Genomic DNA, 227,472 nt, shown 5'->3' on the forward strand with positions numbered 1-227,472 from the left:
CGCCGCACCCTCGTCCCAGCGCACGTGCATGCGCCCGCCCAGCGTGTCCACCACCTGCGGCGCGCCGGCCGCCACTTCGGCCGCCAGGGCCACCTCGCGCATGCGTTGTTTGCTCTCACCCATCGGGTGAGTGTGCCAAGACCCGTCAAAGCCGCGCCAGTGCTCGCTTAGCGCGCGATGACGGACGGTGAACTGCTGGATTCAGGCTGACAGCATCCGCGAGAAGCCGCCGACCGTCACCAAAGCAAAGGCCGCGATGGGCTGACACGTTTCCTCGATCCAACCCGGCACATCGCTCCAGCTTCACGCCGGCCGCCCGTGGCGCCCGGCCCCGCCGGCGAAGCGCGCCGCCCCCTCGCGGCTCTCGCCCGACGCGAGCGTCGCCATCCCGAGCGCGAACTCGTGCGCGAGCGCGTCGCGCAGCGGCAGGCCGGCCTGCGCCTTGACGCTCGCGAGATCCGAGCGCAGGCAGGTCTGCGGCAGGGCGGCGAGTTCGCGCGCGAGCGCGAGCGCGGCGTCGAGCGCCGTCTGGCCCGGCGCGGCGCGGCGCGTGGCCAGCCCGATCGCCATCGCCTCGTCGGCGTCGACGGCGCGGCCGGTGAGGATCAGGTCGAGCGCCCGGCTCTCGCCGATCAGCCGCGGCAGGCGCACCGTGCCGCCGTCGATCAGCGGCACGCCCCAGCGGCGGCAGAACACACCGAACACGGCGCTGTCGTCGACGACGCGCAGGTCGCACCACAGCGCGAGCTCGAAGCCCCCGGCCACCGCGTGGCCGCTGACGGCGGCGATCACGGGTTTGGTCAGCACGAGCCGCGTCGGCCCCATCGGGCCGTCGGCGTCGAGGTCGTCCTCCAGCGGGTTCATGCGCTCGCCGCCTTCGGCGACCGCCTTCAGGTCGGCCCCGGCGCAGAAGTGCCCGCCGGCGCCGGCGAGCACCGCGACGCGCGCGTCGGCGTCGGCGTCGAACGCGCGCAACGCCGCCGCGAGCGCGCGCGCCGTCGGGCCATCGACGGCATTGCGCGCCGCGGGCCGCTGCAGCGTGACGGTCCACACGGGGCCGTCGCGGGTGATGCCCACTGTCTCCATCGTGACACCTCCTCGGGCGTTCTTGCGGGTTTCCTCGCGCACGACAGGCGCGGGGCTTTCGCTACAAATGCGCGGTCTCGTTCAGGTCATTGTCGATCGGTCTCCCGGGGTTCGTCTTGCAGGTCCTGCAGGTTCTGGTCAGCGGCATCGCGCAAGGCTGCATCTACGGTCTGATCGCGCTGGGCTTCGTGCTCATCTACAAGGCCACCGAAGCGGTGAGCTTCGCGCAGGGCGACCTGATGATGCTCGGTGCCTTCGTCGGGCTGGCGGCGCTGACGGTGCTGGGCTTCCCGTTCTGGATCACGGTGCCGGCCGTGATCGCTGCGATGGGGCTGTTCGGCCTCGCGATCGAGCGCGTCGTGATCCGGCCCATCCTCGGCCAGCCGACGTTCTCGATCGTGATGCTGACGATCGGCGTGGGCTACGTCGCGCGTGGCGCGATCACGATGATCCCGGGCATCGGCACCGACACGCACACGCTGCCGGTGCCGTACAAGGACGCCGTCGTGCCGGTCGGCGGCGTCGTGCTGGCGGTCGAGCAACTCGTCGTGATCGCCGTCACCGCGGTGCTGTGCCTCGTGCTGTACCTGATGTTCAGCCGCAGCAAGGTCGGCATCGCGATGCAGGCCGCGTCGCAGAACCAGCTCGCCGCCTACTACATGGGCATCCCGGTCAAGAAGCTCAACGGCGTCGTCTGGGCGCTGGCGGCGATGGTCGCGGCGGTGGCCGGGCTGCTGCTGGCGCCGATCACGTTCGTGCACGCCAACATGGGTTTCATCGGCCTGAAGGCGTTCCCGGCGGCGGTCGTCGGTGGCTTCGGCAGCCTGCCCGGTGCGATCGTCGGCGGGCTGATCATCGGCGTCGTCGAGTCGCTGGCCGGCTTCTACCTGCCCGAGGGCTTCAAGGACGTCGCGGCCTATGCCGTCGTGCTCTTGATGCTGATGATCAAGCCCAACGGCCTGTTCGGCGAGAACCTCAGAAAGAAGGTGTAGCGGGCGATGCGCTTCATCTTCAAGACCAGTTACGACCAGGACATCCGCCTGGCCAAGCACGGCGGGCACCGGTTCTGGTACGGCCTGCTGCTCGCCGCGCTGGTGACTGCGCCGTGGTGGCTCGAGTCGTACGGCCTCGCGCAGCTGACCTTCATCCTGATCTACGGCATCGTCGGCCTCGGGCTGATGCTGCTCGCCGGCTTCACCGGGCTGTTCTCGATCGGGCACGCGGCGTTCCTCGGCGTCGGCGCGTACACGCAGGCGGTGCTCGCCGCGCAGGGCTGGCCGTTCCCGCTGTCGCTCGCGGCCGCCGCCGGCCTGTCGGCCGCGGTCGGTGCCGTCGTCGGGCTGCCGGCGCTGCGCGTCAAAGGGATCTACCTCGGCATCGCGACGCTGGCCTTCGGTTTCATCGTCGAGGAGGTGCTCGCGCGCTGGGAGAGCGTCACCGGCGGCAACGCCGGGCTGATGGTCGGCCAGCCGCAGATGTTCGGCTGGGTCGCCGACAGCGGCGAGACGTTCTATTTCCTCTGCCTCGTGATCACGGTGGCCTGCACGCTGGCGGTGCTCAACCTGCTGCGCAGCCCCACCGGCCGCGCGTTCGTCGCGATCCGCGACAGCGAGATCTCGGCGCAGAGCATGGGCATCCACCTCGCGTACTACAAGACGCTGAGCTTCGCGATCAGCGCCGCGCTGGCCGGCATCGGCGGCGCGCTGTACGCGCACGCGATCCGCTTCCTGAGCCCGGACCAGTTCAACATCATCGCGTCGATCGACCTGCTGCTGATGGTCGTCATCGGCGGGCTCGGCAGCGTGCACGGTGCCTTCCTCGGCGCGATCTTCCTGATCGGCATGCCGCAGGCGATCAGCGCGCTGAAGGACGTGCTGCCCGACACGATCGCGCAGGCACCGGGCCTCAAGGCCGTGATCTACGGTGCCGTGCTGATCGCGTTCGTGCTGTTCGAACCGATGGGTCTTTACGGCCGCTGGCTGAAGATCCGCACGTGGTTCCAGCTCTTCCCCTTCTACCGCAAGGGCCTGTTCAAGCGGCAGAAGGCGTTCCAGAAGTCCGACCGGCTGCGCTAGCGATGCAGGACGTGCTGCTCTCGGCGAAGAACCTGCAAGTGCGCTTCGGCGGCGTGCTGGCGGTCAACGACGTCAGCTTCGACGTGCGCCGCGGCGAGGTGTTCACGCTGATCGGCCCCAACGGCGCCGGCAAGACGACGGTGTTCAACCTGATCAGCCGCATCTACACGCCCACCGCCGGCTCGATCACGTTCGAGGGGCAGGACCTGCTCGCGGTGCCGCCGCACAAGATCGCGCCGCTGGGCATCGCGCGCACGTTCCAGAACATCGAGCTGTTCGAGCACGCCACCGTGCTGCAGAACTTGCTGATCGGCCGCCACGTGCACCGCACGAGCGGGCTGTGGAGCGAGATGCTGTTCCTGCCGAAGGTGCGTGCCGCCGAGCGCGCAACGCGCGAGAAGGTCGAGGAGGTGATCGACTTCCTCGACCTGCAGCACTACCGCGACACGATGGTCGCCGGGCTGCCCTACGGTGTGCGCAAGGTCGTCGAGCTCGCGCGCGCACTGGCCACCGGGCCAAAGCTGCTGCTGCTCGACGAGCCGTCGTCGGGGCTGAACGTCGAGGAAACCGGCGACATGGCGTTCTGGATTCAGGACATCGTCGACGACCTCGGCATCACGGTGCTGATGGTCGAACACGACATGGGGCTGGTCTCGCGCGTGTCGGACCGCGTGCTCGCGATGAACCAGGGCGAGGTGCTCGCGCTCGGCACGCCGGCCGAGGTGCAATCGCACCCGGGCGTCGTCGAGGCCTATCTCGGCACCGCCGACGACGCGTCGTCGCTGCGCAGGGGACCCTGATGGCCGAGGTCATCCTCAAGCTCAGCAACGTCGAGAGCGCCTACGGCCCGATCAAGGCGATCCGCGGCGTGAGCCTGCAGGTCGAGCGCGGCCAGATCGCGACCGTGCTCGGCAGCAACGGCGCGGGCAAGACGACGATCCTGAAGACGATCAGCGGCATCATCGACCCGCGCAAGGGCACGGTCGAGTTCAAGGGCATGAACATCACCGCGCAGGACCCCGCATTCATCGTCCAGCAGGGCCTCGTGCACGTGCCCGAGGGGCGCGAGGTGTTTCCGCTGCTGTCGGTGCACGACAACCTGCTGATGGGCGCCTACACGCGCACCGACCGCGACGCGGTCGCGCGCGACATGGAGGCGGTGTACCGCTACTTCCCGATCCTCAAGGAGCGCGAGAAGCAAGACGCGGGGCTGCTGTCGGGCGGGCAGCAGCAGATGCTCGCGATCAGCCGCGCGCTGATGGCCGCGCCCGAGCTGATGCTGCTCGACGAGCCGAGCCTGGGGCTGAGTCCGAAGCTGACGAAGGAGATCTTCGAGATCATCGTGCGCATCAACCGCGAGCGCGGCACGACGATGCTGCTCGTCGAGCAGAACGCGAACATGGCGCTCAACGCCGCCGACTACGGCTACGTGCTCGAGAACGGCCGTATCGTGATGGAAGACACCTGCGAGCGCCTGCGCGAGAAGGAGGACATCAAGGAGTTCTACCTGGGCATGAAGGAGGCCGGCGCGCGCGGCGAGCGGCGCTGGAAGAAGAAGAAGACGTGGCGGTGAGCGCATGAGCAACCTGTGGGACCTGAGCCACATCCAGCCGCGCACCGACATCGTCGTGCCCGGCGAGACGATCCCCGAGGTGTTCTGGAACGCCGTGCGGATGCGCGGCGACGCGGTGTGGCTGCGCGAGAAGCACCTCGGGTTGTGGCGTGCGTGGACGTGGAACGACACCGGCCGCGCGGTGCGCGAGGTCGCGATGGGGCTGGCCGCGCTCGGCTTCGAGCCCGGCGACACGGCGTCGATCCTGTCGAACACCCTCGTCGAGTGGGTGCTGGCCGACCTCGGCATCCTCAGCGCCGGCGGCGTCTCGAACGGCATCTACCCGACCGACTCGCCGAGCCAGGTGCAGTACCTGTGCGAGGACTCGGCGACGTCGATCCTCTTCGTCGAAGACGAGGAGCAGCTCGACAAGGCGCTCGAGGTGCGCGAGCGGCTGCCGCGGCTGAAGAAGATCGTCGTCTTCGACATGGAGGGGCTGCACCGCTTCGAGGATCCGATGGTCGTCAGCTTCGACGTGCTGCGCAGCATGGGCCGCGAGCACGACCGCGCGCACCCGGGGCTGTTCGACGCGCGCGTCAGCAGCCGCCGTCCCGAGGACCTCGCGATCCTGATCTACACCTCGGGCACCACCGGCAAGCCCAAGGGCGCGATGCATGCGCACAGGAGCCTGGTCTACACGATGCGCGGCTACAACACGCTGATCGCGCAGGACGAGCGCGACGAGCGCATGTGCTTCCTGCCGCTGTGCCACGTCGCCGAGCGTCTGGGCGGCGAGTACTTCTCGATGTACACCGGCTCGAAACTGAACTTCGTCGAGAACCCCGACACGGTGCCCGAGAACGTGCGCGAGATCGCGCCCACCGTGTTCGTCGCCGTGCCGCGCGTGTGGGAGAAGTTCTACTCGGCGGTGACGATCGCGCTGTCGGAGTCGACGAAGCTGCAGCAGGCCGCCTACGCCTGGGCCATCGGCGTCGGGCGGCGCATCGCCGACCTCGTGCTCGCCGGCCGGCCGGTGCCGGCGACGCTGAAGCTGCAGTTCCGGCTCGCGCGGCTGCTCGTGCTCGACAACGTGCGCAAGCTGATCGGCATCCACCGCTCGCGCTTCCTCGTCACCGGCGCGGCGCCGATCTCGCCCGAGCTGGTGCGCTGGTACCTCTCGCTCGGCGTGCCGATGCTCGAAGTGTGGGGACAGACCGAGTCGGGCGGCGCCTCGACCGGGATGCCCGCGTGGAAGATCAAGCCCGGCTCGATCGGGCCGGCGTGCAGCTACAACGAGGTGCGGATCGACCCGACCACCGGCGAGCTGCTGATCCGCGGCCCCAACGTCTTCATGGGCTACCTGAACCAGCCCGAGAAGACGGCCGAGACGATCGACGCCGACGGCTGGCTGCACACCGGTGACGTCGGCACCGTCGACGACGAAGGGTTCTTCCGCATCACGGACCGGATGAAGGACATCATCATCACGGCCGGGGGCAAGAACATCACGCCCAGCGAGATCGAGAACGAGCTGAAGTTCTCGCCGTACATCACCGACGCGGTGGTGATCGGCGACCGGCGCCCGTACTTGACGGTGCTGATCATGATCGACCAGGAGAACGTCGAGAAGTACGCGCAGGACCACGACGTGCCGTTCTCGAACTACGCGAGCCTGACGCGCGCGCGCGAGGTGCAGGAGCTGATCCAGCGCGAGATCGACAAGGTCAACGCCAAGTTCGCGCGTGTCGAGCAGATCAAGGCGTTCCGCCTGATCGAGACGCAACTCACCGCCGAGGACGAGGAACTGACCCCGACGATGAAGCTCAAACGGCGGTTCGTGCAGCAGAAGTACGCCCCGCTGATCGAGTCGATGTACGGCAACGGCCGCAGCTAGCGGCACTCAAGGAGACGACGCATGAAACACACCCTCACCGCCTTGGCGCTGGCCGTTGCGGCGCCGCTGGCTATGGCGCAGGCGACGCAGGGCGTCAGCAAGAACGAGATCGTGATCGGCTCGATCCAGGACCTGTCGGGGCCGATCGCCGGCTTCGGCAAGCAGGTGCGCCTGGGCATGATGCTGCGCGTCGACGAGGCCAACGAGCAAGGCGGCGTCAACGGCCGCAAGCTGCGCCTGGTCGTCGAGGACTCGGCCTACGACCCGCGCAAGGCCGTGCTCGCGGCGCAGAAGCTCGTCAACCAGGACAAGGTGTTCGCCGTCGTCGGCCACATCGGCACGGCGCAGAACATGGCGGCGATGCCGGTGCAGTTCGAGAAGAACGTCCTCAACTTCTTCCCCGTGACCGCGGCGCGGCAGATGTACGAGCCGTTTCACCGGCTGAAGTATTCGTTCGCGGCGCCGTACTACGACCAGATGCTGATCGCCGCGCCGATGCTGTACAAGCAGAAGAACGCGACCAAGGCCTGCACGATGTACCAGGACGACGAGTTCGGCCTGGAAGTGATGCGCGGTGCCGAGGACGGCCTGAAGACGATCGGCGTCACGCTCGCCGAGAAGACGACCTACAAGCGCGGCGCGACCGACTTCTCGAGCCAGGTCGCGCGCATGAAGGCCGCCGGCTGCGACTTCGTCGTGCTCGGCACCATCATCCGCGAGACGATCGGCGCGATCGCCGAGGCGCGCAAGACCGGCTTCAGCCCGACCTTCCTCGGCTCGAGCGCCGCCTACACCGACCTGATCCACAAGCTCGGCGGCAAGGCGATGGACGGGCTGTACGCGACGATGACGGTGCAGCACCCGTACCTCGACGACACCTCGCGCGAGATCAGCTTCTGGGCCAACAAGTACAAGACCAAGTTCAACGAGGACCCAACGGTGTTCTCGGTGTACGGCTACAACGCGGTCGACGCCTTCATCCGCGCCGCGACCAAGGCCGGCCCGAACCTGACGACCGACAGCTTCATCAAGGCGATGGATTCGATGACGATCCCGCCCGACATCTTCGGCAGTGCCGAGATGACGTTCAGCCCGACGAAGCGCCTGGGCAGCAACGCGACGCGGCTGTCGCAGCTGCAGGACGCGCGCTGGAAGGTCGTCAGCGACTACATGACGCCGAAGAAGTGACGCCGTGACGCGCGCGGGCGCCGCGCTGCGTCGACGTTCTCAAGCCGCCTGCGGGCGGCTTTTTCGTGCCCGCGCCCCGCCGCGGTGGCTCGACGGTGGATCGGCATCCGCAGGATCGAGTATGTATACTGAATACATACTTCGCCGCACATGCCGTCATGGAAGCCACCGTCGCCGAACGCGGCCAGATCACGCTGCCCAAGGCCGTGCGCGACGCGCTCGGCCTGACCAAGGGCACCAAGCTCAAGGTCGAGCTCGACGGCAGCCGCATCATCCTGCGCAAGGAGGTCGATGACGCGCTGTCGCGCCTGCGCGGACGCTTCCGGCTGCCACCAGGCGTGACCACCGACGACGTGATGCGCGAGCTGCGCGGCCGCGCCCCCGGCGACCCGGCCGACACCTGATGATCGCCGTCGACTCCCCGGTGCTGATCGACCTGCTCGGCGGCGACGCACGCGCCGAAGCGGCCGAGGAGAGCCTGCGCGACGCGCTCGCGCGCGGCCCCGTCGTCGTGTGCGACGTCGTCGTCAGCGAGGTCGTCAGCGGCCTCGGTTACGGCGCCGAGCTGCTCGACACGCTCGAGCAGGCCGGCATCACGTTCTCGCCGATCGAGGCACGTGCGGCCGTGCGCGCCGGCGAGATGCAGCGCCGCTACAAGGAGCGCCGTAAGGCCGCCGGACTGCCTGCCGCCGGCCCGCGCACCGTGCCCGATTTCCTGATCGGCGCGCACGCGCTGCTGCAGTGCAACGGCCTGATCACGCGCGACGCCAGTTTCTTCCGCGACTACTTCAAGGGCCTCAAAGTCATCGTGCCGCAAGGCGCATGACCGACGATGCCGCCGCCCCATCCCTTTCCCGCACCGCAACCCCTCCGACGCCAACAGGACCGCCCCATGCTCGCCCCTGCCCACGCCTTCTCCAAGACCCTGAAGTCCTTCAAGACCGCCTCCGGCAAGGAGGGGCTGCTGTACTCGCTGCCCGCGCTCGCGAAGATCTACCCGAACGTCAACCGGCTGCCGGTGTCGATCCGCATCGTGCTCGAGAGCGTGCTGCGCAACTGCGACGGCAAGAAGGTCACGAAGGAACACGTCGAGCAGCTCGCCAACTGGCAGCCCAACGCGCCGCGCACCGACGAGATCCCGTTCGTCGTCTCGCGCGTCGTGCTGCAGGACTTCACCGGCGTGCCGCTGCTGGCTGACCTGGCCGCGATGCGCAACGTCGCCGACCGCATGGGCAAGAACCCGAAGACGATCGAGCCGCTGGTGCCGGTCGACCTCGTCGTCGACCACTCGGTGATGATCGACCACTACGGCAACAAGAAGGCGCTGGACCTCAACATGAAGCTCGAGTTCGAGCGCAACCGCGAGCGCTACGAGTTCATGAAGTGGGGCATGCAGGCGTTCGACACCTTCGGCGTCGTGCCGCCGGGCTTCGGCATCGTGCACCAGGTCAACCTCGAGTACCTCGCGCGCGGCGTGCACAAGCGCAAGGACAAGGTGTATTACCCCGACACGCTGGTCGGCACCGACAGCCACACGACGATGATCAACGGCATCGGGGTGGTCGGCTGGGGTGTCGGCGGCATCGAGGCCGAGGCCGGGATGCTCGGCCAGCCGGTGTACTTCCTGACGCCCGACGTCGTCGGCTTCGAGCTCACCGGCCAGCTGCGCGAAGGCGTCACCGCCACCGACCTCGTGCTCACCGTCACCGAGATCCTGCGCAAGCACAAGGTGGTCGGCAAGTTCGTCGAGTTCTTCGGCCCCGGCACCGAGAGCCTGTCGGTGCCCGACCGCGCGACGATCGCCAACATGGCGCCCGAGTACGGCGCGACGATGGGCTTCTTCCCGGTCGACGGCAAGACGATCGAATACTTCAAGGGCACCGGCCGCACGAAGGCCGAGATCGAAGCCTTCGAAGGCTACTTCAAGGCGCAGAAGCTGTTCGGTATCCCGAAGGCCGGCGAGATCGACTACACGAGCGTCGTCACGCTCGACCTGTCCACCGTCGCGCCGAGCCTCGCGGGCCCGAAGCGCCCGCAGGACCGCATCGAGATCACGCACCTCGCGTCGAAGTTCACCGAGCTGTTCAGCAAGCCCGTGGCCGAGAACGGCTTCAACCAGCCAGCCGACAAGCTCGGCCAGGTGTTCAAGACCGCCGACGGCATCGACATCCGCAACGGCGACGTGCTGATCGCCGCGATCACGAGCTGCACCAACACGAGCAACCCCGGCGTGCTGCTCGCGGCCGGCCTGCTCGCGAAGAAGGCCGTCGAGGCGGGGCTGAAGGTCCAGCCGCACATCAAGACCTCGCTCGCCCCGGGTTCGCGCATCGTCACCGAGTACCTCACGCGGGCGGGCCTGCTGCCCTACCTCGAGAAGCTCGGCTTCGCGGTGGCGGCCTATGGCTGCACGACCTGCATCGGCAACGCCGGCGACCTGACGCCCGAGATCAACGACGTCATCACGAAGAACGACCTCGTCTGCGCCGCGGTGCTGTCGGGCAACCGCAACTTCGAGGCGCGCATCCACCCGAACCTGAAAGCCAACTTCCTCGCCAGCCCGCCGCTGGTGGTCGCCTACGCGATCGCCGGCAACGTCACAAAGGACCTGATGACCGAGCCGGTGGGCTTCGGCAAGAAGGGCAAGCCGGTGTACCTCGGCGACATCTGGCCCAGCAGCGACGAGGTCTACAAGCTGATGAAGTACGCGATGGACGCGAAGGCGTTCAAGGAGAACTACGGCAAGGTGCACGCCAAGCCCGGCAAGCTGTGGGAGCAGATCAAGGGCGTCAAGGGCCAGGTTTACACGTGGCCGAAGAGCACCTACATCGCGCAGCCGCCGTTCTTCGAGGGCTTCGAGATGACGCCGAAGGCGCTCGAGTCGGGCGTCCAGGGCGCGCGCATCATGGCGCTGTTCGGCGACTCGATCACGACCGACCACATCTCGCCCGCGGGCTCGATCAAGGAGAACTCGCCGGCCGGCCAGTACCTGATCGCCAACGGCGTCGCCAAGGCCGACTTCAACAGCTACGGCTCGCGCCGCGGCAACCACGAGGTGATGATGCGCGGCACCTTCGCCAACGTGCGCATCAAGAACCTGATGATCCCGCCGCGCGAGGACGGCTCGCGCGAGGAAGGCGGCGTGACGCTCTATCAGCCCTCCGCGGCCGAACGGGCCGCGGGCCAGGGCCCCGAGAAGATGTTCATCTACGACGCCGCGATGAAGTACATGGCCGCGGGCGTGCCCACCGTGATCTTCGCCGGCGAGGAATACGGCACCGGCTCGAGCCGCGACTGGGCGGCCAAGGGCACGCAGCTGCTGGGCATCAAGGCGGTCATCGCGAAGAGCTTCGAGCGCATCCACCGCAGCAACCTGATCGGCATGGGCGTGCTGCCGCTACAGTTCAAGCCCGGCGACTCGTGGGAGAGCCTGGGCATCCACGGCGACGAAGTCGTCGACGTCGTGCTCGGCGACGAGATCAAGCCGCAGAGCGACGCCAAGCTCGTCATCACGAAGCCCGACGGCTCGGTGCGCGAGGTCACGGTGACGCTGCGCATCGACACCGCGATCGAAGTGGACTACTACAAGCACGGCGGCATCCTGCCGTTCGTGCTGCGGCAACTCCTCGCGGCATGAAATGAACCACCCCCGAAGCGCCTTCGGCGCTCCCCCTCGAGGGGGCGCCGCCAGCGGACCGGCAAAGCCGGATCCGCGGCGGCCGCTTGAAACCTCGACGTTCATCGGTCGTGGGGGCTGTCGGCGCGGAAGGGGCAACTGACTGGAACCCGCGCCTCGGGGGCGTGGTGCGCGAGCGCCACGCCCCTCTTCGCTGGTCGCGCGGCCGCCCGGGCAAGCCCGCTGGCGAATCCAGCCTCGGCGGCCGACACTGCCGTGATGGATCCCGATACCGCCCGCACGCTGGCCACGCGCTTCACGCTGACGGACCCACCGCCCGGCTTCGCCGACGACCCCTACCCCGTCTACGCCGCGCTGCGCGCGCACGACCCGGTGCACGAGCTGGCGCCGGGCTCGTTCCTGCTGACGCGCTACGACGACGTCGCCGCCGTCTACCGCCATCCGGCGGCGAGCTCCGACAAACGGCGCGAGTTCGCGCCGAAGTTCGGCGCCGGCACGCCGCTGTTCGAGCACCACACGACGAGCCTCGTCTTCAACGACCCGCCGCTGCACACGCGCGTGCGCCGGCCGATCGTCACCGCGCTGAACCCGCGCGCGCTCGCGCGCATGGAGCCCGGCCTCGTCGCGCTCGTCGACACCCTCCTCGACCGCCTGGACGACGCGCCAGCGCCCGACCTGATCGACGACTTCGCCGCGCGCATCCCGGTCGACGTGATCGGCAACCTGCTCGACGTGCCGGCCGACGAGCGCGGCCCGCTGCGCGACTGGTCGCTCGCGATCCTCTCGGCACTCGAGCCGGCGCCGTCGGCCGAGGTGCTCGCGCGCGGGAACGCGGCGGTCGAGGCATTCAAGGATTACCTGCGCACGCTGGTGGCCGAACGGCGCCGCCGCCCGGGCGACCCCGACGTCGACGTGCTGACGCGGCTGATCGTCGGCGACGGCGAGCCCCTCAGCGACACCGAGCTGCTGCACCAGTGCATCTTCCTGCTCAACGCCGGCCACGAGACGACGACGAACCTGATCGGCAACGGCGTGCACGCACTGCTCGCGCACCGCGGCGAATGGGAGCGGCTCGTCGCCGACCCGGCGCTCATCGGCACCGCGGTCGAGGAGCTGCTGCGTTACGAGAGCCCGCTGCAGCTCAACAACCGGCTCGCGACCGCGCCGATCGAACTCACCGGCCGCACCGTGCCCGCGGGCTCGTTCCTGACGCTGGCGATCGGCGCGGCCAACCGCGACCCGGCCGTGTTCGCCGACCCGGACCGCCTCGACGTCGCGCGCAAGCCGAACCCGCACCTCGCGTTCGGCCACGGCGCGCACGCGTGCGCCGGGATGAACGTCGCGCGGCTCGAAGCGCGGATCGCGATCGGGCGCCTGGTGGCGCGCTTCCCGCGCCTCGATCTGGCGGCCGCCCCCGAGCGCGACGCGCGCGTGCGCTTCCGCGGTTTCAGGCGGCTGCCGGTGCGGCTTCGCTGAGCGGCGCGGCTACAGGCGGCGCAACCAGTCGTCGGCGTCGAAGCCGACCGTCAGCGATCCATCGCGCCAGCGCACCACGGGCCGGCGGATCACGCTCGGCTGCGCGAGCATCAGCGCGCGGGCCGACGCGGCATCGGTCACCGCGGCCTTCGCCGCGTCGTCGAGCTTGCGCCACGTCGTGCCCTGGCGGTTGAGCAGCCGCTCCCAGCCGAGCGTCGCGATCCAGGCATCCAGGGCCTCGGCGGGCACGCCGGACTTCTTGAAGTCGTGGAACGTCGCCTCGACGCCGTGCTCGGCGAGCCACGCGCGCGCTCGCTTGACGGTGTCGCAGTGGGCAATGCCGTAGATGGTCAGGGTCATCGTGAAGGTCGGTCAGAACGGCTCGAACGGTGGCTCGCACAGCGGGTCGGGCAGATAGCCTCCACCGCCGATCGTGCGGCCGTCGGGGCCGAACGTGACGCGAAACCACAGACACAGGTTGTTTTCGTAGCGCCACGACCAGACGACGCGCCCGACGAAGCCCACCGGCTGACGCTCGGCCGGACGTCCGATGCGGCGCAGCACCTGCGCCTCGGTCATGCCGTCGACGATTTCGGCGAAGTGCCGCTCGTCGAGCACCTGCTCGCCGCGCAGCACGCGCCCGGCGGCATCGACGTCGATCATGTAGGTCTGGCGTCCGAGAGGGCCGCGCGCGATCTCGACGCGCGTCGTGCCGTCGGGCATCGCGTAGCGGGCCGTCACCGGCCCCAGCGCGCGCACGACGTCGGCCTCGGCCTGGCCCGGCACGATCGTCACCGGCGCGAAGGCCGCACAGGCCGCCAGGCACAGCGACGCCAGTGCGCCGGCGACGACGCCGCGTCCCGGCGCTCGAGCCACCCTGTGCGGCGAATCCGACGACGTGCTCACGCCACGAAGCATCGCGTGAATACGGCGTGCGGGCAAGCGCCGGAGGCGATCGGCCATCGGGGCGGCGGAAACGGAAACGGCCCACGCATCGCTGCGTGAGCCGTGGGGTGTGCTGGTGGGCCCTGTAGGATTCGAACCTACGACCAACGGATTAAGAGTCCGCTGCTCTACCAGCTGAGCTAAGAGCCCGTGTTCTTGCCGGACCTTTGATCCGGTGGTGGGTCGTGCAGGATTCGAACCTGCGACCAACGGATTAAAAGTCCGCTGCTCTACCGGCTGAGCTAACGACCCTCGACGGCAGAGCCGCATATTATAGCCATCTTTGGCGAAGCGCCGGCACCGCGGCGAGCAGCTGGCGCATCGCCTCGCCGGCGGCGACGAAACCGAACGTCGCCGTGACCGTCACCGTCGAGCCGTAGCCGGCGCAGTTGAGGCTGCCGTCGACGTCGCACGCGCCTTCAGGGCGGTGCACCGTCTCCTTCGAATACACGCAGCGCACGCCGAGCGGCACGCCACCGCGCGGCGCGCCGGCACGCCGCAGCTTCTGGCGCAGCGATGCGAGCAGCGGGTCGTGCGTCGCATGCGCGAGGTCGTCGACCGCAACGGCCTGCCCCAGCGTCTTGCCGCCAGCCGCACCGACGGTGACGAAGGGCACGCCGCTGTGCCGCGCCCACGTCGCGAGCGCGAGCTTGGCCCCGATCTGATCGCACGCATCGACGACGGCGTCGACGGGCCGCGGCAGCAACTGCGGCCAGTTCGTCGCGTCGATGAACTCCTCGACGGCGTGGACCGCGCAGCCGGGATGGACGTCGGCCAGCCGGGCCTGCAACGCGAGCACCTTGGCCTGCCCGACGGTGGCACCGACGGCCTGGACCTGGCGGTGGATGTTGGACTCCGAGACGTGGTCGAGGTCGATCAGCGTCAGCTCGGCGACGCCGCTGCGCGCCAGTGCCTCCGCGGCCCACGAGCCGACGCCGCCGACACCGACCACCGCCACACGCGCCGCACGCAGCACGCGGTAACCCTCGTCGCCGTACAGGCGCCGCAGGCCGCCGAAGCGGCGCTCGAGGTCGGCCTCGTCGGCAGCGGCATCGCCGACGGCGGTGGTGGGCAGCGGGCGCGCCGTCACACCCGCCGCTCGAGGCGCCACGCCTGGTAGCGCAGCCCCAGCACGGCGCCGGCGAGGATGCCGCCCAGCGCGAGGAAGCTGCCCACCGCCAGCGTCGACACACCGGTCAGGCCCTGCCCGACGGTGCAGCCGAAGGCCGTCACGCCGCCGACCCCCATCAGCGCCGCGCCGACGAGGTGGTTGGCGAGGTCCTCGACGTCGCCGAAGCCCTCCCAGCGGAAGTTGCCGCTGGCCAGCGCCCACGCGGCCGAGCCCGCGATGACGCCGAACACCGAGACGATGCCCAGCGTCAGACGCTTGTTCGCGTCGCTGTAGAGGATCAGCCAGTCGAGCGCGTAGCCCACCGGAGCGACGAAGGTCAGCGACTCCATGCTGCGCGTGTTCGTCGCCAGGTACGTCGGCTCGAGCGTATCGGGGTGCTCGGGGACGAAGCCCAGCCGCCCCGACACCCACCACACCGCGACGATCACGGCGCCGATGCCCACGCCGCCGAGCAGCGTCTCGGTCGAGCGCCCCTCGACGCGCGACAGCGCCCACGCGATGAGCGCGCCGCCGATCAGCAGCCCCAGCACACCGGCCAGCAGCGGCACCGGCGCGCCGCTCGCGTACGCCACGAGCGACGGCAGATCCTGCCCCACCGGCAACGTCACCGCGACGCGGTCGACGGTCTCGACGCGCCACACCGCCGTGACGCCGCGCAGCGTCATGTACGACGTCACCGCGAGCACGAGCAGCACGACGAGCGCCTTCAGGTTGCCGCCGCCCACGCGCACCAGCGTCTTGCTGCCGCAGCCCGACGCCAGCACCATGCCGACGCCGAACACGACGCCGCCGCCCAGGTTCGACAGCCAGATCAGGCGTTCGCTGGCGTACACGCTGCGACCCGCCTCGACCCAGCCGAGCGCGACCATCGCGTTGAAGCCGATCATCGCCGTGCCGATGGCCAGCGCCCACATGCGCATGCGCGACCAGTCGCCCATGTGAACGATGTCGGCCACGGCACCCATCGTGCAGAAGTGGGTGCGCTGCGCGATGGCGCCAAACGCCGCCGACAGCGCGAACGTGGCCCACAGCACGTACTGCGTCAGCGCGCCGATGTCCGCGGTTGCCATGGCGGCGGATTCTAGGTTCGCACCGTCGCGCGAACCGGCCTCGGGGCCGGCGGTGAAGCCCGCCGGCGCCGCACCGAGCGGCGCGCGGTCGACCGTGTCGGGCGCGCACTCCGCCGGGCGTCAGCGCAGCGCGGCCAGGCGGTCCTTCGCGGCAGCCGCCGCCTCCGACTTCGGATACGCCTTCTGCAGGTCGGTCAGCGTCGTGCGCGCCGCGCGCGTGTCCTTGGTCTCGATCTGCGCATTGGCGATCGCGAGCATCGCCTCGGGTGCACGCGGGTGGTCGGGCGCCTTCGTGACGAACTCGCGCAGCACGGCGATCGCGCCGGCGTGGTCGCGCTTGCCGTACAGCGCGTTGCCGAGCCAGAAGCGCGCGCTGTCGGCATAGCCGCTGGACGGATGGCGCTGCAGGAAGCCGCCGAACGCCGCCGCCGCCGCGGCGAAGTCGCCGCCGCGCAGCGTGGCCATCGCCTGCTCGTACTCGCGCTGTTCGGCTGGCGCGGCGAGGAACTCGCGGCCGTCGAGCGAGACCTTCTGCGGCTCGAAGCGGCGCAGCCGCTCGTCGGTGGCCTGCACGAGGTCCTGCTGGCGGCGCTGCAGCTCGGCGACTTCCCGCGCCAGCTGCTCGTCCTGGCCGCGCAGCCGGGCCATCTCGCTGCGCATCTGCTCGATCTGCGCGTTCAGATCGACGAGCCCCAGGCGCAGCTGCCGCAACTGCTCGAGCAATTCGGCGTTGGCCTTGCTCAGCTGCGTCACCTGCGCCTGCAGGCGCTCGTGGTCCTCGCTGACCTTGGTGCGCAGATCGAGGATGGCCTTGCGGGCCTCGTTGTCCGGGAACAGCTGGGCCTGCGCGGGCAGCGCCAGGCCCAGCGCGACGAGGGCGGCGGCCGCCGCCCCCGCCACGCGACGCAGCGTCGTGCGCACGTCAGCGGTCCTTCAGCTCGGCGCGCCGGTTCTTGGCCCAAGCCTCTTCGTTGCTGCCCGTCACCGCCGGGCGTTCCTCGCCGAAGCTGACGGCCTCGAGCTGGCCCTCGTTGACGCCGAGCAGCGTCAGCGACCGCACCACCGCCTCGGCACGACGCTGGCCGAGCGCGAGGTTGTACTCGCGCCCACCGCGCTCGTCGGTGTGGCCCTCGACGACGACGCGCAGGTTGCGGTTGGCCACCAAGCGCTTCGCGTGCGCCTCGATCAGCGGACGGAACTCGGGCTTGACGATGTAGCTGTCGAAGTCGAAGTAGACGATGCGGTCGATCGCCGTGGCGGCTGCGTCGTTCTTGCCCAGGTCGACACTGGCCACCTGCGACTGGCCGGCCGCAGCGGTACCGGCACCGCCCGCGCCCGCGCCCGCACCGGCAGCACCGACCGGCTGCGGGGTGCGGGACTCGACCGGGGCACCCGCACTGTCGTCGAGCTTGACCGGCGACGAGCAGCCCGCCAACACGAGCGCCGCGAGCGACAACGCCAGGACACCATGCACACGCTTCATCGATTGTTCTCCCGAACGAGTTGAGACCATGCAGTGATCGTTGATGCGGCCCGGTGGTTCAACGCCCGTACGGGCCCCACACCGGTTCGCGCACGTCGAGCCCCGACGACAGCAGCCGCGTCTTGATACGACCGTCGAGCGTGGTCGTCATCAGCACGTCGCGCCCGCCAGCGCGCGTGGCGTAGATGATCAGACGGCTGTTGGGCGCGAAGCTCGGACTCTCGTCGTCGCTGGTGTCGGTCAGCGCCTGCACGCGGCGGCTGGCCAGGTCCATCAGCATCAGCTTGAACGCACCGCCGTTGCGCGTGATGTAGGCCAGCGAGCGCCCGTCGGGACTGACCGCCGGGCTGATGTTGTAGCTGCCATCGAAGGTCACACGCTCGACGCTGCCGCCGGCCACCGGCATGCGGTAGATCTGTGGGCCGCCGCCACGGTCGCTGACGAAGTACAGCGTGCGCCCGTCGGCGGTGAACGCCGGCTCGGTGTCGATCGCGCCGCCGCTGCCGGTGGCCAGCCGCCGCGGCTCACCACCGGCCACCGGCTGCAGGTACAGCTGCGAGCCGCCATCGCGCGACAGCGTCAGCGCGAGCTGGCTGCCGTCGGGCGACCACGCCGGGGCACTGTTGCTGCCACGGAAGTTCGCAAGGACGCGCCGGCGGCCGCTGGCCACCTCCTGCACCCACACGACGGCTTTCTGCGTCTCGAACGACACGTAGGCCAGCTGCTTGCCGTCGGGCGACCACGCCGGCGAGATGATCGGCTCGGGGCTGGCCAGCGCGGTCTGCGCAGCCTCGCCGTCGGCATCGGCAACGTTCAGCGTGAAACGCCCGTTGCCTTTGGTCACGTAGGCGATGCGCGTGGCGAACACGCCGGGCTCGCCGGTGAGCTGGCGATAGACCGCGTCGGAGATGCGGTGCGCCGCCAGCCGCAAGTCGCCGGCGACGACGGCCTGGCTCTGGCCGCCGAGGTCCTCGCCCTTGACGACGTCCCACAGCTTGTAGCGCACGTCGAAGCGTCCGTCGGCCAGCCGCGTGACGGAGCCGAGCACCAGCGCGTCGACGGCACGGCCGCGCCATTCGGCCATCACCGGACGCGAGGTCTCGTCGAGCACGCCCGGCGCGTCGACGCCACGGAACAGGCCGCTGCGCTCGAGGTTCGCGCGCACGATCGCGGCGATCGGCTGGCCACCTGCGGCCTCGTCGCGGAAGCGCGCAACCGCGATCGGGATCTGCGTCGCACCGACACCACTGATCTCGACGCGGAACTGCGCCAGCGCCGGCATCGCCGCACTGGCTCCCAAGGCTCCCAGCAGTCGTCGTCTCTGCCACATGGTGTTCACTGATCCGCCCGCAGGTTACAGGTTCACTCGATCGCCCGCGCTGCCGGATTCGAAACGCAATGCAAGCCGCACCCGGCATCGCGTGCCGTCGCCGGGCCTTGGCGAAGCAACGCATTGTAGGAAGGCGCCGTCGCGATAATCTCGGGCCACGCAGGCACTGCCCCGAGGAGACCCGCATGACGCCACCGATCAGCCGCTACCCGGTCCCCGAGCTCAAGGACCTGCCCGAGGATATCCGCGCGCGCATCCTCGAGGTGCAGGACAAGGCCGGCTTCGTGCCCAACGTGTTCCTCGCGCTCGCGCATCGCCCGGCCGAGTGGCGCGCGTTCTTCGCCTACCACGACGCGCTGATGCTCAAGGACAGCGGCTCGCTGACCAAGGGTGACCGCGAGATGATCGTCACCGCCACCAGCGCGGCCAACCACTGCCTGTACTGCGTCGTCGCACACGGCGCGATCCTGCGCATCTACGAGAAGAAGCCGCTGGTGGCCGACCAGGTCGCGGTCAACCACCGCAAGGCCGACATCACGCCGCGCCAGCGCGCGATGCTCGACTTCGCGCTGAAGGTGTGCCTGCGCTCGCACGAGGTCGACGACGCCGACTTCGCCGCGCTGCACGCGCACGGCTTCAGCGACGAGGACATCTGGGACATCGCTGCGATCACGGCCTTCTTCGGCCTGTCGAACCGGATGGCCAACGTCACCGGGATGCGGCCGAACGACGAGTTCTACCTGATGGGGCGCGTGCCCAAGCCGCCAAAGGACGCGCCCGCGCGGCAGGCGTGACGGCCCCGCGCCGATGACGTGCGGCCGCTGAGGGCCTCCGCGCCGCTTCGAGCGGCGCGACGCCCGAACAAAAAGCCCGGAGCCTTTCGACTCCGGGCTTCGGTTGTCGATGGTCGGGGTGGCGGGATTCGAACTCGCGACCCCTTGCACCCCATCATTTTCGGGGCCCATATTTGGTGCGACTCTCAGCGACCCCCGCCTAATGCAATCAATGGGTTACGTTACACTAGGGACCGGAAGAAATCGGCAAGATGCAGTAGCACCGGCCGGTTTTTCCGAACGTGTTTCCGAACGTGAAACGGCTCAAAGGTCGATTGCAAGGGGTCGCGCATGGCTGAGAATCTGCTCACTGACGCGCGGGTGCGCACGGCGACTCGTGAGAAGGACGGCGCCTATCTGAGCGACGGCGGCGGTCTTCGAATCCGGCTGCTCGCGCCGAGTACGCGCAACCCGAAAGGCGCTCGGCTCGCCGAGTACCACTTCAAGGTCAAGGCCGCCGGCAAGTGGATCCATGGCGCGATCCACGTCGGCACGATCGGCGACCCGTTCACCGACGCCGCCGGGAAGACCCGGCCCTTCACGCTGAGGGACGCGCGCGAGGCTCGCGACGCCGCCCGCGAGCTCGTCAGCAAGGGGATCGACCCTCGCGAGGCTCGTCGGCTCGCTGAGGCCGAAGCGGCCGAAGAGCAGCGTCGCCGGCTGCTCGCGCTCGAAGGCCGGCGCACGGTCCGGCAAGCGTTCGAGAAGTGGAAAGAGCTCTACCTCGCCGGCAACCGCAAGGACAAAGGCGAGTTCGTGGAATCGCTCTTCGAGCGGCACGTCTTGCCGCGGCTCGGCGACACGCCGCTCGAAGAGCTCACGCGGCAAGCCGTCACCGACACGCTCGACAAGATCACCGCGCAAGGTCTGGCGAGAACGGCGAACATGACGCTCTCGCTGCTGAGGCAGTTCGTTCGCTGGTGCGTGGCGCGCGACTGGCTTGACCGTGACCCGACGATGACGCTGTCGAAGCGGCTCGTCGGCGGCAAGGAAGCGCCGCGGCAACGCGTGCTGTCGGCGGTCGAAATCGTCAAGCTGCGCGACATGCTGCCGGCGTCGGGTCTGACGAAGCGGCTACAGCACGCGGTGTGGTTGCTGCTGGCGAGCGGGGTTCGCGTCGGCGAGCTCTCTCGCGCGAAGGCGAGCGACTTCTCGCTCAAGGCGAAGACGTGGCACATACCCGCCGAGACGACGAAGACCGGCAGGCCGCACAGCGTGTTCCTGAGCGACTTCGCTTTGAAGCACGTCGAGGCTCTTCTTGCGCTGCGCGGCACCTCGGCGTATCTGCTGCCGGGACGCAGCGACGACCCGAAGGACGATCGCCACGTAGACGAGAAGTTCATCTCGAAGTCGATCCACGACCGGCAGCGCGACAAGCCGCTCAAGGGTCGAGCGAAGGCGTCGAGCGCGCTCGTGCTGCCTCGCGGCCGGTGGACCCCGCACGACCTGCGCCGGACCATGGCAACGCGCATGCGCGAACTCGACGTGCCGAGCGACGTTGTAGAGCTTTGCCTCAACCACGTTCGACAAGGGATCGAAGGCGTCTACCAGACAAGCAAGCTCGTCGCGATGCAGCGCGACGCGTGGCAGCGTTGGGGCGCCGAGCTCGAACGGCTGATGACGCTCGACGCGACGAACGTCGTGGAACTGCACGCCGCCGAACGGGTGGCGGCATGAGCGAGCTCACGTTCGAGCAGCTGCACGAGCGCATGGTCGCCGAGTGTGAGCGCCTCCGCGACGCGCAGGCGCAGCAAGCGCGGCACCATCGCGCTTTGCAGGCCAAGGCGAAAGCGCACGGCGAGCACGACATAGCGCTTAAGCTCGGCATGCTGGCGGCGAACCTTGAGCAGAGTGCAGCGCTGGCCGAGGCCGAGCGCCGCGACCGTATAGCTAGCTTCGAGCGCTGGCAGCGCGCCGAGAAGAACCGCGAGCGCGCCCGCAAGCCGCGGCCGGGACGGCGCACGCTGGCCGACAAGATCAGGACGATGTTCGCGCCGCTCAAGCGTGAAGGCGAGGCGTTCAAGCTCGTCTTGCGCGCGTGGGAGAGTGACCGCATAGGCTCGCTGCGGCTGAGCAAGCTCGACGGCGGCCGCTACCTCGTCACCGACGAAGACGGCGACGACGGCGACCGCGGCGAGTACAAGCTCGGCACGCTTGAGAAGCTCTACAGCAAGGCTCGCTAAGAGTTTTTTACCGCTAGCGGTGGCTAGCGGTAACCGTGCTTCGACAGTGCTTCCCGTGCCGACGACACGCGTCGGCATGCTTAGCGGGACGCGGCGAGGCGTCCCACTTGCGAAGGGACGCAGCAATGCCGAAACGCACCGCACCGACGCCGCTGCCGGCGCCGGAACTCTTGACCGATCCCGAAGGCGCCGCACTTATCAACGTCGGCACGACTCGGTTTCAGCAGCTTCAGAAAGAAGACCCGACGTTTCCCAAGCCGATCTGGCTCGGGCCGCGTGGGAAGCGGCACGTCAAGAGCGAGCTCGTCGCGTGGGCGCTCTCGAAAAGGAGGGCGCAATGAAGCACGACGACGACCTCGTGAGGCGCCGCGAGGAGGCGCAGCGCAAGCGCGGCCGGATCGAGCCGCGCCAGGCTCGTCAGCTCGTCGTCTCGGAGGCCTGCGAGGCACAAGCGCGTCGCGTGGCTAGTGCACCTACCCTTTACAGGAAGATGCTCGAAAAGTCCTTCACCGGAGGACTTTCGCCGCGCCAGACGATCAAGGCGAAGTGCCTCGATTGCTCCAACTTTCAGCGCGACGAGGTCGCCAGCTGCCGCGCCGTCGCATGTCCGCTGTGGGCGCTTCGGCCTTACCAGGCGCAGACGGGAGGCCGGAAATGACACGCAAGGACTGCGCTGCCCTACACCGGAAAAAACGAACCCCAACCGTGGCGGCGGTCGGGGTCAGGAGCGAAGGGCAAAGTGGATTTTGGGGCGATTGTACAGCGGGCGAACTTGCGCTGCGCCTGCGCGCGCTGCTCGACGCCGCGAGGAGCGCGCGATGAACGCCGCGGCAACGCTGCCCAGCACGGAGGTCGACCTGGCCTCGGCGCGGCGCTTCCTCGACCTTCTTGCCGGGAGTGAGGCCGTCACGTTCCAGTGCTTTGACGACCGCGGCGAGGACCGCACGCTGGCGCGCATCCTCCACGGCCACATCGAGGAGCACGCCGCCGCGCTGCGGCGCCTCAACGAGGCCGGCGCCGGCATTTTTTGGGTGCCGAACAGACTCGATGGCAGGGGGCGCAGGGCGCAAAACGTCGTCGGCATTCGCGCGGTGTTCTTGGACCTTGACGGCGCGCCGCTCGCGCCGGTCGCCGAGGCCCCTGCCCCGCCGCACGCGATCATCGAGTCGAGCCCCGGCCGATACCATGCCTATTGGCTCGTGGCCGACTGCAAACTGGAGCAGTTCGCCGGGTTGCAGAAGGCGCTGGCGATGAAGTTCGGGGGCGACCCCAGCGTGCACGACCTGCCGCGCTGCATGCGCTTGCCCGGGTTCGTGCATCGCAAAGCCGCGCCGTTTGTTTCGCGACTGCTGCAAGCAAACCCCGCCCCACCTTTTGCGGCTGTCGATTTGGTGCGGCGCCTGGGCCTGCCGGAGTGTCGCGCCGAGCCGCAGGGGGCGCGCGCAGCAAGCGCCGGCGGGCTCGTGCCTGCCGGGGGGCGCAATCGCGCGCTGGCAAGTCTCGGCGGCGGGCTGCGGCGGCTGGGGCTGTCGGCGCACGCCATCGACGCCGCTCTGCAACGAGTCAACAACGAATGCTGCACGCCGCCGCTCGCGCCCGAAGAGGTTTCGCGCGTGGCCTGCAGCGTCGCCAGGTATCCGGCGGGCGAGCCCCCGGCCGCGCCGGCGGACGAGGCGCAGCCGGTCGATATTTTCCGCACGGTCACTGCGCCAGCCCTCGACCCCGGCGACTTCCCGGCGCTGCTGCAAGACCTGGCGGTTCCGCTCGCGAAGGCCGCGGGTCACGACGTTGGCGCGTATCTCATGGCATCGCTCGTCGCCGGCGCTGCGGCGACGAGCGACGCGCTGCGGCTGATGATCGACCCGGACACGTCGTGGTTCGAGTCGGCGCGCTTGTGGGTGCTGCTGCTCGGCGCACCCGGCACCGCGAAGACGCCGGCTATCCGCGCCGGCATGGCGCCGCTGTTCGAGCTGCACCGCCAGCTAGTCGAGCGTCACGAGGCCACGCTCGCTGCGCTGGGCGAAGACGAGCCGAAGCCGCCGCGACCGGCAATCTTCACGACCGACCCGACCGTCGAAGCGCTGAGCGACGTTCTCGTCGCGAACCCGCGCGGCGTCATTGCGGTCTTCGAAGAGCTCGACTCGTGGCTCGGCTCGCACGATGCGTATCGCAACGGCGGCGGCTCGAAGGACCGCGGGGAGTGGCTGAGGCTCTTCGACGGCGGTCCTCACCAAGTGGACCGTGTGAAGCGTGGCAGCGTCTTCGTTCAAAACTGGGGCGTTTCGATCGTCGGGGCGACGACGCCGGCGGGGCTGAAGCGGCACGCGAAAGCTCTACCCCCGGACGGTCTGATTCAGCGCTTCCTGCCGGTGCTGGTGCGTCCCATGGGCACGCCTACAGCGACCCCCGGCGAGCGCGAGTGCATCGAGCCGTGCCGGCGCCGGCTCGCCGAGCGCATGGTCGAGCTCTTTCACGCGCCGACCGGCGTCGTCCGGCTCGCACCCGACGCGGCACGCATGTTCGCCGAGCGCCGGAATCAGCTGCGCGCCGAGGTCGAGGCGGCCGCAGCGTTCTCGGAACCCTTCGCCGGTCACGTCGCGAAGCACGCCGGTCTGATCGCGCGCGTCGCGCTCACCATGCACGCGATCACGCACGGCGCCGCGGCGCACGAGACGTTGCTCGACGCCGAGACCATGCGCGGCGCGATAGCTCTCGTGCGCAAGCTGACGCGGCACGCGCTCGCGATGTTCGACTTGCTCGGCGGCGGCGACGACGGCGCTCTCGCCGTGGCTCGTGCCGCGGCACGGTCGATCGTCGCCGGTGCGTTGACCGAGATCAAGAGGAGCGACCTGATCCGCACGTGCAGCCAGTTCCGCGGCGCGCCCGACGCGGTGAAGGAAGCGGCGTTGCGCTTCCTCGTTGACGCCGCATGGCTCACGCCGCTCGACGGCTCGCGCCAGTACGCCGGCCGCGCGACCGGCTACGTCGTGCATCCGGCCGTCCACGTCAAGTTCGCAGCCGAAGGCGAGGAGCTCAAGGCTAGGCGCGCGGTAGTTCGCGAACTGCTCGCCGGGTGATTGGTGCAAATTGTTACCTTGCGCGCGCGTACATAGAGGGGCATCTGACCCTTTTCTTTCTCATGACATGTTCTCTACCCGCCTTGATCTACGCACGCGCAAGGTACCGATTTGCACCAATTCGCCGTCAGCGCGTCGTGCTCGCCTCCGAGCCCGTCGAGTCGGCGGGGAGGGGTCGTGATAGCCGGAGTGACGGGCGGCGGGATAGCCGGCGCGATGGCCGGCGTGATGGGCGGTGTGGAATGGAGGAATCGATGAAGTACAGCGGTCTGTGGTCCGAAGCCGAGCTTGCGTGTTTGAGCTACCTGGGCTGGCTCGGCGCGTTGGACGCGAGGGCGCTTGCGTTGGCGGCCAAGATGCCGCTCGGCGAGACGCTGGCCGCGCTGCGCAGGCTGCAGGTGGGCGGGTTCGTTTCCAGCCTCGGCGGTGCTTGGTGCGTCACCGGCCGTGCGCTTCGTGCCGTCGAGGATGCCGCTGCAAGCCCTCAAAACGGGCTCACAGGCGACGATCACGAAGTGGTGGCTACCAGCGTAGCTACCTGCCCTCAAAGCGCGCCTGAGGGCGGTCTTGGTGGTCTGCGAGTTGCGGGTCCTTCTGCGCCTTTGGAAATGCGGGTAGTTGCGGCCCCCGACCCTCGCTAGTGGGTCACCGTACCGCAACGGATACCCGCCACCGTACCGGCAAAGGAAAGCAAAGATGACGCAGCAAGAGCTGGCCAAGGCCCTGGGGATTTCGCAGTCGTCGGTCGCGCGGCTGGTGGCGGCGGGCATGCCGGCCGACGACGTTTTTGCTGCTGCCGCGTGGCGCGCGGCGCACACGCAACGTCTGCGCCCGATCACCGTTGCTGCTGCGCCCGCGCCCGCTGCGCCCGCGGCAGCGCAAGGGGAGACCGCGTCGGACCTGACGCGCGCCCTGCTCGAGGCGCGGCTGCAGCGCGAACGCGCCGAGGCGGCGAAGGCCGAGTTGGCGGCCTCGAGGCTCTCGGGCGAGTTGGTGCGCGTCGAAGACATGCGCCGCGCGATCGGCCGCAGGCTGGTGGCCGCGCGCGAGGTGCTGCGCAGCGTCGGATCGCGCGTCGGCCCGCTGCTGGCGGGACTCGACCCGGCCAGCGCCGCCGCCGCGCTCGACGCCGAGATGGCCCGCGTCGAGGGCGAGCTGCGCGCCCTCGCGGACGACCTCCAGCACCACGACCACCACCACGAAGGGGTGCGATGAGCACCGACGCCCCCGACGCCCCCGACGCCGCCGCCATCGTCGCCGCAGCGTGGTGGTCTGAGCTGCACCCCGACGAGTGCGTGCGCGACGCCCGTCGGGCCGTGCTCGACGCGCGCGAGGCACACCGCCGCGCGCAGGCCGCGCTCGCGGTGGCAGAGGCGGCGCTGCGCGCTGCCGAGGCCGCCTTCAAAGCCCAACAGCGCCTCGAGGCCGCGCGGGCGCAGAGCAACCGGCAGGACCGCTGATGTACAGCCTCGCCGAACTCGAGCCGCTGCTGCGACGCGTCGTGCGCGAAGAACTGCAACGCGCGATGTGCCGCGGCTCGCTTACGCCTGCGCAGCGCATGGTGTTCGACGCCGTGGCGCAGATGTTCGCCCCCGGCGAGACCTTCACCGCTGGCGACGCAATAAGCGCGGCCCGCTTCGACCCCGATGCGCGCCAGAGCCTCCAGCAGGCCGTCGACTGCGACGCTCAGCGGCTGGGCATCGTACTCGGCCAACTTGCCGATGCGGGCGCGCAGATCTCGGACATGCGCCTGGTGCGCTTGCCGAAGGAAGCCGGCGCGCGCCGGTGGATGTTCGAGGCGCTCGAGGGGGCTGAGTCCCTTTGAGTGCCGTGCGCGCCTACGCCACCATGCAGGGCATGAACACCACTGCACATGTCGGCCTCACGGCCCGCCAACTCGACAGATATTCGCTCGCCGAACTCATCGCCGCTACGGCGCGCGACGACGCAAAGGCGCTTGGCTTTTACCGAGAAGTAAGTGACGCCGTTGCGGCTCGCACAGGGCAGCAGCCCAGCGCGTTTCACAGCTTTTTCCTGCCGGCCGAGTACACGGAGCGGTACACGCGCGACATGACCGCTGCCGGCGTCAGCGGGTCCAACTTCCTCGTCGGCCAGGCGACCGGCTTTGCCGGCGCGCTGCGCGCCGCGAGCATCACCGCACGCTTGCCGCTGCGCCGCGCAACGCTTGCCGCCAATGCTTCGGTGGTGGTCGCCGCTACGCAGCCGACATCGACGTGGCTTAGCGAAGAGACCGCGAGCATCGGCGACGCCGCGATGGCGTTCAGCAGCCGCGCTGCCACGCCCAAGGTCGTTGCAACGACGGCGTTTCTCTCGAAGCAGCTCGACCTGCAGGCACCGGGCGCGGCCGCGTTCATCGAGGCGCAGGCTGCTGCCGCGCTGGCGCAGGCTATTGACAAGGCGTTCGTAAGCGGCACCGGGTCCAACGGCGAGCCTACGGGCCTGTTGGCCTTGAGCGGCACGACGTCGCAGTCGGGCGCGAGCATCGACTACAGCGGCGTGGCAACCCTGATCGGGGCCGCAGAAGGCTATGCAGGCACGCCGCATGTGCTCCTGGGCAAAGACACCGCAAAGCTGCTGCGCCAGCGGCCCAAGACCACCGGCGGCACGCCCATCTTCGACGGCGGCACGGTGGACGGCTTGCCGACGATCGTCAGCCGCGCTGTGCCCGACAACGCGATGGTCGTCCTCGACCCGACGCTGGTCACCGAAGTGCAGTTCGGCGCGCTCGAGGTCGTCGTCGCGCCGCTTGCATCGCCGTCCGCGTTTCGCACGGGCGCTATCGGCATCAGGCTGATCGCGATGGTTGACTTCCTCGTCGATCACGCGGCGGCAGTGGCGGTGGCGGCGAATATCACTTAAAGCACAACATGGTCGACCACAACACCGTCCTGCTGCGCGTCACCCGGCCGACGGTTGTCGGCGGCGCCCGCCTCGAGGTGGGCGCGCAAGTCACGCTGTCCCTGCATGCAGCGCTCGATGCCGTCGAAACCCAGCGCCTGGCCTTCGTCGACCCGGCCGACCGCGAGCGCTGTATGCAGGCGCGGCGGCAACAGATCGCGCGGCAACTGCGCAGCTCGGTGTCGGACTTGCCGCCCGGGCCGTGGCTGCGGGTCGCATGAGAGGTCAATCGCTGATCAACGACGGTTACGCCGTCGTGCGGCTGCGCGAGAGCGTCAAGACGCGACGCCGGTTTATGAGCACACACGGCCAGTTCGGCGCGCTCGTCGTGCTGCCGATCGCGTTCGCGCTCGAGCTGGTCGAGGGCGGCCGAGCAAAGATGCCGGGGGCGACGAGCCGCGGCACACTGCGCGCGGCGGCATGCGCGCTCGCCGAGGCCGCACGACGCACCGACTGACGACGACGCGCACCCTGCGCGTCGAGACCGAGCTCGGTCCGGTCGGGTTACCCGAAGGCGCGAAGCTCTCAGCGACGACGAGGGTCGCCGACGAGCTCGTGCTCGCCGATCTGGCTCGGCCGCTCGACGCCGACGAAACCGACCGGCTCTGTCGCGCAATCGACGCGCTCGACCGCGCGAACGTCTAGGCGCCGCTCGGCGCCGTTTCCGAACACGTCGCCGGCACCCTGCCGGTTTTCCGAACGTGTTTCCGAACGTGGCGGCTCTAGAAAGGAAAACGGGCTAGCGCCTGTGACGCTAACCCGTTGATTTTATTGGTCGGGGTGGCGGGATTCGAACTCGCGACCCCTTGCACCCCATGCAAGTGCGCTACCAGGCTGCGCTACACCCCGACGAAGATTTAAAGTATACTTGTCTCTGCGATCTCAGACGGTCAGCAGCTCGCGGATCGACAGCAGCTCGGCGCGCAGCTGGGCCGGCGTCAGCGACGCCGCCGCGGCGTCGCCGGCCCCGGCCACCGGCACGGAATCGACGTCGGGCGGCGCCGCGTCGAACGCACCGGCAGGCACGGTGCCCGCGTGGCGCGGTGCGGCCCGCCCGGCGCTCTCGGCGAGCCGGTTGCGCGCGCCGCTGATCGTGAAGCCCTGCTCGTAGAGCAGCTCGCGAATGCGGCGCACGAGCAGCACCTCGTGGTGCTGGTAGTAGCGGCGGTTGCCGCGACGCTTCATCGGCCGCAGCTGCGTGAACTCCTGCTCCCAGTAGCGCAGCACGTACGGCTTGACGCCGCACAAATCGCTGACTTCACCGATCGTGAAGTAGCGCTTGGCGGGAATCGGCGGCAGCCCGGAGTCCATGCGTGGCAACACGGCAGATGGGGGTCAGCACTCTACTCGAACTCCCCCGCCGTCGGGATCTCGCCTTGCACGATGCCCTTGAGCTTGTGGCTGGCGTGGAACGTGACGACGTGGCGCGCCTTGATCGGGATCGACTCGCCGGTGCGCGGGTTGCGCCCCGGGCGCGGCGCCTTGCGGCGGATGTTGAAGTTGCCGAACCCCGACAGCTTGACGTCCTTGCCGCTGACCAGCGCCTCGTGCAGGATGTCGAAGAAGGCCTCGACCATGTCCTTGGCCTCGCGCTTGTTGAGCCCCAGGCGCTCGAACAGCAGCTCGGCCAGCTCGGCCTTGGTCAGCGTCGGCGTCTCCAGCGACGGCAGGATCACGCTCTCGTGCGCGGCGTCGGGTCGCTCCTCGGTCATCGGTCGTTCTCCCTCGTCGTGCGTTCACGCGCGCAGCCGCGCGCCGACCCGCTGGGCGAGGCGCTGCAGCACGCGCGCGAGCTCGGCGTCGATGCGCTCGTCGGTCAGCGTGGCGGCCTCGTCGAGCAGCTCCAGCCGCACCGCGAGGCTGCGCTCGTGCGCGCCGATGCCCGCCACCGGCTGCGCCGGCTTGTAGATGTCGAACAGGCGCGCCGAGCGCACCAGGCCCTCGCCCGGGCCGATCGCGTCGATCAGCGCCTCGTGGCTGACGCCGTCGGCCACCACCAGCGCGAGGTCGCGCGTCACCGGCTGCTGGCGCGGCAGCGGCTGGAACTGCGGCACGTCGCGCACCAGCAGCGCCTCGAGCTCGAGCTCGAACAGCACCGGCGCGTGCGGCAGCTCGTAGGCCTGGCGCCACTTCGGGTGCAACTCGCCGATCCAGCCCACCGCGACGCCGTCGACCTCGATGCGCGCGCAGCGCCCGGGGTGCAGCGCGGGGTGCGTGCCGGCGACGAAGCGCGGTCGGCGCGGCGCGAACAGCGCCTCGACGTCGCCCTTGACGTCGAAGAAGTCGACGCCGCGCTCCTTCGTGCCCCACTGCAGCTCGTCAGCGGCGCCGTAGGCCAGTGCTGCGATGCGCATCGGCTGGTGCACGCCGGCCACCGTCGTGTCGCTGTCGCGCACCGACGCGTCCTTCATGAACACGCGGCCGATCTCGAAGACGCGCACGCGCGGCTGCTTGCGCGCGAGGTTGTGGCGCAGCACCTGCACGAGCGAGCCCAGCAGGCTCGAGCGCATCACCGCGAGCGGCGCGGCGATCGGGTTCAGCAGCCGGATCGGGTCGGCATTGCCGGCGAGCTCGCGCTCCCAGCGCTCCTCGACGAACGAGAAACCGATCGTCTCCTGATAGTCCAACGCGGCCAGCAGGTGGCGCACGCGGTGCGCGCTGCGGTGGTGCTCGGGCTTGACGTGCGCCGTCACCGGCGCGACCGGCGGCGTCGTCGGCAGGCGGTCGTAACCGATGACGCGGATCACTTCCTCGATCAGGTCTTCCTCGATCGCGAGGTCGAAGCGCCAGCTCGGCGGCGTCACGGTCAGCGTGCCTTCGCTCTCGGTGAACGGCAGCGCGAGCCGCCGGAACACGTCGGCACACTGCGCCTGCGTCACCGGCATGCCGATCACCTTCGCCGCGCGCGCGACGCGCAGCGTGACGGGCTTGGGCGCCGGCAGGTTCACGACCTGGTCGTCGATCGGCCCGGGCTCGCCGCCGCAGATCTCGACGATCAGCTGCGTGATCCGCTCGATGTGCTGCACGGTCAGCGCCGGGTCGACGCCGCGCTCGAATCGGTGGCCGGCGTCGGTGGCGAAGTTGAAGCGCCGCGAGCGCCCGGCGACCGCCTTCGGCCACCAGAACGCGGCCTCGACGTAGACGTTCTTCGTCGCATCGCTGACCGCGGTCGCGTCGCCGCCCATGATGCCGGCCAGCGACTCGGGACCCGTCGCGTCGGCGATCACGCCGACCTGCGCGTCGAGCTCGACCGTCTGGCCGTTGAGCAGCTTCAGCGTCTCGCCGGGCCGCGCCCAGCGAACGACGAGCCCCTCGTGGATCTTGTCGAGGTCGAAGATGTGCGACGGCCGGCCGTATTCGAACATCACGTAGTTCGAGATGTCGACCAGCGCCGTGACGCTGCGCTGCCCGCAGCGCGCAAGGCGCTCGACCATCCACGCCGGCGTCTTCGCCGTCGTGTCGACGTGGCGCACGATGCGCCCCGAGAAGCGCCCGCACAGGTCCGGCGCCTCGATGCGCACCGGCAGCTTGGCGTCGTGCACCGGTGCAACCGGGGGAATCGCCGGCGTCTTCAGCGGCGCGCCGGTCAGCGCCGAAACCTCGCGCGCGATGCCGTGGACGCTCAGGCAGTGCGCGAGGTTGGGCGTCAGCTTGAGCGTGAACAGCGTGTCGTCGAGGTTCAGCGCCGCGCGCAGGTCGGCGCCGACCGGTGCATCGGGCGCGAGCTCGAGCAGGCCGCCGTGGTCGTCGCTGAGCTTGAGCTCGCGCGCCGAGCACAGCATGCCGAGGCTCTCGACGCCGCGCAGCTTGCCGACCCTGATCTCGAACGGCGCACCGCCCTCCTCGGCCGGCGGCAGCTGCGCGCCGACGAGCGCGAGCGGCGCCTTGAGGCCCGCGCGCGCGTTCGGTGCGCCGCAGACAACCTGCAGCAGGCCGTCTTTCGTGTGCTCGCCGGCAGCGACCTTGCACACGCGCAGGCGGTCGGCATTGGGGTGCGGCACCGCCTCGACGATCTCGCCGACGACGACGCGCGTGAACGGCGGCGCCACCGGGCGCAGCTCCTCGACCTCGAGGCCGGCCATCGTCAGCAGGTCGGCCAGTTGCTGCGTCGACAGCGGCGGGTTGCAGAACTCGCGCAGCCAGGATTCCGGAAATTGCATGACTCGTCTCGCGCCTTACTGGAACTGGCTCAGGAAGCGCAGGTCGTTGTCGAAGAACAGGCGCAGGTCGCCGACGCCGTAGCGCAGCATCGTCAGGCGGTCGGGGCCCATGCCGAACGCGAAGCCGATGTGGCGCTCGGGGTCGAGGCCGAAGTTGCGCACGACGTTCGGGTGCACCTGGCCGGAGCCGGCCACCTCGAGCCAGCGGCCCTTCAGCGGCCCCAACGTGAACGCGATGTCGACCTCGGCCGACGGCTCGGTGAACGGGAAGAAGCTCGGCCGGAAGCGCAGCGCGAGCGCGTCGGTCTCGAAGAAGCGGCGGAAGAAGTCGGCGAACACCGCCTTCAGGTCCTTGAAGCTGATGTTCTCGCCGATCCACAGCCCCTCGCACTGGTGGAACATCGGCGAGTGGGTCGCGTCGCTGTCGACGCGGTACGTGCGCCCCGGCGCGATGACGCGGATCTCGGGCATCGGGTCGGTGCCGGCGTGGCGCTTGACGTGCTGCACCGCGTGGCGCACCTGCATCGGGCTGGTGTGCGTGCGCAGCAGGTAGCCGCCCTCGACGTAGAACGTGTCGTGCATCGAACGCGCCGGGTGGTCCTCGGGCGTGTTCAGCGCGGTGAAGTTGAACCAGTCGTTCTCGATCTCGGGGCCGTCGGCGACGTCGAAGCCCATCGAGCCGAAGATGGCCTCGATGCGCTCCATCGTGCGGCTCACGGGGTGCAGCCCGCCGCTGCCGCGACGGCGTCCGGGCAGCGTCACGTCGAGCGCCTCGGCGCGCAGCTGGGCCTCGAGCTCGGCGTCGGCCAGCGCCTGGCGGCGCGCCTGCAGCGCGGCCTCGATGCGCTGCTTGGCGGCGTTGATCTCGGCGCCGCGCGTGCGCTTGTCGTCGGCCGGCAGCGCGGCGAGCGACTTCAGCAGCTCGGTGATGCGGCCGGTCTTGCCGAGGAAGCGGGCCTTGGCGTTCTCGAGCTCGGCCGGCGTCGCGGCGGCGGCGAACTCGGACTGCGCCGCCGCCACGAGGGAATCGAGGTCGTTCATGGATGCGTGGAGAACGAAAAAAGGCCGCCACCGAAGGTGACGGCCTCGAGGCTTGCAGCGCCCCGGCCGCACGGCGGCCGGGCGGGCGACATCAAGCGAGCTGGGCCTTCACCTTCTCGACGATGCTGCCGAACGCCGCCGGGTCGTTGACGGCCAGATCGGCGAGCACCTTGCGGTCGATGTCGATCTGCGCCTTCTTCAGGCCGGCCATGAACTTGCTGTACGTCACGCCGAGCTCGCGGCTGGCCGCATTGATGCGGGCGATCCACAGCTGGCGGAACACGCGCTTGCGCGCGCGGCGGTCGCGGTAGGCGTACTGGCCCGCCTTCATCACCGCCTGCTTGGCGATGCGGAAGACGTTCTTGCGGCGGCCGCGGAAGCCCTTGGCCAGCGCGAGCACCTTCTTGTGACGCGCGCGGGCGGTGACACCACGTTTGACGCGAGGCATGGTTCAGCTCCTTTCGTCCGAGGCGGTCACAGACCGGCGAACGGCATCATCGCCGCGATGTGGCCGACGTCGCGCTCGTGCACGTTGGCACTGCCGCGCAGCTGGCGCTTGCGCGTCGTGCTCTTCTTCGTGAGGATGTGGCGCTTGAACGCCTGACCGCGCTTGACGGTGCCGCCGGGACGCACGCGGAACCGCTTGGCCGCGCTCTTCTTGGTCTTCATCTTGGGCATGACTGCTCCTTTTCAGTGACCCCTGCAGGCGGCACCGGCCGGTGCGCTTGACGGCCTGCAGCGGCTTCTTCGTCGCGACCCGCGGCGACCGACCGCGGACGCGAACCCTTCACGGTGCCGGCTACTTGCGCTTGGGCGCCAGCACCATCACCATCTGTCGCCCCTCGAGCTTGGGCATGTGCTCGACCACCGCCACGTCGGCCAGGTCGTCGCGGATGCGCTCGAGCAGCCGCATGCCGATCTCCTGGTGCGTGATCTCGCGACCGCGGAAGCGCAGCGTAACCTTGCCCTTGTCGCCGTCCTCGGCGATGAAGCGGCGCAGGTTGCGCATCTTCACCGCGTAGTCGGCCTCGTCGGTGCCGGGGCGGAACTTGACTTCCTTGACCTCGATGACCTTCTGCTTCGCCTTCGCTTCGGCCGCTTTCTTCTGCTCCTGGTACTTGAACTTGCCGTAGTCCATCAGCCGGCACACCGGCGGATCGGCCTGCGGGGCGATCTCGACCAGATCGACGTCGTATTCACCAGCCAGCCGCAAGGCTTCCTGGATCGGCACGATGCCCAGCGGTTCGTTGTTCGGCCCGTTGAGCCGCACCTGCGGCGCCGTGATCTCCCGGTTCAACCGGTGCTTGCGGATGTCGTTCGGAATACGACGGTCGAAGAAAGTAGCGATGGTTCCAGCCTCGTCAGGGCCACCGGCAAGTTGTGGCCCGCAGTGAAAAACGAAAGGCGCGCCGTGCCGTCAGGCCTTGGCGGCGATGTCGCCGGCGAGCTTCGCGATGAAGTCGTCCAGCGGCATCACGCCGAGATCCCGATTGCCCCGGGCGCGCACCGCGACGGCGCCGCTTGCCTTCTCCTTGTCGCCCACGACGAGGATGTACGGCACCTTCTGCAACGAATGCGCGCGGATTTTATACGTGATCTTGTCGGCACGCAAATCCGCCTCGACTCTAACTCCTTGTTTTTGCAGTGTTTTCGCCACTTCAGCGGCGTAGTCGGCCTGGCCTTCCGAAATCGAGCACACCACGACCTGCACCGGCGCGAGCCAGGCGGGCAGCGCGCCGGCGTGCTGCTCGATCAGGATGCCGATGAAGCGCTCGAGGCTGCCGACGATCGCGCGGTGCAGCATCACCGGGTGCTTGCGGCTGCCGTCCTCGGCGACGTACTCGGCGTCGAGCCGCTGCGCCATCGAGAAGTCGACCTGCATCGTGCCGCACTGCCACTCGCGGCCGAGCGCGTCCTTCAGCGTGTACTCGATCTTCGGGCCGTAGAACGCGCCGTCGCCCGGCGCGACGACGAACTCGCAGCCCGACGCGCGCAGGCTCTCCATCAGCGCGTGCTCGGCCTTGTCCCAGATCTCGTCGCTGCCGATGCGCTGCTCGGGGCGCGTCGCGACCTTGTAGAGGATCTCGGTGAAGCCGAAGTCGGCGTAGACCTTCTGCAGCAGCGCGGTGTAGGCCACGCACTCGGGCAGGATGTGGTCCTCGGTGCAGAAGATGTGGCCGTCGTCCTGCGTGAAGCCGCGCACGCGCATGATGCCGTGCAGGCCGCCGCTGGGCTCGTTGCGGTGGCAGGCGCCGAACTCGCCGTAGCGCAGCGGCAGGTCGCGGTAGCTCTTGACGCCCTGCTTGAAGATCAGGATGTGGCCGGGGCAGTTCATCGGTTTCAGCGCGTAGTCGCGCTTCTCCGATTCCGTCGTGAACATGTTCTCGCGGTACTTGTCCCAGTGCCCCGTCTTCTCCCACAGCGTCCTGTCGAGGATCTGCGGGCCCTTGACCTCGAGGTAGCCGTTGTCGCGGTAGACGCCGCGCATGTACTGCTCGACCTGCTGCCACAGCGCCCAGCCCTTCGGGTGCCAGAACACGAGCCCCGGCGCGTGCTCGTCGAGGTGGAACAGGTCGAGTTCACGGCCGAGCCTGCGGTGGTCGCGCTTCTCGGCCTCCTCGAGCATCGTGAGGTACTTCTGCAGGTCGTCCTTCGTCGCCCACGCGGTGCCGTAGATGCGCTGCAGCATCTCGTTGCGGTGGTCGCCGCGCCAGTAGGCGCCGGCAACCTTCATCAGCTTGAAGTGCTTGAGCTTGCCGGTGCTCGGCACGTGCGGGCCGCGGCACAGGTCCTCGAAGCCGCCTTCGCGGTACAGGCTGACCTCCTCGCCGGGCGGGATGCTCGAGATGATCTCGGCCTTGTAGTGCTCGCCCAGGCTCTTGAAGTACGCCACCGCCTCGTCGCGCGGCAGCACGCGGCGCACGACGGGCTCGTCCTTCGCGGCGAGCTCGCGCATGCGCTGCTCGATCGCCTCGAGGTCCTCGGGCGTGAACGGGCGCTTGTACGAGAAGTCGTAATAGAAGCCGTTGTCGATCACCGGACCGATCGTGACCTGCGCGTCGGGGAACAGCTCCTTGACGGCGTAGGCCAGCAGGTGCGCCGTCGAGTGGCGGATCAGCTCGAGGCCCTCGGGGTCCTTGTCGGTGACGATGGCCAGCTCGGTGTCGGACTCCAGCCGGTAACTCGTGTCGACCAGCTTCGCGTCGGCGCCCCGCCCGACACGGCCGGCCAGGGCCGCCTTGGCCAGCCCCGGGCCGATGGCCGCAGCGACCTCGGCCACCGTCACCGGCGCGGGGAACTGCCGGCTCGAACCATCGGGCAAACGCACGGAAATCATCTGCGGACTCCAGAAACGAAAAAGCGCGGACGGGGCCGCGCTCGATCAGACGACGACAGGACGCGATCGACCGCGGCGGCTCAGCCTCCGGACAGCGGGGTCGACGTTCGCGGTGTCATCACCCGTCGTGCCTTTCTCGCTCTTGCTGAGTGGGTAAATCGAGGCTGCAATTCTACGCGCCGCGTTCACACGAGCGGCTCGGCGTCGATCGTCGACCGCGCGACGAGCGCGGCGAACTCGTCGGCCAGCCGTCGGCTCTCGGCGAGCGCGCGGCGCCACGCCGTCATGCGGCCGGCGAGGTCGTCGCCGTAGGCCTTGAAGTCGCTGCGGTCGGGCAGCTTGCCGCGCGGCAGCGTCGCGACCCACTCGGCGCTGGGCGCGAGCACGACGACGTTGGCCAGCCGCGCCGTCGCGCGGTGGCGATGGCGCAGCGCCTTGTCGAGCCAGCCGGGCACGATCTGGCGCTGGAAGTGCGGGTACAGCACGAGGCCGTCGCGCATCGACGCGTAGTCCAGGTGCAGGTGGTAGTCCGTGAGGCCGCCGTCCCAGTAGGCCCCTTTCGGTGCCCCGGGAATGTCGCGCACTGCCTCGAGCCAGAACGGAATCGAGCAGCTGGCCAGGATGCTCGGCTGCAGGTTGGCCGCCGTCAGCGGCACCACCGTCGTGCGGTAGTCGCGCAGGGGCAGCGGCAGCGCGTCGCGCGGGTCCGAGAACACGACGCGCTCGAGCCAGCCGCCCATCGCGCGGCGGCTCACGGCATTGGCCGCGAACGCGCCGAGGTAGCCGAGCGGCGTCGTCACCTTCGAGCCGAGCCGGCCCTCGCGGCCGAGCAGCGCGCGCCCGCGGCTCGTGAACACGTGCAGCCGCCAGCGCGGGTGGCCGAGCACTTCGGCCTCGCGGCCGCCGAAGCGTTCGGCGAGCTTGGCGGCGAACACCTCGCTGACGTGACGCGGCGCGGGCGGCTTGCCGGGCGCGTGCTCGTAGCGCTGGCCGATGTAGTCGTCGGCCAGCTGCGCCAGCGCCGCGTCGGCGTCGGGCAGGCAGGCGCAGGCCATGCGCCACGCGCCGATCGACGCCCCGGCCAGGTGCACGACCTGCGCACCGCCCTTCAGCCAGTGGCCGAAGACGAAGCGGTCGAGCGGATTCAGCACCAGCCCTTTCGGCCCGCCGGCGGCCGCGGGCACGACGCGCACATCGTCCGGCCGCAGGCCGCGCTCGCGCAGCCGCGCGCGGGCGCGCTCGCCGGCGAAGACCTGCAGCGCGCGCATCGCGACAGGCTCAGCCGCCGCGCAGCTTCGCGAACGCCGCGGCCATCGCGCCCTGCGGGGCGGGTGCCGCCGCGTGGCGCGTGCGCTCGCCGCCGCGCGGGGCGCGGTCGTCGCGCGCACCGCTGCGCGGCGCGGGCGCGGCGTCGAGGCGCATCGTCAGCGAGATGCGCGCACGCGCGAGGTCGACCTCGAGCACCTTGACCTTGACGACGTCGCCAGCCTTGACGACTTCGCGCGCGTCGCGCACGAAGGTGTTGGCGAGCTGGCTGACGTGCACGAGCCCGTCCTGGTGCACGCCGAGGTCGACGAAGGCGCCGAACTGCGCCACGTTGCTGACCGTGCCTTCGAGCACCATGCCGGGCTTGAGGTCCTTGATGTCCTCGACGCCCTCGCTGTAGCGCGCGACCTGGAAGTGCGGCCGCGGGTCGCGCCCCGGCTTCTCGAGTTCGGCGAGGATGTCGCGCACCGTGATCGCACCGAAACGCTCGTCGGCGAAGGCCTCGGGCTTGAGCGTCTTGAGCACGTCGGCGCGGCCCATCAGCTCGCCGATCGGCCGTCCGGTGGCCGCGAGCAGCCGGTCGACGACCGGGTAGCTCTCGGGGTGCACGCCGGTCATGTCGAGCGGGTTGTCGCCGCCGCAGATGCGCAGGAAGCCGGCCGCCTGCTCGAACGTCTTCGGCCCGAGGCCGGTCACCTCGAGCAGCTGCTGGCGGCTGCGGAAGGCGCCGCGCGCGTCGCGCCAGCGCACGATCGCCGCCGCGACCGACGGGCTCAGCCCCGACACGCGCGCGAGCAGCGGGACGGACGCCGTGTTCAGGTCGACGCCGACCTTGTTGACGCAGTCCTCGACGACCGCGTCGAGCGTGCGCGCGAGCTCGCTCTGGTTGACGTCGTGCTGGTACTGGCCGACGCCGATGCTCTTCGGGTCGATCTTGACCAGCTCGGCCAGCGGGTCCTGCACGCGCCGCGCGATGCTGACGGCACCGCGCAGGCTGACGTCGAGGTCGGGCAGCTCGCGGCTGGCGACCTCGCTGGCCGAGTAGACCGAGGCGCCGGCCTCGCTGACGACGACCTTGTCGAGCACGGCCTGCGGCGCGAGCTGGCGCACGCGCTTGACGAGCTCGGCGGCCAGGCGGTCGGTCTCGCGGCTCGCGGTGCCGTTGCCGATCGCGATTAGGCTCACGCCGTGCGCGGCCACGAGCCGCCCGAGCGTGGCCAACGCGCCGTCCCAGTCACGACGCGGCTCGTGCGGGTAGACGGTGGCGGTGTCGAGCACCTTGCCGGTTTCCGAGACGACGGCCACCTTGACGCCGGTGCGGATGCCGGGGTCGAGCCCCATCACGACGCGCAAGCCCGCCGGCGCGGCGAGCAGCAGGTCACGCACGTTCTCGGCGAAGACCTTGATCGCGACCGCTTCGGCGGCCTCGCGCAGCCGCGCGAACAGGTCGCGCTCGAGACTCAGGCTGAGCTTGACCTTCCACGTCCACGCGACCGTCTTGCGCAGCAGCTCGTCGGCCGGCCGGCCGCCGTGGCGCCAGCCGAGGTGGTGCGCGATGCGCCCCTCGGCCAGCGACGGCTGGCCGGGTGCGGGCTCCTCGTCGAGCACTAGCCGCGCGTCGAGGATCTCGAGCGCGCGGCCGCGGAACACGGCCAGCGCGCGGTGCGACGGCACCTTCGCGATCGGCTCGCGGTAGTCGAAATAGTCGCGGAACTTCGCGACCTCGGGGTTCGCCTCGTCCTTGCCGGCGGCCAGCGTCGAGCGCAGGAACCCCTCGGCCCACAGCCACTCGCGCAGTCGGCCGACGAGCGCCGCGTCCTCGGCCCAGCGCTCGGCGAGCAGGTCGCGCACGCCGTCGAGCACGGCGTGAACGTCGCCGAAGCCGGCCTCGGGGTTCAGGAACGCCGCCGCTTCGGCCAGCGGGTCGAGCGTCGGGTCGGCGAAGAGGCGGTCGGCCAGCGGCTCGAGCCCGGCCTCGCGCGCGATCATCCCCTTCGTGCGGCGCCTGGGCTTGTACGGCAGGTACAGGTCCTCGAGGTCCTGCTTCGTCGCGGCGGCCTCGATCGCGGCGCGCAGCTCGGGCGTGAGCTTGCCCTGCTCGTCGATGCTCCTGAGCACCGCGGCGCGGCGGTCCTCGAGCTCGCGCAGGTACGCCAGGCGCGCCTCGAGCTCGCGCAGGTGGGTGTCGTCGAGGCCGCCGGTGGCCTCCTTGCGGTAGCGGGCGATGAACGGCACGGTGGCGCCGCCGTCGAGCAGGTCGACCGCGGCGGCGACCTGCGCCGGGCGCACCTTCAGCTCGGCGGCGAGCTGCAGCAGGATCTTGTCCAAGGCAGGGAACGGGATACGCGAAAGGCGCGCAGTGTGCCATCGCCGCGCGGCGGCGCGGCACGCCGCGTCTCAGCCGGCGGCGCGCTCGGCGTGGCTTGCGATCGCGTCGGCCAGCCGCGGCATCAGCGCCGGCGGCAGGTCGTGGCCCCAGCCGGGAACGACCTCGATCCCGGCGTTCGGGATCTTGCTCACCAGGTCGTGCGCTGCGGCCACGCGCACCAGCGGGTCGTCGCGACCGTGCAGCACCAGCGTCGGCGCCGCGATGCGCCGAAGCAGCGGCGAACGGTCGCCGTCGGCGATCACGGCCAGCAGCTGGCGCGTCGCGCCGGCCGGGTGGTACGCGCGCTCGATCGACGCCGCGATGCGCTGGCGCAGTGCCTGCGGGTCCGGCGGGTACGCCGGGCTCGCGATGAGCGTCAGCAAATGCTGCATCAGCGCGAGCGCGCCGGCCGGGTCGCCGGCGCGCGGGCGCTGCAGCAGCGCGCGGCGCACCGCCGGCGCCGGCGGCGGCAGCGCGCGCGCGCCCGAGGTCGTCATCATCAGCGTCAGGCTCTTGACGCGCCCGGGGTGCGCGGCAGCGACGTGCTGCGCGATCATGCCGCCCATCGATGCGCCGCACAGGTGCACGCGCGTCAGCCCCAGCGCGTCGAGCACGCCGACCGTGTCGGCGGCCATGTCGGCCAGCGAGTACGGCGCGCGCACCGGCAGCCGCAGTCCGTAGCGCAGCCCGGCCCACGCGAGGCTGGGCACGCCGAGCGCGTCGAACCACTGGCTCAGTCCGATGTCGCGGTTGTCGAAGCGGATCGGGCGAAAGCCCCGGCGGCGCAGCGCGTCGAGCAGCTCGTCGGGCCACGCGACGAGCTGCATCGCCAGGCCCATCACGAGCAGCAGCGGCTCGCCGTCGGCCGGGCCCGCGTCGTCGACCTCGATGCCGATGCCGTTGGCGACGACGCGCACGGCTCAGCCCTTGCCCGCCGCGGCGAGCGGCCCCTCGTGCGCGGTGCGGAAGAACCAGCGCCGCGCGCCCTGCGCGTCGAAGCGCCGCCACTGCGCGGGATCCTGCGCCAGCCGGTCGGCGATCGCGTACAGCGCCAGCGGGTTCATGCCCATGCCGATGTGGCTCGCGTGCACCTCGATGTTCTCGGCCAGCGGGTGCTGCGGGTCGTTGAGGCTGCACTGCCACGCGACGACGCCGTCGGTCTTGCTGTAGATCGACGTCGTCGGCACCGGCGGCGGCTGGCGGATCAGCGCGAGCAGTTCGTCGTCGTCGGTGTGCTGGCCGCTGACGAGCTCGTAGAAGCGCCAGGCGTTCGTCGCACGCGGGTGGCCCGAGAACGGCGTGCCCAGCGTGATCACGCAGCGCACCTGCGCGCTCGCCTCCTTGGCGATCTCGCGCGCGTAGATGCCGCCCAGGCTCCAGCCGATCAGGCTGACCTTCTCGCGGTGCCGGTCGGCCAGCTGCGCGACCATCGCGCGCGTGGCCGCGAGCAGGCCTTGGCGCGGGCCGAAGTTGAACCCCTGCCGCCACGGGTACGGCGTGTGGCCGCTGGCGCGCAGGACGTTGCGCAGCGGCAGCGTGCTCGCGTCGGACGCGCCGAGCCCGGGGAACACGAGCACCGGGTGGCCATCGCCCGGCGGCAGCCGGCGCAGCCACGGCATCGCCGCCAGCAGCGCGGCGAGTTCCCACGGCGCGCGACTTTCGAGCAGCATCAGCCACGGACCGGGGGGCTGCAGCGCGACGCGGGCGTCGTCGAGCGGCGGCGGCGGCGCGGGGCGCGCGGGGGACGGGCGGCGGTAGACCGGCATCGGGGCAGGCGGTGCGGGCCTGCGGTGGGGCAGGTGGCGCGATGCTAGCGGCGCCGCCGCGCCTTGGCTGGAGGGCTGGCCCTAGGCGCCTTTGTCGCCTTCGAGACAGAGTCGCGCACCGTGCCGACGACGCGGCCCACCGTCTCGACGGCCATGCCGGGCACGATGCGCCCGAGCAGCCGCATCGCGTCGGTGTTGCCCAGCGTCTTGCCCACCGCGCTGCCGACCGCGACGCCGAACGCGGTGGCGCCGCGCGCGGCATCGACGACCGGCCGCGGCACGGTGCGGTCGACGACGGCGCCGATCTCCCGTCCGGCGCGGCGCGCGACGCCGCGCGCGATCTCGCCGGCCGTCGGCTCGTCGTCGGGCACGGCGATCGCGCGCAGGTCGTCGAACGCGACGCGCAGGTCGTCGGCCAGCGCCGCGACATCGGGCAGGGCCTTCGCGTCGGCGACGAGCCCGAAGTCGAGCGAGCGGTCGTAGCTCTGCACGGTGACGTTCAGCGCCAGGCCGTGGACGACGATCGATGCCGGGTAGCTGGTCAGCATGCGCGCGCCGGCCAGGTACAGCGGCATCGTCGGGCCGGGCACGTTCGAGATCACGAGGTTGGCCACGCCCGGGATGCGGTCGGCGAGCCGGGCCTTGCCGTACAGCGACGCGGCCGCCTCGAGCAGCCACGGCACGCCGATCGACGGGTAGTCGGTGGGCAGCACGCCACGCAGCGCGCCCATCGTGCCCTTCATCGCCGCGCTGGCGGCCTTGACGTGCTCGAGCCGGTTGAGCGGGTCGGCGAGGTGCGTGCCCAGGCTGACGAGACTCATCGAGGCCTGGTTGTCGCTCGAGGCGTCGCCGGCCGCGCGCAGCGACACCGGCACCGCGGCCACCAGCGACTTGCGCGGCAGCGCGCGCCGGCGTGCGAGGTAGCGCCGCAGCGCCGAACTGCACAGCATCAGCACGACGTCGTTGACGCTGGCGCCGTGCAGGCGGCCGAGTGCGCGCACCTCGTCGAGCGGCAGCGTCAGCGTCGCGAACGCGCGCTGCTCGCCGACCGACACGTTCAGCGGCGTGCGCGGCGCCAGCGTCACGTTGCTGAAGCCCTTGACGCGGCCGGCCAGCGCGCGCGCCGCGGCGCTGCGCAGGCTGTCGACGGTGGCCGGCAGCTCGCGCACGAGGCGCGCGACCTGCTGCACCTCCTGCCCGATGGCCTGGCGCAGCATCTCGAGCGGGCCGGGCGCCAGCGCCGCGTCGCCGCCGGCAGGCACGCGACGGCGCGCCTTGACGGTGGCCAGCGCACGTGGCACCGGCGTCGGGTCGAGCAGCGCGTTGGCCAGCGCGACCGCGGCCTGGCCGTCGACGGCCGCGTGGTGCAGCTGCGTGTACAGGCCCACGCGCCGGCAGCCGTCGGCGCCGGGGGCCAGCCCCTCGAGCACGTGCATGCGCCACAGCGGCCGCGAGCGGTCGAGTGGCACGGCGTGCAGCCGCGCGACCTCGGCTTCGAGCTCGCGCAGGCCGCTGCCGTGGCGCGCGCTGGCCGGCAGGCGCACCTCGACGACGTGGTGGCGCAGGTCGGGCTCGGCGTCGATCCACGCCGGATTGGCGAGGTTCAGCGGCATCCACCACAGCCGCCGGCGCAGCACCGGCGCGACCGCCAGGCGCGACTGCAGGTGACGGCGCAAGTCGTTGACGAAGCGGCCGCGGTGCCCGCGCGGCAGCTCGAGCACATGCAGCGCGCCGACGTGCATCGGCATCTGCGGTGTCTCGAGGTGCAGGAACAGCGCGTCGAGCCCCGACAGCGGCTGCAGCGTGCTCACGCCGCGCTCCCGGCCGCCGATGCGGGGTTGCCGATGCGCTCGAGCGTGGCCATCAGTTCGGACATCTCCACCGGCTTGGTCAGGTACTGCCGCAGGCCGCGGGCCAGCCCGCGCTCGACTTCGGCGGGCATCGCGTCGGCCGACAGCGCGATGACCGGAATATCGCACGTCGCCGGGTCGGCCTTCAGCGCGTCGAGCACGGCGTAGCCGTCCATGCCGGGCAGCTGGATGTCGAGCAGGATCAGCTGCGGGCGCTCGGCGCGCGCGCGCTCGAGGCCGCTCGGCCCGTCGGGCGCCGCATCGACGCGCTGCACGCCCAGGTGCGCGAGCATCGCCTCGAGAACCTGCACGTTGACCGGGTTGTCCTCGATGTACAGCACGTGCTGCGGCACCGCTGCAGCGCGCGCGGCGGCACGATCGGCCGGCGCCTGCAACGGCGCGGGTGCCGCCGGCAGGTCGACCCAGAACGTCGAGCCCTCGCCGGGGCGCGACTGCACGCCCAGCCGCCCGCCCATCAGCTCGACGAGCCGGCGCGACAGCGCCAGCCCGACGCCGGTGCCCTCGACGCTGCCGGCCTCGGCGCCGAGGCGCTCGAACGGCGTGAACAGGCGCTCGAGCTTGTCGGCAGCGATGCCGACACCGCTGTCGCTGACGCTCAGCCGCCGCCGACCGTCGTCGAGCGCGACGCTGTCGACGCGCACCCAGCCGCCGGCGCGGTTGTACTTGACGGCGTTGCTCAGCAGGTTGACCAGCACCTGGCGCAGCCGCGTCGGGTCGGCCTGCACCGCAGCGCACGACGCGGCGCCGGCCGTGACCTGCACCGCGTGGGCGTCGGCCAGCGGCTGCACGAGCCGCATCGCCTGCGCGACGGTGGCGTCGACGTCGACCGGGCCGATCGACACCGCGAGGCGGCCCGACTCGATGCGCGACAGGTCGAGCAAGTCGGTGATCAGCGCGAGCAGGTGGTCGCCGGCGCGGCGGATCTCGTCGACGTAGCGCCGCGTCGCGGGCGGCAGCGGCTCGACTTCGAGCAGCTGCGCGAAGCCGAGGATCGCGTTGAGCGGCGTGCGCAGCTCGTGGCTCATGTGCGACAGGAACTCGCTCTTGCCGGCGCTGGCGCGCTGCGCCTCGTCGCGCGCCTGCACGAGCTCGGCGGTGCGCTCGGCGACGCGGCGCTCGAGCTCGACGTTGAGGTCGCGCAGCGCGCGCTCGGCGCGCTTGCGCTCGGTGACGTCGACGGCCACGCCGAGGAAGCCGGCCGGCTCGCCGCGCTCGTCGAGCATGCGCGTGATGGCCAGGCTCACCGTCAGGCGGGTGCCGTCCTTGCGCACGTAGGTCCACTCGCGCGGGCGGAAGTCGCCGCGCAGCGCCGGCGCGCGCATGGCCTGCATCGCGTCGACCGGTTCGCCGTACTCGACGCTGAGCTCGCGCGCGCGCGCCTCGAGTTCCTCGGGCACGTGGAACTCGCGCACCGTCATGCGGCCGACGACCTCGTCGGCGCGCCAGCCGAGCATGCGCTCGGCGCCGGTGTTGAACAGCACGACGCGGCCACTCTCGTCGCCGGCCGTGATCGCGACTTCGGTCGCGGCGTCGATCACGCGCTGCAGCTGCTGGCGCGCGGCCTGCGTGGCCTGCTGCTCGAGCTGCGCGCGCGTGACGTCCTGCAGCGTGCCGCTCGTGCGCAGCGGTTCGCCGAGCGCGTTGTACACCGTCTCGCCGCGGTGTTCGACCCACTTGACGCGCCCGTCGGCCATGCGCAGCCGGTGACGCAGCGACCACGGCTGGCGCGTGCGCAATGCCGCCGCCTGCACGTCGACCAGGCGCTGGCGGTCGTCGGGGTGCACCGCGGCCAGCAGCGCCTGCGACGACGGCTCGACCTGCGTCGCGTCGAGTTCGAGGATGCGGCCGAGCTCGGCCGACCACTGCATCCGCGCCAGCAGGTGGTCGAGTTCCCAGCTGCCGACCTGCGCGAGCGCCTGCGCCTGCGCGAGCTGCGCGTCGCGCTGGCGCAGCGCATCGATGTAGCGGATGCGGTCGATCGCCACCGCGGCGTGGCGCGCGAGGTCGACCAGGTGCGCGAGCTGCTCGGGCGTCGGCACGCGCACGCCTTCGTCGCCGAAGGTGCCGGTGGCCAGCAGGCCGGCGCGCCGGCCGGCGACGAACAGCGGCACGTGCACCAGCGTGCGCGGCACCAGCGGCGCGAGCGTCGTGCGCGCGGTGCGGCGGTCGAGCTGCGCGTCGGGCCACACGATCGGCGCGTCGCCTTGCAGCAGGTCGCGCAGCAGCGACGACGCCGCCGGGTTGAGCTGCTGCGACCACGACGGCGCCGCCAGCTGCGAGATCGGCTCGCCGGCGGTGCCCTCGAGGCGGTAGCGCGTGCCCAGCTCGTCGGCGAGCAGGAGCCAGACGTTGCGGTGACCGATGCGCGCTTCGATCTCGTCTTTCAGCGCCGCGGCCACGGCATGCGCATCGCGCGCGAGTTCGAGCCGCTGCGCGAGCTGCAGCAGCGCGTCGCGGCGCTGCGCGTCGTCGCGGCGGCGCTGCTCGGCCGCCAGCCGCTCGGTGACGTCGGTGCCGATCGCCAGCACGGCGTCGACGCCGCCGGCCGCGTCGAACAGGGCCTGGCTGGACCACTCGACCGCGCGCACCGTGCCGTCGCCGAGCTGCATCGCCGCGACGTGCTGGCGCACCACCTCGCCGCGGCACACGGCGTCGAACATCGCGCGCAGGCCCGCCCGGTCGGCCGGCGGAATGAAGATGTCGAACCAGTCGCGGCGGTGCAGGTGGGCCAGCTGCCAGCCGGTGAGCTGCTCGAAGTGCCGGTTGACCAGGCGCACGCCGCCGCGCGCGTCGAGCACCAGCACGAGCACCGGCGCGACGTCGATCAGCCGGCGCGCGAATTCGCGTTCGCGCTGCAGCGCCTCCTGCGCGGTGCGCAGCGCCGTTTCGTCGGCGAACGAGGCCATCATCGCCAGCGGCCGGCCGTCGTCGGCGCGCACCAGGTGCGCCGACGTGCGCATCGGCATCGTGCCGCCGTCGCGGCGCTGCGCGAGCAGCGTGCCCTCCCAGCGGCCGTGCGCCTGCAACGCGTCGACGACGCTGGCGGCCCCCGCCGGGTCCTGCCAGAACGACGTCACGCACCGCCCGACGACGCCGTCGCGCGCGTCGTACCCCCAGGCGCGCACGAACGCATCGTTGACGTAGGTCAAGCGGCCGGCGAGGTCGCTGATCGCCACCGGCATCTGTGCCGCATCGAGCGCGTGGCGCAGCGCCTGCCGCTCGAGGCGATCGTCGTCGGGTGGCACCGCGGCCGACGCGCCGCCGCGACGGCGGTGCAGCCACCAGGACAGCGCCGCGCCCACACCGGCGGCCGCCGTCAGCCACAGCCAATGCGACGGGGACAGCGGCGGCAACTGCATCGGGGCCGGGGTGTCTACGGCACCGAGTCTGCGCCGCGTGCGGCGTCCTCGCCTCGGGGGAAGCCCGTGCGCGCCGCTGCACTGTCGCGCGCCGGCGACGCCGGCCGGCGCAGCGCGAGCAGCTCGTGCACGACCAGCGCCCCCAGCACGAGCGCGCCGCCGGCGAGCACGGTCGACGACGGCGCCTCGCCGGCCCCGAGCCAGGCCCACGCGACGCCGAACACGACTTCGAGCAGCGCGAGCAGCGACACCTCGGGCGCGCTGAGCACGCGCGCGGCCGCCACTGCGAGCAGGCAGGGCACCGCGAGCTGCACGACGCCGAGCAGCGCGAGCCAGCCGACGTCGTGCGCCGTCGCCGCGAATGGCAGCGACAGCGGCAGCGTGGCCGCGGCCGACAGCACCGCACCGACGAGCACGGCCGGCAGCATGTCGGGCGGCGGCGCAGCGTCGCCTTGCGCACGCTGGCGCAAACCCTGCAGCAAGGTCCAGTTGACCGCTGCCGCGACCGGCACCGCCAGCGCGACGACGACGCCGAGCGCGTGCGTGCCGCCGGCGGCGCTGACGTCGCGGCCGTACATCCACGCGATGCCAGCGCCGGCCACCGCGATCGCCGCCCACGTGCGCGCGGCGAGCCGGTGGCCGAGCGCGACGCGTGCCGCCAGCGCCGTGAACAGCGGCGCCACCGCCATCGTCACCAGCACGTTGGCCACCGTCGTCAGCGTCAGCGCGACCATGAAGGCGGTGAACATCACGCTCCAGCACAGTCCCGACAGCCACAGCGCCGGCCCGCCGGTGCGCAGCGTGTGCAGCAGCGCCCGCGGGCCGCGCAGCCACGACAGCAGCACTGCGAGCGCCAGCGCGTTGAACGCGCTGCGCCAGAACGTGACCTCGAACGCGGCGGCCGCGTCGAGCAGGCGCGTGACGACGCCGGCGATGCTCCACAGCAGCGTCACCAGCACCATCAGTGCCACGGCCCGTCGATGTGTCATACGTTCAGCGGGCCGGCTGCGCCTGCCCTCGTTCCTCATGCTGGCGCCCCCGCCTGGCGGGGGGCGGGGGGTGCCCCATGGCGGCGCGCCGCGCGCGGCGCGAAGCCGCTCAAGCGGCTTCGCGCTGCGCGCGCTTGCGCTCGTGCTCCTTCAGGAAGCGCTTGCGCAGCCGGATCGACTTCGGTGTGATCTCGACGAGCTCGTCGTCCTCGATGAACTCGACGGCGTACTCGAGCGTCAGCTCGATCGGCGGCGTCAGGCGGATCGCGTCTTCCTTGCCGCTGACGCGGAAGTTCGTCAGCTGCTTGGTGCGCACCGCATTGACGACGAGGTCGTTGTCGCGGTTGTGCACGCCGACGATCATCCCCTCGTAGACCGGGTCGCCGGGCTTGACGAACATGCGGCCGCGGTCGTCGAGCTTGCCCAGCGCGTAGGTGACGATCTCGCCGTCTTCCTGGCTCACGAGCACGCCGTTCTTGCGACCGGCGATCTCGCCCTTGTACGGCTCCCAGCCGTCGAAGATGTTGCTGATCAGCCCGGTGCCGCGCGTGAGGTTGAGGAACTCGGTCGAGAAGCCGATCAGCCCGCGCGCCGGGATGCGGTACTCGAGCCGCACGCGCCCGGCGCCGTCGGTCTCCATGTTGACGAGCTCGCCGCGGCGCTCGCCGAGCGCCTGCATCACGGCGCCCTGGTGCTGGTCCTCGACGTCGCAGGTCACGAGCTCGATCGGCTCCATGCGCACGCCGTTCTCCTCGTGGAACACGACGCGCGGCTTGCTCACCGCGAGCTCGTAGCCCTCGCGGCGCATGTTCTCGAGCAGGATCGTCAGGTGCAGCTCGCCGCGGCCCGAGACCTCGTAGACGCCGTCCTCCGCGGTGTCCCTGACACGCAGCGCGACGTTGCTCTGCAGCTCGCGCTCGAGGCGGTCGCGGATCTGGCGGCTGGTGACAAACTTGCCCTCGCGGCCCGCGAGCGGGCTCGTGTTGACGCAGAAATTCATCGTCAGCGTCGGCTCGTCGACCTGCAGCATCGGCAGCGGCCGCGGGTCGTCGGGGCTGGTCAGCGTGACGCCGAGGCCGATGTCGTCGATGCCGTTGACGAGCACGATGTCGCCGGGGCCGGCACGGTCGGTCACGCGCCGCTCGAGGCCCTCGAACGTGAGCACCTGGTTGACGCGCCCTTTCCTCGACGGCCCGTCGGTGCCCTCGCAGACGAGCACGTCCATGCCCGGGCGGATCGTGCCGGCGTTGACGCGGCCGATGCCGATGCGCCCGACGTAGCTCGAGTAGTCGAGCGAGCAGATCTGCAGCTGCAGCGGCGCGTCGGGGTCGCCCTCGTGCGGCGGCACGTGCTTGACGATGGCCTCGAACAGCGGCGCGAGGTCGGTGCCGACCGTGCCCGGCTCGAGCGTCGCCCAGCCGTTGAGGCCCGACGCGTAGACGACCGGGAAGTCGAGCTGCTCCTCGGTCGCGCCGAGCTTGTCGAACAGGTCGAAGGTGGCGTTGATCACGTAGTCGATGCGCGAGCCCGGGCGGTCGACCTTGTTGACGACGACGATGGGCTTCAGGCCCAGCGCCAGCGCCTTCTTGGTCACGAAGCGCGTCTGCGGCATCGGGCCCTCGACGGCGTCGACGAGCAGCAGCACGCCGTCGACCATCGACAGCACGCGCTCGACCTCGCCGCCGAAGTCGGCGTGGCCGGGGGTGTCGACGATGTTGATGTGCGTGTCCTTCCAGCGCACCGCGCAGTTCTTGGCCAGGATCGTGATGCCGCGCTCGCGCTCGAGGTCGTTGCTGTCCATCACGCGCTCGGCGACCTGCTGGTTGTCGCGGAAGGTGCCGCTCTGGCGCAGCAGCTGGTCGACGAGCGTCGTCTTGCCGTGGTCGACGTGGGCGATGATCGCGATGTTGCGGATCGGTCGGGTCATGCGGGTTCTCGCGGGTTCAGCAGCCCGGCCACCTCGGCCGGGCTGAGCAGTCGGTCGGCGATCAGCTCGCCGGCGGTGATGTGCGCGCTGCCGAGGAACGCGCGCGGCTGCGGCCCGTAGACGCGCACCGCGGGCGCGTCGGGCAGCCGCACGCGCCGGCGCAGCCCGGTCAGGAAGCGCCCGGCCTCGTCGTCGGGCAGCGCCACGCGCGGCCAGTGCCCGACGAGCACGTCGGGCGGCAGCAGCAGCGCGTCGCGCTGCGCCTCGTCCATCGCCTGCAGCGCGTCGAGCGTGACGGCGCCATCCAGCGTCAGCGTGCCGCTGGCAGTGCGGCGCAGCGCCGCGAGGTGCGCGCCGCAGCCCAGCGCCGCGCCGAGGTCCTCGGCGAGCGTGCGCACGTAGGTGCCCTTGCTGCAGGCGACGTCGAGCACGAGCCGCTCGCCGTCCCACTCGACGACGTCGAGGCGGTGGATCGTCACCTGCCGCGGCGCGCGCTCGATGGTGACGCCGGCGCGCGCGTAGTCGTACAGCGCCCGCCCCTGGTGCTTGAGCGCCGAGTGCATCGGCGGCACCTGCTCGATCGTGCCGGCGAAGCGCGCGCAGGCGGCGTCGATCGCCGTACGGTCGATGGACACGGTGCGGCGCTCGACGACGTCGCCCTCGGCGTCGCCGGTCGTCGTCGTGACGCCGAGCGCGAGTGTGGCGCGATAGGCCTTGTCGGCGTCGAGGCTCGCCTGCGCGAACTTGGTCGCGGCGCCGAAGCACACCGGCAGCAGGCCGCTGGCCAGCGGGTCGAGCGTGCCGGTGTGGCCGGCCTTCTCGGCGCGGTACAGGCGCTTGGCGCGCTGCAACGTGTCGTTGCTCGACAGGCCCGCGGGCTTGTCGAGCAGCAGCACGCCGTGCACGGCACGGCGCGGCAGGCGCGCGCGCGGCTCGCTCACGTCAGTCGTCCTTCGCGCGGGTCTCGTTGGCGCGGCGGATCAGCTCGTTGAGCTCGGCGGCGCGCTCGGTCGTGCGGTCGAAGTGGAAGTGCAGCGTCGGCACCGTGTGGATCTGCAGCCGCTTGAACAGCCCGTTGCGCAGGAAGCCCGCCGCCTCGTTGAGCGCGGTCTCGCACTCGACGGGGTCGCCGACGAGCAGCGAGAAGTAGACCTTGGCGTGCGCGTAGTCGGGCGAGACCTCGACGGCGTTGATCGTCAGCAGGCCCACGCGCGGGTCCTTCAGTTCGCGGATCAGCTCGGCGAGGTCACGCTGGATCTGGTCGGCCACGCGGTAGCTGCGGTTGGGAATGCTCTTCCTGTGACGCATCGGGACTCCTTTCGAAGCGCAAACCCCGCCTTCCTTGCGGTCGGCGGGGTGTGCAGTCGGGGACGACTCCGCCTTACAAGGTGCGGGCGACTTCCTTGATCTCGAAGAACTCGAGCTGGTCGCCTTCCTTGATGTCGTTGTAGTTCTTCAGCTTGATGCCGCACTCGAAGCCTTCCTTGACTTCGCGCACGTCCTCCTTGATGCGGCGCACCGACTCGACCTCGCCGGTGTAGACGACGACGTTGTCGCGCAGCAGGCGGAAGCGTGCACCGCGGCGCACGACGCCCGAGGTGACCATGCAGCCGGCCACCGTGCCGATCTTCGAGGCGACGAAGACCTGGCGGATCTCGGCGCTGCCGATGATCTCCTCGCGCTGTTCGGGCGCGAGCAGCCCGCTCATCGCCGCCTTCACGTCGTCGACCGCGTCGTAGATGATGTTGTAGTAGCGGATGTCGACACCGCTGCTCTCGGCGAGCTTGCGTGCGCCGGCGTCGGCGCGCACGTTGAAGGCGATGATGACGGCCTTCGACGCGAGCGCGAGGTTGACGTCGCTCTCGCTGACCGCACCGACCGCCGCGTGCACGATCTGCACCTTGACCTCGTCGGTCGAGAGCTTGAGCAGCGACGCCGACAGCGCTTCCTGCGAGCCCTGCACGTCGGCCTTGATGATCAGCGGCAGCGTGAGCACCTTGCCCTCGCCCATCTGCTCGAACATGCTCTCGAGCTTGGCGGCCTGGCGCTTGTTGAGCGCGACCTCGCGGTACTTGCCCTGGCGGAAGGTCGCGATCTCGCGCGCGCGGCGCTCGTCGGCGAGCACCATGAACTCGTCGCCGGCGGCCGGCACTTCGGTCAGGCCCTGGATCTCGACCGGGATCGACGGGCCCGCCTCGGTGGTGGGCTTGCCGTCTTCGTCGAGCATCGCACGCACGCGGCCGTACGAGCTGCCCGCGAGCACGACGTCGCCGCGCTTGAGCGTGCCCGACTGCACCAGCACGGTGGCCACCGGGCCCTTGCCCTTGTCGAGCCGCGCCTCGATCACGAGGCCCTTGGCCGGCGCGTCGACCGGCGCCTTCAGCTCGAGCACCTCGGCCTGCAGCAGCACCTGCTCGAGCAGGTTGTCGATGCCCTGCCCGGTCTTGGCCGACACCGGGCAGAACGGCGAGTCGCCGCCGAATTCCTCCGGCACGACCTGCTCGGCGATCAGTTCGCTCCTCACGCGCTCGAGGTTGGCCTCGGGCTTGTCGATCTTGTTGATCGCCACGACGATCGGCACGCCGGCCGCCTTCGCGTGGTGGATCGCCTCCTTGGTCTGCGGCATCACGCCGTCGTCGGCGGCGACGACGAGGATCACGATGTCGGTGGCCTTGGCGCCGCGTGCACGCATCGCGGTGAACGCCTCGTGGCCCGGCGTGTCGAGGAAGGTGATCATCCCGCGCGGCGTCTGCACGTGGTAGGCGCCGATGTGCTGCGTGATGCCGCCGGCCTCGCCCGCGGCCACGCGCGTCGAGCGGATGTAGTCGAGCAGCGAGGTCTTGCCGTGGTCGACGTGGCCCATCACGGTGACGACCGGCGCGCGCGGCTTGGCCTCGGCCTGCGACGCGGCCGCACCCTCCTCGGCGAGGAAGGCCTCGGGGTCGTCGAGCTTGGCCGCGACCGCCTTGTGGCCCATCTCCTCGACGACGATCATCGCCGTCTCCTGGTCGAGCTGCTGGTTGATCGTGACCATCTGCCCGAGCTTCATCAGCTGCTTGATGACCTCGCTGGCCTTGACGCTCATCTTGTGCGCGAGGTCGGCCACCGAGATCGTCTCGGGCACGTGCACCTCGTAGACCTGCGCCTCGACGGGCGGCACGAAGCTCGACTCGCCTTCGCCGCGTTCGCCGCGGCGCGCGCCGCCGCGCGGCGCCTTCCAGCCGCCGCGCGCAGCGCCGGCACCGACGTCGGTGCGGCCCTTGGCCAGCCCCGGGCGCTTGGCGCCGTCGGCCCACGCCGACGACATCTTGTCGGCCTTGACCGACTTCTTGTCGCCGGGCTTGGCCGGCGCCGGCGCGGGCGCGCCGGCACCCGGCTTCGGCCGGTGGATCGTGCCGGCGATGCCCGCCTTGGCCGCCTCGGCCGGCTTGGCCTCCTCGGGCTTCTTGGCCGTGAGCACCTTGCGCGGCTGCGCCATCATCGCGCGGATCGCGGCGGCCTCGGCCTCGGCCGCCTTGCGGCGCTTCTCGAGGTCGGCCAGACGCTGCTTCTCGGCGGCATCGGCGTCGACGGCCTTGACCACGCGCAGCGCCGGCTTCGGCGCCTCGGCCGGCGCCGCCGGCGGCGCCGCTTCGGGAGCCGGCGCCGGGGCCGGCGCGGCCTTCGCCTTGGCGCCCGCCTGCTTCGCGGCGGCTGCAGCCTGCTCGGCCGCGGCGAGCTCGGCGGCCGCCTTTTCGGCGGCCTCGCGCGCACGGGCCTCGGCGGCCTCGCGCTCGCGCCTTTCCTGTTCCTCGCGCTGCCGGCGGCGCTCGGCCAGCTCCTCTTCCTGGCGCTTGAGCAGCTCGGCCTGGCGCTGCGCCTCTTCCTCGCGGCGCTGCAGCTCGGCCTCGTCGATCACCGGCGCGGCCGGGGCGGCTTCCTCGGCGGGCGCGGCCTCCTCGCGCTTGACGAACACGCGCTTCTTGCGCACCTCGACCTGGATCGTGCGCGCCTTGCCGCTGGCGTCGGCCTGCTTGATCTCGCTCGTGCTCTTCTTGACGAGCGTGATCTTCTTGCGCTCGCCGCCGGCGGTGCCGTGCACGCTGCGCAGGTACTCGAGCAGGCGCTCTTTGTCGTGCTCGGTCAGCGTGTCTTCGATCGAGCCCTTGCGCACGCCCGCCGACTGCAGCTGCTCGAGCAGCGTCGCCGCCGGGCGGTTCAGCTCGGCGGCCAACTGGGCGACGGTAGTGACTGCCATGGGGTGATTTTCCTTGCTGGGTGGGGCCGGGCCGGGTGTCGTGTCGCGCTCAGGCGGTGAACCAGTGTTCGCGCGCCTTCATGATCAGCGCCTTGGCCGCGTCGTCGTCGAGGCCGGTGATCTCGGTCAGCTCGTCGACGGCGAGGTCGGCCAGGTCGTCGCGCGTGTGGATGCCGGCGTCGGCGAGCTTGGCGATCAGGTCCGGCGTCAGGCCCTCGAGGTCGCGCAGGTCCTGAGACACCTCCTCGACCTTCTCCTCGCGCGCGATCTCCATCGTCAGCAGCGCGTCCTTCGCGCGGGTGCGCAGCTCGTTGACGGTGTCCTCGTCGAAGGCCTCGATCTCGAGCATCTCGGAGATCGGCACGTAGGCCACCTCCTCGAGGCTCGTGAAGCCCTCGGCGATCAGGATGTCGGCGACCTCCTCGTCGACATCGAGCTTGTCGACGAACAGGCGCCGGATCGCCTCGGTCTCCTGCGCCTGCTTGGCGGCCGACTCCTCGGCCGTCATGATGTTGATGCGCCAGCCGGTGAGCTCGCTGGCCAGGCGCACGTTCTGTCCGCCGCGGCCGATCGCGATCGCGAGGTTCTCCTCGTCGACGACGACGTCCATCGCATGGCGCTCCTCGTCGACGACGATCGACTGCACGTTGGCCGGCGCGAGCGCCCCGATGACGAACTGCGCCGGATCCTCGGACCACAGCACGATGTCGACGCGCTCGCCGGCGAGCTCGTTGGTCACCGCGTTGACGCGCGAGCCGCGCACGCCGACGCAGGTGCCGATCGGGTCGACGCGGCGGTCGTGGCTGACGACGGCGATCTTCGCGCGGCTGCCCGGGTCGCGCGCGCAGCTCTTGATCTCGAGCAGGCCCTGCTCGATCTCGGGCACCTCCTGGCGGAACAGCTCGATCATGAAGCCCGGCGCCGCGCGCGACAGCATGATCTGCGGCCCGCGCACCGTCGGGTCGACGCCGAGGATGAACGCGCGCACGCGGTCGCCGCTGCGCAGGTTCTCCTTCGGGATCATCTCGCTGCGCTTGAGGCGCCCCTCGACGCGGCCGCTCTCGATGATCAGGTCGCCCTTGTCGAGCCGCTTGACGGTGCCGACGAAAATCTTCTCGCCGCGCGCGAGGAAATCGTTGAGCAGCTGCTCGCGCTCGGCGTCGCGGATCTTCTGCAGGATGACCTGCTTGGCCGCCATCGCGCCGATGCGCCCGATCGGCACCGACTCGATCGGCTCCTCGATGTAATCGTCGACCTCGATGTCGGGGATCTGCTCCTGCGCCTCGAACAGCAGCACCTCGGCATCGGGGTTCTGCAGACCGGCCTCGTTGGGCACGACGTGCCAGCGGCGGAAGGTCTCGTACTCGCCGGTCTCGCGGTCGATCGCCACGCGGATGTCGACGTCGCCGCCCTGCAGCTTCTTCGTCGCCTGCGCGAGCGCCGACTCGACGGCGCCGAACACGACGTCGCGATCGACGTTCTTCTCGCGCGAGATGGCGTCGACCAGCATCAGCATTTCGCGGTTCATTCCCTTCGACCTCCGTCAACCTCGTCGCCGCCCGGCGCCGTCGCCTGCGCGCCCCCGCCCTTGCGACCCTTGAAATCCACCACCGGCACCAGCCGCGCCTCGCGCACTTCGTCGAGCGCGAAATCGAGCGCCTGCTCGCCGCCGGCCAGCACCAGCCGCCAGTGGCCGCCGTCGCCCGCGAGCAGCGTGCCGCGGTACTTGCGCCGGCCCTCGAGGGGCTCGCGCAGCGTCACGTCGACCTCGGCGCCGGCAAAACGTTCGTAGTCGGCGGCCCGCTTCAGCGGCCGGTCGAGCCCCGGCGACGACACCTCGAGGCGCGCGTAGTCGCAGCCTTCGACCTCGAGCACGTACTGCAGCTGCCGCGTGACCGCCTCGCAGTCGTCGACCGTCACGAACTCGCCGCCGGCGGGATAGACGCGCCCCGGCACGCGGTCGATCGTCACGCGCAGCAGCCCGCGGCCCTCGCGCTCGATGTCGACGAGGTCGTAGCCGAGCCCCTCGACGGTGCGCGCGACCGCCCCCATCCAGGCCCCTGCGGACGGCCCCCAGACCACCTCGGCGCCGCGCGCGCCGCCCCGCTCACGCGGGCCGGCAGACCCGCCGCGCCCGCCCGGCGCGGCACGCGCGGGCGCGCCCCCGCGCGTCCGCGGCCCGCCGACGGGGCGGGGCGGCGTCTTCGAAGCGGGGCGCGTAACGCGGGAAGCCAAGGCAGTGCGGGTCGTGGCGTGATTCGCGATCAAGCAAAAAAAATGGGCCGGATGACACCGCCCATTTGCAATCAGGAATTCAGTGAAGCGCGCATTATAAGGTCGCGCGAAAAGCCGTTCAAGGCGCGCTGCCGGCCGTGCCAGAATCCGGCGCTGCTCGAAGACGCCCACGGAGACACAATGGCCTTTCTCGCCGGCAAGCGCCTGCTGATCACCGGTCTGCTGTCCAACCGCTCGATCGCCTACGGCATCGCGCGCGCCTGCCGGCGCGAGGGCGCCGAGCTGGCGTTCAGCTACGTCGGCGAGCGCTTCAGGGACCGCATCACCGAATTCGCCGCCGAGTTCGGCTCGACGCTGGTGTTCGAATGCGACGTCGCCGACGACGCGCAGATCGAGCGCCTGTTCGCCCAGCTCGGCGAGTCCTGGCCGACTTTCGACGGCTTCGTCCACTCGATCGGCTTCGCGCCGCGCGAGGCGATCGCCGGCGACTTCCTCGACGGGCTGAGCCGCGAGGCGTTTCGTATCGCGCACGACATCTCGGCCTACAGCTTCCCGGCGATGGCCAAGGCCGCCGCCTCGCGCCTGAACCCGGGCGCTGCGCTGCTGACGCTGACCTACCTCGGCGCCGACCGTGTCGTGCCGAACTACAACACGATGGGGCTGGCCAAGGCCTCGCTCGAGGCCAGCGTGCGCTACCTCGCGGCCAGCCTCGGGCCGCGCGGCGTGCGCGTCAACGGCATCTCGGCCGGCCCGATCAAGACGCTCGCGGCCAGCGGCATCAAGGGCTTCGGCAAGATCCTCGATCTGGTCGAGCGCAACGCGCCGCTGCGGCGCAACGTGACGATCGACGACGTCGGCAACGTCGCCGCGTTCCTGCTGTCGGATCTGGCCGCCGGCGTCACCGCCGAGATCACTTACGTCGACGCGGGCTTCAGCCAGGTGATGGGCGGCATCGCCGACGCCAGCGAGTCCTGAGCGTCACCGGCGCTTCAGGGCCGGTGCCCCTGCGCCGGGTGCTCCGGCAGCGCCAGGTGCACCAGCGGCGCGCGCCCGCTGGCGGCGGTGATCGCACCGAGCTGCCGCCCCGGTTCGGGGCCGACCATCGCCCAGTCGAAGCGCCAGCGCCAGTTGCCCTCGACGGTGCCCGGCAGGTTCATCCGGTGGCGCCCGTCGAGGCCGAGCACGTCCTGCAGCGGGAACACGACCCAGTTCGCGACCGACGTGCTCGCGGCGCGGATCATCGCCCAGTGCACGTCGGCACCGTCGCCGCAGCCGAGGTAGGCGGCGGCGAACGCGCGCTCGCGCGGCGAGCAGCGCTGCCACCAGCCGACGGCGGTGTCGTTGTCGTGCGTGCCGGTGTAGACGAAGGTGGACGGCTCGTAGTGGTGCGGCAGGAAGCGGTTGCCGGCGTCGTCGCTGAACGCGAACTGCAGGACGCGCATGCCCGGCAGGCCGAAGCGCTCGCGCAGCGCCACGACGTCGGGGGTGATGACGCCGAGGTCCTCGGCGACGATCGGCAGCCGCCCGAGCGCGGCTTCGATCGCCTCGAACAGCGCCGCGCCGGGGCCGGGCACCCAGCGGCCGTCGACCGCGGTCGGGCAGCCGGCCGGGATCTCCCAGTAGCCGGCGAAGCCGCGGAAGTGGTCGATGCGGAACACGTCGGCCAGCGCCAGCGCGCGGCGCACGCGCGCCGTCCACCACGCGAAGCCGTCGGCGGCCATGCGCTCCCAGCGGTACAGCGGGTTGCCCCAGCGCTGGCCGGTGGCGCTGAAGTAGTCGGGCGGCACGCCGGCGACGACGGTGGGCTGGTGATGCTCGTCGAGAAAGTACAGGTCGGGCTGCGCCCAGCAGTCGGCACTGTGGTGCGCGACGAAGATCGGCAGGTCACCCATCACGGCGACGCCGCGCTCGCGCGCGTAGGCGTGCAACGCGGCCCACTGCGTGTCGAAGCACCACTGCGCGAAGCGCCAGAACGCGGCCTCGTCGGCGAGCTCGCGCGCCACGGCGGCCAGCGCCGCCGGCTCGCGCGCGGCCAGCGGCGCGTCCCAGGCCCACCAGCCCCCCTTGCCGCCGCGCGCGCGGTGCGCGCGGTCGATCGCCATGAACAGCGCGTAGTCGTCGAGCCAGCCGGCCTCGCGGGCGCACCACGCGTCGAACGCGTCGCGCTCGCCCGGCGTCGCGCGCGCGAAGAAGCCCGCGGCGGCCTCGCGCAGACGCTGCATGCGCCATGGCACGACCTGCGGCCAGTCGGCCTCGTGCGCCGGGAATGCCGGCGCGGCGGCCGGCGGCAGCCAGCCGCGCTCGACGAGCGGCTCGAGCGCCACCATCAGCTCGCTGCCGGCGAATGCCGACACGCTCTGGTACGGCGAGTTCCCGGGACCGACCGGGTTCGTCGGCAGCAGCTGCCATAGCCGCTGGCCGGCGCCGGCCAGCCAGTCGACGAAGTGGTACGCCGCCGGCCCGAGGTCGCCGCAGCCGTGCGGGCCGGGCAGCGAGGTCGGGTGCAGCAGCACGCCGCTGGCGCGTTGGTTCAGGTCCATCGGGTCAGGCGGGCGGCGCCGCGTCGGGGGTCTCGTGGGCGAAAACGAGCAGCGCCGACGCCGGCGCCGCGAGCCGCGCGTGGCGGCCGAGCCCCACCCCGGGCGCGAGCTCGCCGCTGGTGTCCAGCCGCAGACGCCAGGGGCCGTCGGGCAGCACGAACGGCACCGCCACCGGCTCGGGGTTGAACAGCACGGCCAGCGGCACCGAGCGTTCGGCCTCCACCTGGCCCTCGGGCGTCGGGTCGCCGCGCAGGTTGATCACGCACGCGAACGCGTGCTGACCGCCGTCGTGCCAGTCGTCGACCTGCATCTCGCGCCCGTCGGGGCGGTACCACACGACGCCGCGCTCGCCGTTGCGCGCCGCGTCGGCGCGGAACCACACGTCGTGGTGCAGCGCCGGCTCGCTGCGGCGCAGCGCGAGCACCGTGGCGGTGAAGTCGACGAGCGCCGCGTCGGCGCGGCCCCAGTCGAGCCAGCCGATCGCGTTGTCCTGACAGTAGGCGTTGTTGTTGCCGTGCTGCGTGTGGCCGAGCTCGTCGCCGCCGTGCAGCATCGGCGTGCCCTGCGCGAGCAGCGTCGTGGCCAGCAGCGCGCGCTGCACGCGCGCGCGCCGCTGCCGTATCACCGGGTCGTCGCTCGGTCCTTCGTGGCCGAAGTTGCACGCCGGCTCACCGTCGCGGCCGTCGCGATTGCCCTCGCCGTTGGCCTCGTTGTGCTTGTGCGCGTAGCTGACGACGTCGGCGAGCGTGAAGCCGTCGTGCGAGGTGACGTAGTTGACCGACGCGCTCGGCCGCCGGTGGCCGTGCTGGAACAGGTCGCTGCTGGCCGTGAAGCGCCGCGCGAGCTCGCCGCGGCCCACGCCGCGGTGCAGCCAGAAGCGGCGCACGCTGTCGCGGAACTTGTCGTTCCACTCGAGGAAGCGGCCCGGGAAGCGCCCGAGCTGGTAGCCGTCGTAGCCCAGGTCCCACGGCTCGGCGATCAGGTGCGCGCGCGCCAGCGTCGGGTCTTGCCGCAGCGCGACGAAGAAGGCGCTGTCGGGGTCGAAGCCGTGGTGACGCGTGCGCCCGAGCACCGGCGCGAGGTCGAAGCGGAAGCCGTCGACACCCATCTCGTGCACCCAGTAGCGCAGCACGTCGAGGACGAACTGCGTCACGCGCGGGTGCGCGACATTGACGGTGTTGCCGCAGCCGCTGAGGTTCTCGATGCGGCTCGGGTCGTCGGCGCGCGCGCGGTACCAGCTCGCGTTGTCGAGCCCGCGCCACGACAGCGTCGGGCCGTTCTCGTCGCCCTCGGGCGTGTGGTTGAAGACGACATCGATCACGACTTCGAGGCCGGCGTCGTGCAGCGCGGCGACCATCGTGCGGAACTCGGCGGCCACCGCGTGCGGGTCGCCGCGCACGGCCGCGGTCGCGAAGCGCGGGTCGGGACAGAAGAAGCCCAGCGTGTTGTAGCCCCAGTGGTTGACGGCGCCGCGCTCGACGAGGCCCATCTCGTCGAGGTGCCACTGCACCGGCAGCAGCGACAGCGTCGTCACGCCGAGCCGCCGCAGATGCGCCACCGCGGCCGGATGCGCCAGCGCGGCGTAGGTGCCGCGCAGCTCGGGCGGCACCGCGTCGAGGCGCTGCGTGAAATTCTTGACGTGCGTCTCGTACAGCACGAGGTCGGCGGTGCGGTGGCGCGGCGCGTTGGCGACGCCGGGCGCGACCGCCGGCGGCGGCGCGACGCGCGCCTTGAGCGCGTGCACCGCGTTGTCGCGCCGGTCGGGGGCGCGGTTGCCGTCGGGGTGGCCGACCTCGTAGCCGAAGTGCTCGGGCCGCCAGCGAAAGTGGCCGACGATCTCGCGCGCCCACGGGTCGAGCAGCAGCTTGTGCGGGTTGAAGCGGTGCCCGCGCTCGGGCTGCCACGGCCCGTGCGCGCGCAGCCCGTAGACCAGCCCCGGCCCGGCGCCGTCGAGGAAGCCGTGGAACACGCCGTCGCGCGGGCCGTACATCTCGTAGCGGCGCACCTCGCGTGCGCCGGTGGTGTCGAAGACGCACAGCTCGATGCGCTGCGCGTGGTCGGACCACACGGCGACGTTGACGCCGCCGTCACGCGCGAGCGTGCCCAGCGGCTCGGTGCGGCCGGGCTGCAGGCGCGCGGGCAGGCGGAATCCGGGCATCGCGTCAGGCCGGGCCGAGGAACAGCGTGGCCAGCGGCGGCAGGTCGAGCACGATCGAGCGCGCGCGGCCGTGCGCCGGCACCTCGTGCACCGCGAGCTCGCGCCCGCCGTTGCCCAAGTTCGAGCCGCCGTAGTAGGCCGAATCGGTGTTGAGCCACTCGCGCCACGCGACGGGCCCGTCGGGCACGCCGAGCCGGTAGCCGTGGCGCGGCACCGGCGTGAAGTTGCACACCACGACGACGGCGCCGCCGGCGTCGTCGCGCCGCACCCACGCGTACACCGAGTCGGCCGCCTCGTGCACCGCGATCCACTCGAAGCCGGCCGCCTCACTGTCGAGGCGGTGCAGCGCGCCCTCGCGCCGGTACAGCGCGTTGAGGTCGCGCACGAGCCGCTGCACGCCGGCGTGACGCTCGTGCTGCAGCAGGTGCCACGGCAGCTCGACGTCGTGGTTCCACTCGCCGGGCTGTGCGAACTCCTGCCCCATGAACAGCAGCTTCTTGCCCGGGTGGCCCCACATGAAGCCGTAGTACGCGCGCAGGCTCGCGAAACGCTGCCAGTCGTCGCCGGGCATGCGCCCGAGGATCGAGCCCTTGCCGTGCACGACCTCGTCGTGCGACAGCGGCAGCACGAAGTTCTCGCTGAACGCGTAGATCAGCCCGAACGTCATCTTGTCGTGGTGCCAGCGGCGGTGCACCGGATCCTCGCGCATGTAGGCCAGCGTGTCGTGCATCCAGCCCATGTTCCACTTGTAGTGGAAGCCCAGACCGCCGGCGTAGGTCGGTGCCGTGACGCCGGCAAACGCGGTCGACTCCTCGGCCACCGTGATCGCGCCGGGGCACTGCGTGCCGATCACCTCGTTGACGCGCTTGAGGAACGCGATCGCCTCGAGGTTTTCGCGCCCGCCGTGCACGTTGGGCACCCACTGCCCTTCCTCGCGCGAATAGTCGCGGTACAGCATCGACGCCACCGCGTCGACGCGCAGCCCGTCGACGCCCAGGCGCTCGATCCAGTACAGCGCGCTGCCGACGAGGAAGTTGCGCACCTCGTGGCGGCCGAAGTTGTAGATCAGCGTGTTCCAGTCACGGTGGAAGCCTTCGCGCGGGTCGGCGTGCTCGAACAGCGCGGTGCCGTCGAACCGTGCCAGCCCCCACGCGTCGGTCGGGAAGTGCGCCGGCACCCAGTCGACGAGCACGCCGAGCCCGTGCGCGCGGCACGCCTGCACGAAGCGCACGAAGCCGGCCGGGTCGCCGACGCGCGGGCGGCCTTCGACGGGCGCCGAGAAGCGCGCAGTCGGTGCGTACAGCGCCAGCGTCTGGTAGCCCCACGAGCCGTCGAACGGGTGCTCGCTGACCGGCAGCAGCTCGACGTGCGTGAAGCCGAGGTCCGCGGCGTAGGCCGGCAGGTGCGCGGCGAGCAGGTCCCAGTCGTGGAAGCCGCCGTCGGGGTGGCGGCGCCACGAGCCGAGGTGCACCTCGTAGATCGACACCGGCGCGTGGCGCGCGTTGGCCTCGGCGCGGGCCGGCGGCAGCGGCTGCGCGGGCGGCAGCGGCGCGACGACGCTCGCGGTGGCCGGGCGCAGTTCGCACGCGCGTGCGTAGGGGTCGGCCTTCAGCGGCAGCACGGTGCCGTCGCGCGTGCGCAGCTCGTACTTGTAGCGGTCGCCGATGGCGACGTGCGGCACGAAGATCTCCCACAGGCCCGCGCCGTGGTGCAGCCGCATGGGGTGGCGCCGCCCGTCCCAACCGTTGAAGTCGCCGACGACGCTCACGCGCTGCGCGTTCGGCGCCCACAGCGCGAAGCGCACGCCGCCCACGCCGTCGACCTCCATCGCGTGCGCGCCGAGCACCGTGTACGGGCGCAGGTGGCTGCCTTCGCCGAGGTAGTAGATCTCGGTCGGGTCGATCAGCGAGCCGTAGGCGTAGGCGTCGGCGAGCTGCTGCTCGCGCCCGTCGGCCCAGGTCACGAGCAGGCGGTATGCGAAGCGCTCGGCGCGGTCGGGCACCACGCCCTCGAACAGCCCGTCGCCGTGACGCAGCGTCAGGTTGGCGACGCGGCGGCCGCCGTCGCGCTCGAGCACCGCGACCGCGTGCGCGCCGGGCAGCAGCGCGCGCACCCACAGCACGCCGCGCGCGTCGGCGTGCAGTCCGAGCACGGCGAACGGGTCGGGGTGGCGCGCCTCGACGAGCGCCGCGACGTCGGCTTCGCCCAGCATGCCCTCGCTCCCGCCTGTCCCGTGCGGCCTCACGGCACGTGCGACCAGATGCGCTCGACGTAGTCGCGGACCGTGCGGTCGCTCGAGAAGTGGCCCATGCCGGCAATGTTGCGCAGCGCCTTCTCGGCCCAGCGTGCGGGCGCGCGGTACAGCGCGTCGACCTCGCGCTGCGCACGCAGGTAGTCGTCGAAGTCGGCCATCAGCATGTAGCGGTCGTGGTCGAGCAGCGGCTCGACGAGGCTGCGGTAGCGCCCGGGGTCGCCGGCGCTGAAGTCGCCGCGCAGCAGCGCGTCGATCACGCCGCGCAGCCGCGCATCGTGCTCGTAGTGCGCACGCGGCTGGTAGCCCTCGACGCGGCGCTGTGCGATCTGCTCGGCGCGCAGCCCGAACACGAACAGGTGCTCCTCGCCGATGGCCTGCGCCATCTCGATGTTGGCGCCGTCCCAGGTGCCGATCGTCAGCGCGCCGTTGAGCGCGAACTTCATGTTGCCGGTGCCCGACGCCTCGAGCCCGGCGGTCGAGATCTGCTGCGACAGGTCGGCCGCCGGCATGATCACCTCGGCCAGCGAGACGCTGTAGTTCGGCAGGAACACGACCTTGAGCCGGTCGCGCAACCGCGCGTCGGCGTTGACGACCGCGGCGACGTCGTGCGCCAGGCGCACGATGGCCTTCGCGGCGCGGTACGCCGACGCCGCCTTTCCCGCCAGGATCACGGTGCGCGGCACCCAGTCGGCGTCGGGGTCGGCGAGCATCGCGTGGTAGCGCGCGATCACGTGCATCAGGTTCAGCAGCTGGCGCTTGTACTCGTGCACGCGCTTGACCTGCACGTCGAACAGGCTGTCGGGATCGACGCGCACGCCGACCTCGCGCTCGATCAGCGCGGCCAGCCGCAGCTTGTTGGCGCGCTTGACCTTCATCACCGCACGGCCGAGCCGGCGGTCGGTGGCGTGCGCGGCGAGCTTGTGCAGGCGGTCGAGGTCGCGGCGCCAGGTCGCGCCGAGCTGCTCGTCGATCAGCGCGGCCAGCCCCGGGTTGGCCTGCATCAGCCAGCGCCTGGGCGTGACGCCGTTGGTGACGTTGGTGAAACGGTCGGGAAACAGGTGCGCGAAGTCGGCGAAGATCGACTGCACCATCAGCTGCGAGTGCAGCTGCGAGACGCCGTTGACGCGGTGCGCCGCGACGATCGACAGCGCAGCCATGCGCACGCGCCGCTCGCCCGACTCGTCGATCAGCGACACGCGGCGCAGCAGGTCGTGGTCGTGCGGGTGGCGCCGGCGCACGTCGTCGAGGAACAGGTGGTTGATCTCGTAGACGATCTCGAGGTGCCGCGGCAGCAGCGACTCGAACATCCACACCGGCCAGGTCTCGAGCGCCTCGGGCAGCAGCGTGTGGTTGGTGTAGCTGATCGCCTTGTGCGTCTGTGCCCACGCCCTGTCCCAGTCGAGCCCGTGCACGTCGATCAGCAGCCGCATCAGCTCGACGGGCGCCAGCGCCGGGTGCGTGTCGTTGAGGTGGATGACGTTCTTGTCGCCGAAGTTGTCGATGCGGCCCTGCTCGCGCAGGTGCCGCTGCACGATGTCCTGCAGCGACGCGCTGACGAGGAAGTGCTCCTGCTTCAGCCGCAGCTCGCGCCCGGCCGGCGTGCTGTCGTCGGGGTACAGCACCCAGTTGAGGATGTCGGCCTCGATGCGCTCGCGCCCGGCCTCGACGTGCTCGCCGCGGCAGAACAGCTCGAAGTCGATGCTGCCGGTGGCGCGCGCGCGCCACTGGCGCAGCGTCGAGACGCGCTCGCTGCCCGGTGCCGGCACGATGAAGTCGTAGACGTTGGCCAGCACCGTCTTGGCCGGCACCCAGCGGCGCCGTCCGTGGTCGGACTCGACGCGGCCGCCGAAGCCGACCTCGTACTGCAGCTCGGGACGGCGTACCTCCCACGGGCTGCCACCGCCGCGCAGCCAGTCGTCGGGCTCCTCGACCTGGCAGCCGTCGACGATCTTCTGCGCGAACATGCCGTACTCGTAGCGCGGGCCGTAGCCGAACGACGGCAGCCCGAGCATCGCGAACGAGTCGAGGAAGCACGCCGCCAGCCGCCCGAGGCCGCCGTTGCCGAGCGCGGCATCGCGCTCGCGTTCGAGCACGTCGGCCGGCGCGAGCTTGGACGCCGCGAGGTGGCGGCGGAATTCGTCGTCGAGGCCGAGCGCGGCCAGCGCGTTGCCGAGCGCGCGGCCCATCAGGAACTCCATCGACAGGTAGTGCACCCGCCGCGGTGGCGCCTCGCCGCGGGCCGGGGCGCGCTTGCGCGTCAGCAGCGCGAGGTCCTCGGCCTGCGTCGCCGCCCAGCGGCGCTCGAGTTCGCCCATGCACACGGCGGCGGCCGCGCGCAGCCACACGTCGGGCGGCGAGCGGCGCGCATCGGCGATGCCGTCGGCGCGGCGCAGCAGCTGCTGGTCGAGCGCGTCGTGGAACACGCTGCGCACCGACGGCAGCGCCCGCCGGCGCGCCGACGGCGCCGGGCGCGTGGGGACGGAACGGGTCGTCACGGCCTCTCCCTGCGATTTCTTGTGGTTTGGGTCAAGCAAAGTATGCGCCACGCGGTGCGTGCCGACGCCTGACCGTGCGGCCCGAAGTCAGGCGTCGGGCGCCGCGCCGAGCGCCGCCGCGGCGCCGGCCAGCGTCGCGTGCGGGTCGACGATCAGCGGCGTCGGGATCGCGGCCAGGTACGGCGCGAAGCGGCCCTTGGCCTCGAAGCGCGCGCGAAAGCGCGACGCTGCGAAGCGCTCGGCGAAGCGCGGCACGATCCCGCCGCCGACGTACAGCCCGCCGCGCGCACCGAACGTGAGCGCGACGTTGCCGGCGAAGCTGCCGAGCAGCGCGCAGAACGTATCGAGCGTGCGCGCGGCCAGCGCGTCGCCGCCGTCGAGCGCGGCCTGCACGATCGCCGGCGCATCGAGCGCCGGCGCCGCGATACCTTCGACCGCGGCCACGGCGCGGTGCAGCACCGGCAGCCCGATGCCCGACAGCAGCCGCTCGGCCGAGACGTGCTCGAACTCGCGCCGCGCGTGCGCGACGACGGCCTGCTCGTAGTCGTCGCCGGCGGCCAGCGTCGCATGCCCGCCCTCGCCCGCCACGGCGTGCCAGCCGCACGGCGTGCGCACCAGGCCGGCAACGCCGAGCCCGGTGCCCGGACCGACGACGGCGCGCGTGCCGTCCGGCGGCGGCCACGGCCCGAGCACGCGCAGGTGCTCGGGCGGCAGCGCCGGCAGCGACAGCGCGAGCGCCTCGAAGTCGTTGAGCACGCGCAGCCGCTCGACGCCGAGCGCCGCGCGCAGCTGCGCGCGGGTGAACGACCAGCGCGCGTTGGTCAGCGCGATCGGCTCGCGCCCGATGGGCGTCGCGACGGCGAACGCCGCCGCCCGGGGTGCGTGCGCGAGCGCGCCGTCGGCGCGGCGCGCGTCGAGGTAGGCGCGCGCCGCCTCGGCCGGGCCGTCGAAGTCGGCGGTGCGCAGCGCCTGAACGTGGCGCACGCCGCCGCCGGACGCCTCGACGAGGCCGAAGCGCGCGTGCGTGCCGCCGACGTCGGCCACGAGCCACGGCAGCGGCGCCGCCACGCCGGGTTCAGGCATCGCGCACGCAGTCGACGGCGTAGGTCTTGCGGCCGTCGGCGTCGACGTCCTCGATCAGCCCGTGCACGTCGGTCGCGAAGCCGGGGAACGCGGCGTTGAACGAACGCGCGAAGCGCAGGAAGTCGACGATCTTCTTGTTGAAGCGCTCGCCGGGGATCAGCAGCGGGATGCCCGGCGGGTACGGCGTCAGCAGCGAGGTCGTGATGCGCCCCTCGAGGCGGTCGATCGGCACGCGCTCGGTGCGGCGCTTGGCGATGCAGGCGTAGGCGTCGGTGGGCGTCATCGCCGGCTGCAGGTCCGACAGGTACATCTCGGTCGTCAGCCGTGCGACGTCGCCCTCGGCGTAGGCCTCGTGGATCGCCTGGCACAGGTCGCGCAGCCCCATGCGCTCGTAGCGCGGGTGCTTGGCGACGAACTCGGGCAGGATGCGCCACAGCGGCGCGTTCTTGTCGTAGTCGTCCTTGAACTGCTGCAGCGCCGTCAGCAGCGTGTTCCAGCGGCCCTTCGTGATGCCGATCGTGAACATGATGAAGAACGAGTACAGCCCCGTCTTCTCGACGACCACGCCGTGCTCGGCGAGGAACTTGGTGACGATGCCGGCCGGGATGCCGGTCTGGTCGAACTTGCCGTTGACGTCGAGCCCGGGGGTGATGATCGTGCTCTTGATCGGGTCGAGCATGTTGAAGCCCGCCGACACCTCGCCGAAGCCGTGCCACGCATCGCCGGCGGCGAGCACCCAGTCGGCGGCGCGGCCGATGCCCTCGTCGGCAAGCCGGTCGGGGCCCCAGACGGTGAACCACCAGTCGTGGCCGAACTCGCGCTCGACCTTGCGCATCGCGCGGCGGAAGTCGAGCGCCTCCTTGATGCTCTCCTCGACGAGCGCGGTGCCGCCGGGCGGCTCCATCATCGCGGCGGCGACGTCGCAGCTGGCGATGATCGCGTACTGCGGACTCGTGCTGGTGTGCATCAGGTACGCCTCGTTGAACAGGTGGTGGTCGAGGCCGACCTGCTGCGAGTCCTGCACCAGCACCTGCGACGCCTGCGAGAGCCCCGCGAGCAGCTTGTGCGTCGACTGCGTCGAATAGACCACCGTCGACTGCGGGCGCGCGCGCTTCTTGCCCATCGCGTGGTAGCTGCCGTAGAACGGGTGGAACGCGGCGTGCGGCAGCCACGCCTCGTCGAAGTGCAGGTTCTCGACCCAGCCGTCGACCATGCCCTTGATCGTCTCGGTGTTGTAGAGCACGCCGTCGTAGGTGCTCTGCGTGAGCGTCATGATGCGCGGGCGCACCGTCTTCGCGTCGACGCCCTGCAGCAGCGGGTGCGCGGCGATCTTCTTCTCGATCGCCTCGCGCGAGAACTCGTGCTGCGGGATCGGGCCGATGATGCCGTAGTGGTTGCGCGTGGGCGTCATGAACACGGGGATCGCCCCGGTCATGATGATCGAGTGCAGGATGCTCTTGTGGCAGTTGCGGTCGACGACGACGACGTCGCCAGGCGCCACCGTGTGGTGCCAGACGATCTTGTTGCTCGTGCTCGTGCCGTTGGTGACGAAGAAGCAGTGGTCGGCGTTGAAGATGCGCGCCGCGTTCTTCTCGCTGGCCGCCACCGGGCCGGTGTGGTCGAGCAGCTGGCCGAGCTCCTCGACGGCATTGCACACGTCGGCGCGCAGCATGTTCTCGCCGAAGAACTGGTGGAACATCTGCCCCACCGGGCTCTTCAGGAACGCGACACCGCCCGAGTGCCCCGGGCAGTGCCACGAGTACGAGCCGTCCTGCGCGTAGTCCATCAGCGCCTTGAAGAACGGCGGCGCGAGGCCGTCGAGGTAGGCCTTGGCCTCGCGGATGATGTGCCGCGCGACGAAGTCCGGCGTGTCCTCGAACATGTGGATGAAGCCGTGCAGCTCGCGCAGGATGTCGTTCGGGATGTGCTGGCTCGTGCGCGTCTCGCCGGCGAGGTAGATCGGGATGTCGGCGTTGCGGAAGCGGATCTCGCGGATGAACTTGCGCAGCGCCTCGACGGCCGGCCCCTCCTCGCCCCCTTCGGCGGCGATCTCCTCGTCGTCGATCGACAGGATGAACGCGCTGGCGCGGCTTTGCTGCTGCGCGAACTGGCTGAGGTCGCCGTAGCTCGTCGTGCCGAGCACCTCGAAGCCTTCCTTCTCGATCGCCTGCGCGAGCGCGCGGATGCTCAGCCCCGAGGCGTTCTCGGAGCGGAAGTCCTCGTCGATGATGACGATCGGGAAGTGGAAGCGCAGCATGGCGGCGGTCCTCGCAGGCGACGGAAAGCGGCAAAAACGGCGCAGTGTAGGCCCGTTCCCACGACGCGCTCGTGGCATGGCGCACTGGCTAGACTGTCCGCGTTCGCTGCCACGCCTGCCGCCGATGACCCCGAAGCCCGCGAAGAACGTGCTCGGCACCGACCTCGTGCCGTGCTCCTACGATCCCTTGACCGGCTGGTACCGCGACGGCTGCTGCCACACCGACGAGAACGACCATGGCAGCCACGTGATCTGCGCGCGCGTCACGGTCGAGTTCCTGAACTTCCAGTTCGAGCGCGGCAACGACCTGATCACGCCGCGGCCCGAGATGCGCTTCCGCGGCCTGAAGCCGGGCGACCGCTGGTGCGTGTGCGCGCTGCGCTGGGCCGAGGCGCTGCGCGCCGGCTGCGCACCGCCGGTGGTGCTCGAAGCGACGCACGAGCGCGCGCTGCACCACGTGACGCTCGAGCAGCTGCAGCAGCACGCCTGGAGCGCGGTGGGATAATCCGCGCCTCGTCGATCGGCGTGCCGCACGCCGGCCGTCCCTGCGGAGGGATGGATGAGTGGTTTAAGTCGCACGCCTGGAAAGCGTGTGTGGGTCAACAGCCCACCGCGGGTTCGAATCCCGCTCCCTCCGCCATCGCGGCCTCAGCGTGCGCCGGGCTTGCGCGGCGTCTCGCGCCGAGCGCGCAGCGCCTCCTCATACAGCGCCAGGTACTGACGCGCCGCGGCATCCCAGGTGAACTGCTGCGCCATCGCGCGGCGCATGACGCGCTGCCACTGCGCCGGCTCGCGGTACAGCGCGATCGCGCGCGCCAGCGCCGCCTCGAGCGCGCTCGGGTGCGCGGCGTCGAACACGAAGCCGGTGGCGCGGTCCTCGGCCAGCGCGACCGGGTCGGCATCGACGACGGTGTCGGCCAGCCCGCCGACGCGGCGCACGAGCGGCAGCGTGCCGTAGCGCAGGCCGTACATCTGCGTCAGCCCGCAGGGCTCGAAGCGCGACGGCACGACGATCACGTCGGCGCCGGCCACCAGCCGGTGCGCGCGCGGCTCGTCGTAGCCGATGTGCAGCGCGACCTGCCGCGGATGCTGCTCGGCCGCGCGGCGGAAGGCCTGCTCGAGCGCGTCGTCACCGGTGCCCTGCACCGCGAGCTGGCCGCCACGCGCCAGCAGCGCGGGCAGCGCGCCGAGCAGCAGGTCGAGGCCCTTCTGCGACGTCAGCCGGCTGACGACGCCCAGCAGCGGCGCGTCGGCGCGTGCCTCCAGACCGAACTCGCGCTGCAGCGCGGCCTTGCAGTACGCCTTGCCGCCGAGCGACGTCGCGTCGTAGCGCGCCGCGATCCACGGGTCGGTGGCGGGGTTCCAGACCTCACGGTCGACGCCGTTGAGGATGCCGCGCACGTCGTGGCCGCGGTCGCGCAGCACGCCGTCGAGGCCGCAGCCGAACTCGGGGGTGGCGATCTCGCGCGCGTAGGTCGGGCTGACGGTGGTGATGCGGTCGGCGTACAGCAGCCCGGCTTTCATGAACGAGACCTGGCGGTGGAACTCGATGCCGTGCGGCCACAGCAGCCGGTGCGACAGCCCGAGCAGCGCGAAGTCGCCGAGCGGAAACAGCCCCTGGTATGCAAGGTTGTGCACCGTGAACACGCTGCCGGCGGGTGTCGTCGGGTGCATCGCGAGGTAGGCGCAGGCCAGCGCGGCGTGCCAGTCGTGCGCGTGGACGATGTCCGGATGCCAGTCGGGGTCGAGCTCGCCGGCGGCCAGGTGCGCCGCAGCCCAGCCCAGCAAGGCGAAGCGCTGCAGGTTGTCGGGCCAGTCGTGGCCGTCGGGGCCGAGGTAGGGGTTGCCGTCGCGGCGGTACAGGTAAGGCGCATCGATCACGTAGGCCGGCGTGTCCAGGCCCTGCAGGCGGCCGTGCAGCAGGTCGACCCGCGCCGCGCCGAACAGCGGGCCCAGCCGCGCGACGGTGCGTGCGCCGCCGAGCGCGTCGCCGATGGCAGGAAACCCCGGCAGCAGCAGCTGCACGTCGGCGCCGCAGGTGGCGAGTGCCTGCGGCAGCGCGCCGAGCACGTCGGCCAGACCGCCGGTCTTGACCAGCGGAAACACCTCGGCCGCGACCTGCAGGACCCTCATGCCGACGCGAGGCGCGCGAGCATCTCGCGCGTGACGAGCGTGATGCCGTTGTCGGTGCGCAGGAAGCGGCGCGCGTCGTCGGCCGGATCTTCGCCGATGACCATGCCTTCCGGGATCACGCAGCCGCGGTCGACGACGACGCGCGACAGCCGCGCGTGGCGGCCGACCTCGACGTCGGGCAGCAGCACGGACCAGTCGACCTGCGCGTACGAGTGCACGCGCACGTTTGAGAACAGCAGCGTGCGCCACGTGCGCCCGGAGACGATGCAGCCGCCCGAGACCATCGACTCGATCGCCATGCCGCGACGGTGGGCGAGGTTGTGGACGAACTTGGCCGGTGGCAGCTGCGGCTGGTAGGTCCAGATCGGCCAGCGTGTGTCGTACAGGTTGAGCAGCGGGTCGGTGGCCGTGAGGTCGATGTTGGCATCCCAGTACGCGTCGATCGTACCGACGTCGCGCCAGTACGGCTGCTGGCCGGGCCGCGTGCCGACGCAGCTCAGCCCGAACGGGTGCGCCACCGCATTGCGCTGCGCGACGGCACGCGGAACGATGTCCTTGCCGAAGTCGTGGCTCGACGCCGGGTCGGCCATGTCGTGGCGCAGCGCCTCGAACAGGTACTTTGCGTCGAAGATGTAGATGCCCATGCTGGCCAGCGACGTGTCGGGCCGCCCGGGGATCGTCGGCGGGTCGGCCGGCTTCTCGACGAAGTCGGTGATCAGCCGCGAGTCGTCGGTGGCCATCACGCCGAACGCGGTGGCCTCGGCCTTGGGCACCTCGATGCAGCCGACCGTGCACGGCCGCCCGTGCGCGACGTGGTCGGCCAGCATCAGCGCGTAGTTCATCTTGTAGATGTGGTCACCGGCGAGCACGACGACGAAGTCGGCGTCGTAGCCGTCGATGATGTCCAGGTTCTGGAACACGGCGTCGGCGGTGCCGCGGTACCAGCTCTCCTCGTCGACGCGCTGCTGCGCCGGCAGCAGGTCGACGAACTCGTTCATTTCCGACTTCAGGAACGCCCAGCCGCGCTGCAGGTGGCGCAGCAGGCTGTGGCTCTTGTACTGCGTGATGACGCCGATGCGGCGAATGCCGGAGTTCAGGCAGTTCGACAGCGCGAAGTCGATGATGCGGAACTTGCCGCCGAAGTACACCGCCGGCTTCGCGCGCCGGTCCGTGAGGTTCTTCAGCCGGCTGCCGCGCCCCCCGGCCAGCACCAGCGCGACGGCGCGCTTGGGCAGGTCGAAACTCGATGCCAGATCCACCGGGGTCATGCAGGTCTCCTCGCTGCGCGACGACGCCTCAACGGCGCCGGCCTCGGATGATGCAACGAAAAAGGCGCCGGCCTCGCGGCCGGCGCCTTACGCTCGCGTCGATCGGGCGACTCAGCGCACGACGGCGATTTGCTCGCGCTGACCGCCCTTGTAGGTGAACAGCGTCAGCGCACCGTTCTTCAGGTCACCCTTCTCGTCGAAGGCGATCGTGCCGGTCACACCCTTGTAGCCGCTGGTCTTGGCCAGTTCAGGCAGGTACTTCGCCGGGTCGGCGCTGCCGGCCTTGACCATCGCCGCGACCATCACGTTGACGGCGTCGTAGACGTACGGCGCATACAGCTGCACGTCGATGCCGAAGCGCTTCTTGTATTCGGCCTTGAATTTGTCCATGCTGGCCTTGAACTCGCCTTCGACACCGCCGGCCTCGGCGCAGATGACCTGCCCGTCGGCCATCGTGCCGGCGGCGAGCTTCGGCAGCTCGCCCGAGCAGATGCCGTCGCCGCCCATGAACTTGGCGTTGATGCCGAGCTGCTTCATCTGGCGCAGCATCGGGCCGGCGACGGCGTCCATGCCGCCGAAGAAGACGACGTCGGGGTTCTTGCCCTTGATGCTGGTCAGGATCGCGGTGAAGTCGGTCGCCTTGTCGTTCGTGAACTCGCGCGCGACGACGCTGCCGCCCTTGCTCTTGACGCCCTTCTCGAACTCGTCGGCAACGCCCTGGCCGTACGCGGTGCGGTCGTCGATGACGGCGATGCGCTGGCCCTTGAGCGTCTCGACCGCATAGCGGCCCAGCGTGCCACCGAGGTGCACGTCGTCAGCGACGAGCCGGAACGCCGTCTTGTAGCCCTGGCGCGTGTAGCGCGGGTTGGTCGCCGACGGGCTGATCTGCGGGATGCCGGCGTCGAAGTACAGCTTCGACGCGGGAATCGTCGTGCCCGAGTTCAGGTGCCCGACGACGCCGTTGACCTTGCTGTCGATGAGCTTCTGCGCCGCCGCGGTGCCCTGCTTCGGGTCGGCCGCGTCGTCCTCGGCGAGCAGTTCGAACTTGGCCTTGCGCCCGCCGATCGTCACGCCCTTGGCGTTGAGCTCTTCGATCGCCATGCGCGCGCCGTTCTCATTGTCCTTGCCCAGGTGCGCGATCGCGCCGCTGGTCGGGCCGACGTGGCCGATGCGCACGACGAGATCCTGCGCCGAGACGCCGCCGGCCAGGATCAGCGCCGCAGACGCGCCGATCAGTTTCGCTTTCAGTTGCATTTAGTACCTCCGTGGGGATGCGTTGAGCGATGGGAATGTTTCTCAACGCCGACAACGATACTCGAAATCGTCATCGATCTCGTCCGGGGAGCCCGCAACCCCGCCGTGCGACGGGCCAAGCCGCCTCCCCGCTACCCGCCCGCGCGCGGATCGTCGGCCGGCGCCGCGGGGCGGGCCAACGCGTCGCGCACCGCTGCGGCGACGCACGCATGCACGTCGTTGGCGAGCGTGCGTCGCGCGTGCGCGAGCAGCGCTTGCGCGACGGCTGCCGACGCCGCGCGCAGGCGCGCGTCGACGAGCGCCTCGAGCTGCGGTGCGAGCCGGCGCGCCAGCTCGTCGGCGACGGCCTGCGGATCGGCCGCGAGCGCGGGCGCCGCTTGCTGAGCGGCAAACGAAAGCGGCGCCACGGCGGGGCCGTCGCCGGGCGTCTCGACGGGCTCGACGAGCACCGGCAGCGGCTCGGCCGGTGTCGGCGGCGCCAACGGCGTGGCGGCATCCAGCACTTCGGTCAGCGTCGGCACGCGGGCCGGCTGCACGCGCGGATCGAAGGGGCGCAGGTTCATCGCAAGGCACCCTCAGCCGTCGCCATCGCGGGCGTGGTGGGTGACGTTCCAGCCCGCGCTCTTGTACGCCTGCCAGCGCTGGCGGCCGGCCTGCCGGTCGGCGTCGCTGGCGCCGACGAGTTCGATCACGCGCGCGTAGCGGCCGGCGTCGGCGGCCTGCGCGGGCCCCAGATTGACCAGCACGTCGCACTGCGGCGCACGCGCCCCGTCGTCGACGAGCCAGATCGGCGTGCGCGCGAGCCGCGGTGCCGGCGACGCGCCGGCGGCCAGGCGCACGTGCGGCACGAAGCCCTGCGGCTCGAAGGTCCACAGCGCGGCGTCGAGCCGGCCGAGCGTCGCCGCGTCGGCGGTGACGGCCACGCGCTGGCGCTGCCGCCACGCCTTGCGCAGCAGACGGCACGCGTACTCGACCTTGTCGGGCAGTCCGGTGTGGAACGCGACTTCGGGCACCCTGCCGCTCCGCGTCAGGCGGCGCGCGCGAGCACGAAGTGCGTCAGCAGCCCCACGGGCCGGCCGGTCGCTCCCTTGTGCGCGCCGCTCTTCCACGCCGTGCCGGCGATGTCGAGGTGCGCCCACGGCAAGTCTTTCGCGAAGCGCTGCAGGAACTTCGCCGCCGTGATCGCGCCACCGGCACGCGGGCCGACGTTGGCCATGTCGGCGAAGTTGCTCTTCAGCGCCTCGTCGTACTCGGCGTCGAGAGGCATGCGCCACGCCGTGTCGAGCGCCGCGGCACCGGCGGCGAGGAGGTCGGTGGCGAGTGCATCGTCGGCGCTGAACAGGCCGCTGTGCTGGTGGCCGAGCCCGATCACGCAGGCGCCGGTCAGCGTCGCGACGTCGACCACCGCCTGCGGCTTGAAGCGCGCCGCGTAGGTCAGCGCGTCGCACAGGATCAGCCGGCCCTCGGCGTCGGTGTTGAGGATCTCGATCGTCTGCCCCGACATCGAGGTCACGACGTCGCCCGGCTTGACGGCGCGCCCGCCGGGCATGTTCTCGCACGCCGGGATCAGGCCGACGACGTTGACGCGGGGCTTGAGCTCGGCGAGCGCACGCAGCGTGCCGAGCACGCTGGCCGCGCCGCTCATGTCGAACTTCATCTCGTCCATCTCGGCGGCCGGCTTGATCGAGATCCCGCCGGTGTCGAACGTGATGCCCTTGCCGACCAGCACGATGGGCGCGTCGGATTTACCCGCACCCTGGTAGCGCAGCACGATGAAGCGCAGCGGCTCGTGCGAGCCGCGCGCGACGGCGAGGAACGCGCCCATGCCGAGCTTCTCGACGTCCTTGCGGTCGAGCATCTCGGCCTTCAGACCGTGCGACTTCGCCAGCGCCCGCGCCTGCTCGGCGAGGAAGGTCGGCGTGCAGTGGTTGCCCGGCCGGTTGGCGCATTCGCGCGCCAGCGTCACGCCGGCAGCGATCGCCTGTCCACGCACGAGGCCGCGCTGCAGCAGCGCCGCGCGCGGCTTCGCGCACAGCAGCGTCACCGCGGCCAGCGCCGGCGCCGCGGGCGCGCTCGGCTTGGTGTGCCGGTAGACGTAGACCGCCTCGGCCACCGCGACCGCGAGCGCCTCGGCGTGGCGGTCGTCGATCGCGTCGGTGTCGTCGCCGGCCACCGCCACGGCCAGGCGCTTGATGCCCGGCGCCTTCAGCGCGGCGAGCCCCGCCGCGACCGCGGCCTTGAACGCCTTCGGCGTCGGCTCGGTGGCCGCCGCCAGCGCAACCCGCGCCGCCTTGAACCCCGCCGGGCGGTGCAGGTACAGCACGCGCGCGGGCTTGAACTCGAAGTCGCCGTGCTCGAGCGCGTCGGCCAGCAGCGGCGCCAGCGCCGCGTCGAGGCCGCGCGGCGCCGCCGTGCCGACGACGACGACCAGCAGCGCGTCGGCCGTGACGCCGGCCAGGCCGCCGGCCGGAAGGGTCTGGGTGCGCAAGTCCATAATGAAGCGAAGTTCTCAGATCGACTGATGTTATTCGATACCTCGGTGCGCCGAGAGCTCGCGCGCACCTTCGGCGCGACGATGGTCGTCATCGTGACCATCGTGATGACGATGTTCCTCGTGCGCATGCTCGGCCAGGCGGCACGCGGGCAGGTCGCGCCACAGGACGTGATGCTGCTGATGGGCTATGTCGCGCTGGCCGAACTGCCGACGGTGCTCGCGCTGTCGCTGTTCGCCGCCGTCGTCGTGACGATCGGGCGCATGTACCGCGACAGCGAGATGGCGATCTGGTTCGCCGCCGGCATCGGGCTGTCACGCTTCGTGCGCCCGGTGCTGCGCACCGCGTGGCCGGTGCTGGTCGTCATCGCGCTGCTGGTGGTCTTCGCGCGTCCGTGGAGCCAGCGCGCGAGCGCCGACCTGCGCGAGCAGTTCGAACAGCGCAGCGACCTGTCGCGCGTCGCGCCCGGCGTGTTCCAGTCGTCGCGCGACGGCAGCCGCGTGTTCTTCATCGAGAGTCACTCCGAGCGCGACGCCGACGCACGCAACGTGTTCGTGCTCAATTCGCGCGGAGACCGCGAATCGGTGACGACGGCGCTGTCCGGGCGGCTCGAGTCCGACGGCGAGCGCCGCTACCTCGTGCTCGACCACGGCCAGCAGAACGACACGCGGCTCGACTCGGGCGTGATGACGATGGCCAGCTTCGAGCGCTACCGCATGCTCGTCAGCGAGCGCGCGGTACAGCGCGCGCAGGAGCGCCCGCCGCGTGAGCAGTGGACGCACGAGCTGCTGCGTGACCCGCAGCCGCGCCAGCAGGGCGAGCTGGCGTGGCGTCTCGGCCTGCTGTTCGGCGCTGGCAACCTGCTGCTGCTGGCCGTCGGGCTGTCGGCCAGCGACCCGCGGCGCCCGGGCAACTGGAACCTCGTGTTCGCGCTGCTGGGTTTCGTCGTCTACTACAACCTGATCTCGCTGATGCAGGCCTGGGTCGCGGGCGGCCGCCTCGGGCTCGGCGTCGCGGTGTTCGCGCTGCACGGCACCGTGTTCGCGCTCGCGCTGGGGCTGATCTGGTGGCGCGAGAACGCCGCCGTCGCGACGCTGCGGCTGTGGCGCCGGGGAGGTTGAGCGCGTGCGCACCGTACGTCGACTGCTGTACCGTGACATCGTCGGCGCGGTCGTCTTCGTCGCGCTGGCGTTCCTCGCGCTGTTCTTCTTCGTCGACTTCGTCGACCAGCTCGGCACCGCGATGCGGCGCGGCTACCCGACGTGGACCGCCGTGGCCGTCAGCCTGCTCGAGGCACCCGGCAACCTGTACGAACTGCTGCCGATCGCGGTGCTGATCGGCACCATCTTCTCGCTCGCGCGTCTGGCGCAGTCGACGCAGTTCACGATCCTGCGCACCAGCGGACTCGGCCCCGGGCGCGCGCTGGCCCTGCTGGCCACGCTCGGCGCGGTCTTCGCGGTGGCGACGCTGCTCGTCGGCGACTACGTGGCGCCGTGGGCCGACCAGCGGGCCCAGCGCCTGCTGCTCGACACCGGCGGCGCGCGCGCCGGCACGCGCGGCGGTGCCTGGCTGAAGGACCGGTACATCCAGGACGGGCAGCCGCGCTCGGTGTCGGTGCACGTGCAGCGCCTGCGTGCCGACGGCGAGCTGCGCGGCGTGCGCCTGTTCGTGTTCGACGACCGCCAGCGGCTCGTCGAGCAGATCGTGGCCGAGTCGGCGCGCATCGACGACGACGCCGTGTGGCACCTGAAGGACGTCGAGCTGCGGCAGTGGCCCGTGGGCAGCGACGGCGCGACGCCGGCGGTGACGACGCGCAGGCTCGACGCGTGGCAGTGGCCGGGCACGCTGCGCGCCGACGTCGTCAAGGCCGCCGTGCTGCCGCCGAACACGATGTCGACCGTCGAGCTGTGGGCCTACGTGCGGCATCTGCGTGCGCAGGCGCAGGACGTGCAGCGCTACGAGATCCAGTTCTGGAAGAAGGCGCTGTACCCGCTGGCGTGCCTCGTGATGGTCGCGCTCGCGCTGCCGTTCGCGTACCTGCACGCGCGCAGCGGCGGCATCAGTGTCAAGGTCTTCGGCGGCGTGATGCTGGGCACCAGCTTCATGCTGCTCAACAGCCTGGCGGGCCACCTCGGCACGCTGCGCGACTGGACTCCGTGGCTGGCCGCGGGCCTGCCTGGCATCGTCTACCTCAGCCTGTCGCTGGCCGCGTTCGCGTGGCTGGTGCGCTACCGATGAACGCGACGACGAAGACCGGCTATCTGCTGTTCGCCCACGGCGCGCGCGACCCGAACTGGGCGCTGCCGTTCGAGGCCGTCGCTGCCCGGCTGCGCGCGCAGCGCCCGGGCGCCGGCGTGCGCGTGGCCTTCCTCGAATTCATGGCGCCCGACCTCGGCAGCGCCGCCGACGCGCTGGTCGCCGAGGGCTGCACGCACCTCGAGGTCGTGCCGCTGTTCCTCGGCGCCGGCGGCCACGTGCGCAAGGACGTGCCGCCACTGCTCGACGCGGTGCGCGCACGCCACCCGGGCGTCACGGTGCGGCTGCACCGCGCGGTGGGCGAGCGCGACGAACTCGTCGCCGCGATGGCGCAGGCCGCCATCGCGCTGGCCGAGGCACCATGAACCTGCACCAGTTCCGCTTCGTGCAGGAGGCCGTGCGCCGCGGCCTGAACCTGACCGAGACCGCCAAGGCGCTGCACACGTCGCAGCCGGGCATCAGCAAGGCGATCCTCGAGCTCGAGGAGGAGCTCGGCGTCGAGATCTTCGCGCGCCACGGCAAGCGCCTGCGCCGCGTGACCGAGCCGGGCCAGCAGGTGCTGCGCTCGATCGAGATCATCATGCGCGAGATCGCCAACCTCAGGCGCATCGGCGAGGAGTACAGCCTGCAGGACGCCGGCACGCTGTCGATCGCGACGACGCACACGCAGGCGCGCTACGTGCTGCCCGAGCCGGTGGCGCAGCTGCGGCGGCGCTACCCGAAGGTGCACGTGACGCTGCACCAGGGCGCGCCCGAGCAGGTCGCGCGCATGCTGCTCGACGACGCCGCCGACATCGGGCTGGCCACCGAGTCGCTGGCCGAAGTCGACGGGCTCGTCTCGCTGCCGTGCTACGAGTGGCAGCACGTGCTCGTCGTGCCGGCGTCGCACCCGCTGGCCGCCGTCGAGCGGCCGACGCTCGAGCAGATCGCCGCCGAGCCGCTGGTCAGCTACCAGAGCGCCTTCGCCGGGCGCCGGCGCATCGACGCCGCGTTCGCGCAGCGCGGCCTCGCGCCGCGCGTCGTGCTCGAAGCGATCGACTCCGACGTCATCAAGACCTACGTGCGGCTGGGCCTGGGCGTCGGTCTCGTCGCCGAGATGGCGATGGCCGGCGAGACGGCCGGCGACCTCGTCGCGCACCCGGTGGGCCACCTGTTCGGCAGCAACGTCGCGCGGGTGGCGTTCAAGCGCGGCGCCTACCTGCGCCACTTCGTCTACGCCTTCGCCGAGCTGCTGTCCGAGCGGCTGCCGCGCGCGCTGATCGAGCGCGCGCTGGCCGGCGGCGGCGAACACTTCGACCTGTGACCCCCTACCGAAGCGCACTGCACGCTCGCCGGCCGGCGGGACGCCGCCCGCGAGCCGCTCAAGCCGGCTGGGCCGCGGGCGCTCGGCACCGCCTCTGACCCGACACCATGGCCATTCCCCGCACCCCCCCGCTGCCCAGCCGCCTGCCGCACGTCGGCACGACGATCTTCACCGTGATGTCGGCGCTCGCGCAGGAGCACGGCGCCGTCAACCTCGGACAGGGCTTCCCCGACTTCGACTGCGATCCGCGCCTCATCGACGCCGTCGCCGACGCGATGCGCGCGGGGCTCAACCAATACCCGCCGATGGCCGGCGTGCCGGCGCTGCGCGAGGCGGTGGCGGCCAAGATCGAGGCGCTGTACGGCCACCGCTACGACCCCGGGCGCGAGATCACGATCACCGCCGGCGCGACGCAGGCGATCCTGACCGCGATCCTCGCCTGCGTGCACCCGGGCGATGAAGTGATCGTGCTCGAGCCGTGCTACGACAGCTACGGCCCGAACATCGAGCTGGCCGGCGGCACCATCGTGCGCGTGCCGCTGACACCGGGCACGTTCCGCCCGGACTTCGAGCGCATCGCGGCGGCGATCGGGCCGCGCACGCGCGCGATCATCGTCAACTCGCCGCACAACCCGAGCGCGACGACCTGGAGCCGCGACGACCTCGAGCGGCTGGCGTCGATCCTGCGCCCGACCGACGTGCTGCTGATCAGCGACGAGGTCTACGAGCACATGGTCTACGACGGCCGCGCGCATGCCAGCGCCGCGTCGCACCCCGAGCTCGCCGCGCGCGCCTTCGTCGTCTCGAGCTTCGGCAAGACGTACCACGTGACCGGCTGGAAGGTCGGCTACGTCGCCGCGCCGGGGCCGCTGGCCGACGAGTTCCGCAAGGTGCACCAGTTCAACGTGTTCACCGTCAACACGCCGGTGCAGCACGGGCTCGCGCGCTTCATGGCCGACCCGGCGCCGTACCTGGAGCTCAGTGCGTTCTACCAGCGCAAGCGCGACCTGTTCCGCGCCGGGCTGGCCGCGACGCGCTTCCGGCTGCTGCCCAGCGAGGGCAGCTACTTCCAGTGCGTCGACTACTCGGCGATCAGCGACCTCACCGAAGCCGCGTTCTGCCGCTGGCTGACGACCGAGGTCGGCGTCGCGGCGATCCCGCTGTCGGCGTTCTATGCCGGCGGCTTCGAGCAGCGCATCGTGCGCTTCTGCTTCGCGAAGAAGGACGCGACGCTGGGCCTCGCGCTCGAGCGCCTGGCGCGGCTGTAGCGCGCAGGCGGCGGGGCTCAGTCGCTCGCCGCCGTCGCGACGTCGCTGAAGTCGGGCGCGACGTCGCGGTCGCGTCGCGGCTCGCGGCCCCCGGCGTCGGCAGTGGCCTTGCGGCGCGGGCGCCGCACTTTCGGCGCCGGCCGCGCGGCGGGCGGCGCATCGTCGTCGACGAGCGACAGCTCGAGCGGCGCCGAGATCGCGACGTCGGCGGCTCCCGTGTCGAGCGCGCGCTCGCGCGCGACCTGGTACAGCAGCAGCAGGTCGTCGAACGCCGGCAGGTCGAACGGCGGCGCGTCGCTCGCGCCCGGCAGCAGCAGCGACTCGATCGTGCGCTGCACCGCCACCGCATCGGGCCACTGCGCCTCGATCGTCGCCAGGCACGCGCAGGCGTCGAGACTGCGCTGCGTCGCCACGGCGTCTTCCCACGCCGGCGCGCGGGCGTTGAAGCGCTCGGCGAAACGTGCCGCCAGCCGCTCGTACGACTCGCGCTCGCCCAGGCGCCGGTACAGGTCGAACAGGCGCAGATACGGCATCGGGGCGCGGCCGGCCGAGCGGCGCAGGCGGTCGCGCAGCAGCTCGACCGCGGCCTCGTCCTGGCCGAGCACGGCGAGGAATTCGACCTGCTGGTCGAGGTCGATCTGCTCGTCGACGCTCATGCCCAGCACGTCGAGCCCGCGCAGGGCCATCGGCTGCAGCGTGTTGGCATCGGCATGCGCCGCGACAGGCGCCGCGGGCGCGACGTCGGCGCCGGTCGGCCGGGCCGCCGCCACGGGCGCAGCCAGCCATGCGCGCGCGCCTTCGGCCGAGGCAGCCGCGTGCGGCGCGGGCTCGACGCCCAGCGTTTGCGTCGCCACCGTCGGCACCGGTACAGACGACGCGGTCTTCGTCGTGGCCTCGTCCCCGCCGGCCTCACCGTACCACCACGCGCGCTGCGCCTGCCGCCGCGTGCGCCATGCGAGCCCGGCCGACAGCAGCGTCGACGCGGCGAGGACGCCTGCGACCAGCGGCCACCACGCCGCCTGCGAGCGCACCTCGGCGAGGTCGCGCTGCAGCGCCTGGATCGCTGCACGGTCGGCCTTCGCGTCGGCCTCGCGGCGCGCGAGCGCGGCTTCGAGCTCGGCGACGCGCTGCTGCGCCTGCGCCGCGGCGGCCTGCGCGGCGTGCAGGGCCTGCTCGGCCGCTTCGGCACGTGCCTGCGCGGCCTGGAGGTCGGCCGCCGGCTCGAGCAGCTCGAGCTGCAGCCGCGGCTGCACGGGCCGCGCCGCCCTGCGGGTGGCGGGGGTCCGCGGCTGCGCCTTCGCGCCGGCGCGCGGGCGCTCGGCGCGCTTCGAGTGGCGCTCGGCGCGTGCCGCCGTGGCGGCCGCGGTGCGCGCCTCGCGCACGGCGGGCGACCGGTGCGCAGCGGCCGGCTCGGCGGCCACCGACGCGGCGGCCTGGGCCGGTGCGGACGGTGACGTGACGGCCGGCGGGACGGGCACCGGCGCTTCGGCGGCCGCCGGCACCGCCGCCTCGCTGGCCGCCGCCACCGCCGGCAACTCGGGAAACAGCACGAAGCTGCGCACCAGCCGCGCCGGGCAGCCGGCCGCGACGGTCAGCGAAACGATCGGTTCCTCGACGGCGACGCCGCTGCGCACGCGCAGCATCACCCGCGCGGGATCGGCCGCCGGCTCGAGACCCACGGCCAGCAGCTCGCGGGCGAGCCGCGATTCGCCGAGCATGACGTCGACCTTCACGCAGTCGCGCTCGAGCACCTCGCCGGCGGCCAGCTGGATCGGCAGCGCGAGGTTCAGCGGCTGCCCGATCACGATCGGCGTGCGCGCGCTGCCGATCGACAGCGCCGCCGCCGGCACGCAGGCCAGCGCCGCGGCGAGCGCGAGGGCGCTGGGCGCCAGGGCGCTCGGCGCGACGGCGTGCAGCAGGCGGGGCAGGACGGGCGACACGATCGGTTGCAGTTGGTTGGGTGACTCTATCGGCGCGGCCGCCGCGCAATTGAGTGAACAGGCCGGTGCCTGCGTGCCAGAATCGCGCGCCGCCGCCGATCCGTTTCCCGCCCGACGCCGCGATGCCGTCCGAACTGCTGACCGCCCGCCACGGCACGACGCTCGTGCTCACGCTCAGCGACCCGGCCACGCGCAACACGCTGTCGCCGCAGGCCTACGCGGCCGGCATCGAGGCGCTGCAGACGGCCGAGTCGAGCGACGACATTCGCTGCGTCGTGCTGCGCGGCGACGGCGCGCACTTCTGCGCCGGCGGCGACATCCAGCGCCTGCGCGCGACGCGGCTGCGCGACGACGGCGGCGGCCCCGCCGCGCAGCGCGCCTCGATCGACCAGTTCCACGGCCTCGTCGAAGCGCTGCGCGCGTGCCCGAAGCCGGTGATCGCCGCCGTCGAGGGTTGGGCCGCCGGCGGCGGCTTCTCGCTCGCGCTGGCGTGCGACCTGATCGTCGCCGCCGACGACGCGCGCTTCGTGATGAGCTACGGCCGCATCGGCCTGTCGCCCGACGGCGGCGGCAGCTGGCACCTCGCGCAGCGGCTGCCGCGCGCGCTCGCGCTGCAGCTGCTGTGGCTGGCCGAGCCGGTCGACGCGGCGCAGATGCAGCGCTGGGGCCTGGTCAATCAGGTCGTGCCGGCCGGCGAGGCGCTGCCCGAGGCGCTGCGGCTGGCCGAGCGGCTCGCGGCGATGGCGCCGAACGCGCTGGCCAGCGCGAAGGAACTCGTCGACGCCGCGCCGGCACGGCCGCTGCGCGCCCAGCTCGACGCCGAGCGCGAGCACTTCGTCGCCAACCTGTTCTCGCCCAACGGGCTCGAGGGCCTGCAGGCCTTTCTCGACAAGCGCGCCGCGCGCTTTCGCTGACGCCGCGCAAAGGGTGCCCGCGCCGGCCCGGCGCGACTCAATCGCCCCACAAGTGTTGCGAGAAAACAACATTTTGTCGCGGCGACGTGCCTCGATCGCGCGACGCGCAGCCCCAGCGCCGTTGCGCGTCAACCGGAACCGGGGGCGCCGCGTTGGACGTGCCACGGGCGCCGAAGGCACCCGTCAGTCCAATCACGAGAGGGGCGCATGGAGGAAAGCAAGAAGATCGTCGTCACCGGCGGCGCCGGGTTCATCGGTTCGCACCTTTGCGAGCGGCTGCTCGCCGCCGGTCACGAAGTGATCTGCGTCGACAACTTCTACACCGGGCGCAAGGCCAACATCGCGCACCTGCTCGACCACCCGCGCTTCGACGTCGTGCGGCACGACATCACCGAGCCGCTCGTGCTGCAGGCCGACGAGGTCTACAACCTCGCCTGCCCCGCCTCGCCCGGCCACTACCAGGCCGACCCGATCCACACGATGAAGACGAGCGTGCTCGGGTCGATCAACCTGCTCGGCCTGGCGCGCCGCACCGGCGCCAAGAGCCTGCTCGCCTCGACCAGCGAGGTCTACGGCGACCCGCTCGTGCACCCGCAGCCCGAGAGCTACTGGGGCCACGTGAACCCGTGCGGCGTGCGCTCGTGCTACGACGAGGGCAAGCGCAGCGCCGAGGCGCTGTACTTCGACTACCACCGCCAGCACGGCATCCCCATCAAGGTGGTGCGCATCTTCAACACCTACGGCCCGCGCATGCGCCCCGACGACGGGCGCGTCGTCTCCAACTTCATCGTGCAGGCGCTGATGGACGAACCGCTGACGATCTACGGCGACGGCCAGCAGACGCGCTCGTTCTGCTACGTCGACGACCTCGTCGACGGCCTGATGAAGATGATGGCCTCGCCCGACGAGGTGCTCGGCCCGATCAACCTCGGCAACCCCGGCGAGTTCACGATGCTCGAACTCGCCGAGGCCGTCAAGCGCCTGACCAACAGCCGCTCGAGCATCGTGCACGAGCCACTGCCGCAGGACGACCCGAAGCGCCGCCAGCCCGACATCACGCGCGCACGCGCCGTGCTCGGCTGGCAGCCGGTCGTGCAGCTCGAGCAGGGGCTGCTGCGCACGATCGCCTACTTCGAGGCGCAGCTGTCGCGCGGCGCGGTGCAGCTCGTCGCCGCCTGATTCCGGAGTCTCCATGACGCAACGCCGCGTCCTTGTGACCGGTGGGGCGGGCTACATCGGCAGCCACACCTGCAAGGCGCTGGCGGCCGCTGGCCACGTCCCGGTCACGTTCGACAACCTGAGCACCGGCCACCGCGACGCGGTGCGCTGGGGCCCCTTCGTCGAGGGCGAACTCGCCGACCGCGCGCTCGTCGAGCGCACGCTGGGCGAGCAGCGCATCGACGCCGTGATCCACTTCGCCGCCAGCGCCTACGTCGGCGAGTCGATGAGCGACCCGGCGAAGTACTTCCGCAACAACGTCGTGCACACGCTGGTGCTGCTCGAAGCGATGCACGCTGCCGGCGTCGCGCACATCGTGTTCTCGTCGACCTGCGCGACCTACGGCGTGCCGCGCGTCGTGCCGATCCCCGAGGACCATCCGCAGCAGCCGGTCAACCCGTACGGCGAGAGCAAGCTGTTCATCGAGCGCGCGCTGCACTGGCACGGCGTCGCGCACGGGCTGCACTGGCTCGCGCTGCGCTACTTCAACGCCGCCGGCGCCGACCCCGACGGCGAGATCGGCGAGGTGCACGACCCCGAGACGCACCTGATCCCGCTGGCGATCCAGGCCGCGCTCGGCCAGCGCGGGCCGCTGCAGGTGATGGGCACCGACTACGACACGCCCGACGGCACCGCGGTGCGCGACTACATCCACGTGACCGACCTCGCCGACGCGCACGTGCGCGCGCTGTCCTACCTGCTCGGCGGCGGCACCAGCGGCGCGCTGAACCTCGGCACCGGCCGCGGCCATTCGGTGCGCGACGTCATCGCGGCCGTCGCGCGCGAGGCCGGCCGGCCGGTGCCGGCACACGACGCGCCGCGCCGCGCCGGCGACCCGCCGGCGCTCGTGGCCGCCCCCGGCCGCGCCGCCGAGGTGCTGGGCTGGCGCCCGGAGTACTCCTCGCTCGACACGATCGTGCGCACGGCGCTGCGCTGGCACGCCGCGCATCCGCCCCAGGCATGAACGCGCTGCATCCCGACCTGACGCCGGCGGCGGCGTCGACGCTGCTGCGCGCCGACGTCGAGCCCGGCTTCGACGCGCGGCCGCGCGTCAACGGCAAGTTCCTCGCCGTCGGCCCCGCCAAGCTGTGGGTGCGCGGCGTGACCTACGGCACCTTCGGTCCGCAGCCCGACGGCACCGACTGCCCGCCCGACGCCGTGCTCGAGCGCGACTTCGCCGCGATGCGCGCCGCCGGCGTCAACGCCGTGCGCGTCTACACGGTGCCGCCTCGGCGGCTGCTCGACGCCGCGCAGCGCCACGGCCTGCGCGTGATGGCGGGGCTGCCGTGGGAGCAGCACGTCGCGTTCCTCGACGAGCGCGGCCGCGCCGACGACATCGTGCGGCGCGTGTGTGAGGGCGCGCGCGGCATCGCCGGCCACCCGGCGCTGCTCGCGTTCGCGATCGGCAACGAGATCCCGGCGTCCATCGTGCGCTGGCACGGCGCCCGGCGCGTCGAGCGCTTCCTCGAGCGGCTGTACGACGCCGTCAAGGCCGAGGATCCGGACGCGCTCGTCACCTACGTCAACTTCCCGACCACCGAGTACCTGCGGCTGCCGTTCGTCGACTTTCACTGCTTCAACGTCTACCTCGAGCAGCCCGAGCGCTTCGACGCCTACCTCGCACGGCTGCAGAACCTCGCCGGCGAGAAGCCGCTCGTGATGGCCGAAATCGGGCTCGACAGCCGCCGCAACGGCCCCGACAAGCAGGCCGAGAGCCTCGCGTGGCAGGTGCGCGGCGCGTTCGCCGCCGGCTGTGCCGGCGCCTTCGTGTTCGCGTGGACCGATGAGTGGCACCGCGGCGGGCACGAGATCCTCGACTGGGACTTCGGCCTGGTCACGCGCGCGCGCGAGCCCAAGCCGGCACTCGCCGCGGTCAGCGCGGCGTTCGCGGAAGTGCCGTTCCCGGCCGAGCTGCGCGTGCCCGGCCAGGCGCCGCGGCCGTGGCCCAAGGTCAGCATCGTGTGCTGCAGCTACAACGGCAGCCGCACGATCCGCGACACGCTCGAGGGCTGCCGCACGCTCGCCTACCCCGACTACGAAGTCATCGTCGTCAACGACGGCTCGACCGACGCGACGCCGGCCATCGCCGCCGAGTACCCCGAGGTGCGGCTGATCAGCACCGAGAACCGCGGCCTGTCGGCCGCGCGCAACACCGGCTGGCAGCAGGCGCGCGGCGAGATCGTCGCCTACATCGACGACGACGCGTACCCCGACCCACACTGGCTGCACTACCTCGTCTGGCGCTTCGCGACCGGCGACTGGGTCGGCGTCGGCGGCCCCAACATCGCGCCGCCGCACGACGGGCCGATCGCCGACGGTGTGGCCAACGCGCCCGGCGGCCCGGTGCAGGTGCTCGTGACCGACGTCGAGGCCGAGCACGTGCCCGGCTGCAACATGGCGTTCCGGCGCGACGCGCTGGCGGCGATCGACGGCTTCGACGTGCGCTACCGCGCCGCCGGCGACGACGTCGACCTGTGCTGGCGGCTGCAGCAGCGCGGCGGCCGGATCGGCTTCCACGCCGGCGCGATGGACTGGCACCACCGCCGCAACAGCCTCACGATGTACTGGCGCCAGCAGAAGGGCTACGGCAAGGCCGAGGCGCTGCTCGAAGAGAAGTGGCCCGAGCGCTACAACGCGCTGGGGCACCTGTCGTGGGGCGGCCAGCTGTACGGACGCGGCTTCACGCTGCCGATCCCGTCCAGGCGCTCGCGCATCTACGGCGGCGTGTGGGGCTCGGCGGCGTACCAGTCGCTGTACGCGCCGGGGCCGACGACGCTGCTCGCGCTGCCGCTGATGCCCGAGTGGTGGTACCTCGTCGCGGCGCTGACGGTGGCGGTGCTGCTCGGCTTCTCGTGGCCGCCGCTGTTCGCGCTGCTGCCGCTGTGGGCGCTGGCGCTGGCCGCGCCGCTCGTGCAGGCCGCGATGGCGGCCGCCCGCGCGACGTTCCCGCGCCCGGCCGCGAGCGCCGCCGAGGCCTGGCAGCGCCGCGCGCTGGTGTTCTTCATGCACCTGCAGCAGCCGATCGCGCGGCTGATCGGGCGGCGCCAGCACGGGCTGACGCCGTGGCGCCGGCGCGGCCGCGTCAGCGGCGGCGGCACGGCACCGGCGCAGATCTGGAGCGAGACCTGGCGCGCGCCCGAGGCCTGGATCGAGACGTTCGAGTCGGCGCTGCGCACCGCCGGGCTCGTCGTGCGCCGCGGCGGCGCGACCGACTCGTGGGACCTCGAGATCCGCGGCGGCCTGCAAGGCGCGCTGCGTGCGCGCTTCGCCGTCGAGGAGCACGGTGCCGGCCGGCAGCTCGTGCGGCTGCGCGCCGACGCGCACGCGCCGTGGGTGGTGCGCGCCACCACCTGGGGTTGCGCAGGCCTCGCACTGGCCGCGGCGCTGACCGGCGGCCCGGTGGCCGCCGCCGTGCTCGCCGCCGCCGCCGCGGCGCTGGCCTGGCGCACGCAGCGCGACCAGGCGCACGCGCGCGACGCGTGGACCGTCGCCTGCCACGACGTCGCCGCGCAGGCCGGCCCGCAGGGCGCGCCGACGCGGCTCGCCGGGGCCTCGGTGCAGGAGCGCGGCGCGTGAGCGACAAACCCGCCGACGCGCGCGGCATGGTGCGGCGCCTGGCGCGCCACCTGCGCCCGTACTGGGGGCTGCTCGCGCTGATCATCGCCGTCGACCTCGTCGCGGTGCCGCTGGCGCTGCTGACGCCGCTGCCGCTGAAGGTCGCCGTCGACAACGCGATCGGCGGCCAGCCCCTGCCGGCGTGGGCGGCGGCCTGGCTGCCCGAGGGCGGTGCCGGCGTCGCGCTCGCGCTGGCCGTCGTGCTCGTCGTCGCGCTGGCGCTGCTGACGCAGCTCCAGCGCAACGGCTCGTGGCTGCTGCAGGCGTGGACCGGCGAGCGCATCGTGCTCGCGTTCCGCGCCGACCTGTTCCGCCAGGTGCAGCGCCTGTCGATGACGTACCACGACCAGCGCGGCACCGCCGACTCGCTGTACCGCATCCAGTACGACGCTGCGTCGGTGCAGTGGTTCGCGATCCACGGCCTGACGCCGCTGCTGACCGCGGCCGGCACGCTGGCGGGCATCACTGCGGTGATGTGGGCGATGGATGCCGAGCTCGCGCTGGTCGCGCTCGCGGTGATGCCGGCCCTGGTCGCGCTGACGCACGTCTTCGGCCGCGCGGTGCGCGCGCGCTGGCACCGCCAGAAGGAGCTCGAGAGCTCGGTGCAGTCGGTGCTGATGGAGTCGCTGGGCGCCCTGCGTGTCGTCAAGGCCTTCGGGCAGGAGCAGCGCGAGGAGACGCGCTTCGTCGAGCGCTCGACCCGCGAGGTGCGCGCGAACCTGGCGGTCGTGCGCGCGCAGATCGTGTTCTACACGCTGACCGCGCTCGTGCTGGCCACCGGCACCGCGGCGGCGCTGTGGATCGGCGTGCGCAGCGTGCAGGCCGGCACGCTGACGCTGGGCCAGCTGACGATGGTGATGGCCTACCTCGCGCAGCTGTACGCGCCGCTGGAGATGCTGACCTCGAAGGTCTCCGAGATGCAGAGCGCACTGGCGAGCTGCGAGCGCGCGTTCGCACTGCTCGACGAGCAGGTCGACGTGGCCGACCGTCCCGACGCGAAGCCGCTCGCGCGCGCGCGCGGCGAGATCGAGCTGCGTGACGTGCACTTCGCCTACCCGGGCGGTGCCGAAGTGATCAAGGGCGCGTCGGTGCACGTGCCGGCGGGCGCGCGCGTGGGCATCGTCGGGCGCACCGGTGCCGGCAAGACGACGCTGATGAACCTGCTCACGCGCTTCCAGGACCCGACGGCCGGCTCGGTGCGCCTCGACGGCGTCGACCTGCGCGACTGGCGGCTCGCCGACCTGCGGCGCCAGTTCGCGATCGTGCTGCAGGAGCCGGTACTGTTCTCGACGACGATCGCCGAGAACATCGCCTACGGCCGCCCCGACGCGACGCCCGCCGAGATCGAGGCCGCCGCGCGCGCGGCCAACGCGCACGACTTCATCGCCGCGCTGCCCGACGGCTACGCGACGCAGGTCGGCGAACGCGGGATGATGCTCTCGGGCGGGCAGCGCCAGCGCATCGCGCTCGCGCGCGCGTTCCTGAAGGACGCGCCGATCCTGATCCTCGACGAGCCGACGAGCTCGGTCGACGTGCACACCGAGGCGGCGATCATCGACGCGATGGAGCGCCTGATGGCCGGGCGCACGACCTTCATCGTCGCGCACCGGCTCGCGACGCTGGCGCACTGCGACGCCGTCTACGCCGTCGAGGACGGGCGGCTGGTGCCGGCCAGCGTCGAGGCGTCGCAGCCGCTGCTGGCCAACCGCGGCCTCGCGCACGAGATGCCCGCGGTGCACACCGCGCGCGACGCCCAGCCCGCGGAGGCGGCATGACGCGGACCTCGTCGCTGCGCATCGCCGTGCTCGGCACGATGGGCGCCGACCCGTTCGCCGGCATGGCGTGGATGCACCTGCAGATCGCTGCCGGCCTGCTGCGCCTGGGACACGACGTGCGCTACGTCGAGACGACGTCGGCGTGGCCGTACGACGTCGAGCGCGGCGCGCGCGTCGACGACGCGTCGTACACGCTGGCGTACCTGGCGCGCGTGATGCCGCGCTTCGGCATGGGCGAGCGCTGGGCGTACCGCCGCAGCTGGGGCGACGGCGCGTGGCTGGGCCCCGCGGCGGCCGACGCCGACGCGTGGCTCGCCGGCACCGACTTCGTGTTCAACGTCGCCGGCGCGACGCAGGTGACCAAGGACGGCTTCGCGTGCGGGCGCCTCGTGCACTTCGGCACCGACCCGGTCGCCGAGGAACTGAAGTACGCGGCCGGCGACGCGCGCACCGTCGCGCACATCGACGCGCACGACGACACCGTGACCTACGGCGAGAACATCGGCACGCCGCGCTCCCCGCTGCCGCCGCTGCCGAAGCTGCGCGCGCGGCTGCGCCAGCCGGTGCTGATGGACCTGTGGGACGCCGGACCGCCGACGCGCGACGTGTTCACGACGGTGGGCAACTGGCGCCAGGACGGCAAGGACGTCGTGTTCCAGGGCCGTCCGCTGCGCTGGAGCAAGCACCACGAGTTCCTCAAGTTCATCGACGTGCCGCGGCTCGCGGGTCAGACCGTCGAGCTCGCGACCAACCTCGACGACCCCGACCGCAAGGCCGGCGCCGAGGTCTCGGACGCGATCGACCCGCACCAGATCCGCGGCGCCGCGAGCCTCGACCGCGAGCACTGGCAGCGGCTGCAGCAAGGCGGCTGGCGCGTCGCCGACGGCCCGGCGCTGTCGGTCGACCCGTTCACGTACCGCGACTACGTCGTCGCGTCGCGCGCCGAGTTCACCGTCGCGCGCGAGTTCAACGTGCTGCCTCGCAGCGCGTGGTTCAGCGAGCGCAGCGCGTGCTACCTCGCCGCCGGGCGGCCCGTCGTGACGCAGGACACCGGCTTTTCCGACGTGCTGCCCACCGGCGAGGGGCTGTTCGGCTTCACGACGGTCGACGAGGCCGTCGAGGCGATCCGCGCGATCAATGCCGACTACGAGCGCCACGCGAAAGCCGCGAAGGCCATCGCGCACGACTGGTTCCGCGCCGAGGTCGTGCTGCCGAAGCTGCTCGCCGACCTGGGAGCCTGAGGTCGTGGTCGCGCGCTGGCTCATCGTCAACGCCGACGACTTCGGGCTCACGCCGGGCATCAACGCCGGCATCGTCGAGGCGTTCGAGCGCGGTGTCGTCACCAGCGCGAGCCTGATGGTGCGCCAGCCGGCCGCCGAAGCCGCCGCGGCGTACGCGCGTGCACACCCGGCGCTCGGCCTCGGGCTGCACATCGACCTGTGGGAGTCGATCCCGAAGGACGGCGACTGGGTGCGGCTGTACCAGCACGTGCCGGATGACGCCGCGTCGGTGGCCGCCGAGATCGTGGCGCAGATCGAGCGCTTCCGCGCCCTCGTCGGCCGCGACCCCGACCACCTCGACACGCACCAGCACGTGCACCGGCTCGAGCCGGTCGGCAGCGCCGTGCGCGCCGCCGCACGTGCGCTCGGTGTGCCGGTGCGCGGCGAGCCGCCGCTGCGCTACCTCGGCGGCTTCTACGGCCAGACCGGCGTCGGCGCGCCGTACCCCGAGGGCATCACGCCCGAGCGCCTGCTCGAGCTGATCGACGCGCTCGAGCCCGGCGTCACCGAGTTCGGCTGCCACCCCGGCTTCGTCGACGCCGACGACCCGCTCGGCGGCACGATGTACCGCGTCGAGCGCAACGTCGAGGTGCGCACGCTGTGCGACGCGCGCGTGCGTGCGCGGCTGGCGCGCGGCGACGTCGTGCCCTGCACCTACGCCGACGCGGCACGCGCCGGCCTCACCGCGTGATGGACGCGAACTCGCGCCTGCGCATCGTCGTGCTCGGCTATGTCGTGCGCGGGCCGCTGGCCGGCCCGACGTGGCACCACCTGCAGCACGTGCTCGGGCTGAAGGATCTCGGCCACGACGTGTGGTACCTCGAGGATAGCACCGACGAGCCGTTCTGCTACGACCCGCAGCGCCAGGTCGTCGACACCGACGCGAGCTACGGGCTGGCCTACACGCAGCGCGTGTTCGGGCGCGCCGGCGTCGGCGATCGCTGGGCCTACCACGACGCGCACACCGGCACCTGGCACGGCGCGGCGGCGCAGCGGATGCCCGAGGTGTGCCGCACCGCCGACGTGATGATCAACGTCTCGGGCATCAACCCGCTGCGCCCGTGGCTCGAGGGCATCCCGTGCCGCGTGCTCGTCGACACCGACCCGGTGTTCACGCAGGTCGACCACCTGCAGGACCCCGAGCGCATGCGCTTCGCGCGCGCGCACACCGCGTTCTTCAGCTTCGGCGAGTCGATCGGCCACAGCGGCTGCACGGTCCCCGACGACGGGCTGCCGTGGCAGCCGACGCGCCAGCCGCTGGTGCTGCGCTGCTGGCAGCCCGCGCCGCCGCGGCCCGACGGGGCCTTCAGCACCGTGATGCTGTGGGACAGCTACGACCGTCGCCATTGGGGCGGGCGCACCTTCGGCATGAAGGCCGAGGAGATGGAGCACGTGCTGGCGATGCCGCAGCGCTGCGCCGGCGCGCGCTTCGAGGTCGCGCTGGGCAGCCCGACCGCGCCGCACGACCGCCTGCGCGCGCTCGGCTGGCGCGTGCTCGACCCGATCGCGCTGACCAGCGACCCCTGGGTCTACCAGGACTACCTGCGCGCGTCGAAGGCCGAGTTCAGCGTCGCCAAGCACGGCTACGTCAGCACCGCCAGCGGCTGGTTCAGCGAGCGCAGCGTCAGCTACATGGCGTGCGGGCGGCCCGTCGTCGTGCAGGACACCGGCTTCTCGCGCCACCTGCCGGTCGGCGACGGGCTTCTCGCGTTCCGCGACCTCGACGAGGCGGTCGCGGCGTTGGCCGAGGTCGATGCGCGCTACGCGCACCACTGCGACGCCGCGCGCGCGCTCGTCGAGACACACTTCGACGCGCGCCGCGTGCTCGCGCGGCTGCTCGAGCGCGCGCTGGACGCACAGCCGCCTGCCGAATCCCCGGGAGCCGAGCCATGACCGACCGCCAGACGACCGACGCGCAGGCGCGCACGTACTTCGAGCAGCTGTGGCGCGACGGCGACCACTGGGACCTCGACGCCGATCCGTACGAGCACGCCAAGTACGACGCGCAGCTCGCGCTGCTCGACGCCGACCGCGGTCCGGGGCGGCGCTACGGCCGCGCGCTCGAGATCGGCTGCGCGGCCGGCGCGTTCACGCGGCGCCTGGCGCCGCGCTGCGAGCGCGTCGTCGGCGTCGACATCGCGCAGCCGGCGATCGCGCGGGCGCGCGAGCGCACGACGGCCGCCAACGTCGAGTACGAGGTCGCCAACGTGATGAACTGGCAGCAGGGGCTGGCCGGCGGCTGGGACCTCGTCGTCTTCGCCGAGACGATCTGCTACCTCGGCTGGCTGTACCCGTTCTTCGACGTCGCGTGGCTCGCGCACTGCATCTACGAGGGCACGCGACCGGGCGGGCGACTGCTGCTGGCCAACACTTGCGGCGGCACCGACGACTACCTGCTCAAGCCGTGGGTCATCCGCACCTACCACGACCTGTTCCGCAACACCGGTTTCGTGACGCTGCACGAGACGATGTTCCGCGGCGTCAAGAACGGCGTCGAGATCGAGGCGCTGCTGACGCTGGCCGAGCGCCCCGCCTGATGCCGCCCTGACCGCCCCGGCGGCGCCATGCCGCCACGGCGCGGCGTCGCACAATGTCGCTTCAGGGACAAGCCATGAACGACACGGTGCTTACACTCGCCGAACGCCAGAACATCGAATCGGGGCCGTGGTTTTCCAAGCTCTCGCCGGCACTGCAGCAGGCCATCTTCGCGCGTGCGGTCGTGCGCCGGCTGCGCGACGGCGTGCAGCTCGGCTCGCGCGGCCAGCCGGCCGAGATGTGGTGCGGCGTGGCCAGCGGCGCGGTGCGCATCAGCTCGGTGTCGCTGTCGGGCAAGCAGATCACGATGTCATACATGGAGCCGGGCACCTGGTTCGGCGACATCTCGCTGTTCGACGGGCTGCCGCACACGCACGACGCCAATGCGCACGGCGACACGACGCTGCTGTGCGTGCGCAAGCCCGACTTCAAGGAGCTGCTCGACCAGTTCCCCGAGCTGCCGCTCGCGCTGCTGCGCCTGAACTGTCGGCGGCTGCGGCTGATGTTCGACCTCATCGAGGACCTGAACACCAAGCCGCTGGCCGCGCGGCTGGCCAAGCAGGTGCTGCTGCTGGCCAAGAGCTACGGCATCGCGCAGGGCGAGGAGATCCGCATCGGCCTGCAGCTCGCGCAGGAGGACCTCGCGCAGCTGCTCGGCGCGTCACGCCAGCGTGTGAACCAGGAGCTCAAGGGCTTCGAGCGCGAGGGCGCGGTGCGCATCGAGCCGACGCGGCTGGTCGTGCTGTCACGCGAGAAGCTGATGGCCATCGCCGAGCGCTGAAATGAACCACCCCCGAAGCGCCTTCGGCGCACCCCCTCAAGGGGGCGCCACCAGCGCAGCGGCGAAGCCGGATCCGCGGCGGCCGCTCGAAGCCTTGCGGTTCGTTGGTCGCGTGCGCGTCAGGCAGGGTCATGACCGCTGAAACGGGTTCCCCCGCCGACGCGTACACCGGCACGCGCCCGGTGGCCGAGCAGCACCGCATCGACGTCGCGGCGCTCGAAGCCTACCTCGCGGCGCACCTCGACGGCTTCGCCGGCCCGCTGTCGGTCGAGCAGTTCAAGGGCGGGCAGTCGAACCCGACGTACAAGCTGACGACGCCGCGCGCGGCCTACGTGATGCGCGCCAAGCCGGGGCCGGCCGCCAAGCTGCTGCCGTCGGCGCACGCGATCGAGCGCGAGTTCCGCGTGATGCGCGCGCTGGCCGCCACCGACGTGCCGGTCGCGCGCATGCACCTGCTGTGCGAGGACGAGTCGGTCATCGGCCGCGCGTTCTACGTGATGGAGTTCGTCGACGGGCGCGTGCTGTGGGACCCGCTGCTGCCGGGCATGACGCCGGCCGAGCGCGGCGCCATCTACGCCGAGATGAACCGTGTCATCGCGGCGCTGCACGGCGTCGACCCGGCCGCCGTCGGGCTGGCCGACTACGGCAAGCCGGGCAACTACTTCGAGCGCCAGATCGGCCGCTGGAGCAGGCAGTACCAGGCCTCGGTCACCGAGCCGATCGCCGCGATGGACCGGCTGATCGAATGGCTGCCGGCGCACATCCCCGCGGGGGCACGCGACGAGACGCAGGTCGCGATCGTGCACGGCGACTACCGGCTCGACAACCTGATCTTCCATCCGCGCGAGCCGCGCGTCGTCGCGGTGCTCGACTGGGAACTGTCGACGCTGGGCCACCCGCTGGCGGACTTCAGCTACCACTGCATGGCGTGGCACATCGCGCCGGGCGTGTTCCGCGGCATCGGCGGCCACGACCTCGCGGCGCTGGGCATCCCCGACGAGGACGCGTACCTCGCGCGCTACTGCGAGCGCACCGGCCGCGGCGACCCGCGCGCGCTGAAGGCCGACTGGGACTTCTACCTCGCGTACAACCTGTTCCGCATCGCGGCGATCCTGCAGGGCATCGCCAAGCGCGTCGTCGACGGCACCGCGTCGAGCACGCAGGCGAGGCAGGCCGCGGCCGGCGCACGGCCGCTGGCCGAACTGGGCTGGGCCTTCGCGCAGCGCGCGGCCTGACGACGACGACACCGGAGACGACGATGGACTTCGACTATTCCCCGCGCACGAAGCAGCTGCAGGCCCAGGTGCGCGAGTTCATGGACGCCTACGTCTACCCGGCCGAGCAGCGCTACTGGGACGAGATCGACGCGAACACCCGCGCCGGGCGACGCTGGACGCCGGTGCCGGTGATCGAGGAGCTCAAGCCGAAGGCGCGCGCGGCCGGGCTGTGGAACCTCTTCCTGCCCGACAGCGAATACGGCGCGGGCCTGATGAACCAGGAGTACGCGCCGCTCGCGGAGATCATGGGCCGCGTGCCGTGGGCCAGCGAGGTGTTCAACTGCTCGGCACCCGACACCGGCAACATGGAAGTGCTGGTGCGCTATGGCACGCCCGAGCAGAAGAAGCGCTGGCTCGAGCCGCTGCTGGCCGGCGAGATCCGCAGCGCCTTCGCGATGACCGAGCCCGCAGTGGCGTCGTCGGACGCGACCAACATCGAGGCGCGCATCGAGCGCGACGGCGACGACTACGTGATCAACGGCCGCAAGTGGTGGACCAGCGGCGCCGGCGACCCGCGCTGCAAGATCTACATCTTCATGGGCAAGACGGACCCGGCCGCACCGCGCCACAGCCAGCAGTCGATGGTCCTGGTGCCCGCCGACACGCCGGGGGTCAGGGTGTTGCGGCCGCTGTCGGTGTTCGGCTACGACGACGCGCCGCACGGGCACATGGAGGTCGACTTCACGAACGTGCGCGTGCCGGCATCGAACATCCTGCTCGGCGAGGGACGCGGCTTCGAGATCGCGCAGGGGCGGCTCGGCCCGGGGCGCATCCACCACTGCATGCGCACGATCGGGCTGGCGGAACGCGCGCTCGAGATGATGTGCCAGCGCGCGTCGCGCCGCGTCGCGTTCGGCAAGCCGATCGCGCAGCAGACGGTGACGCAGGAGCGCATCGCCGAGGCGCGCTGCATGATCGAGCAGGCGCGGCTGCTGACGCTCAAAGCCGCGTGGATGATGGACACCGCCGGCAACAAGGCGGCCAAGGGCGAGATCGCGATGATCAAGGTCGTCGCGCCGACGATGGCGTGCCAGGTGCTCGACTGGGCGATCCAGGTGCACGGCGGCGGCGGGCTGAGTCAGGACTTCCCGCTCGCGCAGTACTACGCGCACGTGCGCACGCTGCGCTTCGCCGACGGCCCCGACGAGGTGCACCGCAACGCGATCGCGAAGATGGAACTCGGCCGCCACGTGGCCTGACGCCGCGAACGATCGCCGTGCCTCCCCGGCACGGCACACCTACGCGCCGCTCGCGTTGGACGAACCCGTCGCGGCCCAGCGGGCATGGACGGCGCGGGCCTCGCGCAGCGCGACGCGAAACAGCGCGAGCGCGTCGTCGCAGGCCGCGGCCTGCGGCTGCGGCATCGGCGTGCGCAGCGTCAGCCGCCCGCGCTGCACGACGAGCACCAGCGGCGTGTCGGCGCGCAGCCAGCCGGTGGCGGCCATCGCCAGGGCGTCGCTCAGCTCGCCGGCGAGCCAGTCCATCAGCGCCGCTTTCGGGTGCCCGGCGGCGCCGAAATGGTCCCGCAGCACGCCGAGCTCCGTCGACGTCAACTTCGGGTACAGCACCAGCCAGCGCATCTCGTCGGGCGTGGCGGTGTCGGCGCGGGTGCGCAGGTCCTCGGTGTACTGCTCGAAGATCTCGGTCTCGAGCGCCTGCATCAGCGGCCGCGTCAGGACGACGAACTGCAGCGTCTCGTCGGCGCCGAGCGCCGCGCGCAGCCGCAGCTCGGACCCGCCGATGTAGGACCGCTGGCTCGGGCCCCATTCGAGGCGCCACGCATCGTCGGGTGCCGTGCTCTCGATCAGCACGCCGGCGCCGCCGGGCCGGACCTTGCAGCTGCAGTGCCGTACGGCGGCCCATTGCGTCAGCTCGACCGGAGCGTCCGCGCCCCGGCGTGGCAGCCAGCGCCTGATCGTTTCGAGCAATCTCGGCGTCATTCCACTAGAGTCGTGCCCCAGCCCGAAGCCAACGGGCGACGAGAGGACACCGATGATCGAAGTGTATTCGTGGGCCACGCCCAACGGCCACAAGGTTCACATCATGCTCGAGGAGTGCGGGCTGCCGTACCGCGTGCACGCCGTCGACATCGGCGCGGGCGACCAGTTCGCACCGGAGTTCCTCGCGATCAGCCCGAACAACAAGATCCCGGCCATCGTCGACCCCGACGGGCCGGACGGCCGGCCGATCTCGATGTTCGAGTCGGGCGCGATCCTGCTGTACCTCGCCGCGAAGACCAGCAAGTTCCTGCCGGCCGACGTGCGCGGCAAGTACGAGGTGCTGCAGTGGCTGATGTTCCAGATGGGCAGCGTCGGGCCGATGCTCGGGCAGGCACACCACTTCCGCCTGTACGCGCCCGAGAAGATCCCGTACGCGATCGAGCGCTACACCAACGAGGCCAAGCGCCTGTACGGCGTGATGAACCGCCAGATCGCCAAGCACCGCTACATCGCCGGCGACGAGTACACGATTGCCGACATCGCGATCTTCCCTTGGCTGCGCTCGTGGAAGAACCAGGGCATCGACTGGAACGACTATCCGCACCTGAAGGGCTGGTTCGACGAGATCGCCGCACGCCCGGCGGTGCAGCGCGGCGTCGAGGTGCTCGCCGACCGCCGCAAGCCGCTCGTCGACGACAAGGCACGCGAGACGCTGTTCGGCACGACGCAGTACCGCGCGCGCTGATCCTGCGCGGCACCACGCATTCCCGGACAATCACCGCGTCGTCTGCCCGTAGCTCAACTGGATAGAGCAGCTGCCTTCTAAGCAGCAGGTCGGGGGTTCGAGTCCCTCCGGGCAGGCCAGCGTCGGCGCGCATCGGCGCGAGCGCGCCCTTCGGCACGCGGCGACGTCCGCGGCACCGCACGCGCCCTCCCCCCGCAGTCGCCACTGCCGTCACCGTGTGACACCCGGCGCCCAGCCGCGTGCACCCTCGCGCCGTGCCGCGCCCCGTCACCGCTGCGCCACACCGGACCCCAGCGAGCGACGCGCGGCTTGCGGCGCGTCAAGCGCGCCACGCGCGTGTGTCACTTCTCCTTGACATGCTGTGCTGTAATATGGACATTACATCCAGTGGTACCCCAACGGTGCCATTGGCTGCGGAGCAGTACCCGCGTGTGGGTTGCGCACGCACATTCGATCTTCCTGACAGGAGGGCACATGGCACTGAAATCGGATCCGACGCGGGTTTGGCCCACGGGGCTGACCGAAGAGGAATCGGAAGAGCTGCACAGCAAGGTCATCCAGGGCACGCAGATCTTCGGTCTGTTCGCCGCACTGGCACACCTGCTGGCGTTCATCTACAGCCCGTGGCTGAAGTAGGCGCGGAGGACTGACATGATCTACGGAAAAATCTGGTGCGTCGTCAAGCCGACGGTGGGGCTGCCGCTGTTCCTGGGCAGCGTGGCCGTGATCGCGCTGCTGGTGCACGCGTCGATCCTCATGAACACGACCTGGATGAAGGCGTACTGGGAAGGCAAGCCGGCCAAGACCGCCGCCCAGGTCGAGTCCCCACCGACACCCTTGGCGTCGGTGACGGCCGAGAAGCCGTAAGAGCCGTCCGACGCGCAGCCACCCCGCTGCACGCCTGTCCCGCCGGCCGCGGCGGGGGTCGTGGGCGGGTGGCTGCATCGCGACTGCCATGATCTGCGCGCTGCCGAGCGCGACGCCTGTATCAGCCATGCCGTCCGACCGCGTCCAGGTGTCGACCGTTCATCGCGTCGAGGGCCGTCCGTGAACCGCTACAGCCGCGCTCTGATGTCCCGCTGGGCCCGTCTCGGGCCCGCGTTCCTCCCCTTCGCCGACGCCGCGACGCCCGAGCTGCCGCTGTCGCGGCTGCTGCGCCTGTCGCTGTTCCAGGTGTCGGTCGGCATGGCGCTCGTGCTGCTCGTGGGCACGCTCAACCGCGTGATGATCGTCGAGCTCGGCGTCAGCGCCTCGCTCGTCGCGCTGATGGTCGCGCTGCCGGTGCTGTACGCGCCGTTGCGCGCCCTCGTCGGCTTCCGCTCCGACCACCACCGCTCGGCGCTCGGCTGGCGACGCGTGCCGTTCATCTGGATGGGCACGCTGATCCAGTTCGGCGGCCTCGCGGTGATGCCGTTCGCGCTGCTCGTGCTCTCCGGCGCCGGCAACGCGAGCCAGTGGCCGGCGTGGATCGGCCAGATGGGCGCCGCCCTCGCCTTCCTCGCGGTCGGCGCCGGGCTGCACACGACGCAGACCGCCGGGCTGGCGCTGGCCACCGACCTCGCGCCGAAGGCGTCGCAGCCGCGCGTCGTCGGCCTGATGTACGTGGTGCTGCTGCTGGGCACCATCGTCAGCGCGTTCCTGTTCGGCGCCTACCTGCGCGACTTCACGCCCGGGCGGCTCGTGCAGGTCATCCAGGCCGCGGCACTGGCGACGATGGTGCTCAACGGCATCGCGCTGTGGAAGCAGGAGCCGCGCGTGCGCGGCCGCTTCGCCGAGCGCACGCAGGAGCCGTCGTTCCGCGAGGCATGGAGCACCTACATCGAAGGCGACGGTGCCCGTCGCCGGCTGGTGGCGATCGCACTGGGCACGATGGCCTTCGCGATGCAGGACGTGCTGCTCGAGCCCTACGGCGGTCAGGTGCTCGGCATGAGCGTCGGCCAGACGACGTGGCTGACGGCCACGCTGGCGCTCGGCGGGCTGATCGGGTTCGGCTGGGCGTCGCACGTGCTCGGGCGCGGCGCCGACCCGGCGCGCATGTCGGCGCTCGGCGCGTGGCTCGGCATCCCGGCGTTCGCCGCCGTGATCGTGGCCGCAACGGTGTCGTCGGTGGTGCTGTTCGCCGCCGGCGTCGGGCTGATCGGTTTCGCCGGCGGCATCTTCAGCCACGGCACGCTGACCCTCACGATGAACCGCGCTCCCTCGGAACACGTCGGGCTCGCGCTCGGCGCCTGGGGCGCGGTGCAGGCGACGTCGGCCGGGGTCGCCGTCGCGCTGGGCGGCATTCTGCGCGATGCCGTCGGCGCGGTCGCGATGCGCGGCGGCTTCGGGGCCGCGCTGGCACACGAGGCGACCGGCTACACGTTCGTCTACGCGATCGAGATCGCGTTGCTGCTGGCGACGATCGCCGCGATGACGGCGCTCGTCGGTGACCGCCGTCGCAGCGTGGCGGCCGCCGGCACGATGCCCGCCCCATCCGCGGCCTCGGGCAACGCCGCGCCGGGTGTCGCGTCGGCGGGCATGACGAAGCCATAGCGCGCACCGGGGTCTCGACGACGATGGGCGCCGCCGTGCCACGTGGGCAGCGCCGGGGCCGCGAAGTCGTCGTTGGCCGCCGGTGACGCGCGTCGAGCCGCTCAGCGCGGCGCGCTGCCGCGGCGGTCGGCGGCGCGCGTCAGCACATCGATGGCCGAGTCGGCCAGCAGCACGCCGAACAGCCCGCTGCCGAGCGCCGTGGCGACGCCGAGCCACGGGCCGCTGAGTTGCGCACCGAACTGGTAGCCCCACGCGAGGCCGGCCACACCGACCAGCGCGACGACGGCCTTCGCGAGTGGGCTACCCGGCAGCGCCGGGGTGGACCGGATGTCGACGCCGTCGCCGCCGCTGGCGCCCGGCGCGTCGGCGTTGCAGCGGGGGTCGCCAGGGGTGCTCGCGCGCATCGTCCAGCCCGCCTCACTGCACGCGCACCTCGACGCGCCGCGCCTGCGGGTCTTCGCCGGCGACGTTGGCCTGCGTGCGCTGCGGTCGCAGCAGTTCGACGCGCGCCTGCGGCACGCCGGCCGCCACCAGCGCGTCGCGCACCGCGAACGCCCGCTGCTTGGCCAGTTCCTGGTTGTGCTCGAGCGTGCCGGTGGCTGAGTGGTAGCCCGAGATCACGAGCCGCTTGCCGGCAGCCGTCTTCACCAAGTCGCGCACGATGGCCTGGTCGGTGTCGGTCAGCGCGGTGGAGTTGACGCCGAAGTACAGCGTGGCCAGCCCGGGGGCCAGCACCGACGGCGGCGTCGCGACGCGCGCCACCGCCTTGCCGATCAGCTCCGGGTGATCCTTGAGCATGCTGATGCCGCCCAGCGGCTTGTTCTGGCCGTTGTGACAGGTCGCGCAATTGATCTTCGCGACGTCGCCCAGCTCGCCGCGGCGGTGGGCGGGGAACACGTCGGTCAGCGGTACCAGGTACTCGTTGTTGACTTCGCGCGCCATGCGGATGCCGTGCCACGCCGTCAGGCGCGGCGGCGGGCTCGCCGACCACTCGGCGAACGAGCGCGAGTTGTGGCAGTGGGTGCAGTTGACGCCCAGCGACTCGGACATGTGGATCATCAGTCCGTACGTGCGCTCGGTGTGCTGGATGCTGTAGTCGTTGCCGGTGGGCAACGCCGTCTTGCCGATGATGCGGATCGCCTCGGCGTCGAGCAGGTACGGCGTGAACGGGTCGGCCGGCAGCGACGTCGCGCCCACCGCCGCGAAGGCCTTGTTCTGCACGTACTCGCCGCTGCCGCCGGTCATGCGCGCGTGCTGCGGCGGCGGCGCGAGCGTGAACCACACGTTGGCAGGCACCGGCTCGCCGCGGTGGCAGGTGTAGCACGTGACGCCGGTGTTGGCGACGTGCTGCGTCCAGTTCGCATTGATGTGCCGCGTCATCTGCAGCATCTTGCGCGAGACGATCTTCGTGTAGAGGTCGTCGGCGGCGAAGTTGTCGCCCTTGTGGCAGTACGCGCACTGCTGCTGCGGCGCGACCCAGTTGCTGATCGCGACCATCAGGCGCGTGAACTCGCCGACGCTCAGGTCGCCGAGCACCTGGACGTTCTGGTAGACGTCCTTGGCCTTCGGTCCGTCGCTGGGCACCGGCGGGATCGCGGCCGGGACCTCGTTGGCGGCGGCCTTCGCCGCGGCGATGCGCGGGTTGACGACGTCCTCCATCGCGACGCCGCGATAGCCGATCTGCCGGGTCTCGATCGGCGGGCGTTCGCAGCCGGCGAGCAGCAGCGCGCCAGCGGCGACGAACAGCCACGGTGTCGTGCGCAGGAAGAACTCGGTGGCGCGTTCGTTCATGGCGTGACTCCCAGGGCAGGGTCGGACACGGGCGGCCACACGGCCGGGTACATCGGTGCGACGCCGTGCTTGACGGCCCACAGGTACCAGTTGTCGACGACAGTGCCGGTCAGCAGGATGCCGATGCCGCCGGTCAGCGGGCACAGCACCGCGAACCACAGCGCCCAGCGGTGGATCGACTCGGCCGTCGCGTTGAAGCCCATCGTCCAGCGCCAGAACAGCGCCGCGCGCTCGTGCGCCGTGCCGCGGTCGACGACGTGCTCGATCTCGCGCTCGCCGCCGAAGCGGCTGACGGCCAAGATCGTCGCGCCGTGCATCGCGAACAGCAGCGTCGAGCCGTAGAGGAACGCGATCGACAGCGCGTGGAACGGGTTGTAGAACAGGTTGCCGTAGCGGATGCTGAACGCGGCGGTCCAGTCCAGGTGCGGGAAGATGCCGAACGGCACCGCCTCGGACCAGCTGCCCATCAGCAGCGGACGGATGAAGCCGAGCACCAGGTACAGCCAGATCGCCGCGGCGAAGGCCCACGCGATGTGCGTGCCCAGCCCGAGCGCACGTGCGCGCCGGTACATGCGCACCCACCACAGCAGGATCGACGCGGTCAGGAAAAAGCCCGCCATCAGCCACCAGCCACCCTCGTTGAGCGGCGGCAGGCTCAGCCCGTACTGGGGCGGCGGCGGCTCGAGCGCGAGCCACGGCAGCTGGCGCAGGAACTCGCGCGGATCCCAGTTGACCGAGGCCAGCATGTTCAGGCCGATGATCTCGATCGCGATGAAGCCGCAGATGATCGACGCCAGCCCGTAGAAGCCAAGGTAGAACGGGCCGATCTGCGCGTCGCCGAAGAAGCCCAGCAGCTTCGCGTGGAACGGCTTGCCGAGGCGGTCGGCCTGGCCGCGGTCGTGCGGCACGCCCATGTACGACGGGGCGTGCGCCTGCACCCGCGTGAAGAGGTTCTGGTACTCGAAGGCCATGGTCCTTGCTCCTCAGGGTGTGGGCGGCGTCATTGCCAGATGGGCAGGTTCAGCCACCAGTTCCACCACTCGGGCCAGCCGCGGGTCCAGAACGGTCCGCTGATGATGATGCACACCGCGCTCCAGAACCCGGCCGACAGCGCCAGGAACAGCCCGAGGCGGTGGATGCCCAGCGCACCGATCGAGTAGCCGATCGCGTCGCGGAAGAAGGTGTTCTCGTGCTCGGCGTTCTTCAGCGGCTCGCCCTTCTTCGGATTCGTCACCGACAGGATCAGGCCGCCGTGCAGCGACAGCGCGAACGTCGTCGTGAAGAAGAACGTGATCGCGAGCATGTGCGCCGGGTTGTAGTGGAAGTGCAGGTATTGGTAGCCGACGTTCGACACCCAGTCGAGGTGGCTGAAGATGCCGTACGGGAAGCCGTGCCCCCAGGCACCCAGCAGCAGCGGCCGGAACACGACCAGCGTCACGTACGCGAAGATCGCGACGCCGAACGCAAACGGCACGTGGTAGCCGATGCCGAGCTTGCGGCAGATCTCGACCTCGCGCAGCATCCACGAGACGAAGGCGCCGATTGCGCACACCGTGATCAGCTGCCACAGGCCGCCTTCCATCAGCGGCGCGAAGCCGAGCCCGTATTTCAGGTCGGGCGGGGCGATGCTGATCTGCCACAGGTTCCACGTCGGCCCCTGCGAGGCGCCCCAGACGATGAGCAGCGTCCCCACCAGCGAGAAGAAGATCGTGGTGACGCCGAAGAAGCCCACGTAGAACGGCCCGACCCAGAAGTCGAACAGGTCGCCCCCGATCAGGGTGCCGCCGCGCACGCGGTACTTTCGTTCAAAGCTGAGCATGGCCATGATCACATCCCCGTTTCATGAGGCCGCGCCGCGGCGGCCTGCGCCGGTTCGCTGGCGTCGGCGTGCGGGGCCGGACGTCCGGTCCGGGCCCCGCCGCCACTCGTGCCGCCGACGGCCTAGGGCTTGCTGCTCGGCAGCACGGCCACCTGCGTGGTGCCCGTCTGCACCTCCGCCGTCTTCTTCGCCGGTGCCCCCTCCAGCCAGTTGAAGCGGGTCGTGCTCAGCAGGATGAAGTGGATGACCAGCGCCAGCACGAACAGGAACGTGAACAAGGCGATCAACGTCCTGCGCGGATCGAAGAGAGTCCAAATGCGCCACATGTCGGTGCCTCCTTAAGCGGTGAACGCCACCGCCAGGTACGCGGTGACGACGTCCTTGGCGTCGTGGATGATCGACGCGTAACCGCCGGGGCCGGGCAGCCAGGGCCGCCACTGCCACGCGAGGAAGTGCGCGATCACCGCGATCACCGTGAAGATGATGAAGCTCGTCATGAAGATGCCGTGGAACTCCTTGGCTTCGGCATCTGTCAGCCCGGACAGCGAGCCTTCTCGAGAGTCAGCCATTTCCTTTACCTCCGTTCGGGCCTGCCGGCCCTGTCCCAGTCGGGCCTTGCGGCCCTCCTCTTTCGCGCGCAACCCCCGCGCCGGGGTTTTGCCGCGGCCGAAACCGCGTCAATCGTGGTGTGCTGTTCGCCCGGCTCACGCGGGCTCTCCCTGCAGCGCGCGCTGCGCGCGCGCCACGCGTTCGGCAGTGACGGTGTCCTCGCCGGCCTGCTGCGCGTCGCGCTCGGCGCGGTCGCGCAGCCGCTTGGCCGCCGAGATCTGCACCAGCACCGGCTCGCGCTGCACGAGGTCGGCCAGCAGCCGCTGCGCCTCGGCGTTCCACGGCTTGCTGTGGCCCTCGCCGAGGCGCGCCGGCGTCGCATCGACGCGGTCGAGGTCGGTGCCCAGCGGCAAGATGTGGAACAGCGCATCGAACAGCGCGTTGCAGAACTCCTGCACGACGTAGGTCGCGCCGGCGTACCCCATGAACGGCGTGCCGGTGGCGCGGCGGATGATCGCGCCCGGGAACGACGCCGGGATGTAGGCGCCGCTCATGCCGGGGCGGCCACCCGTGCCGCGCTCGGCCAGGTACATGCGCTCGTTGTAGCTGCCGAACATCACGAGCGGCGCCTTCTCGTGCACGAGCTTGCGCACCTCGGCGTTGTTCGTCTTCTCGCCCGGCCGGCGCGCGACCGCGAAGTGGCATGGCAGGCCGAGCTCGTCTTCGAGGAAGTGGCGCAGCCCGCGCGTGTACGTCTCGTTGGCGACCACCGCGAAGCTCGCGGTGCCGAAAAAGTCCTGCGTCACGGAGCGCCACAGGTCCCAGATCGGCTTGACCGTGGTGTGCTTCTCGCGCTCGATGAAGGGGTCGGGGTCGACACCGGTGAGCCTGCCGAGTTCGCGCAGGAACGCCGTCGTGCTGTGCAGCCCGATCGGCGCCTGCAGGTAAGGGCGCTCGAGCGCCTCGCACAGCAGGCGGCCGAACTCGCGGTACATGCAGACGTTGACGTCGGCGTTGGCGAGCCTGGCCACGTCGGCCAGGTGGCTGCCGAGCGGGAACACCATGTTCACCTCGCAGCCGATGCCCTCGACGAGGCGGCGGATCTCGGCCAGGTCGCTCGGCATGTTGAACGTGCCGTAGCAGGGGCCGATGATGTTCACGCGCGGCTTCTCGCCGTCCTGGCGCTCACGCGGCGGCACCTTGCGGCCCGGGCCGTACTCGGTCCACAGCCACATCATGGCGCGGTTGGCGGCCTGCCACTGGTCCTCGTCGATCGTGCGCGGCAGGAAGCGCAGCAGGTTGGTGCCCTCGGGCGTCACGCCGCCGCCGATCATCTCGGCGATCGAGCCGGTGACGACGACGGCCGGCAGGTCGGGGTCGAGCACCGAGTGCGCGCGCTTCATCGCGCCTTCGGTGCCGTCGCGGCCGAGCTCCTCTTCGGCGAGCCCCGTGACGACGATCGGCAGCTCGTGCGGCGGCAGCGCGTCGGTGTAGTGCAGCACCGACGTCACCGGCAGGTTCTCGCAGCCCACCGGGCCGTCGATGACCACCTGCAGGCCCTTGATGGCCGTGAAGACGTAGACGGCGCCCCAGTAGCCGCCGGCACGATCGTGGTCGAGGACGTACATCTCAGCACTCGCCCCGCCCGAAGGGCGATGAGCGCCCCCTCGGGGGGCAGCGAACGAAGTGAGCGTGGGGGCTCATGTCGTCGTCTCCTAGATCATCTGTTCGGCCTGGCGGCGCTTCGCGGCCTTCTCGGTCTGCCGCCGCACCTCGGCGCGGAACTCGGGGCGCAGCGCCGGCGTGTGGTCCCACACGCCGGCGCGGTCGCCGATGCCGGTGTCGCCGAAGAACTCGCTCATCTGGTCGAAGCGCGCCTTGTTGGCGATCGCCGCGTTGATCACCTGCGCCAGCGAGCCGGCGCCGGCCACGCCCATCAGCGGGCGCGCCGAGATCAGGTTCGTGAAGTACAGCGACGGGATGCGGTGCTGCTTGGCCTCCTGAACGACCGGCGTCGTGCCGATCGCGAGGTCGGGCTCGAACTCGTGCATCGCCGCAAGGTCCTGCTCGAGCGAGGCGCGGTACTGCACGCGCACGCCATGCGCCTCGAGCCACTGGCGGTCGGCGTCGCTGAACGGCGTGCGCGGGCACGCGGTGCCGACGTAGCGCAGGTCGGCGCCGCTCTCGACCAGCAGGCGGCCCACCAGCAGTTCCGAGCCTTCGTAGCCCGACAGCGTGATGCGCCCCTTGATCGGCGTCTTCGCCAGCGCGCCGCGGATCGCCGGCAGCCACTGGTTCTTCGCCGCGTCGATCTGCGCCTGCGGCACGTTCATCGCGTCGCCGACGGCCTGCAGCCACGCCTCGGTGCCGTCGTGGCCGACGGGCGCCGAGCCGACGACCGGCCGGCCGGCGGCCTCGAACTCGCGGATGCTCGCGGTGTAGAACGGGTGCAGCGCGGCGACCAGCGAGCCGTCGAGCGCGGCATACAGCTCGCGCCACTCGCGCGTGGGCACCACCGGACCGGCGGCCAGGCCGAGCGGCGCCAGCAGCATGCCGATGCCCACCGGGTCGGCCGGGAACATCTCGCCGAGCAGCGTCACTGTGGGCTTGCCCGAGGCGCGCGCGTTCGCCGGCGCCTGCACGGGGCCCGCCATCACCTCGGCGCGCGCGTACTTGAGCATCGCGCCGGCGAGCACGTCCTTCGCCTCGGCGTGCGTCGGCACGCCGAAGCCCGGCACGTCGATGCCGATGATGCGCACGCCGTCGATCTCTTTCGGCAGCAGCTGCAGCGGCACGCCGCTGGCGGTCGGCACGCACAGGTTGATGATCACGATCGCGTCGAGCTGCGCCGGGTCGGCCTGCGCGTAGACGGCCTCGCGGATGTCCTCGAACAACTTGCCGGTGACGAGCGTCTCGCTGTTGAACGGCACGTAGCCGACCGGGCGGCGCGCGCCGTAGAAGTGGCTCGTGAACGTGAGGCCGTAGACGCAGCACGCCGACCCCGACAGGATCGTCTGCGTGCGGCGCATGCGCAGCCCCACGCGCAGCGCGCCGAACGCCGGGCACATGCTCTGCGGCTGGTCGTGCGGGCCTTTCGGGTAGTCCGCCGCGTAGCGCTCCAGCGTCTCGCTCTTGCCGGCAGCCTCGGCGGCCGCGACGAGCTGCTCGCGGCCCGAGTGGCAGCCTAGGCCGTCGGCGATCAGCCCCGCGGGGTTGGCGACGATCGGGATGGTCTTGTCCACGGCCACGGCCTCAGGCAGCGTCGTAGATCACTTCGAGCGAGGGCTTCGTGACCTCGGTCGAGCCCATCATGTCGAACACCGTCGCCGGCTCGAGCACGACGTCGCGGCCGACCGCATCGCTCGAGAACAGCGCCAGCAGCTCGTCCTGCGACTGCGGCACCGGTCGCACCGGCGGCGCCTCGGCGACGTGGGTCGCGAGCTGCACGAACAGCGGTCCCCACGGACCATCGGGCTTGCCGATGATTTCGTACGCCGCGCTCTTGCGGCGTATGTCCTCGTGCGCCGGGATCGACGCGAGCACCGGGATGCCGGCGTTCCTCGCGAAGGCCTGCGCCTCGCCCGTGCCATCGTCCTTGTTGATCACCATGCCGGCGACGCCGACGTTGCCGCCGAGCTTGCGGAAGTACTCGACCGCGCGGCAGACGTTGTTGGCCACGTACAGCGACTGCAGGTCGTTGCTGCCGACGACGATGACCTTCTGGCACATGTCGCGCGCGATCGGCAGGCCGAAGCCGCCGCAGACCACGTCGCCGAGGAAGTCGAGCAGCACGTAGTCGAAGCCCCACTCGTGGAAGCCGAGCTTCTCGAGCGTCTCGAAGCCGTGGATGATCCCGCGCCCGCCGCAGCCACGGCCGACCTCGGGGCCGCCGAGCTCCATCGCGAACACGCCGTCGCGCTTGAAGCACACGTCGCCGATCGCGACCGGCTCGCCGGCGAGCTTCTTCTTCGCGCTCGTCTCGATGATCGTCGGCGTGGCCTTGCCGCCGAAGAGCAGCGACGTGGTGTCGCTCTTCGGGTCGCAGCCGATCAGCAGCACCTTCTTGCCCTGCTGCGCCATCATGTAGCTCAGGTTGGCCAGCGTGAAGCTCTTGCCGATGCCACCCTTGCCGTAGATCGCGATGATCTGCGTGGCCTTGGTCACCGGGCCCGCGGCCGGCGCGTCCGGCTCGACGGCCGCTTCGGCGCGCAGGCGCTCGCGCTGCCTGAACTGGACGGTGGCCGTGGCCGGTGTCGGAGCACTCATGGGCAGGACCTCCAGTCGAGAACCATCTTGAGACACGAGGGGTCGCCGAACGCGGTGCGGTAGGCGGCATCGGCCTGGCGTGCGTCGACGCGGTGCGTGATCAGGCCGTCGAGCGACAGCGCGCCCGACTCGGCCAGCTGCTTGACCGCCGCGAGGTCCCCCGGCTGCCACTGCGCCGCGATGCGCAGGCTCGCCTCGCGCATGAACGCCGGCGGGAACGCGAACGACAGCGGCTCGTCGTAGAAGCCGGCGAGCACGACCTCGCCGCCGGGCGCCAGGCGTGCAATCAGCGTGTCGAGCAGGCCTTTGGCGCCGCTCGCGTCGCAGATCGAGCGGTAGTCGCGGCGCGCGTCGTCGCTCGGGTCGATCACGTCGTAGCCGAGCGCACCGCCGCGACGGTCGGGGTGGGTCTCCCACACCACCGGCTTCGCGCCGCAGGCCACCGCAATGCGCGCGAGCAACCTGCCGAGCACGCCGTGGCCGACGATCAGGTCGGGGTGCCGGCCGCCCGCCTGGGCACTGACGTGGTACGCGGTGGCGGCGAGTGCGAGCAGCACGCCGCGCTCGGCGAGCCGGTCATCGAGCGGCACGACGCGCGCCGCCGGCACGACGACGCGTGACGCGGCGCCGCCGAACAGGCCGCGCACCGCGCCGTAGCACCTTGCGCCGGGCACGAAGACGCGCTGGCCCGGGCGAACCGCGGTGGCGCTGCCCGCCTGGCGCACGCGCCCGACCGATTCGTAGCCGGGCACCAGCGGGTACCCCAAGCCGGGGAACGGGGGCATGCGCCCGCTCCACAGCAGGCGTTCGGTGCCGGTGCTGATGCCGCTCCACTCGATGTCGACGACGAGGTCGTCCTCCCCCGGCGCATCCAGTGGCAGACGGGCCAGCGACAGCGCCTGCGGACGCTCGAGCACGACCGCCGTGGCCGTCATCGCGGGCGCTCCCGCGGCGGCGGGATCGATACGCGTGGGCAACTCGGCGTTCGTCGGGGTGGAGGTCATCGCAGCGGGAGCCGGTGGACGTTGTCATCTTAGGCTTACTTCTTGTGGTGTCAAGTCATCTTTACACCCCGCGGCGCCCGACGCTCCAGACCGCCGAAGGACGTTCCTTGAGGCGGGCACTGCGGCGACAGACCCGGCTGCCAGCGCACGGCCTACATCGGGACACGCGCCGGCCGCTCGGCCAACGCCGCCGAGACCGCCTTCCGGGCCGGGCGGCGCGGGATTCGGACCTACACTGCGCGCGCCCGATGGACGCCCCAACCGCAAGCCGGCCTGCGCGGTGCCGTGAATCGACGCCGGTTGCATCGCCCCGCCGTCGGCAAGTGCTGCGCGGCGTGCTCGGCCTCGCGCTCGCCGCCACGCGGCCGACGTGGGCCGCGCGTGCGCGGCCATCGGCGCCGCTGTTCGATGGCCTCGCGGGCCCCCACCACGCGATCGAGTCGCACGATCCGCTCGTGCGCCGCTACTTCGACCAGGGCATGCTGCTGGCCTATGGCTTCAACCCGCAGGAGGCGGCCCGCTCGTTCGAGGCCGCCGCCGCGCTCGACGCGCGCTGCGCGAGCTGCTGGTGGGCGCTGGCGTGGGCGCTCGGGCCGACGATCAACGCCGACCTGCGCGCCGACGACGAGCCGCGCGTGCTGCACGCGCTCGCGCAGGCGCGGCGGCACGCGCACCGCGCGTCGGCCGAGCGGCGCAGCCTGATCGACGCGCTGTCGCGGCGCCACCCGCGCGCCGGGCGCGTCGACGAGCCGGCGTATGCCGAGGCGATGCGCGCGCTCGCCGCGCGCCACCCGCGCAGTGCCGACGTCGCGCTGCTCGCCGCCGAGGCGCTGATGAACCTGCACCCCTACGACTGGTGGGACGCGCAGGGCCGGCCGCTGCCGTGGACGCCCCAGATCGAAGCCTGGCTGCAGCAGGCGCTGCGGCTGCAGCCCGACCACGCCGGCGCGCACCACTACTGGATCCACCTGCAGGAGTCGTCGGCGCAGCCGCAGCGCGCCCTTGCCAGCGCCGATGCGCTGCGCAACGCCTACCCCGGCTCGGGGCACCTGCTGCACATGCCGTCGCACATCGACATGCGCGTGGGCCGCTACGACGACGCGATCGCCGCCAACCTGCGCTCGATCGAGGCCGACCGGCGCTACCTCGCGCAGGTCGACGCGCAGGGCGCCTACCGCGTCGGCTACGTGGCGCACAACCACCACTTCCTGTGGGCCGCCGCCGCGATGGCCGGCCGCAGCGCGCTGGCGTTCGAGGCCGCCGAGGCCGCATGGCCCGCCGCGTGCGGCCCGCTCGGGCGCGACCCGGGGGTGGCGATCGCGCACCACTACGCCGTGCTGCCGTACTTCACCGCGGTGCGCTTCGGCACCTGGGGCCGGCTGCTGCGCGGCATGGCCCCTCCCGATGCGCCGGGGCCGTACCCGCTGGCGATCTGGCACTACGCGCGCGGCACCGCGCACGCGCGGCAGGGCCGGCCCGACGCCGCCGCGCGCGAGCTCGACGCGCTGCAGCGCGCCGCCGCCGACCCGGCGCTGGCGGCCGTGCGGCTGAAGAACATCAACGCGGCGGCGCTGCTCGTGCGCATTGCCGAGCTCACGCTGCGTGCCGACCTGGCGCGCGCGCACGGCCAGCACGCGCAGGCCGTCGCGCTGCTGCGCGAGGCCACCGCCGTCGAGGACGCGCTGCAGTACGACGAACCGCACCTGTGGCTCGCGCCGACGCGCCACGCGCTGGGCGCCGCGCTGCTCGACGCCCACCGCCCCGACGAGGCCGAGCGCGTCTTCGCCGAGGACCTGCGCCATTACCCCGACAACGGCTGGTCGCTGACCGGCATGGCGCGCGCGCAGCGGCAGCAGGACCGTCTCGACGCGGCGCGCGAGACCGAGGCGCGCGCTCAGCAGGCGTGGTCCACCGCCGACGTGCCGCCGCGCGTGCGCAGCTGAGCCGCAACGCCCGCGGCGGTGGCGCGGCACCCCGATCGGATCAAAAGCAGGCCAGATCGCGGCGGCAGGTGCGCGCCGACGCCGCGGCGATTTGATCTTCGACAAGTCGTCGGCCCGGCGTCGCGATAGCGTGTGCCCCGTTGCCCGCCGCGCGAGCGGCCGATGCGAAGCACCGCCATCGAGTCCCGACCATGACTTCGTCCCTCACCCGACGCCGATTCCTCGCCATCTCGGCCGGCACCGCCGGTGCGGCCGCCGTCGGCGGTGCCGCGCCGCTGTGGATGCGCGACGCCGCCGCGCTGGGCCACGCGCCGCCCAAGGGCGTCGTGACCACCGTGCCGACGTTCTGCGAGATGTGCTTCTGGCGCTGCGGCGGCATCGCGCACCTGCGCGACGGCAAGTTGTGGAAGTTCGAGGGCAACCCGCTCGACCCGCAGAGTATGGGCCGCCTGTGCCCGCGCGGCACCGCGGCAGTCGGCGCGCACTACGACCCCGATCGCCTGCGCCAGCCGCTGATGCGCGTCGGCGACCGCGGCGGCGAGCAGTGGAAGGCGGTGAGCTGGAACGAGGCACTTGACCACGTCGCCGAGCGCATGAACAGTATCAAGGCCGAGCACGGCCCCGAGTCGGTCGCGCTGTTCAACCATGGCTTCGGACAGCGCTTCGTGCAGCACGTGCTGCGCAGCTGGGGCGTCATCAATTACGCGGCGCCGTCGTACGCGCAGTGCCGCGGGCCGCGCGACGTCGGCTTCACACTGACCTTCGGTGCCGGCGTCGGGTCGCCCGAGCCCACCGACATCAAGCACACCGACTGCCTCGTGCTGATCGGCTCGCACCTCGGCGAGAACATGCACAACTCGCAGGTGCAGGAGTTCGCGCAGGCGGTCGAGCGCCGCATCCCGGTGATCGTCGTCGACCCGCGCTTCTCGGTCGCGGCGAGCAAGGCCAAGTACTGGCTGCCGGTCAGGCCCGGCACCGACCTCGCGCTGCTGCTCGCGTGGTGCGGCCTGCTCGTGCGCGAAGGCCGCTACGACCGCGCGTTCGTGCAGCAGCACGGCCACGGCTTCGACAAGTTCGCAGCCGAGGTCCAGGACTACACCCCCGAGTGGGCGTCCAAGGAGTGCGACGTGCCGCCCGAGCTGATCGTCGCCGCCGCGCGCGAGTTCGCGAGCCGGCGCCCGGCCTGCATCGTGCACCCGGGCCGGCGCGTGAACTGGTACGGCGACGACACGCAGCGCAGCCGCGCGATCGCGCTGCTCAACGCGCTGCTGGGCAACTACGGGCGCCGCGGCGGGCTGTACGTGTCGCAGGGCATCAAGATGGAGCGCTACCCGCTGCCGCCGTACCCGAAGAGCGACAAGCCGCGCGCCGACGGCGGCGACGCCGATCGCTATCCGTTCGCCGACGAGGGCATCACGACGAGCATCCGCGACGCGACGATCAGCGGCAAGCCGTACCCGATCAAGGGCTGGTTCGTCTATTCGACGAACCTGATGGAGGCGCTGCCGAACCCGGCCGAGACGGTCGAGGCGATGCAGAAGCTCGACCTGCTCGTCGTGTGCGACACGGTGCCGAGCGACATCGCCGGCTGGGCCGACGTGATCCTGCCCGACACCACGTTCCTCGAGCGCTACGACGAGCTGCTGACCGGGTACGGGCGCAACGGCTGGGCCGCGCTGCGCCAGCCGGTGGTGGCCCCGCCGCACGACCAGAAGCCGGCGTGGTGGATCGCCAAGCAGCTCGCGGTGCGGCTGGGCATTGGCGAGTGCATGCCGTTCGACGACATCGAGGAGTACCTGAGGGCGAGGGTCGAGAAGTCGGGCCACTTCTGGGACCAGTTCAAGAAGGAAGGCGTGATCGTGGCGCCACACCAGCCCACCACCGTCGAGGAAGGGCTGCAGCTTCAGTTCGACACGCCCAGTGGCAAGGTCGAGTTCTGGTCCGACCAGCTCGCCGCCGCCGGATTCGACCCGGTGCCGAAGTACACCGCGCCCGAGCCGCCACCCGAGGGCCACCTGCGGCTGATCACCGGTCGCGCGCCAGGCCACACGTTCACGCGCACGCAGAGCAACCCGCTGCTGCACGACCTGATGCCCGAGAACGAGGTCTGGGTCCACCCGGCGACCGCGGCGAAGCTGGGCGTCAAGAACCACGAGTACGTGCGGATCAAGAACCAGGACGGCATCGTCAGCAACCGCATCCGCGCGCGCGTGACGCAGCGCATCCGCGAGGACTGCGTCTACACCGTCTACGGGTTCGGCGCCAAGAACAAGATGCTCAAGTCGGCGGTGGGGCGGGGGGCGAGCGCCGGCGCGCTCAACACCCGCTACAAGACCGACCCGCTGATGGGTGCGACGAGCATCCACGGCAACTTCGTCACGCTCGTGAAGGAGGCCTGAGATGCCCCGCTTCGGAATGGTCATCGACACCCGCAAGTGCGTCGGGTGCCAGGACTGCGTCGTCGCCTGCCAGACCGAGAACGACGTGCCGCAGGGCTACTGCCGCGACTGGATCAAGACGGAGGTGCGCGGCACGTTCCCGAACCTGTCGATGGAGATCCGCAGCGAGCGCTGCAACCACTGCGACCACCCGCCCTGCGTGACGTGCTGCCCCACTGGCGCGAGCCACGTCGAGGACTTCGGCAAGACGGTGCAGGTCACGGCCCACAAGTGCATCGGCTGCAAGGCGTGCATCGCCGCGTGCCCGTACGACGCGCGCTTCGTGCACCCGCAGGGCTACGTCGACAAGTGCACGTTCTGCCTGCACCGTGTCAAGGAGGGCAAGGACCCCGCGTGCGTGTCGGTGTGCCCGACGCACTGCATGCACTTCGGCGACCTCGACGACCCGAAGAGCGCGGTAAACATGCTGCTGCGCACGCGCACGCACCACACGCTGCTGCCCGAGGCCGGCACGCGGCCGCGCGTCTATTACCTGACCTGAGGAGCCGTCATGCTCGAAGTCACCTCGACCCGGCACAACCCGCTGGTCGACCCGCACCTGGCGGTGTGGAGCTGGGAGATTCCGCTGTATCTGTTCGTCGGCGGCATGGTCGCCGGCATGATGGTGCTCGCCGGGCTGGCGATGCTGCGCGTGGCCAGGGGCGACGACGGCCGCGGCTTCTTCTCGATGCAGACGCCGCTGCTGGGCTTCATGCTGCTCAACGTCGGCATGCTCGCGCTGTTCCTGGACCTGACGCACCGCTGGTACGCGTGGCGCATCTTCGTGACGTTCCAGTACACGTCGCCGATGGCGTGGGGGTCGTGGATCCTGATCGTCGTCTACGCGGTGTTGCTCGTCTCGGCGCTGGTGCGCCTGCCCGACGCGTGGCCGTGGCTCGGACGCAGGCTGCCGGTGCTGCACCGGGTGTCCGACGCGATCGCGAACCGCCCGGCACGCCTGCGTGCGCTGGGGGCGGCGAACATCGTGCTCGGCGTCGGGCTGGGCATCTATACCGGCATCCTGCTGAACACGATGGTCGCGCGCCCGCTGTGGAACAGCGCCGTCCTCGGCCCGCTGTTCCTGCTGTCGGGGCTGTCGGCCGGTACCGCGATGGTGCACCTGGCCAGCGCCGTGCTGCCGGGCCGGCCGGCGCCGAGCGGACCCGTCGGCGGCGCGTTCGCGTCGCTGATCCAGGCGGTCGGCCCGAACCCGCCGCCGAAGCACACCGTCGACGGGCTGATCCGCTACGACGTCGTCTTCCTCGTCGTCGAGCTGATCCTGATCGCGCTGCTCGTCATCAACCTGCACACGTCGAGCGCGTCGCACGCCCACGCCGCGCAGCTGATCATGACCGGGCCGTACGCGCTGCCGTTCTGGGGCATCGTCGTCGGCCTCGGCCTGCTGGTGCCGATCGCGTGGCAGGCGCTCGAGCTGTCGCACCGCATCCCGCACACGATCGTGCCGGCCGCGCTCGTGCTCGTCGGCGGCTTCACGCTGCGCTGGGTGATGGTCAATGCCGGGCAGGCGAGCGCGATGGTACCGGTATCGCAGCTCGTGCCGTGAGCGCCCGGGTAGCCGCTTGCAGCCAACGGCGCTAACATACGGGCCCCTGTATTTACCCTGTTGTCACCATGGACGCCCTGATGACCCGTGCACCCGCGACGGCCGCCCCTGCCGGGCCGGCCGTGCGCGCCCGCCCCTACTGGAACCCCTACGTGGCCGGGGTCTTTCTCGGTCTGGTGCTGCTCGCGACCTACGCCGTCACCGGCCGCGGCCTCGGTGCGACGGCCGGCTTTGCCGCCGTCGCGACCTGGCTCACCGGCCTCGTCTCGCCGGCGCTCGTCGAGCAAAGCAGCGTGCACCTGAAGTACTGGAACGACGGCGCGCCGCTGCTGAACTGGACGCTGTTCCTGCTCGCGGGCGCACTCGCCGGCGCGGCGCTGTCGGGCTGGCTCGGCGGCCGCTTCCGGCTCACGATCGAGCGTGGCCCGCGCATCAGCGACGGTCAGCGCCTCGCGCTCGCCTTCGTCGGGGGCTTCATCGCCGCGTGGGGCGCGAAGATCGCCAAGGGCTGCACCAGCGGTCAGGCGCTGACCGGCAGCGCGGTGCTCAACGCCGGCAGCCTCGTGTTCCTGCTGGCCGTGTTCGCCGGCGCGTTCGCGCTGGCGTGGTTCGTGCGCAAGGAGTGGCTGTGATGTTCCCGCTCGAGTCGTTCCACGAGTTCTCGCTCGCCGCCGATCTCGGCATCGCGCTCGTGCTCGGCCTGGGCTTCGGCTTCGCGCTCGAGCGCGCCGGCTTCGGCAGCGCGCGCAAGCTCACCGCCGTGTTCTACCTGTACGACATGGCCGTCGTGAAGGTGATGTTCACCGCCGTCGTCACCGCGATGGTCGGGCTGGCCGTGCTGTCGGGCGCCGGCGCGCTCGACCTGTCGGAGCTGTACATCGAGAAGACGCAGTGGACGGCGCAGATCGTCGGCGGGCTGCTGTTCGGTGCCGGCTTCGTGATCGGCGGCTACTGCCCCGGCACGTCGATGGCCGCGATCGCCACCGGCCGCAAGGACGGGCTGCTGTTCGCGCTGGGCATGCTCGCCGGCGTGTGGGCCTACGCGCAGTTCACGCCGCAGATCGACGACTGGTACAAGGCCACCGCGATCGAAGAGCTGACGCTGCCGGCGCTGACCGGCATCGGCATGGGCTGGTGGGCGCTGGGCTTCGTCGTGCTCCTGCTCGCCGCCGCGCGCGGCATGGCGTGGCTGGAGCGCCGTTTCGAGGGGCTGCGACCGCAGTCGTGACCCCCGTGGCCGCAGGCGCGTTCCGCGGGGCTCGTGTTCATTCAACTTCAGAGGAGACCATCGATGAGACGCTTCCTTCGTTTCCTGGCGGCCTGCGCCGTCGCCGCCGTGGCGTGGCCCGCCGCGTGGGCGCAGTCGCTGATCGTCGACACCGCGGCGGTCGAGAAAGCACTGCAAAGCGGCGCGATCGTCTGGGACGCGCGCGACGCCGACGACTACGCCGAGGGCCACATTCCGGGCGCGGTCAATATCGGCTGGGTCGGCGAACTGTTCCGCGACGCCAACCGCGAGGACCCGCCGTCGTCGGCGGTGGCGTCCAAGCTCTTCGGCGACGCCGGCATGGACGTGCTCAACCGCGAGGTCATCGTCTACAGCACGAAGGGCGACTCGTTCGCATACTTCGCCGCGCGCATGCTCGAGTACTACGGCGCGCGCCACGGCAAGGTCTACCACGGCGGTATTGACGACTGGAAGGCCGCCGGCAAGCCCCTGGCCACCGAACCGACGAAGCTGCCGCCGGTGGCGCTGAAGCTGCCCGCCGAGCGCGTCGGCACGCTGTGGACGAACGACGTCGTCGAGCGCGTGCGCGCCGGCGGCGCGCAGATCGTCGACGTGCGCACGCCGAAGGAGTTCGCCGGCGACGACATCCGTGCGATCCGCGGCGGCCACGTGCAAGGCGCCCTCAACATACCGTACGAGCAAAACTGGGTCGACCCCGCGACGGCTTCGAAGCTCGCCGCCAAGCAGGTCAAGACGCGCGACGGCATGGCACTCAAGAGCCCCGACGAGCTCAAGGCACTGTACGCGAAGCTCGACCCGGCGAAGGAAACCGTCGTCTACTGCCAAAGCGGCGTGCGCGCCTCGGAGACGGCGGTCGTGCTGCGCGACCTCGGCTTTCGCAACGTGAAGGTCTACGAGCCGTCGTGGCTCGGCTACGCGGGCGTGCTCAGCGCGCCGGCCGAGAACGAGGTGTTCGTCAACGTCGGCGCGCTCAACGGGCGTATCGCGTCGCTGCAGAACCGGGTGCGTTCGCTCGAGGCCGACCTCGAGAAGCTGCAGAAGGCCGGCGCGAAGTGATCCTGCTCTGAGTCGCGCGAAACCCGCAGCCGACAGCGCCCACGCTGCCGGCCGCGCGCAAAAAGGAAAAGGGGACGGCGACGCCGTCCCCTTTTCCGCTCCAGCGCGAGGAAGACCGGCTCAGCAGCCGCCCTTCTTCTCCTTCTTCGGCGCGGCCGCCGGCTTGGCTTCGTCCTTCTTGGCCGCGGCGTCGGAGGCGGCCTTGTCGGCGGCCTTGGCGGCTTCGGCCTTCGGCGCGTCCTTCGTGGCCGTCTGGGCGTGGGCCGGCAGGCCGTACAGGGCCACAAGCGCCACCAGGGCGGCGGCGGTAAGCTGTTTCATCGAGGTTCTCCCGATCAAGGTGGATGGATGGTCTGAGCCGAGGCGTCGGCACGACGGCACCGACACCTGGCGTATTCTGAACGCACGCGCCGGGGGGCGGTTGACCACCATCAACAAGTGCCGTGCATCGGGAATGCAGGACGAAATCGCAGCCCCCGCCCGCGCGACCGCTGCCGACCGTGACGCGTCAGCGGTTCTCGGCGTGGGACCAGACGAAGTCGGCGACCGCGCGCGTGTCGCCGAGGTCGAGCCGCGCGACACCGGCACACGGCAGCGCCGCATCGCTGGCGATCGCGAGAATGCCTGGCCACTCGGGCCACAGCGTCGGCTTGCCGAGTTCGGCGCGCCAGACTTCGAGCTTCGGGAAATCGCCGTGCTTGAAGCCCTCGACGAGCACGAGGTCACAGCGCTGCAGGCGTTCCAGCAGGTACTCGAGCGACGGCTCGGCAGCGCCGCGCAACTCGTGCATCAGCGCCCAGCGTTCATGACCGAGCAGCAGCACCTCGCGGCAGCCCGCCTCGCGCAGGCGGTACGAGTCCTTGCCGGGGCGGTCGACCTCGATCGACTTGTGGCTGTGCTTGATGATCGAGACGACGAGGCCGCGCGACGAGAACTCGGGCACGAGACGCTCGAGCAGCGTCGTCTTGCCCATGCCCGAGTGGCCGGCGATGCCGAATGCCTTCACCGGGGCACTCCCGTGTCGCAGTCGTACGCCGCGTCGAGGCGCGGCGAGAACGCCGACACGACATCGGCCAGCGCGGCGTACGGGGCGGCGCGCGGCGACCCGTCGCGCATCAGCGCCGCCAGCCGCGGCAGCCAACGCCCGAGGTGCTCGCGCCAGAAACGCGCCTGGCGCTCGAACCAGATCGCGTCGCCGGTCTCGGCTTCGCGAAATGCGAGGTAGTACATGAACTCCAGCTCGAACGCGACGTGGTCGGGAGCTTCGGTGCGCGTCGTCGTGTCGAGTCCGGCCCGGGCGTAGGCCGTGCGCGCATAAGCGCTCGCCGTGCCCATCAGCTGGCCGTCGGGCTCGAGGTAGGCCGACGCCCACGGCGGTGCGTCGACCCGGAACGGGCCGACGAACAGCCGCGCGTGCGCCGCCGCCAGCGCGTCGAGGCTCCCGCGGCGCTCGATCTCGTCGGCGAGCCGCGACGCCGGCGTGCCGAGCGGTCCCAACGCATCACGCACGAGGGTGCCGAGGTCGGCGGGCCAGCGTGTCGGCAGGTCGAAACATCGCGACAGCGCGAAGAAGGCGTTGGCGCGCGCCACGCCGGCGGCCAAAGGGTCTTGGGGCGCGGACGTCATCGGGCGTGGATTCTGCCTCGCCCGCCAACGGCGCGCCGAGGGCATGGCCGCGAGCGGCCGCCCGCCGCGCCGCCGGCGCTCAACCCTCGAAGTCGCGGATGTAGAACACGTGCGGGCGCGTCCCCTGCTCGCGCTGCAGCACCTTCGGCTTGTGCCTGGCCAGCGCGCGGCTCGGCGGGCTCGCCGGGTCGTTGAGGTCGCCGAAGATGCGCGCATCGGCCGGGCAGGCGACGACGCACGCCGGCTGCTCGCCGACTGCGAGACGGTGATCGCAGAACGTGCACTTCTCGACCGTGCCGCGCTTGCGAACGCCGGCGTAGGTCGTCGCGCGCGCCGGGTTGTAGTACGGGATCGGCGCGCCCGACTTCTGCGCCACCTCCTGCCCCTGGAACGTGCCGCCCTTGATCGCCGGTGGCTCGTCGTCGGTGTAGGTGCGGTGCGGCGCATCCTTGTTGAACCAGATCACACCGTACGGGCACGACAGCTGGCACAGCCGGCAGCCGATGCACTTGTCGGGGTTGTGCAGCGTCAGCCCCTCGTCGTTCTTGTACATCGCCGTCGTCGGGCAGTTCTGCACGCAGGGCGCGTTGTCGCAGTGGTTGCACAGCGTCGGGATGTAGCGGTACTTGACGTTCGGGAACGTGCCGCTGGTCTGCGTGATGTGGTTCGACCAGTGGAACTCCACCGGCACGTTGTTCTCGGACTTGCAGGCGATGTCACACGCCGCGCAACCGACGCAGCGGTGCAGGTCGATCACCATTGCATAACGCTTTTTGGCCATCTTGCTCACTCCTCGGTTCGCCTGCGCCGTCAGGCCTTCGTGATCTTCACGCGCGTCGCGCCGCCGTGGCGGGCCGTCGACCCGCTCAGGCGTTCGAACTCAGCGACGTGCAGCTCGTTGTTGTTCGCGCCGCGCGGGATGCGCTTGGCGAAGTCCTTCGTCGCGACGCGACCGTAGGCCCAGTGACCCTGGCCGTAGCACTTGGCCACGGTGCCGGGTCGCACGCCCTCCCACAGCTTCAGCTCGACGGTGATCGAGCCGTTGACCGACGTGAGCTTGACCGTGTCCCCGGTCTTCAGGCCGAGGCGGGCGCCGTCGGCCGGGTTCATTTTGAGCACGTCGTTCCAGTTCTCGTCGCCGGGGTCGGCGTTCTTGTGCGCCTGGTACCACGTCGTGTTGGCCGAGCGGCCTTCGCGGTTCAGCCGCGAGCGGTGCTCGAAGAAGATGAAGGGGTACTCGGCCTCGGCACCGTGACGCAGCGCCGGCTCGAAGTGCGGTACGAAGGCGAGTTCGCCGCGCGCGACGTGGTTCGTCGCCTCCATCACCTTGTCGACGTTGACGCCGTGCTTCTCGGCGTGGGCGGTCAGCGCCTTCTTCAGTGTCTCGCTGTAGAACTCGAACTTCTTCGTCACGGTCGGGAAGTTGTCGACCTTCTTGCCGTAGGCGAAGCGCTTCGAGTTCCACACCCCCTTGTCCAGGAACGCCTGCCAGCCGTCGATCGCGTCGCCGTGCTTGCCCCAGTTGGGGTCGTTCTTGTCCCAGCAGCCGCGCGTGAGCGTCTTCAGCGCTGCCATCGTGAACTCCATGCCGTTCGTCGGCGCGGCACCGGTCTCCGGGTCCTTGAACTGCTCCTTGAAGTAGCGCAGCAGGTTGTCGAAGCCGCGCTCGGCGAGTTTCTCGGCGAGCAGCCAGGGCACCTCGGTCTCTTCCTGCCGCAGGTCGGCCACCGGCTGGATCACCGGCTGGTTCAGCGTGATGTACGAGTGCAGGTTCTGCTTGTTCTTCAGGAACCCCCACTTCTCGAACATCTGGTGCGGCGCCGGCAGCACGATGTCGGCGTACATCGTCATCTCCGACGCGTTCGTCGTCATGTGCACGAAGAACGGCAGCTGCTCCATCGCCTTCTCCCAGCGCTGCACGCCGGTGCACGAGAAGGTGAAATTGCACCAGTACCCCATCGCGACCTTGATCTCGTTGGGCGACTTGGCGAGCATGCCGTCGGCCGCGGCGTTGGTCACGACGCCGCCACCGCTCTTGCCGTCGGTCAGCGCGGGGAATGCGAGCGTGCCGCGCTGGTCGATCTTCTTGAATTTGCTGTGCTTGGCGGCGAGCTCGTCGAGATAGTCGTCAACCGGCGGGATGTGAACGGCCGGGTCTTTCATCTTGCCCATCACGCCGCCGATGCCGTCGGTCGAGCCGACGAGACCATTGAGGGCGTGTGCAGCCATCGCGGCGTAGCCGCCGCGCGCCTGCATCGCAGTGCCTGGAGAGACCCAGCTGATCGCGCGCGGCGCGGCCTGCGCGAAGCCGCGCGCGACGCGGCGGATCTGCTCGGCCGGGATGCCGCAGTGCTTTTCGGCCCACTCGGGCGTGCGGTCCTTCAGCTCGAGGTTCCACCACTGGACGACACCGTAGGTGTGCACCTCGTCGAAGGTCGGCACCTTCTGCGGCGCGCGCTTCGCCTGCTTCGCGTCTTCGGGCAGTGCGACTTCGGTCTCGAGCGCGACCTCCTGCCCCGGCACGAAGCGGTTCGTGCCGTCGAAGAAGTCGCCGACGAACGTCTTGTTCCACAGCCCCTCGGCGAGGATCACGTGCGCGATCGCGACCGCGAGCGCGGCGTCCTCGCCGGGGATCACGGGCAACCACTCGTGCGCCTTCGCCGCCGTGGCCGACAGCCGCGGGTCGATGACCGCGACGGTGGCGCGGTCGAGCATGTCGCCCCAGAAGTTGATCGCGTGAGGCACCTGGCGGTTCGAGCTGACCGGGTCGGCGCCCCAGCACAGGATGTAGTTCGTGTGACCGATGTCGTAGTCGCGGTAGTCCCACATCCCCTCGGTGTAGTAGGCGCCGAACTTCTCGGCCTCGGCGCAGATCGCCGAGTGGCTGATGTTGTTCGGGCTGCCGATGATCTTCGGCATCGCCGAGTAGATGACGTCGCGCATGTAGGTGTAGCGGCCGCGGAACAGCGCGAACTTCTCGGGCTCGCCGGCGTTGCGCAGCTCCATGATCTTGTCGGCGATGATGTTCATCGCCTCGTCCCACGAGATCGGCACGAAGCCCGGGTCCTCGTGGCGGCCCTTCTTCGGGTTCGTGCGCTTGAGCGGCTGGCGCACGCGGTCGGGGTCGTAGACCTGCTGCAGCGCGAGATGCGGGCGCGGGCAGATCTTGCCGTGGTTGCCCTTGGCGTTGGGATTGCCGCGCAGGTGGACGGCGCGCCCGTCGACGACCTTGACCTGCACCGAGCACCAGCTCGTGCAGCCCTGGCACGTCGTCGACACCCAGCGCGCCTTCGGCGCCTCGCCCGCGGCCTTGGCCGGCGCCTGCGCCACGGCCGGCGACGCCGGCGCGAGGAAGCTCAGTGCGGGAGCCCCGCCGGCGGCGGTGAGGGCGCCGGAGATCTGCAGGAAACCACGGCGCGACAGCTGTGTCGTGACGCCCTGCGGTGGTTCGTTGGTGTGGATTTTCATGGCGAGACTTCCTCGTGCTACGACAGATTGCCGAACGTGGCGGCCGGCGGCGGGACCTGCCCACCGAGCACCGCGGCATAACGGATCGCGTACCCGCCGATCAGGATCAGCAGGCACGCCAGCGCGATCAGGGCAGGCGACGGCGCCGCGGCCGTCCCCGACCTGCCCAGCGTCGCCGAAGCCAACAGCGCGAACGGCACGACCGCACCGAGCCCGATGCCGACGATGCCGACGAGCCAGCCGTAGTGGCTCAGCAGCGACGCCAGTGCCGTGCGACCGGCGGCCGTGCCGAAGCGCAGGTCGGCCCACCACGCGACCATCGTCAGCAACAACAGCAGCGTGCCCCCGATCAATGCCAGGCCCAGCGGCCTGAGCGCACCCCCATAGGCCACGGCGTCGGGCTCGTCGGAGGCCGTCATGCCCATCCCGCGCCGCAATGTGTGCAGCACCACCGCCGCCGACGGGCCGGTGACGCTGAACAGCACCACCGAGGCCATCACCATCGCGCCCGTGGCCCAGACGGGGTGCGACGTGATGGTCGCCAGCAGGAAACCGTGGTACACGCCGATGACGATCGCGAGCACCGCGCCAACCGCGCCGACGAGCGGCGTCGACAGGAACGCGAGCGGCGTCGAGCGCGGCGCCAGCAGCCGCCACGCATACAGCGCCGACAGCGCGACGAACGCACCCTGGATCATCGCGCCCCACCACATCGTCGAGGTCGGCGCGATGTTCAGGCCCATCTGGTACGCGTGCAGCTTGTAGCCCAGTTTCCAGAACAGCAGCATCAGGCCGACGGAGACCGCGACCGGCGCGATCACCGCCGCCGTCTGCGCGAGGCCGCGATACGCCGGTCCTGCGAAGCGGTTGAGCACGTAGGCGAGCAGGAACGATCCGACACCGACGCCGCCCAGAAACAGGTCGGTTGCGACGCGCCAGTCCCAAATGACGCCGGGCTGAATGTTGTAGACGACCGAGGGTTCCACCGTGACCTCCAGAGTTGCCCGCCGGCCATGCGACATACCGCACTGCCGGCGCTGAAAACGCCTCGCATTGCGCCACCCGGTCCGGCCTGACCGCAACTCCGGGGTGCGCCGACGCGATGGATCACAGTGTCGATCGCCGCGCCTGTACGAGGTTGACGATCGTCAACAAATCGTCGAGGGAATCCCCCTATGGCCGGCCAAGATACCCCGCCTGGCATCACGTCGCGCCATCGAGTCGACGCGACGTTCCATCACCGGTAGATGGCTGCAAATCAGCGAGCCGTCACAGCACCGACCCGAAGGCGCAGGCTGCGCGACATGCCGCGACTCGGCCTGTCGGCTGTCGTCAGCAGCGCACGTTCGCGCTCGCGTGGCGGCAGCTCGGGCAGCGGCGCATCTGCTCGCGCATCGCGTCACTGACGCCGGCAGCAGCGGCCTTGCGCAGCATCGAGTCGAGCAGCGCCTGCGCGATGAAGCGCGCGCCGCAGCCGGGACACGCCGCCAGCGGCGACGCCGAGAGCGTGCGCCACGCCTGGCGTTCGCGTGCACTCGCCAGACGTGGCTGCAGCGTGATTGCATGCTCCGGGCACAGCCGCGCGCACAGCCCGCACTGCACACAGTGGCCTTCGACGAAGTCGAGCGTGGCCCGCGCGTCCCCCTCGAAGAAGCGGATCGACGCCGTCGGGCAGGCTTGCGCGCACACGCCGCACATCACGCACGCCGATGCATCGACGACGATCGTGCCGAGCGGCGCGCCCGCGGGCAGCGGCATCGCGCCGATGCCGCCGTCGGGCTCGAGCCGCGCGAGCGCCTGGTTCAGGAAGTCGCGCTTGCGCTCGTTGGCGGGAAGGGGCACGGCCGCTGCCGGGACGAGGTCGCGTCGTGGTGCCGGCGTGACGTCCACACCCGCCGCGTCGGCCCAGACGACGGCCTCGGGGCCGAAGCCGAGCGCGAGCGCGACGCCGTTGGCAACCTCCCGCTGCTGCTCGAGCAGCTCCCGGGTCTCGGGCGCCAGAGGGTCGCGCGCATGCAGCACGACGCGCTGCGCCCCGAGCGCGAGACTGGCCAGCCAGAGCTCCTCACCGAACGTCGCGATCGCCGGCGTATGCACGACCGTCGCGTCGGCGGGCGCCGAGGCGCCCGCCTCGACGACGTGCAGCGTCGCCCTCCCGCCCGCCGCGTCGATCGCGGCCTGCGCGTCGGCCAGCAGCTCGGTGCGCGTGGGCGCCGCGACGCTGAGCGCGCCGGTCGGACACGCGAGCGCGCAAGCCGCACAGCCCTGGCACAGGTGCGGCTCGACCTCGACCACGGTCCCCTTCGAGCGGATCGCCCGGGCACCGCAGACGTCGAGGCAGCGCGTGCAGCCCGTGAGCCCATGGCTCTCGTGCGCACAGATCGACGGCGTGTAGCTGAAGTACTTCGGCTTGTGGAACACCCCGGTCCACTGCAGCGCGACATCGACGGCGGCCTCGAGCGCGATGGCGTGGCCGCGCGTCGCGACGTAGCCGAACGGCAGCACCGAGCGCTCGAGCAGTGCCCGCCGCCGCAGGTCGAGCACGACGTCGGCTTCGACCGGCGAAGTGCCGCCCTCGAGGGCGACACGAAACGCGCCGAGCCAGCCGTCGACGCGTTCGGCAGCCGCGTCGACGACCTCGAGCGTGTCAGGCGCGGACCGCGGTCGCGCCAGCCCGGGGGCGACGGCCACCACGGCGCGTCCGGCTGCCAGTGCCATCGCCACGCCGGCCGCAGCCGCGTCGTCGCCGATCACCGCGACGCGTCCGCGCGAGCGGTACGTCACGCCGCCCGGCGGCGGCAGCTCGCCTTCGGGCACACGCAGCAGGTCAGCACGGCAGGCAGGAACTTCGGGGCGCATTTGAACCTCGGGCGACGACAGCGAAGGCGCCGCGCATTGTGGGCCTGCACGCTGCCAAGCCGGGCGCGACGTTGCAAGCCCCCGCTCAGTCGCGGGGCGCGTGCGGTGCGGCGAGCGCCTCGGCCACGAGTTCGGCGATGTCGCGCGACACGACGTCGCCGTCGGGCCGCACGGCGCCGAGGCCATCGGCGATCATGACGGCGCAGTAGGGGCACGCGGTCGCGATCGTGCGCGGTTGGGCCTCGAGCGCCTGGCGCACGCGCAGCTCATTGATGCGCTCGCCGAGCGTCTCGTCGAGCCACATGCGCCCGCCGCCAGCACCGCAGCACATCGCCTTGTGGCGCGACAGTGCCAGCTCCAGCGGCGCGTCGGCGCACAGGTGCCCGAGCACCGCGCGCGGGGCGTCGAACTCGCCGTTGTGGCGACCGAGGTAGCACGGGTCGTGGAACACGACGCGCCGCAGCTTCGCGTCGACGCGCACGCGACCCTGGGCAAGCAGCTCGGCGATCAGCTGCGTGTGGTGCACGACCTCCCAGTGGCCACCGAAGGCGGGGTACTCGTTGCGCAGCGTGTTGAAGGCGTGCGGGTCGCAGGTGACGATGCGTCGGGGTGCCACACCATTCAGCGTCTCGACGAGCGTGCCGGCGAGCTGCTGGAACAGCATCTCGTTGCCGAGGCGGCGCACTCCCCGGTCGAGCCTTCAGCGTCGCCGAGGATGCCGAAGCGCACCCCCGCCGCCTGCAGCACCCTCACGAAGGCGCGCGCGATCTTCTGCCCGCGCGGGTCGTACGACATCGCCGAGCCGACGTAGAACAGGACGTCGAGTGCGGCGGCATCGTCGGCGCTGCGCACCACCGGCACGTCCAGACCACTCGCCCAGTCGCCGCGCTCGCGGGCCGGCAAGCCCCACGCGTTGCCCTGCGACTCGTAGGCCTCGAAGACCTTCTTCAGTTCGTGCGGGAACGCGCCTTCGATCATCACGCGCTGCTGGCGCAGGCGGTAGAACTCGTCGAGATGCTCGAGCTCGATGGGGCACGCGGTCTCGCAGAAACCGCAGGTCGTGCATGCCCACAGCGTGTCCTCGCCGATCACGGGGCCGACCAGTGGCGGCATGTCGCCCAGCGGGTCACCCGCGACGATGGCCTCGCGCTGCTCGACGAGGTGGTGCTTGAGGCGGTCGTGCACACCCTTGAGCGACAAGGGCTTGCCCGTCAGGTGCGTCGGGCACGCGGTCTTGCAGCGACCACACTCGGTGCAGGTGAAGGCGTCGAGCGCATCCTTCCACGTCAGGTCACGCGCGGTACGCACGCCGGCCTTCATGTCGACCTCGTCGCTCGCCTCCATCAGCCGATCGAGGTCGACGCCCGGCACACGGTTTGCAGGCCGGCCGCGGCGGAAATACAGGGTCGGCAGCGCGGTAACGATGTGGAAGTGCTCGCCCCACGGCAACAGCACGAGGAAGCCGAAAACGACCGCCATCTGTACCCAGTAGACGCCGTGGTACGCCGCCGAGGCCGCCGGCGGCGATACGCCCTGCACCGCGGTGGCGAGCGCGCCGCCCACGAACGCGAAGTCGCGCTCGTGCGCCACGCCCGGCACGGCGTCGGCGAGCCGCGCGAAGCGCAAGGCGTCGAACGCGAAGTCGGTCAGAATGATCGCGAGGATCAGCCCGAGCACGAGCAGCGCTTCGCGGTTCGGTTCCAGGCGCGCGGGCTTGACGACGAGGCGCCGCCACAGCGCATAGAGCACGGCGCCGGTCACCGCCAGCTCGACGCCATCCTTGAAGGCGGCGAAGGGCCCGCCGAAGGCGTCGGGGAAGGCGAACGACTCGTCGTAGCCGATCGCGATCAACTGCAGCTTGCGCAGCAGCAGCGACAGGAAGCCGAGGAAGATCACGGCGTGCATCAGCCCGGCGCGCCACTCGCCCCGCACCATGCGCCGCTGCAGCAGCCCGTCGACGAGGACGCTGCGCAGGCGCCGCCACGGTTCGTCGCGGCGCGGCTCGGGCTGCAATGCGACGACGATGCCCAGCTTGCGCCAGGCCAGCACGCCGAAGCCTGCGAAGGCCAGCGCCATCAGCAGCGAAATTCCGACGGGGCTCATGGTGCGCAGCAAACGGGGTCGCGCGCACTCTAGGCGGCCCGTGGCCCGACACGCTTGACGCAGCTCAAGAAACGCCGCCGCACCGGGCGGGCGCCGCCTCAGGTCGCGGGCTTCAGGTGCACGTGCCGCGGCGTCTCGCCGTCGTGGCGATGCGACTCGTGTGCCTCGACGCTGATGAGGTTCAGCTTGGCGTGGTGCACGCCGCGCTGCGCACTCAGCCCGTCGGCAAAACGGCGCACCGCCTTCGTTGGACCACGCAGGATGATCGTCTCCAGACAATGGTCGTGGTCGAGGTGCGCGTGCATCGTCGCGACGGCCAGATCGTGGTGCTCGTGCTGCAACGCCGTCAGCCGCTCCATCAGGTCACGCTCGTGGTGATTGAACACGTACGTCAGGCTCGCGACGCATTGCCGCGACGGGTCGTGCTGCTGACGCGCGCGCTCGAGCTCGTCGCGCAGCAGGTCGCGCACCGCCTCGGAGCGGCTCGCGTACCCGCGCTGCGCGATCCATGCGTCGAACTCGGCCGCGAGCCTGTCGTCCAGCGAGATGGTGAAGCGTTCCATGCCGATGCTCCGCGCCTGGTCGCCGCGACCTTACAACACCCGCAGCGGCCGCCCAGCCGGTATGAAGAGTGTTGCTCTTTTTCCTACTTCTGCCGATACTCCGCCGGCTCCCGCAGCCTCGAGCGTGCGGGCCGAGCCGAAAAGAGGAGTCGACGATGCACATGGCCGATGCCCTGCTCTCGCCCGCCGTCGGCGCTGCGATGTGGCTCGCCTCGGGCACCGCGCTGGCCTTCGCGTCGAGACGCCTGCGCGTGGGGCGCGACGACGTGCTGGTGCCGCTGATGGGGCTGCTCGGTGCTTTCGTGTTCGCCGCGCAGATGATCAATTTCGTTATCCCGGGCACCGGCTCGAGCGGTCACCTGGGCGGTGCGCTGCTGCTGGCGATCCTGCTCGGCCCGCACGCGGCCCTCGTCGTCGTTGCATCGGTGCTGACCGTGCAGGCGCTGTTCTTCGCCGATGGCGGCCTGCTCGCGCTCGGGGCGAACGTGTTCAATCTCGGCGTGCTGCCCTGCTACGTGGCCTATCCGCTGGTCTATCGTCCCTTGGCCGGCGTGTCGCCGACACCGCGGCGGCTGACGCTCGCGGCGCTCGCCGCGGGCATCGTCGGCTTTCAGCTCGGCGCGCTCGGCGTGGTGCTGCAGACGACGGCGTCGGGCATTTCGAGCCTGCCGCTGCGGCCGTTCCTCGCGCTGATGCTGCCCATCCACCTCGCGATAGGCGTCGCCGAGGGACTCGCGACGGCGGCGCTCGTGCGTTTCTTGTGGCGCGAGCGTCCCGCGCTGCTCAGCGGCCGCGCGCGGCACAGCGGCACGGCGCCGGCGCTGCCGACGCGCCGCCTCGCGCTGGCTGCAGTCGTCACGGCCGGCGTGCTGTCGTGGTTCGCATCCACCCAACCCGACGGCCTGGAGTGGTCGATCGCGCACACCGCCGGCGACGCGCTCGCCTCGCCCGGTGATGGGGTGCACGGCGCGCTCGCCGCCGTGCAGGAGCGCACCACCGTGCTGCCCGACTACGCGTTGCAGGCGTCGAAGCCGGATGGTGGGGCCGGCGAGGCGCCGGCGACGTGGCCGGCTGTCGATGCCGGCACGACGCTGGCGGGAATCGTCGGCGGCGTGCTGACGCTGGTGACGGTGACGGCGATCGGCTGGGCGCTGCGCCGCCGGCGGCGTTGACCCACGCCACGCCGCCGCGCCGATGGGCCGCATCGCTGCCGCGCTGGAGGATCTGCGCGCGCTCGACACGCTGGCCGCGCGGTTGACGTCGTTGGCGCGCCGCGATCCGCGCGCGAAGCTGATCGTCACGTTCGCGTTCGTCACGACCGTCGTGTCGTTCGATCGCTACTGCATTGCCGCGATCCTGCCGCTCGCGCTCTATCCCGCGGTGCTCGCCGCGCAGGCCGAGCTGCCGACTCGCACGATCACGCGCGCGATCGCACTCGCGGCGCCCTTCGCCACGGTCATGGCGCTGGCGAACCCGCTGTGGGACCGCGCCCCGATGCTCGTGCTTGGCGGCGCGAACATCAGCGGCGGCTGGGTCTCGTTCACGTCGATCGTGCTGCGCGTCGCGCTGACAGCGAGCGCCGTCGTCGTGCTCGTCGGCAGCACCGGGATGCACGTGCTGTGCGCCGCCCTCGCGCGCCTGGGCGCACCGCGCGTGTTCACGGTGCAGCTGCTGCTGCTGCACCGCTACCTGTTCGTGCTGGGCGACGAAGCGGTGCGGCTGCGCACCGCGTACGGATTGCGCGCGCCGTCGAGGCGTGCCCCGCCGCTGGCGATTTTCGCGTCGCTCGCGGGCAAGTTGCTGCTGCGCGCCTTCGACCGTGCGCACCGCGTGCATCAGGCCATGCTCGCCCGCGGCTTCGACGGCGAACTGCGGCGGCTGTCGCCATGGCGCTGGCGGCACGCCGACACCGCGTTCGTTGCGTGTTGGGGCGCCTACTTCGCCGCCGTGCGCGCGGTCGACGTGCCGCTGCTCGTGGGCACCGCGGCGACCGGTCTCGGGCGATGAGGGCCGGCGCGCACGACAGCGCCCCGGCGGTCGAGCTGCGCGGCGTCGCCTTTCGCTATCCCGACGGAACGCCCGCGCTGCGAGGCGTGGACCTGAGCATCGCGCACGGCGAATCGGTGGCCATCGTCGGTGCCAACGGCGCCGGCAAGTCCACGCTGCTGCAGCACTTCAACGGCCTGCTGCAACCCCACAGCGGGGAAGTGCGCGTCGAGGGGCTGCCCGTCACGGCGGTCACGCTGCCGCAGGTGCGACGCCGTCTCGGCTTCGTGTTCCAGGACCCGGACGACCAGCTGTTCATGCCCACCGTCGCCGACGACGTCGCATTCGGCCCGCTGAACCTCGGGCTCGACGCCGACACCGTGCGCGCACGCGTGCAGGCCGCGCTCGACGCCGTCGACGCCGGCGCGCTCGCCGCGCGTGCCACGCACCGCCTGTCGGGGGGCGAGAAGCGCGCGGTCGCGCTCGCGGGCGTGCTCGCGATGGAGCCGGCGATCGTCGCGCTCGACGAACCGACGGCTGCGCTCGATCCGGCCGGCCGCCGGCGACTGATCGAGCTGCTGCATCGCCTGCCGCTGACGCGCATCGTGGCCACGCACGACCTCGACCTCGTCGTCGAACTTTGTCCCCGCGTCGTCGTCCTGCACGACGGGTGTGTCGTCGCCGACGGTGCGCCTGCGGCGCTGTTCGGCGACGCGGCGCTGCTTCGCCGCTGCCGGCTCGAGCCGCCACTCGGCTGCCCCGAGCGCCCTCGCACGGCGGCCGCACTCGAGCAAGCCTGACGCGCGTCGACCGTTCGCGAGTCGACCGTTCAGTAGCGGCCGTGCTGCTTGACGATGTAGTTCGTCAGCTCGCTGGCCTGCACCGCGAGCCGGGTCTGCACCTGGTGCACGGCACGGACGATGTTGCACATCACCGCGTAGACGATGCGCGGATGGCTCTCGATCAGGCCCTCGAGCGCCTCGCGCTCGAGCACGAGCACGCGCCCGTCACTCGCCGCGACCAGCGACGCGTAGCGCGGCGCACCGTCGAGGAAGCCGAGTTCGTGCACGAAGTCTCCCGCGTGCAGCGTGACGAGCACCTCCTCGCCGGGTGTCGCGTGCCCCTTCACGACGGCGATCGAGCCCTCGACGATCACGTACAGCCGGTTGTCCGCGCTGCCTTCGGGTGCCAGTACCTGACCCTTGCTCAGCGCCTGCAGCGACACGCGCTCGGCGAGCACCGCGACCTGCGCGTCGTCGAGCCCGGTTGCCAGTCTCGAGGCGCGCACGGTGTCGGCGAGGATGGGCGGCGTAGCGTTCATGGCGTTCTGCCTGCAGGGTTCGTCGATGGTATGGCCGGCGCGGCCGCGGCACGGAGAAAACGATAGCCCGGCACGAAGACGGCCGGTTGCGCTGCATCAAGCTTCGTGCATTGCAGGCTCCCGCACCGAGCATCCCGGCGCCGCGGCGATGCAACGCTCGGGAGCTCGCGTGCGATTTGCGAGCCATCTTCAGCGAACTTGATCCATGTCAGAACCGCAGCCTCGTGTAGCGGGAAACTGGTTTTCAGCTGGAGACGCACCGCGGCGGCACTTGGCAGCGGATGCTCCGCCCCGCTGGGCCGATGATTGCGAGGACACCCCCATGGTCGAGACCTTCTACGAGGTGATGCGCCGTCAGGGCATCACGCGCCGCAGCTACCTCAAGTTCTGCAGCCTCACCGCGGCGTCGCTGGGTCTCGGCCCCGCGTTCGCGCCGAAGATCGCGCATGCGCTGGAGACCAAGCCACGCACGCCCGTGCTGTGGCTGCACGGCCTCGAGTGCACCTGCTGCACCGAGGCCTTCATCCGCTCGGCGCACCCGCTGGCCAAGGACGTGATCCTGTCGATGATCTCGCTCGACTACGACGACACGATCATGGCCGCCGCCGGCCACCAGGCCGAGGCCGCGCTCGAGGAGGTGATGAAGGAGTACAAGGGCAACTACATCCTGGCGGTGGAAGGTAACCCGCCGCTCGGCCTCGACGGCATGTACTGCATGCCCGGCGGCCGCCCGTTCGCCGAGAAGCTCAAGCACGTCGCGAAGGACGCGATGGCCGTCATCGCCTGGGGCTCGTGCGCGTCGTGGGGCTGCGTGCAGGCCGCCAAGCCGAACCCGACGACCGCGGTGCCGATCAACAAGGTGATCACCGACAAGCCGATCATCAAGGTGCCGGGCTGCCCGCCGATCCCCGAGGTGATGACGGCCGTCGTCACCTTCCTCGCGACCTTCGGCCGCGTGCCCGAGCTCGACCGCCAGGGCCGCCCGAAGATGTTCTACAGCCAGCGCATCCACGACAAGTGCTACCGCCGGCCGCACTTCGACGCCGGCCAGTTCGTCGAGAAGTGGGACGACGAAGGCGCCAAGGCCGGCTACTGCCTGTACAAGGTCGGCTGCAAAGGCCCGACAACCTACAACGCGTGCTCGACGACACGCTGGAACGAGGGCGTGTCGTTCCCGATCGCCTCGGGCCACGGCTGCATCGGCTGCAGTGAAGACGGTTTCTGGGACAAGGGCTCGTTCTACGACCGCCTGACCCACATCACCGACTTCGGCGTCGAAGCCAACGCCGACAAGGTCGGCTTCGCCGTCGCGGGCGTCACCGGCGCCGCCGTCGCCGCGCACGCCGCCGTCAGCGCGATCCAGCGCGCCGCCAGCCGCAACAAGACCCAGGCCGACGGCGCGGCCAAGGTGGAGAACTGATCATGGCCGTCATCGAAACCCAAGGCTTCAAGCTCGACAACTCGGGCAAGCGCGTCGTCGTCGACCCGATCACGCGCATCGAGGGCCACCTGCGTGTCGAGGTCAATCTCGACGACAAGAACGTGATCCGCAACGCCGTGTCGACCGGCACGATGTGGCGCGGGCTCGAAGTCATCCTCAAGGGCCGCGACCCGCGCGACGCCTGGGCCTTCGTCGAGCGCATCTGCGGCGTGTGCACCGGCGTGCATGCGCTGGCGTCGGTACGCTGTGTCGAGGACGCACTGAAGATCAAGATCCCCGACAACGCGAACATCATCCGCAACCTGATGCACGCGACGCTGTACGCGCAGGACCATCTGGTGCACTTCTACCACCTGCACGCGCTCGACTGGGTCGACGTCGTCAGCGCACTGAGCGCCGATCCGAAGAAGACGAGCGAGTTGGCGCAGTCGATCAGCAGCCATCCGCTGTCGTCGCCGGGCTACTTCCGCGACCTGCAGACCCGGCTGAAGAAGTTCGTCGACAGCGGCCAGCTCGGGCCGTTCCGCAACGGCTACTGGGGCCACCCGGCCTACAAGCTGCCGCCCGAGGCCAACCTGATGGCGGTGGCGCACTACCTCGAGGCACTCGACTTCCAGAAGGAGATCGTCAAGATCCAGACCATCTTCGGCGGCAAGAACCCGCACCCGAACTGGCTGGTCGGCGGCGTGCCGTGCTCGATCAACCTCGAAGCCACGGGCGCGGTCGGCGCGATCAACAAGGAGCGCCTGAACATGGTGTCGAAGATCATCGACGACACCATCGCCTTCATCGACAACGTCTACATCCCCGACCTTCTGGCGATCGCGTCGTTCTACAAGGACTGGGGCGCGATCGGCGGCGGCATCTCGAGCCAGAACCTGCTGTGCTACGGCGAATTCCCCGACATCGCCAACGACGACAGCAACAAGAGCCTGCTGATGCCGCGCGGGGCCATCGTCGGCGGCAACCTGAAGGACATCCAGGAAGTCAGCCTGCACGACCGCCAGCAGATCCAGGAGTTCGTCGACCACAGCTGGTACAAGTACGCCGAGGCGGGCAAGGGCCTGCACCCGTACGACGGCGTGACCGATGCGCACTTCGAACTCGGCGCCGGCACCAAGGGCACGAAGACGGCGATCGACCAGCTCGACGAGAGCGCGAAGTACTCTTGGGTGAAGTCGCCGCGCTGGCGCGGCCACCCGATGGAAGTCGGCCCGCTGGCGCGCTACGTGATGGGCTACGCGATGGGCATTCCCGACTTCAAGGAGCCGGTCGAGATGGTGCTCAAGACGCTCGACGTGCCCGTCACCGCGCTGTTCTCCACGCTCGGACGCACGGCAGCGCGCGGCCTGGAGTGCAGCTGGGCAGCGCACAAGATGCGCTACTTCTTCGACAAGCTGATGGCCAACCTGAAGGCCGGCAACTTCGCCACCGCCAACGTCGACAGCTGGGAGCCGCGCACCTGGCCTGCCACCGCGCAGGGCGCCGGCTACTGCGAGGCACCGCGCGGCGCGCTCGGACACTGGATCAAGATCAAGGACACCAGGATCGACAACTACCAGTGCATCGTGCCGACGACGTGGAACGCCAGCCCGCGCGACGGTAAGAACCAGATCGGCGCGTACGAGGCCTCGCTGCTGAACACGGCGATGGCCAAGCCCGACGAGCCGCTGGAGATCCTGCGCACCATCCACAGCTTCGACCCGTGCCTGGCGTGCGCGACGCACGTCGTTTCGCCAGCCGGTGACGAGATCACGCGCGTGACCGTGCGCTGAAGCCGAGGCACACCATCATGAACACCGCCACCCACGGGCAACTGTTCCCGGTCTACGTCTGGCAGGTCCCGGTGCGCATCTGGCACTGGGGCATGGCCCTCGCGATGGTCGTGCTCGCCGTCACCGGCTACCTGATCGGCTCGCCGCCGCCGTCGGTCGGCGGCGAGGCCAGCGACCATTTCTGGTTCGGCTACATCCGCTTCGCGCACTTCGCCGCCGGCTACGTGTTCGCCATCCTGTTCGCGCTGCGCGTGCTGTGGGTGTTCGTCGGCAACCGCTTCGCGCGCGAGATCTTCCTCGTGTCGCTGCACATGCTCAAGCCGTCCTGGTGGTCGGGGCTGATCGACCAGACCAAGTACTACCTGTTCCTGAAATCGAAGGCCCGAGCCTGGCAGGGCCACAACCCGCTCGCGATGGCGGCGATGTTCTTCATGTACGTGCTCGGCACCGTATTCATGATCGTCACCGGCTTCGCGCTGTACGGCGAGGGCACCGGGATGGACAGCTGGGCCCACCAGTATTTCTCCTCGTGGGTGCTGCCGCTGCTCGGCTACAGCATGAACGTGCACACGCTGCACCACCTGGGCATGTGGTACCTGCTCGTGTTCACGATCGTGCACCTGTACATGGTGGTCCGCGAGGACATCTGCTCGGGCGAGACCGTGATCAGCACGATGGTCAACGGCTGGCGGGTCGAGAAGTGAGCATGGCGGGCACTTGCGATGCCGAGCCGGTGCTGGTGCTGGGCATCGGCAACCTGCTGTGGGCCGACGAAGGCTTCGGCGTGCGCGCCCTCGAGGCCCTGCACCGCGACGTCGAACTGCCCGGGCATGTCCGGCTCGTCGACGGCGGCACGCAGGGCATCTACCTGCTCGACGAGGTCTGCTCGGCGCCGCGGGTGCTGGTGTTCGACGCGATCGACTACGGGCTCGAGCCCGGCGCGCTGCGCGTGCTGCGCGACAACGCCATACCGGTGTGGACCGACCAGGCGATGAGCCTGCACCAGGCCACCTTCCAGGAACTGCTTGCGCTGGCCCGGCTGCGCGACCGCTTTCCGCGCCGCATCACGCTGATCGGCGTGCAGCCGGCGGTGCTCGACGACCTCGGCGGCAGCCTCAGCCCGCTGGTGCGCGAACGCGTCGACGAAGCCGTCGCGCTGGCCGTCGACGAATTGCGCGCCTGGGGCGTCGACGTGCGCGCGCGCGAGACCCCGCCGCCCGAACCGCTGCACGCGCAGTCGCTGGCGATTGGCGCATACGAAGACGGGCGCCCGTCTGCGCTCGACGCCTGCCGCTACGGCGACGCGCGCTTTCTCGGCGCGCGGTCGGAAGGGGCGCGCTGATGTGCATCGGCGCACCGCTGCAGGTCGTCGCCTGCGACGGCACCCGTGCCTGGTGCGAAGCCGACGGGCAGCGCGAACTCATCGACATGCTCCTGGTCGGCGAGCAGCCGCCCGGCACCTGGGTGCTCGCCTTCCACGGCGCCGCGCGCCAGGTGCTCGACGCCGACGAGGCTGCAGCCGTGCGTGCCGGCCGGCGGGCAATGGCCGCGGTGTTCGACGGCGCCGCCGACGTCGACGACTTCTTTGCCGACCTGGTCGGCCGCGTGCCGACGCTGCCGGCGCACCTGCTCGAGGACCAACGATGAGTGCCGCCACCCTGACCACCCCGCCCGCGCTGCATCCGCTGCTCGAGCGGCTGTGCCGCGAAACCCGCGCCGTGCTGCTCGACACGTCCGGCCTCGACGCCTGGGCAGCGCAGCCGGGCGTGTCGATGCTCGTGTTCGCCGAGGAGCCGGCGCGCCTGAAGGAAACCCTCGACATCGCGGTCGTCGTGCCCGAGCTGTACGGCGCTTTCGGCCGCGCATTCCGCGTCGGCCTGCTGCTGGCCGATGACGCGCGCGCCGTCGCGCCGCGCTACGGCTTCGCGCGCTGGCCGGCGTTCGTGATGCTGCGCGATGGCCAGTACCTCGGGGCCGTCGACGGCATCCGCGACTGGGACGTCTACGTCGCCGAGGTCGAGCGCCTGCTGCAGTCCGCACCGACGCGGCCGCCGAGCGTCGGCATCCGTGTCACCGCGGCCGGCGGTTCTGCCGCCGGCTGTCACTGAGCGGCGACCCGCCGCCCACCCCCGACAGGAGCCCCCGATGCGTGCCGTCCCGATTCCGATCCGCAGCGCCGACGCCGAACCCGACGACACGCTCGACTACATGCCGATGCCGCGCGAGATGAACACGTTCGAGATGCCACGCGTGCCCGATCCCGGCCCCGGCACCGACGTCGCGGGCGCGCGCGACGTGCTCGAGGCGTTCGTCGCCCACCTCGACCGCTGGCTCGCCGAGGGCGGCGACGCGCCGGCGGTCGACCTCGCCGGCCTCGCGCCCGACGCGCTGCGCGTGCTCAACGAGACGCTCGGCGAAGGCGAGGTCGCAGCGATCGTCGACGCCGCGCAGTCGATCCGGATCCAGGAGACGGTGTTCTGCGGCGTGTGGCGCGAGCAGCACGTGGTCCAGGGCCGGGTCGTACACGACTACCTGCTCGCCGCGCCGGTGCCGCCGGTCGTCGTGCAGCGCGCCGCCGAGCACGCGTCAGCGCAACTGCGCGAGCTGCCGCTGCCGGCCGGCGCGATGAACGTGCCGGCGCTGCTGCACGAACTGCAGCATGCGGTCGACTGCAGCGCACCCGGCGTGCCGGCGCACGTGATCAACCTGTCGCTGCTGCCGTTGTCCCCCGAGGACAACGCACACCTCGACGCCCTGCTCGACGGTGGCTCGGTCGTGCTGCTGTCACGCGGCTTCGGCAACTGCCGCATCAGCAGTACCGCGGTGCGCAACGTCTGGCGCGTGCAGTACTTCAACAACATGCAGACGCTGATCCTGAACACGGTCGAAGTCGTCGACGTGCCGGCCGTCGCCGTCGCCTCGCGCGAGGACCTCGTCGAGGCGCGTGCACGCCTCGACGAGCTCGTGCAATGGATGAGCGATTCGATCGCCGCCGCCTGAGGCGCCGAGGTTCCGACGATGAGTGACGTTGCACCTACCTCCACGGGCCGCCACGGCGAAATCGGCCCGACGACCCGGCTCGAGTGCAAGGTCTGCTGGACCGTCTACGACCCCGCGGTCGGTGACCCCGTCTGGCAGATCCCTCCCGGCACGCCGTTCACCGAGTTGCCGCCGCACTGGACGTGCCCGAACTGCTCGTGCGAGAAGCAGCACTTCCTCGTGCTCGATGACTGACGCCGACGCGACGGCCGCCGTCTGCCTGCCGTGTCCGGCGACGCGGCTGGAAGCGCGCTTTCGCGCCATCGCGCGCGACGCGATGCGTGACCTGCCGACGGTGAACCCGGCCCTCGACGTCGCCGCGCTCGGATTCCAGCCCTGGCAGGCACACTGGCTGGGTGTGCTCGTCACCCCCTGGTTCATGAACCTGTGGTTGATGCCACGCGACGTCTCGCGGTGGCATCCGATCGGCGAGCGCGAGGTGCGCGAGTACGTGTTTCCCGCCGGCGTGTTCGAGTTCATCGGCGGGCGCGACGCCGAGCTGGGCGACTACCAGGCCTGCTCGCTGTTTTCGCCGATGTTCGAGTTCGCCGATGCCGCCGCTGCGCACGCGACCGCACGCGCCGCGCTCGATGCGCTGTTCGATGCGTCGTTGCGCGCCGTGGACGCGGTGCCGCACGCTCCCGACGCTGCACGCACCACCCGCACGGCCGGCCACGGGCCGACCTCGATGAGCAAGCGCGACTTCCTGTTCGGCCGCCGGTGATCCCCCGATGGCGATCGAAGGTGCGCTGCACGTCAGCCTGCAGGTCGCGCACGCCACGGTGGCGAGCGTTCGCGTGCGCTCGACGCGGCCCGACGTCGCGCGCACGCTGCTCGTCGGGCGCACGCGCGCCCAAGTGGCGGCCGCCGTGCCGCTGCTGTTCTCGATCTGCGGCCGCTCGCAGGCTGCGGCGAGCGCCCTGGCCTGCGCTGCGGCGGTCGACGGTACGGTCGGGCTGGCGGGACTCGCGTCGGCGCGCGCCGCCGTGGCCGCCGAGATGCTGCGCGAAGCCGCCTGGCGCACGCTGCTCGACATGCCGCGCGCGATCGGCGAATCGCCGCACGACGACGCCGTCGCCGCCGCACGCCGCGCGCTCGCGCCGGCCGACGGCGGCGCGCGCCACGCCCTCGCGCGTGCCGCGTTCGGCGTCGATGCGGCCGCATTCCTCGCCCTCGACGACGTCGACGCCTTCGAGCGCTGGTGCGACCGTGGCGCGACGGCCGCGGCACGCTTCGTGCGCGACCTTCGCCGCGACGCCGACGCGCCGCACGCGCGCGCGCCACGTCCCGGCGCCGCGACTGAGGGTGACGCCGTACCATGGCTCGCGGGCTGCGATGTGCCAGCGGCGCTGCCCGCGCTCGTCGCGTCGCTCGAACGCGAGCCCGACTTCGCGCAGTGCCCCCACTGGGACGGCTCGGCCGCAGAGACGGGGGCGCTCGCGCGCCAGCGCGGCGATGCGCTGGTGCAGGCGGTGCTCGCGCGCGACGCCGGCTGCCTTCGCGCGCGCTTCGTGGCGCGCCTGCGCGAGCTCGCCCGGCTGCTCGCCGGCGACTTCGAGCCGGACGTCGGCGTGCGCGCGCTCGGAGACGGCGCCGCGGTGGCGTGGGTCGACAACGCGCGCGGCGTCCTGCTGCATCGCGTGCAAGTCGACGCGGCGCGCGACGATGCGCGCGTCGCGGGCTACACGATCGTCGCGCCCACCGAGTGGAACTTCCACCCCGAAGGCGCCCTCGTGCGCGCCCTCGTCGGAAGCCCTGTCGCCGACCCCGATGTCCTGCGGCGGCGCGCGACGCGTCTGATACATTCCCTCGACCCCTGTGTGGCCTGCGAGGTCACGATCGACGATGCATGAGATGTCCCTGGCCGAGAGCGTGCGCGAGATCGTCGAGGACACCGCCCGCGCCCATGGAGGGTCGCGCGTCGGCCGTGTGCGCCTGGAGATCGGTCGCCTGTCGCAGGTCGAGGTCGAGGCGATGCGCTTCGCCTTCGACGTCGTGATGCGAGGCTCGATGGCCGACGGCGCCGCGCTCGAGATCGTCGAAACGCCCGGCACTGCGTGGTGCATGCGGTGCTCACAGGCGGTCGAGATCGCGCAGCGCGGCGACGCCTGTCCGTCGTGCGGCAGCTGGCAGCTGCAAGTCACCGGCGGCGACCGCATGCGCGTGATCGACCTCGAAATCGCCTAACCTTCGGAGAACCAGCATGTGCGTGACCTGCGGCTGCGGCAGCGACGACGTCCACATCGAGGGGGCGACGCATACCCACGAGCACACGCACGCCGACGGGACGACGCACCGGCACCCACACAGCCACGACCACGGCCACGACCACGATCACGACGGTGCCGCAGCGGCCGCGCACGTGCACGAACACCTGCATACGCATGCCGACGGTACGACGCACCGCCACGCCCACCATCACGACCACGCGCACGTGCACGCGGCCCTCGGCACCGGCGCCGCGTCCGTCGTCACCGCGCCGGCTCCGGCCTCGCGCCTGGTCCAGGTCGAGCGCGACGTGCTGGCGAAGAACGACGCCCACGCACAGCGCAACCGCCGCCTGCTCGCCGAGCGTGGCGTGTTCGCGCTCAACCTCGTCTCGAGTCCCGGCTCGGGCAAGACGACGCTGCTCGTGCGCACGATCGAGCGCCTCGCGGGCCGGCTGCCGGTGGCGGTGATCGAGGGCGACCAGCAGACCTCGCGCGACGCCGACCGCGTCCGCGCCACCGGCGCGCCGGCGCTGCAGATCAACACCGGCAAGGGCTGTCACCTCGACGCGGCGATGGTCGAGACCGCGATCGAGCGCCTCGCGCCGGCGCCCGACTCGGTGCTGATGATCGAGAACGTCGGCAACCTCGTCTGCCCCTCGGCGTTCGACCTCGGGGAGGCGCACAAGGTCGTCGTGCTGTCGGTCACCGAAGGCGAGGACAAGCCGCTGAAGTACCCCGACATGTTCCACGCCGCGTCGCTGATGCTGCTCAACAAGGTCGACCTGCTGCCGCACCTGCACTTCGACGTCGAGGCCTGCGTCACCCACGCTCGGCGCGTGAACCCGGCGATCGAGGTGCTGCCGGTGTCGGCCACCCGCGGCGATGGCCTCGATGCGTGGATCGCCTGGATCGAGCGCGGCGCGGCGGCGGCGCGGCAGCGCCGCCGCGACGAGGTCGCACAGCTGCAGCGTCGCGTCGCCGAGCTCGAGGCGCAGCTGGCGCGACTGGCACCGCGAGCGGCGGGCTGAGCGATGCTCGCCGAGGCCGAGGCCGTCGAACGCCGCGCGATCCGCGTGCGCGGCGCCGTGCAGGGCGTGGGCTTCCGGCCGTTCGTCTACCGGGTGGCCACCGGGCTCGGGCTCAGCGGCAGCGTCCGTAACGACGCCGACGGCGTGCTGATCGAGGTGCAGGGTGCACCGGCGACGCTCGCGCGGTTCGAACGCAGGCTGCGCGACGAGGCGCCTCCGCTCGCGCGCATCGACAGCGTCGAGTCGGCGCCGCGCACCGCACTCGGCCACGAACGCGGCTTCGTGATCGGCGACAGCCGCGCCGGCCGCGTGACGACGGCGATCCCCCCCGACGCGGCGACGTGCGACGAGTGCCTCGCCGAGCTGTTCGACCCCGCCGACCGCCGCCACCGCTATGCCTTCGTCAACTGCACGAACTGCGGGCCGCGTTACACGCTGACGCGCTCGCTGCCGTACGACCGCGCCATGACGAGCATGGCGACGTTCGCGTTGTGTCCCGCGTGCCGGCGCGAGTACCACGACCCCGCCAGCCGGCGCTTCCATGCCGAGCCCAACGCGTGCCCCGTCTGCGGACCGACGCTCGCCCTCGTCGACGCGAGCGGCGCGCCGATCGCCGGCGACGCGATCGCGGCGACGATCGCGCTGCTGCGCGCCGGGCGCATCGTGGCCATCAAGGGTCTGGGCGGCTTCCACCTCGCCTGCGATGCGCGCGACGCCGCCGCGGTCGCCGCGCTGCGCGCACGCAAGCAGCGTGACGAAAAGCCGTTCGCGGTGATGGCGCGCGACGTCGACGCGGCGCGGCAGTGGGTGCACGTCGACGCGGCCGCGCAGGCGCTGCTCGTCTCGCCCGCGCGGCCGATCGTGCTGCTGCCGCTGCGCGCCGACCGCCCCGACGCGCTCGATGGCGTCGCGCCGGGCCTCGACCGCCTCGGCGTGATGCTGCCGTGCACGCCGATCCAGTTCCTGCTCTCGTACGAGGCCCCCGACCTGCTGCTCGTGATGACGAGCGCGAACCCCGGCGGCGAGCCGATCGTCGTCGGGAACGACGAGGCGCGGCAGCGGCTGGGCGGCATCGCCGACGCGCTGCTGATGCACGACCGCGACATCGTCGCGCGCTGTGACGACAGCGTGGTGCGCGTGACGTCGCGCGGCGCGCCGCAGTTCGTGCGCCGCGCGCGCGGCTACACGCCGCTGCCGGTGCGGTTGCCCCACGCAGGCCCCCCGGTGCTCGCGACCGGCGGATGGCTGAAGAACACCGTGTGCCTGACGCGCGGCGACGAAGCGTTCCTGTCGCCGCACGTCGGCGACCTCGACAACGCGGCGACCTGCCGCGCACTCGTCGAGACGGTCGAGCACCTGTGCCGCGTGCTCGACGTGCAGCCGCAGGCGGTCGCGCACGATCTGCACCCCGACTTCTTCAGCACGCGCTTCGCGGCCGAGTTCGCCGCCGCGCGCGGACTGCCGACGTTCGGCGTGCAACACCACCACGCGCACGTCGCCGCGGTCGCGGCCGAGCACCGCCACGCCGGGCCGCTGCTCGGGCTCGCGCTCGACGGCGTCGGCCTCGGCGCCGACGGCCACGCCTGGGGCGGCGAACTGCTGCGCGTCGACGGTGCCGACTTCGAGCGGCTGGGCCACGTCGCGCCGATCGCGCTGCCCGGCGGCGACGTCGCGGCGCGCGAGCCGTGGCGTCTCGCTGCCGCGGTGCTGCACCGGCTGGGCCGCGGCGCGCAGATCGTCACGCGGTTCGGCGCGCAGCCGGCCGCTGCCGCCGTCGCGCAGATGCTCGAGCGCGGCGTGCGCTGCCCGGCGACGACGAGCCTCGGACGCTGGTTCGACGCCGCCGCGGCCCTGCTCGGCGTGCGCGCGACGAGCGCCTTCGAAGGCCAGGCGCCGATGCAGCTCGAAGCGCTGGCCGCCGCGGCGCCCGTGCTGGCCGACGCCGCGCTGTGGGAGCTGGTGACGCTCGGCGCCGACGGCGTGCTCGACCCGACGCCGCTGCTGGCCCGCCTGGCCGACCTGCCGGCCACACCCGAGGCGGCGGCGCACGGTGCGGCGCTGTTCCACCAGGCGCTGGCCGACGGCCTCGCGCGCTGGGCGGCGCAGGCGGCCGCCGCGACCGGGCTGCGCCACGTCGCGCTCGCCGGCGGCTGTTTCCTCAACGCCTTGCTCACGGCGCTGCTCGTGCCCCGGCTCGAGGCCGCGGGCCTCTCGGTGCTCGAAGCCCGGCAGGCGCCGCCCAACGACGGCGGGCTCGCGCTCGGGCAGGCGTGGGTCGCGATCGCCCGTATCACGGCAGGAGGCTGAACGATGTGCCTGGCCCTTCCGGTGCGCGTCGTCGAACGGGTCGACGGCGGCAACGCCATCGTCGATCTCGACGGCATCCGCAAGGAGATCTCGCTCGCGCTCGTCGACGACGTGCAGGTCGGCGACTACGTGATCGTGCACGTGGGCTACGCCCTCGCGAAGCTCGACCCCGACGAGGCCGAGCGCACGCTCGCGCTATTCGCGGCGATGCCCGACGCGAGCGCGGGCACACCCGAGCCTCGCCCCGTGTGATGCGATGAAGTACATCGACGAGTTCCGCGACGGCGACCTCGCCCGCACCCTCGCCACCAAGATCGCCGCCGCCGCCGACGCCGGGCGCACCTACCACCTGATGGAGTTCTGCGGCGGCCACACGCACGCGATCTCGCGCTACGGCGTCGCCGACCTGCTGCCGCCCTCGATCCGCATGATCCACGGCCCCGGCTGCCCGGTGTGCGTGCTGCCGATCGGGCGCATCGACCTCGCGATCGGCCTCGCGCTCGAACAGCGCGCGATCGTCTGCACCTACGGCGACTGCCTGCGCGTGCCTGCCTCCGACGGCCTGTCGCTGCTGAAGGCGAAGTCGCGCGGCGGCGACGTGCGCATGGTCTACTCGCCGGCCGATGCGCTGAAGGTCGCGCAGGCCGAGCCCGGCCGCGAGGTCGTGTTCTTCGCGATCGGCTTCGAGACGACGACGCCACCGACCGCACTCGTGATCCGCGAGGCGGCGCGGCTCGGCCTGAAGAACTTCAGCGTCGTGTGCAACCACGTGCTGACGCCGGCGGCGATCGCGCACATCCTCGAGTCGCCCGAGGTGCGCCAGTACGGCACGCTCGCGCTCGACGGCTTCATCGGGCCAGCGCACGTCTCGACGGTCATCGGCAGCCAGCCGTACGAGTTCTTCGCCGAGGAGTACCGCAAGCCGGTCGTGATCGCCGGCTTCGAGCCGCTCGACGTGATGCAGGCGATCCTGATGCTCGTGCAGCAGATCAACGACGGCCGCGCCGAAGTCGAGAACGAGTTCTCGCGCGCGGTCACGCGCGAGGGCAACGCGAAGGCCCAGGCGCTCGTGGCGGACGTGTTCGAACTGCGCCGCAGCTTCGACTGGCGCGGCCTCGGCGAGGTGCCTTACAGCGCACTGCGCATCCGCGAGGCCTACGCCGCGTTCGATGCCGAGCGGCGCTTCGCGCTGCAGACGCGCACGGTGGCCGACCACAAGGCGTGCGAGTGCGGCGCGATCCTGCGCGGCGTCAAGCATCCGCGCGACTGCAAGGTGTTCGGCACCGTGTGCACGCCGGAGAACCCGATCGGCTCGTGCATGGTGTCGTCCGAGGGCGCGTGCGCGGCGTACTACACGTACGGGCGCTTCCGCGAGATCCCGGTGGTGGCGGCATGAGCGGCACCGTCAAGCGCGGCTACGTGCGCCCGCTCGACCTGCGGCACGGCCGCGTCGACCTGTCGCACGGCGCGGGCGGCCGCGCGATGGCCCAGCTCGTCGATCAGCTGTTCGCCGCCGCGTTCGACAACGAGTGGCTCGCGCGGCGCCACGACGGCGCGCTGCTGCCGCAGCCCGAGGGGCGGCTCGTGATGGCCACCGACTGCCACGTCGTCTCGCCGCTGTTCTTCCCCGGCGGCGACATCGGCTGCCTCGCCGTCCACGGCACGGTCAATGACGTGGCGATGAGCGGGGCGCGGCCGCTGCACCTGGCCGCCGGCTTCATCCTCGAGGAGGGGTTCGCGCTCGCCGACCTCAAGCGTATCGTCGACTCGATGGCCGCTGCCGCGCGCGATGCCGGCGTGCCCATCGTGACCGGCGACACCAAGGTCGTCGAGGCCGGCAAGGGCGACGGCGTGTTCATCACGACGACCGGCGTCGGCGTCGTGCCGCACGGGCTCGAGATCTCGGGCGACCGCGCCCGGGCGGGCGACCGCATCGTCGTGTCGGGCACGATCGGCGACCACGGCATGGCGATCATGTCGCTGCGCGAATCGCTCGCGTTCGGTACCGACCTGCGCTCGGACACCGCCGCGCTGCACGGCCTCGTCGCCGCGATCGTCGACGCAGTGCCTCAGGTGCACGTGCTGCGTGACCCGACGCGCGGCGGGCTGGCGACGACGCTCAACGAGATCGCCGGGCAGTCGCGCGTGGGCATGCTGCTCGACGAGGCCGCGATCCCGGTGCGCCGACAGGTCGAGGCCGCTTGCGAGTTCCTCGGGCTGGACCCGCTGTACGTCGCCAACGAGGGCAAGCTCGTCGCGATCGTGCCGCCCGAGCACGCGCAGCGGCTGCTCGAGACGATGCGCGCGCACCCCCTCGGACGCGACGCCGCGCTGATCGGCGAGGTCGTCGAGGACGCGCACCACTTCGTGCAGATGCGCACGCGCTTCGGCGGCAAACGCATCGTCGACTGGCTCACGGGCGACCAGCTGCCGCGCATCTGCTGACGCCCCCCGCCGATGCGCATCCTGTTCCTCACGCGCAGCTTCAACAGCCTGACGCAGCGTCTGTACCTCGACCTGACGGCTGCTGGCCACGACGTCGCGATAGAGTTCGACATCGCCGATGCCGTCACCCGTGAAGCGCTCGAGCGCTGGCGCCCGTCGCTCGTCGTCGCGACGTTCCTCAAGCGTGCGATCCCCGAGGCCGTGTGGCGCGCGCTGCCGTGCCTCGTCGTCCACCCGGGCGTCGTCGGCGATCGCGGCCCGTCGGCACTCGACCGGGCGGTGGCCGACGGCGAGCCCACCTGGGGCGTGACGGTGCTGCAGGCCACCGCCGAGATGGACGCCGGGCCGGTGTGGGCAAGCGAAACGTTCACGATGCGCGAAGCGACGAAGTCGAGCCTGTATCGGCACGAGGTCACCGAGGCCGCGTCGCGGGCGGTGCTCGCCGCCGTCGCGCACTTCGAGCGCTGCGGCGCCGTCGCGCCGCCGGCGCCGCCACCGGACCCGCGCGGCCGCTGGCGGCCGCTGATGACGCAGGCCGAGCGGCGCATCGACTGGCGCCGCGACGACACGCGCACCGTGCTGCGCAAGATTCGCGCCGCCGACGGCGTGCCCGGCGTGCTCGACGAACTGTTCGGCGCACCCTGTCACCTGTACGACGCGCACGCCGAGCCGGGCGTTCGCGACGCCGCGCCCGGCGAGGTGCTCGCGCGCCGCGGCGACGCGCTGCTGCGCGCCACCGTCGACGGCGCGGTGTGGATCGGGCACGTGCGCCGCACCGACACCGAAACGGACTTCAAGCTGCCCGCGGCGCTCGCCTTCGCGCGCGAGTCGGCGACGCTGCCCGAGCGCCCGCTCGCGCTCGACGCCCCGGCCGACGCCGGCTGGCGCGAGATCCGCTACGAGGCGCGCGGCCGGCACGTCGGCGTGCTGCACTTTCCCTTCTACAACGGCGCGATGAGCACCGCGCAGTGCCGCCGCCTGCTCGAGGCGCTGCGCTTCGCGCTCGCCCAGCCCACGCGCGTGCTCGTGCTCGCCGGAGGGCCCGACTTCTGGAGCAACGGCATCCACCTGCACGTCATCGAAGCCGCCGACAGCCCGGCCGACGAGTCGTGGCGCAACATCCACGCGATCGATGACGTCGCGCAGGCGCTGATCGAGACCACCGACCGCCTCGTCGTCGCGGCGCTGCAGGGCAACGCCGGCGCCGGCGGCGCGTTCCTCGCGCTCGCGGCGTCGTGGGTGTGGGCGCGGCCGGGCGTCGTGCTGAACCCGCACTACAAGAACATGGGCAACCTCTACGGGTCGGAGTACTGGACCTACCTGCTGCCACGCCGCCTGAAGTGCGGCACGCCGGCCGACGTGATGGGGCGTCGGCTGCCCCTGTCGGCCGCGCAGGCGCGGCAGCTCGGCCTCGTCGACGACGTGTTCGGCAATCGGCCCGACGACTTCCTCGCGACGGTGGTCGAGCGTGCCGCGGCACTCGCGGTGAGCCCCGAGTGGCCTGCGCTCGTCGAGGCGCGCCGTCGCCAGCGCGCCGATGACGAGGCCGCGCGGCCGCTGGCCGCTTACCGCACCGACGAGCTCGAGCGCATGCGGCGCAATTTCTACGGCTTCGACACCAGCTACCACGTCGCGCGCTCGAACTTCGTGCGCCGCGTCGCGCCGTCGTGGACGCCGCGGCACCTGGCCATCCACCGATGAACGACCTGTCGCGCACCTTCGGCCGCCACGACGTCGACGCCCGCGAGCGCGAGCAGCGCATCCGCCGCGTGTTCGAGGCCGTGGCCAGGCGCTACGACCTGATGAACGACCTGATGAGCCTGGGCATCCACCGGCTGTGGAAGCGCACGCTGGTGCGCATGGCCCGGCCGCAGGCTCGGCAAGTCATCGTCGACCTCGCCGGCGGCACCGGCGACGTCGCCGCGCGGATGGCCGGGCCCGACCGCCTCGTCGCGGTGTGCGACCCGAGCCTGGCGATGATGCAGGTCGGCCGCGACCGCGGTCATCCGCACGTGCTCTGGCTGGCCGGCACCGCCGAGGGCATGCCGCTGCCCGACGCGAGCGTCGACACGCTGACGATCGCATTCGGGATCCGCAACGTCACGCACCTCGACGCGGCGCTGGCCGAGGCACTGCGCGTGCTCAAGCCCGGCGGCCGCTTCCTGTGCCTCGAGTTCTCGACGCCGTGGGCGCCGGTGCGGCCGTTCTACAACCTGTTCTCGTTCGCCGTGATCCCGCGGCTGGGCGCGTGGATCGCACGCTCGCCCGAGGCGTACCGGTACCTGGTCGAGTCGATCCGGCGCTTTCCCGACCAGCGCACGTTCCAGTCGCTGATCGCGCGCGCGGGCTTCACCGACGTGCACTACCGCGACCTGAGCTTCGGCATCGCCTGCATCCATGTCGGCACGCGCGCCGGCGGCGCGGCGACGCGGGCCACGACTTGACGTAGCGCAAGACCGGCAGCGTCGCCGACGCCACAATCGAACCGATGTCGTCGCCTGCCTCCCCGCGGATCGACCCAGCGCGCTCGGCGGTGCGCCAAGGCTCCGTCGCCGCGTGGCTGGTCGCGATCCGGCCGCGCAGCCTGCCGGTGGCCATCAGTCCGGTGCTCGTCGGTGCCGCTTTCGCGTGGAGCCGTGCGGGCCAGATCGATCTGTTCGCCGCCGCGCTGATCCTCGCGGCGTCGCTGTTGGTGCAGATCGTCACCAACATGCAGAACGACGTCGGCTACACGGCGCGGGGTGCCGAGCGCCACGGCAGCCGTACCGGCTTGCCGCGCGCCACGGCCAACGGCTGGCTCGATAGCCGGCAGGTGCGCGGTGCGATCGTCGTCGTCTCGGCCGTCGCGACGGCCATCGGGGTGCTGCTGTTCCTGCAGCGCGGCTGGCCGGTGCTCGCGATCGGATTCGCGTCGCTGGCCGCGGCGCTGGCGTACATGGGCGGCCCGAAGCCGATCGCCTACACGCCGCTGGGCGAGCTGACGGTGTTCATGTTCTTCGGCGTCGTCGCCGTGACGGGCACCGATTGGGCCCTGACCGGCAGCGTCGGCGCGGCCTCGGTGCTCGCGTCGATCGCGCTCGGTTCGCTGGCGGCCGCTGCGCTGGCCATCAACAACCACCGCGACATCGCGCACGACCGGCAGGTCGGCCGGCGCACCTTCGCGGTGTGCTTCGGCGCCGTGGCGTCGCGGCACCTGTTCACGCTGCTGCTGCTCGCGCCGTTCGCGCTGCTGCCGCTGATCGCACTGAGCGTGGGCTCGGTGTGGCCGTTGGCCCCGCTGCTGCTGCTGCCGGTGGCGATCACGTTGCGGCGCGACTTTGCGCGCTGCCCGCCGGGCCTCGCGTACAACGCGCTGCTGTTCCGGTGCTTCAAGCTGCAGCTGACCTTCGCCGCCGCGCTGGCGGCCGCGGCCGTCCTGTCGCGGGTGACGACGTGAGGCCCGACCCGCGCTCGCGCGTGCGCCGCGCGTGGCTGTTGGCCGCCGCGTGGGCGCCGTGGGCACGGCCCCTGCGCGCCGAGGTCGCGTTTCCGAGCCGCCCGGTGCGGCTGGTCGTGCCGTATTCGGTGGGCATCGGCCCCGACGTCGTCGCGCGTGCGCTGGCCGCCGAGCTGCAGCGGCAGTGGGAGCAGCCCGTCGTCGTCGAGAACAAGCCCGGGGCATCGGGCATCGTCGCCTTCGCCGACGTGCGCCAGACCCCGCCCGACGGCCACACGCTGTTCGTCGCCGACACGGCGACGCTGGTGATGAACCCGCTGCTGCACCGCAGCCTGCCCTACGACCCGCAAGCCGACCTCGCACCGCTGACGCTGCTGTTCCGCGCGACCTTCGCGTTGTGGACGGCAGTGCCCGGGCGCCACCCGACGCTGCGTGCGCTGCTCGACGCCGCCCGTGCGGCGCCCGGCTCGGTGAGCTATGCGATGCTCGGCAACGGCCATCCGAGCCACGTCGCCGTCGAGCAGATGGCGATGGCTGCCGACGTGCGTCTGCTCGCGGTGCCTTTCAAGGAAGCCTCGGCGCTGTTCGGCGCCGTCGTCGCGGGCGACGTCGACTTCACGGCCTTCAGCATGCACACGGTGGCCGCGCTGGTGGCCCAGGGGCGGCTCCGGCCGCTGGCGGTGGCGGCCCCGTCGCGCCTGCCGGATCACCCGCAGGTGCCGACGATCCACGAAGCCGGCGGGCCGCCGGTCGAGATGCGGCCGTGGGCCGCGCTCGTCACGGTGGCAGGCACACCGGCGCCGCTGCTCGAGCGCCTGCAGCGCGACCTCGCGCGCGCGCTGGCGTCGCCCGAGGTGCGGCGCATGGCCGACACGACGGGCTTCGAACTGCTGTCGTCGACGCCGCAGCAGTTGCGCGACCGCGTCGCGGCCGACCAGGCGCTGTACGTGCCGCTCGTGCGTGACGGCCGCGTGGCGCGGATCTAGGCCGATCACGGCCAGCGGCGCGCAGGTGCCCCGATGACGACACCGCCGGCATCCCCGCCCGCCGCGACGCGCCGCAGGACCGGCGCGACCGCGACGTCCGCGATGCGGCCAGGCCCGGCAGCCGGCTGCGATCGACGCCGCGCCAAGGCGTCGTCCCGCCGCGGGGACGCGGCATGACGCGGCAGGTACACAAGTCGGCGCTGGTGCTGCGCCCGGCCCCGATGATGTTCGACCTCATCGAAGCGGCCGAGGACTACCCGCGCTTCCTGCCGTGGTGCGCCGGCGCGACGATCCTCGCGCGCGACGACAGTCTCGTCGCCGCCGACCTCGACATCGTGTACCGGGGCTTTCGCTGGCGCGTGGGCACGCGCAATCCCAAGCGAAGGCCCGAACACATGGCGATCCACCTCGTGCGCGGGCCGTTCCGGCACTTCGAGGGCCAGTGGCGGCTGACACCGCTGGCCGACGACGCGTGCAAGGTCGAGTTCGACCTGACCTACGAATTCGACCACTCGATCGCGACGCAGCTCGCCGGCCCGGTGTTCGCGCGCATCGCCGACACGGTCGTCGACGCCTTCGTCAAGCGGGCGCACAGCCTGCCGGCGCCACCGACGACGGTACTGCCCGCCGCGGCGCCGACGAGCCCGGCCGCGGTGGCAGACGCGGGGGTTTCGCCGGCGCCACCGGCGCCGACCGACGTGGCGCCTGTGTCCACGAAGGCCCCGCCGCCCGTGCCGGGGGCCCCACCGCCGGGCTGCGACGCGGCCTAACCGGCACGCGCGACGAGCACCTGCGCCTGCAGCGGGATCGCGGTGCGGCGCAGGCGCACGTCGACGAAGCCCGCCGCGACGAGCAGGCGCTCGAGCTCGGCGACGGTGCGCGGCCGACCGCGCCCCATCGCGAGCAGGTAGAAGCCGAAGTAGGCGTCGCCCATCGGCTCGGCGCCCGGCGTGCCGGCCATCGGCTCGCCGAGCACCAGCGTGCCACCTGGCGGCAGCGCGGCGTGCACATGGCGCAGTAGCGTCATCACGCGCGCGTCGTCGTGGTCGTGCACGACGCGCACGAGGCTGATCACGTCGGCACCGCGCGGCAACGCGTCGGCGAAGAAGTCGCCGCCGTGCACCTCGACGCGCGCGTCGAGGCCGAGCCGCGCGAGGCGCTCTCTCGCGCGCGCGGCGACCGCGGGCAGGTCGAACAGCATCAGCTTCAGGTGCGGCGCGCGCAGCGCGGCCACCGCGAGGAAGCGGCCCTCGCCGCCGCCGACGTCCATCAGCACGCGGTGGCGCTGCAGCGGGTAGGCGTCGAGGATCTCGTCGGCCACCAGCGGCTGCGATGCCGACATCAGCGCCGAGTACGCGGCCACGCGCTCGGCGGCGAGCGCGTCGGGCTGCGGCGTGCCGGCGTAGGGCCAGTACTGCGCGAGCGCCGGGTCGCACCGTTCGCCGCGCAGCAGCGCGAGCGGATCGGCGAGGTCGGCGTACAGCGCCGCGTGGTGCTCGACCATCGCGCAGATGCCCTCGTTGCCGACCAGCGGCGCGCCGAGCACGCCCAGCCCGATGCGCCCGTGCGCACGGCACTCGAGCAGGCGCAGCGACACGGCCGCGGCGAGCAGCCGCTGCATCGCCTCGGGCGACAGGTCGCAGCGCGCCGCCAGCGCGTCGGGATCCTGAGGCCCGTCGGCGAGCTGGTCGAACAGCCGCAGCCGCACGCAGGCCCAAAGCACCTGCGAGTACACGAACCCGGCGACGAGGTCGAAGACGGCGCGCGCGCGTGCCCGCGCGATGGGCCGCGTCAGCGCGAAAGCCGCGGCGCGGCGCTGGAACGCACGGCTGGCGAGCACCCTGTTGCGCCAGTCGAGCCAGCGCTCGCGCTGCCGCGTCAGCCAGCCGGGCGGCGGCGCGGCGTCGGACGTGCTGCCCGGCGCGGCGATCGCGGCGCCGGGGCTCGGTGCGCTCATCGGCGAGCCCGCCGGTCAGGCGATCGCACGCACGACGTCGCCGCTGATCGCCCGCGGCACGAGGCGCTCGGCCTCGGCCCGCACGAGGGCGCGCAGCGTGTCGGCGCCGATGCATTCGGGCACCGACTGGATCGCCGCCGAGATCAGGCGGTCGAAGTGCTGGATCGCGCCTTCGAGGCCGAGCTCGGCTGCCGCGCTCGGCCGCGCGAGCGCGGCGTCGCGCCCGATGGGCTTGCCCAGCGCCTGCGGGTCGGCGGCGACGTCGCGGATGTCGTCGGCGACTTGATACGCCTCGCCGAGCCAGTCGCCGAGGGCGCGCCACGGCTCGCCGTCGGTACCGGCGGCCTGCGCGCCGGCCACCGTCGCGGCGACGAATAGCGCGCCGGTCTTCGCGCGCTGGTAGTCGGCCAGCGACACGCGCGACTCGCATTCCCAAGCCTGCCCGGCGACGATGCCGAACGGCATGCCCACGCCGTGCGCGACCGTCTGCAGCAGCGCCGGCAGGCGCTGCGGCGACGCGCCGGCTGCCCCGGCCAGCGTCTGGAACGCGAGCACGATCAGCGCGTCGCCGGCGAGCACCGCCAGCGGCTCGCCGAACGCGTAGGGCACCGACGCGCGCCCGCGGCGCACCGGCGCGTCGTCGAAGCACGGCAGGTCGTCGTGCACCAGCGACGCGCAGTGCAGCAGCTCGATCGCCACCGCCGCCGCGCTCGACAGCGCCGGATCGTCGTCGCCGCAGGCGTGCGCGACCGCCAGGCACAGCCGCGGACGCACGCGCGCGCCACCGGGGAACACGGCGTGCCGGATCGCGCCGGCCAGCTTCGGCGGCGCGCCGTGCCGCTCGCCGGCGGCCAGCGCGGCGGCGAGGGCGTGTTCGATGCGGTCGTGGGCTTTCATCTGGGGCTCCTCGCGGCGCTTCGTCGCCCGGCGACGACGCTGAAATGTGTCATCTTTTGTAGATTTCCTTGGTGTCAACTAGCATAGACACATGCCTGTCCAACGTCAACCATCGCTGCCGCGCCGCGACCGTGTGGTCGTCGTCGGCGCGGGCATCGGCGGACTCGTCGCGGCGCTCGAACTGGCGCACCGCGGTGCCGACGTCACGCTGCTCGAGCGCGCCGGCGAGCCCGGCGGCAAGATGCGGCGCGTGGCCGTCGCGGGCCGGTGGCTCGACGCCGGCCCGACCGTGTTCACGATGCGCTGGGTGTTCGACGGCCTGTGCGACGACCTCGGGCTGCGGCTGGACGACCACCTGGCGCTGAAGCCGCTGTCCGTGCTCGCGCGGCACGCGTGGGATGGCGACGGCCACTTCGACCTGCACGCCGACGTGGCACGCGCAGCCGACGCGATCGGCGACTTCGCCGGTGCCGACGCGGCGCGCGGCTACCGCGACTTCGTGCGCCGCGGGCGCGACATCTACCGCACGCTCGAAGGCCCGTTCCTGCGCTCGAGCCGGCCGACGCCGGTCAGCCTCGCGTGGCGCTGCGGGCTCGCCGGGCTGCCGGGGCTGCTGCGCATCTCGCCGTTCGCGCGGCTGTGGCACGAGCTCGGCCGGCACTTCGCCGACCCGCGGCTGCGCCAGCTGTTCGGCCGCTACGCAACGTATTGCGGCGCCTCGCCGTTCCACGCGCCGGCCACGCTGATGCTGGTGGCCCACGTCGAACAGGAGGGCGTGTGGACCGTCGGCGGCGGCATGCACGAGCTCGCCCGCACGCTGGCGGCGTTGGCCCAGCGCGCCGGCGCGACGCTGCGCTACGGCTGCGACGTCGCGCGCATCCGCGTCGACGGCGGGCGCGCGCGCGGCGTCGTGCTCGCCGACGGCGAGGCGATCGACGCCGACGCCGTCGTCTTCAACGGCGACGCCGCCGCGCTCGGCGCCGGGCTGCTCGGCGACGACGCGCGGCGTGCAACGGCACCGGTGCCGCGCGCGCAGCGCTCGCTGTCGGCGCTGACGTGGAACCTGGTCGCGCGCACCGCGGGCTTCCCGCTGCTTCGCCACACCGTCTTCTTCTCGCCCGACTACGCGGCCGAGTTCGACGACCTGACGCACCGGCGCCGGCTGCCGCGCGCGCCGACGGTGTACGTCTGCGCGCACGACCGCGGCGACGACGGCGACCCACCCCCGGTGGGTGCCGAGCGGCTGCTGTGCCTGGTCAACGCCCCGGCCGACGGCGACCTGGCCCCCCTCCCCGACGAGGAGCTCGCCTCATGCGAAGCACGAACCTTCCGCCTCCTGGCGCAATGCGGGCTGCAGGTGCAGCGCGAGCCGGCCTCGACGCAGATCACGACGCCGAGCGACTTCCATCGCCTGTTCCCGGGCACGGGGGGCGCGCTGTACGGGCAGGCGTCGCACGGCTGGCGGGCGTCGTTCACGCGCCCGGGCTCGGCGAGCCGCCTGCCGGGCCTGTACCTGGCGGGGGGCAGCACGCACCCGGGACCGGGCGTGCCGATGGCGGCGCTGTCGGGGCGGCTGGCGGCACAGCGGGTGCTGGGCGACCTGAGCCGTTCACGCCCGGCTTCGAGCGCGACGTGGCCCCGGGCGGCTACGCCTGGTGGTATGTCGACGCGCTGAGCGACGACGGCGACAGCGGGCTGACGCTGATCGCCTTCGTCGGCAGCGTGTTCTCGCCGTACTACGCGTGGCAGCGCCGGCGCGCACCCGGCGGTGCCGCCGACGCGACCGACCACTGCGCGATCAACATCGCGCTCTACGGTCGCGGCGGCAAGCGCTGGGCGATGACCGAGCGCGGCCGCGCCGCGCTCGCCCGCGACGCGACGACGCTGCGCGTGGGGCCCAGCGCGCTGCGCTGGCGCAACGGCGCGCTCGAAGCCGAGATCGACGAGGTCACGGTGCCGATCCCGTCGCGCGTGCGCGGGCGCTTGCGCGTCGAGCCGCTGGCCGTGATGACGCAGCCGTACGCGCTCGACGCCGGCGGCGTGCACCACTGGCAGCCGATCGCGCCGTGCGCGCGCATCGACGTCGAGTTCGAGCACCCGCCCCACGTCTGGCGTGGCCACGCCTACGTCGACCACAACCGCGGCGACGCGCCGCTGGAGCGGCACTTCGCGCGCTGGGACTGGTCGCGCGCGACGCTGCCCGGCGGCGACGTCGTGGTGCTGTACGACGTCGAGCGGCGCGACGGCACGCCGCTGTCGCTGGCGCTGCGCTTCGACGCCGCGGGCCGCGTCGCGGGCTTCTCGCCACCGCCACCGGCCGCGCTGCCGACCACCGGCTGGCGCATCGCGCGCGGCACGCGCAGCGACGCCGGCCACCCCGCGCGCGTGCGCGCCACGCTCGAAGACACGCCGTTCTACGCCCGCTCGCTGGTCGAGATGCGCCTGCACGGCGAGCCGGCCACCGCGGTGCACGAGAGCCTGTCGCTCGACCGCTTCACGGCGCCGATCGTGCAGGCGATGCTGCCGTTTCGCATGCCGCGACGCGCGCGCTGAGCAGCGCGGCGGCGCCGTCTGTGTGCGACACAGCGGCGCAAGAAGCCCCTCATCGCGCCGTTGACGATAGCGGCCTCGACGCCATCGCTTCGGCGCGGCGCATCCGCACCCAGTTCTGCCACAGCGCCCAGGCACCTCGAACGTGCGGCGGCTGCGTGCACGAGGGCTTGCGTTGCACACGGCCCTGCACCGTCTGCGGCAACGAAACGGACGCCGCGGCGCAGGTCGTGCCCGACCGGTGCATGGAGGATTACTTGGGACGGAAAACCATCGTGCCGTGCGGTTGGCGTGTGCCGCCCCGCAGGCAGCAGCGCCGGCAACTGTGCGCGGGAAGCGCTACGACGCCTGCCCCCGAACAGGTTCGCCACCAGTGGCAGGCCACGCCTCCGGCGCCTTCGCTGCACCCATAAGCGCAAGCTCGCCCGCCGGCGTCAGCGCGACGATCAGGCGCAGGGCGTCGATCGTCGGCGCGGTGGGTCTGCGAGGACCCTGAAGTGGTGGAGCCGGGGGGAATCGAACCCCCGTCCGCAAGCCATCACCGGACAGTTCTACATGCGTAGCTCTCTGATTTGGGTCTCGTGACGCCGCCGCGCAGGAGCACGCTGCGAGCGCCACCAGTCACTGAGTCTCGCTGCCGGTCGAGTGACCCGGCCGACAGCCAGCCGATGTGGATGACCTCTCAGCGCTTGCGCGCCCGGCCCATCGGCCAACCGTTGAGAGGCTCACCGGTGTTTAAGCGGCGAGAGCGAAACGTTCGTCGTTCGCAGTTACTTGCTTCCAGTGGATTTACGAGCGTACTGGTGCTCGGCATGCCCTGCGCCGGATCCGCACCCACGTCGAAACCAGGTCGGCCCCTTGCGCGGATTGTAGGTGGCGCCGGGTGCGCGGCTTTCAAGGGCACGCGGGCGCCGCCGCTCACGACGCGCCGGCGACGTCCAGCAGCGCCAGCACCGAGCGCGGATGCTCGGCGATCGCGTCGGCGCGCCACTGGCGCACGTCGCCGCCCTCGCCCAGATAGCCCCAGGCGGCAGCCACCGACGCCATGCCGGCCGCACGGGCGGCTTCGATGTCGCGCAGGTCGTCGCCGACGTACAGGCACTGCGCGGGCGCGAGGGCGAGCCGCTCGCACGCCGCCAGCAGCGGCGCCGGGTGCGGCTTGGCGTGCGGTGTCGTGTCACCGGCGACGACGACGGGCGCATCCGCCAGGCCGAGGCCGGCGACGACCGGCGCCGTGAAGCGCATGACTTTGTTGGTGACGATGCCCCATCCCAGGCCCCGTCGCTGAAGATCGTCCAGCAGCTCCGCCACCCCGTCGAACAGGCGCGAGTGGACGTCGAGCGCCGAGGCGTACTCAGCGAGGAATTCCTCGCGCAGCGCGTCGTAGTCGGCGTCGGCTGGCGTCTTGCCAAGGCCGGCCGCGAGCATGCCGCGCGCGCCCGACGACGCCACCGGTCGCAGTTGCTCGATCGGCAGCGGCGCGAAGCCGCGCCGCGCGCGCATGCGGTTGACGGCGCCGCCGAGGTCGGGCGCCGTGTCGGCCAGCGTGCCGTCGAGGTCGAACAGCACCGCGCGCACCGCGAAGCGTCGGCCCATGCGTGTGATCAGGCCCGCTGGCACGCGAACAGGTAGTTCACGCTCGTGTCGCCCGAAAGCCAGTAGCGCTTGGTCAGCGGGTTGTACTCCATGCCGCGTGTGTGCTGCACCTGCAGCCCCGCGTCGCGGCACCAGCGCGCCAGCTCGCTCGGACGGATCAGCTTGGCGTACTCGTGCGTGCCGCGCGGCAGCAGGTTGAGCACGTACTCGGCGCCGACGATGGCGAACAGGAACGACTTCGGGTTGCGGTTGATCGTCGAGAAGAAGACCCAGCCGCCGGGCTTGACGAGCTTCGCACACGCGGCGACAACCGAGGCCGGGTCGGGCACGTGCTCGAGCATCTCCATGCAGGTGACGACGTCGTAGCGAGCGGGCGACTCGGCAGCAAGCGCCTCGGCCGAGGTCTCGCGGTAGTCGACGTTCGCGCAGCCCGACTCCATCGCGTGCAGCATCGCGACCTTCAGCGGCTTGGCGGCCATGTCGATGCCCAGCACGCGCGCGCCGCGCTGCACCATCGCCTCGGCGAGGATGCCGCCGCCGCAACCGACGTCGAGCACGTCCTTGCCCGCCAGCGGTGCGATCGAGTCGATCCAGTCCAGGCGCAGCGGGTTGATCTGGTGCAGCGGGCGAAACTCGCTGTCCGGATCCCACCAGCGATGGGCGAGTTCGCTGAACTTGGCCAGTTCCTGCGGATCGGCGTTGATCATGGCGTCATGTTAGTGCGATCGGCCACACCGACATCGCGCGCGGGAGATCGCCGCCCGCCGCTGCGGGAATCGACTTGAAAAAGACAAACCCCGCCGCAGCGGGGTTTGTCGGAAGTCCGCGCAGCGCGATCAGCGACGGCGGGTGCCGACCACTTCGATCTCGACGCGACGGTTCTTCGCGCGGCCTTCGCGGGTGCGGTTGTCGGCCACCGGCTGCGTCTCACCCTTGCCTTCGGTGTAGATGCGGTTGGCCTCGATGCCCTTGCTCACGAGGTACTGCTTGACGGCCTCGGCACGGCGCACCGACAGCTTCTGGTTGTATTCGTTCGTACCGATCCAGTCGGTATGGCCGACGGCGATGATGACCTCGAGCGAGATGCCCTTCGTCTTCTCGACCAGGTCGTCGAGCTTGGCCTTGCCTTCGGGCTTGAGCACCGCCTTGTCGAAATCGAAGAAGGTGTCGGCCGCGTACGTCACCTTCTCGCTGACCGGGGCCGCGGGCGCGGGGGCCGGACGCGGGGCGGGGGCCGGAGCCGGCGCGGCGGCCGGCGGCGCAGCCGGGGCGGGGGCCGGCGCGGGCGGCGCGGGCGGCGCGGGCGGCGGCTTCAGCGCGCCATCACAGGCCGGATGCGCGGTCGCAGGCGTCCAGTTGGACGCACGCCAGCAGTACTCGTTGGTGCCGTTCTTCCACGGCGTACCGTCGGAGGCGCGCCACTGCTGCGTCGAATCCGACTGCGCCGAGACCGTCAGCGGTGCCACCAGAGCGGCCGACGCGAACAGCATCGCCACCTTGTTCAGTTTCTTCATCGATTCTCCTCTTGAAGGAAGGCCGCAGTGCCACTGCGTGAGTTCAAACCGGAAGCCAGACGACTGGCAAACGACCCCGGCAACGTGTGCTTACCAATGCAAAAAGATTGTGCCATAGCCCCCCGGGCGCACCTGATTTTGGTCGGCCAACGTCAAGTGTCATCGCGGCCTGTTGCGCAAGTGCGACAACCGCGGCGGCCTAGAATGCTCTCCACCACTTACCTTGCACCCGCGACGCGCGCTACCACCACTTGCCGCGTGCGACCGCTTCGCCCCCCTCATGACCTCGTTCGCCAAGGAAACCCTGCCGATCTCGCTCGAGGAGGAGATGCGGCGCTCGTACCTCGACTACGCGATGAGCGTCATCGTCGGGCGTGCGCTGCCCGACGCGCGCGATGGCCTCAAGCCCGTGCACCGGCGCGTGCTGTACGCGATGCACGAGCTCAACAACGACTGGAACCGCCCGTACAAAAAGAGCGCGCGCATCGTCGGCGACGTCATCGGTAAGTACCACCCGCACGGCGACACCGCGGTCTACGACACGATCGTGCGCATGGCGCAGGACTTCAGCCTGCGTCACATGCTCATCGACGGGCAGGGCAACTTCGGCAGCGTCGACGGCGACAACGCCGCGGCGATGCGCTACACCGAGATCCGGCTGGCCAAGATCGCGCACGAGATGCTGGCCGACATCGACAAGGACACGGTCGATTTCGGCCCGAACTACGACGGCTCCGAGAAGGAGCCACTCGTGCTGCCGACCCGGCTGCCCAACCTGCTCGTCAACGGCAGCGCCGGCATCGCGGTGGGCATGGCCACCAACATTCCGCCGCACAACCTCAACGAGGTCGTCGACGCCTGCCTGCACCTGCTGAAGAACCCTTCGGCCGGCGTCGACGAGCTGATGGAAATCATCCCGGCGCCCGACTTCCCCACCGCGGGGATCATCTACGGCCTCGCCGGCGTGCGCGAGGGCTACCGTACCGGGCGCGGCAAGGTCGTGATGCGCGCGAAGTGCCACTTCGAGGACATCGACCGCGGCCAGCGTCAAGCGATCATCGTCGACGAGATCCCCTACCAGGTCAACAAGAAGACGCTTCTCGAGCGCATCGCCGAGCTCGTCAACGACAAGAAGCTCGAAGGCATCAGCCACATCCAGGACGAGAGCGACAAGTCCGGGATGCGCGTCGTCATCGAGCTCAAGCGCGGCGAGGTGCCCGAGGTCGTGCTGAACAACCTGTACAAGCAGACGCAGCTGCAGGACTCGTTCGGCATCAACATGGTCGCGCTGATCGACGGCCAGCCGAAGCTGTGCAACCTGAAGGACCTGGTCGAGATCTTCCTCGAGCACCGGCGCGAGGTCGTCACGCGGCGCACCGTGTTCGAGCTGCGCAAGGCGCGCGAGCGCGGCCACGTGCTCGAGGGCCTGGCGGTCGCGCTGGCCAACATCGACGCCTTCATCGAGATCATCAAGAACTCGCCGACCCCGCCGGTCGCCAAAGCCGAGCTGATGGCGCGCGGCTGGGACTCGTCGCTCGTGCGCGAGATGCTCGCGCGCGCCGAGGCCGACACGCCGGGCGGCCGCGCCGCCTACCGCCCCGAGGGGCTGCCGCCGCAGTACGGCCTGCAGGCCGACGGCCTGTACCGCCTGTCCGACGAGCAGGCCGGCGAGATCCTGCAGATGCGGCTGCAGCGGCTCACGGGCCTCGAGCAGGACAAGATCGTCGGCGAGTACAAGGAGGTCATGGCGCAGATCGCCGACCTGCTCGACATCCTCGCCAAGCCGGCGCGCGTCACGGCGATCATCGCCGACGAACTCACCGCGCTGAAGCAGGAGTTCGGCCAGACCAAGCTCGGCGCGCGGCGCAGCGTGATCGAGCACAACGTGCAGGAGCTCGGCACCGAGGACCTGATCGCGCCGACCGACATGGTCGTCACGTTGAGCCACGCCGGCTATATCAAGAGCCAGCCGCTCGCCGAGTACCGCGCGCAGCGCCGCGGCGGCCGCGGCAAGCAGGCCGCGCAGACGAAGGAAGACGACTGGATCGACCAGCTCTTCATCGCCAACACGCACGACTGGATCCTGTGCTTCAGCGACCGCGGGCGCGTCTACTGGCTCAAGGTGTGGGAAGTGCCGCAGGGCGGGCGCGCGAGCCGCGGCAAGCCGATCGTCAACATGTTCCCGCTGCAGCCGGGCGAGAAGATCACCGTCGTGCTGCCACTGACCGGCGAGTTCCGCAGCTTCCCGGCCGACCACTACGTCTTCATGGCCACCGCGCAGGGCACCGTCAAGAAGACGGCGCTCGACGAGTTCGCCCACCCGCGCAAGGCGGGCATCATCGCGGTGGACCTCGACGAGGGTGACTACCTGATCGGCGCCGCGCTGACCGACGGCCACCACGACGTGATGCTGTTCAGCGACGGCGGCAAGGCGGTGCGCTTCGACGAGGACGACGTGCGCCCGATGGGCCGCGCCGCACGCGGCGTGCGCGGCATGACGCTCGAGCCCGGCCAGAGCGTGATCGCGATGCTGGTGGCCGAGGACGAGACGCAGAGCGTGCTCACCGCGACCGAGAACGGCTACGGCAAGCGCACGCCGATCACCGAGTACACGCGCCACGGCCGCGGCACCAAAGGCATGATCGCGATCCAGCAAAGCGAGCGCAACGGCAAGGTCGTCGCCGCCACGCTGGTGCGCCCCGACGACGAGATCATGCTGATCACCGACCGCGGCGTGCTCGTGCGCACGCGCGTGGCCGAGATCCGCGAGCTCGGCCGCGCGACGCAGGGCGTCACGCTGATCGCGCTCGACGACGGCGCGAAGCTGTCGGGGCTGCAGCGCATCGTCGAGAACGACGCCAACGAACCCGCCGGCGGCGAGTCCGACCCCGACAGTGCCGGCGGTTCCGGCGCGGAGACACGATGATGCGCAAGACCCCCGCCCCTGCCCTGGCCTCCGCGCTGGCCCTCGTCGTCGCGCTCGGCACGACCGGCGGCGCGCAGGCCCAAGGCTCGAATGCCGCGCAGGACAAGAAGGCGCTCGTCGCCAAGGTGCTGCAGCTCCAGCAGCCGGGCATCGAGAACGCGGCGCGCCTGGTCGCCGAGCAGCCGGCGCTGATGCTGCTGCAGCAGGCCGGCCTCGTGCTGCAACGCGTGCCGGCCGAGCGCCGCGAAGCGACGGCGCGCGAGATCCAGGCCGAGGCGAAGAAGTACGCCGACGAGGCGGTGCCGCTGCTGCGGCAGACCGCGGTCAGGGTCGCACCAACGACGATCGGGCCGATCCTCGAAGAGAAGTTCACCGCCGACGAGCTCAAGCAGCTGATCGCGATCCTCGAGTCGCCCGTCAACCGCAAGTTCCAGCAGCTCGGCGGCGACATGCAGCGCGCGCTCAACGAGAAACTCGTCGCCGAGACACGCGCGACGATCGAGCCCAAGATCAACGCGCTGCAGCAGGCCGTCGGCGAGAAGCTGAAGGCGGCCGCCGCGACGGCACCGGCCTCGGCGCCGTCGCGCTGACGCGCGGCGCCGCGCTGCCGCCGTCCAACCGCCCGGCGCGCCCGGCCGGCGTGGAACAATCGACATCGAGATGTCCGACACGCCTTCCACCGCCCCCACGCTGGCCGCGCTGCGCGCCCAGATCGACGCGCTCGACCGGGAGCTGCTCGCGCTGCTGAACCGCCGTGCGCGGCTGGCGCAGGAGGTCGGCGAGATCAAGAAGCGCGAAGGCTCCGTCGTCTTTCGGCCCGAGCGCGAGGCGCAGGTCATCGACGGGCTGAAGGCCGCCAACCCCGGACCGCTGAAGACCGAGAGCATCGCGCCGATCTGGCGCGAGATCATGTCGGCGTGTCGCGCGCTCGAAACACCGACGCGGGTCGCCTACCTGGGCCCCGCCGGCACGTTCAGCGAGCAGGCCGCGCTCGGCTACTTCGGCAGCTCGATCGAGCGCGTGCCGTGCGTGAGCATCGACGAAGTCTTTCGCACGACGACGGCAGGCGCCGCCGACTTCGGTGTCGTGCCGGTCGAGAACTCGACCGAGGGCGTCGTCGCACGCTCTCTCGACCTGTTCCTGACGACACCGCTGTTCATCATCGGCGAGACCAGTCTCAACGTGCGCCACAACCTGCTGCGACGGGTCGAAGGGCTCGACGGCATCGTCGCCGTGTGCGCCCACCCGCAGGCGCTCGCGCAGTGCCACGGCTGGCTGTCGAACCACCTGCCGACCGTCGAGCGGCGCCCGGTGGCCAGCAACGCCGAGGGCGCACGCCTCGCGGCGCAGGACGCGTCGCTCGCTGCGATCGCGAGCGAGCGCGCGGCGAGCGAGTGGGGGCTGCACGTCGTTGCGCCGGCGATCCAGGACGACGCGCACAACCGCACGCGCTTCGCGATCGTGACCCACCCCGACCGTCACCCGGCGCCGCGCGCGTCGGGGCACGACTGCACCAGCCTCGTCGTCTCGGTGGCCAACCGGCCCGGCGCGGTGCACGACATGCTCGTGCCGCTGAAGGCACACGGCGTGTCGATGACGCGCTTCGAGTCGCGTCCGGCGCGCTCGGGGCAGTGGGAGTACTACTTCTACATCGACATCCAGGGTCACCCCGACGAGCCGCACGTCGACGCGGCGCTGAAGGCGCTGCGCGCGGAGTGCGCCTTCTTCAAGCTGCTGGGCACGTACCCGGTCGACGTCCACTGAACGGCGCGCGCGACACCATGTTCCAGCAGCTCGGCGTGATCGGATGCGGCCTGATGGGCGGCTCGTTCGCGCTCGCACTCAAGCGCCAGGGGCTGGTCAAGCGCGTCGTCGGTTACAGCAAGTCGCCGTCGACGACCGAGCGCGCCAAGCGCATGGGCATCATCGACGTCGCCGCCGAGTCGGCGCTGCTCGCGGTGGCCGGCTCCGACCTCGTGCTGATCGCGGTGCCGGTGTCGGCCACCGAGACGACGCTGCGCGCGATCCGCAACCTCGTCGAGCCCGGGATGCTCGTGATGGACGTGGGTTCGACCAAGCGCGACGTCGTCGACGCCGCGCGCCGCGTGCTGAAGGAGCGCGTCGTGCACTTCGTGCCGGCGCACCCGATCGCCGGCAAGGAAGCCTCGGGCATCGACCACGCCGACGCCGGGCTGTACGCGGGCCGCCAGGTGATCCTGACGCCGCTGGCGCAGACGCCGCCCGAGCTGGTGCAGCGCGCCACCGACGTCTGGGCCGCGATCGGCGCGCAGGTGCTGAAGATGTCGCCCGAGAACCACGACGCTGCGTTCGCCGCCGTCAGCCACCTGCCGCACCTGCTGGCGTTCGCTTACTTCAGCGCGGTGGCGCGCCAGCCGGCCGGTCGCGACTTCCTCTCACTCGCCGGGCCGGGCTTTCGCGACTTCACCCGCATCGCCGCGAGCGACCCCGCCGTGTGGCGCGACATCCTGCTCGCCAACCGCGAAGAGGTCATCCGCCAGGCGCAGCGCTTCCGCCACACGCTCGACGCGTTCGAGCATGTGATGCGCTCGGGCAACGCCGAGGCGCTCGAGGACCTGATCCGCAGCGCGTCGGAAGCCCGCGCGCAGTGGCAGATGAACCAGCGCCGCTGACGCCTTGCCAGGCCGCGGCGCACGCGCGGTCACGCCGATGTACTCGATCCCCTTCCTCGACCTGCCCCCGCTGACCGGCGCCGCCGGCACCGTGACGCTGCCCGGCTCGAAGAGCATCTCGAACCGCGTGCTGCTGCTCGCCGGCCTGGCCGACGGCACGACCACCGTGCACGGCCTGCTCGACTCCGACGACACCGCGGTGATGCTCGAGGCGCTGCGGCAGCTGGGCTGCGGCATCGAGCGCGACGGCGGCGTCACGCGCGTCACCGGCCTCGGCGGCCGGCTCGCGGTGCACGAGGCGAAGCTGTTCCTCGGCAACGCCGGCACCGCGATGCGCCCGCTGACCGCGGCGCTGGCCGTGCTCGCCGCGACGCAGGGTGGGCGCTTCGAGCTCGCGGGTGTCGCGCGCATGCACGAGCGGCCGATCGGCGACCTCGTCGACGCGCTGCGACCGCTGGGCTGCACCATCGACGAGCTCGGTGCGCGAGGCTTTCCGCCGCTGGCCGTGCGCGGCGACGCCGGCGGGCGGCTCGCGACCGACGCACCGATCCGCGTGCGCGGCGACGTCTCGAGCCAGTTCCTGACCGCGCTGCTGCTGGCGCTGCCGCTGGCCAGCGACGCCGGCGACGTCGTCGTCGAAGTCGTCGGCGAGTTGATCTCCAAGCCCTATGTCGAGATCACGCTGAACCTGCTGGCGCGCTTCGGCATCGCGGTGCGGCGCGAGGGCTGGCAGCGCTTCACGATCCCGGCCGGCAGCCGCTACCGAACCCCGGGCGAGGTGTGGGTCGAGGGCGATGCGTCGTCGGCGTCGTACTTCGTTGCGCTCGGCGCGATCGCGGCCACCGACGCGCCGGTGGTCATCGAAGGCGTCGGCCGCGACTCGATCCAGGGCGACATGCGCTTCGTCGACGCCGCGCGCGCGATGGGCGCCGACGTCACGGCCGAGGCGTCGCGCGTCGTCGTGCGCCGCGGCCGGTGGCCGCTGACAGCCATCGCGCTGGACTGCAACCACATCCCCGACGCCGCGATGACGCTCGCGGTGATGGCGCTGTACGCCGACGCGCCGACGACGCTCACCAACATCGCCAGCTGGCGCGTCAAGGAAACCGACCGCATCGCCGCGATGGCCACCGAGCTGCACAAGCTCGGTGCCGAGGTCGCCACCGGCGACGACTTCATCCGCGTGACGCCGCCGCGCACGTGGCGCGCTGCGACGATCGACACCTACGACGACCACCGCATGGCGATGTGCCTGTCGCTGGCGGCGTTCAACCCGCTCGCGGGCGCGACGCCGCCGGTGCCGGTGCGCATCCGCGACCCGAAGTGCGTCGGCAAGACCTTCCCCGACTACTTCGAGGCGCTGTTCGCGCTCGCGCGCACCGAACCGCACCACGTGCCGGTGATCACGATCGACGGGCCGACCGCGTCGGGCAAGGGCACGCTGGCCACCGAGGTGGCGCGCGCGCTCGGCTACCACAAGCTCGACTCGGGGTCGCTGTACCGCGCGCTGGCGCTGGCGGCGCTCGACGCGAACGTCGACACCTCGAGCGGCCCCGCGCTGGCCGCCCTCGCGCAGCGGCTGCAGCTGCGCTTCGACGGCGAGGCGCTGTGGCTCGACGGGCGCGACGTGAGCGCCGAGCTGCGCCTCGAGGCGGTGGGCGCGACCGCGTCGCGCATCTCGGCGCTGCCAGAGGTACGGCAGGCGCTGCACGACCTGCAGCTCGCGTTCCGGCGCCCGCCCGGCCTCGTGGCCGACGGGCGCGACATGGGCACCGTCGTCTTTCCCGACGCCAAGCTCAAGGTGTTCCTCACCGCCAACGCGGCGATGCGTGCCGAGCGTAGGTATAAGCAATTGATTTCCAAAGGAATTTCGGCTAACATCACTGATCTTCGTGCGGATTTGGAAGCGCGCGACGCGCGGGACCGCTCGCGCAGCGTGGCGCCCCTGAAGCCGGCCGAAGACGCGCTGTTGCTCGACAACTCGACACTGAGCGTGGACCAGTCGGTCGCGCAGGTGCTGGCTTGGTGGGCGCAGCGCAGCCCGTTCGACTGACGGCTGCGGCCGTCGCGAGCGGCAGGTCCGGCGGCTCCCCCGCCGCGCCCGTGCTCTCCCGGCGCGGGCGCACCGAGTCTCCGGGTGTGTCCAACCCAACCCGCAACCCCCCGGTTGCAAACTACACCGGTGCCCCCACCTGGTGCCGGCTTCAGGAAACCCCTTCATGTCCCAAACCCAAACCGCCACCTCGGGCGGCGAGTCGTTCGCCGCGCTGTTCGAAGAAAGCCTGCGCAAGCGCGACCTGCGCTCCGGCGAGGTCATCTCGGCCGAGGTGGTGCGCATCGAGCACAACTACGTCGTCGTCAACGCCGGCCTGAAGTCCGAGGCCTACGTGCCCATCGACGAGTTCAAGAACGACCAGGGCGAGCTCGAGGTCCAGGTCGGCGACTTCGTCGCCGTCGCGATCGACGCCTTCGAGAATGGCTACGGCGACACGATCCTGTCGCGCGACAAGGCCAAGCGCCTCGCGTCGTGGATGGCGCTCGAGAACGCGCTCGAGTCGGGTGAATTCGTCACCGGCACCGTCAACGGCAAGGTCAAGGGCGGCCTGACGGTGCTCGTCAACGGCATCCGCGCCTTCCTGCCGGGCAGCCTGATCGACACGCGGCCGGTCAAGGATCTGTCGCCGTACGAAGGCAAGACGATGGAGTTCAAGGTCATCAAGCTCGACCGCAAGCGCAACAACGTCGTGCTGAGCCGCCGCGCCGTCGTCGAAGCCTCGATGGGCGAGGAGCGCGCGAAGCTGCTCGAGACGCTGCGTGAAGGCGCGATCGTGCACGGTGTCGTCAAGAACATCACCGAGTACGGCGCATTCGTCGACCTCGGCGGCATCGACGGCCTGCTGCACATCACCGACATGGCCTGGCGCCGCGTGCGCCACCCGACCGAAGTGGTGCAGGTCGGCCAGGAACTCGACGCCAAGGTACTCAAGTTCGACGCCGAAAAGAACCGCGTCAGCCTGGGCCTGAAGCAGCTCGGCGACGACCCGTGGCTCGGCGTCGCGCGCCGCTACCCGGCGGGCACGCGCCTGTTCGGCAAGGTCACCAACATCGCCGACTACGGCGCGTTCGTCGAGATCGAACCCGGCATCGAGGGGCTGGTGCACGTCTCTGAGATGGACTGGACGAACAAGAACGTCGCGCCGAGCAAGGTCGTCAGCCTCGGCGACGAGGTCGAGGTGATGGTGCTCGAGATCGACGAGGACAAGCGCCGCATCAGCCTGGGCATGAAGCAGTGCAAGCCCAACCCGTGGGAGGAGTTCGCGCAGAACGTCAAGCGCGGCGACCGCGTGAAGGGCCCGGTCAAGTCGATCACCGACTTCGGCATCTTCATCGGCCTAGCGCAGGGCATCGACGGCCTGGTGCACCTGTCGGACCTGTCGTGGCACGAGCCTGGCGAAGTCGCGGTGCGCAACTACAAGAAGGGCCAGGAGGTCGAGGCCGTCGTGCTCGGCGTCGATGTCGAGCGCGAGCGCATCAGCCTGGGCATCAAGCAGCTCGACGGTGACCCGTTCGCGACCTACACGACGATGAACGACCGCGGCGCGATCGTCACCGGCACGGTCAAGAGCGTCGACGCGCGTGGCGCCGAGATCCAGCTCACGCCCGACGTCACCGGCTACCTGCGCGCCAGCGAGATCAGCCGCGACCGCGTCGAGGACGCGCGCAACCTGCTGAAGGAAGGCGACGAGATCAGCGCGATGATCATCAACGTCGACCGCAAGACGCGCTCGATCCAGTTGTCGATCAAGGCCAAGGACAACGCCGACCAGCAGGAGGCGATGCAGCGCCTGGCGCAGAGCAACGAGCGCGAGACCGCCGGCACGACGAGCCTGGGCGCGCTGCTGCGCGCGAAGCTCGACAACCGCAACGAGTGACGCTCGTGGCGGCGATGCGGCGCCCGCGCGCCGCGTCGCCGCCCTGCCGACCCCGCCCTGCCCCATGACCCGCAGCGACCTCGTCGCGACGCTGGCCGAGCGCTTCGGCCAGCTCACGCAGCGCGACACCGAACTCGCCGTCAAGATGATCCTCGACGCGATGAGCGACGCGCTCGCGCGCGGTCACCGCATCGAGATCCGCGGCTTCGGCAGCTTTTCGATCAGCCGCCGCCCGCCGCGCGTGGGCCGCAACCCGCGCAGCGGTGAGCAGGTGGTGATTCCGGAGAAGCTGGTGCCGCACTTCAAGCCCGGCAAGGCCTTGCGCGAAGCCGTCGACGCGCGCCTGCCCGTCGACCCCGCCCCGCCGCTGGCGTCGGCCGTCGACGCGGCCTGACCCCTGCGCCGTTTTTGCACGCGGCGCCGGGCGCGCGCCTCTAGAATGCGCCGCGCATGCGCGCGCTCGTCTGGCTCCTTCGGGCCCTCGTCTTCTTCACGCTGTTCGCGTTCGCGCTCAACAACCAGCAGGACGCCGTCGTGCGCTGGTTCTTCGGCGTCGAATGGCGCGCCCCGATGGTCATCGTCGTGCTGGTGGCTTTCGCGGCCGGCTGCGCGTTCGGCGTCGTCGCGATGATGCCCAGCTGGTGGCGCCAGCGCCGCTGGGGCCGCCGGGCGGCGGCAGGCGCCGTGCCCTCCGCCGCCGACGCGCGGCCCGCCGCCGAGCCGCTGCCCGACCATCCGCCCCGCGAGGGCCTGTGATCGAGTTCGACCTGCAGTGGCTGCTGCTGGGCCTGCCGATCGCCTTCGCGCTCGGCTGGATCGGCGCGCGGCTCGAATCGCGGCAGTGGAAGCGCGAGCAGCGCGATGCCCCGCGCGCCTACTTCAAGGGCCTGAACCTGCTGCTCAACGAACAGCAGGACAAGGCGATCGACGCCTTCATCGAGGCCGTTCAGCACGACCCCGACACCACCGAGCTGCACTTCGCGCTGGGCAACCTGTTCCGTCGCCGCGGCGAGTTCGAGCGCGCCGTGCGCGTGCACCAGCACCTGCTGCAGCGCGGCGACCTCAAGGCGGCCGACCGCGACCGCGCCCAGTTCGCGCTCGCGCACGACTTCGCGAAGGCCGGACTGTTCGACCGCGCCGAGCAGGCGTTCCGCGCGCTGGAGGGCACCGCCTTCGAGACCGAGGCGCGGCTGGCACTGCTCGGCCTGTACGAGCGCTCGCGCGACTGGCGCGCCGCAGCCGACATCGCCGCGCGGCTCGAGGGCACCGGCACCGGCTCGTTCGCCCACCGCATCTCGCACTACTGGTGCGAGCTGGCCCTCGAGGCCGACGCGCGCGGGCACGACGAAGAATTCGACGCGGCGCTGCAGCGCGCGAAGGCCGCCGCGCCGCAGGCCCCGCGGCCCTGGCTCATCGAGGCGCAGCGCCTGGCGCGCGGCGGCCAGCACGCGCAGGCGGTCGAGGCGTACACCGAGCTGTGCCAGCGCAGCCCCGCCGCCTTCCAGCTCGTGGCCGGCGACTACGTCGACAGCGCGATCGCCAGCGGCCAGCGGGAGCGCGCACGTGCGCTGCTCACCGCACTCGCCGAGCGACACGGGGGTGTCGCGCTGCTGCGCGCGCTCGACGTCCTCGACGGCGTGCCGGCAGGCACGTCGCCGCGTTGGGCCGAGCAACTGCGCCGCCAGCCGACGCTGTCGGCCGCACTCGAAGTGCTGTCGGCACCGCACGGCGCCGATGCCGAGTCGGTGCAGCGCGGCGTGCGCGAAGCGGTGGCGCGCGCCGCAAAGCCGCTGCAGCGCTACCGCTGCGCCGCGTGCGGCTTCGAGGCGCAGCAGTACTTCTGGCAGTGTCCCGGCTGCCTGAGCTGGGACAGCTTCCCGCCGCTGCGCATCGAAGAGCTCTGACGCGCGCGGCTCGGCGGCCGCCCGTGCGGGGGCCCCGCGAGCAGACCCCCGCCGGAGTGGCACTCCCGGTGGAGTGTCATGCGACGCGTCGCTGCCCAGAATGGTCTGCAGGTCGAACGCGCGAGCCCGCTCGCCACCGTCTCGGCCCCGCCCCTGCCCCTTCACCCGTCCAGGAGACCGCCATGTACCGCATGCTGATCGCCACCGTGCTTGCCGCGCTGACCTTCGCCGCGCAAGCCACCGTCGACATCAACAAGGCCTCGCAGGCCGAGCTCGAGACCGTCAAGGGCATCGGGCCCGCGATGTCGGAGCGCATCCTCGAAGAGCGCAAGAAGGGCCCGTTCAAGGACTGGAGCGACCTCATCGTCCGCGTCAAAGGGATCGGCGACGGCAACGCCGCGCGCTTCTCGTCGGCCGGCCTGACGGTCTCCGGCAGCGCCTACGCGGCGGCGCCGAAGGACAAGCCTGCCGCCGCGCCGAAAGCCGACGCCAAGCGCTGACGCCGCCAGCGCGGCCCGCCGGGGCCGGCGGCGCGATCAATGCAACGCGTCGGCCTCGGGCTCGTACACCAGGCGTGCGCCACCACCGGTGCAGCGCCGCCACCGCTCCAGCGCGGCATCGCTGGGAAAGAAGCGCGCCGCCTCGCCGAGATCGAGTTCGGCGACGGCGCGTTCGCGCTGCAGCAGCAGGCGCACCGTCAATCCCTGCACGAGGTCGCCGTCGTCGGTCGCGACGCGTCGTGCCGGGAACTCCTTCAGCAGCTCGGCCACCGGTGGCGTGTGGCCGTTGACGGCCACGCGCAGGTAGCGTGCGAAGCGGCAGCGCGCCGTGGGCAGGTCCCACAGCTGGTTGACGTTCAAGCGCAGGCCACCGCCGAAGCGGTCGGGCTGCACGCGCCCCTGCACGATGACGAGTTCGTCGTCGCGCAGCACGTCGCGCATCGCGTCGAGGAGCTCTTCGCTGGCCACCGTCTCGATCGTCGCGCTGCCATCGTCGAGCTTGAAGATCGCGACGCGCCCGCGCTGGCCGTTGACGATGCGCAGGTCGGCGACGATGCCGGCCACGAGCTGCGGCTCGCGCGTGTCGACGAGGTCGGCGATGCGCCGGCGCACGAACTGCCGCACCTCGGCCTCGCACGCATCGAACAGATGCCCCGACAGGTAGAAGCCCAGCGCGGTGCGCTCGAGCAGCAGCTTCTCGCGCACGCCCCACGGCTCGGCGGCGACCAGCGGCGGCTCGCGCGTGCTCGCCGCGGTGTCGTCGGCGCCGAAGTCGAACAGCCCGGCCTGGTGCGCGTTGGCCTCCTGCGTCTCGGCCCAGTCGAACGCGAGGCCGACGCTGGCCAGCGCCGACGCACGGTCGGGGTGCAGCGCGTCGAACGCACCGCCCTTGATCAGCGCCTCGACGACGCGCTTGTTGACGCGCTGGCGGTCCACGCGCGCGGCGAAGTCGAACAGGCTGCGAAACGGCCCGCGCTCGGCGCCGCGGGGGCCGGCGCCCTGCCCTTCGCGCGCGGCGACGATGGCTTCGATCGCGCCCTGCCCCGTGCCCTTGATCGCGCCGAGGCCGTAGCGGATGCGCTTCGGCCCCACCGGCTCGAAGCGGTAGGTGCCGGCGTTGACGTCGGGCGGGTCGAACGACACGCCGAACTGCCGCGCGTCGTTCCACAGCACGTGCAGCTTGTCGGTGTCGTCGAGCTCGATCGTCATGTTGGCCGCGTAGAACTCGGCCGGGTGGTGCACCTTGACCCACGCCGTGTGGTACGCGAGCAGCGAGTACGCGGCGGCGTGGCTCTTGTTGAAGCCGTAGCCGGCGAACTTCTCCATCAGGTCGAAGATCTCGTCGGCCTTGGCCTGGTCGATGCCGTTCTGGGCCGCACCGGCGCGGAAGGTCTCGCGGTGCTTGGCCATCTCCTCGGGCTTCTTCTTGCCCATCGCGCGGCGCAGCAGGTCGGCGCCGCCGAGCGAGTAGCCGCCCAGGATCTGCGCGACCTGCATCACCTGTTCCTGGTAGACCATGATCCCGTAGGTCTCGGCCAGCACCGGTTCGACGAGCGGGTGCGGGTACTCGACCGGCTCGCGCCCGTGCTTGCGCGCGACGAAGCTCGGGATCAGGTCCATCGGCCCCGGGCGGTACAGCGCGTTCAGGGCGATCAGGTCCTCGAGCCGGCTCGGCTTGGCCTCGCGCAGCATGCGCTGCATGCCCGGCGATTCGAACTGGAACACCGCCTCGGTCAGGCCGTCGGAGAACAGCCGGTAGACCTGCGCGTCGTCGAGCGGGATGCGCTCGTAGGCGAAGTCCTTCCTGGCCGCATCGCCGGCGACGATGAACTCCTTGGCCAGCTCGAGGATCGTCAGCGTCGCGAGGCCCAGGAAATCGAACTTGACCAGCCCGATCGCCTCGACATCGTCCTTGTCGAACTGGCTCACCGCGCTGTCGCTGCCGGGCTGCTGGTACAGCGGGCAGAAGTCAGTGATCTTGCCGGGCGCGATCAGCACGCCGCCGGCGTGCATGCCGATGTTGCGCACGATGCCCTCGACGCGCGTGGCCAGCGCGAGCAGCTCGGCCACTTCCTCGTCGGCGGCCTCGCGACGGTCGATCTCGGGCTCTTCCTTGCGCGCGTAGATCAGCCCCGGGTCGGGCTTGTCGGGCAGCTTGGCCAGCGTCACCGTCTTGCCGGGCGGCGCCGGGATCAGCTTGGCGATGCTGTCGACGTGGCCGTAGCCCATCCCGAGCACGCGGCCGACGTCGCGCAGCGCGGCCTTCGCCGCCATCGTGCCGAAGGTCGCGATCTGGCTCACCGCATCGCGGCCGTACTTGGCCTTGACGTAGTCGATCACGCGCTCGCGGTTGGCCTGACAGAAGTCGATGTCGAAGTCGGGCATCGACACGCGCTCGGGGTTCAGGAAGCGCTCGAACAGCAGCTTGTAGCGCAGCGGGTCGAGGTCGGTGATCGCCAGCGCGTACGCCACCAGCGAGCCCGCCCCCGAGCCGCGTCCGGGGCCCACCGGGCAGGCGTTGGCCTTGGCCCACGTGATGAAGTCGGAGACGATCAGGAAGTAGCCCGGAAAGCCCATCTTCACGATCGTCGCGATCTCGAACTCGAGCCGCTCGACGTAGCGCGGCCGCTGCCGCTCGCGCTCGGCCGCATCGGGGTACAGCGCGGCCAGCCGCTGCTCGAGCCCCTCGAACGAGCGCTGGCGGAAGTACGCCTCGATCGGCATGCGGCTGCCGTCGGGCAGCACGGGTGTCGGGAAGTCGGGCAGCTGAGGCTTGCCGAGCGTGAGCGTCAGGTTGCAGCGCTTCGCGATCTCGAGCGTGTTGGCCAGCGCCGACGGCACGTCGGCGAACAGCTCGCGCATCTGCGCCGCGCTCTTGAAGTGCTGCTCGCGCGTGAAGCGGCGCACGCGCCGCGGGTTGGCGAGCGTCTCCCCTTCGGCGATGCACACGCGCGCCTCGTGTGCGTCGAAGTCGTCGGGCTCGAGGAACTGCACCGGGTGCGTGGCCACCACCGGCAGCCCGAGCTCGGCCGCCAGCGGCACCGCGGCGCGCACGTGGGCCTCGTGGGTCGGCAAGCCGGCGCGCTGCAGCTCGAGGTAGAAGCGGCGCGGAAACAGCGCCGCGAGGTGGCGCGCGATCGCCGCGGCGCGGCGCGCATCGCCTGCGAGCAGCGCCGCGCCGACGGCGCCGCCGTCGGCGCCCGACAGCGCGATCAGACCGCCGCCGAGCTCGGCCAGCCACTCCCACTTGACCCAGGCCTGCGTGCGCTGCACGTTGGTCGTCCACGCGCGCGAGAGCAGTTCGCACAGGTGCAGGTAGCCGCTGCGGTCCTGCACCAGCACGAGCAGCCGGCTGGGCTGCTTGTCACCGCCCGCGCCGGGCACGAGCCCGTCGGGCAGCGGCTCCATCCACAGGTCGGCGCCGAGGATCGGCTTGACACCAGCGCCGCGGCACGCCTTGTAGAACTTGACCGCACCGAACAGGTTCGCGAGGTCCGTCAGCGCCAGCGCCGGCTGACCGTCGGCCCGCGCGGCGGCGGCGGCGGCATCGTCGATGCGCAGCGTGCCGTCGACGACCGAGTATTCGCTGTGCAGGCGCAGGTGGACGAACGACATCGCGGGCATTGTAGGCAGCCGCACCCACGCGGCCCCGAACGTGCCCGCTGCGCTGCCCTGCACCTCAGGCCACGATAATGCGCCGACATGCCGGGGCCGCAGGGCCTCGGCACGCCAGTAGTTGCGACCTCAACGAACGACTCCCATGCAGACTCGAATCGCCGCATCCCTTGCTCTTTGCGCCTCCGTCGTGCTGGGCGGCTGCGCCACCGTCGTCAACGACTCCACGCACCCGCTGAAGATCGAAACGCAGACCGCGGACGGGACGTTCGTCACCGGTGCCGAATGCGCGCTGACCAACGACTACGGCACCGTCACGACGAAGTCGGGATCGACGGTCCAGGTGCGGCGGTCGAGCAAAGACCTGGACATCGTGTGCAAGCATTCCGGCCAGCCCGACGCCAACGCGCGGGCCATCTCGCGTGCCAACGCCGGGATGTTCGGCAACATCATCCTCGGTGGCGGCATCGGCGCGATCATCGACCACAACAAGGGGACCGCCTACACGTACCCCACGTGGATGCAGCTCGTGTTCGGCAAGACGCTGATCTTCGATCGCAGCGCCGAGAAGGAAGGCCTGCCGACGCCGGGCACCGAACCCACGCCCACGGCAGCGACGAGCAAGTGAAGGCCACCGCGGCCGCGCGGGCATGGCCTGCCCGTCACAGCAGCACGATGTCGTACTGCTCCGGGTTCATCGACGGCTCGGCCGACAGCGAGATCGGCTTGCCGATGAACTCCGACAGGCCCGCCAGGTGCGGGCTCTCCTCGTCGAGCAGCATCTCGACCACCGCCGGGCTCGCGACGACGCGGAACTCCTTCGGGTCGAACTGGCGCGCCTCGCGCAGGATCTCGCGCAGGATGTCGTAGCACACGCTGCGCGCGGTCTTGACCTGGCCGCGGCCGCCGCAGGTCGGGCACGGCTCGCACAGCATGTGCGCCAGGCTCTCGCGCGTGCGCTTGCGCGTCATCTCGACCAGCCCGAGCTGCGTGAAGCCGCCGACCGTGACCTTGGTGCGGTCGCGCGCGAGCTGCTTGCGGAACTCGGCGAGCACCGCGGCCTGGTGCTCTTCGCGGCTCATGTCGATGAAGTCGACGATGATGATGCCGCCGAGGTTGCGCAGCCGCAGCTGGCGCGCGATCGCGCCGGCGGCCTCGAGGTTGGTCTTGAAGATCGTGTCGTCGAAGTTGCGCGCGCCGACGAAGCCGCCGGTGTTGACGTCGATCGTCGTCAGTGCCTCGGTCTGGTCGATGATCAGGTAGCCGCCACTCTTGAGGTCGACGCGGCGCGCCAGCGCCTTCGCGATCTCGTCGTCGACGTTGTACAGGTCGAACACGGGGCGCTCGCCCTGGTAGTGCTGCAGCTTGCCGACCGCCCCTGGCGTGTAGGCGCGGCCGAAAGCGAGCAGGTGCTCGTACTGCAGCTTCGAGTCGATGCGGATCGTCTGCGTGTGCTCGTCGGCGAGGTCGCGCAGCACGCGCTCGGCCAGCGTCAGGTCCTGGTGCAGCAGCGTGCCCGGCGGCTGCGACAGCGCGCGCTGGCGGATCGCGGCCCAGGTCTTGCGCAGGTAGGCGATGTCGTCGGCGAGTTCGGCGTCGGTGGCGTCCTCGGCGTTCGTGCGCAGGATGAAGCCGCCTGCGGCGCTGCCGTCTGGCGTGGCGGCCAGCGCCTGCACGCGCGCGCGCAGCTGCTCGCGCAGCTCGTGCGAGCCGATGCGCTGCGAGATGCCGATGTGCTTGTCCTGCGGCAGGAACACGAGCAGCCGCCCGGCGATGCTGATCTGCGTCGACAGCCGCGCGCCCTTGGTGCCGATCGGGTCCTTGATGACCTGCACCGTCAGCGTCTGCCCCTCGAAGACCTGCTTCTCGATCGGCAGCGGCACACCGCCGCCGTTGCCGTCGCTGCGTGCACCGAACAGGTCGGCCACGTGCAGGAACGCGGCGCGCTCGAGCCCGATGTCGACGAAGGCGCTTTGCATGCCCGGCAGCACGCGCGCGACCTTGCCGAGGTAGATGTTGCCGACCAGCCCGCGCTCGAGCGCGCGCTCGAGGTGCAGTTCCTGCACGGCGCCGTTCTCGACGACGGCCACGCGCGTTTCCTGCGGCGTCCAGTTGATCAGGATGTCTTGCATGCCGGCATGGTAGCCGCGCGGCGCTCAGGCTTTCCAGCCGCTTTCGGCCAGCAGGCGGTCGACCTCGAACAGCGGCAGCCCCATGATGCCGCTGTAGCTGCCGTCGATGTGCTCGGTCCAGCGCGCGGCGCCGCTCTGGATCGCGTAGGCACCGGCCTTGCCCATCGGCTCGCCGCTGGCGACGTAGGCGTCGATCTCGGCCGGTGTCAGCGCGCGCCAGCGCACGTGCGAGATGCTCAGCGCCGCGTGCACGCGCGGCACGGCGAGCGGGTCGGCGTCGGGCCACGCGAGCGCGACGGCGGTCAGCACGCGGTGCGTGCGCCCCGACAGGCGCGCGAGCATCGCGCGCGCGTCGGCGGCGTCGGCCGGCTTGCCGAGCACCTGGCGGCCGAGCGCGACGGTGGTGTCGGCCGCGAGCACCGGCGCCGGCGGCAGCGCGCGGCGGCGCCAGCGCGCCAGCGCCGCGTCGAGCTTGGCGCGCGTGACGCGCACCACGTAGTCCTCGGGCGCTTCGCCGGGGCGTTCGGCCTCGAGCGCCTCGGCGTCTTCGTCGGCGTCGGGCAGCAGCAGTTCTTGCGGCACGCCGATCTGCGCGAGCAGCTGGCGCCGGCGCGGGCTCTGCGACGCGAGGTAGACGAAGCCGGCGCTCATTCGCGGTGATACGGGTGGCCGGCACCGAGCGACCACGCGCGGTACAGCGCCTCGGCGAGCAGCACGCGCACGAGCGCGTGCGGCAGCGTCAGGTCCGACAGGCGCAGCGTCTCGTCGGCGCCGGCGACGAGCGTGTCGTCGAGCCCGTCGGGGCCGCCGATCACGAACGCGACGTCACGGCCGTCGCCCTTCCAGAACGCGAGCCGCTGCGCGAGCTGCGCCGTCGTCACGCGCTGACCGTGCTCGTCGAGGACGACGCGCCGCGCGCCCTTGGGCAGCGCGGCCGCGATGCGCTGCGCCTCGGCGGCCTTCAGCGCCGCCACCGGCTTGCCGCCGCTGCGCGGCTCGGCTTTCAGCGCCTTCAGCTCGAGGCGCATCTCGGGCGGGAAGCGCCTGGCGAAGTCGTCCCACGCCGCGTCGGCCCACGCGGGCTGGCGCTGGCCGATCGCGACCACCACCAGACGCACCGTCGCCCGCCTGCCGCGTGCGGCGCTTCAGCGCCTGCGCGTGCCGGCCGCCTTCGCGCCGACGCGCACCGTCTTCACCGGCGTCTTCACCGGGGTCTTCGCCGCCGACTTGGCGGCCGCTGTCTTGCGCGGCGCCGTCTTGCCGGCGGCGGACCGGGCGCGCGCCCGCCCGGCGGCTGCCGCGGTCCGCTTGGCCGCCGGCGCCTTGGCTGCCGGCGCTTTGGCCGCCTTCGTCTTGGCCGCCGGCGGTTCGCCCGCGGGTTGCCGCGCCGGCTTCGTGGCCGTCTTTGCCGCGGTCTTGGCCCCCGTCTTTGCCGCGGTCTTCGCAGCGCGCTTCCCGGCCGGCTTTTCGGCGTGCTCGTCCACCGGTGCCGACTGCTGCGGCGACGCCTCGCCCGCCTTCGGCAACCCGCGCGCGGCGCCGCCGAGCTTGACGCGCACCGGCTTGCCGCCCCAGATCTCCTCGAGGTGGTAGTAGTCGCGGATCGCCGGCTGCATGATGTGGCACACCGCGGCGCCGCAGTCGACGATGATCCACTCGCCGTTGTCCTCGCCCTCGGTACGCAGCACGGGCATGCCGCGCGCCTTGACCGTCTCGCGCACGCTGCTGGCCAGCGCCTTCGTCTGCCGGTTGCTCGTGCCCGACGCGATGATCACGCGCTCGAACAGCGGCGACAGGTGCTCGGTGTTGAAGACGACGATGTTCTGCGCCTTGACGTCCTCGAGGCCGTCGACGATGGCGCGTTGCAGCTTGCGGATGTCCATTCAGCTCCTGGCAGGCAGTGGGGTCGAAGGGCGGTACAGGTGGTGACGTTCGATGTAGGCGGCTACGGCCGCGCCGACGTGGGCACGCAGGTCGGCGCCGCGCGCGGCGGCGTCGCGCACCGCGGTCGACGACACGGCCACCGGGGGCATGTCGATCGCGACCATGCGGTGCGCGACGCCGGCCAGTTCGGCCGGCGCCTGCGGCGGCGCGCCCTCGCGGCCGGCGACCGCGAGCGTGACCGCGTCGAGCAGCTCGCGCCAGCGGTGCCAGGTGTGCAGCCGCGCGTACTGGTCCTGCCCGACGACGAGGAACAGGTCGGCGTCGGGCCGCTCGCGCCGCAGCGCGAGCACGGTGTCGACGGTGTAGCTCGGCCCGGCACGCCGGATCTCGATATCGTCGACGCGCATGCGCGCCTCGCCGTCGACGAGCGCGTGCACCATCGCGAGCCGGTCGGCGGCGGGGGCGAGCACGCGCCCGGCCTTCTGCCACGGCGCGCCGGCAGGCACCCAGCGCAGCTCGTCGAGCGCGAGCTGGTCGCGCGCCGCGCGCGCCAGCGCGAGGTGCCCCAGGTGCGGCGGATCGAAGGTGCCGCCGAGCAGGCCGAGCCGCAGCACCTTGCTCACGCGAGGGGCGGCAGTGCGGGCGCCCGGCAGCGGCTAGGTCGCAGGCTCACTCGGCCGCCCAGTCCCGCGGGCGCAGGAAGTCGGTGTACAGCCGCGCCTCGGGCGTGCCCGGCTGCGGGTGCCAGTCGTAGCGCCACTTCACGACAGGCGGCATCGACATCAGGATGCTCTCGGTGCGCCCGCCCGACTGCAGGCCGAACAGCGTGCCGCGGTCGAACACGAGGTTGAACTCGACGTAGCGTCCGCGCCGGTAGGCCTGGAAGTCGCGCTCGCGCTCGCCGTACGGCGTGTCGCGGCGCGCGCGCACGATCGGCAGGTACGCGTCGACGAAGGCGTCGCCGACCGCGCGCGTCATCGCGAAGCTGCCCTCGAAGCCGAGCTCGGCGAAGTCGTCGAAGAACACCCCGCCGATGCCGCGCGGCTCGCCGCGGTGCTTGAGGAAGAAGTACTCGTCGCACCAGCGCTTGAAGCGCGGGTACTTGTCGTCGCCGAACGGTGCCAGCGCGTCGCGGCAGGTGCGGTGGAAGTGGCGCGCGTCGTCCTCGACGCCGTAGTACGGCGTCAGGTCCATGCCGCCGCCGAACCAGAACACCGGCTCGCGACCGGCGGGCAGCGCGGCGAACATGCGCACGTTCATGTGCACGGTGGGCACGTGCGGGTTGCGCGGGTGGAACACGAGCGACACGCCCAGCGCCTCGAAAGGCGCGCCGGCCAGCTCGGGGCGGTGCGCGCTCGCCGACGGCGGCAGCGACTGCCCCTTGACGTGGCTGAAGTTGCAGCCGGCACGCTCGAAGAGCTGCCCCTCCTCGACGAGGCGCGTCAGCCCGTCGCCTTCGAGGCGGCCGCCGGGCTCGCGCGTCCAGCCGTCGCTGACGAAGGGCTTGCCGTCCTCGGCCTGGAACGTCGTGATGATGCGTTCCTGCAGGCCGAGCAGGTAGCGGCGCACGGAAGCGATGTCGGGCGTCATGGGCGGTTCGGTGAAGCCAGGGCCGCACGATACCCCTGCCCGCCGTCGAAGTGACGCGCGATGCCCGCCGGGCGGGCGGCTGCGTCGCCAGCGAGCCACAGGGCGGCAGGCCCGCCGAACGGACGGCCGGCGGCACCCCTGCGCGCCGGCACAGGTGGTGTGCGCATCAGCGCGGCTTGATCGCGCGGTGGCCGATGTCGGTGCGCCACTGCGCGCCGTCGAAGTGGATCGGGCGCAGCGCCTCGTAGGCACGCTGCTGCGCGACCTTGACCGACTCGCCGAGCGCCGTCACGCACAGCACGCGCCCGCCGCTGGTGACGATGCGCCCGTCGGCATCGCGCGCGGTGCCGGCGTGGAACACCATCGTGTCGGCGTCAGCGGCATCGCGCGGCGCCGGCAGGCCCTCGATCACGTCGCCCTTGCGCGGCTCGAGCGGGTAGCCGTGCGCCGCCATCACGACGCCGAGCGCGGCGCGACGGTCCCAGTGCAGCTCGATCTGGTCGAGCGTGCCGTTGGCTGCGTGCAGCAGCACGTCGGCGAGGTCGCTCTTGAGCCGCATCAGGATCACCTCGGCCTCGGGGTCGCCGAGGCGGGCGTTGAACTCGACGGTCTTCGGCCGGCCCTCGGCGTCGATCATCAGCCCGGCGTAGAGGAAGCCGGTGAACGGCGCGCCGTCCTTGGCCATGCCGGCGATCGTCGGCAGGATGATCTCGTGCATCACTTTCGCGTGCACGTTGGGCGTGACGACCGGCGCCGGCGAATACGCGCCCATGCCGCCGGTGTTGGGCCCGCGGTCGCCGTCGAGCAGGCGCTTGTGGTCCTGGCTGGAGGCCAGCGGCAGCACCGACTTGCCGTCGGTCAGCACGATGAAGCTCGCCTCCTCGCCGAAGAGGAATTCCTCGATCACGACGCGCGCGCCGTCGGCGTTGTGCACGACGCCGAGCTTGTTGTCGAGCAGCATGAAGTCGATCGCCTCGTGCGCCTCGGCCACCGTCGTCGCGACGACGACGCCCTTGCCGGCGGCCAGGCCGTCGGCCTTGACGACGATCGGCGCGCCGTGCTGGTCGACGTGGGCGTGCGCCGCCGCGGCGTCGGAGAACGTCGCGTGGCGCGCGGTGGGAATGCCGTGGCGCTGCATGAACGCTTTGGCGAACGCCTTCGAGCTCTCGAGGCGCGCGGCCGCCTGCGTCGGCCCGACGATGCGCAGGCCGCGCGCGCGGAACGCGTCGACGATGCCCAGCGCCAGCGGCGCCTCGGGGCCGACCACCGTCAGCCCGATGCCCGCGGCCTGCGCGAAGTCGGCCAGGCTCGGCACGTCGGTCAGCGCGACGTTGTGCAGCCGCGCGTCGAGCGCGGTGCCGCCATTGCCCGGGGCGACGAACACCTGCTGCACCTTCGGCGACTGCGCGAGCCGCCACGCCAGCGCGTGCTCGCGCCCGCCGCTGCCGACCACCAGCATCTTCATCGGCGCCTCACGCCTCGTCGCCGAGGTCGGCGTTGTGGTAGACCTCCTGCACGTCGTCGAGGTCCTCGAGCGCGTCGAGCAGCTTGCGCATGCGCTGCGCGTCTTCACCGGTGAGCTCGACGGTGTTCTCGGCACGCATCGTCACCTCGGCGACCTCGGGCTTCAGTCCCGCGGTCTCGAGGCGCTCCTTGACGGCTTCGAAGTCGCCCGGCGCGGTCAGCACCTCGATCGAGCCGTCGTCGCCCGTGATCACGTCGTCGGCGCCGGCGTCGAGCGCGACTTCCATCACCTTGTCCTCGCTCGTGCCGGGCGCGAACACCAGCTGGCCGCAGTGGCGGAACTGGAACGCCACCGAGCCCTCGGTGCCGAGGTTGCCGCCGTGCTTGCTGAACGCGTGGCGCACCTCGGCGACGGTGCGCACGCGGTTGTCGGTCATGCAGTCGACGATGATCGCCGCCCCACCGATGCCGTAACCCTCGTAGCGCACCTCATCGTAGGTCACGCCCTCGAGGTTGCCGGTGGCCTTGTCGATGTTGCGCTTGATCGTGTCGGCCGGCATGTTGGCCGCCTTGGCCTTCTCGATCGCCAGCCGCAGCCGCGGGTTGGCGGCCGGGTCACCGCCGCCCTGGCGGGCGGCGACCATGATCTCGCGGATCACGCGCGTCCAGATCTTGCCGCGCTTCTCGTCCTGGCGCCCCTTGCGGTGCTGGATGTTGGCCCACTTCGAATGTCCGGCCATGATGCTGAGCACACCTCCGTCGATGGCCGCGATTCTATCGGCGCGCCCCCGCGCGTCCGGGGCGCGCGCCGGGCCTTGGCGCGGCCGCTTCCCCTAGACTGGCGCCGTCATCCGCCGACGGAGCCCCGCGATGCCCGAGCCGATCCTCCTCGCCAAGCACGGCGACATCGAATGCCACCTGCTGCCCGCGCTGGCCAACCGCCACGGGCTGATCACGGGTGCGACCGGCACCGGCAAGACGGTGACGCTGCAGAAGATGGCCGAGAGCTTCAGCGTGATCGGCGTGCCGGTGTTCATGGCCGACGTCAAGGGCGACCTCGCCGGCATCAGCCAGCGCGGCACGCTGCCCGAGAAGGTGGCCAAGGTGCTCGCCGACCGCGGGCTGCCGATGCCCACGCCGACGTCGTGCCCGGCGACGCTGTGGGACGTGTTCGGCGAGCAGGGCCACCCGGTGCGCGCGACCGTCTCCGACATGGGGCCGCTGCTGCTCGCGCGCATGCTGGGCCTGAACGACACGCAGTCGGGCGTGCTGAACCTCGTGTTCAAGATCGCCGACGACAGCGGGCTGCTGCTGCTCGACCTGAAGGACTTGCGCGCGATGCTGCAGCACGTGGGCGACAACGCCAAGCAGTTCACGACCGCCTACGGCAACATCAGCGCGGCCAGCGTCGGCGCGATCCAGCGCGGGCTGCTGCAGCTCGAGGAACAGGGCGGCGACAAGTTCTTCGGCGAGCCGATGCTCGACATCGCCGACCTGATGCAGACCGAGGGCGGCAAGGGCGTCGTCAACATCCTCGCTGCCGACCGGCTGATGACGTCGCCGCGGCTGTACGCGACGTTCCTGCTGTGGATGCTGTCGGAGCTGTTCGAGCAGCTGCCCGAGGTCGGCGACCTCGACAAGCCCAAGCTCGTCTACTTCTTCGACGAGGCGCACCTGTTGTTCACCGACGCGCCGAAGGCGCTCGTCGAGCGCATCGAGCTCGTCGTGCGCCTGGTGCGCAGCAAGGGCGTGGGCGTGTACTTCGTGACGCAGAACCCGCTGGACATCCCCGACACCGTGCTCGGCCAGCTCGGCAACCGCGTGCAGCACGCGCTGCGCGCGTTCACGCCGCGCGACCAGAAGGCGGTCAAGGCGGCGGCGAGCACGATGCGCGCGAACCCGAAGCTCGACGTCGAGACGGCGATTACCGAGCTCGCGGTCGGCGAGGCGCTCGTGAGCCTGCTCGACGAGAAGGGCCGCCCCGGCGTCACGCAGCGCGTCTACGTGCTGCCGCCGGGCAGCCGCATCGGACCGATCACGGCGCAGGAGCGGCAGGCGCTGATCGCGAACTCGCTGGTGGCCGGCGTCTACGAGAAGACGGTCGACCGCGAGTCGGCGTACGAGATGCTGCGCCAGAAGGCCGAGGCCTCGCTCGCGGCCGCCGAGCCGGCGAAGCCGGCCGGCGCGGCGGGCGGTGCGCCCGGCGGCGCCGCCGGCGTGCTCGGCGGCCTCGGCGACGTGCTGTTCGGCAGCACCGGCCCGCGCGGCGGGCGGCGCGAGGGCATGCTCGAGGCGGCCGCCAAGTCGGCCGTGCGCACGATGGGCACGACGGTGGGCCGCGAAATCATCCGCGGCGTGCTCGGCAGCCTGCTCGGCGGGCGGCGGCGCTGACGCCCGCGCGATGCGGCGCGCCATTGCCGTGCTCGCCGCGCTCGCCGTCGCACTGCCGCTGGCGCTGCTGGCGGCTGGGCAGCTCGGCGCGCTGCGCGGCACGCCGCCGACGGACCTCGGCGTGCGCGACGGCCGCCTGAAGCCGCCGTCCGCAACCCCGAACAGCGTGAGCAGCCAGGCCGCACTCCACCCCGACCACCCGCGCCGCGAGCAGGCGCTCATCGACCCGCTGCCGGCCATCGACGGCGACGCGCGCGCAACGATCGCGTGGCTCGCCGCGCATCTCGAGACACGGCCCGACGCGCGCATCGTCGAGCGGCGCGGCGACTACCTGCGCGTCGAGTTCACGACGCGCTGGCTGAAGTTCGTCGACGACGCCGAGTTCTGGGCCGACGGTGCGGCCGGCGTCGTGCAGGTGCGCTCGGCTTCGCGGCTCGGCCACAGCGACCTCGGCGTGAACCGGCAGCGCATCGAGGCGCTGCGCGCGCAGCTCGCGCAGGCTGCCGCGGGCCGCACGGCGGCCGACGAGGCCGGCCCGCCAGGGGCCGGTCGATAGAATCGGTGCGACCCTTGTTGCACCCTCGCCGGCGAGCGCCGAAGACCACCCCATGTCCGCCCCCGATTCCGCCAAGCACGCGAGCAACTTCCTGCGCCAGATCATCGAGCGCGACCTCGCCGAAGGCCGGCTCGCCGGGCGACTGTTCGCCGGCACGCCCGGCGACGGCACGCACCACGCCGCGAGCGGCCGCGCCGACCCGGCGCGCATCCGCACGCGCTTCCCGCCCGAGCCCAACGGCTACCTGCACATCGGCCACGCGAAGAGCATCTGCCTGAACTTCGGGCTCGCGCGCGACTACGGTGGCGTGTGCCACCTGCGCTTCGACGACACCAACCCCGAGAAAGAAGAGCAGGAGTACGTCGACGCGATCGTCGACGCCGTGCGCTGGCTCGGCTGGAGCTGGGAGGCCCACGGCGTCTCTCACCTTTTCTACGCCAGCGACTACTTCGACGTGATGTACCGCGGCGCCGAGTACCTCGTCGAGACCGGCCACGCCTACGTCGACGAGCAGACGCCCGAGCAGATGCGCGCCAGCCGCGGCGACTTCACGACGCCCGGCACCGACAGCCCGTACCGCTATCGCAGCCCCGAGGAGAACCTCGCGCGCCTGCGCGAGATGCGCGCCGGCAAGCATCCCGACGGCGCGATGGTGCTGCGCGCGAAGATCGACATGGCGCACCCGAACATCAACCTGCGCGACCCGACGATCTACCGCATCAAGCACGCGCGGCACCACAACACGGGCGACCGGTGGTGCATCTACCCGATGTATTCGTACGCGCACCCGATCGAGGACGCGCTCGAGAACGTCACGCACAGCATCTGCACGCTCGAGTTCGAGGACCAGCGCCCGTTCTACGACTGGACGCTGGAACGCCTGGTGCCGGTGCTGCGCGCGCCGCAGTTCGCGCGCGCGAAGGCGCTGGTCGAGAAGATCGCCGCCAGCGGCGTCGAGGCGGGCAAGGAGTTCGCGCTCGCGTGCCACAACCATGCCGCCAAGCTGGGGCCGAGCGCGCCCGAGGGCGAGATGCGGGCGCTGTTCGTGCGCTGGGAGCACGACCGCGACGCCGTGCTGCGCGACCTGCCGGCGTTCTTCGCGCTGCTGAAGGCGCACATGCGCCAGTTCACGCCGCTGCTCGAGCACGCGCTGCGCGCACACCTGCCCGAGCCGTTCGAACTGCCGCACCAGTACGAATTCGCGCGGCTGAACCTGACCGGCGTCGTCACCAGCAAGCGCAAGCTGCGCCAGCTCGTCGACGAGAGAATCGTCGACGGCTGGGACGACCCGCGCATGCCCACGCTCGTGGGTCTCCGCCGCCGGGGCTACACGCCGTCGTCGATCCGCATGTTCGCCGAGCGCATCGGCGTGTCGAAGGCCGACAGCTGGATCGAGTATGGCGTGCTCGAGCAGGCGCTGCGCGACGACCTCGAAGGCCGCGCGCCGCGCGCGATGGCAGTGCTCGACCCGATCCCGCTCGCGCTGACGAACTGGGCCGAGGTGTTCGGCAGCGAGGCGCACATCGAGCCGTGCAGCGCGCCCGGCCACCCGCAGCGTCCCGAGCTCGGCGCGCGCTCGTTCGGCCTCGGGCGCGAGGTGTGGATCGAGCGCGACGACTTCGCCGCCGAGCCGCCGAAGGGCTTCCACCGCCTGTACCCCGGCAACGCGGTGCGGCTGAAGTACGGCGTCGTCGTCGAGTGCACCGGCTTCGAGACCGGCAGCGACGGCCGCGTCGCGAAGGTGCTCGCGCGCGTCGTGCCCGACACCAAGAGCGGCACGCCCGGTGCCGACCGCGTCAAGGTCAAGGGCGTGATCACGTGGGTCGGCGCGCACGACGCACTCGCGGCCACCGTCAACCTTTACGAGCCGCTGTTCACCGAGGCGCAGCCTGACGCCGGCGGGCGCGACTTCCACACCGTGCTGAACCCCGACAGCCGCCGCACCGTCACCGCCTGGGTCGAGCCGTCGCTCGCCGCCGCCGAGCCCGAGGACCACTTCCAGTTCGAGCGCCACGGCTACTTCGTCGCCGACCGCATCGAGCACCGCCGCGAGCGGCCGGTGTTCAACCGCATCACCGGGCTGAAGGACGGCTGGGCGCGGTGAGCGCGAGCCGGCGCCCGGCGGCGTGATGCGGCTCGCGCAGCTGCTGTTCAGCCAGGGCTTCGGCACGCGCCGCGAGTGCGCGGCACTGGTGGCCGCCGGCGAGGTGCGCGTCGGCGGGCGCGTCGTCGACGACCCCGACGCCGAGGTCGAGCCGGAAGGCCTCGAGTTCAGCGTCCGAGGCGAGCGCTGGACGTACCGTGAGCGCGCCGTCGTCGTGCTGCACAAGCCCGCGGGCTTCGAGTGCTCGCTCCAGCCGCGACACCACCCGAGCGTGATGAGCCTGCTGCCCGCTGCGCTGCGCCGGCGCGGCGTGCAGCCGGTGGGCCGCCTCGACGTCGACACCACCGGCTTGCTGCTGCTGACCGACGACGGCGCGCTGCTGCACCGGCTCACGTCGCCGAAGCGGCACGTCGCGAAGGTCTACGAGGTGACGACCAAACACGCCGCCACACCGGCGCTGGCGCGGCGCCTCGTCGACGGTGTGCAGCTCGTCGACGAGCCGCGGCCGGTGCGTGCCGCCGCCTGCGAGGCCACAGGCCCGCACACGCTGCGGCTCGTGCTGACCGAAGGCAAGTACCACCAGGTCAAGCGCATGGTCGCCGCGGCCGGCAACCGCGTCGAAGCGCTGCACCGCGGCGCGTTCGGCGCCGTCGTGCTCGGCGATCTCGCGCCGGGCCAGTGGCGCTACGCGACCGCGCACGAGGAGGCGCTGCTCGACGCGCCTCGATAATCGGGCGATGCGCATCTTCCGCGGCGTCCACCATCGCGAGCTCGCCGACAGCGCCGGCTGCGCACTGACGATCGGCAACTTCGACGGCGTGCACCGCGGCCACCAGGCGATGCTCGCGCTGCTGACGAACGAGGCGCGCCACCGCGGCGTGCCCAGCTGCGTGCTGACCTTCGAGCCGCACCCGCGCGACTTCTTCGCCGCGCGCGCCGGTCGCCCCGAACTCGCGCCGGCGCGCATCGCGACGCTGCGCGACAAGCTCGCCGAGCTGCGCCGCTGCGGCATCGACCGCGCCGTCGTGCTGCGCTTCGACGCGCGGCTGGCGGCGCTGTCGCCCGAGGCCTTCGTCGACGAGGTCCTCGTGCGGGGCCTGAAGGCGCGCTACGTGCTCGTCGGCGACGACTTCCGTTACGGCGCGAAGCGCGCCGGCGACTACGCGACGCTCGACGCCGCCGGCGAGCGCCAGGGCTTCGAGGTCGCGCGCATGCTCAGCTACGAGGTGCACGGCGAGCGCGTCTCGAGCTCGGCGGTGCGCGACGCGCTGGCTGCCGGCGACATGGGGCGCGCGGCGGCACTGCTCGGGCGGCCGTACACCGTCAGCGGCCACGTCGTGCACGGCGCCAAGCTCGGTCGAGCGCTCGGCGAGAGCGCCGCCGGCGCCGGCGACGGCTTTCGCACGCTGAACCTGCGCTTCGCGCACCCGCGCCCGGCGGCGGGCGGCATCTTCGTCGTGCGCGTGCTCGGGCTGGCGCCGCAGCCGCTGCCGGGGGTCGCGAGCCTGGGCGTGCGCCCGACCGTCGACGACTCGGGGCGCGTGCTGCTCGAGGTGCACTGCCTCGCGTGGCCGCTGGGCGCCGCGGAGGCCTACGGCCGGCTGGTGCAGGTCGAGCTGCTGCACAAGCTGCACGACGAGCGCCACTACGCATCGCTGGCGGCGCTGCGCGACGGCATCGCCGCCGACGTCGCCGACGCGCGGCGCTGGTGGGCCGCGCACGGCCCGGCCACCGCGGCGGCGTCATGAAGTGGCGCCGGTAGAATCGGTCGCGATGGCTTCGTACCTCGTGCCCCGGCCCGAGCAGCGCGTGCGCAGCGGCACGCGCCGGCAGACCACGCGCGATCGAATTCGGCCGCCGGGCCCCTGACGCCGCCACGGGCTGCGGCTCGCCGCCGGCCCGCGCCCTCCTCCTCGCCGAGAGCGCCCTGCCAGGGGCGCCGCCGACCATGAGCGACCCGACCCCCCCGTCCACGGACTACCGCGCCACGCTGAACCTGCCCGACACGCCGTTCCCGATGCGCGGCGACCTCGCCAAGCGCGAGCCGGCGTGGGTCAGGCAGTGGAACGAGCAAGGCGTCTACAAGCAGCTGCGCGACGCGCGCCGCCACGCGCCCAAGTTCATCCTGCACGACGGCCCGCCGTACGCCAACGGCCAGATCCACATGGGGCACGCCGTCAACAAGGTGCTCAAGGACATGATCGTCAAGGCGCGGCAGCTCGCCGGTTTCGATGCGCAGTACGTGCCCGGCTGGGACTGCCACGGACTGCCGATCGAGAACGCGATCGAGAAGGCGCACGGCCGCGGCCTGAGCCGCGACGAGATGCAGGCCAAGAGCCGCGCCTACGCGACCGAGCAGATCGCGCAGCAGATGGCCGACTTCCAGCGTCTGGGCGTGCTCGGCGACTGGCAGCACCCGTACCGCACGATGGACCCCGCCAACGAGGCCGGCGAGATCCGCGCGTTCAAGCGCGTGATCGAGCGCGGCTTCGTCTACCGCGGGCTCAAGCCCGTGTACTGGTGCTTCGACTGCGGCTCGTCGCTCGCCGAATTCGAGATCGAGTACGCCGACAAGCAGAGCCAGACGCTCGACGTCGCGTTCCCCTGCGCCGAGCCCGACAAGCTGTTCGCCGCGTTCGGCACGACGCCGATCGCGAAGGACGCGTTCGCGGTGATCTGGACCACGACGGCGTGGACGATTCCGGCCAACCAGGCGCTGAACCTGAACCCGGCGCTCGAGTACGCGCTCGTCGACACCGAGCGCGGGCTGCTCGTGATGGCCGCGTCGCTCGTCGAGCGCTGCCTCGAGCGCTACGGCCTCGTCGGTGCCGTCGTCGCGACGACGGCGGGCGAGAAGCTCGGCGGTCTGAAGTTCCGCCACCCGCTGGCCGCGACGCACCCCGGCTACGACCGCGCGAGCCCGGTGCTGCTGGCCGACTACGCGACCGCCGACGAGGGCACCGGCATCGTCCACTCGGCGCCCGCGTACGGCATCGACGACTTCAACTCGTGCCGTGCGCACGGCATGGCGGTCGACGAGATCCTCAACCCGGTCGGCCCGCAGGGCCGCTACGCCGACGACTTCCCGCTGTTCGGCGGCCAGAACATCTGGAAGGCGGTGCCCGTCGTCATCGACGCGCTCAAGGCCGCCGGCCGGCTGATGGCGACCGGCCCGCTCACGCACAGCTACCCGCACTGCTGGCGCCACAAGAGCCCGGTGATCTACCGCGCGGCGGCGCAGTGGTTCATCCGCATGGACGAGGGCGACGGCGTCTTCACGAAGGACAAGGCGCCGAAGACGCTGCGCCAGATGGCGCTGGAAGCCATCGAGCACACGAAGTTCTACCCCGAGAACGGCCGCGCGCGGCTGCGCGACATGATCGCCAACCGCCCCGACTGGTGCATCAGCCGCCAGCGCAGCTGGGGTGTGCCGCTGCCGTTCTTCCTGCACAAGGACACCGGCGAGCTGCACCCGCGCACGATGGAAATCCTCGACCAGGCCGCCGACATCGTCGAGAAGGGCGGCATCGAAGCGTGGAGCCGGGTGAGCGCCGAAGAGATCCTCGGCCCCGACGACGCGAAGCACTACGTCAAGAGCAGCGACATCCTCGAGGTCTGGTTCGACAGCGGCTCGACCTTCTGGCACGTGCTGCGCGGCACGCACGCGAACCAGCACGGCAGCCTCGGCCACCACGACGAAGGCCCCGAGGCCGACCTCTACCTCGAAGGCCACGACCAGCACCGCGGCTGGTTCCACAGCTCGCTGCTGCTGGCCTGCGCGATCTTCGGGCGCGCGCCGTACCGCGGGCTGCTGACGCACGGCTTCACGGTCGACGCGCAGGGCCGCAAGATGAGCAAGTCGCTCGGCAACGGCATCGAGCCGCAGAAGGTCAGCTCGACCCTAGGCGCCGAGATCATCCGCCTGTGGGTTGCGGCCAGCGACTACTCGGGCGACATCGCCGGCGACGACAAGATCCTCGCGCGCGTCGTCGACGCCTACCGCCGCATCCGCAACACGCTGCGCTTCCTGCTCGCCAACACGAGCGACTTCGACCCGCAGAAGGACACGGTGCCCCTCGAGCAGATGCTCGAGATCGACCGCTGGGCGCTCGCGCGCGCAGAAGCCTTCCAGGCCGAGGTGCTGAAGCACTACGAGGTCTACGAGTTCCACCCCGTCGTCGCGAAGCTGCAGGTGTTCTGCTCGGAAGACCTCGGCGCGTTCTACCTCGACGTGCTGAAGGACCGCCTGTACACGACGGCCCCGAAGAGCCTCGCACGGCGCAGCGCGCAGACGGCGTTGTGGCAGATCACGCAGGCGATGCTGCGCTGGATGGCGCCGTTCCTGAGCTTCACCGCCGAGGAGGCGTGGGCGCTCATCGCGCCGGGCCAGGGTTCGATCTTCAAGCAGACGTACTGGACCTTCGCCGGCGTCGGTGCCGCGACCGACGCCGCGCTGCTGGCCAAGTGGCAGGCGATCCGCGACGTGCGCGACGCCGTCAACAAGGCGATCGAGGACGTTCGCGCTGCCGGCGGCGTTGGTTCGTCGCTGCAGGCCGAGGTCACGATCGCCGCGCCGCCCGAGATGCACGCGCTGCTGGCCTCGCTCGGCGACGACCTGAAGTTCGTGCTGATCACGTCGAAGGCCACGGTCGTGCCCGGTGACGCGCTCGCGGTGACGGTGACGCCGTCGCAGGCCACCAAGTGCGAGCGCTGCTGGCACTGGCGCGACGACGTTGGCCACGACGCCGCGCACCCGACGATCTGCGGCCGCTGCACGAGCAACCTGTACGGCGCCGGCGAGGCGCGCACGGTCGCCTGACCGTGGGCGGCAAGTCGTCGGCCGGCGGCGCCGGCCTCGTGTTCTGGCTCGCGCTGGCGGCCTTCGTCGTCGTGCTCGACCAGTTCACGAAGACGCTGATCCTGGGCGCGTTCGCGCACGGCGAGGTGCGCCCGGTGACGTCGTTCTTCAACCTCGTGCGCGTGCACAACACCGGCGCGGCGTTCAGCTTCCTCGCCGGCGCGTCGGGCTGGCAGCGCTGGTTCTTCGTCGGCATCGGCGTCGCGGCGTCGGCCTTCATCGTGTGGATGCTGAAGAAGCACCCGACGCAGACGCTGTTCTGCTTCGCGGTCACGATGATCCTCGGCGGCGCGGTCGGCAACGTCGTCGACCGCCTGCTGCACGGCTACGTCGTCGACTTCCTGCAGTTCCGCTTCGCGGTCCTCGAGCCGGTCTTCCGCGGCGGCTACTTCCCGAGCTTCAACCTCGCCGACAGCGCGATCACGGTGGGCGCCGCGAGCCTCGTGCTCGACGAGATCCTGCGCGTGCGCCGCGGGTGCTGAACGCGCCGCGGCGGCAGCGATGGCGCAACGGCACGTCGTGATCGTCGGCGGCGGCGTGATGGGTGCCGCCACCGCGTGCTTCCTCGCGCGCGACCACGGCGCCGCGGTGACGGTGCTCGAGCGCGACCCGACGTACGCACGCGCGTCGAGCGCGCTGTCGGCGAGCTCGATCCGCGTGCAGTTCTCGCAGCCGGTCAACATCGCGCTGTCGCGCTGGAGCCTGGCGTTCCTGCGCCGCGTCGGCGACGAGCTCGCGGTCGGCGGCGAGCGACCGGCGATCGGCCTCGTCGAGCCGGGCTACCTGTACCTCGCGACCGACGCCGGCGCCGGCGTGCTGCGGGCGAACCACGCGGTGCAGCAGCGCTGCGGTGCCGACGTCGCGCTGCTCGAGCCGGCCGCCCTGCGCGCGCGCTGGCCGTGGCTGCACACCGGCGACCTCGCGCTCGGCGCGCTCGGGCTGTCGACGCCCACGTCGGGCGAAGGCTGGTTCGACGGACCGGCACTCGCGCAGGCGCTGCGGCGCAAGGCGGCGGCGTGCGGCGCGCGCTTCGTCGCCGCCGAGGCGACCGGCTTCGACACCCGCGGCGACCGCGTGCACGCCGTGCGCACCGCCGATGGCGCGCGCGTGGCCGCCGACGCCGTCGTGATCACCGCCGGCGCGTGGTCGGCACCGCTGGCCGCGTGCCTCGGTGTCGAGCTGCCGGTGCGTGCGCGCAAGCGCGACGTGTTCGTGTTCGACGCGCCGACGACGCTGCCGGGTTGTCCGCTCGTCATCGACCCCTGCGGGCTGTGGTTCCGGCCCGAGGGGCGCGGCTTCCTGTGCGGCATGCCGCCGCGCGAACCGTGGCCGGGCGACCCCGACGAGCCGCCGCTGGAGGCGATCGACCACGGCCTGTTCGACGACGTGATCTGGCCCGCGCTCGCGCAACGCGTGCCGGCGTTCGAGGCGGTGCGGCGGCGTGCAGCGTGGGCCGGCTACTACGAGATGAACGTGTTCGACCACAACGGGCTGGCCGGCGCGCTGCCCGGCTGGTGCAACGCGTTCACCGCGTGCGGCTTCTCGGGTCACGGGATGCAGCAGGCGCCGGCGGTCGGCTGCGCGCTGGCGGCGCTGCTCGTCGGTGTACCGTCGCACGCGCCCGACCTCGCACCGCTGTCGCCGGCGCGCATCGCGCAAGGCCGTCCGTTGACCGAACGCAACGTCATCTGAGCCAGAGCCGGTGGACCGCAGGCACCGGCCGACGGATACTCTGACGTGGGGTCGGCATGTAGCGTTGCCGCTGCGCAGTCCCGGTGGGTGCCGGCCGGTCGCCACCCGTCGCCTGCCACACCTCGCGCAGTCAACTGCCACCACGCGGAGGATCCGTCATGAACCTGATCGTCTGGCTCGTCGTCGGTGCCGTGCTCGGTCGAATCGCGTGCCTGGTCATGCGCGTCGAGGACAAGGCCATCGTGGCGTCGAGCATCGCCGTCGGCATCCTCGGCGCGCTGTTCAGCGGCTCGCTGCTGACCCCGCTGTTCGGCTTCAGCACCACGCTGCGCGACTTCAGTGCCGGCGGGCTGCTCGTCGCGGCGTTCGGTGCGATCGTGCTGCTCGCGCTCAGCGGCTTCATCGCCCGCGGCCGCGCGCACTGACGCACGGCGGCCGCGGCCTGCGCCACGGCCCGCGCGAGCGGGCGCCATCGCCGACAATGTCGCGATGGTGACCGTCGTGCCGCTGCGCCGCCGCCAATGGATGCTCGGTGCCACGTGCGCCGCGCTGGCCATGCCGTGGCCGCTTCGCGTGCTGGCCAACAGCGCGGCGACGACGTGGCTCGAAGGCGGCCGAGCGACGCCGCTGGCCCGCGAGGCCGTCGCGCTGCTGAATGCCGCCGCCGACGACGGCCTCGACCCGCGCGACTACGACGCCGAGGCCCTGGCGCGCGCCGTCGCGGCCGCGGACACGGCGCCGCTGCCGACGGCGGCCGCGGCGCGCCTCGACGGCGCGCTGACGGCGGCGATGCAGCAGTTCCTGCACGACCTCGCGCACGGCCGCATCGACCCGCGGCGCATCCACCAGCGCTACCGGGTCGCCGCGCGCAGCGATTTCGACGCCGCCACGGCGCTGCAGGCGGCGCTGGCGCGCGGGCGCCTGGCCGACGCGGTGCGCGCGGCGCAGCCGCCGCTGCCGCTGTACGGCCAGCTGCGCGCCGCGCTCGCTGCATACCGCGCGCTCGGCAGCCCTCGCGCGTGGGCGCAGCCGCTGCCGCCACTGCCGGTGCCGCGCGGCAGCCGTGCCGGCAAGCTCGAACCGGGTCAGCCGTGGTCCGGGTTGCCGCTGCTGGTGCAACGGCTGCAGGTGCTCGGCGACCTCGCCGCCGACGTGCCCGTGCCCCCGCGCTACGAAGGCGCCGTCGTCGACGCGGTGCGCGCGTTCCAGCAGCGCCACGGCCTTGCGGTCGACGGCGTGGTCGGGCGCGCGACGGTCGCCGCGCTCGACGTGACGCCGGCGGCACGCGCGCGCCAGATCGAACTGACGATGGAGCGCCTGCGCTGGACGCCGCTGATGCAGGCCCCGCGCATGATCGTCGTCAACGTGCCCGAGTTCGAGCTGCGCGCCTACGAGGTCGTCGACGGCCGCATCCACGTGCGCGAGCAGATGCGCGTCATCGTCGGCCGCGCGCTCGACACGCGCACGCCGCTGTTCGACGAGACGATGCGCTTCATCGAGTTCGCGCCGTACTGGAACGTCCCGCCGTCGATCGCACGCAACGAGACGGTGCCGCGCCTGCGCCGCGACCCCGGCTACTGGGACCGCGAGGGCTTCGAGTTCGTCGCCGGCGACGGGCGCGTCGACACCGTCTTGACCTCGGACAAGCTCGACGCGGTGCTCGCCGGGCGGCTGCGCATCCGCCAGCGCCCCGGCGAGCGCAACGCGCTGGGCGACATCAAGTTCGTGTTCCCGAACAACGACCACATCTTCCTGCACCACACGCCCGGCGTCGCGCTGTTCGAGCGCGAGCGGCGCGACTTCAGCCATGGCTGCATCCGCGTCGAGAAACCGGTCGAGCTGGCGCGCTTCGTGATGGCGGGCATGCCCGGCTGGGACGAGGCGCGCATCCGCGAGGCGATGGCCGGCGGCACGTCGACCACGGTGCGGCTCGCGGCGCCGGTACCGGTATTGATCGCCTACGGAACCGTACTTGTGAAGAACGGTCGCGTCCATTTCTACGATGATCTGTACGGGCACGACGCGCGCCTCGATGCCGCGTTGCGCGGTCGCGCGTCGCCCGCCCACGAACGAGGGAGCCCCTTCCCATGACGATCCCCTGCCACGCCCGCCGTCGCTTCCTGCGCCACGGGGCCGCCGCCGTCGCGACGCTGCCGGCGTTCAGCCTGACGGCGCGGGCGCGCACGGCGCCGGTGCGCGAACTGGCGCTGAACCACCTGCACACGCACGAGCGCATCGAGGTCGTCTACGCGGTCGGCGACAGCTACGTGCCCGAGGCGCTCGGCTCGCTCGACCACTTCCTGCGCGACCACTACAGCGGCGCCGTCGGCCGCATCGACCCGCGGCTGCACGACCTGCTGCACGCGGTTCGGCAGGTGCTCGGCACCGAGCGCCCGTTCCACGTGATCTCCGGCTACCGCGCACCCGAGACCAACGCGCACCTGAAGGCCACGCGCGGTGGCGGTGTGGCCACGCGCAGCCTGCACATGGAAGGCCGCGCGATCGACGTGCGCATCCCCGGCGTGCCGCTCGAAGACCTGCGCGACGCCGCGCTGTCGCTGCAGGCCGGCGGCGTCGGCTACTACCCGCGCGAGCAGTTCGTGCACATCGACACCGGGCGCGTGCGCCGCTGGTGAATCTCGACGCCGCGCAGCGGCTGCACCGTCTCGGGCGGCGTCGCGAGGCGCCTGCCCGTCGAGCGCCGGTTCAGGCCTTGCCGCGTCGCGACGGCTTGACCGGCCGGGAGCCGCTGTCGCGCGGCGGCAGGCCGGTGTGCTGCGTCAGCACGGTGCCGCGCCGCGGCGCGGCGGGCCCCGCCTTGGCCGCCGGCGGCGGTGTCGAGTTCTTGCGCCGCGGGCTGACGTAACCGCCGGCCGTCGACGGCTGGTACGCGGGCACCAGCTGGTGCTTGCCGCTGCCGATCAGGTCGGCACGGCCCATCGCCTTCAGCGCCTCGCGCAGCAGCGGCCAGTTGGCCGGGTCGTGGTAGCGCAGGAAGGCCTTGTGCAGACGGCGGCGCTTCTCGCCGCGCACGATGTCGACCTTCTCGGCGCGCGCATCGCGGTGGATGCCCTTCAGCGGGTTCAGCCCCGTGTGGTACATCGCGGTGGCGGTGGCCATCGGGCTCGGGTAGAAGGTCTGCACCTGGTCGGCACGAAAGCCGTTTCGCTTGAGCCACAGCGCGAGGTTCAGCATGTCGGCGTCGCTCGTGCCGGGGTGCGCGGCGATGAAGTACGGGATCAGGAACTGCTCCTTGCCCGCCTGCTTCGAGAACTTGTCGAACATCGCCTTGAAGCGGTCGTAGCTGCCGATGCCGGGCTTCATCATCTTCGACAGCGGCCCGGCCTCGGTGTGCTCCGGCGCGATCTTGAGATATCCGCCGACATGGTGCGTGACGAGCTCCTTCACGTACTCGGGCGTCTGCACCGCGAGGTCGTAGCGCAGCCCGGAGCCGATCAGGATCTTCTTGATGCCGCGGATCGCCCTGGCCTTGCGGTACAGCCGCACGAGCGGCATCTGGTCGGTGTTCAGGTTCGGGCAGATGCCCGGGTAGACGCAGCTCGGCTTGCGGCACGCGGCCTCGATCGCCGCGCTCTTGCAGCCCAGCCGCCACATGTTCGCGGTGGGGCCGCCGAGGTCGCTGATGACGCCGGTGAAGCCCGGCACCCTGTCGCGGATCGTCTCGATCTCGCGCAGGATGCTGTCTTCGCTGCGGCTCTGGATGATGCGGCCCTCGTGCTCGGTGATCGAGCAGAACGTGCAGCCGCCGAAGCAGCCGCGCATGATGTTCACGCTGAAGCGGATCATCTCCCACGCCGGGATCTTCGTCGGCCCGTCGTGGCGGCCGTGCTCGTCGGCGTAGCGCGGGTGCGGGCTGCGCGCGTACGGCAGGTCGAACACGTGGTCCATCTCGGCCGTCGTCAGTGGGATCGGCGGCGGGTTGATCCACACGTCACGGTCGCCGTGGCGCTGCACCAGCGCGCGCGCGTTGCCGGGGTTGGTCTCGAGGTGCAGCACGCGGTTGGCGTGGGCATAGAGGACGGGGTCGCTCTTGACCTGCTCGTAGCTCGGCAGCCGGATCACGGTGCGCTCGCGCGGCGTCGTGATCGCCCGTGAGCCGGTCTTCTCGAGGTGGCGACGCACGATCGCCACCGGCTTGGCGCCGTCGGCCGCGCCGGCGTCGGACGCGGCGCACGCACCGCCGCGTTCGGCGGCCGTCTGCTGCGTCGTCTGGTACGGGTTGACCAGCGCATCGACCTTGCCCGGCGTGTCGACCTCGGTCGAGTCGATCTCAAACCAGCCGGCCAGCGCCGGGTCGTCGGGGCGGCGGATGAACGCGGTGCCGCGCACGTCGGTGATCGAGGCGATCGGCTCGCGCCGCGCGAGCCGGTGCGCCACTTCGACGACGGCGCGCTCGGCGTTGCCGTACAGCAGCAAGTCGGCCTTGGCGTCGACGAGGATCGAGCGGCGCACCTTGTCCTGCCAGTAGTCGTAGTGCGCGATGCGGCGCAGGCTCGCCTCGATGCCACCGAGCACGATCGGCACGTCGGGGTACGCCTCGCGGCAGCGCTGCGCGTAGACGAGGCTCGCGCGGTCGGGCCGCTTGCCGGCCACGTCGCCGGGCGTGTAGGCGTCGTCGCTGCGGATCTTGCGGTCGGCGGTGTAGCGGTTGATCATCGAGTCCATGTTCCCGGCGGTGACGCCGAAGAACAGGGTCGGGCGGCCGAGCACCTTGAACGGGTCGGCCGAGTGCCAGTCGGGCTGCGCGATGATGCCGACGCGAAAGCCCTGCGCCTCGAGCACACGCCCGATCACCGCCATGCCGAAGCTCGGGTGGTCGACGTAGGCGTCGCCGGTGACGACGATGACGTCGCACGCGTCCCAGCCGAGCGCGTCCATCTCGGCGCGGCTCATCGGCAGGAACGGCGCGGTGCCGAAGCGCTTGGCCCAGTACGGGCGCCACGACGTCAGCGGCCGGGCGGCGGGCATCGCGGTGGGAACGTGGGTGACGGCATCCATGGTGAGATCGGGGATTCTCGGTGCAGGCGCGTGGCAGCGCAGGCGGCGGGACTCTAAAGTCGCCGCCGCGGGGCGGCGGACGTCCCGCCCCACAACAGCGAAGGAGACCTCCCCGATGAACACCCCCACCCAGACCATCCAGCGCTGGCTCGACGAGTTCGGCGCCGCCTGCGCGCGCGGCGACCACGCTGCGGCCACGGCGATGTTCGGCGAAGAGTCGTACTGGCGCGACCTGGTGTCGTTCACCTGGAACATCAAGACCGCCGAAGGTCCGGCGCAGATCCGCGACATGCTCGAAGGCACGATGCCGAATGCGAAGCCGTCGGCCTGGACGATCCAGGGTGAAGGCAGCGAAGCGAATGGGGTCACCGAGGGCTGGTTCACGTTCGAGACCGCCACCGGACGCGGCCGCGGCCACCTGCGGCTGATCGACGGCAAGGCGTGGACGCTGCTGACGACGCTGCAGGAGCTCAAGGGCTTCGAGGAAAAGAAGCGCGAGCGCCGCGACAAGGGCGTCGAGCACGGCGTGCACCCGGGACGCAAGACCTGGCTCGAGCAGCGGCAGGAGGAGGAGCGCACGCTCGGCTTCACGAAGCAGCCCTACGTCGTGATCATCGGCGGCGGGCAGGCCGGCATCATCCTCGGCGCGCGGCTGAAGAAGCTCGGCGTGCCGGCGATCATCGTCGAGAAGAACGAGCGCCCGGGCGACAGCTGGCGCCGGCGCTACAAGAGCCTGTGCCTGCACGACCCGGTGTGGTACGACCACCTGCCGTACCTGCCCTTCCCCGACGACTGGCCCGTGTTCACGCCGAAGGACAAGATCGGCGACTGGCTCGAGAGCTACACCAAGCTGATGGAGCTCAACTACTGGGCGAGCACCGAGTGCAAGGGCGCGCGCTGGAACGAGGCCAACCAGGAGTGGGAAGTCACCGTCGAGCACAAGGGCGAGACCGTCGTGCTGCGCCCGCGCCACCTCGTGTTCGCCACCGGCATGAGCGGCGTGCCGAACCTGCCCGACTATCCCGGGATGGGCGACTTCAAGGGCACGCAGATGCACTCGAGCCGCTTCCGCAGCGGCGAGGACTGGAAAGGCAAGCGCGCGGTCGTCGTCGGCTCGAACAATTCGGCGCACGACATCTGCGCCGACCTGTGGGAACACGGCGCCGACGTCACGATGGTGCAGCGCTCGAGCACGCACGTGGCGCGCAGCGACACGCTGATGGAGCTCGCACTCGGAGCCCTCTACAGCGAGCAGGCGGTGAGGAACGGCATCGATGTCGACACCGCCGACCTGATCTTCGCGAGCCTGCCGTACAAGGCGCTGCCGGCGCTGCAAGTGCCGGTGTACCAGCAGATGAAGGAGCGCGACGCCGACTTCTACGCCCGGCTCGAGAAAGCGGGCTTCCTGCTCGACTTCGGCGACGACGGCTCGGGCCTGTTCCTGAAGTACCTGCGCCGCGGCTCGGGCTATTACATCGACGTCGGCGCCTCCGAGCTCGTCGCCGACGGCAAGATCAAGCTCAAGACCGGCACGATCGACAGCGTCACGCCCACCGGCGTCAAGATGGCCGACGGCACCGAGCTGCCAGCCGACCTGATCGTCTGGGCCACCGGCTACGGCTCGATGAACGGCTGGGTCGCGCAGCTGATCGACCAGGACACCGCCGACCGCCTCGGCAAGTGCTGGGGGCTGGGCTCGGGCACGCGCAAGGACCCGGGGCCGTGGGAAGGCGAGCTGCGCAACATGTGGAAGCCCACGCAGGTGCCGAACCTGTGGATGCAGGGCGGCAACCTGCACCAGAACCGGCACTACTCGCTGTGCATGGCGCTGCAGCTCAAGGCGCGCATGGAGGCCCTGCCGACGCCGGTCTACGGGCTGGCGCCGGTGTACCACAAGGCGTGAGCCGCGCGCGGCAGGCCCGCCACCCGCTCGATTGATGGGTGGCGCGCGCCGGCGCGGCTGGCACACTGTGGCCTCGGCCGCTCCATGACGCACCCACCCCCGACCCTCATCGCCCGTCTGGCCGCCCTTCTGCGCGCGGCTGGCGTCGCGCTGGCCGTCGCCGTGCCATGGCACGCGACGGCGAACCCGCTGCCGGTCGACGAGTCGGCGCTCGTGCGCAGCTACCGCGCCGAGGCGCAGGCCTACGAACACGGCGAGGGCGTGCCGCGCGACGGCGCGCGCGCCGCGACGTTGTACTGCAAGGCGGCCCGGCTCGGCGACGCGAAGTCGCAGTACGCGCTGGGGTGGATGTATGCCAACGGCCGCGGCGTCGAGCGCAACGACGCACTGGCGTCGTTCTTCCTGCGCGCGGCGGCCGAGCAGGGCCTGGCGCCGGCCGAACGGCTGCTCGCACGCCTGCCCGAGACGGTCGAGGTCCCCGACTGCATGCGCGAACCGCCGGCGGTCGCGGTCGTCGTGCCGCCGCAACCCGCCGCCGCGGCGCCTGCGGCGCCCGCGCTGCCGCCGCAGGCGGCCGAGCTGCGGCGCAGCGCGCCGCCGATGATCGTCGACCTCGTCGACCGGCTCGCCCCCCAGTACCAGCTCGAGCCGCACCTGGTGCTTGCGATCATCCGCGTCGAATCGAACTTCGACACCGTCGCGCGCTCGCCGAAGAACGCGCAGGGGCTGATGCAGCTGATCCCCGAGACGGCGCAGCGCTTCAACGTGCTCAACGCCTACGACCCGACACAGAACCTGCGCGGCGGCATGGCGTACCTGCGCTGGCTGCTCGCGTACTTCGAGGGCGACCTGGCGCTCGTCACCGCGGCCTACAACGCCGGCGAAGGCGCGGTCGAGCGCTATCGCGGCATTCCGCCGTACCGCGAGACGCGCGACTACGTGCGCCGCGTCCTCGAGACCGTCGGCACCGTGGTGCACCCGTTCGATGCGAGCGTGACGGCACCGTCGGCAGTACTGCGCGGGCGCCGCACCGCGGCACGCTGAGCCTCGCCGCCCTGGCGCCGTACCCGACGCCGGCGTCGCCGCCGGCCCGCGGCGCTACAGTGCGGCCCATGCCGCGTCCGATCGAGTCGTATGCCGTGCGCCGCCGGCGCGTCGTCGCGGCGCTCGCCGCGCTCGCGCTGCCCCGCGCGCTGTGCGCGCAGGCCAGCCGGCGCGACGGTGGGCAGGAGGTGCTGTCGCTGTACGGGGTCGCGCTGAAGGACGCACCGCTGGACGTGTTCGTCGCCGCGGTGCGCGCCGCCGGCGGCGTCGCGCTCGGCGTGCCGGCCGGCGAGCCGCCGCAGTTCGACACCCGCCAGGCCGGCGTGCCGGCGCTCGAGCGGCTGACCGTCATCGCGCACGAGGGCAAGGTCGTCACGGCGCGCTTCACCGTCAAGGGCTATGGCCAGGACAACGAGGCGCTGCGCCGCGCGCTGCTGGCCAAGTACGGCGTGCCGCTCGTCGTCTCGGCACGGCCGCTGCCGGCGCAGGGTTTCGACGGGCGCGCGAGCCCGCGCGGCGCGTACTTCTGGACCTTCGCCGACGGGATGCGGCTCGTCTACGAGCACCCGCGCGTCGGCGACGTCACGCTGTCGTACACCGACGAGGCCAAGGCGCGTGCGCTGGCCGCCGGCGCGCCGTCGCGCGCGCGGCCCGGCGGCGACCTCGGCGACCGGCTGTAGCACCGCGCGGCCGTCGCGCTACGGCAGCGCGACGGCGGCGCCCGCCTCGTCGTCGGCCTCCTCGCCGAGGAAGCCGCCGCTCTGGCGCGCCCACAGCCGCGCGTACAGCCCGCCGCGCGCGAGCAGCTGCGCGTGCGTGCCCTCCTCGACGATGCGGCCGCGGTCCATCACGACGAGGCGGTCCATCGCCGCGATCGTCGACAGACGGTGCGCGATCGCGACCACCGTCTTGCCTTCCATCAGCGTGTTCAGGCTGGCCTGGATCGCCTGCTCGACCTCGCTGTCGAGCGCGCTGGTGGCCTCGTCGAGCAGCAGGATCGGCGCGTCCTTGAGCATCACGCGCGCGATCGCGATGCGCTGGCGCTGCCCGCCCGAGAGCTTGACGCCGCGCTCGCCGACGTGCGCGTCGTAGCCGCGCCGGCCCTTCGGGTCGACGAGGCCCTCGATGAAGTCGTGCGCCTCGGCGCGCTTCGCGGCAGCGACCATCGCGGCGTCGTCGGCGTCGGGGCGCCCGTAGACGATGTTCTCGCGCACCGAGCGGTGCAGCAGCGACGTGTCCTGCGTGACCATGCCGATCTGCGCGCGCAGGCTCTCCTGCGTGACGTGGGCGATGTCCTGGCCGTCGATCAGGATGCGCCCGCCGTCGACGTCGTAGAAGCGCAGCAGCAGGTTGACCAGCGTGCTCTTGCCGGCGCCCGAGCGACCGACGAGGCCGATCTTCTCGCCCGGCCGGATCACGAGCGAAAGGTCGTCGATAACCTTGCGCGCGCCGCCGTACGCGAAGTCGACGTGCTCGAAGCGGATCTCGCCGCGCGTGACGACGAGCGGCTTCGCGTCGGCGCGGTCGACCACCGTGTGGCGCTTCGACAGCGTGTTGATGCCGTCCTGCACGGTGCCGATGTTCTCGAACAGCGACGCGAACTCCCACATGACCCAGTGCGACATGCCGTTCAGGCGCAGCGCCATCGCGGTGGCCGCCGCGACCGCGCCGACGCCGACGTCGCCGCGCGACCACAGCCACAGCGTGACACCGGCGGTGCTCGCGAGCAGCGCCATGCTCAGCGTGTGGTTGACGACCTCGAAACCGCTGACCAGCCGCATCTGCGCGTACACCGACTGCATGAACTCCTGCATCGCGCTCCGCGCATAGCCGGCCTCGCGGCGCGCGTGGCTGAACAGCTTGACGGTGGCGATGTTGGTGTAGGCGTCGGTGATGCGCCCCGTCATCAGCGAGCGCGCGTCGGCCTGCCGCTTGGCCACCCGCCCGAGCCGCGGCACGAAGTACGCGAGCGAGGCGGCGTACAGCGCGAGCCACGCGACGAAGGGCCCGAGCGCGCGCAGGTCGAACGTGCCGATGACGGCGGTCATCGTGACGAAGTAGATGACGACGAAGACGAGGATGTCGGTGACGATCAGCCACACGTCGCGCACCGCGAGCGCCGTCTGCATGACCTTCGTCGCGATGCGCCCGGCAAACTCGTCCTGGTAGAAGCCCAGGCTCTGCCCGAGCAGCAGGCGGTGGAAGTTCCAGCGCAGCCGCATCGGGAAGTTGCCGGCCAGCGTCTGGTGCTTGATCATCGTCTGCAGCGCCACCACCAGCGGGCTGGCGGCGAGGATGCCCGCCAGCAGCAGCAGCGTGCCGCGCTGCTGCGCCCACAGCTGCCCCGTTGCGGTGGCGCCGAGCCAGTCGACGACGCGCCCGAGCATCGCGAACAGCAGCGCCTCGAACGCGCCGACCACGGCGGTCAGCAGCGCCATGCCGAGAATCCACGGCCGCAGCCCCTCGCTGCACGCCCACATGAACGCGAAGAAGCCGCGCGGCGGCGGCGCGGGCGGCGCGTCGGGGTATGGCGAGACCAGCGTCTCGAAGCGGCGGAACACGGGCAGGCGGACTCGGTGGAAGGCGTGGCGCCACGCCGCCCGGCCACCGCACCCGCGGTGCGGGTCGGGGCCGCACGCCGATGCGCACGGGCCGGCGCGCCGTCGCGCGCGACGAAGGGTGCGAGGTTAGCCGAACTCGCCGGCCCGGCCGGCCCACGGGGTCGCACCGGCCGGCCCGGGCCGCGCGCGCCTCACCCGCGCGACGACAACAGCCGCGACGCCGGCTCGGCACGCGCCGCCGGGTGCGCGCGCATCACCATCAGGCTGCGCGCGAGGTACAGCGCGTTGACCAGGCGCGCGGCGCGCTCGACGCTCATCCCCGGCCAGGTCGCGATCTCGCGCAGCGACACCGTCTCGCGGCGCAACCGCTCGAGCGCCGCACCCATCGCGCCGGTCGCGCCGAGCCGGGCGGCCACGCCCAGCGCACGGTACGCCGCGGTGCCGCCGACCTCGGCGAGCAGCCGCTCGCGCGGGCCGTGCAGCGCGAGCTGCCACAGCAGCGGCACCAGAGGCCGGTACGCATCGGTACGGCCGACGCGCTCGTGCTGGTAGTGCCCCGGCGGGCGCAGCCCGGGCGGCTCGACCGCGAGCAGCGTCAGGTCCGCGAGCCCGAGGTCGCGGCTGGGCTGCAGCGGCCGCGGCGAGTGGTACAGGTCCGAAGCCGGGAACACCGTCACCGGCCACACGAGCCCGTCGTGCTTGAGGTACAGCAGCGCCGACTCGCGCTGGCGCAGACACGCGGCGAGCACTTCGAGCACGTCGCCGCGCGCGGCGTCGGTATCGCGGCGCTGCAGCTCGGCCACCAGCGTCGTCGACAGCACCGTCGGGCCGTCGAGACGCACGTAGCCGCTGCTGCCCATCTCGCGGCGCAGGCGCTCGAACTCGCTGATGCGCCACAGCGACGAATCGTCGAAATCGCGTTCCTGCATCGCCCACCTCCGCCAGCCGGTCGTCTGCGCCGCGTGCCTGCGCGCCGTGGCGCCGGGCGGCATTCGGGCTGCGCAGCTTAGCGGCGGCCCTGCACGCCAGGTGTCAGCAAGCTGTAACAGCCCGCGGCACGTGTCGTGACCACCGCAGCGGGAGCGCCGCGCGACGCAGCGCCGCTCAGCGATCGGGGCCCGAAGGCACGTCAGCGCGCGGGGCGGGGCCGTCGGTGCCGCCGTGCGGCGGTGCGCCGCCTGCCGGCGGCGGGCGCGACGCGCGCTCGCGGTCGCGCGCGATCTCGCGCCGCACCGACACCAGCTGCCAGATGCCCAGCCCGAGCACGACGCCGATCACGAGCGCGAACTCGATCGCGACCAGCGTCGACGGGCTCACGATGCACGCACGGGACGCCGCACCGGGTAGCGCGCGCGTTCCTGGCGCTCGAGGCGGTCGAACAGGTCGATGACCCACGCCGTGCGGTCGAGCACCGCGGGCCGGTCGTCGAGCGGCGGCGGCGCCGACACGGCGGCGTGCACAAGGTGGCGATTGGCCGGCAGCGGCGGCTCGGCGCCGGCACCGCGCGGCCACAGCTGCACGACGGCCTGCGCCAGCAGCCACGCCTTGCGCGAGGCCGGCACGACCGCGCGCGAGTGCCACGCCTGCCGGCCTCGACGGCGCACTTCGTGGCCGATCGCGGCATACAGGCGCCGCGCGGCGTTGATGCCCGGGCGGCACGGCAGCGGCAGCCGCGCGACGCCGCCGTCGACGCGGCGGTACAGCGCATCGGCCTGCGCGAGCAGCCGCAGCACCGCGCGCTCGATCGCGGGGTGCGGCTGCGGGTCGGCGAGCCACGCGTCGGGGTCGAGGCCGTCGTCGCGCAGCCAGGCGCGCGGCAGGTACAGGCGGCCCATCGCCGCGTCCTCGCGCACGTCGCGCGCGATGTTCGACAGCTGCATCGCGACGCCGAGGTCGCAGGCACGCGCGAGCGGTTCGGCACCGCGCACGCCCATCAGCAGCGCCATCATCGCGCCGACGGCACCCGCGACGCGCGCGGCGTAGTCGCACACGTCGTCGAAGGTCTCGTAGCGGCGGCCCTGCGCGTCCCACGCGAAGCCCTCGAGCAGCGCCTCGGGCAGCGCGCGCGGGATGTGATAGCGGTGCACGACGGCCGCCAGCGCGCGGTCGGCCGGGTGCGACGTCGGCGCGAGGCGGTAGACGGCGTCGAGCCGCAGCCGCAGCGCCTCGAGCGCACGCGGACTGCCGCCGCTGGCGTCGATCTCGTCGTCGGCGATGCGGCAGAACGCGTACAGCGCGCACGCCGGCTCGCGCACCGCGCGCGGCAGCAGCAGCGACGCGGCGAAGAAGCTGCGCGAGCCGCCGCGCATCAGCTCGCGGCACGCGGCGAGGTCGATCGGCGAGACCTGCGGCGCCATCGTGTCGCTCATGCGGTGGCCATCGCCGTCGGCGCCGCGGCGCGCGCGACGAGCGCCTCGGCGTCGGGGACGACGGTGTCGAGCACGCGCGCCGACGACAGCACGCCCGGGATGCCCGCGCCCGGGTGCGTGCCGGCGCCGACGAGATACAGCCGATCGAGCTCCTCGCTGCGGTTGTGCGGGCGGAACCACGCGCTTTGCGTCAGCACCGGCTCGAGGCTGAACGCGGCGCCGTACACCGAGTTCAGGCGCTGCTCGAAGTCCAGCGGCGTCAGGACGCGCGACGTGACGACGTGGTCGCCCAGCCCGGGCAGCAGCGTCGCCTCGAGGCGGCGCTGCATCTTGCGCCGAAACGGCTCGGCCTCGCGCGTCCAGTCGATGCCGCTTTGCTGGTGCGGCACCGGCGACAGCACGTAGAACGCGTCGCAGCCGGGCGGCGCGAGCGACGGGTCGGTCGCCGTGGGCCGGTGCAGGTACAGGCTGACGTCGTCGGCGAGCACCTTGCGCTCGAAGATGTCGTCGAGCAGCCCGCGGTAGCGCGGCCCGAGCGAGATCGTGTGGTGCGCGACGTCGTCGTAGCGGCGCCTGGTGCCGAAGTACCAGACGAACAGGCTCATCGAGTAGCGCGCGCGCTCGATCTTGCGGTCGGTCCAGCGGCGGCGGTGCCGCGCCGGCACGAGGTGCTTGTAGGTGTACGCGGCATCGGCGTTCGAGACGACGACGTCGGCCGCGATGACCTCGCCGCTGTCGAGCTGCACGCCCGTCGCGGCGCGCCCCTCGACGAGGATCTCGCGCACCGGCGCGAGGCAGCGCACCGTGCCGCCCTGGCCCTCGATCAGCTTGACCAGGCCTTTGACGAGGCTGCCCATGCCGCCCATCGCGTAGTGCACGCCGAAGCGGCGCTCGAGGAACAGGATCAGGCAGTAGACCGACGTCGTGTTGAACGGGTTGCCGCCCACCAGCAGCGGCTGGTACGTCAGGATCTGGCGCAGCTTGTCGTGCTTCACGTAGCGGCTGGCCATCTGGTAGACGGTGCGCCAGCTCTGCAGCTTGAGCAGCTGCGGCGCGAGCCGCGCCATGTCGGTCCACGAGTCGAACGGCACGTGGCCGAGCTGCTCGAAGCCGACCTTGTAGATGGCCTCGCTCGCCTTCAGGAAGCGCTCATAGCCGTCGACGTCACCGGGCGACAGCTTCGCGACCTGCGCGCGCATCGCCTCGGGGTCGCCGCTGTAGTCGAAGAACGTGCCGTCGTCGAAGCGGATGCGGTAGAACGGGCTGACCGGGCGCAGGTCGATGTCGTCCGACAGCCTGCGTCCGGCGAGCTGCCACAGCTCCTCGAGCAGGAACGGCGCCGTGATGACGGTGGGGCCGGCATCGAACGTGAAGCCGTCCTGCCGGTGCACGCAGGCGCGCCCGCCCGGGGCGTCGAGCTTCTCGAGCACCGTCACGCGGTAACCGCGCGCCCCCAGCCGCACCGCGGCCGCCAGGCCGCCGAAGCCGCTGCCGATCACGACGGCGTGCGGCGCACCGGCGCGTGGCACACGCGCCGCCAGCGGGGGCGGCACTGTCAACATTGCTTGATGCTACGTGTGTCATCGCCAGTTGACAAGTCGGCGTGCCGTGCGGCACCGCGGGCAACCGGTGCGCGGCAGGTCAGGCGCCGTGCCCCGTCTCGCCCTCGGGCGGCCACACGCGCTCGAAGAACTCGAGCACGAGCACGCTCGAGGCGTCGAACCCGAAGCCCTCGCGCTCGGCGCGCTCGCCGAAGTCCTGCCGGTGCGCGGTGAGCCACCACGCGAGCGTCAGGTCCCCCTCGCCGGCCGCAAACGCGACGGCCTCGTCGATCTCGTCGAAGCGCCGCTTCTCGACGTGCGTCGTGCGCACGATCGCGCGCGGGCGGCCGGCGCCGTCGAGCACGACGAGGTGGTCACCAACGGCGGGCAGCGCGTCGCCGTCGCGCTCGAAGTCCGCGAGCAGCGTCGCGTGCGCGCGCTTGACGCCACGCTCGACGAGCTCGGCCAATTCGTCGGCCAGACGCCGCGTGTGGCCGAGCGCGGTGGCGGCGAAGCCCTCGACCTTCACGCCACGGGCACGCTGGTACGCGAGCCAGAACGGCTCGATCAGCGCGGCCTGCCCGGGTGCCGGACGCTCGTCGGCGGACATCGGCTCCCTCGTGCTCACCCGGCGGCGCGCAGCGCCGCGCGCAGCTGTGCGCCGAGCTCGGGCTTGTCGGCGAACGGGTCGGTCGGGTTGCGTCCCTGCACGACGTCCTCGAGGCGCGTCTGCACGCCCTTGAGCGCGTGCGGGTGGCTGTAGATGTAGAAGCGGCGCTCGCGCAGCGCATCGAACACGGCCTGCGCGACCTGCGCCGCGGTCACCTTGCCGCTCGTCACCGCCTTCTCGCTCATCGCCTGCGCGATCAGCTGGCTGCGCGTGGGCGGTGGCGGCGGCAGATCCGCCGGGCGGTTGCGCTGGCTGCGGTGGATGCCGGTGGGCACGAAGTACGGGCACAGCACCGACGCCGTGACCTGCCCGGTGACGAGCAAAAGGTCCTGGTACAGCGTCTCGCTCAGCGCCACCACCGCGTGCTTCGTCGCGTTGTACAGGCCCATGTTCGGCGGGCTCAGCAGCCCGGCCATCGACGCGGTGTTGACGACATGGCCCTCGTACGCGGCATCGGCCTTCGCCGCCTCGAGCATCATCGGCACGAACACGCGCACGCCGTACGCGACGCCCATCAGGTTGACGCCGACGACCCACTCCCAGTCGGCGGCCGTGTGCTCCCACACCAGGCCGCCGACGGCGACGCCGGCGTTGTTGAAGACGAAGTGCGGTGCACCGAACCGCTCGCGCACCGCGGCGCCGAGCGCGTCGACGTCGGCCGCCTTCGCAACGTCGACGCGCATCGGTAGCACCTGCGCGCCGAGGTCGCGGATCTCGTGCGCCGCGAGCTCGAGCGCGTCGGGCTGCACGTCGGCCATCACGACGTGCATGCCCTCGCGCGCGGCGAGGCGTGCCACCTCGAGGCCGAAGCCCGACGCGGCGCCGGTGATCACCGCGGTGCGGCCGTGGAAGGTCTTCATCGTCGGGTCTCCTCGTCGGTGGTCAGCGGCCCCGCGCCCGCTCGATCAGCGCGTCGAACGGCAGGTCCGCCGGGAGCGTGCCGAACACGTCGCTGCCCTGCGCGAGGCGCGCGCGGCAGAACGCCTCGGCCACCGCACGCGGCGCGTGGCGCGCGAGCAGCGACGCCTGCATCAAGAGGGCGACGTCGCGCGCCAGCGCGCGCGCCGCGATCTCGTCGGTGACGCCGTCGATGCGCGCCGGCAGCGCCGCGGCGAGCCGGTCGAAGCCCGGGTGGATGCCGCGCGCGGCCGCGAGTTCGCGCTCGAGCGCCGGCGCCGCGTCGGCGCTGCGCAGCGCGCGCAGCAGGTCGAGCGCCATGATGTTGGCCGCGCCCTCCCAGATCGAGTTCAGCGGCATCTCGCGGTAGATGCGCGCCATCACGCCTTCGCCGTGCTCCTCGACGTAGCCGTTGCCGCCGAGGCACTCCATCGCCTCCTGGCCGAAGGCGCTGCCGCGCTTGCAAATCCAGAACTTGGCGATCGGCGTCAGCACGCGGCGCAGCACGGCCTCGTGCTCGCGTTCGGGGTGGCCGGGGTGCTCGGTGCGGTCGATCGTCACCGCGACGCGCAGCGCGAGCGCGGTGGCAGCCTCGCTCTCGAGCGCGAGGTCGGCGAGCACGTTCTTCATCAGCGGCTGCTCGACGAGCCGCCTGCCGAACGCGCTGCGGTGCGCCGTGTGGTGCAGCGCGAGCGTCAGCCCCGCGCGCATCAGGCCCGCGGTGCCGAGCGCACAGTCGAGGCGCGTGAGCGCACCCATCGCGAGGATCTGCGGCACGCCGCGCCCCTCGTCGCCCACGCGCCAGCCGATCGCGTCGTGGAACTCGACCTCGCTGCTCGCGTTCGCGTGGTTGCCGAGCTTGTCCTTCAGCCGCTGCACGCGCAGCGCGTTGACGCTGCCGTCGGGCAGGATGCGCGGCACGAAGAAGCAGCTGAGTCCCCCGCTCGCCTGCGCGAGCACGAGGTGCGCGTCGCACATCGGCGCCGAGAAGAACCACTTGTGGCCGGTGATGCGGTAGCGCTCGCCCCAGGCGTCGGCGCCGTCGCGCTCGGCACGCGTCGTGTTCGAGCGCACGTCGGAGCCGCCCTGTTTCTCCGTCATGCCCATGCCGAGCGTGACCGCGCTCTTGCGGTCGAACGGCACGAAGCGCGGGTCGTAGTCCGACGCGACGATCTTCGGCATCCACGCCTGGGTGATGCCGGCGTTGGCGCGCAGCGCGGGCGTCACGGCGTAGCTCATCGACACGGGGCACAGCACCGACGGCTCGAGCTCGGTGAACAGCATGAACGCCGCGGCGCGCTCGACGTGCGCACCCGGCCCCTTCGCCCACGGCGCGCCGTGCAGGCCGTGGCGCAGCGCGCTGGCCATCAGCGCGTGGTAGCTCGGGTGGAACTCGACCTGGTCGATGCGGTGGCCGAAGCGGTCGTGCGTTTTCAGCCGCGGCGGGTGGACGTTGGCCAGCCGCGCGTGCTCGAGCATGTCGGCACGGCCGAACTCGACGCCCATCGCCGCGAGCCGCGCCGTCTCGTGCTCCGGCAGGTGGTGCGCCAGCGCGTCGCGCAGCGGGCGGTTCCACGCCCACAGGTCGTGGTCGGCCAGCGGCGGCGGCTGGTTCGTGACGTCGTGCGTGACGAAGCTCATGGACCTTCCTTTCGCAGCATCTCGACGTGGGGAATGTCGTCTTCGAGGTACGTGTCGCTCACGGTCTCGAAACCGAAGCTGGCGTAGAAGCGCTGCAGGTGCGCCTGCGCGCTGATGCGGATCGCGCGCCCGGGCCACAAGCGCCCGCAGCCGGCCACGCCTTCGGCGACCAGCGCGCGCCCGAGCCCGGTGCCGCGCACCTCGGGCGCGACCGCGACGCGACCGATCGAGGGCTCGGCGTACTTCGCGCCCGGGTCGACGACGCGCAGCACGGCCTGCAGCGTGCCGCTCGCGTCGCGGCCGAGCAGGTGCCAGGCGACGCGGTCGAGCCCGTCGGGATCGAGGTACGGGCCCTGCTCGAGAATGAAAACGCAGCAGCGCAGCTGCAGCGCGTCGTACAGACCATCGACCCCGAGGTCGGCGAAGCGCGACCACGACCAGCGCATCGCCGCCCTAGACGAGCCTGACGAGCTGCTTGCCGAAGTTGCGCCCCTTCAGCAGCCCGAGAAAGGCCTCGGGCGCGCTCTCGAGGCCGTGCGCGATCGTCTCGCGGTACTTCAGCCGGCCGCTGGCCACCATCGCGCCGAGCTCCTTGAGCGCCGCAGGCCACAGGTCCATCCGCTCGCTGACGATGAAGCCCTGGACTTTCAGCCGCGAGATCAGGATCAGCTGCGGGTTCGCCATCGGGATCGGCTGGCCGTCGTAGCCGGCGATCATGCCGCACATCGCGATGCGGCCGAACGCGTTCATGCGCAGCATCACGGCGTCGAGGATCGTGCCGCCGACGTTCTCGAAGTAACCGTCGATGCCGTTCGGGCACGCCTGCTTCAGCGCGGCCGCGAGCGACTTGAGGTCGCGTTGCGCCTTGTAGTCGATGCAGGCGTCGAAGCCGAGCTCTTCGGTGACGTAGGCGCACTTCTCGGGCCCGCCGGCGATGCCGACCGCACGGCAGCCGCGCGCCTTCGCGAGCTGGCCGACGACGCCGCCGACCGCGCCGCTGGCGGCGCTGACGACGACCGTCTCGCCGGCCTTCGGCTCGATGATCGTGTTCAGCCCCACCCACGCCGTGACGCCGGGCATGCCCACCGCGCCGAGGTAGGCCGACAGCGGCACGTGCGTCGTGTCGACCTTGCGCAGCACGCCGCGCTGGCGTGCGTCGACGAGCTGGTACTGCTGCCAGCCGCCCATGCCGACGACCTGGTCGCCGACCGCGAAGTCCGGGTGGCGCGACGCGATCACCTCGCCCGCGGTGCCGCCGATCATCACCTCGCCGAGCGGCTGCGGCTGCGCGTAGCTCTTGCCCTCGTTCATGCGCCCGCGCATGTACGGGTCGAGGCTCAGGTAGTGGATCTTCACGAGCACCTGCCCGTCGGCGAGCGCGTCGGGGTCGACGGTCGAGGTCTGCAGGCGGAAGTTGTCGAGCGTCGCTTCGCCGCTGGGGCGCGAGGCGAGCACGATCTGATGGTTGACGAGGGCGGTCATGCGGACTCCGGGCGCGGCGCGGAGCGCCGCAGTTCGTTGAGCTTGCGCCCGCGCGTGGGCAGCGCGCGCAGGTACTTGAAGGTCGCGGTCGCGTGCGCGCAGCGGTGGCCGTGGTCGTCGACGACCCAGCCCTCGCAGAACGCCAGCGTCGCGGTGCGGTGCAGCAGGCGGCCATGGCCGGCGAGCACGCCCTCGGCCGGCTGCATGAACGTCGTCTTCATCTCGACGGTGGCCACGCCGGGCGCGTCGTCGGGGTGGCGGTGCACGCTGCGCGCCGCGTGCGCCATCGCGACGTCGAGCAGCGTCATCAGCACGCCGCCGTGTGCGACGCCCCACGAGTTGGTCAGGGCCTCGCGCAGCGCGAGCGCCACCTCGGCCTCGCCGCCGCCGAAGCGCCGCAGCTCGAGGCCCAGGTGCTCGACGAACGGGATGTGCGCGGCGAACTGCAATCAGCCTCCGCGGTGCACGGCCGACACGCCGCCGTCGACGGCGAGGATCTGCCCGGTGATGTGCTTGCCGGCGGCGCTGGCGAACAGCAGCGCGGCGCCCTTGAGGTCGTCGTCGTCGCCGATGCGCCGCAGCGGCGCCGACGCGGCGAGGTTGTCGACACCGAACTGCTCGAGCACGCCCTTGGTCATCTTGCTCGGGAAGAAGCCCGGCGCCAGCGCGTTGACGGTGATGCCGTAAGGCCCCCACTCGCCGGCTAGCGTGCGCGTGAAGTTGACGACCGCGCCCTTGCTCGTGCCGTAGGCGATGAACTTCATCTCGGCGCTGCCACCGAGCCCCGCGATCGACGCGACGTTGATGATGCGCCCGTAGCGGCGCGGGATCATGCTCGCCTTGCCCACCGCCTGCGAGAACAGGAACACGCTGCGCACATTGAGGTTCATCACCTTGTCCCACGCCTCGAGCGGGTGGTCCTCGGCCGGGGCGCCCCAGGTGGCACCGGCGTTGTTGACGAGGATGTCGACGTGTCCGAGGCGCTGCAGCGTCTCGTCGACGACGCGGCGGATCTCGTCGGGCCGGCTCGCGTCGGCGGCGACCCAGCGCGCGTCGATGCCCTTCGTGCTCAGCTCGGCGGCGGCCTCCTCGAGGTCGGCCGCCTTGCGCGAGGTCAGCATCACCTTGGCGCCGGCCTCGCCGAGCGCCTCGGCGATCTGCAGCCCGAGGCCGCGCGAGCCGCCGGTGACGAGCGCGGTGCGGCCGCTCAGGTCGAACAGTTGAAAGACGTGGGTGCTCATCGGCGGGTCTCCTGGGTGATCGGGGGCCGGGGTCAGCGAGGCGGGTCCTGCATGCGCGAGCGCACGACGATCAGCACGACGCCGGCGGCGGCGGCCATGCCACCGCCGACGACGAGGCCCCAGCCGAGCGCGTCGTGCTGCCGCTGCACGAACCCGCCGAGCGAAGCGACGAGCAGGCCGGCATAGATCAGCACCCAGGCCAGCGTCTCGACGGTCGTCGTCTTCATCGCGCGGGTCAGAACCAGTCGGGGTCCATCGTGCGGCACACCGCCTCGCGCGAGGCGACGACGGCGAGCCAGGCATCGATCTTCGGCAGCTCGTAGGCGTAGAAGTAGCGCATCGCCGCGAGCTTGCCGTGCTTCATCGCACCGTCGCCCAGGCGCTGCGCCGCGAGCGCGACGTCGAGCCAGATCCACGCCAGCACGACGTGGCCGAAGGCCTGCAGGTACGGCGTCGCGTTCGCGAGCGCCTCTTCGGGCACGCCGGTGGCCCACGCGGCCTTCGTCGCGGCGCCGACCTTGTGCAGCGCGGCGGCGAGCGCGTTCGCGTGCGCCGCGAGCCCCTCGACGTGGCCGGCGCGCTCGATCGTCGCATTCACGCGCGTGGCCAGCAGCCTCAACCCGGCGCCGCCGTCCATCACGACCTTGCGCCCGAGCAGGTCGAGCGCCTGGATGCCGTGCGTGCCCTCGTGGATCATGTTCAGGCGGTTGTCGCGCCAGTACTGCTCGACTGGGAAGTCGCGCGTGTAGCCGTAGCCGCCGAGCACCTGGATCGCGAGGCTGTTCGCCTCCAGGCACCACTCGCTCGGCCAGCTCTTGGCCACCGGCGTCAGCACCTCGAGCAGCCGCTTCGCGTCGGCGGCGGCGGCGGGCTCGCCGGTGTGCTGCTCGTCGACGAGCCGCGCGCAGTACAGCTCGAGCGCGAGCGCGCCTTCGGCGTAGGCCTTCTGTGCGAGCAGCATGCGCTTGACGTCGGCGTGCTCGACGATCGGCACCTGCGGCTGTGTCGGGTCCTTGCCGCGGCCGGTGACCGGCCGGCCCTGCGGCCGCTGCTTCGCGTACGCGAGCGACGCCTCGAACCCGGCCATGCCGAGCATCGCCGCGGCCATGCCGATCGCGATGCGCGCCTCGTTCATCATGTGGAACATGCAGCGCAGGCCGTCGCCGGGCGCGCCGACGCGCCAGCCGATGGCCCCTGCGCGGCCGCCCGGCGTGTAGCGGCCCTCGCCGAAGTTCAGCAGCGTGTTCGTCGTGCCGCGCCAGCCGCACTTGTGGTTCAGCCCGGCGAGCGCGACGTCGTTGCGCTCGCCGCTCAGGCGCCCGTCGGCGTCGACGAGCCACTTCGGCACGATGAAGAGCGATATGCCCTTCACGCCGGGCACGAGCCGCCCGTCGGGGCCGGGGATCTTCGCGAGCACGAGGTGCACGATGTTCTCGGTCAGCTCGTGCTCGCCGGCCGAGATCCACATCTTGTGGCCCGTGAGGCGGTAGCGCGGCCCGAGCGGGTCGGCGTCAAAGCCCTCGCCGTCGGGCACCGCGCGCGTCGCGACGTCGGACAGGCTCGAACCCGCCTGCGGCTCGCTCAGGCACATCGTGCCCGACCAGCGCCCGGCGAACTCGGCGTGCGCGAACACGCGCTGCTGCGCCGGCGTGCCGTGCGCCATCAGCAGGTTCGCATTGGCCACCGTCAGCATCGCGGCGCTGATGCTGACGCTGGCCTTCGCGAAGAAGCCGTTGGCCGCCGCCTCGACCGTGTACGGCAGCTGCATGCCGCCGAGCGCGTAGTCCTGCGCCGCGGCGAGCATGCCACTGTCGGCATACGCCTTCCACGCGTCGTGCGTGGCCTGCGGCAGGACGATCTTCTCGCCGTCGAAACGCGGCTCCTCGGTGTCGACGAGGCGGTTGAACGGCGCGTATTTCTCGCGCGCGATGCGCTCGCAGGTGTCGAGCACCTGCGCGAAGGTCTCGCGCGAGTGGTCGGCGAAGCGCGCGCGCGCGGTCAGCGACTCGACGGCCAGCCAGTCGTGCAGCAGGAAGTCGACGGTCGCACGCACCGGCGTCAGCCCTTCGCGGTGGCCACGACGTGCGGCGGCGCGTCGCCGGTGCGCGCGATCGTGCCCTGCGCGACGGCGCACAGCTTCTCGCCGCCGGCGGCGTCGACCATCACGACGTCGCAGCGGCACACCGCCTGCTGCCGGCCGACGTGCACCGCGTCGGCGCGCGCGACGAGACGGCGTCCGACGGCAGGGCGCAGGAAGTTGATCTTGAACTCGGAGGTCAGCACCGGCGCGCGCATCGCGGTGCTGCCGGCGTAGGTCAGCGCGTTGTCGGCGAGGTAGGCCAGCACGCCGCCGTGCACGAAGCCGTGCTGCTGCATGAGCGCCTCGACGATCGTCAGCGACAGCACGCAGTGCCCGGGGCGCAGCACGTCGAGCTCGGTGCCGACCAGCCGGCTGAACGGCTGGGCCGCGAGGATGTCGCGCCCGAGGTCGAGCAGCGCCTGTTCGTGTTCGGCGTCCATCGCTGGCAGGTCAGGGCCATCGTCCACGCGGCCGCCAGGCCGCTGCGGCGGCGGTCAAAGCACCTCGAACACGCCGGCGGCGCCCATGCCGCCGCCGATGCACATCGTCACGCACACGCGCTTGGCACCGCGGCGCTTGCCCTCGATCAGCGCGTGGCCGGTCAGGCGCTGGCCCGACACACCGTACGGGTGGCCGATCGCGATCGCGCCGCCGTTGACGTTGAGCCGGTCCATCGGGATGCCGAGCTTGTCGGCGCAGTACAGCACCTGCACCGCGAAGGCCTCGTTGAGCTCCCACAGGTCGATGTCGTCGACCTTCAGCCCCAGGCGCTGCAGCACCTTGGGCACCGCGAACACCGGGCCGATGCCCATCTCGTCGGGCTCGCAGCCGGCGACCGCGAAGCCGAGGAAGCGGCCGAGCGGCTTGAGCCCCTTGCGCTCGGCGTAGGCCTCGTCGACGACGACGCACGCCCCCGCGCCGTCGCTGAACTGGCTGGCGTTGCCGGCGGTGATCACGCCGCCGGGCAGCGCCGGGCGGATGTCCTTGATGCCGTCGTAAGTGGTGCCCGGGCGCAGCCCCTCGTCCTTCGTGACGCGGACTTCCTTCGTGCGCAGGCCGAGCACGGGGTCGGCGACACCCATCGTGACGGTGACGGGCACGATCTCGGCGTCGAACAGTCCCTGCTCCTGCGCCGCGCAGGCCTTCTGCTGGCTGGCGGCGCCGTACTGGTCCTGCCGCTCCTTCGAGATCGCGTAGCGCTTGGCCACGTTCTCGGCCGTCTGCAGCATCGTCCAGTAGATCTCGGGCTTCTTCGCCTTGAGCGCCGGGTCGAACAGCATGTGCTGGTTCATCTCCTGCTGCACGCACGAGATGCTCTCGACGCCGCCGGCCACGTAGACCTCGCCCTCGCCGGCGATCACGCGCTGCGAGGCCAGCGCGATCGTCTGCAGCCCGCTCGAGCAGAAGCGGTTGATCGTCACGCCGCTCGTCGTGATCGGCAGCCCGGCGGCGAGCGCGATCTGGCGCGCGATGTTCATGCCGGTCGCGCCCTCGGGGTTGGCGCAGCCCATCAGCACGTCCTCGACCGCCGCGGGGTCGACACCGGCGCGCTCGACGGCGGCGCGCACCGCGAAGGCGCCGAGCGTGGCGCCGTGGGTCATGTTGAAGGCGCCCTTCCAGCTCTTGGCGAGCGGCGTGCGGGCGGTGGAGACGATCACAGCTCGGGTCATGGCAGCGTTCCTTTCTCGTCGGGGGCTCGCGCGGCGGCTCAGGTGAAGGTCCGGCTTTCGGCGACCAGCTTCGCCAGCAGCGGCGCCGGGGTCCAGAACCCGGCGTCGTCGTGCGGGTTGCGCGCGAAGCGCTTCATCGCCTGCACGACGTTGAACAGGCCGAAGGTGTCGGCATAGCACATCGGGCCGCCGCGGTGCAGCGGGAAGCCGTAGCCCGTGAGGTAGACCATGTCGATGTCGCTCGCCTTGCTCGCGATGCCTTCCTCGAGGATCTTCGCGCCCTCGTTGACGAGCGCGAACACGAGCCGCTGCACGATCTCGTCGTCGCCGATCGCGCGCGGCGCGATGCCGAGCTCGCGGCGGTGGTCCTCGATCATCTTCTCGACCACCGGCGACGGGATCGCGTCGCGCTTGCCGGGCTGGTAGTCGTACCAGCCGGCACCGGTCTTCTGGCCGAAGCGGCCCATCTCGCACAGGCGGTCGCCGACGCGGCTGTAGCGGATCTCGGGCTTCTCGACGTAGCGGCGCTTGCGGATCGCCCAGCCGATGTCGTTGCCGGCGAGGTCGCTCATGCGGAACGGCCCCATCGCAAAGCCGAAGGCCTCGATCGCCTTGTCGATCTGCGCCGGCGTCGCGCCCTCGTCGAGCATGAACATCGCCTGGCGGATGTACTGCTCGAGCATGCGGTTGCCGATGAAGCCGTCGCACACGCCGGAGACGACCGCCGTCTTCCTGATCTTCTTGGCCACCGCCATCACGGTGGCGAGCACGTCCTTGGCGGTCTTGTCGCCGCGCACGACCTCGAGCAGCTTCATCACGTTGGCCGGGCTGAAAAAGTGCATCCCGACGACGTCCTGCGGGCGCTTCGTGAACGACGCGATCCTGTTCAGGTCGAGCGTCGACGTGTTGCTCGCGAGGATCGCTCCCGGCTTCATCACCTCGTCGAGCCGGCGGAAGACCTGCTCCTTGACGGCCATGTCCTCGAACACGGCCTCGATCACGAGGTCGGCGTCTCGGATGTCGTCGTAAGCGAGCGTCGTCGACAGCAGCGCCATGCGCTGCTCGTACTGCTCGGGCTTGAGCTTGCCCTTCTTGACCTGCGCTTCGTAGTTGCGGCGCATCACGCCCACCCCGCGGTCGAGCGCCTCCTGGCTGGTCTCGAGGATCGTCACCGGGATGCCGGCGTTGAGGAAGTTCATGCTGATGCCGCCGCCCATCGTGCCGGCGCCGATCACGGCCACCTTGCGGATCTCGCGCACCGGCGTGTCCTCGGGCACGTCGGGGATCTTGCTCGCCGCGCGCTCGCCGAAGAAGGCGTGGCGCAGCGCCTTGCATTCGGGCGTCATCATCAGCGCGAGGAACGCGGCGCGCTCGTAGACCATGCCATCGTCGAACTTCGCCTTCGTCGACTGCTCGACGCAGTCGACGCAGCGCACCGGCGCCGGGAAGTGCTTGGCCATCGCCCTGACGGTGTTGCGCGCGAACTGGAAGTAGGCGTCGCCCTGCGGGTGCGCCGCCTTCAGGTCGCGCACGCGCGGCAGCGGCCGGCGGTCGGCGACTTCGCGCGCGAACGCGACCGAGCCGTCGAGCAGGTCACCCTCGATCAGGCGGTCGAGCAGTTTCTGTCCCGGCAGGGCGAACAGCACCTCGCTCTTGACCGGGTCGCCGCTGACGATCATGTTCAGCGCCGTCTCGACGCCGAGCACGCGCGGCAGCCGCTGCGTGCCGCCGGCGCCGGGCACGAGGCCGATCTTGACCTCGGGCAGCGCGATGTTCGTGCCCGGCGCCGCGACGCGGTAGTGCGCGCCGAGCGCGAGCTCGAGCCCGCCGCCCATGCACACGCTGTGCAGCGCGGCGACGACCGGCTTCGGGCAGTCCTCGAGCAGCTTGATCAGCGACAGCAGGTTCGGCTCGGCGAGCGCCTTCGGCGAGCCGAACTCGCGGATGTCGGCGCCGCCCGAGAACGCCTTGCCGGCGCCGGTGATCACGATCGCGCGCACCGCGGGGTCGTCGACCGCGCGGTCGACGCCCGCGGCGAACGCCTTGCGGGTGTCGAAGCCCAGGCCGTTGACCGGCGGGTTGTTCAGCGTGATGACGGCGACGTCGCCGCGCACCTCGTAGTTCGCGCTCATGGGCTCTCCTGGTCGGTCGGGCAAAAATAGAACGGTCGTTCGATTCTAGGCGGCGCCACAGCCGGCATCCGTCTCCTCGGCGACAAGAGCCGGCCGGCGCCGTCGGGGGCGGCTGCGCCTACACCTCCAGCCACTCCTTGCGAATGTACGCGTTGGCGCGCAGCTCGGCGGGCGTGCCCTCGAACACGATCTGGCCGTGGCCCATCACGAGGCAGCGGTCGGCCACCTCGAGCGCGATCGTGAGCTTCTGCTCGACGAGCAGCACCGAGATGCCGCGGCGCTTGAGCTCGCGCAGGTACTCGGCGACGAGCTCGACGATCTTCGGCGCCAGGCCCTCGGTCGGTTCGTCGATCATGATCAGGTCGGGGTCGCCCATCAGCGTGCGACACAGCGTGAGCATCTGCTGCTCGCCGCCCGACAGCACGCCGGCTTCGGTGTGCTGGCGCTCCTTCAGCCGCGGGAACAGGCGGTACATGTCGTCGAACGACCACCGAGGCGCCTTCTTGCCGCGCTTCTCGCCAAGCTGCAGGTTCTGGTGCACCGTCAGCCTGGGGAAGATGTCGCGGTTCTCGGGCACGTAGCCGATGCCGAGGTGCGCGATCTCGAACGGCTTGCGGCCCATCACCGGCTGGCCGCGCCAGACGATCGAGCCGGTGGCGTCGACCATCCCCATGATCGTCTTGACCGTCGTCGAGCGCCCCGACCCGTTGCGCCCGAGCAGCGCAACGATCTCGCCGTCGCGCACTTCGAAGTGCACGCCGTGCAGCACGTGGCTCTTGCCGTAGAAGGCGTGGACGTTGTCGAGCTTGAGCACCGCCTCACCCTCCGGCCGAGGCGGCTTGCTGCTCGGCGAGCACCGAGCCGAGGTACGCCTCCTGCACGCGCGCGTTGGCGCGCACCGCGTCGGGCGTGTCGAACGCGATGACCTCGCCGTAGACGAGCACGGCGATGCGGTCGGCCAGCCCGAACACGACGCCCATGTCGTGCTCGACGGTGAGCAGCGTCTTGCCCTCGGTCACCTCGCGGATCAGCTGCACGAAGCGCTTCGTCTCGCTCTTGCTCATGCCGGCGGTGGGCTCGTCGAGCAGCACGACGCCGGCGCCGCCGGCGATCGTGATGCCGATCTCGAGCGCACGCTGCTCGGCGTAGGTGAGGTTCATCGCCAGCACGTCGCGCCGGCGGTCGAGCTTGATCATCTCGAGCACCTGCTCGACGCGGTCGTTGACGTCGCGCAGGTCGGCGAGGAACTTCCAGAACGCGTAGCGGTGGCCCATGCTCCACAGCACCGCGCAGCGCAGGTTCTCGAACACCGACAGCCGCGTGAACAGGTTGCTGACCTGGAAGCTGCGCGCGAGCCCGCGGCGGTTGATCTCGAACGGCGTCTTGCCGTCGATGCGCTCGCCGTGCAGGCGGATCTCGCCGCTCGTGACGCCGAAGCGCCCCGAGATCAGGTTGAACAGCGTGCTCTTGCCGGCGCCGTTGGGCCCGATGATCGCCACCCGCTCGCCCGGCTGCACCGCCAGGCTCGCGCCGCGGATGATCTCGGTCTTGCCGAAGCTCTTGCGCACGTCGACGAGTTCGACTGCGGGTGTGCTCACGAGGCGCCCCTCCCGACACGGCACACCCGCCCGCCCCGGGCCGGCCGGACGACGCGTGCGCGCAGCGGCGCGGTGCTGCTCACAGCGCCTCCCTGCGCTTGATTTCCTGCTCGATCTCCTGCTGGATCGCGTCCCACTCGCGGCGGAACTGCCGCCGCGTCAGCTCGAACAGCGCGGCGCCGACGACGGCGAGGAACACGGCGCCAAACCACGACTCGACGTGGCCGGTATGCAGCGTCGCGCCGAGGAACTTCAGCTCGGGACCGAGCGCGGCGTTGAGCTGCCGGTGGTAGACCATCTCGATCATCGCGGCGACGCCCAGCAGCACGGTCGCCGCGGTACCGGCCAGCGCGAGGTAGCTCGCGGCGATACGCCCGAGCTTGCCGAACGCGGCCACGCGCAGGTTCATCATCAGCAGGCTGGCGATGCCGCCGGGCGCGTACATCACCATGAACAGGAAGATCAGCCCGAGGTACAGCAGCCAGGCCTTGGTCCACTCCGACAGCAGCACCAGCGCGACGACCATCAGCACGCCGCCGATGATGGGCCCGAAGAAGAACGTCGCACCGCCGAGGAACACGAACAGTAGGTACGCGCCCGAGCGCGCCGCGCCGACGACGTCGGCGGTGACGATCTCGAAGTTCAGCGCCGTCAGCCCGCCGCCGATGCCGGCGAAGAAGCCGGCGATCATGAATGCGAGGTAGCGCACCGTCTGCGTGCTGTAGCCGATGAACTCGACGCGCTCCGGGTTGTCGCGCACCGCGTTGAGGATGCGCCCGAGCGGCGTGCGCGTCAGCGCGAACATCGCCGCCGTGCTGACGAAGCAGTACACCGCGATCAGGTAGTACACCTGCACCTGCGGGCCGTAGCTGATGCCCATCACCGGCTTGCCGACGACGCGGTCGCCGGTGATGCCGGCCTCGCCGCCGAAGAACTCGGGCAGCATCAGCGACATCGACCACACCAGCTCGCCGATGCCCAGCGTGATCATCGCGAACGTCGTACCGGCCTTCTTCGTCGTCACCCAGCCCAGCAGCGCGGCGAAGCCGAGCCCGGCGAGCCCGCCGACCAGCGGAATCAGGCTCACCGGCAGCGCGAACGCGCCGGCGCTCACGAGGTTGAGCGTGTGGATCGCCAGGTACGCGCCGAGCCCGCTGTAGACGGCGTGGCCGAAGCTGAGCATGCCGCCCTGGCCGAAGATCACGTTGTACGACAGGCACACGATGATCGCGATGCCGATCTGCGACAGCAGCGTGTGCGCGAGCCCGCTGTTCCACACGACGGGCGCCAGCGCGAGCACGAGGGCGAACGAGCCCCACAGCAGCCAGCGCGCGACGTTCCACGGGCGGAAGTGGAAGTGCGGGCGCGTCTCGCGCACGTGCGTCATCGCCTCAGCTCTCCCTCGTGCCGAGCAGCCCGCGCGGGCGCAGGATCAGGATCAGCACCAGCAGCAGGTACGGCAGGATCGGTGCGGCCTGCGCGAGCGTGATCTTGGCCACCGGGTACAGCCAGCTCTCGGGCGCCACCGTCAGGCCGAAGCTCGCGGCCAGGTGCACGAGCGACTTGTCGACCGTCAGCGGCAGCGTCTGCAGCAGGCCGACAAGGATCGAGCCGAGGAAGGCGCCGGGCAGCGAACCCATGCCGCCGATCACGATGACGGCGAAGATGATGGGCCCGATGTGGGCCATGTTCGGCTCGGTGACGAACGTGATGCCGCCGACGACGCCGGCCAGCCCGGCCATCGCGCAGCCGGTACCGAAGACGAGCATGAACACGCGCGGCACGTTGTGACCGAGCGCTTCGACCATCTCGGGGTGCGTCAGTGCCGCCTGGATCACGAGGCCGATGCGCGTGCGCGTGAGCATCAGCCACAGCGCGAGCAGCATCGCGATCGCGACACCGGCGAGGAACACGCGGTTGAGCGGGTAGCGCGTGCACGTGACCATCACCTCGGCGGTGCGCTGGCACATCTCGGGTGGCGCGACGCCGAGCACGACGCGCATCGGCTCGGCCGACGACGACACCAGCGTGAACGCGGTGCCCGCCAGCGCCGGCGGCGGCCCGAACGGCACCGAGGTGCGACCCCAGACGAGCTGCACGATCTCGAGCAGCACGTACGACAGCCCGAAAGTCACGAGCAGTTCGGCGACGTGGCCGAACTTGTGCACGCGGCGCAGCACCGAGCGCTCGAACGCGGCGCCGGCCAGCCCCACCAGCAGCGGGGCGGCCACCAGCGCCGCCCAGAACCCGACGAGGCCACTGAGCGTGTACGCGAAGTACGCGCCGAGCATGTAGAAGCTCGCGTGCGCGAAGTTCAGCACGCCCATCATGCTGAAGATCAGCGTCAGCCCGGCGCTGAGCATGAACAGCAGCAGCCCGGAGCTGGCGCCGTTGAGCAGATTGATGAGGACCTGGTCCACGTCGGTCGCGGCGGCGGGTCAAAAAACGGGCCCGTCGGAGCAGCCCCCGGCGGGCCCGGCGCGGCGCACGGCGCGCGCGCGATGGTGTCGGCGCGTCAGCCCGGGCGGCTCATCTGGCACGACGTCGGCGTGCTCGACACGTAGGGCTCGAACACGCGCTCCTGCACCCAGGTGTAGCCGGTGCCCTCGACGTTGTACTGCTTGGCCGGGTCGGTGATCTTGCGCCAGCTCGCGATGTACAGCGGCTGCTGCAGCTGGTGGTCGGCCGCACGCATCGTGACCTCGCCCGAGAAGCTCTTGATCGTCAGGCCCTCCATCGCCTTCGCGACCTTGACCGGGTCGGTGCTCTTGGTCTTGGCCATCGCCTGCGCGAGCATCGGCAGCACGTGCAGCGTCGACAGCAGCGACAGGTCTTCCTTGAAGCGCGCGTTGTACTCCTTCATCCACGGGGCCAGCTCGGGGATGTTGGAGTGGCCGATGTAGACGTACTTGACCTTGCCCTCCATCGTCGGGCCGATCGCCGACGGCGAGCCGTTGGCGCCCGCGTAGTAGGTGTACCAGTTGGCGTCGAGGCCGGCGTCCTTCGCGGCCTTGATCAGCAGCGAGAGGTCCGAACCCCAGTTGCCGGTGACGATGCTGTCGGCACCCGAGGCCTTGATCTTCGCGACGTAGGGCGCGAAGTCGCGCACCTGGCCCAGCGGGTGCAGGTCCTCGCCGACGATCTGCACGTCGGGGCGCTTGCGCGCCAGCGCCTCCTTGAAGTACTTGGCGACCTGGTGGCCGTGCGAGTAGTTCTGGTTGATCAGGTAGACCTTCTTGACGTTCTTCTCGTCGCGCATGTAGGTCGTCAGCGCCTCCATCTTCATCGACGTGTCGGCGTCGAAGCGGAAGTGCCAGAAGCTGCACTTGGCGTTCGTGAAGTCGGGGTCGACCGCGGCGTTGTTGAGGAACACGATCTCCTTGCCGGGGTTGCGCTCGTTGTGCTTGTTGATCGCGTCGATCAGCGCGCCGGCCACCGAGCTGCCGTTGCCCTGCGTGACGTAGCGGATGCCCTGGTCGGTGATCGCGCGCAGCGCGGTCAGGCTCTCCTGCGGCGAGAGCTTGTTGTCGAACGGGACGATCTCGAACCTGACGCCGGCCGGGTTGTTCGCGCTGACCTTCTCGGCCATGAACTGGAACGTGCGCAGGCTGTTCTGCCCGATGTTGGCCAGCATGCCCGACAGCGGGTCGACCCACGCGATCTTGACCGTCTCGCCCTTCTGTGCGAGCGCGACCGTGCTGCCCAGCGCCAGCGCCGCGCCGACCGCCAGTCCGAACCAGCGCCTCGTCAAGTCCATCGTCATCTCCTCGGATGTTGCACCGCACACAACGAGCACCCTACCGGAAGCGACGACGCTTGAGGCTCGGGGACTACCCCGAAGCCCCGGTCGCTGCCGGGCCCGCGGGGTACCGTGCACCGATCAGGCCGTCGGCAGCCGGTAGTCCTTGAACATCTCGCGCAGCTTCATCTTCTGCATCTTGCCGGTCGCACCGAGCGGGATCGCGTCGACGAACTGCACGTCGTCAGGGATCTGCCACTTCGCGACCTTGCCTTCGTAGAACGCGAGCAGCTCCTCGCGCGTGACCTCGGCGCCGGGTTTCTTGACGACGACCAGCAGCGGGCGTTCGTCCCACTTCGGGTGCGGCACCGCGATGCACGCGGCCATCGCCACCGCCGGGTGCGCCATCGCGATGTTCTCGACGTCGATCGAGCTGATCCACTCGCCGCCCGACTTGATCACGTCCTTGCTGCGGTCGGTGATCTGCAGGAAGCCGTCGGGGTCGATCGTCGCGACGTCGCCGGTCGGGAACCAGTCGCCGTCGGGGTCGTGGCGCAGCGGGTCGCCGCCCTCGCCCTTGAAGTAGCCGCTGATGATCCACGGCCCCTTGACGAGCAGGTCGCCGCTTTGCTGGCCGTCCCACGGCAGCTCCCTGCCCGCGGGGTCGACGATCTTCATCTCGACGCCGTACACCGCGCGCCCCTGCTTGACGAGGATCGCCATCTGCGCCTCGGGCGACAGGCCCAGGTGCTTGTTCTTCAGGTGGCACACGGTGCCCAGCGGCGACATCTCCGTCATGCCCCACGCGTGCAGCACGGTGACGCCGTAGCGGTCCTTGAAGGTGCGGATCATCGCCGGCGGGCACGCCGAGCCGCCGATCACGGTGCGCTGCAGCGACGAGAAGCGCAGCTCGTGCTGCTGCATGTGGTTGAGCAGCCCGAGCCACACGGTGGGCACGCCGGCGGCCATCGTGACGCGCTCGGCCTCGATCAGGTCGTAGACCGACTTGCCGTCCAGGTGCGGGCCGGGGAACACGAGCTTGGCGCCGGTCATCGCCGCGCTGTACGGGATGCCCCACGCGTTGACGTGGAACATCGGCACCACCGGCAGGATGCTGTCGCGCGCCGAGATGCCCAGCGCGTCGGGCAGCGCGC

At 71.5% G+C, this 227,472-nt stretch carries 206 protein-coding genes, 5 tRNA genes, 1 other RNA gene and 1 pseudogene (1 of these 213 only partly in view); 107 read left to right on the forward strand and 106 right to left on the reverse strand.

The window, feature by feature from the left end:
- Positions 1-303: 303 nt before the first annotated feature.
- On the reverse strand, positions 304-1,086 hold the full coding sequence (locus DRV96_RS00005) for a crotonase/enoyl-CoA hydratase family protein (RefSeq protein ID WP_119286295.1): 783 nt from the start codon (positions 1,084-1,086) through the stop codon (positions 304-306).
- A 116-nt stretch (positions 1,087-1,202) separates the two neighbouring features.
- On the opposite strand from DRV96_RS00005, the gene DRV96_RS00010 reads away from it, so the two are divergent.
- The 10 genes from DRV96_RS00010 (at position 1,203) to DRV96_RS00055 (ending at position 12,905) form a co-directional block, all read left to right on the forward strand.
- Entirely contained in the window at positions 1,203-2,078 is an 876-nt protein-coding gene (locus DRV96_RS00010; RefSeq protein ID WP_119286298.1) for a branched-chain amino acid ABC transporter permease, read from the forward strand.
- A gap of 6 nt (positions 2,079-2,084) precedes the next feature.
- Complete coding sequence (locus tag DRV96_RS00015; RefSeq protein ID WP_119286300.1) at positions 2,085-3,161, forward strand: branched-chain amino acid ABC transporter permease; 1,077 nt, start codon at positions 2,085-2,087, stop codon at positions 3,159-3,161.
- Between the two features lie 2 nt (positions 3,162-3,163).
- Positions 3,164-3,961: an ABC transporter ATP-binding protein gene (locus DRV96_RS00020; protein WP_119286302.1), complete on the forward strand. Its 798-nt coding sequence runs from the start codon at positions 3,164-3,166 to the stop codon at positions 3,959-3,961.
- Positions 3,961-4,734, forward strand: coding sequence for an ABC transporter ATP-binding protein (locus DRV96_RS00025; RefSeq protein WP_119286304.1), 774 nt, complete (start codon positions 3,961-3,963; stop codon positions 4,732-4,734). Before DRV96_RS00020 ends, DRV96_RS00025 begins: the two co-directional genes overlap by 1 nt.
- 4 nt (positions 4,735-4,738) lie before the next feature.
- Positions 4,739-6,607: an AMP-dependent synthetase/ligase gene (locus DRV96_RS00030; protein ID WP_119286306.1), complete on the forward strand. Its 1,869-nt coding sequence runs from the start codon at positions 4,739-4,741 to the stop codon at positions 6,605-6,607.
- 21 nt (positions 6,608-6,628) lie between these two features.
- Positions 6,629-7,795 carry an ABC transporter substrate-binding protein gene (locus tag DRV96_RS00035; protein ID WP_119286308.1) on the forward strand — a complete coding sequence of 389 codons (1,167 nt, stop codon included), beginning with the start codon at positions 6,629-6,631 and terminating at the stop codon, positions 7,793-7,795.
- A 158-nt stretch (positions 7,796-7,953) separates the two neighbouring features.
- Positions 7,954-8,199: an AbrB/MazE/SpoVT family DNA-binding domain-containing protein gene (locus tag DRV96_RS00040; RefSeq protein WP_119286311.1), complete on the forward strand. Its 246-nt coding sequence runs from the start codon at positions 7,954-7,956 to the stop codon at positions 8,197-8,199.
- Positions 8,199-8,621 (forward strand): type II toxin-antitoxin system VapC family toxin, encoded by a 423-nt coding sequence (locus DRV96_RS00045; protein ID WP_119286313.1) that lies wholly within the window; start codon positions 8,199-8,201, stop codon positions 8,619-8,621. The genes DRV96_RS00040 and DRV96_RS00045 overlap by 1 nt, the downstream gene beginning before the upstream one ends.
- Positions 8,622-8,687: 66 nt before the next feature.
- Positions 8,688-11,429, forward strand: coding sequence for an aconitate hydratase AcnA (acnA, locus tag DRV96_RS00050; RefSeq protein WP_119286316.1), 2,742 nt, complete (start codon positions 8,688-8,690; stop codon positions 11,427-11,429).
- Between the two features lie 258 nt (positions 11,430-11,687).
- The gene (locus tag DRV96_RS00055; RefSeq protein ID WP_119286318.1) at positions 11,688-12,905 is read left to right on the forward strand and encodes a cytochrome P450; all 1,218 of its coding nucleotides are present in this window, start codon (positions 11,688-11,690) and stop codon (positions 12,903-12,905) included.
- A 9-nt stretch (positions 12,906-12,914) separates the two neighbouring features.
- Here DRV96_RS00055 and DRV96_RS00060 read toward each other — a convergent pair whose 3' ends face one another.
- The 9 genes from DRV96_RS00060 to tolB form a co-directional block, all read right to left on the reverse strand.
- Positions 12,915-13,265: an ArsC family reductase gene (locus tag DRV96_RS00060; RefSeq protein ID WP_119286320.1), complete on the reverse strand. Its 351-nt coding sequence runs from the start codon at positions 13,263-13,265 to the stop codon at positions 12,915-12,917.
- 12 nt (positions 13,266-13,277) lie between these two features.
- Positions 13,278-13,811 carry a hypothetical protein gene (locus DRV96_RS00065; protein ID WP_162910903.1) on the reverse strand — a complete coding sequence of 178 codons (534 nt, stop codon included), beginning with the start codon at positions 13,809-13,811 and terminating at the stop codon, positions 13,278-13,280.
- Between the two features lie 113 nt (positions 13,812-13,924).
- Positions 13,925-14,000 (reverse strand) — tRNA-Lys (locus tag DRV96_RS00070).
- 26 nt (positions 14,001-14,026) lie between these two features.
- Positions 14,027-14,102 (reverse strand) — tRNA-Lys (locus DRV96_RS00075).
- Positions 14,103-14,121: 19 nt separating this feature from the next.
- Positions 14,122-14,940: a tRNA threonylcarbamoyladenosine dehydratase gene (locus tag DRV96_RS00080; RefSeq protein ID WP_235823224.1), complete on the reverse strand. Its 819-nt coding sequence runs from the start codon at positions 14,938-14,940 to the stop codon at positions 14,122-14,124.
- Positions 14,937-16,052, reverse strand: a complete 1,116-nt coding sequence (locus DRV96_RS00085; RefSeq protein WP_119286324.1) for a YeeE/YedE family protein — start codon at positions 16,050-16,052, stop codon at positions 14,937-14,939. Before DRV96_RS00085 ends, DRV96_RS00080 begins: the two co-directional genes overlap by 4 nt.
- Positions 16,053-16,172: 120 nt before the next feature.
- Entirely contained in the window at positions 16,173-16,973 is an 801-nt protein-coding gene (ybgF, locus tag DRV96_RS00090) for a tol-pal system protein YbgF (protein ID WP_119286326.1), read from the reverse strand.
- A 1-nt stretch (position 16,974) separates the two neighbouring features.
- Positions 16,975-17,535: a peptidoglycan-associated lipoprotein Pal gene (gene pal, locus DRV96_RS00095; RefSeq protein WP_119286328.1), complete on the reverse strand. Its 561-nt coding sequence runs from the start codon at positions 17,533-17,535 to the stop codon at positions 16,975-16,977.
- A gap of 58 nt (positions 17,536-17,593) precedes the next feature.
- Positions 17,594-18,865: a Tol-Pal system beta propeller repeat protein TolB gene (gene tolB / locus DRV96_RS00100; RefSeq protein ID WP_119286331.1), complete on the reverse strand. Its 1,272-nt coding sequence runs from the start codon at positions 18,863-18,865 to the stop codon at positions 17,594-17,596.
- A gap of 185 nt (positions 18,866-19,050) precedes the next feature.
- Between tolB and DRV96_RS00105 the strand changes: the two genes are divergently transcribed.
- From DRV96_RS00105 to DRV96_RS00155, 14 genes and pseudogenes are all read left to right on the forward strand, one after another.
- A complete protein-coding gene (locus DRV96_RS00105) occupies positions 19,051-19,659 on the forward strand; it encodes a peroxidase-related enzyme (RefSeq protein ID WP_210756936.1) in 609 nt (202 codons plus the stop codon).
- 330 nt (positions 19,660-19,989) lie between these two features.
- Complete coding sequence (locus DRV96_RS00110) at positions 19,990-21,375, forward strand: tyrosine-type recombinase/integrase (protein ID WP_119286334.1); 1,386 nt, start codon at positions 19,990-19,992, stop codon at positions 21,373-21,375.
- Entirely contained in the window at positions 21,372-21,881 is a 510-nt protein-coding gene (locus DRV96_RS00115; RefSeq protein ID WP_119286336.1) for a hypothetical protein, read from the forward strand. The genes DRV96_RS00110 and DRV96_RS00115 overlap by 4 nt, the downstream gene beginning before the upstream one ends.
- Positions 21,882-22,006: 125 nt before the next feature.
- Complete coding sequence (locus DRV96_RS17925; protein WP_162910904.1) at positions 22,007-22,222, forward strand: helix-turn-helix transcriptional regulator; 216 nt, start codon at positions 22,007-22,009, stop codon at positions 22,220-22,222.
- Entirely contained in the window at positions 22,219-22,539 is a 321-nt protein-coding gene (locus DRV96_RS17930; RefSeq protein ID WP_162910905.1) for a hypothetical protein, read from the forward strand. Before DRV96_RS17925 ends, DRV96_RS17930 begins: the two co-directional genes overlap by 4 nt.
- Positions 22,540-22,699: 160 nt before the next feature.
- Positions 22,700-24,958, forward strand: a complete 2,259-nt coding sequence (locus tag DRV96_RS00125) for a DUF3987 domain-containing protein (RefSeq protein ID WP_119286341.1) — start codon at positions 22,700-22,702, stop codon at positions 24,956-24,958.
- 254 nt (positions 24,959-25,212) lie between these two features.
- The gene (locus tag DRV96_RS17935; RefSeq protein ID WP_162910906.1) at positions 25,213-25,599 is read left to right on the forward strand and encodes a hypothetical protein; all 387 of its coding nucleotides are present in this window, start codon (positions 25,213-25,215) and stop codon (positions 25,597-25,599) included.
- Positions 25,577-25,720: pseudogene (locus tag DRV96_RS18825) on the forward strand (helix-turn-helix domain-containing protein); the annotation flags it as partial. The gene DRV96_RS17935 and the pseudogene DRV96_RS18825, both read left to right, overlap by 23 nt.
- A 6-nt stretch (positions 25,721-25,726) precedes the next feature.
- A complete protein-coding gene (locus DRV96_RS00130) occupies positions 25,727-26,173 on the forward strand; it encodes a hypothetical protein (protein ID WP_235823225.1) in 447 nt (148 codons plus the stop codon).
- Positions 26,170-26,418, forward strand: a complete 249-nt coding sequence (locus tag DRV96_RS00135) for a hypothetical protein (RefSeq protein WP_119286347.1) — start codon at positions 26,170-26,172, stop codon at positions 26,416-26,418. Before DRV96_RS00130 ends, DRV96_RS00135 begins: the two co-directional genes overlap by 4 nt.
- Positions 26,418-26,783 carry a hypothetical protein gene (locus DRV96_RS00140; RefSeq protein ID WP_119286349.1) on the forward strand — a complete coding sequence of 122 codons (366 nt, stop codon included), beginning with the start codon at positions 26,418-26,420 and terminating at the stop codon, positions 26,781-26,783. The genes DRV96_RS00135 and DRV96_RS00140 overlap by 1 nt, the downstream gene beginning before the upstream one ends.
- Before the next feature lie 32 nt (positions 26,784-26,815).
- Complete coding sequence (locus DRV96_RS00145; RefSeq protein WP_162910907.1) at positions 26,816-27,838, forward strand: phage major capsid protein; 1,023 nt, start codon at positions 26,816-26,818, stop codon at positions 27,836-27,838.
- Positions 27,839-27,846: 8 nt separating this feature from the next.
- Complete coding sequence (locus DRV96_RS00150; protein WP_119286353.1) at positions 27,847-28,098, forward strand: hypothetical protein; 252 nt, start codon at positions 27,847-27,849, stop codon at positions 28,096-28,098.
- Complete coding sequence (locus tag DRV96_RS00155) at positions 28,095-28,334, forward strand: hypothetical protein (RefSeq protein WP_119286355.1); 240 nt, start codon at positions 28,095-28,097, stop codon at positions 28,332-28,334. Before DRV96_RS00150 ends, DRV96_RS00155 begins: the two co-directional genes overlap by 4 nt.
- A 315-nt stretch (positions 28,335-28,649) precedes the next feature.
- Here the strand turns inward: DRV96_RS00155 and DRV96_RS00165 are convergent.
- The 22 genes from DRV96_RS00165 to rimP all read right to left on the reverse strand — a co-directional run bounded on the left by DRV96_RS00165 (position 28,650) and on the right by rimP (position 56,250).
- Positions 28,650-28,726, reverse strand: a tRNA-Pro gene (locus tag DRV96_RS00165).
- 33 nt (positions 28,727-28,759) lie between these two features.
- Complete coding sequence (locus DRV96_RS00170) at positions 28,760-29,188, reverse strand: MerR family transcriptional regulator (protein WP_119286359.1); 429 nt, start codon at positions 29,186-29,188, stop codon at positions 28,760-28,762.
- A gap of 32 nt (positions 29,189-29,220) precedes the next feature.
- Positions 29,221-29,589, reverse strand: a complete 369-nt coding sequence (locus tag DRV96_RS00175) for an integration host factor subunit alpha (protein WP_119286362.1) — start codon at positions 29,587-29,589, stop codon at positions 29,221-29,223.
- A 24-nt stretch (positions 29,590-29,613) separates the two neighbouring features.
- Complete coding sequence (pheT, locus tag DRV96_RS00180) at positions 29,614-32,037, reverse strand: phenylalanine--tRNA ligase subunit beta (RefSeq protein ID WP_119286364.1); 2,424 nt, start codon at positions 32,035-32,037, stop codon at positions 29,614-29,616.
- Positions 32,038-32,052: 15 nt separating this feature from the next.
- Positions 32,053-33,078, reverse strand: coding sequence for a phenylalanine--tRNA ligase subunit alpha (gene pheS / locus DRV96_RS00185; protein WP_119286366.1), 1,026 nt, complete (start codon positions 33,076-33,078; stop codon positions 32,053-32,055).
- Positions 33,079-33,169: 91 nt separating this feature from the next.
- Positions 33,170-33,526, reverse strand: a complete 357-nt coding sequence (rplT, locus tag DRV96_RS00190; RefSeq protein ID WP_119286368.1) for a 50S ribosomal protein L20 — start codon at positions 33,524-33,526, stop codon at positions 33,170-33,172.
- 26 nt (positions 33,527-33,552) lie between these two features.
- The gene (gene rpmI / locus DRV96_RS00195) at positions 33,553-33,756 is read right to left on the reverse strand and encodes a 50S ribosomal protein L35 (protein ID WP_119286369.1); all 204 of its coding nucleotides are present in this window, start codon (positions 33,754-33,756) and stop codon (positions 33,553-33,555) included.
- A 121-nt stretch (positions 33,757-33,877) separates the two neighbouring features.
- Positions 33,878-34,375 carry a translation initiation factor IF-3 gene (infC, locus tag DRV96_RS00200; RefSeq protein WP_235823226.1) on the reverse strand — a complete coding sequence of 166 codons (498 nt, stop codon included), beginning with the start codon at positions 34,373-34,375 and terminating at the stop codon, positions 33,878-33,880.
- Positions 34,376-34,495: 120 nt separating this feature from the next.
- Positions 34,496-36,415: a threonine--tRNA ligase gene (gene thrS, locus DRV96_RS00205; RefSeq protein ID WP_119286373.1), complete on the reverse strand. Its 1,920-nt coding sequence runs from the start codon at positions 36,413-36,415 to the stop codon at positions 34,496-34,498.
- 185 nt (positions 36,416-36,600) lie between these two features.
- The gene (locus tag DRV96_RS00210; RefSeq protein ID WP_119286896.1) at positions 36,601-37,683 is read right to left on the reverse strand and encodes a patatin-like phospholipase family protein; all 1,083 of its coding nucleotides are present in this window, start codon (positions 37,681-37,683) and stop codon (positions 36,601-36,603) included.
- A 10-nt stretch (positions 37,684-37,693) separates the two neighbouring features.
- Entirely contained in the window at positions 37,694-40,009 is a 2,316-nt protein-coding gene (locus tag DRV96_RS00215; RefSeq protein ID WP_119286376.1) for a Tex family protein, read from the reverse strand.
- Positions 40,010-40,078: 69 nt separating this feature from the next.
- On the reverse strand, positions 40,079-40,966 hold the full coding sequence (locus DRV96_RS00220) for an alpha/beta fold hydrolase (protein WP_119286379.1): 888 nt from the start codon (positions 40,964-40,966) through the stop codon (positions 40,079-40,081).
- Positions 40,967-40,969: 3 nt separating this feature from the next.
- Positions 40,970-41,815, reverse strand: a complete 846-nt coding sequence (locus tag DRV96_RS00225; protein WP_119286381.1) for an esterase/lipase family protein — start codon at positions 41,813-41,815, stop codon at positions 40,970-40,972.
- Positions 41,816-41,859: 44 nt separating this feature from the next.
- A complete protein-coding gene (locus DRV96_RS00230) occupies positions 41,860-43,626 on the reverse strand; it encodes a wax ester/triacylglycerol synthase family O-acyltransferase (protein ID WP_119286383.1) in 1,767 nt (588 codons plus the stop codon).
- Complete coding sequence (locus DRV96_RS00235; protein WP_119286385.1) at positions 43,623-47,045, reverse strand: PAS domain S-box protein; 3,423 nt, start codon at positions 47,043-47,045, stop codon at positions 43,623-43,625. Before DRV96_RS00235 ends, DRV96_RS00230 begins: the two co-directional genes overlap by 4 nt.
- Positions 47,046-47,059: 14 nt before the next feature.
- Positions 47,060-48,034 carry a DMT family transporter gene (locus tag DRV96_RS00240; protein ID WP_119286388.1) on the reverse strand — a complete coding sequence of 325 codons (975 nt, stop codon included), beginning with the start codon at positions 48,032-48,034 and terminating at the stop codon, positions 47,060-47,062.
- Between the two features lie 109 nt (positions 48,035-48,143).
- The gene (typA, locus tag DRV96_RS00245) at positions 48,144-49,961 is read right to left on the reverse strand and encodes a translational GTPase TypA (RefSeq protein ID WP_119286390.1); all 1,818 of its coding nucleotides are present in this window, start codon (positions 49,959-49,961) and stop codon (positions 48,144-48,146) included.
- On the reverse strand, positions 49,958-50,902 hold the full coding sequence (gene truB, locus DRV96_RS00250) for a tRNA pseudouridine(55) synthase TruB (protein WP_119286392.1): 945 nt from the start codon (positions 50,900-50,902) through the stop codon (positions 49,958-49,960). Before truB ends, typA begins: the two co-directional genes overlap by 4 nt.
- Before the next feature lies 1 nt (position 50,903).
- Entirely contained in the window at positions 50,904-51,269 is a 366-nt protein-coding gene (gene rbfA / locus DRV96_RS00255) for a 30S ribosome-binding factor RbfA (protein WP_119286394.1), read from the reverse strand.
- 73 nt (positions 51,270-51,342) lie between these two features.
- Positions 51,343-54,198: a translation initiation factor IF-2 gene (infB, locus tag DRV96_RS00260; RefSeq protein WP_119286396.1), complete on the reverse strand. Its 2,856-nt coding sequence runs from the start codon at positions 54,196-54,198 to the stop codon at positions 51,343-51,345.
- A gap of 49 nt (positions 54,199-54,247) precedes the next feature.
- Complete coding sequence (gene nusA, locus DRV96_RS00265; protein WP_119286398.1) at positions 54,248-55,726, reverse strand: transcription termination factor NusA; 1,479 nt, start codon at positions 55,724-55,726, stop codon at positions 54,248-54,250.
- On the reverse strand, positions 55,723-56,250 hold the full coding sequence (rimP, locus tag DRV96_RS00270) for a ribosome maturation factor RimP (protein ID WP_119286400.1): 528 nt from the start codon (positions 56,248-56,250) through the stop codon (positions 55,723-55,725). The genes nusA and rimP overlap by 4 nt, the downstream gene beginning before the upstream one ends.
- A 363-nt stretch (positions 56,251-56,613) precedes the next feature.
- Here rimP and fabI point away from each other — a divergent pair, with 363 nt between their 5' ends.
- Complete coding sequence (fabI, locus tag DRV96_RS00275; RefSeq protein WP_119286402.1) at positions 56,614-57,408, forward strand: enoyl-ACP reductase FabI; 795 nt, start codon at positions 56,614-56,616, stop codon at positions 57,406-57,408.
- 14 nt (positions 57,409-57,422) lie between these two features.
- Here fabI and malQ read toward each other — a convergent pair whose 3' ends face one another.
- The 6 genes from malQ to DRV96_RS00305 all read right to left on the reverse strand — a co-directional run bounded on the left by malQ (position 57,423) and on the right by DRV96_RS00305 (position 69,220).
- Positions 57,423-58,973 (reverse strand): 4-alpha-glucanotransferase, encoded by a 1,551-nt coding sequence (malQ, locus tag DRV96_RS00280; protein ID WP_119286405.1) that lies wholly within the window; start codon positions 58,971-58,973, stop codon positions 57,423-57,425.
- A 4-nt stretch (positions 58,974-58,977) separates the two neighbouring features.
- Positions 58,978-61,131: a glycogen debranching protein GlgX gene (gene glgX, locus DRV96_RS00285; RefSeq protein WP_119286407.1), complete on the reverse strand. Its 2,154-nt coding sequence runs from the start codon at positions 61,129-61,131 to the stop codon at positions 58,978-58,980.
- A 4-nt stretch (positions 61,132-61,135) separates the two neighbouring features.
- Entirely contained in the window at positions 61,136-63,343 is a 2,208-nt protein-coding gene (gene glgB, locus DRV96_RS00290; RefSeq protein ID WP_119286409.1) for a 1,4-alpha-glucan branching protein GlgB, read from the reverse strand.
- A gap of 29 nt (positions 63,344-63,372) precedes the next feature.
- A complete protein-coding gene (locus DRV96_RS00295) occupies positions 63,373-65,880 on the reverse strand; it encodes a glycogen/starch/alpha-glucan phosphorylase (protein ID WP_235823227.1) in 2,508 nt (835 codons plus the stop codon).
- 87 nt (positions 65,881-65,967) lie between these two features.
- On the reverse strand, positions 65,968-66,963 hold the full coding sequence (gene glk / locus DRV96_RS00300) for a glucokinase (RefSeq protein ID WP_119286411.1): 996 nt from the start codon (positions 66,961-66,963) through the stop codon (positions 65,968-65,970).
- Positions 66,956-69,220, reverse strand: coding sequence for an arginine/lysine/ornithine decarboxylase (locus tag DRV96_RS00305; RefSeq protein WP_119286414.1), 2,265 nt, complete (start codon positions 69,218-69,220; stop codon positions 66,956-66,958). Before DRV96_RS00305 ends, glk begins: the two co-directional genes overlap by 8 nt.
- A 124-nt stretch (positions 69,221-69,344) precedes the next feature.
- Here DRV96_RS00305 and DRV96_RS00310 point away from each other — a divergent pair, with 124 nt between their 5' ends.
- A complete protein-coding gene (locus DRV96_RS00310) occupies positions 69,345-69,725 on the forward strand; it encodes a DUF2237 family protein (RefSeq protein WP_119286416.1) in 381 nt (126 codons plus the stop codon).
- Between the two features lie 44 nt (positions 69,726-69,769).
- A tRNA-Ser gene (locus DRV96_RS00315) sits at positions 69,770-69,860 on the forward strand.
- An 8-nt stretch (positions 69,861-69,868) separates the two neighbouring features.
- On the opposite strand, the gene glgA is transcribed toward DRV96_RS00315, so the two are convergent.
- The 6 genes from glgA to DRV96_RS00345 form a co-directional block, all read right to left on the reverse strand.
- Positions 69,869-71,353, reverse strand: a complete 1,485-nt coding sequence (gene glgA / locus DRV96_RS00320; RefSeq protein ID WP_119286419.1) for a glycogen synthase GlgA — start codon at positions 71,351-71,353, stop codon at positions 69,869-69,871.
- The gene (gene glgC / locus DRV96_RS00325) at positions 71,350-72,621 is read right to left on the reverse strand and encodes a glucose-1-phosphate adenylyltransferase (protein WP_119286421.1); all 1,272 of its coding nucleotides are present in this window, start codon (positions 72,619-72,621) and stop codon (positions 71,350-71,352) included. Before glgC ends, glgA begins: the two co-directional genes overlap by 4 nt.
- A 111-nt stretch (positions 72,622-72,732) precedes the next feature.
- Positions 72,733-73,875, reverse strand: coding sequence for a branched-chain amino acid ABC transporter substrate-binding protein (locus DRV96_RS00330; RefSeq protein ID WP_119286423.1), 1,143 nt, complete (start codon positions 73,873-73,875; stop codon positions 72,733-72,735).
- Between the two features lie 131 nt (positions 73,876-74,006).
- Positions 74,007-74,438, reverse strand: coding sequence for a hypothetical protein (locus DRV96_RS00335; RefSeq protein ID WP_119286425.1), 432 nt, complete (start codon positions 74,436-74,438; stop codon positions 74,007-74,009).
- Positions 74,439-74,450: 12 nt separating this feature from the next.
- Positions 74,451-74,888: a DNA polymerase III subunit chi gene (locus tag DRV96_RS00340; protein ID WP_119286428.1), complete on the reverse strand. Its 438-nt coding sequence runs from the start codon at positions 74,886-74,888 to the stop codon at positions 74,451-74,453.
- A gap of 14 nt (positions 74,889-74,902) precedes the next feature.
- Positions 74,903-76,369 (reverse strand): leucyl aminopeptidase, encoded by a 1,467-nt coding sequence (locus DRV96_RS00345; RefSeq protein WP_119286430.1) that lies wholly within the window; start codon positions 76,367-76,369, stop codon positions 74,903-74,905.
- Between the two features lie 27 nt (positions 76,370-76,396).
- Between DRV96_RS00345 and lptF the strand changes: the two genes are divergently transcribed.
- The 5 genes from lptF (at position 76,397) to DRV96_RS00370 (ending at position 81,194) form a co-directional block, all read left to right on the forward strand.
- Positions 76,397-77,488, forward strand: coding sequence for an LPS export ABC transporter permease LptF (lptF, locus tag DRV96_RS00350; RefSeq protein ID WP_119286900.1), 1,092 nt, complete (start codon positions 76,397-76,399; stop codon positions 77,486-77,488).
- 4 nt (positions 77,489-77,492) lie between these two features.
- Entirely contained in the window at positions 77,493-78,605 is a 1,113-nt protein-coding gene (gene lptG, locus DRV96_RS00355) for an LPS export ABC transporter permease LptG (protein ID WP_119286433.1), read from the forward strand.
- Entirely contained in the window at positions 78,602-78,988 is a 387-nt protein-coding gene (locus tag DRV96_RS00360) for a sirohydrochlorin chelatase (protein WP_119286435.1), read from the forward strand. The genes lptG and DRV96_RS00360 overlap by 4 nt, the downstream gene beginning before the upstream one ends.
- Positions 78,985-79,926, forward strand: a complete 942-nt coding sequence (locus tag DRV96_RS00365; protein WP_119286437.1) for a CysB family HTH-type transcriptional regulator — start codon at positions 78,985-78,987, stop codon at positions 79,924-79,926. Before DRV96_RS00360 ends, DRV96_RS00365 begins: the two co-directional genes overlap by 4 nt.
- A gap of 107 nt (positions 79,927-80,033) precedes the next feature.
- Complete coding sequence (locus DRV96_RS00370; protein ID WP_119286439.1) at positions 80,034-81,194, forward strand: pyridoxal phosphate-dependent aminotransferase; 1,161 nt, start codon at positions 80,034-80,036, stop codon at positions 81,192-81,194.
- Positions 81,195-81,211: 17 nt separating this feature from the next.
- Here the strand turns inward: DRV96_RS00370 and DRV96_RS00375 are convergent, their stop codons facing one another.
- Positions 81,212-83,134 carry a hypothetical protein gene (locus DRV96_RS00375; protein ID WP_119286442.1) on the reverse strand — a complete coding sequence of 641 codons (1,923 nt, stop codon included), beginning with the start codon at positions 83,132-83,134 and terminating at the stop codon, positions 81,212-81,214.
- A gap of 122 nt (positions 83,135-83,256) precedes the next feature.
- On the opposite strand from DRV96_RS00375, the gene DRV96_RS00380 reads away from it, so the two are divergent.
- The 12 genes from DRV96_RS00380 (at position 83,257) to DRV96_RS00435 (ending at position 97,728) form a co-directional block, all read left to right on the forward strand.
- Positions 83,257-84,048: an oxepin-CoA hydrolase, alternative type gene (locus DRV96_RS00380; RefSeq protein WP_119286903.1), complete on the forward strand. Its 792-nt coding sequence runs from the start codon at positions 83,257-83,259 to the stop codon at positions 84,046-84,048.
- A gap of 207 nt (positions 84,049-84,255) precedes the next feature.
- Positions 84,256-85,227, forward strand: coding sequence for a UDP-glucuronic acid decarboxylase family protein (locus DRV96_RS00385; RefSeq protein WP_119286445.1), 972 nt, complete (start codon positions 84,256-84,258; stop codon positions 85,225-85,227).
- A 13-nt stretch (positions 85,228-85,240) separates the two neighbouring features.
- Positions 85,241-86,230, forward strand: coding sequence for a UDP-glucose 4-epimerase GalE (gene galE, locus DRV96_RS00390; RefSeq protein ID WP_119286447.1), 990 nt, complete (start codon positions 85,241-85,243; stop codon positions 86,228-86,230).
- On the forward strand, positions 86,227-88,842 hold the full coding sequence (locus tag DRV96_RS00395) for a glycosyltransferase (protein ID WP_119286449.1): 2,616 nt from the start codon (positions 86,227-86,229) through the stop codon (positions 88,840-88,842). The genes galE and DRV96_RS00395 overlap by 4 nt, the downstream gene beginning before the upstream one ends.
- Positions 88,839-90,656, forward strand: a complete 1,818-nt coding sequence (locus DRV96_RS00400) for an ABC transporter ATP-binding protein (protein WP_210756937.1) — start codon at positions 88,839-88,841, stop codon at positions 90,654-90,656. The genes DRV96_RS00395 and DRV96_RS00400 overlap by 4 nt, the downstream gene beginning before the upstream one ends.
- Positions 90,653-91,897, forward strand: coding sequence for a hypothetical protein (locus tag DRV96_RS00405; RefSeq protein WP_119286453.1), 1,245 nt, complete (start codon positions 90,653-90,655; stop codon positions 91,895-91,897). Before DRV96_RS00400 ends, DRV96_RS00405 begins: the two co-directional genes overlap by 4 nt.
- A 4-nt stretch (positions 91,898-91,901) precedes the next feature.
- On the forward strand, positions 91,902-92,627 hold the full coding sequence (locus DRV96_RS00410; RefSeq protein WP_162910908.1) for a carbohydrate deacetylase: 726 nt from the start codon (positions 91,902-91,904) through the stop codon (positions 92,625-92,627).
- Entirely contained in the window at positions 92,627-93,829 is a 1,203-nt protein-coding gene (locus DRV96_RS00415; RefSeq protein ID WP_119286457.1) for a glycosyltransferase family protein, read from the forward strand. Before DRV96_RS00410 ends, DRV96_RS00415 begins: the two co-directional genes overlap by 1 nt.
- Positions 93,826-94,473 (forward strand): class I SAM-dependent methyltransferase, encoded by a 648-nt coding sequence (locus DRV96_RS00420; RefSeq protein WP_119286460.1) that lies wholly within the window; start codon positions 93,826-93,828, stop codon positions 94,471-94,473. Before DRV96_RS00415 ends, DRV96_RS00420 begins: the two co-directional genes overlap by 4 nt.
- Positions 94,474-94,547: 74 nt before the next feature.
- Positions 94,548-95,252 (forward strand): Crp/Fnr family transcriptional regulator, encoded by a 705-nt coding sequence (locus tag DRV96_RS00425; protein ID WP_119286462.1) that lies wholly within the window; start codon positions 94,548-94,550, stop codon positions 95,250-95,252.
- 131 nt (positions 95,253-95,383) lie between these two features.
- On the forward strand, positions 95,384-96,487 hold the full coding sequence (locus tag DRV96_RS00430; RefSeq protein ID WP_119286464.1) for a phosphotransferase: 1,104 nt from the start codon (positions 95,384-95,386) through the stop codon (positions 96,485-96,487).
- A gap of 23 nt (positions 96,488-96,510) precedes the next feature.
- Complete coding sequence (locus DRV96_RS00435; RefSeq protein WP_119286466.1) at positions 96,511-97,728, forward strand: acyl-CoA dehydrogenase; 1,218 nt, start codon at positions 96,511-96,513, stop codon at positions 97,726-97,728.
- A 39-nt stretch (positions 97,729-97,767) separates the two neighbouring features.
- Here DRV96_RS00435 and DRV96_RS00440 read toward each other — a convergent pair whose 3' ends face one another.
- Positions 97,768-98,340 carry a hypothetical protein gene (locus tag DRV96_RS00440; protein WP_162910909.1) on the reverse strand — a complete coding sequence of 191 codons (573 nt, stop codon included), beginning with the start codon at positions 98,338-98,340 and terminating at the stop codon, positions 97,768-97,770.
- Between the two features lie 181 nt (positions 98,341-98,521).
- Here DRV96_RS00440 and DRV96_RS00445 point away from each other — a divergent pair, with 181 nt between their 5' ends.
- The 5 genes from DRV96_RS00445 (at position 98,522) to DRV96_RS00465 (ending at position 101,746) form a co-directional block, all read left to right on the forward strand.
- Positions 98,522-99,214: a glutathione binding-like protein gene (locus DRV96_RS00445; RefSeq protein ID WP_119286470.1), complete on the forward strand. Its 693-nt coding sequence runs from the start codon at positions 98,522-98,524 to the stop codon at positions 99,212-99,214.
- A 42-nt stretch (positions 99,215-99,256) separates the two neighbouring features.
- A tRNA-Arg gene (locus DRV96_RS00450) sits at positions 99,257-99,333 on the forward strand.
- A gap of 355 nt (positions 99,334-99,688) precedes the next feature.
- Positions 99,689-99,850: a light-harvesting antenna LH1, beta subunit gene (pufB, locus tag DRV96_RS00455; protein ID WP_210756938.1), complete on the forward strand. Its 162-nt coding sequence runs from the start codon at positions 99,689-99,691 to the stop codon at positions 99,848-99,850.
- A gap of 15 nt (positions 99,851-99,865) precedes the next feature.
- Positions 99,866-100,081 (forward strand): light-harvesting protein, encoded by a 216-nt coding sequence (locus DRV96_RS00460; RefSeq protein WP_119286472.1) that lies wholly within the window; start codon positions 99,866-99,868, stop codon positions 100,079-100,081.
- Positions 100,082-100,285: 204 nt separating this feature from the next.
- A complete protein-coding gene (locus DRV96_RS00465; RefSeq protein ID WP_119286907.1) occupies positions 100,286-101,746 on the forward strand; it encodes a PucC family protein in 1,461 nt (486 codons plus the stop codon).
- A gap of 101 nt (positions 101,747-101,847) precedes the next feature.
- On the opposite strand, the gene DRV96_RS00470 is transcribed toward DRV96_RS00465, so the two are convergent.
- The 10 genes from DRV96_RS00470 to bchC form a co-directional block, all read right to left on the reverse strand.
- A complete protein-coding gene (locus DRV96_RS00470) occupies positions 101,848-102,150 on the reverse strand; it encodes a hypothetical protein (RefSeq protein WP_119286475.1) in 303 nt (100 codons plus the stop codon).
- A 13-nt stretch (positions 102,151-102,163) separates the two neighbouring features.
- Positions 102,164-103,537 (reverse strand): photosynthetic reaction center cytochrome PufC, encoded by a 1,374-nt coding sequence (gene pufC / locus DRV96_RS00475; RefSeq protein WP_119286477.1) that lies wholly within the window; start codon positions 103,535-103,537, stop codon positions 102,164-102,166.
- A complete protein-coding gene (gene pufM / locus DRV96_RS00480) occupies positions 103,534-104,508 on the reverse strand; it encodes a photosynthetic reaction center subunit M (RefSeq protein ID WP_119286479.1) in 975 nt (324 codons plus the stop codon). Before pufM ends, pufC begins: the two co-directional genes overlap by 4 nt.
- Before the next feature lie 29 nt (positions 104,509-104,537).
- A complete protein-coding gene (gene pufL, locus DRV96_RS00485) occupies positions 104,538-105,362 on the reverse strand; it encodes a photosynthetic reaction center subunit L (protein ID WP_119286909.1) in 825 nt (274 codons plus the stop codon).
- Between the two features lie 116 nt (positions 105,363-105,478).
- Positions 105,479-105,682, reverse strand: coding sequence for a light-harvesting antenna LH1, alpha subunit (pufA, locus tag DRV96_RS00490; protein ID WP_119286481.1), 204 nt, complete (start codon positions 105,680-105,682; stop codon positions 105,479-105,481).
- 12 nt (positions 105,683-105,694) lie between these two features.
- Positions 105,695-105,925, reverse strand: a complete 231-nt coding sequence (pufB, locus tag DRV96_RS00495; protein WP_119286483.1) for a light-harvesting antenna LH1, beta subunit — start codon at positions 105,923-105,925, stop codon at positions 105,695-105,697.
- A gap of 135 nt (positions 105,926-106,060) precedes the next feature.
- The gene (bchZ, locus tag DRV96_RS00500; RefSeq protein WP_119286485.1) at positions 106,061-107,533 is read right to left on the reverse strand and encodes a chlorophyllide a reductase subunit Z; all 1,473 of its coding nucleotides are present in this window, start codon (positions 107,531-107,533) and stop codon (positions 106,061-106,063) included.
- 87 nt (positions 107,534-107,620) lie between these two features.
- Positions 107,621-109,147, reverse strand: a complete 1,527-nt coding sequence (gene bchY, locus DRV96_RS00505) for a chlorophyllide a reductase subunit Y (protein ID WP_235823228.1) — start codon at positions 109,145-109,147, stop codon at positions 107,621-107,623.
- Positions 109,148-109,157: 10 nt separating this feature from the next.
- On the reverse strand, positions 109,158-110,171 hold the full coding sequence (locus DRV96_RS00510; protein WP_119286490.1) for a chlorophyllide a reductase iron protein subunit X: 1,014 nt from the start codon (positions 110,169-110,171) through the stop codon (positions 109,158-109,160).
- Positions 110,168-111,175: a chlorophyll synthesis pathway protein BchC gene (bchC, locus tag DRV96_RS00515; protein ID WP_235823229.1), complete on the reverse strand. Its 1,008-nt coding sequence runs from the start codon at positions 111,173-111,175 to the stop codon at positions 110,168-110,170. Before bchC ends, DRV96_RS00510 begins: the two co-directional genes overlap by 4 nt.
- Before the next feature lie 323 nt (positions 111,176-111,498).
- On the opposite strand from bchC, the gene DRV96_RS00520 reads away from it, so the two are divergent.
- From DRV96_RS00520 to DRV96_RS00550, 7 genes are all read left to right on the forward strand, one after another.
- A complete protein-coding gene (locus DRV96_RS00520) occupies positions 111,499-113,118 on the forward strand; it encodes a tetratricopeptide repeat protein (protein ID WP_119286494.1) in 1,620 nt (539 codons plus the stop codon).
- Positions 113,119-113,309: 191 nt separating this feature from the next.
- Entirely contained in the window at positions 113,310-115,517 is a 2,208-nt protein-coding gene (locus tag DRV96_RS00525) for a molybdopterin-containing oxidoreductase family protein (RefSeq protein ID WP_119286496.1), read from the forward strand.
- Position 115,518: 1 nt separating this feature from the next.
- Positions 115,519-116,058: a 4Fe-4S dicluster domain-containing protein gene (locus tag DRV96_RS00530; RefSeq protein ID WP_119286498.1), complete on the forward strand. Its 540-nt coding sequence runs from the start codon at positions 115,519-115,521 to the stop codon at positions 116,056-116,058.
- A 9-nt stretch (positions 116,059-116,067) separates the two neighbouring features.
- Positions 116,068-117,120 (forward strand): NrfD/PsrC family molybdoenzyme membrane anchor subunit, encoded by a 1,053-nt coding sequence (gene nrfD, locus DRV96_RS00535; RefSeq protein ID WP_119286501.1) that lies wholly within the window; start codon positions 116,068-116,070, stop codon positions 117,118-117,120.
- An 80-nt stretch (positions 117,121-117,200) separates the two neighbouring features.
- A complete protein-coding gene (locus DRV96_RS00540) occupies positions 117,201-117,752 on the forward strand; it encodes a YeeE/YedE thiosulfate transporter family protein (protein WP_119286911.1) in 552 nt (183 codons plus the stop codon).
- Positions 117,752-118,348: a DUF6691 family protein gene (locus DRV96_RS00545; RefSeq protein ID WP_119286503.1), complete on the forward strand. Its 597-nt coding sequence runs from the start codon at positions 117,752-117,754 to the stop codon at positions 118,346-118,348. The genes DRV96_RS00540 and DRV96_RS00545 overlap by 1 nt, the downstream gene beginning before the upstream one ends.
- A 63-nt stretch (positions 118,349-118,411) precedes the next feature.
- On the forward strand, positions 118,412-119,425 hold the full coding sequence (locus tag DRV96_RS00550) for a sulfurtransferase (RefSeq protein ID WP_119286506.1): 1,014 nt from the start codon (positions 118,412-118,414) through the stop codon (positions 119,423-119,425).
- Positions 119,426-119,545: 120 nt separating this feature from the next.
- Here the strand turns inward: DRV96_RS00550 and DRV96_RS17940 are convergent, their stop codons facing one another.
- The 10 genes from DRV96_RS17940 to nikR form a co-directional block, all read right to left on the reverse strand.
- Positions 119,546-119,746 carry a hypothetical protein gene (locus tag DRV96_RS17940; protein ID WP_162910911.1) on the reverse strand — a complete coding sequence of 67 codons (201 nt, stop codon included), beginning with the start codon at positions 119,744-119,746 and terminating at the stop codon, positions 119,546-119,548.
- A 187-nt stretch (positions 119,747-119,933) separates the two neighbouring features.
- Positions 119,934-120,431 carry a molybdopterin-guanine dinucleotide biosynthesis protein B gene (gene mobB, locus DRV96_RS00555; RefSeq protein ID WP_119286509.1) on the reverse strand — a complete coding sequence of 166 codons (498 nt, stop codon included), beginning with the start codon at positions 120,429-120,431 and terminating at the stop codon, positions 119,934-119,936.
- Complete coding sequence (locus tag DRV96_RS00560) at positions 120,428-121,051, reverse strand: TorD/DmsD family molecular chaperone (protein ID WP_162910912.1); 624 nt, start codon at positions 121,049-121,051, stop codon at positions 120,428-120,430. Before DRV96_RS00560 ends, mobB begins: the two co-directional genes overlap by 4 nt.
- 79 nt (positions 121,052-121,130) lie before the next feature.
- Positions 121,131-121,832 carry a 4Fe-4S dicluster domain-containing protein gene (locus tag DRV96_RS00565; protein ID WP_119286913.1) on the reverse strand — a complete coding sequence of 234 codons (702 nt, stop codon included), beginning with the start codon at positions 121,830-121,832 and terminating at the stop codon, positions 121,131-121,133.
- Between the two features lie 29 nt (positions 121,833-121,861).
- Complete coding sequence (locus DRV96_RS00570) at positions 121,862-124,519, reverse strand: molybdopterin-dependent oxidoreductase (RefSeq protein WP_119286514.1); 2,658 nt, start codon at positions 124,517-124,519, stop codon at positions 121,862-121,864.
- Positions 124,520-124,536: 17 nt separating this feature from the next.
- Positions 124,537-125,601 carry an NrfD/PsrC family molybdoenzyme membrane anchor subunit gene (gene nrfD, locus DRV96_RS00575; RefSeq protein ID WP_162910913.1) on the reverse strand — a complete coding sequence of 355 codons (1,065 nt, stop codon included), beginning with the start codon at positions 125,599-125,601 and terminating at the stop codon, positions 124,537-124,539.
- Between the two features lie 250 nt (positions 125,602-125,851).
- Positions 125,852-127,378, reverse strand: coding sequence for a 4Fe-4S binding protein (locus DRV96_RS00580; RefSeq protein ID WP_210756939.1), 1,527 nt, complete (start codon positions 127,376-127,378; stop codon positions 125,852-125,854).
- A gap of 85 nt (positions 127,379-127,463) precedes the next feature.
- A complete protein-coding gene (locus DRV96_RS00585) occupies positions 127,464-128,042 on the reverse strand; it encodes a (Fe-S)-binding protein (RefSeq protein ID WP_162910915.1) in 579 nt (192 codons plus the stop codon).
- Positions 128,000-129,481 carry a 4Fe-4S dicluster domain-containing protein gene (locus DRV96_RS00590; protein WP_119286525.1) on the reverse strand — a complete coding sequence of 494 codons (1,482 nt, stop codon included), beginning with the start codon at positions 129,479-129,481 and terminating at the stop codon, positions 128,000-128,002. Before DRV96_RS00590 ends, DRV96_RS00585 begins: the two co-directional genes overlap by 43 nt.
- Positions 129,482-129,579: 98 nt before the next feature.
- A complete protein-coding gene (nikR, locus tag DRV96_RS00595) occupies positions 129,580-130,044 on the reverse strand; it encodes a nickel-responsive transcriptional regulator NikR (protein WP_119286527.1) in 465 nt (154 codons plus the stop codon).
- A 155-nt stretch (positions 130,045-130,199) separates the two neighbouring features.
- Between nikR and DRV96_RS00600 the strand changes: the two genes are divergently transcribed.
- From DRV96_RS00600 to DRV96_RS00610, 3 genes are read left to right on the forward strand one after another with little or no spacing between them, the layout of a single operon-like run.
- Positions 130,200-131,216 (forward strand): energy-coupling factor ABC transporter permease, encoded by a 1,017-nt coding sequence (locus DRV96_RS00600; protein WP_119286530.1) that lies wholly within the window; start codon positions 130,200-130,202, stop codon positions 131,214-131,216.
- 22 nt (positions 131,217-131,238) lie between these two features.
- The gene (gene cbiQ, locus DRV96_RS00605; RefSeq protein ID WP_119286532.1) at positions 131,239-132,051 is read left to right on the forward strand and encodes a cobalt ECF transporter T component CbiQ; all 813 of its coding nucleotides are present in this window, start codon (positions 131,239-131,241) and stop codon (positions 132,049-132,051) included.
- Entirely contained in the window at positions 132,048-132,830 is a 783-nt protein-coding gene (locus tag DRV96_RS00610; RefSeq protein ID WP_119286534.1) for an energy-coupling factor ABC transporter ATP-binding protein, read from the forward strand. Before cbiQ ends, DRV96_RS00610 begins: the two co-directional genes overlap by 4 nt.
- Positions 132,831-132,859: 29 nt before the next feature.
- On the opposite strand, the gene DRV96_RS00615 is transcribed toward DRV96_RS00610, so the two are convergent.
- Positions 132,860-133,351, reverse strand: coding sequence for a cyclic nucleotide-binding domain-containing protein (locus tag DRV96_RS00615; RefSeq protein WP_119286536.1), 492 nt, complete (start codon positions 133,349-133,351; stop codon positions 132,860-132,862).
- 322 nt (positions 133,352-133,673) lie between these two features.
- Here DRV96_RS00615 and DRV96_RS00620 point away from each other — a divergent pair, with 322 nt between their 5' ends.
- The 21 genes from DRV96_RS00620 to DRV96_RS00720 all read left to right on the forward strand — a co-directional run bounded on the left by DRV96_RS00620 (position 133,674) and on the right by DRV96_RS00720 (position 152,788).
- Complete coding sequence (locus DRV96_RS00620) at positions 133,674-134,771, forward strand: hydrogenase small subunit (RefSeq protein WP_119286539.1); 1,098 nt, start codon at positions 133,674-133,676, stop codon at positions 134,769-134,771.
- Positions 134,772-134,773: 2 nt separating this feature from the next.
- Complete coding sequence (locus tag DRV96_RS00625; RefSeq protein ID WP_119286541.1) at positions 134,774-136,567, forward strand: nickel-dependent hydrogenase large subunit; 1,794 nt, start codon at positions 134,774-134,776, stop codon at positions 136,565-136,567.
- 17 nt (positions 136,568-136,584) lie between these two features.
- Complete coding sequence (cybH, locus tag DRV96_RS00630) at positions 136,585-137,271, forward strand: Ni/Fe-hydrogenase, b-type cytochrome subunit (RefSeq protein WP_119286543.1); 687 nt, start codon at positions 136,585-136,587, stop codon at positions 137,269-137,271.
- 2 nt (positions 137,272-137,273) lie between these two features.
- Complete coding sequence (locus DRV96_RS00635; RefSeq protein WP_119286546.1) at positions 137,274-137,909, forward strand: HyaD/HybD family hydrogenase maturation endopeptidase; 636 nt, start codon at positions 137,274-137,276, stop codon at positions 137,907-137,909.
- Positions 137,909-138,214, forward strand: coding sequence for a HypC/HybG/HupF family hydrogenase formation chaperone (locus tag DRV96_RS00640; protein WP_119286548.1), 306 nt, complete (start codon positions 137,909-137,911; stop codon positions 138,212-138,214). The genes DRV96_RS00635 and DRV96_RS00640 overlap by 1 nt, the downstream gene beginning before the upstream one ends.
- The gene (locus DRV96_RS00645) at positions 138,211-138,675 is read left to right on the forward strand and encodes a thioredoxin domain-containing protein (protein ID WP_119286551.1); all 465 of its coding nucleotides are present in this window, start codon (positions 138,211-138,213) and stop codon (positions 138,673-138,675) included. The genes DRV96_RS00640 and DRV96_RS00645 overlap by 4 nt, the downstream gene beginning before the upstream one ends.
- 37 nt (positions 138,676-138,712) lie before the next feature.
- The gene (locus DRV96_RS00650; RefSeq protein ID WP_162910916.1) at positions 138,713-139,567 is read left to right on the forward strand and encodes a hydrogenase expression/formation protein; all 855 of its coding nucleotides are present in this window, start codon (positions 138,713-138,715) and stop codon (positions 139,565-139,567) included.
- 18 nt (positions 139,568-139,585) lie between these two features.
- Positions 139,586-139,801, forward strand: coding sequence for a rubredoxin (locus DRV96_RS00655; RefSeq protein WP_119286555.1), 216 nt, complete (start codon positions 139,586-139,588; stop codon positions 139,799-139,801).
- Positions 139,794-140,330 carry a [NiFe]-hydrogenase assembly chaperone HybE gene (gene hybE / locus DRV96_RS00660; RefSeq protein ID WP_119286558.1) on the forward strand — a complete coding sequence of 179 codons (537 nt, stop codon included), beginning with the start codon at positions 139,794-139,796 and terminating at the stop codon, positions 140,328-140,330. Before DRV96_RS00655 ends, hybE begins: the two co-directional genes overlap by 8 nt.
- Before the next feature lie 7 nt (positions 140,331-140,337).
- Positions 140,338-141,459 carry a nickel-dependent hydrogenase large subunit gene (locus DRV96_RS00665; RefSeq protein ID WP_119286560.1) on the forward strand — a complete coding sequence of 374 codons (1,122 nt, stop codon included), beginning with the start codon at positions 140,338-140,340 and terminating at the stop codon, positions 141,457-141,459.
- Positions 141,452-141,793, forward strand: a complete 342-nt coding sequence (gene hypA / locus DRV96_RS00670; protein ID WP_119286563.1) for a hydrogenase maturation nickel metallochaperone HypA — start codon at positions 141,452-141,454, stop codon at positions 141,791-141,793. The genes DRV96_RS00665 and hypA overlap by 8 nt, the downstream gene beginning before the upstream one ends.
- A 16-nt stretch (positions 141,794-141,809) precedes the next feature.
- Positions 141,810-142,844, forward strand: coding sequence for a hydrogenase nickel incorporation protein HypB (hypB, locus tag DRV96_RS00675; RefSeq protein WP_119286565.1), 1,035 nt, complete (start codon positions 141,810-141,812; stop codon positions 142,842-142,844).
- 3 nt (positions 142,845-142,847) lie between these two features.
- Positions 142,848-145,151 carry a carbamoyltransferase HypF gene (gene hypF / locus DRV96_RS00680; RefSeq protein ID WP_119286568.1) on the forward strand — a complete coding sequence of 768 codons (2,304 nt, stop codon included), beginning with the start codon at positions 142,848-142,850 and terminating at the stop codon, positions 145,149-145,151.
- Positions 145,152-145,154: 3 nt separating this feature from the next.
- Positions 145,155-145,403: a HypC/HybG/HupF family hydrogenase formation chaperone gene (locus tag DRV96_RS00685; RefSeq protein WP_119286570.1), complete on the forward strand. Its 249-nt coding sequence runs from the start codon at positions 145,155-145,157 to the stop codon at positions 145,401-145,403.
- A gap of 4 nt (positions 145,404-145,407) precedes the next feature.
- Positions 145,408-146,547 (forward strand): hydrogenase formation protein HypD, encoded by a 1,140-nt coding sequence (gene hypD / locus DRV96_RS00690; RefSeq protein ID WP_119286572.1) that lies wholly within the window; start codon positions 145,408-145,410, stop codon positions 146,545-146,547.
- Positions 146,544-147,596 carry a hydrogenase expression/formation protein HypE gene (gene hypE, locus DRV96_RS00695; protein ID WP_119286574.1) on the forward strand — a complete coding sequence of 351 codons (1,053 nt, stop codon included), beginning with the start codon at positions 146,544-146,546 and terminating at the stop codon, positions 147,594-147,596. The genes hypD and hypE overlap by 4 nt, the downstream gene beginning before the upstream one ends.
- Positions 147,597-147,608: 12 nt before the next feature.
- Positions 147,609-149,297: a hydrogenase maturation protein gene (locus DRV96_RS00700; protein ID WP_119286576.1), complete on the forward strand. Its 1,689-nt coding sequence runs from the start codon at positions 147,609-147,611 to the stop codon at positions 149,295-149,297.
- Positions 149,294-150,040 carry a class I SAM-dependent methyltransferase gene (locus tag DRV96_RS00705; RefSeq protein WP_119286579.1) on the forward strand — a complete coding sequence of 249 codons (747 nt, stop codon included), beginning with the start codon at positions 149,294-149,296 and terminating at the stop codon, positions 150,038-150,040. Before DRV96_RS00700 ends, DRV96_RS00705 begins: the two co-directional genes overlap by 4 nt.
- An 89-nt stretch (positions 150,041-150,129) precedes the next feature.
- Positions 150,130-151,032, forward strand: coding sequence for a 1,4-dihydroxy-2-naphthoate octaprenyltransferase (gene menA / locus DRV96_RS00710; RefSeq protein WP_235823230.1), 903 nt, complete (start codon positions 150,130-150,132; stop codon positions 151,030-151,032).
- Positions 151,029-152,018 carry a Bug family tripartite tricarboxylate transporter substrate binding protein gene (locus DRV96_RS00715; protein ID WP_162910917.1) on the forward strand — a complete coding sequence of 330 codons (990 nt, stop codon included), beginning with the start codon at positions 151,029-151,031 and terminating at the stop codon, positions 152,016-152,018. The genes menA and DRV96_RS00715 overlap by 4 nt, the downstream gene beginning before the upstream one ends.
- A gap of 173 nt (positions 152,019-152,191) precedes the next feature.
- Entirely contained in the window at positions 152,192-152,788 is a 597-nt protein-coding gene (locus DRV96_RS00720; protein ID WP_119286587.1) for a type II toxin-antitoxin system RatA family toxin, read from the forward strand.
- Here the strand turns inward: DRV96_RS00720 and DRV96_RS00725 are convergent.
- Positions 152,785-153,975, reverse strand: a complete 1,191-nt coding sequence (locus DRV96_RS00725) for a methyltransferase (RefSeq protein ID WP_119286589.1) — start codon at positions 153,973-153,975, stop codon at positions 152,785-152,787. The two genes, DRV96_RS00720 and DRV96_RS00725, sit on opposite strands and share 4 nt — an antisense overlap.
- 15 nt (positions 153,976-153,990) lie before the next feature.
- Complete coding sequence (locus DRV96_RS00730) at positions 153,991-154,872, reverse strand: polyprenyl synthetase family protein (protein ID WP_119286591.1); 882 nt, start codon at positions 154,870-154,872, stop codon at positions 153,991-153,993.
- Between the two features lie 91 nt (positions 154,873-154,963).
- Between DRV96_RS00730 and crtD the strand changes: the two genes are divergently transcribed.
- Positions 154,964-156,547: a 1-hydroxycarotenoid 3,4-desaturase CrtD gene (crtD, locus tag DRV96_RS00735; protein ID WP_210756941.1), complete on the forward strand. Its 1,584-nt coding sequence runs from the start codon at positions 154,964-154,966 to the stop codon at positions 156,545-156,547.
- Complete coding sequence (locus tag DRV96_RS00740; protein WP_119286593.1) at positions 156,505-157,425, forward strand: carotenoid 1,2-hydratase; 921 nt, start codon at positions 156,505-156,507, stop codon at positions 157,423-157,425. Before crtD ends, DRV96_RS00740 begins: the two co-directional genes overlap by 43 nt.
- A 495-nt stretch (positions 157,426-157,920) precedes the next feature.
- Here the strand turns inward: DRV96_RS00740 and ssrA are convergent.
- The 4 genes from ssrA to ompA all read right to left on the reverse strand — a co-directional run bounded on the left by ssrA (position 157,921) and on the right by ompA (position 160,532).
- Positions 157,921-158,280, reverse strand: a transfer-messenger RNA (tmRNA) gene (gene ssrA, locus DRV96_RS00745).
- 60 nt (positions 158,281-158,340) lie between these two features.
- The gene (gene gph, locus DRV96_RS00750; protein ID WP_119286595.1) at positions 158,341-159,018 is read right to left on the reverse strand and encodes a phosphoglycolate phosphatase; all 678 of its coding nucleotides are present in this window, start codon (positions 159,016-159,018) and stop codon (positions 158,341-158,343) included.
- 8 nt (positions 159,019-159,026) lie between these two features.
- The gene (gene ubiG / locus DRV96_RS00755) at positions 159,027-159,725 is read right to left on the reverse strand and encodes a bifunctional 2-polyprenyl-6-hydroxyphenol methylase/3-demethylubiquinol 3-O-methyltransferase UbiG (protein ID WP_119286597.1); all 699 of its coding nucleotides are present in this window, start codon (positions 159,723-159,725) and stop codon (positions 159,027-159,029) included.
- Between the two features lie 129 nt (positions 159,726-159,854).
- Entirely contained in the window at positions 159,855-160,532 is a 678-nt protein-coding gene (ompA, locus tag DRV96_RS00760) for an outer membrane protein OmpA (protein WP_119286599.1), read from the reverse strand.
- 280 nt (positions 160,533-160,812) lie between these two features.
- Here ompA and gyrA point away from each other — a divergent pair, with 280 nt between their 5' ends.
- The 10 genes from gyrA (at position 160,813) to DRV96_RS00810 (ending at position 172,445) form a co-directional block, all read left to right on the forward strand.
- Positions 160,813-163,458, forward strand: a complete 2,646-nt coding sequence (gyrA, locus tag DRV96_RS00765) for a DNA gyrase subunit A (RefSeq protein WP_119286601.1) — start codon at positions 160,813-160,815, stop codon at positions 163,456-163,458.
- Positions 163,455-164,048: a DUF2059 domain-containing protein gene (locus DRV96_RS00770; protein WP_119286603.1), complete on the forward strand. Its 594-nt coding sequence runs from the start codon at positions 163,455-163,457 to the stop codon at positions 164,046-164,048. The genes gyrA and DRV96_RS00770 overlap by 4 nt, the downstream gene beginning before the upstream one ends.
- A gap of 70 nt (positions 164,049-164,118) precedes the next feature.
- Positions 164,119-165,222: a prephenate dehydratase gene (pheA, locus tag DRV96_RS00775; RefSeq protein ID WP_119286605.1), complete on the forward strand. Its 1,104-nt coding sequence runs from the start codon at positions 164,119-164,121 to the stop codon at positions 165,220-165,222.
- A 17-nt stretch (positions 165,223-165,239) separates the two neighbouring features.
- Positions 165,240-166,109: a prephenate dehydrogenase gene (locus DRV96_RS00780; RefSeq protein ID WP_119286607.1), complete on the forward strand. Its 870-nt coding sequence runs from the start codon at positions 165,240-165,242 to the stop codon at positions 166,107-166,109.
- Positions 166,110-166,146: 37 nt separating this feature from the next.
- On the forward strand, positions 166,147-168,162 hold the full coding sequence (locus DRV96_RS00785) for a bifunctional 3-phosphoshikimate 1-carboxyvinyltransferase/cytidylate kinase (RefSeq protein WP_119286610.1): 2,016 nt from the start codon (positions 166,147-166,149) through the stop codon (positions 168,160-168,162).
- 166 nt (positions 168,163-168,328) lie between these two features.
- Complete coding sequence (gene rpsA, locus DRV96_RS00790) at positions 168,329-170,041, forward strand: 30S ribosomal protein S1 (RefSeq protein WP_119286612.1); 1,713 nt, start codon at positions 168,329-168,331, stop codon at positions 170,039-170,041.
- A gap of 64 nt (positions 170,042-170,105) precedes the next feature.
- The gene (locus DRV96_RS00795) at positions 170,106-170,435 is read left to right on the forward strand and encodes an integration host factor subunit beta (protein ID WP_119286614.1); all 330 of its coding nucleotides are present in this window, start codon (positions 170,106-170,108) and stop codon (positions 170,433-170,435) included.
- A gap of 56 nt (positions 170,436-170,491) precedes the next feature.
- Positions 170,492-170,797, forward strand: a complete 306-nt coding sequence (locus DRV96_RS00800) for a LapA family protein (protein ID WP_119286617.1) — start codon at positions 170,492-170,494, stop codon at positions 170,795-170,797.
- Complete coding sequence (gene lapB / locus DRV96_RS00805) at positions 170,797-171,945, forward strand: lipopolysaccharide assembly protein LapB (RefSeq protein WP_119286918.1); 1,149 nt, start codon at positions 170,797-170,799, stop codon at positions 171,943-171,945. Before DRV96_RS00800 ends, lapB begins: the two co-directional genes overlap by 1 nt.
- 182 nt (positions 171,946-172,127) lie before the next feature.
- Positions 172,128-172,445 (forward strand): ComEA family DNA-binding protein, encoded by a 318-nt coding sequence (locus DRV96_RS00810; RefSeq protein ID WP_119286619.1) that lies wholly within the window; start codon positions 172,128-172,130, stop codon positions 172,443-172,445.
- Between the two features lie 36 nt (positions 172,446-172,481).
- Here the strand turns inward: DRV96_RS00810 and dnaE are convergent, their stop codons facing one another.
- Entirely contained in the window at positions 172,482-176,060 is a 3,579-nt protein-coding gene (gene dnaE / locus DRV96_RS00815; protein ID WP_119286622.1) for a DNA polymerase III subunit alpha, read from the reverse strand.
- Positions 176,061-176,205: 145 nt separating this feature from the next.
- On the opposite strand from dnaE, the gene DRV96_RS00820 reads away from it, so the two are divergent.
- The gene (locus tag DRV96_RS00820; RefSeq protein ID WP_119286625.1) at positions 176,206-176,688 is read left to right on the forward strand and encodes a hypothetical protein; all 483 of its coding nucleotides are present in this window, start codon (positions 176,206-176,208) and stop codon (positions 176,686-176,688) included.
- A 34-nt stretch (positions 176,689-176,722) separates the two neighbouring features.
- Here DRV96_RS00820 and rng read toward each other — a convergent pair whose 3' ends face one another.
- The 8 genes from rng to DRV96_RS00860 all read right to left on the reverse strand — a co-directional run bounded on the left by rng (position 176,723) and on the right by DRV96_RS00860 (position 183,870).
- A complete protein-coding gene (rng, locus tag DRV96_RS00825) occupies positions 176,723-178,192 on the reverse strand; it encodes a ribonuclease G (RefSeq protein ID WP_119286627.1) in 1,470 nt (489 codons plus the stop codon).
- A gap of 24 nt (positions 178,193-178,216) precedes the next feature.
- Positions 178,217-178,843 (reverse strand): Maf family protein, encoded by a 627-nt coding sequence (locus DRV96_RS00830; protein ID WP_119286630.1) that lies wholly within the window; start codon positions 178,841-178,843, stop codon positions 178,217-178,219.
- On the reverse strand, positions 178,840-179,310 hold the full coding sequence (gene rlmH, locus DRV96_RS00835) for a 23S rRNA (pseudouridine(1915)-N(3))-methyltransferase RlmH (protein ID WP_119286632.1): 471 nt from the start codon (positions 179,308-179,310) through the stop codon (positions 178,840-178,842). Before rlmH ends, DRV96_RS00830 begins: the two co-directional genes overlap by 4 nt.
- 27 nt (positions 179,311-179,337) lie before the next feature.
- Positions 179,338-180,075 (reverse strand): ribosome silencing factor, encoded by a 738-nt coding sequence (rsfS, locus tag DRV96_RS00840; protein WP_119286634.1) that lies wholly within the window; start codon positions 180,073-180,075, stop codon positions 179,338-179,340.
- The gene (nadD, locus tag DRV96_RS00845; RefSeq protein WP_119286636.1) at positions 180,076-180,699 is read right to left on the reverse strand and encodes a nicotinate-nucleotide adenylyltransferase; all 624 of its coding nucleotides are present in this window, start codon (positions 180,697-180,699) and stop codon (positions 180,076-180,078) included. It abuts the gene before it with no gap.
- Between the two features lie 46 nt (positions 180,700-180,745).
- Positions 180,746-181,666 (reverse strand): oxygen-dependent coproporphyrinogen oxidase, encoded by a 921-nt coding sequence (gene hemF / locus DRV96_RS00850; protein WP_119286638.1) that lies wholly within the window; start codon positions 181,664-181,666, stop codon positions 180,746-180,748.
- A gap of 166 nt (positions 181,667-181,832) precedes the next feature.
- Positions 181,833-183,131 carry a phosphoribosylamine--glycine ligase gene (purD, locus tag DRV96_RS00855; RefSeq protein WP_119286640.1) on the reverse strand — a complete coding sequence of 433 codons (1,299 nt, stop codon included), beginning with the start codon at positions 183,129-183,131 and terminating at the stop codon, positions 181,833-181,835.
- Between the two features lie 7 nt (positions 183,132-183,138).
- Positions 183,139-183,870, reverse strand: coding sequence for a YebC/PmpR family DNA-binding transcriptional regulator (locus DRV96_RS00860; protein WP_119286642.1), 732 nt, complete (start codon positions 183,868-183,870; stop codon positions 183,139-183,141).
- Between the two features lie 130 nt (positions 183,871-184,000).
- On the opposite strand from DRV96_RS00860, the gene DRV96_RS00865 reads away from it, so the two are divergent.
- The 11 genes from DRV96_RS00865 to mepK all read left to right on the forward strand — a co-directional run bounded on the left by DRV96_RS00865 (position 184,001) and on the right by mepK (position 197,367).
- A complete protein-coding gene (locus DRV96_RS00865) occupies positions 184,001-185,521 on the forward strand; it encodes a helicase HerA-like domain-containing protein (RefSeq protein WP_119286645.1) in 1,521 nt (506 codons plus the stop codon).
- Positions 185,522-185,531: 10 nt separating this feature from the next.
- Positions 185,532-186,077, forward strand: a complete 546-nt coding sequence (locus tag DRV96_RS00870; RefSeq protein WP_119286646.1) for a DUF1499 domain-containing protein — start codon at positions 185,532-185,534, stop codon at positions 186,075-186,077.
- Between the two features lie 52 nt (positions 186,078-186,129).
- Positions 186,130-188,181, forward strand: a complete 2,052-nt coding sequence (locus DRV96_RS00875; protein ID WP_119286648.1) for a glutamine--tRNA ligase — start codon at positions 186,130-186,132, stop codon at positions 188,179-188,181.
- Between the two features lie 25 nt (positions 188,182-188,206).
- A complete protein-coding gene (locus DRV96_RS00880) occupies positions 188,207-188,911 on the forward strand; it encodes a pseudouridine synthase (protein WP_119286650.1) in 705 nt (234 codons plus the stop codon).
- Positions 188,912-188,918: 7 nt separating this feature from the next.
- Entirely contained in the window at positions 188,919-189,929 is a 1,011-nt protein-coding gene (locus DRV96_RS00885; RefSeq protein WP_119286652.1) for a bifunctional riboflavin kinase/FAD synthetase, read from the forward strand.
- Between the two features lie 200 nt (positions 189,930-190,129).
- Complete coding sequence (ileS, locus tag DRV96_RS00890; protein ID WP_119286654.1) at positions 190,130-193,000, forward strand: isoleucine--tRNA ligase; 2,871 nt, start codon at positions 190,130-190,132, stop codon at positions 192,998-193,000.
- A gap of 2 nt (positions 193,001-193,002) precedes the next feature.
- Positions 193,003-193,521, forward strand: a complete 519-nt coding sequence (gene lspA / locus DRV96_RS00895; protein ID WP_119286656.1) for a signal peptidase II — start codon at positions 193,003-193,005, stop codon at positions 193,519-193,521.
- Between the two features lie 19 nt (positions 193,522-193,540).
- The gene (locus DRV96_RS00900) at positions 193,541-194,731 is read left to right on the forward strand and encodes an NAD(P)/FAD-dependent oxidoreductase (protein ID WP_119286659.1); all 1,191 of its coding nucleotides are present in this window, start codon (positions 193,541-193,543) and stop codon (positions 194,729-194,731) included.
- 158 nt (positions 194,732-194,889) lie between these two features.
- Positions 194,890-195,156, forward strand: coding sequence for a GlsB/YeaQ/YmgE family stress response membrane protein (locus DRV96_RS00905; protein ID WP_119286661.1), 267 nt, complete (start codon positions 194,890-194,892; stop codon positions 195,154-195,156).
- Between the two features lie 64 nt (positions 195,157-195,220).
- The gene (locus DRV96_RS00910; protein ID WP_419187029.1) at positions 195,221-196,822 is read left to right on the forward strand and encodes a L,D-transpeptidase family protein; all 1,602 of its coding nucleotides are present in this window, start codon (positions 195,221-195,223) and stop codon (positions 196,820-196,822) included.
- A complete protein-coding gene (mepK, locus tag DRV96_RS00915; RefSeq protein ID WP_119286663.1) occupies positions 196,819-197,367 on the forward strand; it encodes a peptidoglycan L,D-endopeptidase MepK in 549 nt (182 codons plus the stop codon). Before DRV96_RS00910 ends, mepK begins: the two co-directional genes overlap by 4 nt.
- 70 nt (positions 197,368-197,437) lie before the next feature.
- Here the strand turns inward: mepK and DRV96_RS00920 are convergent, their stop codons facing one another.
- Positions 197,438-199,750: a YgiQ family radical SAM protein gene (locus DRV96_RS00920; protein WP_119286666.1), complete on the reverse strand. Its 2,313-nt coding sequence runs from the start codon at positions 199,748-199,750 to the stop codon at positions 197,438-197,440.
- A 115-nt stretch (positions 199,751-199,865) separates the two neighbouring features.
- Here DRV96_RS00920 and DRV96_RS00925 point away from each other — a divergent pair, with 115 nt between their 5' ends.
- From DRV96_RS00925 to DRV96_RS00935, 3 genes are all read left to right on the forward strand, one after another.
- Positions 199,866-201,653 (forward strand): NAD(P)/FAD-dependent oxidoreductase, encoded by a 1,788-nt coding sequence (locus DRV96_RS00925; protein WP_119286668.1) that lies wholly within the window; start codon positions 199,866-199,868, stop codon positions 201,651-201,653.
- 84 nt (positions 201,654-201,737) lie between these two features.
- Entirely contained in the window at positions 201,738-202,697 is a 960-nt protein-coding gene (locus DRV96_RS00930) for a transglycosylase SLT domain-containing protein (RefSeq protein WP_119286670.1), read from the forward strand.
- Between the two features lie 68 nt (positions 202,698-202,765).
- Positions 202,766-203,377, forward strand: a complete 612-nt coding sequence (locus tag DRV96_RS00935) for a hypothetical protein (RefSeq protein ID WP_119286672.1) — start codon at positions 202,766-202,768, stop codon at positions 203,375-203,377.
- A gap of 18 nt (positions 203,378-203,395) precedes the next feature.
- Here the strand turns inward: DRV96_RS00935 and DRV96_RS00940 are convergent, their stop codons facing one another.
- From DRV96_RS00940 to DRV96_RS01050, 23 genes are all read right to left on the reverse strand, one after another.
- Complete coding sequence (locus DRV96_RS00940; protein ID WP_210756942.1) at positions 203,396-205,258, reverse strand: ABC transporter ATP-binding protein; 1,863 nt, start codon at positions 205,256-205,258, stop codon at positions 203,396-203,398.
- 191 nt (positions 205,259-205,449) lie between these two features.
- Positions 205,450-206,187, reverse strand: coding sequence for a hypothetical protein (locus DRV96_RS00945; RefSeq protein ID WP_119286676.1), 738 nt, complete (start codon positions 206,185-206,187; stop codon positions 205,450-205,452).
- A gap of 175 nt (positions 206,188-206,362) precedes the next feature.
- On the reverse strand, positions 206,363-206,575 hold the full coding sequence (locus DRV96_RS00950; RefSeq protein WP_119286678.1) for a hypothetical protein: 213 nt from the start codon (positions 206,573-206,575) through the stop codon (positions 206,363-206,365).
- Positions 206,572-207,627 (reverse strand): phytoene/squalene synthase family protein, encoded by a 1,056-nt coding sequence (locus DRV96_RS00955; protein ID WP_119286680.1) that lies wholly within the window; start codon positions 207,625-207,627, stop codon positions 206,572-206,574. Before DRV96_RS00955 ends, DRV96_RS00950 begins: the two co-directional genes overlap by 4 nt.
- A complete protein-coding gene (locus DRV96_RS00960) occupies positions 207,624-209,180 on the reverse strand; it encodes a phytoene desaturase (protein ID WP_235823232.1) in 1,557 nt (518 codons plus the stop codon). Before DRV96_RS00960 ends, DRV96_RS00955 begins: the two co-directional genes overlap by 4 nt.
- An 88-nt stretch (positions 209,181-209,268) precedes the next feature.
- Positions 209,269-209,778 (reverse strand): ASCH domain-containing protein, encoded by a 510-nt coding sequence (locus tag DRV96_RS00965; protein ID WP_119286686.1) that lies wholly within the window; start codon positions 209,776-209,778, stop codon positions 209,269-209,271.
- Between the two features lie 14 nt (positions 209,779-209,792).
- Complete coding sequence (locus DRV96_RS00970) at positions 209,793-210,698, reverse strand: SDR family oxidoreductase (RefSeq protein ID WP_119286688.1); 906 nt, start codon at positions 210,696-210,698, stop codon at positions 209,793-209,795.
- 22 nt (positions 210,699-210,720) lie between these two features.
- Positions 210,721-212,376, reverse strand: a complete 1,656-nt coding sequence (locus DRV96_RS00975; RefSeq protein WP_119286690.1) for an isovaleryl-CoA dehydrogenase — start codon at positions 212,374-212,376, stop codon at positions 210,721-210,723.
- Positions 212,373-212,822 carry a GNAT family N-acetyltransferase gene (locus tag DRV96_RS00980; RefSeq protein WP_119286693.1) on the reverse strand — a complete coding sequence of 150 codons (450 nt, stop codon included), beginning with the start codon at positions 212,820-212,822 and terminating at the stop codon, positions 212,373-212,375. The genes DRV96_RS00975 and DRV96_RS00980 overlap by 4 nt, the downstream gene beginning before the upstream one ends.
- A 7-nt stretch (positions 212,823-212,829) precedes the next feature.
- Entirely contained in the window at positions 212,830-213,858 is a 1,029-nt protein-coding gene (locus DRV96_RS00985; protein ID WP_119286695.1) for an NADP-dependent oxidoreductase, read from the reverse strand.
- Positions 213,855-214,307, reverse strand: coding sequence for a PaaI family thioesterase (locus DRV96_RS00990; RefSeq protein WP_119286697.1), 453 nt, complete (start codon positions 214,305-214,307; stop codon positions 213,855-213,857). The genes DRV96_RS00985 and DRV96_RS00990 overlap by 4 nt, the downstream gene beginning before the upstream one ends.
- The gene (locus DRV96_RS00995; RefSeq protein ID WP_119286699.1) at positions 214,308-215,099 is read right to left on the reverse strand and encodes an SDR family oxidoreductase; all 792 of its coding nucleotides are present in this window, start codon (positions 215,097-215,099) and stop codon (positions 214,308-214,310) included.
- Between the two features lie 32 nt (positions 215,100-215,131).
- The gene (locus DRV96_RS01000) at positions 215,132-215,326 is read right to left on the reverse strand and encodes a hypothetical protein (RefSeq protein WP_119286701.1); all 195 of its coding nucleotides are present in this window, start codon (positions 215,324-215,326) and stop codon (positions 215,132-215,134) included.
- An 8-nt stretch (positions 215,327-215,334) separates the two neighbouring features.
- Positions 215,335-217,152 carry an acyl-CoA dehydrogenase gene (locus DRV96_RS01005; RefSeq protein WP_210756943.1) on the reverse strand — a complete coding sequence of 606 codons (1,818 nt, stop codon included), beginning with the start codon at positions 217,150-217,152 and terminating at the stop codon, positions 215,335-215,337.
- A gap of 5 nt (positions 217,153-217,157) precedes the next feature.
- Positions 217,158-217,619: a PaaI family thioesterase gene (locus DRV96_RS01010; RefSeq protein ID WP_119286704.1), complete on the reverse strand. Its 462-nt coding sequence runs from the start codon at positions 217,617-217,619 to the stop codon at positions 217,158-217,160.
- Between the two features lie 54 nt (positions 217,620-217,673).
- Complete coding sequence (locus DRV96_RS01015; protein WP_119286706.1) at positions 217,674-218,849, reverse strand: acetyl-CoA C-acyltransferase; 1,176 nt, start codon at positions 218,847-218,849, stop codon at positions 217,674-217,676.
- A gap of 38 nt (positions 218,850-218,887) precedes the next feature.
- Positions 218,888-220,981 (reverse strand): 3-hydroxyacyl-CoA dehydrogenase NAD-binding domain-containing protein, encoded by a 2,094-nt coding sequence (locus tag DRV96_RS01020; RefSeq protein ID WP_119286708.1) that lies wholly within the window; start codon positions 220,979-220,981, stop codon positions 218,888-218,890.
- A gap of 118 nt (positions 220,982-221,099) precedes the next feature.
- Positions 221,100-221,795 (reverse strand): ABC transporter ATP-binding protein, encoded by a 696-nt coding sequence (locus tag DRV96_RS01025; RefSeq protein ID WP_119286711.1) that lies wholly within the window; start codon positions 221,793-221,795, stop codon positions 221,100-221,102.
- A 4-nt stretch (positions 221,796-221,799) separates the two neighbouring features.
- The gene (locus DRV96_RS01030) at positions 221,800-222,579 is read right to left on the reverse strand and encodes an ABC transporter ATP-binding protein (protein ID WP_119286713.1); all 780 of its coding nucleotides are present in this window, start codon (positions 222,577-222,579) and stop codon (positions 221,800-221,802) included.
- Positions 222,580-222,658: 79 nt separating this feature from the next.
- On the reverse strand, positions 222,659-223,966 hold the full coding sequence (locus DRV96_RS01035) for a branched-chain amino acid ABC transporter permease (protein WP_119286715.1): 1,308 nt from the start codon (positions 223,964-223,966) through the stop codon (positions 222,659-222,661).
- Positions 223,967-223,970: 4 nt separating this feature from the next.
- A complete protein-coding gene (locus DRV96_RS01040) occupies positions 223,971-224,999 on the reverse strand; it encodes a branched-chain amino acid ABC transporter permease (protein ID WP_119286718.1) in 1,029 nt (342 codons plus the stop codon).
- Positions 225,000-225,094: 95 nt separating this feature from the next.
- Entirely contained in the window at positions 225,095-226,336 is a 1,242-nt protein-coding gene (locus DRV96_RS01045) for a branched-chain amino acid ABC transporter substrate-binding protein (RefSeq protein WP_119286720.1), read from the reverse strand.
- Positions 226,337-226,459: 123 nt separating this feature from the next.
- On the reverse strand, positions 226,460-227,472 hold the 3' portion of the coding sequence (locus DRV96_RS01050) for a 3-(methylthio)propionyl-CoA ligase (RefSeq protein WP_119286722.1). It continues 628 nt past the right edge of the window; only the last 1,013 of its 1,641 coding nucleotides appear in the window; the start codon falls outside the window, past its right edge — the gene reads right to left on this strand; it ends in the stop codon at positions 226,460-226,462.

The organism is Azohydromonas sediminis (assembly GCF_003574675.1).
Taxonomy (GTDB): Bacteria; Pseudomonadota; Gammaproteobacteria; order Burkholderiales; family Burkholderiaceae_C; genus Calidifontimicrobium; species Calidifontimicrobium sediminis.

What these genes read in the sequence shown, in the direction of transcription:
- DRV96_RS00635 (WP_119286546.1), top strand. Translation starts at nt 137,274, where the DNA reads ATGGCGGGCACTTGCGATGCCGAGCCGGTGCTGGTGCTGGGCATCGGC.
- DRV96_RS00130 (WP_235823225.1), top strand. Translation starts at nt 25,727, where the DNA reads ATGCCGGCCGACGACGTTTTTGCTGCTGCCGCGTGGCGCGCGGCGCAC.
- gph (WP_119286595.1), bottom strand. Translation starts at nt 159,018, where the DNA reads ATGGGCCGACGCTTCGCGGTGCGCGCGGTGCTGTTCGACCTCGACGGC.
- DRV96_RS17935 (WP_162910906.1), top strand. Translation starts at nt 25,213, where the DNA reads ATGAAGTACAGCGGTCTGTGGTCCGAAGCCGAGCTTGCGTGTTTGAGC.
- DRV96_RS00380 (WP_119286903.1), top strand. Translation starts at nt 83,257, where the DNA reads ATGCCGTCCGAACTGCTGACCGCCCGCCACGGCACGACGCTCGTGCTC.
- DRV96_RS00590 (WP_119286525.1), bottom strand. Translation starts at nt 129,481, where the DNA reads ATGAGCCCCGTCGGAATTTCGCTGCTGATGGCGCTGGCCTTCGCAGGC.
- nrfD (WP_119286501.1), top strand. Translation starts at nt 116,068, where the DNA reads ATGCTCGAAGTCACCTCGACCCGGCACAACCCGCTGGTCGACCCGCAC.
- DRV96_RS00880 (WP_119286650.1), top strand. Translation starts at nt 188,207, where the DNA reads ATGCGGCTCGCGCAGCTGCTGTTCAGCCAGGGCTTCGGCACGCGCCGC.
- rimP (WP_119286400.1), bottom strand. Translation starts at nt 56,250, where the DNA reads ATGGGGGCGGTCGCGCGCACCGTCGAGGGGCTCGGCTACGACCTCGTC.
- DRV96_RS00795 (WP_119286614.1), top strand. Translation starts at nt 170,106, where the DNA reads ATGACCCGCAGCGACCTCGTCGCGACGCTGGCCGAGCGCTTCGGCCAG.
- DRV96_RS00730 (WP_119286591.1), bottom strand. Translation starts at nt 154,872, where the DNA reads ATGAAAGCCCACGACCGCATCGAACACGCCCTCGCCGCCGCGCTGGCC.
- DRV96_RS00820 (WP_119286625.1), top strand. Translation starts at nt 176,206, where the DNA reads ATGCAGACTCGAATCGCCGCATCCCTTGCTCTTTGCGCCTCCGTCGTG.
- DRV96_RS00170 (WP_119286359.1), bottom strand. Translation starts at nt 29,188, where the DNA reads ATGGACTCCGGGCTGCCGCCGATTCCCGCCAAGCGCTACTTCACGATC.
- DRV96_RS00540 (WP_119286911.1), top strand. Translation starts at nt 117,201, where the DNA reads ATGACCCGTGCACCCGCGACGGCCGCCCCTGCCGGGCCGGCCGTGCGC.
- DRV96_RS00025 (WP_119286304.1), top strand. Translation starts at nt 3,961, where the DNA reads ATGGCCGAGGTCATCCTCAAGCTCAGCAACGTCGAGAGCGCCTACGGC.
- DRV96_RS00910 (WP_419187029.1), top strand. Translation starts at nt 195,221, where the DNA reads ATGGTGACCGTCGTGCCGCTGCGCCGCCGCCAATGGATGCTCGGTGCC.
- DRV96_RS00385 (WP_119286445.1), top strand. Translation starts at nt 84,256, where the DNA reads ATGGAGGAAAGCAAGAAGATCGTCGTCACCGGCGGCGCCGGGTTCATC.
- hypD (WP_119286572.1), top strand. Translation starts at nt 145,408, where the DNA reads ATGAAGTACATCGACGAGTTCCGCGACGGCGACCTCGCCCGCACCCTC.
- DRV96_RS01000 (WP_119286701.1), bottom strand. Translation starts at nt 215,326, where the DNA reads ATGAAGACGACGACCGTCGAGACGCTGGCCTGGGTGCTGATCTATGCC.
- DRV96_RS00720 (WP_119286587.1), top strand. Translation starts at nt 152,192, where the DNA reads ATGACGCGGCAGGTACACAAGTCGGCGCTGGTGCTGCGCCCGGCCCCG.
- gyrA (WP_119286601.1), top strand. Translation starts at nt 160,813, where the DNA reads ATGACCTCGTTCGCCAAGGAAACCCTGCCGATCTCGCTCGAGGAGGAG.
- rbfA (WP_119286394.1), bottom strand. Translation starts at nt 51,269, where the DNA reads ATGCGTCACAGGAAGAGCATTCCCAACCGCAGCTACCGCGTGGCCGAC.
- pheA (WP_119286605.1), top strand. Translation starts at nt 164,119, where the DNA reads ATGTCCGACACGCCTTCCACCGCCCCCACGCTGGCCGCGCTGCGCGCC.
- rpmI (WP_119286369.1), bottom strand. Translation starts at nt 33,756, where the DNA reads ATGCCCAAGATGAAGACCAAGAAGAGCGCGGCCAAGCGGTTCCGCGTG.
- rplT (WP_119286368.1), bottom strand. Translation starts at nt 33,526, where the DNA reads ATGCCTCGCGTCAAACGTGGTGTCACCGCCCGCGCGCGTCACAAGAAG.
- DRV96_RS00925 (WP_119286668.1), top strand. Translation starts at nt 199,866, where the DNA reads ATGAACACCCCCACCCAGACCATCCAGCGCTGGCTCGACGAGTTCGGC.
- hemF (WP_119286638.1), bottom strand. Translation starts at nt 181,666, where the DNA reads ATGACGCCCGACATCGCTTCCGTGCGCCGCTACCTGCTCGGCCTGCAG.
- pufB (WP_210756938.1), top strand. Translation starts at nt 99,689, where the DNA reads ATGGCACTGAAATCGGATCCGACGCGGGTTTGGCCCACGGGGCTGACC.
- pufA (WP_119286481.1), bottom strand. Translation starts at nt 105,682, where the DNA reads ATGTGGCGCATTTGGACTCTCTTCGATCCGCGCAGGACGTTGATCGCC.
- tolB (WP_119286331.1), bottom strand. Translation starts at nt 18,865, where the DNA reads ATGTGGCAGAGACGACGACTGCTGGGAGCCTTGGGAGCCAGTGCGGCG.
- DRV96_RS00085 (WP_119286324.1), bottom strand. Translation starts at nt 16,052, where the DNA reads ATGGCAACCGCGGACATCGGCGCGCTGACGCAGTACGTGCTGTGGGCC.
- DRV96_RS00225 (WP_119286381.1), bottom strand. Translation starts at nt 41,815, where the DNA reads ATGCCGGTCTACCGCCGCCCGTCCCCCGCGCGCCCCGCGCCGCCGCCG.
- DRV96_RS00665 (WP_119286560.1), top strand. Translation starts at nt 140,338, where the DNA reads ATGGCGATCGAAGGTGCGCTGCACGTCAGCCTGCAGGTCGCGCACGCC.
- DRV96_RS00705 (WP_119286579.1), top strand. Translation starts at nt 149,294, where the DNA reads ATGAACGACCTGTCGCGCACCTTCGGCCGCCACGACGTCGACGCCCGC.
- DRV96_RS00370 (WP_119286439.1), top strand. Translation starts at nt 80,034, where the DNA reads ATGGCCATTCCCCGCACCCCCCCGCTGCCCAGCCGCCTGCCGCACGTC.
- DRV96_RS00125 (WP_119286341.1), top strand. Translation starts at nt 22,700, where the DNA reads ATGAACGCCGCGGCAACGCTGCCCAGCACGGAGGTCGACCTGGCCTCG.
- fabI (WP_119286402.1), top strand. Translation starts at nt 56,614, where the DNA reads ATGGCCTTTCTCGCCGGCAAGCGCCTGCTGATCACCGGTCTGCTGTCC.
- DRV96_RS00975 (WP_119286690.1), bottom strand. Translation starts at nt 212,376, where the DNA reads ATGAGCTTCGTCACGCACGACGTCACGAACCAGCCGCCGCCGCTGGCC.
- DRV96_RS00550 (WP_119286506.1), top strand. Translation starts at nt 118,412, where the DNA reads ATGAGACGCTTCCTTCGTTTCCTGGCGGCCTGCGCCGTCGCCGCCGTG.
- DRV96_RS00365 (WP_119286437.1), top strand. Translation starts at nt 78,985, where the DNA reads ATGAACCTGCACCAGTTCCGCTTCGTGCAGGAGGCCGTGCGCCGCGGC.
- pufL (WP_119286909.1), bottom strand. Translation starts at nt 105,362, where the DNA reads ATGGCCATGCTCAGCTTTGAACGAAAGTACCGCGTGCGCGGCGGCACC.
- DRV96_RS01020 (WP_119286708.1), bottom strand. Translation starts at nt 220,981, where the DNA reads ATGAGCGCGAACTACGAGGTGCGCGGCGACGTCGCCGTCATCACGCTG.
- DRV96_RS00905 (WP_119286661.1), top strand. Translation starts at nt 194,890, where the DNA reads ATGAACCTGATCGTCTGGCTCGTCGTCGGTGCCGTGCTCGGTCGAATC.
- DRV96_RS00460 (WP_119286472.1), top strand. Translation starts at nt 99,866, where the DNA reads ATGATCTACGGAAAAATCTGGTGCGTCGTCAAGCCGACGGTGGGGCTG.
- DRV96_RS00875 (WP_119286648.1), top strand. Translation starts at nt 186,130, where the DNA reads ATGTCCGCCCCCGATTCCGCCAAGCACGCGAGCAACTTCCTGCGCCAG.
- DRV96_RS00965 (WP_119286686.1), bottom strand. Translation starts at nt 209,778, where the DNA reads ATGTCCGCCGACGAGCGTCCGGCACCCGGGCAGGCCGCGCTGATCGAG.
- ileS (WP_119286654.1), top strand. Translation starts at nt 190,130, where the DNA reads ATGAGCGACCCGACCCCCCCGTCCACGGACTACCGCGCCACGCTGAAC.
- DRV96_RS00615 (WP_119286536.1), bottom strand. Translation starts at nt 133,351, where the DNA reads ATGAACGCTACGCCGCCCATCCTCGCCGACACCGTGCGCGCCTCGAGA.
- DRV96_RS00645 (WP_119286551.1), top strand. Translation starts at nt 138,211, where the DNA reads ATGAGTGCCGCCACCCTGACCACCCCGCCCGCGCTGCATCCGCTGCTC.
- DRV96_RS00005 (WP_119286295.1), bottom strand. Translation starts at nt 1,086, where the DNA reads ATGGAGACAGTGGGCATCACCCGCGACGGCCCCGTGTGGACCGTCACG.
- cbiQ (WP_119286532.1), top strand. Translation starts at nt 131,239, where the DNA reads ATGGGCCGCATCGCTGCCGCGCTGGAGGATCTGCGCGCGCTCGACACG.
- DRV96_RS17940 (WP_162910911.1), bottom strand. Translation starts at nt 119,746, where the DNA reads ATGAAACAGCTTACCGCCGCCGCCCTGGTGGCGCTTGTGGCCCTGTAC.
- DRV96_RS00935 (WP_119286672.1), top strand. Translation starts at nt 202,766, where the DNA reads ATGCCGCGTCCGATCGAGTCGTATGCCGTGCGCCGCCGGCGCGTCGTC.
- DRV96_RS00330 (WP_119286423.1), bottom strand. Translation starts at nt 73,875, where the DNA reads ATGCAACTGAAAGCGAAACTGATCGGCGCGTCTGCGGCGCTGATCCTG.
- typA (WP_119286390.1), bottom strand. Translation starts at nt 49,961, where the DNA reads ATGACCCGACCGATCCGCAACATCGCGATCATCGCCCACGTCGACCAC.
- DRV96_RS00420 (WP_119286460.1), top strand. Translation starts at nt 93,826, where the DNA reads ATGACCGACCGCCAGACGACCGACGCGCAGGCGCGCACGTACTTCGAG.
- nusA (WP_119286398.1), bottom strand. Translation starts at nt 55,726, where the DNA reads ATGAACCGCGAAATGCTGATGCTGGTCGACGCCATCTCGCGCGAGAAG.
- pufM (WP_119286479.1), bottom strand. Translation starts at nt 104,508, where the DNA reads ATGGCCTTCGAGTACCAGAACCTCTTCACGCGGGTGCAGGCGCACGCC.
- DRV96_RS00470 (WP_119286475.1), bottom strand. Translation starts at nt 102,150, where the DNA reads ATGCGCGCGAGCACCCCTGGCGACCCCCGCTGCAACGCCGACGCGCCG.
- hypE (WP_119286574.1), top strand. Translation starts at nt 146,544, where the DNA reads ATGAGCGGCACCGTCAAGCGCGGCTACGTGCGCCCGCTCGACCTGCGG.
- infB (WP_119286396.1), bottom strand. Translation starts at nt 54,198, where the DNA reads ATGGCAGTCACTACCGTCGCCCAGTTGGCCGCCGAGCTGAACCGCCCG.
- DRV96_RS00620 (WP_119286539.1), top strand. Translation starts at nt 133,674, where the DNA reads ATGGTCGAGACCTTCTACGAGGTGATGCGCCGTCAGGGCATCACGCGC.
- DRV96_RS01015 (WP_119286706.1), bottom strand. Translation starts at nt 218,849, where the DNA reads ATGACCCGAGCTGTGATCGTCTCCACCGCCCGCACGCCGCTCGCCAAG.
- pufB (WP_119286483.1), bottom strand. Translation starts at nt 105,925, where the DNA reads ATGGCTGACTCTCGAGAAGGCTCGCTGTCCGGGCTGACAGATGCCGAA.
- DRV96_RS00780 (WP_119286607.1), top strand. Translation starts at nt 165,240, where the DNA reads ATGTTCCAGCAGCTCGGCGTGATCGGATGCGGCCTGATGGGCGGCTCG.
- malQ (WP_119286405.1), bottom strand. Translation starts at nt 58,973, where the DNA reads ATGGACCTGAACCAACGCGCCAGCGGCGTGCTGCTGCACCCGACCTCG.
- purD (WP_119286640.1), bottom strand. Translation starts at nt 183,131, where the DNA reads ATGAAGATGCTGGTGGTCGGCAGCGGCGGGCGCGAGCACGCGCTGGCG.
- DRV96_RS00920 (WP_119286666.1), bottom strand. Translation starts at nt 199,750, where the DNA reads ATGGATGCCGTCACCCACGTTCCCACCGCGATGCCCGCCGCCCGGCCG.
- hypB (WP_119286565.1), top strand. Translation starts at nt 141,810, where the DNA reads ATGTGCGTGACCTGCGGCTGCGGCAGCGACGACGTCCACATCGAGGGG.
- ubiG (WP_119286597.1), bottom strand. Translation starts at nt 159,725, where the DNA reads ATGATCAACGCCGATCCGCAGGAACTGGCCAAGTTCAGCGAACTCGCC.
- DRV96_RS00020 (WP_119286302.1), top strand. Translation starts at nt 3,164, where the DNA reads ATGCAGGACGTGCTGCTCTCGGCGAAGAACCTGCAAGTGCGCTTCGGC.
- DRV96_RS00110 (WP_119286334.1), top strand. Translation starts at nt 19,990, where the DNA reads ATGGCTGAGAATCTGCTCACTGACGCGCGGGTGCGCACGGCGACTCGT.
- DRV96_RS00810 (WP_119286619.1), top strand. Translation starts at nt 172,128, where the DNA reads ATGTACCGCATGCTGATCGCCACCGTGCTTGCCGCGCTGACCTTCGCC.
- DRV96_RS00030 (WP_119286306.1), top strand. Translation starts at nt 4,739, where the DNA reads ATGAGCAACCTGTGGGACCTGAGCCACATCCAGCCGCGCACCGACATC.
- DRV96_RS00930 (WP_119286670.1), top strand. Translation starts at nt 201,738, where the DNA reads ATGACGCACCCACCCCCGACCCTCATCGCCCGTCTGGCCGCCCTTCTG.
- mepK (WP_119286663.1), top strand. Translation starts at nt 196,819, where the DNA reads ATGACGATCCCCTGCCACGCCCGCCGTCGCTTCCTGCGCCACGGGGCC.
- DRV96_RS00360 (WP_119286435.1), top strand. Translation starts at nt 78,602, where the DNA reads ATGAACGCGACGACGAAGACCGGCTATCTGCTGTTCGCCCACGGCGCG.
- DRV96_RS00145 (WP_162910907.1), top strand. Translation starts at nt 26,816, where the DNA reads ATGAACACCACTGCACATGTCGGCCTCACGGCCCGCCAACTCGACAGA.
- DRV96_RS00140 (WP_119286349.1), top strand. Translation starts at nt 26,418, where the DNA reads ATGTACAGCCTCGCCGAACTCGAGCCGCTGCTGCGACGCGTCGTGCGC.
- rng (WP_119286627.1), bottom strand. Translation starts at nt 178,192, where the DNA reads ATGCAAGACATCCTGATCAACTGGACGCCGCAGGAAACGCGCGTGGCC.
- DRV96_RS00945 (WP_119286676.1), bottom strand. Translation starts at nt 206,187, where the DNA reads ATGCAGGAACGCGATTTCGACGATTCGTCGCTGTGGCGCATCAGCGAG.
- DRV96_RS00800 (WP_119286617.1), top strand. Translation starts at nt 170,492, where the DNA reads ATGCGCGCGCTCGTCTGGCTCCTTCGGGCCCTCGTCTTCTTCACGCTG.
- DRV96_RS00430 (WP_119286464.1), top strand. Translation starts at nt 95,384, where the DNA reads ATGACCGCTGAAACGGGTTCCCCCGCCGACGCGTACACCGGCACGCGC.
- DRV96_RS00600 (WP_119286530.1), top strand. Translation starts at nt 130,200, where the DNA reads ATGCACATGGCCGATGCCCTGCTCTCGCCCGCCGTCGGCGCTGCGATG.
- DRV96_RS00210 (WP_119286896.1), bottom strand. Translation starts at nt 37,683, where the DNA reads ATGCGCGCGCTGCAGGTCTTCGCCGGCGAGCGCGCCCGCGCGCGGCTG.
- glgB (WP_119286409.1), bottom strand. Translation starts at nt 63,343, where the DNA reads ATGCTGGGCGAAGCCGACGTCGCGGCGCTCGTCGAGGCGCGCCACCCC.
- DRV96_RS00445 (WP_119286470.1), top strand. Translation starts at nt 98,522, where the DNA reads ATGATCGAAGTGTATTCGTGGGCCACGCCCAACGGCCACAAGGTTCAC.
- bchC (WP_235823229.1), bottom strand. Translation starts at nt 111,175, where the DNA reads ATGACCTCCACCCCGACGAACGCCGAGTTGCCCACGCGTATCGATCCC.
- DRV96_RS00900 (WP_119286659.1), top strand. Translation starts at nt 193,541, where the DNA reads ATGGCGCAACGGCACGTCGTGATCGTCGGCGGCGGCGTGATGGGTGCC.
- DRV96_RS00435 (WP_119286466.1), top strand. Translation starts at nt 96,511, where the DNA reads ATGGACTTCGACTATTCCCCGCGCACGAAGCAGCTGCAGGCCCAGGTG.
- DRV96_RS00785 (WP_119286610.1), top strand. Translation starts at nt 166,147, where the DNA reads ATGTACTCGATCCCCTTCCTCGACCTGCCCCCGCTGACCGGCGCCGCC.
- DRV96_RS00465 (WP_119286907.1), top strand. Translation starts at nt 100,286, where the DNA reads ATGTCCCGCTGGGCCCGTCTCGGGCCCGCGTTCCTCCCCTTCGCCGAC.
- DRV96_RS00970 (WP_119286688.1), bottom strand. Translation starts at nt 210,698, where the DNA reads ATGAAGACCTTCCACGGCCGCACCGCGGTGATCACCGGCGCCGCGTCG.
- DRV96_RS00415 (WP_119286457.1), top strand. Translation starts at nt 92,627, where the DNA reads ATGGACGCGAACTCGCGCCTGCGCATCGTCGTGCTCGGCTATGTCGTG.
- DRV96_RS01010 (WP_119286704.1), bottom strand. Translation starts at nt 217,619, where the DNA reads ATGGACGCCGAACACGAACAGGCGCTGCTCGACCTCGGGCGCGACATC.
- DRV96_RS00770 (WP_119286603.1), top strand. Translation starts at nt 163,455, where the DNA reads ATGATGCGCAAGACCCCCGCCCCTGCCCTGGCCTCCGCGCTGGCCCTC.
- DRV96_RS00425 (WP_119286462.1), top strand. Translation starts at nt 94,548, where the DNA reads ATGAACGACACGGTGCTTACACTCGCCGAACGCCAGAACATCGAATCG.
- crtD (WP_210756941.1), top strand. Translation starts at nt 154,964, where the DNA reads ATGCCTGTCCAACGTCAACCATCGCTGCCGCGCCGCGACCGTGTGGTC.
- DRV96_RS00565 (WP_119286913.1), bottom strand. Translation starts at nt 121,832, where the DNA reads ATGGCCAAAAAGCGTTATGCAATGGTGATCGACCTGCACCGCTGCGTC.
- DRV96_RS00885 (WP_119286652.1), top strand. Translation starts at nt 188,919, where the DNA reads ATGCGCATCTTCCGCGGCGTCCACCATCGCGAGCTCGCCGACAGCGCC.
- DRV96_RS00335 (WP_119286425.1), bottom strand. Translation starts at nt 74,438, where the DNA reads ATGAACCTGCGCCCCTTCGATCCGCGCGTGCAGCCGGCCCGCGTGCCG.
- cybH (WP_119286543.1), top strand. Translation starts at nt 136,585, where the DNA reads ATGAACACCGCCACCCACGGGCAACTGTTCCCGGTCTACGTCTGGCAG.
- DRV96_RS00240 (WP_119286388.1), bottom strand. Translation starts at nt 48,034, where the DNA reads ATGACACATCGACGGGCCGTGGCACTGATGGTGCTGGTGACGCTGCTG.
- DRV96_RS00525 (WP_119286496.1), top strand. Translation starts at nt 113,310, where the DNA reads ATGACTTCGTCCCTCACCCGACGCCGATTCCTCGCCATCTCGGCCGGC.
- DRV96_RS00640 (WP_119286548.1), top strand. Translation starts at nt 137,909, where the DNA reads ATGTGCATCGGCGCACCGCTGCAGGTCGTCGCCTGCGACGGCACCCGT.
- DRV96_RS17930 (WP_162910905.1), top strand. Translation starts at nt 22,219, where the DNA reads ATGAAGCACGACGACGACCTCGTGAGGCGCCGCGAGGAGGCGCAGCGC.
- pheS (WP_119286366.1), bottom strand. Translation starts at nt 33,078, where the DNA reads ATGAACGACCTCGATTCCCTCGTGGCGGCGGCGCAGTCCGAGTTCGCC.
- DRV96_RS00305 (WP_119286414.1), bottom strand. Translation starts at nt 69,220, where the DNA reads ATGCTGCGCTTCCACTTCCCGATCGTCATCATCGACGAGGACTTCCGC.
- acnA (WP_119286316.1), top strand. Translation starts at nt 8,688, where the DNA reads ATGCTCGCCCCTGCCCACGCCTTCTCCAAGACCCTGAAGTCCTTCAAG.
- ompA (WP_119286599.1), bottom strand. Translation starts at nt 160,532, where the DNA reads ATGAAGAAACTGAACAAGGTGGCGATGCTGTTCGCGTCGGCCGCTCTG.
- hypA (WP_119286563.1), top strand. Translation starts at nt 141,452, where the DNA reads ATGCATGAGATGTCCCTGGCCGAGAGCGTGCGCGAGATCGTCGAGGAC.
- glgA (WP_119286419.1), bottom strand. Translation starts at nt 71,353, where the DNA reads ATGAGGGTCCTGCAGGTCGCGGCCGAGGTGTTTCCGCTGGTCAAGACC.
- nikR (WP_119286527.1), bottom strand. Translation starts at nt 130,044, where the DNA reads ATGGAACGCTTCACCATCTCGCTGGACGACAGGCTCGCGGCCGAGTTC.
- DRV96_RS00860 (WP_119286642.1), bottom strand. Translation starts at nt 183,870, where the DNA reads ATGGCCGGACATTCGAAGTGGGCCAACATCCAGCACCGCAAGGGGCGC.
- dnaE (WP_119286622.1), bottom strand. Translation starts at nt 176,060, where the DNA reads ATGTCGTTCGTCCACCTGCGCCTGCACAGCGAATACTCGGTCGTCGAC.
- DRV96_RS00870 (WP_119286646.1), top strand. Translation starts at nt 185,532, where the DNA reads ATGCGGCGCGCCATTGCCGTGCTCGCCGCGCTCGCCGTCGCACTGCCG.
- DRV96_RS01045 (WP_119286720.1), bottom strand. Translation starts at nt 226,336, where the DNA reads ATGGACTTGACGAGGCGCTGGTTCGGACTGGCGGTCGGCGCGGCGCTG.
- DRV96_RS00040 (WP_119286311.1), top strand. Translation starts at nt 7,954, where the DNA reads ATGGAAGCCACCGTCGCCGAACGCGGCCAGATCACGCTGCCCAAGGCC.
- DRV96_RS17925 (WP_162910904.1), top strand. Translation starts at nt 22,007, where the DNA reads ATGCCGAAACGCACCGCACCGACGCCGCTGCCGGCGCCGGAACTCTTG.
- DRV96_RS00405 (WP_119286453.1), top strand. Translation starts at nt 90,653, where the DNA reads ATGACGCGGACCTCGTCGCTGCGCATCGCCGTGCTCGGCACGATGGGC.
- glk (WP_119286411.1), bottom strand. Translation starts at nt 66,963, where the DNA reads ATGCCTGAACCCGGCGTGGCGGCGCCGCTGCCGTGGCTCGTGGCCGAC.
- lptF (WP_119286900.1), top strand. Translation starts at nt 76,397, where the DNA reads ATGTTATTCGATACCTCGGTGCGCCGAGAGCTCGCGCGCACCTTCGGC.
- DRV96_RS00055 (WP_119286318.1), top strand. Translation starts at nt 11,688, where the DNA reads ATGGATCCCGATACCGCCCGCACGCTGGCCACGCGCTTCACGCTGACG.
- DRV96_RS01035 (WP_119286715.1), bottom strand. Translation starts at nt 223,966, where the DNA reads ATGACGCACGTGCGCGAGACGCGCCCGCACTTCCACTTCCGCCCGTGG.
- DRV96_RS00045 (WP_119286313.1), top strand. Translation starts at nt 8,199, where the DNA reads ATGATCGCCGTCGACTCCCCGGTGCTGATCGACCTGCTCGGCGGCGAC.
- DRV96_RS00155 (WP_119286355.1), top strand. Translation starts at nt 28,095, where the DNA reads ATGAGAGGTCAATCGCTGATCAACGACGGTTACGCCGTCGTGCGGCTG.
- DRV96_RS00015 (WP_119286300.1), top strand. Translation starts at nt 2,085, where the DNA reads ATGCGCTTCATCTTCAAGACCAGTTACGACCAGGACATCCGCCTGGCC.
- DRV96_RS00610 (WP_119286534.1), top strand. Translation starts at nt 132,048, where the DNA reads ATGAGGGCCGGCGCGCACGACAGCGCCCCGGCGGTCGAGCTGCGCGGC.
- rsfS (WP_119286634.1), bottom strand. Translation starts at nt 180,075, where the DNA reads ATGGACATCCGCAAGCTGCAACGCGCCATCGTCGACGGCCTCGAGGAC.
- hypF (WP_119286568.1), top strand. Translation starts at nt 142,848, where the DNA reads ATGCTCGCCGAGGCCGAGGCCGTCGAACGCCGCGCGATCCGCGTGCGC.
- DRV96_RS00625 (WP_119286541.1), top strand. Translation starts at nt 134,774, where the DNA reads ATGGCCGTCATCGAAACCCAAGGCTTCAAGCTCGACAACTCGGGCAAG.
- DRV96_RS00310 (WP_119286416.1), top strand. Translation starts at nt 69,345, where the DNA reads ATGACCCCGAAGCCCGCGAAGAACGTGCTCGGCACCGACCTCGTGCCG.
- galE (WP_119286447.1), top strand. Translation starts at nt 85,241, where the DNA reads ATGACGCAACGCCGCGTCCTTGTGACCGGTGGGGCGGGCTACATCGGC.
- DRV96_RS00175 (WP_119286362.1), bottom strand. Translation starts at nt 29,589, where the DNA reads ATGACCGAGGAGCGACCCGACGCCGCGCACGAGAGCGTGATCCTGCCG.
- DRV96_RS00060 (WP_119286320.1), bottom strand. Translation starts at nt 13,265, where the DNA reads ATGACCCTGACCATCTACGGCATTGCCCACTGCGACACCGTCAAGCGA.
- DRV96_RS00560 (WP_162910912.1), bottom strand. Translation starts at nt 121,051, where the DNA reads ATGACGTCCGCGCCCCAAGACCCTTTGGCCGCCGGCGTGGCGCGCGCC.
- DRV96_RS00830 (WP_119286630.1), bottom strand. Translation starts at nt 178,843, where the DNA reads ATGAGCGCCGGCTTCGTCTACCTCGCGTCGCAGAGCCCGCGCCGGCGC.
- DRV96_RS00985 (WP_119286695.1), bottom strand. Translation starts at nt 213,858, where the DNA reads ATGACCGCCCTCGTCAACCATCAGATCGTGCTCGCCTCGCGCCCCAGC.
- DRV96_RS00865 (WP_119286645.1), top strand. Translation starts at nt 184,001, where the DNA reads ATGCCCGAGCCGATCCTCCTCGCCAAGCACGGCGACATCGAATGCCAC.
- DRV96_RS00395 (WP_119286449.1), top strand. Translation starts at nt 86,227, where the DNA reads ATGAACGCGCTGCATCCCGACCTGACGCCGGCGGCGGCGTCGACGCTG.
- DRV96_RS00510 (WP_119286490.1), bottom strand. Translation starts at nt 110,171, where the DNA reads ATGAGTGCTCCGACACCGGCCACGGCCACCGTCCAGTTCAGGCAGCGC.
- DRV96_RS00135 (WP_119286347.1), top strand. Translation starts at nt 26,170, where the DNA reads ATGAGCACCGACGCCCCCGACGCCCCCGACGCCGCCGCCATCGTCGCC.
- DRV96_RS00570 (WP_119286514.1), bottom strand. Translation starts at nt 124,519, where the DNA reads ATGAAAATCCACACCAACGAACCACCGCAGGGCGTCACGACACAGCTG.
- DRV96_RS00345 (WP_119286430.1), bottom strand. Translation starts at nt 76,369, where the DNA reads ATGGACTTGCGCACCCAGACCCTTCCGGCCGGCGGCCTGGCCGGCGTC.
- thrS (WP_119286373.1), bottom strand. Translation starts at nt 36,415, where the DNA reads ATGATTTCCGTGCGTTTGCCCGATGGTTCGAGCCGGCAGTTCCCCGCG.
- DRV96_RS00655 (WP_119286555.1), top strand. Translation starts at nt 139,586, where the DNA reads ATGAGTGACGTTGCACCTACCTCCACGGGCCGCCACGGCGAAATCGGC.
- DRV96_RS00585 (WP_162910915.1), bottom strand. Translation starts at nt 128,042, where the DNA reads ATGCTGTTCCAGCAGCTCGCCGGCACGCTCGTCGAGACGCTGAATGGT.
- DRV96_RS00115 (WP_119286336.1), top strand. Translation starts at nt 21,372, where the DNA reads ATGAGCGAGCTCACGTTCGAGCAGCTGCACGAGCGCATGGTCGCCGAG.
- DRV96_RS00105 (WP_210756936.1), top strand. Translation starts at nt 19,051, where the DNA reads ATGACGCCACCGATCAGCCGCTACCCGGTCCCCGAGCTCAAGGACCTG.
- DRV96_RS00955 (WP_119286680.1), bottom strand. Translation starts at nt 207,627, where the DNA reads ATGAGCGACACGATGGCGCCGCAGGTCTCGCCGATCGACCTCGCCGCG.
- DRV96_RS00700 (WP_119286576.1), top strand. Translation starts at nt 147,609, where the DNA reads ATGCGCATCCTGTTCCTCACGCGCAGCTTCAACAGCCTGACGCAGCGT.
- DRV96_RS00035 (WP_119286308.1), top strand. Translation starts at nt 6,629, where the DNA reads ATGAAACACACCCTCACCGCCTTGGCGCTGGCCGTTGCGGCGCCGCTG.
- DRV96_RS00545 (WP_119286503.1), top strand. Translation starts at nt 117,752, where the DNA reads ATGTTCCCGCTCGAGTCGTTCCACGAGTTCTCGCTCGCCGCCGATCTC.
- glgX (WP_119286407.1), bottom strand. Translation starts at nt 61,131, where the DNA reads ATGCCCGGATTCCGCCTGCCCGCGCGCCTGCAGCCCGGCCGCACCGAG.
- DRV96_RS00995 (WP_119286699.1), bottom strand. Translation starts at nt 215,099, where the DNA reads ATGAGCACCCACGTCTTTCAACTGTTCGACCTGAGCGGCCGCACCGCG.
- pheT (WP_119286364.1), bottom strand. Translation starts at nt 32,037, where the DNA reads ATGCAATTTCCGGAATCCTGGCTGCGCGAGTTCTGCAACCCGCCGCTG.
- DRV96_RS00235 (WP_119286385.1), bottom strand. Translation starts at nt 47,045, where the DNA reads ATGCAGTTGCCGCCGCTGTCCCCGTCGCATTGGCTGTGGCTGACGGCG.
- DRV96_RS00725 (WP_119286589.1), bottom strand. Translation starts at nt 153,975, where the DNA reads ATGAGCGCACCGAGCCCCGGCGCCGCGATCGCCGCGCCGGGCAGCACG.
- DRV96_RS00980 (WP_119286693.1), bottom strand. Translation starts at nt 212,822, where the DNA reads ATGCGCTGGTCGTGGTCGCGCTTCGCCGACCTCGGGGTCGATGGTCTG.
- DRV96_RS00150 (WP_119286353.1), top strand. Translation starts at nt 27,847, where the DNA reads ATGGTCGACCACAACACCGTCCTGCTGCGCGTCACCCGGCCGACGGTT.
- DRV96_RS00685 (WP_119286570.1), top strand. Translation starts at nt 145,155, where the DNA reads ATGTGCCTGGCCCTTCCGGTGCGCGTCGTCGAACGGGTCGACGGCGGC.
- glgC (WP_119286421.1), bottom strand. Translation starts at nt 72,621, where the DNA reads ATGACCCCGGTGGATCTGGCATCGAGTTTCGACCTGCCCAAGCGCGCC.
- rpsA (WP_119286612.1), top strand. Translation starts at nt 168,329, where the DNA reads ATGTCCCAAACCCAAACCGCCACCTCGGGCGGCGAGTCGTTCGCCGCG.
- pufC (WP_119286477.1), bottom strand. Translation starts at nt 103,537, where the DNA reads ATGAACGAACGCGCCACCGAGTTCTTCCTGCGCACGACACCGTGGCTG.
- pal (WP_119286328.1), bottom strand. Translation starts at nt 17,535, where the DNA reads ATGAAGCGTGTGCATGGTGTCCTGGCGTTGTCGCTCGCGGCGCTCGTG.
- DRV96_RS00580 (WP_210756939.1), bottom strand. Translation starts at nt 127,378, where the DNA reads ATGCGCCCCGAAGTTCCTGCCTGCCGTGCTGACCTGCTGCGTGTGCCC.
- hybE (WP_119286558.1), top strand. Translation starts at nt 139,794, where the DNA reads ATGACTGACGCCGACGCGACGGCCGCCGTCTGCCTGCCGTGTCCGGCG.
- DRV96_RS00530 (WP_119286498.1), top strand. Translation starts at nt 115,519, where the DNA reads ATGCCCCGCTTCGGAATGGTCATCGACACCCGCAAGTGCGTCGGGTGC.
- DRV96_RS00650 (WP_162910916.1), top strand. Translation starts at nt 138,713, where the DNA reads ATGCGTGCCGTCCCGATTCCGATCCGCAGCGCCGACGCCGAACCCGAC.
- bchZ (WP_119286485.1), bottom strand. Translation starts at nt 107,533, where the DNA reads ATGTACGTCCTCGACCACGATCGTGCCGGCGGCTACTGGGGCGCCGTC.